The sequence below is a fragment of the Bacillus sp. LBA3-1-1.1 genome (genome assembly GCF_040676495.1).
Classification (GTDB): domain Bacteria; phylum Bacillota; class Bacilli; order Bacillales; family Bacillaceae_G; genus Bacillus_A; species Bacillus_A nitratireducens.
Window position 1 is genome coordinate 1 of the sequence record NZ_JBEGIB010000001.1, and the last position, 230,686, is coordinate 230,686.

Genomic DNA, 230,686 nt, shown 5'->3' on the forward strand with positions numbered 1-230,686 from the left:
TGGATAACAACCAAATGCCAAATATGATGCCGATAATGGATAACAACCAAATGCCAAATATGATGCCGATAATGGATAACAATCAACCGCCGAATATGATGCCATATCAAATGCCGTATCAACAGCCAATGATGCCACCATATCCGCAGTATCAGCAACAAAATCCATACAATCAAATGCCGTATCAACAAATGGCGCCGCAATATACTTCTATGCCAAATCCGAATATGATGCCAATGGATAATAATATGCCGCCACTCGTGCAAGGTGAAGAAGATTGTGGATGCGGAGGAGAAAATAGGTTATATAGTCCACAACCAGGTGGACCGCAATATGCTAATCCATTATATTATCAACCAACTCAGCCAGCATATGCACCACAGCCAGGAACGATGTATTATCAACCAGATCCACCAAATGTATTTGGAGAGCCAGTTTCGGAAGAAGAGGACGAAGAGGAAGTTTAAAAAAAGGTGGGGTTATTCCCGCCTTTTTTTGCATTCATGTTAATTAAAAAAATAAAGTTTTGTCATCAAGTGTTAGAAAATTCCTAGTGAAATATTAACAGTGTAAAAAACTACTCTGTTACTCATCATAAGAGGGAGCTTTTCAGAAGAGAAGTTCATTCTAACAGAGGGGGTTTTTGTATTGAATACGAAAGTAAAAGTGATTGCTGCTTCTTTGTTAGTTACCAGTGCATTAGCTGCATGTGGTACACCAAAAGATAATAATGCCATGGATGGACGTAACTACAATTACGAGCGTACATCTTATAATGATACACACCAGTATCGTGATAATGTAGCGCGTAACGATCGTTATACAGATTATGTAACATATAGAAACGGCCGTAACGATACGGGATATAATAATTATTACCGTGATGTAAATTACAATGGGCAAATTGCTAATCCGCATCCAACTCGTAATATTACAATGAACAATTCATACATTAACAATGATGGTAAAACTGCAGAGAAAATTACGAATCGTGTAAAACGTATGAATAACGTAGATCGAGTTTCTACAGTTGTATATGGAAACGATGTAGCGATTGCGGTAAAACCACGTAATCCGGCGACAAATGAAACAGCGATGGCGAACGAAATTCGTCAAGCTGTTGTGAATGAAGTTGGAAATAGAAACGTATATGTTTCTGTAAGAAATGACATGTTTACTCGTGTCGATGCAATGAGTACACGTCTACGTAACGGTACAGTTACAAACGATTTTAATCGTGACATAACAAATATGTTCCGAGATATTCGTTACGGTCTGACTGGTACAGTACGATAACAAATCAAAGAGGAAGGGGATAGCCCTTCCTCTTTATTCATCTTCGTCTTGTAAACGACGTTTTTTAATGAGGTAACTAACAGAATAAGAAGTTAAAAAGCATATGAAGAGAATACTACCTGTTAGAATAGCTTCAAACAGGGGCCTTTCTGGACTGAAAATAATATAAATAATAGCCATAATCATTCCTACAATAAGAGAGCGTAAGACAAGTTTGTAATAAGGAGTTAACTTTATTTCCTTTTCGCTTTCTTCTACATCGATTGAAACACTCAACTGTAAATAACTAAGTACAATACTTGTAAGAATAAATAATAACCATAATGGAGATTTCGTAATTTGATCCATTCCTTCTGTGAATCCGATATAGCCTAAAATTCCGATTATACCAATTGATTGAAAAAGAAAGGCAATACGTATGTTTTTTAACGTTTGAAGTATGAGGCGTTCATCTTTAATTTTTTTCAAGGCATTCATCCCCTGTTTATATTTACAGTATTAATTGTAACATATATATTGCATTAATCAATTTATAATTTACATAAATTTCAATTGGGTGAAAGAGGAAGAAAAATATATTTAGAAATATGTTGCGCTTCTACCTTGTTAATGTTATATTAGCAAAGCGATGAGCTAATTTACGTAAGACGAGAGATATGCTTAAGTGCTAAACACGCGAATGTGGTCGCCTGGTTTCTCGCCGTAAACGCATCAAGACGCCTGCTTTGCAGGCGTCTTTCATTTTATATAAAAGTAAATGATACATGCAGATGAGGGATAAACCCTTGTCTGCATTTTTTATTTTCCCTAGAAATTTAATACTAGTGTTTATATGGATAAAACCCCCATTTCCGGAAAAGCTACAAATGAAAGTATGATTTTGCCTAGAAGAGGTGAACGGAAATGAAATGGATACTAATTGCATTGCAAGCTTTCGTTATGATGTTTTGCTTAGCTTATGGATCCGATGTGAGGGCAGAAGTAGTAGAAAAAGAACCTCAAGTTACAATTTTATTAGAGCGCATGTATGTTGATGGAGAAGTAAGTGAGGAAATACTGACAGAAAAAGTAGCGGATTTAGAAAAGTTTTTGCAGCAATATAAGGAATGGCAACTTGTTGATCGTGATGATGTACAAATTGTATTACAAAAGAAAGTTGATGATATTTCTCCTTTACTGAAAACGAGCGGTTATTTTGGTGTTTCAGAGGAAGGGATATTGCAAATTTTCAAAGGGGTGCCAAAAAGTGATAACGCGATCCATTCCTTCTTTCAAATTGATATGAAAAAGCTTGAAAGTTATGAGCGTGCGGAATTAAAACGTGGTATTCGCATAAAATCAAAAGAAGGTTTTGTGAAGACGATCGAAAAAATGAAGCAGTACGCAGTGCAAAATAAGAAAAAAAGCAGCTCAGGGTGAGCTGCTTTTTTTCTTATTTATTCTTAGCTAAAATCTCTTTTGCGATTTCATCAATTAGCATATCTTTTCCGATTGGATTGAATGCTTTCGTATTGAAGACTTCATTTGATACTTCATATACGTGATTGTTTTTTACTGCTTTATTATCTTTCCAAACCGCACTGTTTTTATAGTCTTCGTATACTTTATCAGCTTCTCCACCGAAGTTTACGATAAACATTTGATCAGGCTGGAATGCAACAAGACCTTCTAGTGATACTTGTGCCATCGTTTGTTTTAAATCTGTACCTTTTGTTGCTGGAAGCTTTAAGTCGTTAAAGATGATGTCACCGTATCCGAAGCTACCGTATACACGGAAGTTTTGTGGTGTAACTGCAACGAACATAAAGTTCTCATCTTTTGTTTTTTCTTTAATTTTTTTAGATAAAGAGTCTGCTTTTTTATCGTAATCTGCAATCCATTTGTCTGCTTTCTTCTCTTCGTCAAATAGTTTACCTACTTCTTTAAACTTACCACGCCAGTCTTCTAGATTTGTTTCTAGAACAACTGTCGGTGCCACTTTTTCTAGTTGATCATAAATTTTCAATTGACGATTGTTTAAAATAATTAAGTCTGGTTTTAAAGCTGTAACAGCCTCTAGGTCAACTTTAGGCGCCCAGTACCAGCCGACTGCTTTTACTCCGTCTAGCTTTTCTGTTAAGTGATTTTGGATTTTATCTTTATATGTGTTTGCTGTACCAACAGGCTTATGTCCAAGGATTAATAATTCCTCTGTTGATCCAGATAAGTCAACAATTCTCTTTGGATTAACTGGAATTGTTGCTTCCCCTTTAGCATGTTTTACAACTTTTGTTTTCGGTTGTTCTTTTGCTTTTGACTCTTCTTTTTGAGAAGAACAGCCAACGATAGAAAGAACAACTAGCATAATAGTAAATAAAATAAATAGCTTACGTTTCATCCCGATGTAACCCCTTTAATTAGTATTGATAATCATTATCGACTTCTGTATATTAAGGTGCTTTATTCTTTCTGTCAATGGAAAATAACAGAAGTTTCAAATAGAGAACATTTGTTGGGGCAGTCTCGCTTTTCTATTGTTAAATATGTTAAAATGGAATACATGATTTGAGAGGGAGAGATCGTATTTTGTTTGAATATGTTACAGGTTACGTGGAGTATGTAGGACCGGAATATGTCGTAATTGACCATAATGGAATTGGTTATCAAATTTTCACACCAAATCCGTATGTATTTCAAAGAAGTAAGCAAGAAATTCGTGTCTATACATATCATTATGTGAGAGAAGATATTATGGCACTTTACGGGTTTAAAACACGTGAAGAGCGTTTATTATTTACAAAGTTGTTAGGTGTGTCTGGCATTGGGCCAAAAGGCGCTCTTGCAATTTTAGCTTCTGGTCAAACCGGACAGGTCGTTCAAGCGATTGAACATGAAGATGAGAAGTTCTTAGTGAAGTTCCCGGGCGTTGGAAAGAAAACAGCACGCCAAATGATTTTAGACTTAAAAGGAAAACTAGCAGATGTCGTGCCAGATGCATTTGTTGATCTGTTCTCGGATGTCGAAAGTTTTGATCAGAAGAAGGGTTCATCAGTGGAACTTGATGAAGCACTGGAAGCATTGCGTGCACTTGGTTATGCAGAACGAGAAGTTTCTCGCGTTGTACCAGAACTATTAAAAGAATCACTTACAACGGATCAGTATATCAAAAAGGCACTTAGTCTTTTACTAAATGGTAAGAGGTGAGTATAATGGACGAACGTCTCCTTTCAGGGGAATCTGGATATGAAGATGCGGATTTAGAGTATTCATTACGGCCACAGACGCTCCGTCAGTATATTGGCCAAGATAAAGCGAAACATAATTTAGAAGTGTTTATTGAAGCGGCGAAAATGCGTGAAGAAACGTTAGATCACGTACTTTTATATGGCCCACCTGGACTTGGTAAAACGACGCTTGCGAATATTATTGCCAATGAAATGGGTGTTAACATTCGAACGACGTCAGGTCCCGCAATTGAAAGACCAGGAGATTTAGCAGCTGTATTAACAGCGCTTCAGCCTGGAGATGTATTATTTATTGATGAAATTCATCGTTTGCATAGATCTATTGAAGAAGTGCTATACCCGGCGATGGAAGATTTTTGCCTTGATATCGTGATTGGAAAAGGACCATCAGCGCGATCTGTACGTTTAGACTTACCTCCATTTACGCTAGTTGGGGCAACGACGCGTGCAGGTGCATTATCAGCACCACTTCGTGACCGTTTCGGTGTACTTTCACGATTAGAGTATTATACAGTAGATCAGCTTTCTGCGATTGTCGAACGTACAGCAGAAGTGTTTGAAGTTGAAATAGATTCGTTAGCTGCACTAGAAATTGCAAGACGTGCTCGTGGTACACCTCGTATAGCGAATCGTTTATTACGACGTGTACGTGATTTCGCACAAGTTCGCAGCGACGGAACAATTGCAATGGAAATTACACAAATGGCGTTAGAACTATTGCAAGTAGATAAATTAGGTCTTGATCATATTGACCATAAATTATTACTTGGTATTATTGAAAAGTTCCGTGGTGGTCCAGTTGGACTAGAAACAGTTTCGGCGACGATTGGGGAAGAATCTCATACGATTGAAGATGTGTATGAGCCGTATTTATTACAAATTGGCTTTTTACAACGAACTCCAAGAGGCCGGATTGTAACTCCGCTTGCATATGAACATTTCGGAATGGAGATGCCAAAAGCATGACGGAGATGCCAAAGCTGCTTATTACAGCCGGTATTTTACTCATTGTTGTTGGTCTAGCTTGGAAGTTCATTGGAAGGCTTCCAGGCGATATTTTTTTGAAAAAAGGTAACGTTACCTTTTATTTTCCTATCATTACATGTATTGTGTTAAGTATTGTATTATCTTTTATTATGTATATAATAAATCGATTTAAATAAGAAATAGGTGGATATAGTTATGGATATTAATCTGTTTGATTTTCATTTACCAGAAGAACTTATTGCACAAGTCCCGCTTGAAGAGCGTGAAACATCAAGATTGATGGTGTTAGACCGTGAAACCGGTGATATTGAGCATAAACATTTTACAGACATTCTTTCTTACTTACATGAGGGGGATTGCTTAGTTTTAAATGAAACGAAAGTTATGCCTGCTCGTTTACACGGTGTGAAAGAAGATACAGGTGCGCATATCGAAGTGCTTCTTTTAAAACAAGAGGATGGAGATAAGTGGGAAACGCTTGTAAAGCCAGCGAAACGTGTAAAAGAAGGAACTGTAATTTCTTTTGGTGAAGGGAAATTAAAAGCAACTTGCACAGGAACTGCAGATCAAGGTGGACGTCAGCTTGAATTTTCATATGACGGCATCTTCTATGAAATTTTAGATGAACTTGGGGAAATGCCACTTCCTCCATATATTAAAGAGACGCTGGAAGATCGCGATCGTTATCAAACGGTATATGCGAAGGAAATCGGTTCAGCAGCAGCGCCGACGGCTGGACTTCACTTTACAGAAGAGTTACTTGAGAAATTGAAGCAAAAAGGCGTCGGGTTAGCTTTTATTACACTTCACGTAGGGCTTGGAACATTTAGACCAGTTTCTGCAGATACGATTGAAGAGCACCATATGCACGCAGAATATTACCATATGTCTGAAGAGACGGCTGCGTTATTAAATCGTGTGAAAGAGAATGGTGGACGTATTATTACAGTAGGTACGACATCCACTCGTACGTTAGAAACAATTGCGACAGATCATGATGGTAAGCTTTGCGCTGCTTCTGGATGGACAGATATTTTTATGTACCCAGGTTATGAATTTAAAGCAATTGATGGTTTAATTACAAACTTCCATTTGCCAAAATCAACATTAATTATGCTTGTAAGTGCATTTTCAAATAGAGATAATGTACTTCATGCGTATAATGAAGCAGTAAAAGAAAAATATCGTTTCTTTAGCTTCGGTGATGCGATGTTCGTTGCATCTCACGCTAAAATGAGAAACAAATAAAAGGAGTAAATTATGACAGCAATTCGTTATGAATTTATTAAAACTTGTAAACAAACGGGTGCGCGTTTAGGTCGTGTACATACGCCACACGGTTCATTTGATACACCAACATTTATGCCAGTTGGTACACTTGCAACAGTTAAAACGATGTCGCCAGAAGAATTGAAAGCAATGGATTCTGGCATTATTTTAAGTAACACGTATCATTTATGGCTACGTCCAGGTCACGAAATTATTCGTGAAGCAGGCGGTTTGCATAAGTTTATGAACTGGGATCGTGCAATCTTAACGGATTCAGGCGGATTCCAAGTGTTCAGTTTAAGTGACTTCCGCCGTATCGAAGAGGAAGGTGTTCACTTCCGTAACCACTTAAACGGAGATAAATTATTCTTATCACCAGAAAAAGCGATGGAAATCCAAAATGCATTAGGTTCAGATATCATGATGGCATTTGATGAGTGTCCACCATTCCCAGCTACTTTTGAATATATGAAGAAATCTGTAGAGCGTACAAGCCGCTGGGCAGAGCGTTGCTTAAAAGCACATGAACGTCCACAAGATCAAGGTTTATTCGGTATTATACAGGGTGGAGAGTTTGAAGAGCTTCGTCGTCAAAGTGCGAAAGATCTTGTTTCAATGGACTTCCCTGGATATGCTATAGGCGGTCTATCTGTTGGTGAACCGAAAGATATTATGAACCGTGTTCTTGAGTTTACAACACCACTTCTTCCGGATAATAAACCACGTTACTTAATGGGAGTAGGTTCTCCTGACTCGTTAATTGATGGTGCAATTCGCGGTGTTGATATGTTTGACTGTGTACTTCCAACTCGTATCGCTCGAAATGGTACATGTATGACAAGTGAAGGTCGTTTAGTTGTAAAAAATGCGAAATTCGCTAGAGACTTCGGTCCGCTTGATCCGAACTGTGATTGCTACACATGTAAAAATTACTCTCGTGCGTACATTCGTCACTTAATGAAATGTGATGAAACGTTCGGAATTCGTTTAACGTCTTATCACAACCTGCATTTTCTGTTAAACTTAATGGAGCAGGTGAGACAAGCTATTCGTGAAGACCGTCTTGGCGATTTCCGCGAAGAGTTCTTTGAACAGTATGGCTTTAATAAACCGAATGCTAAAAACTTCTAATACATAATTTAAAAGGAGGAACAAAAGATGAATCCAGGTATGATGAATATCATTATGATCGTTGCGATGTTCGCGATTTTCTATTTCTTATTAATTCGCCCGCAACAAAAGCGTCAAAAAGCAGTTGCTCAAATGCAAAATGAGTTGTCAAAAGGTGATGCTATCATAACGATTGGTGGCTTACACGGTACAATTGAATCAGTAGATGAAACGAAAATCGTTGTTAAATCTGGTGGTTCACACTTAACTTTCGATCGCAATGCGATTCGTGAAGTTGTGAAAAACTAATGATGAAGGCCCTGCATGAAATATGCAGGGCCTTTTTTAGTTATTTTGTTTTGACATATTTACACCGAAAATACCACCGAGTGTACTCGCACCCATTAGTGCTAATTGGTAAAGTAACTGTGAGTTCGATAAAGTTTGAGAGAAGCCTAAATAGTTAACTAGAAAAACAAGTATGGCGAATGTAAGTCCTGTTGTGAAACCTACTAGCCAACCTTTCCCTTGCGCCTTTTTGCCAGCAATAAACCCAGACATAAGCATAGATAGAAGAGCTAGTATCAAAATAGTAACGGTTAATGTCCCTTCATTCATATTCGTAAACTTTAATAATAGAGCTATAACCATGCTAGTAATAGATGCGAGGATAAGTAGGGTAATAATACCGAAGCCGATTGCAGTTGATAATTTTTTCGTTCCATCCATTTATGAATTCCCCCTTTTTAATACAAGCATATTTTCATTTTGATCAAGTTAGACTAGTTTCTTTTTTGTAGGGAAGTCTATAAATAAAAAAGGAGATGTAGAAATGGAATGGGTATCAATAATTGGCCGGACGATGCTTTTGTATATCATTATCTTAATTATTTTCCGTCTTATGGGTAAACGTGAAATTGGAGAACTAAGTGTATTAGATTTAGTTGTATTCATTATGCTCGGTGAAATGGCCGTAGTAGCAATTGAAAATACCGATAAATCACTTTGGCATCAATTAGTTCCGATGATTTTTCTTATGTGTATACAAATCATTTTGTCAGTTATATCTTTAAAGTTTCAACGTTTTCGACATTTAATAGAAGGGGAACCGGCTATTCTTATAAATGCGGGAAAGATTGATGAAAAAAAGATGCGGAAACAGCGCTATAACATAGACGATTTAATGATGCAACTAAGGGAGCAAGGGGTCGGGGATGTGCGGGATGTGGAATATGCTATTTTAGAACCGTCAGGGAAGTTGTCTGTTTTTCAAAAGCAAAAAAGTAAAAAGAGTAAAAATGATACGCCGATTTTTACACTCCCATTAATTATTGATGGAGAAATTCAATTCAATCATTTGCAAATGATTGAACACACAGATGAATGGCTCATTGGAAAATTAAAAAACTTAGGTTATAACGATATAGCGCAAATTTTATACTGCAGCTTTCAAAATGGTCAATTTTTTGTTGATTTGAAAGAAAACTAGAGGCTTACCAGATTAAATAGTAAGCCTATTTACTTCAAAAATGAAAGTTTCCGAATGATAGGGAGGCGACTCAACTCTTCTTTTCGAATGAGTTTGAAAGCAAAGAGGAGGAAAATATAAACGATTGTTGTTAAAGTGATTTCCCATAATGTTTGTACGCCAAGTGAATGAGAGAAAATAATATACTTATGAAGGTAAAAACCGAAGGCGCCTGCAATACCGATGGCAAGTCCTCCGAAAATATAGTCTTTTGCATAAATGGTAAATTTAATTTTCTTTAAAACAGTAGCATAGTGAAGGAATGTTACCGTCACTATATTTGCTGCGATTGCGAGAGCAACCCCCATCATTTGGAACTCTGGGCGTGAAGCGAGTGAAAAAATAACGATTAATTTTACGATAGCGCCAATAAATGTGTTCATCATAGCAGCTCTTGCTAAGTTTAAAGCTTGCAACACAGATGTAAGTGGGCTTTGAAAATAATGAAATAAAAAGCAGGGTGCAAGAAGTTGGATGAACGCTGTTGCACTGTCCGATCCATACATAAGCGTTAAGACGGGTGAAGCAAATACATATAAAATAACGACTGACCATCCACCAGTAATTAAGGAAATTCGAAGTGCTTGTTGTAAACGGTGTTCCACTAATTTGTGCTGTCTCTTTGCCATTGCTTCACTAATGGAAGGGACGAGTGCTGTAGAAAGAGCGTATGTAATAAAGGCAGGTAGTGATAGAAGCGGGAAGGCGTAACCGTTCAATATACCGTATTGCTGTGTTGCGACAGAAGCAGCAACCCCGGCAATCGCTAAGCTTTGCATAACAACGATAGGTTCAAAGAAATAGGAAACGGAACCGATTAAACGGCTTCCTGTAGTTGGAAGTGCGATATCCATAAGAGAATAAAATGTATTTTTGCTCTCCTTTACCGTAGTGAAAAAACTAGAGCGTATAGATAAATGTTTTTCGCGCTGGAATAAAGTAAGTAAAAATAATAAAGATGCAACTTCGCCAAGAACGGCTGATAGCATGGCACCAGCTGCAGCATATTCTACGCCGTAAGGTAAAAATAACCGAATGCATACAGCGATAATTGTAATGCGGACAACTTGTTCTATGACTTGAGCGTAAGCGCTAGGCTTCATATTTTGTTTTCCTTGGAAATAACCACGTAAAACGGAAGAAACGGCAATAACAGGGACGACAGGTAAAATAGCCATTAATGGATAGTACGTTCTTTCATCTGTTAATAGTGTTTTTGCTAAAATAGGTGTGAGGAGCATAATCCCAATTGTTAAAATGATACTAATAATGGATGTAATGGCTAGTGAGACTGTTAAGATTTTTTTAACTCTTTGTTTATCGTTTACTGCTTCCGCTTCTGCTACAAATTTTGCGATTGCAACAGGAAGACCTATTTGTGTCAATGTAATTGCTAAAATGAAGGTGGGGACAGCCATCATATAAAGGCCAACGCCTTCTTCTCCTAAAATACGTGCCATTACAATGCGGTTAATGAATCCAAGGATTTTTGTAATAAAGCCAGCTATCATTAAAATAAATGCACCTTTTAAAAAGCTTTGTCTCGTCATACTCTTCTCCTACCTTCTCAAAATCAATGGAATGATTTACAATAATTTATATGCACGTATGAGACAAGAATGACAAGCATTTAAGAGAGTAAAGTGTGAATGGTACTCTTAGAAGTAGTTATTGCTGTCCATTAGAGCGGGAGTAAAAGCGACTTTTCGTGCTGAAATAAGAAGGAGATGTTATATATGTTGGATAAAGAGGCTTTGGTAGAATCATACCGCGGACAGTTACAAGTCGTTTTAGAAAGTAAAGTAGAAGAGTTTCACTTGTTTGGTTATGACCGAGTGACAGATAATGATATTTGGAAGTTTCTCAAGGCGAAAAAGTGGAAAAAGATAGACAGTGATGTTAGGTTATATGAATTAGTAAATGATGTATTAAGAGTAAGTACTAATGAATATATGAATTATTTAACTGTTGAAGCATATCAAGCGCCACTTTGGTCGTTTGATGAATATGAAAATAAATAACCGACTGTAATTGGTTTGTTCTTCCTTTTGCAGTATAATGATAGGTATTGATAATGAGGAAATAATTATGTCTAAGATCATATATAAAGGGGGTAGTGAAGAGAGAAAATAAATAATGAAAGTGTAGGTATGGTGACAAGCTTACCGACACAGCTAGTGATGAACTAGCGAAAATACATGTATTTTATAGAAAGGAAGTCTACTAACTAGGCGTATGCACACGTGTAAAAATGAATCGTAAGAGATTTATTGAAAGTGTTAGTAGCAGAAAGAGGGTACATATGGCAAAGCGTGGTACGAGAATTGCCGCCTTTTTCCTCATCGTTTTATTAATCGGTGGAGTAATTGGTGCGGCAGGAAAAGACATAGCAAAAGGAATTAGTCTAGGACTAGACCTTCGCGGTGGTTTTGAAATTCTGTATGAAGTAAAACCAGCCAAAAAAGGTGATAAAATCGATCGAGACGTACTTGTAAGTACAGTAGGGGCTCTTGAAAATCGTGTCAATGTTCTCGGTGTAAGTGAGCCGAACATTCAAATTGAAGGACAAGATCGAATTCGCGTACAGCTTGCTGGTGTACAAGATCAGCAAAAAGCACGTGAAATGTTATCAACACAAGCGAAATTAACATTCCGTGATGTAGATGACAACCTTCTTATGGACGGAACGGATTTAAAAGGCGGCGGAGCGAAGCAAACATTTGATGAGCAAGGCCGTGCGAGCGTAGGTCTTACACTAAAGAGCGCTGAAAAATTCCGTGAAGTAACTGAAAAAATTTCAAAAATGCCACCACCAACGAATTTAATGGTAATTTGGCTTGATTTTGAAGAAGGAAAAGATTCATATAAAGCAGAATCTGCAAAACCGAATCCGAAGTTTTTATCAGCAGCAACAGTAAACCAAGTATTTAACCAAGCTGAAGTATCTATCGTAGGTGGAAACTTTACAGTGGAAAGTGCGAAAGAACTTTCATCTTTATTAAATGCAGGTGCACTTCCTGTTGATTTAAAAGAAATGTATTCAACATCTGTTGGAGCGAAATTTGGTCAACAAGCATTAGACCAAACGATTTTCGCTAGTGCGATTGGTATCGCTCTTATTTTCTTATTTATGCTTGTATACTACCGTTTACCAGGGCTTGTAGCCGTTATTATGTTAGGTCTATACATTTTTGTTACGCTACTTGTATTTAACTGGATGCATGCGGTTCTTACATTGCCAGGTATTGCGGCTTTAGTGCTCGGGGTAGGTATCGCAGTTGATGCGAATATCATTACGTACGAGAGATTGAAGGAAGAATTGAAAATTGGTAAGTCGATGATGTCAGCATTCCGTGCTGGTAACCATCGTTCACTAGCGACAATTTTAGATGCAAACGTTACGACTCTTGCAGCTGCAGGTGTATTATTCGTATATGGTACAAGCTCAGTGCAAGGCTTTGCAACAAGTTTAATTGTAAGTATTTTAGTTGGTTTCATTACAAACGTATTCGGTACTCGTTTCTTACTAGGATTACTTGTAAAGAGTCGTTATTTTGATAAAAAACCAGCATATTTTGGTGTGAAACAAAAGGATATTATTCCGTTAACGAAAGGTGCAGTACATCCACCAACGAAATTTGATCGTATTAACTTCGTAAATATCGGTCATAAATTCCTTATTTTCTCGATTGCAGTTGTAATTGCAGGTGCAATTATACTACCAATTTTCAAACTGAATCTTGGAATTGACTTTGCAAGTGGTACACGTATTGACTTACAATCAAAACAAGCACTTACTGTGTCAGATGTTCATAAAGATTTGAAAGAACTGAAAATTGATGTGAAGGAAGAGGATATTGTACCGACTGGTGATGACAATAAAGGATTCGCAGTTCGTACGTTAGGTGTTTTATCGAAAGATGAAATTGCGAAAACAAAAACATTCTTCCACGATAAATATGGTACAGAGCCAAACGTAAGTACAGTTTCACCGACAATCGGTAAAGAGATTGCACGGAATGCATTTATCGCAGTATTAATTGCTTCTGCAGTTATCATTTTATACGTAAGTATTCGATTCCGATTTACGTATGCATTATCTGCAGTACTTGCGTTACTACATGATGCATTCGTTATGATTGTTATGTTTAGTATTTTGGGGCTAGAGGTAGACTTAACGTTTATTGCTGCGGTATTAACGATCATTGGTTATTCTATTAATGACTCAATTGTTACATTTGATAGAAACCGTGAGCTATACAAACAGAAAAAACGAGTTCGCGACATAAAAGACCTAGAAGAAATCGTAAACGCAAGTATTCGCCAAACACTTGGACGTTCGATTAACACCGTATTAACAGTGCTGTTCCCAGTAATTGCGTTACTTATCTTCGGTAGTGAGTCACTACGTAACTTCTCGTTTGCGTTACTTGTTGGATTAGTTGTAGGTACGTACTCTTCTGTTTTCGTTGCTTCTCAAATTTGGTTAATGCTTGAAAACCGTCGTTTGAAAAAGGGCAAAAACAAGAAAAAGGTTGAGAAAGTAGAATCTGAACCGCAAGTATAAAAAAGATGATGTCTCTTTATGAGGCATCTCTTTTTTCGTTTGTGGATACAATAAGATAGCAACTTTTGAAAGAATAAAATGGAAGAAAGTGGTGAATTTATCGCTGTTTTTGTTAAAATAAAAAGATAGGTTAAGAAAAGAAGGGATTTTAATTATGGAAAAAGATGAACGTTTTAAACAGGCCGAGTTTGGTGCTATTGTCGGAATCGTTGGTAATATTATATTAGCGATTATAAAAGCGGTAATTGGTTATATTGGAAACAGTAAAGCACTATTAGCGGATGCAGTGCATTCTGGATCAGATGTAATTGGTTCGCTAGCTGTACTTTTTGGATTACGAGCAGCGAAGCAGCCGCCTGATGAAGATCATCCGTACGGTCATGGCAAAGCGGAATCGATTTCAGCGATTATTGTTGCGGTATTATTATTTATTGTTGGACTAGAGATAGCGATTTCGTCTATAAAAGCTTTTTCACAAGAACTAGAACCGCCGAAGGGAATTACGATTTTTGCTGTTATTTTTTCTATTGTCGTGAAAGAAGGAATGTTTCAATATAAATTCCGATTAGGGAAAAGGATAAATAGTGATGCAATTATTGCAAATGCATATGAGCACCGTTCGGATGTATTTTCTTCAATTGCAGCTTTAATCGGTATTTGTGCAGCGATTATTGGTGGTAAGTTCGGTTTAGATTGGCTTGTATATGCCGATCCAATTGCAGGATTATTTGTTTCACTTCTTGTTGCAAAAATGGCGTGGAGTATTGGGGCAGAAGCGATTCATGCAACGCTTGATCATGTTCTTCATGAGGAAGATGTTATTCCGCTTAGAGAAGCAGTACTTCAAATAGATGGTGTGAAAAAAATCGGTTCTTTATATGCGAGGGAGCATGGTCATTACGTTATTGTTGATATTAAAGTTTCTGTAGATCCATACATTACTGTAGAAGAAGGGCACCGCATTGGAAAGCATGTGAAAGAAACGCTTATGAAACAAGATAACGTACAAAATGTTTTTGTACATATAAATCCGTATTCCCCAAATTAAATAGCATTAATATTTTAGTATATGGATATTGCATCGTAGCTTGCATCATATTGTCACCCCTTAATCTGTCTTGTATAATGGATAGGTTAAGGGGTGATTTCGTGTTACAACCGAAGACGCGTTGGAAAGAAAAAGAATATAATGACGAGCGAGTGAGTGAATTAGCAAGTAAATTGCAATTATCACCTCTTGTTGTTTCGTTATTCCTCGGTAGAGGATTAGATACAGAAGATAAGATTTTAGATTTTTTAAATACAGAAAATCAAGAATTTCACGATCCATTTTTATTAGAAGGAATGGATAGAACGGTAGAACGTGTAAATAAGGCGATTCAAAATGGAGAGCAAATATTAATATTTGGTGATTACGATGCGGACGGAGTAAGTAGTACGACTGTCTTATATCTTGCGCTTCAAGAATTAGGTGCAGATGTAGAATTTTATATTCCAAACCGTTTTACAGAAGGGTATGGACCAAACGAAGAAGCGTTTCGTTGGGCGCATAGCGCTGGGTTCTCGCTAATTATTACCGTAGATACTGGTATTGCAGCGGTACATGAAGCGAAGGTAGCGAAGGACCTTGGAATAGATCTTATTATTACAGATCACCATGAGCCACCGCCAGAATTACCAGAAGCACTTGCAATTATTCATCCGAAATTAGAAGGCGGTGTTTATCCGTTTCACTATTTAGCGGGTGTTGGTGTTGCGTTTAAAGTTGCACATGCACTACTAGGCCGTGTACCAGAACATTTATTAGAAATTGCAGTAATTGGTACAGTAGCCGATTTAGTGTCACTTCATGGTGAGAATAGATTGCTAGTGAAGCGCGGTTTAAAGCATATGCGCATGACGAAAAATATCGGACTAAAGGCGCTATTTAAAGTTGCTAACGTTTCGCAAAGTGAAATTACAGAAGAGAGTATTGGCTTCTCACTCGCACCGCGTATTAATGCAGTTGGACGTTTAGAAGATGCTACGCCGGCTGTACATCTTTTATTATCAGATGATCCAGAAGAAGCGAAAGAGCTTGCTGAAGAAATTGATGAGCTGAACAAACTTCGAAAAGATATTGTAAAACAAATTACAGAAGAAGCTATCGCCGAAGTTGAAAATAATTTTCCGCCTGAAGAAAATAAGGTGTTAGTACTAGCGAAAGAAGGCTGGAATCCAGGTGTAATTGGGATTGTTGCTTCTAAATTAGTTGAACGATTTTATCGTCCAACGATTGTATTGAGCATTGATCCTATAAAAGAAACGGCAAAGGGTTCAGCGCGTAGTATTGCAGGGTTTGATTTATTTGCCAACTTGTCTGATTGTAGAGAGTTATTGCCACACTTCGGAGGACATCCGATGGCAGCCGGAATGACGCTACATATGAATGATGTAGATGAATTAAGACGCCGCTTAAATGAACAAGCAGAGGTAATTTTAACAGAAGAAGATTTTATTCCAATTACAGCAGTTGATGCTTTTTGTAAGGTGGAGGATGTAACTCTTGCTGCAATTGAGGATATGCAAAAGTTAGCGCCGTTTGGTGTTGGAAATCCCAAACCACGTATTGCGGTAAAAGATGCTGATTTAGAAAGCATTCGTGCAATCGGATCGGATGGATCTCATTTAAAAATGGCGCTTCGTGATGGACAAGCAACACTGGATACAATTGGATTTGGATTTGGAGCTTATGCGAAAGAAATCTCTCCAGTTGCGAAAGTTTCTGTAATAGGAGAAGCATCCATTAATGAATGGAATAATTTTAAGAAGCCGCAATTAATGGTACAAGATATTGCTGTAGAGGCGTGGCAGCTATTTGATTGGCGTAGTATGCGTAATGTAGAAGCGAATGTAGCAGAACTTCCAACAGAAAAAATAACAATGGTGTATTTTTCTGAAGAGGTATTGAATAAATTTTCTTTAGAAGACTATAAAGAGCATATCGTGCATGCATCAGATGTAACGCATTTGGATGATCAATACATTGTGTTACTCGATTTACCGAAAGGAACAGATGAATTGCGCGATTTATTTAAAGTCGGGTTCCCATCTCGAATTTATACGCTATTTTATCAAGAGAATAACCATTTATTTAGTACAGTCCCAACGCGGGAACACTTTAAATGGTACTACTCTTTCTTGAACCAAAAAGCACCATTTTCTTTAAAACAATATGGGGAACAACTATGTCGTCATAAAGGTTGGTCAAAAGACACAGTAAATTTCATGACACAGGTGTTTTTTGAGTTAGAATTTGTTACAATAAAAGACGGTGTCATTTTTATGGCTGAACAAAAACAAAAGCGTGATTTAATTGAATCGAACACATATCGTGAGAAAATGAACCACTTACAATTAGAAAAAGAATTGGTTTATAGCACATATCAGCAACTATATACGTGGTTTGAAACGATTCGTAATCATAAAGAAGTAGAACAGTTAGGGTAAAGGATTTGTATTTACAAACCTTTAAATCTGAGGAGGATTCAGAAATATGGATTTCAAGCAACATATCGCAATTGTACCGGATTATCCAAAAGAAGGTATTGTGTTTAAAGATATTACACCTTTAATGAACGACGGCAAAGCATACAAAGCAGCAACGGACGCAATCGTTGAGTATGCGAAAAAAAGAGATATTGACGTTGTAGTAGGACCAGAAGCACGTGGCTTTATTATCGGTTGCCCAGTTTCTTATGCATTAGAAGTAGGTTTTGCACCAGTTCGTAAATTAGGGAAATTACCACGTGAAGTAATTACAGTTGACTACGGCAAAGAATATGGTACAGATGTTTTAACAATCCATAAAGATGCAATTAAACCAGGTCAACGCGTATTAATTACAGATGATCTATTAGCTACAGGCGGAACAATTGAAGCGACAATTAAGCTAGTTGAAGAACTTGGCGGAGTTGTAGCAGGAATTGCATTCTTAGTAGAGCTTACTTACTTAGATGGTCGTAAAATGTTAGATGGTTACGATGTATTAGTATTAGAAAAATACTAATCACTATATAGGTAAAACTACGGTGATAAAAAGTACCCGTGAATCTCTTGGAGAGGAGCGGGTACTTTTGTATAATTGAACAAAAAAATAAGGTGAAATATCAGTAAAATCTTTTCCTTTTCACAATTCACAATCATTGGGTTATAATGATAGAATATAATTTATTCTATTTAATAAATACAAAGTCAATTTTCAATAAAAGGTGATTCGATGGCAAATGAGCAAGTACTAACAGCTGAACAGGTACTCGAGAAAGCAAGTCAATATTTAGCGGATGAAGATATTGAGCTAGTGGCACGTGCTTATGAATATGCACGCGATGCACATAGCGAACAATATAGAAAATCGGGTGAACCATATATTATTCACCCAATTCAAGTTGCAGGTATTTTAGTTGATTTACACATGGATCCAGCTACAGTATCGGCAGGTTTCTTGCATGATGTAGTGGAAGATACAGAGATTACATTAGAAGATATTGAACGAGAATTTAATAAAGAAATCGCTATGCTTGTCGATGGTGTTACGAAGCTCGGAAAGATTAAATATAAATCTCATGAGCAGCAACAAGCAGAAAACCATCGCAAAATGTTTATCGCAATGGCTCAAGATATTCGAGTTATTTTAATTAAACTAGCTGATCGTCTTCATAACATGCGTACATTGAAACATTTGCCTCAAGAGAAGCAGCGTCGCATTGCGAATGAAACGTTAGAAATCTTTGCACCTTTAGCACATAGACTCGGAATTAGTACTATTAAATGGGAGTTAGAGGATACGTCACTTCGCTATTTAAATCCGCAACAATATTATCGTATTGTAAATTTAATGAAGCGTAAACGTGCAGAGCGTGAAGAATATTTAGATGAAGTAATGACTGGTATTCGTGAGAAATTAAAAGAAGTTTCAATTCAACCTGAGATTTCTGGAAGACCAAAACATATTTACAGTATTTATCGTAAAATGGCATTGCAAAATAAACAGTTCAATGAAATTTATGATTTACTAGCTGTACGTGTCGTTGTAAATAGTATTAAAGATTGTTACGCGGTGCTTGGAATTATTCATACGTGCTGGAAGCCAATGCCAGGTCGTTTCAAAGATTATATTGCAATGCCGAAAGCGAATTTATATCAATCTCTTCATACGACTGTAATTGGACCAAAAGGTGACCCGCTAGAAGTGCAAATTCGTACGAAAGAAATGCATGAGATTGCAGAATTCGGAATCGCGGCACACTGGGCGTATAAAGAAGGAAAAACAGCAGAAACAACAGGTACATTAGAGAAGAAACTAACTTGGTTCCGTCAAATATTAGAATGGCAAAATGAAGCTTCTAATGCAGAAGAATTTATGGAGTCATTAAAAATTGATTTATTCTCTGACATGGTATTCGTCTTTACACCAAAAGGCGATGTAATGGAATTACCACTTGGCTCTGTTCCAATTGATTTTTCGTATCGTGTCCATTCGGAAATTGGAAACAAAACAATTGGTGCAAAAGTAAATGGGAAAATGGTGACGCTTGATTATAAGTTGAAAACTGGTGACATCATTGAAATTTTAACATCGAAACATTCGTATGGTCCAAGTCAAGATTGGGTAAAGCTTGCTCAAACATCTCATGCGAAAAATAAAATACGTCAATTCTTTAAGAAACAACGTAGAGATGAAAATATTGAAAAAGGCCGTGAACTTGTTGAAAAAGAAGTGCGTGGCTTAGAGTATGAGATGAAAGAAGTATTAGCGCTTGATAATTTAAAACGTGTTGCTGAGAAGTTTAACTTTGCAAATGAAGAAGATATGTTTGCAGCAGTTGGTTATAACGGAATTACAGCAGCGCAAATTGTTACGCGACTAACGGACAAGTTCCGTAAACAACGTGAAGAAGAAGACATCGTTGAAGTTAAAGAAGTTCGTAAACCGATGAAAATTCGAAAATGGGATTCTGGTGTAAAGGTAAGCGGTGCTGATAATTTACTAATTCGTTTATCAAAATGCTGTAACCCAGTTCCGGGTGATGATATCGTTGGGTATATTACGAAAGGCCGAGGTGTATCGATTCATCGTCGTGATTGTGTCAATGTGCATACGGAAGAAGCTGTAGAGCGTTTACTAGAAGTAGAGTGGGAAGGTAGCCCTGAAAAAGAAATTGAATACAATGTTGATATTGAAATTTCAGGTTACGATCGCCGTGGTTTATTAAATGAAGTATTGCAAGCTGTTACAGAAACGAAAACGTATATCTCAGCTGTTTCTGGTAGAAGTGATCGTAATAAGATGGCGACGATTAACATGTCGATTTCTATTCGAAACTTACAGCACTTGAAAAAAGTAGTAGAGCGCATTAAACGTGTTCCAGAAATTTATGCAGTACGACGCATGATGCATTAATAGGGAGTGTAGAAAAGATGAGAGTTGTTTTACAACGATCAAAAGAAGCGTCTGTCACAGTAGACGGTGAGATCGTAGGACAAATTCCGTTCGGTTTAACATTACTAGTTGGCATTACGCATGAAGATACAGAAAAAGATGCAACTTACATTGCAGAAAAAATTGCAAACTTACGTATTTTTGAAGATGAGAGCGGAAAGATGAACCATTCTGTACTTGATGTAGAAGGAAAAGTTCTATCAATTTCGCAATTCACATTATACGGAGATTGCCGTAAGGGAAGACGTCCAAACTTTATGGGTGCTGCGAAACCTGACTATGCAGAGCGTTTATATGATTTCTTTAATGAGGAAGTTCGTAAGCAAGGATTGCATGTAGAAACAGGGAAGTTCGGAGCAATGATGGATGTTTCTTTAATCAATGATGGTCCGGTGACCTTAATTGTGGATAGTAAATAGTGTTGTTAAAAAAGAGAGGGTTATATGACCCTCTCTTTTTTATACATTATTGTATGTTTTGTTCATTTATCATAGGATTAATTTGAGGGGGAATAAAAGATAAAGAAGGCGTAGCATGCTACAAGCGTTTAATATAGCATTACGTTTTATGCTTGAGTTATGTGTTCTTGGAATTGTTGGATACTGGGGATTTCGGATAGGAACAATAACGGTTATAAAAGTGACACTTGCGATTATTCTTCCGGTTATTGTTGCTGTCATATGGGCTTTATTTGGAGCGCAACACGCAGAATGGGAAGTACAAGGCATATTACATGTATTGTTAGAAATTATCGTGTTTGGAGTAGGTGTTGCAGCATTGTATCATTTGAAACATTATATGCTGGCGAGTGGACTGGCTATTATTATTGTTGTGAATCGAATGTTAATGTTTATTTGGAATCAATAGCTGTTTTCAGTTATGTATAACTCTTTCATCAATATGGAACAATAACAAGTAAAACATCCATATTGAATGTGAGGGATATACGTATGCGTATGAATGAAAAAGGGCATTCTGTTACAAATGGTGCTAATCAACTGTTTAACGTGAATTTTCATGATTTTATTTCAAAAGAGCAAAACAATACTTCAATGGAGCTTGCTTCAGAGTTCGGAATTTCACTGCAAGATGTAAAGCGCCTAAAGAAGCAAATTGAGCGCTCTTAGAGCACTTGACAATCCTACTCAACAAACGTATAGTAATTTTATATTTACATATGAATATAGCCGTTGATAGAGAAGAGTAAATGAGATACACATGGAAAGAGAAGAAATGTCCTAGGCTGAAAACATTTCTACATGATGACTGATTGAATGACACTCTGTAGGTTTCAACTTGAAAGGCTTATACGCTTAGTAGAGATGAACGCATATTTAAGCGTTATTAAAAAAGTGGAAGCATACGTGCTTCAATTAGGGTGGCACCACGGGTATAATACTCTCGTCCCTACTGTTCAAACAGTAGAGGCGGGAGTTTTTTTATTTTTATTAAGATTAAAACAATTTGAGGAGGAACTGAATATGTCTATTCAAATCCCACGCGGAACGCAAGATATTCTTCCAGGTAGTGTAGAGTTATGGCAGTATATCGAAGGGCAAGCGCGCGAAATTTGCCGTCGTTACAATTATAAAGAAATTCGTACACCAATTTTTGAACACACAGAGCTATTTTTACGTGGTGTTGGTGATACGACAGATATCGTACAAAAAGAAATGTACTCATTCCAAGACCGTGGAGAGCGTAGTTTAACATTACGTCCAGAAGGTACGGCACCTGTTGTACGTTCTTACGTTGAAAACAAAATGTTCGGTGATGCAACACAACCAACGAAATTGTACTATATCGGTCAAATGTTCCGTTATGAAAGACCACAAGCAGGTCGCTATCGTCAATTCGTACAATTTGGTATTGAAGCAATCGGTAGTAACGATCCTGCAATTGATGCAGAAGTAATTGCACTTGCTGTAGAGTTTTACCGCGGCATGGGCTTAAAAAATATTAAAGTTGTATTAAACAGCTTAGGTGATGCAGCGAGCCGTCAAGCGCACCGCGACGCATTAATTGCACACTTTGAGCCGCGCATCGGAGAATTCTGCTCTGATTGCCAATCTCGCTTAGAAAAAAATCCTCTTCGTATTTTAGACTGTAAGAAGGACCGTAATCATGAACTAATGAGTACAGCACCATCTATTACAGAATACTTAAACGAAGATTCAGCAGTATACTACGACAAAGTTCAAGAGCTATTAACGATGATGGATGTTCCATTTGAAAAAGATCCAAACTTAGTGCGTGGTTTAGACTACTACCAACACACTGTTTTTGAAATTATGAGTGAGGCAGAAGGTTTCGGTGCTATCACTACATTAAGCGGTGGTGGCCGTTATAATGGACTTGTACAAGAAATCGGTGGACCAGAAATGCCAGGTATCGGTTTTGCGATGAGTATTGAACGTTTAATTATGGCGCTAAAAGCTGAAAATATTGAATTACCAATTGAACATAGTATCGATTGTTACGTTGTAGCTCTTGGTGAAAAAGCGAAAGACCATGCTGCAAAAATTGCGTTTGATCTTCGTAAAGCTGGATTATCAGTTGAAAAAGATTATTTAGATCGCAAAATGAAAGCACAATTTAAATCAGCGGATCGTTTAAATGCGAAATACGTAGCTGTATTAGGGGAAGATGAGCTAGATAAAGGCATCATTAACTTGAAAGATATGGCAACAGGCGGACAAGAAGAAGTAGCGTTAGATGTATTCGCTTCATACGTAGCAGAGAAATTAATATAGGGGGAACTTACAGTGGCTGAAAGAACACATGCATGTGGAAAAGTAACGGTAGAAGCTGTTGGACAAACAGTTCAATTAAAAGGTTGGGTACAAAAACGTCGTGACTTAGGTGGATTAATCTTTATCGACTTACGTGACCGTACAGGTATCGTACAAGTTGTATTTAACCCAGAAACATCAAAAGAAGCGCTAGAAGTAGCAGAAACAATTCGTAGCGAATACGTATTACACGTAGAAGGTACAGTTGTTGAACGTGGTGAAGGTGCAATTAATGACAATATGGAAACTGGTCGTATTGAAGTACAAGCAACGAAAGTAAACGTATTAAATGCAGCGAAAACAACGCCAATTATTATTTCTGATGACACAGATGCATCAGAAGATGTGCGTTTAAAATATCGTTACTTAGACTTACGTCGTCCTGTAATGTTCAACACATTTAAAATGCGTCACGACGTAACAAAAACAATTCGTAACTTCTTAGATACAGAAGAATTCTTAGAAGTTGAAACACCAATTTTAACGAAGAGCACACCAGAAGGAGCTCGTGACTATTTAGTACCAAGTCGTGTGCATGATGGTGAATTCTATGCATTACCGCAGTCTCCACAGTTATTTAAACAGCTTCTTATGGTCGGCGGATTTGAGCGTTACTATCAAGTAGCACGTTGTTTCCGTGACGAAGATTTACGTGCGGATCGTCAACCAGAATTTACACAAATCGATATCGAGGCATCATTCTTAACACAAGATGAAATTTTAGAAATGATGGAGCGTATGATGACGAAAGTCATGAAAGATGCGAAAGGTGTAGAAGTTAGTGCACCATTCCCTCGTATGAAATATGCTGATGCAATGGCTCGCTACGGTTCTGATAAGCCAGATACACGCTTTGAAATGGAACTAACAGACCTATCTGAATTTGCAGCAGGTTGTGGTTTCAAAGTATTTACAAGCGCTGTAGAAAACGGCGGACAAGTAAAAGCAATTAATGCAAAAGGTGCTGCGAGCAAATACTCTCGTAAAGACATCGATGCATTAACTGAATTTGTAAAAGTATATGGTGCAAAAGGTTTAGCTTGGCTAAAAGTTGAAGAAGACGGCCTAAAAGGACCGATTGCGAAGTTCTTCGGTGAAGAAGATGCAAAAGCGTTAATGAATACATTAGAAGCTACTGCTGGCGATTTATTACTATTCGTAGCAGATAAGAAGAGCGTTGTTGCAGATAGCTTAGGTGCACTTCGTTTACGTCTAGGTAAAGAGCTTGAGTTAATTGACGAAAGTAAATTTAACTTCCTATGGGTAACAGATTGGCCACTTCTTGAGTACGATGAAGATGCAGATCGTTACTTCGCAGCTCACCATCCATTCACAATGCCATTCCGTGAAGATGTTGAGCTATTAGAAACAGCACCAGAAAAAGCACGCGCACAAGCATATGACCTTGTATTAAACGGTTATGAGCTTGGTGGTGGATCACTTCGTATTTACGAGCGTGACGTACAAGAAAAAATGTTCAAAGCACTTGGATTCTCACAAGAAGAAGCACAAGAGCAATTCGGATTCTTATTAGAAGCATTCGAATACGGTACACCACCACACGGCGGAATTGCATTAGGTTTAGACCGTCTTGTTATGTTACTTGCAGGTCGTACGAACCTTCGTGATACAATTGCATTCCCGAAAACAGCAAGCGCAAGTTGCTTATTAACAGAAGCGCCAAGCCCAGTTGCAGAAGCTCAGCTTGAAGAGCTAAGCTTAAAATTGAGCTTGAAAGAAGAGAAGTAAGAATAGAGTCTAGATGGTTATACTATAGCCGTCTAGGCTTTTTTTTGAGGGGAAGTTTAAAAAGTCCGGTTCAGATAACTGTCGCATCTCATCGTTACGTACGCTAGTCCAGTGCTCGAGTAGTACTCCTACACTGCGCTCCTCCTAGCATACGTGCCTCGATCTGCTCGGTTCTCTGAATCCCCCTTTTTAAACGTGTATTGAAGGGAAGTTTAAAAAGTCCGGTTCAGATGGCAGTCGCATCTCGTCGTTGCTTCGCCAGTCCGGTGCTCGAGTAGTAACTCTACACTGTGCTCCTCTTGGCTTCAGCGCCTCGATCTGCTCGGCCCTCTGAATCCTCCTTTTTAAACAAATATGTAAGAAAAAAGTCGGGTTCAGCTAGTGGTCTTATGTTTTATTTTTTCTCTTTGAATATGTATTTTTAGGAATTCTATAACTTTTTCTATACAAATAGTCGGAAAAACGCTAGAATACATGGTAGACCATTTTTGTAATAGGAGTGTAGAGCTGAATGTTACATCAATTTTCACGTAATGAATTAGCCTTTGGAAAAGAAGGCCTTGAAATATTAAAAAATAGTACAGTCGGTATTTTAGGAATTGGCGGCGTAGGATCATTTTCGGCAGAAGCGTTAGCACGTTCTGGCGTAGGACGTCTTGTATTAGTTGACAAAGATGTTGTAGATATTACAAACGTAAACCGTCAAATTCACGCGTTAGTATCTACTGTAGGACGTTCAAAAGTAGAATTAATGAAAGAGCGTATTGCAGACATTAATCCAGAGTGTGAAGTAATTGGACTAGAAATGTTTTATACTGATGAAACATATGAAGAGTTTTTCAAACATGGATTGGATTTCGTAGTAGATGCATCTGATACGATTACGTTCAAAATTCATTTAATTAAACAATGTTTACGTCGCAAAATTAAAATTATCTCATGTATGGGTGCAGCAAATAAAATGGACCCAACTCGTTTCCGTATTGCGGACATCTCTAAAACACATACAGATCCAATTGCGAAAGTAATTCGTACGAAGCTTCGTAAAGATGGTATTAAAAAAGGTGTAAAAGTTGTCTTCTCTGACGAAAACCCAATCGTAATTCGTGAAGAAGTACGTAAAGAAATCGTACCAGACGAAAATGCAAAAATTCGTAAAGCGAAATTACCACCTTCATCAAATGCATTCGTACCATCTGTGGCAGGCCTAATTATGGCAAGTCACGTTGTACGTGAACGCATTAAAAACGTAGAAGTGAAGCGTGTAGGGCAAGAATAAAAAGAAAGCATATATCTGTCTTGGGTATATGCTTTTTCTATTTTATTTTAAAGGATTGCTGCTATTTGCAATACTAATAATTCAAATGTAAGTAATCCTAATAAAGAATAATCGTATTTGTCCGACTTATAGGCGGAAGTCTTTTTTAAACTGTGAAATGTAAAAATCCCTAACGTTAGGACGAGAACACCGAGTGTTATTTTGAATACTATTAATGAAATAGCAACCATCTCCCTTCAAGCGTATATATTATAGTAACATTTAAGTGAAAAATATCAAATTTTTTCCAGTAACTTTAGCGTTGTCAATCTTTGTCGTTAAATTGATATTCCTTCTCGAATCGTTGATATATTGTAATTTATGATAGATATATTCGAAAAAAACAGGGATGTCACTTAGTCAAAAAAAGTGATACCCCTGTTTTTTTAATTCTCTGCAGAATATATAATATCTAAATTTCCATTTTGATCGGTTTTGAAAATCGGAGCAATTTGCTCCTCCTGCTCTTCAACTGAAACGAGTTTTCGAGCGCGATCCATAATTCTAACAAGCATTGCGTAATCTTCTTCGATTGCTTGTTGCTTTTTTGTGAGTACAGCTAATTTTGTTTCAAGTTCATCGTTTGTTTTTTGCAGGGAAGTGAGCTGAGCTTGTAATACGTCATTTTCGGTTTGTAACTTTGCGAGTGAAGGATTATTGTGCTCTAAGTTTTGCAAAAATGAGATGATTTTTTGTACTGTAAGACCTTGTTTACTTGGCGTAATATCTTCTGAAAACTCGGCATCGATTACGAGTTGTTTCGTTTTCGTGAAATGATCTTTTTCTATTTTAGCTTCAGAACGTTTTAATTCTTTACGTTGTTTTTTCGCAAGTTGCACCGCATCTTCGTAATTTGGCCTTACTTCAGCGTTCCATCTAAATCCACAAGCTGCGGAAGTACGGTTTAATGTATCGCCAACTTCATCGAACGCTTTTATTTGTGTACTTCCGCCGCGAATATGTCGTAAAACAGTTTCTGCTAAAAGGAGATCGTCTTCTTTTGTCCATGCATCTTGACGTGTTTTCATAAGCGAAGCCTCCATAATGGTGACATTTTCGTTTATGTTACCCTTTATTTTTCGTTTTATTCGAACTTTGTAATCTTTCATACACAGTAGAAAGTGCTTGCTCAAATTTCCCTGTCGTTTTCGGTTTATAATATTGCTTGTTTTTTATTTTATCAGGTAAGTATTGTTGTTGTACCCAGCCATTTGGATGGTCATGTGGATATAAGTATCCAATGCCTCTTCCAAGTGATTCTGCGCCTTTGTAATGACTATCTTTTAAATGACTTGGAATATCGCCTGTTTGTCCGTTACGTAAATCGTGTAATGCGGCATCAAGTGCTTTATAAGCTGAATTTGATTTCGGTGATAGGCAAAGTTCAATAACAGCATTTGCAAGTGGGATGCGTGCTTCTGGGAATCCAACTCGTTCAGCTGATTCAATGGCTGCTAGTGTACGTGGTCCAGCTTGCGGGCTAGCAAGTCCGATATCTTCATATGCCATAATAAGAAGGCGTCTACCAATACTTTGTAAATCACCTGCTTCAATAAGGCGGGCTAAATAATGAAGTGCTGCGTTTACATCACTTCCGCGCACTGATTTTTGAAATGCTGATAATACGTCATAATGAGCATCTCCATCTTTGTCATGAACGAAACTCTTTTTTTGTAAGCATTCTTCTGCGACTTCTAGCGTGATTTCCGCAGCTTTGTCGTCAGTTGTAAAGCTAGATAAAACAGCTAATTCAAGTGCATTATAAGCTGAACGCATATCTCCGCCTGATGCATTTGCGAAGTGATGTAATGCTTCATCCGTAACAGTTACATCATATTCCCCAAGCCCTTTTTCTTTATCTTCAAGAGCTCGTTTTAAACCAATTAAAATATCATCTTCTGTTAGTGCGTGTAACTCGAAGATTTGACATCTGCTTCGGATAGCAGAATTAATAGCATGGAACGGATTGCTTGTCGTTGCACCAATTAAAGTAAGAAGACCGCTTTCTAAATGGGGTAATAGAAAGTCTTGCTTCGCTTTATCTAGTCTATGGACTTCATCTAAAATTAAAACGAGGTGTCGATGCATCTTCGCTTCTTGTACGACAACTTCCATATCTTTTTTATTATGCGTAACAGCGTTTAAGAGGCGAAACGGGGTTCCAGTACTTCCTGCAATTGCGCTAGCGATTGATGTTTTACCTGTGCCTGGAGGACCGTATAAAATCATAGATTGAAAATGATTTGCTTGGACCATTCGCCATAAAATTTTCCCTTCACCAACTAAATGTTGTTGTCCGATAATTTCTTGAATATTTGTAGGGCGCATTCGATGTGCGAGTGGTTGTTTCATTTAGACCGTCTCCCTTAATATATAATCTCATTCTATCGTATCATTTTTTTTAATGGAATTTGAAATAGGATGCTGTTTTGTGGGAAAAATGAATATGAATATTTTCATTTTTCTTTCAATTGTAATAATTTCCGAGTTTTTCAATGTGATTTTATGTTATCATTTTGATACACAAGTTGAAATTTCTTATAATACTATATTATGCTATAATTTCATAGGATTTTAAATTGTGTTCTTTTATGAATAAAGATATAACCAATAGAAGTGAAAATTTGAAATGAGGTGCAAATAGATGAAGATTTCAACGAAAGGCCGCTACGGCTTAACAATTATGATCGACCTTGCAAAAAAGTTTGGTGAAGGCCCAATTTCATTAAAGTCAATCGCGCAGGCACATGACTTATCTGAACATTACTTAGAGCAATTAATTTCACCACTTCGTAACGCTCGTCTTGTAAAGAGTACGCGCGGGGCATATGGCGGATATGTATTATCTGATCAGCCAGTCAACATTACAGCTGGAGATGTAATCCGTGTACTAGAGGGTCCAATTAGTGTTGTAGAAATGATAGAAGAAGAAGAACCAGCACAACGCCAATTATGGATGCGTGTTCGTGATGCGGTGCAAGAAGTATTAGATAGTACAACTTTAGAAGATTTAGTACGTTATGAGGAAGAAAATCACGGGGGCTATATGTTTTACATTTAATTCCTTGTGAAACGATTTGGAAAGAAGGAGATTTAATGGAACGCATTTACTTAGATCATGCTGCGACATCTCCGACTCACCCAGAAGTGGTCGAAAAGATGATTCCATATATGACAGAAACATTCGGAAACCCGTCTAGTATTCACTTTTATGGGCGTCAAACGCGCCATGCAGTAGATGAGGCGAGACGTGTGTGTGCACGTAGCATTCATGCGAATCCGAATGAAATTATATTTACGAGCGGTGGTACAGAAGCTGATAATTTAGCGCTTATAGGTGTAGCACGTGCAAACCGTCATAAAGGTAACCACATTATAACGACGAAAATTGAACACCATGCGATTTTGCATACGTGTGAATTGTTAGAGCGTGAAGGGTTTGAAGTGACATATTTACCTGTAGATGAAACAGGACGTGTTCACGTTTCTGACATACAAAAGGCATTAACAGATGAGACAATTCTCGTATCTGTTATGTTTGGGAATAATGAAGTAGGGACAATGCAACCAATTGCGGAAATAGGTAAGCTGTTAAAAGAACATCAAGCTTATTTTCATACAGATGCAGTACAAGCTTACGGTTTAGTAGAAATTGATGTGAAAGAGTTTGGCATTGATTTACTATCAATTTCAGCTCATAAAATTAACGGACCAAAAGGTGTCGGGTTCCTATATGCTGGTGCAAATGTGAAATTTGAACCGTTATTAATAGGCGGAGAGCAAGAAAGAAAACGCCGTGCTGGTACTGAAAATGTACCTAGTATCGTTGGACTGCAGCAAGCAATTTTGCTAGCTGCAAAAAATCGTGAGCAAAAAAATGCCCAATATGAAGAGTTTAAAGATATAATGGTATCTGTCTTCAAAAATGAAGGCATTACTTTCGAGGTAAACGGAAACTTGGAATATCGCTTACCACATGTGTTGAATATAAGTTTTACAGGAATGAATATTGAACCGTTTCTTGTGAACTTAGACTTAGCTGGCATTGCAGTATCAAGTGGTTCTGCTTGTACAGCTGGTTCGATTGATCCATCACATGTATTAGTAGCGATGTTCGGAAAAGACTCCGATCAAATACGTTCATCCGTACGCTTTAGTTTCGGACTTGGAAATACGAAAGAGCAAATTGAAAAAGCGGCGTACGAAACAGTGAAAATCGTGAAGCGATTAACACAAAATTAGCATGGGAGGTGACATGATGAACAAACTACCTCACGAAACACGCGTTGTCATCGGGATGTCCGGTGGCGTCGATTCATCTGTAGCAGCTCTTTTATTAAAAGAGCAAGGTTATGATGTGATCGGAATTTTTATGAAAAACTGGGATGATACAGATGAGAATGGTGTCTGCACAGCAACAGAAGATTACAATGATGTAATTGAAGTGTGTAACCAAATCGGTATTCCGTATTATGCAGTAAACTTTGAAAAACAATACTGGGACAAAGTATTTACGTACTTCTTAGATGAGTACCGAGCTGGTCGTACACCAAACCCAGATGTAATGTGTAACAAAGAAATTAAATTTAAAGCATTTTTAGAGCATGCAATTGCGCTTGGTGCTGATTATGTAGCGACAGGCCATTATGCACGCGTTGCTTATATGGACGGCGAATATAAAATGCTTCGCGGCGTTGATGACAATAAAGACCAAACGTATTTCTTAAATCAATTAAGCCAAGAGCAATTATCAAAAACAATGTTCCCATTAGGTGAATTAAAGAAACCACAAATTCGCGAAATGGCGACAGCAGCTGGTTTAGCGACAGCGGCGAAGAAAGATAGTACTGGTATTTGCTTCATCGGCGAGCGTAACTTTAAAGATTTCTTAAGTAACTATTTACCAGCGCAACCAGGTGTGATGCAAACATTATCTGGTGAAGTGAAAGGAAAACATGACGGTTTAATGTACTATACAATTGGACAACGTCATGGCCTTGGTATTGGTGGTAACGGTGATCCATGGTTCGCTGTTGGGAAAAACTTAAAAGAAAACATTTTATATGTTGATCAAGGATTCCATAATGAACTTCTATATGGTGATGAAGTTATCGCTACGAATGTAGGATGGGTAAGTAACAAAGCAAAAGAAACAGAATTTAAATGCACAGCGAAATTCCGTTATCGTCAAGCAGACAATAAAGTAACGGTTCAAATTGTTGATGAAAATACAGTTCGTATTCTTTGTGACGAGCCAATTCGTGCGATTACGCCAGGCCAAGCAGTTGTTTTCTATGATGGAGATGAGTGCTTAGGCGGCGCTACAATTGATGAAGTATATCATAGTGGTAAGAAATTAGATTATTTAGGATAAAACGAGAAGCCTCTGCCGATTAGCGGTTAGAGGTTTCTTTTACATAAAGCGAATTTTCGTTCGCTTGAAAAATACATTCTTTGTTATAATTTGTTGTAGAGGTGAAGGACATGTCAAACAAACTTGAAACAGGTATTCAATATATGCAAGAAGGAAACTGGGAAGAAGCAGCTAAAAATTTCACAGAAGCAATCGAAGAAAATCCGAAAGATGCGCTTGGATACATTAACTTTGCGAATTTATTAGATGTATTAGGTGATAGTGAGCGAGCAATTTTATTTTATAAACGTGCATTAGAATTAGATGATAAATCTGCGGCTGCTTATTATGGCTTAGGAAATGTATATTACGGTCAAGAGCAATTTGCAGAGGCAAAGGCTGTATTTGAACAAGCGATGCAAGCTGGATTACAATCAGCTGATGTAACGTTTATGTTAGGTATTACACATGTGCAGCTTGGAAATGATCGTCTTGCACTGCCATTTTTACAAAGAGCAACTGAATTAGATGAAAGTGATGTAGAAGCTGTTTTCCAATGTGGACTTTGCTTCGCACGACTAGAACATATTCAAGAGGCAAAACCTTATTTTGAAAAGGTATTAGAAATGGATGAAGAGCATGCAGATGCGTATTATAATTTAGGTGTTGCGTACGTATTTGAAGAAAATAACGAGAAGGCTCTTACTTTATTTAAGAAAGCAACTGAAATTCAGCCAGATCACTTTTTAGCTGGTAATGGTGTTCGTTTATTAGAGCAAGAAGCTGAATAAAGTGAAATTATAGTTTAATGTGCAGTTACCCCTCATCTAAAGAATGTGAAAGAGGTGGGGGATGTACTGCTCATTAAAGTGAAAAGAACTCGGGAAGGAGAGGAAAGATGGGAAATCAACATGCAATGGATTTGTTTGAGGAAGAGAAAAAATTTATAAAAGCGCAAGTTCTTCATACCATTTTCCACAACGAAGAAAACCTCTATTCCGTTGTCAGTATGAAAATCATTGAAACGAATGAAACATACGACGAAAAGAAAGTAATGATAAACGGTCATTTTCCCCGTATGCATGAAGATGAAGTGTTTACATTAACAGGTCACTTTAAAGACCACCCGAAGTATGGGAAACAATATTTAGTTGAAACGTTTAAGAAAGAATTGCCGCAAACAAAAGCAGGTATGGTGCAATATTTAGCGAGCGATTTATTTAAAGGGATTGGAAAGCGTACGGCCGAAAAAATCGTAGATCACCTTGGTGAGCATGCTATTTCTAAAATTATGGATGATCCTGATGCGTTAAATGGTGTTGTTAACAAACAAAAAGCGCAGGAAATATATGAGACAATTGTTGAACATCAAGGGTTAGAGAAAGTAATGAGCTTTTTAAATGGTTACGGTTTTGGAACGAAGCTTTCTATTAAAATCTATCAGCAATATAAAGAAATGACATTAGAAGTGATTCGTAATAATCCATATAAGCTTATTGAAGAAGTGGATGGGATTGGCTTTGGAAGAGCGGATGATATAGGGCGTGCATTAGGTATATCGGGTAATCACGACGACCGTGTACGTGCGGGCTGTTTTTATACATTAGAGAATGTTTCACTGCAACTCGGTCACGTTTATATGGGGAAAGATCAACTTGTAAGAGAAACGATGTCACTTTTAAACAATCAAGAAGGAAGAGTGACTGAGGAAGATATTGTAGGCTGCGTTGAAATGATGCAAAGTGAAGGGAAAGTCATTATAGAAGAAGAGCGAGTGTATTTAGCTTCGTTATTCTACTCTGAAAAAGGCGTTGTAAAGTCAATTCGTCGTCTTATGAATCAAGAAGAAACCCCTGAATTCCCTGAAGCAGAAGTGTTAAAAACATTAGGGGAAATTGAAGAACAGCTAAAGGTACAGTATGCACCGCTTCAGCAAGAAGCAGTTCAAACTGCACTTCATAAGCCGATGATGCTATTAACAGGTGGACCAGGAACGGGGAAAACAACAGTTATTAAAGGAATTGTTGAAATGTATGCGTCACTTCACGGATTATCATTAAATCCGAATGAATATAGTGATGATAATCCATTTCCAATATTGTTAACGGCCCCAACAGGAAGAGCGGCGAAGCGCATGAGTGAATCGACAGGGCTTCCAGCTTGTACGATTCATCGTTTGCTTGGTTGGACGCCAGAAGGGTCTTTCCAGCGCAATGAAACCGATCCGGTACAAGGAAAGTTACTCATTATTGATGAGTTTTCGATGGTAGATATTTGGCTTGCAAATCAGCTATTCAAGTCACTTCCGACAAATATTCAAGTTATCGTTGTAGGTGATGAAGATCAGTTGCCATCTGTAGGACCTGGACAAGTGTTAAAAGATTTATTAAATGCAGGAGCCATCCCAACGGTAAAACTTACAGAAATTTATCGTCAGGCAGAAGGTTCGTCTGTTATTCAGCTTGCCCATGCGATAAAAGACGGAACACTTCCACCAGATTTAGCGCAAAATAAAAAAGATCGTTCATTTATCAGCTGTGCAGGGGCTCAAATTGTTGAAGTTGTAAAAAAAGTATGTGAAAACGCGAAGACGAAAGGGTTTAGCGCAAGAGATGTACAAGTGTTGGCACCTATGTACCGCGGACCAGCAGGTATTAATGTGTTAAATGAAGCTCTTCAAGAAGTGTTTAATCCGAAAAAAGAAAAAAGTAAAGAAATTGCCTACGGTGACGTTGTGTATCGAAGAGGTGATAAAGTACTTCAATTAGTCAATCAGCCGGAAAGCCAAGTATTTAATGGTGATATTGGAGAAATTGTTTCGATTTTTTATGCAAAAGAAAATGTCGAGCAACAAGATATGATTATCGTTTCATTTGATGGGATTGAAGTAACGTATACAAAGCCTGATTTGAACCAAATTACCCATGCATATTGCTGCTCGATTCATAAATCACAGGGTAGTGAATTCCCAATAGTTATTATGCCGATTGTAAAGAGCTACTACCGTATGTTACGTCGTAATTTAATTTACACGGGCATTACAAGGAGTAAGAAATTCCTTATTATTTGCGGGGAGGAAGCAGCTTTCCAGTCTGGTGTAAATCGCCTTGATGACGCAATGCGTCAAACGACTTTAGCTGGTCGATTGCAAGAATCACAAGGAGAAGTACAGATGGTAACAGTTAATGGCGAGGAAATGGACGTGGAAAACATTTCACCGTATGATTTCATGTAACGAGGTGAAATTATATAGTGAAACTTTCAAACGTATAACGTTGAAAGGCTCCAGCAATGTATAAATGAATGCGGTTTGGACATAATGGCGAATAGAATCTGGGAGACTGTAAGGAGATGAAAGCCATATGTTTATTTGTCCAAATTGCAAAGGGAAAGACATCGGAAAAATAGGTGTCAACCAATTTTATTGCTGGAATTGTTATATCGAATTATCGGTTTCAAAGGGGAAAATCCATACACATCAAGTAGAGGAAGATGGTTCATTAAGCTCTCTTGATGATTTATTTGATGAGAATGAAAGAACGATCGGATAACGAAAAGGGGGATTTACTTTGAATATACGCAATTCATTAATCGCATTAGGTGTTGGGGCTGCAGCATATCAATATGCTCGTAAGCAAGATGTATTTTCTAAACGCAATATGAAAAAAGCACGTAAGATGATTAAGTCTTATTTATAATTTTGGTAAAGTGAAAAACTCCCTTCAGGATAAGGGAGTTTTTTTATGCACTTGTATGCAAATATAAAAGTCCGATTTCTGAGAAGAGATAAGATAGACCGTAACATCCAACGCCAAGCATTCCATAATGCCATAATTGCTTCGCCCGTTCTTTTCGCGAGGAACGAATAAAGAAACCTTTCCAAATACCAAACCCAATACAAATCCATTCAAGAATCATAAAAAGTGCTGATAATATGAGCATAAATAAAACCATAATTAGCCCTCCTGATTATATTTTGACATTTTGTATTTTCAGGGGTGGTTGTCCTTATTATGTTAAATATATATACGTCTTTAAAAAACAGTATGGTCTGTATAAAAAGATTTTAAAACTTTTGCACATAACCTAACCTATTTATTTTCAAAATAAAGGTGGAGGAGGTTTTTCGTGTGAAGAATCTTAAAATCATTTGGATATATCGTTTAGGGTTATTGTTACTCATTTTTCTTTGTTTGCTTGTCTTTTTAAAAATTAAGCCATTGTGGGCACCAATTATTTTTGTATTTAAAGTGGCAATTACACCGTTTCTTATCGCGTGTTTCATTGCGTACTTATTGCATCCTTTAATTGAAAAAATCCATAAAGAAGGAATGCCTCGTACACTTGCCATTTTGCTCATTTACGTACTTTTCTTCGGCGGGATTGGCTATGGAATTTATAAAGGAACGCCAATTGTTATTAAGCAGTTGCAAGAGATTAATGAACAATTTCCGCAGTTTACAAAAATGTACGATTCTTGGATGGATGGGGTAACGGAACAAACAGCGAATTTTCCATCATTTATTCATGAAAAGGTGAAACAAATTTTTGGTGGTGTAGAAACGAAGATTCAAGCGCTTTTAAATAAAGTCATGAGCACAGCTCGTGGTGTACTGGATTCGTTACTCATTATTTTCTTAATTCCATTCATTGTATTTTACATATTAAAAGATTACGGTGAGTTTTATCATATCTTTTGGAAATTAGTCCCGAGTAAATGGCGTAGTACGGGTCAAATGCTTGCGAAAGAAATTGATAAATCACTCGGAAGTTATATTCGAGGACAGTTATTTGTTTGCTTAGTATTAGGGGGAGTATCTGTTCTTTCTTTTTGGTTTATCGGTATGAAATATCCGTTATTACTCGGCATTATTATTGGGGTAACGGATATAATCCCGTACTTTGGTCCTATTTTAGGGGCGATTCCCACGTTGATGATTGCGGCAACGGTATCAACGAGTTTACTCATTAAGGCGGGGATTACAATTGCCATTTTGCAATTTTTGGAAAGTAACATTTTATCTCCTTACATCGTTGGTAAGTCGCTTCGTATGCACCCTGTTATTATTATGCTTGCATTACTAGTTGGAGGAGAAGTAGCAGGTATTGTAGGATTGCTAATATCAGTTCCTGTTTTAGCAATCATTCGTACAGTGATTGTTCATGTGAGACCTCTTTGGAAAAGAGAAGATGTTTAAAATGAAGCCCTCTATTTAAAAAATAGAGGGGTAATAATACGATTATTTAAGGAGTTGATCTTGTATTTTTTGAACCAGAGAGCTCACGTCAGTTGTTTGAATATGTTTTATTCTTTTCCATTCCGTATCATACATAAATACAATTTGATTGCTGAAAAGCCGCTTTTGCTCTTTTAGATTAGAAATTTTTGCGAAAGAGTACTCTTCAAATATTGGGTTCTTGCTTACATCTGGTCCATAAAAGAAGAGCCTTTTGTTCGTTAAGATTAACAGTCCTGGCCTTGCGACGGAACGATATATAAATATATCTAATGAACATGCTGCATAAAAAAGGATTTTTTCATCAGTTGTTAACATTTCTTTAGCTTGATTCAATAAAGTTGTCATTGTAATCGCTCCTTTATTGTTAATAATTTAATTATAACAAATGATGTAATATTTAGAAATTTGTATAAAGTATTTTTGTGAGGAGATTCCTATTTAGTAATAAATGCATAATATATTTAAAGGCTGTTAAGAATGAATAGTAGAATAACTATGAATAATGAGCAATTGATATAATATAAATGATTATCTACATTGACAAACTTAAGAGAATTCTATTATATTTAGTCATATAATACATTAAATCAATGACGGAACAAGTACGTTACAGTCCATTTGTAGAGAGAAGCTTCCACTGGCTGAAAGGAGCTTTAAATGAAGGGTAACAGAAAGCTAATCCTGAGAGCAGCTAATCACTGCCGTCTTGCCACGTTACGGCACCATGAGGTGATGAATTGATTGTTATAATAATCAATTCATAATTAGGGTGGTATCGCGAGTTAACTCTCGTCCCTTTTATAGGGGCGGGAGTTTTTTATATTTAAGGAGGAAAATACAATGAAACAACTAACAGGCGCACAAATTCGTCAAATGTTTTTAGACTTTTTCCAAGAAAAAGGACATGCAGTAGAACCTAGTGCATCACTAGTTCCACATGAAGATCCATCTCTTCTATGGATTAACAGTGGTGTAGCAACATTAAAAAAATATTTTGATGGACGCGTAATCCCGCAAAATCCACGTATTACAAATGCTCAAAAATCAATTCGTACAAACGATATTGAAAACGTAGGGAAAACAGCTCGTCACCATACATTCTTTGAAATGTTAGGGAACTTCTCAATCGGTGATTACTTCAAAGAAGAAGCAATTACTTGGGCTTGGGAATTCTTAACGAGCGACAAATGGATTGGATTCGATAAAGAATTACTATCAGTTACAATCCATCCGGAAGATGAAGAAGCATTTACAATTTGGAATGAGAAAATGGGTGTTCCAAAAGAGCGCATCATCCGTTTAGAAGAAAACTTCTGGGATATCGGTGAAGGGCCAAGTGGACCGAATACAGAGATTTTCTATGATCGTGGTGAAGCTTACGGTAATGACTTTAGTGACCCAGAATTATATCCAGGCGGAGAAAACGAGCGTTACTTAGAAGTATGGAACCTTGTATTCTCTCAATTTAACCATAATCCAGACGGTTCATATACACCGCTTCCTAAGAAGAACATCGATACAGGGATGGGTCTAGAGCGTATGACATCTATCGTTCAAGATGTGCCCACGAACTTTGATACAGACCTATTCATGCCGATGATTGGTGCAACAGAATCAATTTCTGGTGAGAAGTATCGTAATGGTGACTTAGAAAAAGATATGGCATTTAAAGTAATTGCTGACCATATCCGTACAGTAACATTCGCTGTTGGTGATGGAGCACTTCCTTCTAATGAAGGCCGTGGTTATGTATTACGTCGTTTATTACGCCGCGCTGTTCGTTACTCGAAAAAATTAAACATTAACCGTCCATTCATGTTTGAATTAGTACCGGTTGTTGGAGAAGTAATGAAAGACTTCTATCCAGAAGTACTTGAAAAGAAAGATTTCATTGCGAAAGTTGTGAAAAACGAAGAAGAGCGTTTCCATGAAACACTTCATGACGGTGAAGCAATTTTAGCTGAAGTTATCACAAAAGCAAAAGAAGAAAAAACAACTGTTATTTCTGGAGTAGACGCGTTCCGTCTATATGACACATACGGTTTCCCAATTGAATTAACAGAAGAATATGCAGAAGAAGCTGGTATGACAGTTGATCAAGCAGGCTTTGAAAATGAAATGGAAAAACAACGTGAGCGTGCACGTGCTGCTCGTCAAGACGTTGATTCTATGCAAGTTCAAGGCGGTGTACTTGGTGAAGTTAAAGTAGCGAGCGAGTTTGTTGGTTACGGTACAGTTGCAACAGAAAGTAACGTTGTTGCACTTGTGAAAAATGGTGAGTATACAGATAGCTTACAAGCTGGTGAAGACGGACAGTTAATGCTTGATGTAACGCCATTCTACGCTGAGAGCGGTGGACAAATTGCTGACCGTGGTTATCTTCTTGCTGACGGTGTGAAAGTTCTTGTAAAAGACGTACAAAAAGCGCCAAATGGTCAAAACTTACACAAAGTTGTTGTTGAAGAGGGTACATTAACGAAAGATGCGGCTGTAAAAGCTGTTATTGATACGAAGAACCGTAGTAGCGTTGTGAAAAACCATACAGCAACTCACTTACTGCACCAAGCATTAAAAGACGTACTTGGAATGCATGTTAACCAAGCTGGTTCTCTTGTAACTTCTGAACGTTTACGCTTTGACTTCTCTCACTTCGGCCAAGTACAAGCTGACGAATTAGAAAAAATTGAGCGTATCGTAAACGAAAAAATTTGGGAAAGTATTGATGTTGAGATTTCTCAAAAAGCAATTGAAGAAGCGAAAGAAATGGGTGCAATGGCATTATTCGGTGAAAAATACGGAGATGTTGTACGCGTTGTACAAGTAGGCGATTACAGCTTAGAGCTTTGCGGTGGTTGTCACGTTGATAACACAGCTTCTATCGGTATTTTCAAAATTGTTGCTGAGTCTGGTATCGGTGCAGGAACTCGTCGTATTGAAGCAGTAACAGGTAAGTCTGCATACGAATTAATGAACGATCAAGTAGGTTTATTAAAAGAAGCAGCAGGTAAAATGAAAACAAATCCAAAAGATATTTTAACAAGAGTTGATGGTTTATTTGCTGAAGTAAAACAACTTCAAAAAGAAAACGAATCTCTTGCTGCGAAATTAAGCAATATCGAAGCTGGAAACTTAACTGATTCAGTAATGACAGTTGATGGCGTGAACGTATTAGCGGCAAAAGTAAATGTTGCAGATATGAACAACTTACGTACAATGATGGATGATCTGAAAAATAAATTAGAGTCTGCAGTTGTTGTATTAGCGTCTGTAAGTGATGATAAAGTAAACATTTTAGCTGGCGTAACGAAAGATTTAATTAGCCAAGGTTACCATGCAGGTAAGCTTGTGAAAGAAGTGGCTTCTCGTTGTGGTGGCGGTGGTGGTGGCCGTCCTGATATGGCTCAAGCAGGCGGTAAAAACCCAGCTCAAGTTGAGGAAGCTTTAGCGTTTGTACAAGAGTACGTTAAATCTGTTTCAAAATAAAGAGATAGTAGTGTACAATGGTAGGGAGAGGAGAAGTTCTTCTCCCTATACTTACTACTTACAAGTGAGGTGCTTGAAATGGACGGTTTTGATAAGACAATGAAGTTTAGCATTCAAGATGAAAAACAGAGTGTCCATGTAAATGATGTACTTTTAACTGTGTATGATGCACTTCAAGAAAAAGGCTATAATCCGATTAACCAAATCGTCGGTTATTTATTAAGTGGAGATCCAGCATACATACCTCGCCATAAAGATGCACGAAGCATCGTTCGCAAGCTTGAACGTGATGAGATAATTGAAGAGCTTGTGAAGTCTTACTTGAAACATCATCGTGAGGAGTAGTTTATGCGGATATTAGGTTTAGATGTTGGTACTAAAACAGTCGGAGTTGCAATGAGCGATGAAATGGGCTGGACAGCACAAGGGCTGGAAACAATCAGGATTAACGAAGAACGAGGCCACTTTGGTTTTGATCGTATTTCTGAGTTGGTAAAACAGTACAATGTGGACAAAATAGTAGTAGGTTTACCTAAAAATATGAATGGTACAATCGGCCCTCGTGGTGAAGCGTGCCAGCAATTTGCAGAAAACCTACGAGAGCTGTTACAATTAGACGTTGTAATGTGGGACGAGCGTTTGTCGACGATGGCAGCGGAACGTCTGCTCATTTCAGCTGATGTAAGCCGTAAGAAGCGAAAGCAAGTAATCGATAAGATGGCTGCAGTCGTAATCTTACAAGGATTTTTAGATAGTAAATAAGAGGTGACCAAAATGGAAGAAAATCAAATTACAATTGTAGACGAAAAAGGTAACGAACATTTATGTGAGATTGTTTTCACTTTTGATGCTGAAAAATTTGGCAAAAAATCATACGTAGTCTTCTCTCCAATCGGTGAAGTAGACGAAGATGGAGACCAAATTTATGATGCAATGGCTTATGAGCAAAATGAAGAAGAGGGCGGAACTTTACTTCCAATCGAATCTGAAGAAGAGTGGGAAATGGTACAAGAAATGTTCAACACTCTTGCTGATGAGCAAGAAGCAGAATAATAGTACTGAAAAGATGGACGACATACAGTCCATCTTTTTTTATATGTAAAATGAAAGATTTTTTGTCGAAACTGTGTAAGTCTTTGTAGTATAATGAGACGGATTGTAGAAAAATAAAATGTCTATCTAAAAAAGATAAATAAATTTATTGTGTTTTTATATCGTATTGTATAGAAATATGTACATACGGTCTACAATTGAATAAGGAGGAAGAGTTTTGGTAGAGAATCAAGTGAAAAAGAAGCGTAGACGCATTTTTTTATTTTCGATTATTGCATTGCTCTTAGTTTGTGGTTCAGTCTATGCATATATTTCATCGGCATTAGGACCAGTTGATAGCGAGAATAAAAAAGAGATTGAAGTAGAGATCCCAAAAGGATCATCTACAAGTAAAATTGGTGAAATTTTAGAAGAAAAAGGTGCTGTGAAAAACGGTACAGTTTTTAGTTTTTATACAAAGGCTAAATCGAAAAGTTTACAAGCAGGTACATATTTATTAAATCCTTCGATGAATGCTAAAGATGTTATCGAACAAATGTCATCTGGTAACGTGCATCGTCCAGCTCTTTATAAAGTAACGATTAAAGAAGGGGCGCAAGTAACTGAAATTGCAGAAGTGATTGCGGCAGAATTAAAGTGGAATAAAGATGATGTTGTGCGTCAATTAAACGATAAAGCATTTATTCAAAAAATGCAGCAAAAGTATCCGAAGTTATTGACTGATAAAATTTTTGATAGCAATATTAAATATCCATTAGAAGGCTATCTATATCCAGCGACGTATTCTTTCTATAAAAAAGATACGACGTTAGAAGAAATCGTAATTCCAATGCTTGAGAAAACGAATGCAATTATTGTTCAAAATGAGGCAAAAATGAAAGCGAAAAACTGGGATGTTCATCAGCTTTTAACATTGTCTTCACTTATTGAAGAAGAGGCAACGGGCTTTACAGATCGTCAAAAGATCTCTAGTGTTTTCTATAATCGTTTAGCAAAAGGTATGCCACTTCAAACAGATCCGACAGTGTTATACGCGCTTGGAAAGCATAAACAACGCGTATTATATGAGGATTTAAAAGTAAACTCACCGTACAATACGTATGTTGTGAAAGGATTGCCAGTTGGGCCGATTGCAAACTCAGGGAAACATTCAGTGGAAGCGGCGTTAGAGCCTGCGCAAACAGAGTATTATTATTTCTTAGCTGCACCAAGTGGTGAAGTGTATTATGCGAAAACATTAGAAGAACATAATGCATTAAAGCAAAAATATATTACGAAAAAACAGTGAAATGGGGAGGGATGGCGAAAAAGGTCGCACATCCCTCTTTTTTGTGGTAAAATATATCGGGTTAAAAACTGGCAGAAGAATCGTTTTTAATATCAAAACGGGACGTACAAGCTAAGGGTGAAGCTGGCTTGTATTTTTATTGCATTCTATGTGTGAAAAGACAAAGATTGACGCGTCATAGAGGCACTTCTCCATGTAAATAAGGAGGACCAATTATGGAGGATGCAGTTAACGAGTACCTATTATCATTTATTGATCCAAAAGATAAATTAATTCTTGAAATGGAAGAGTATGCAACAGAAAACCATGTGCCGATTATGGATCGACTTGGAATGGAATTTATGCTGCAATTTTTACGTTTAATTGGGCCGAAAAGCATTTTAGAACTTGGAACAGCAATCGGTTATTCTAGTATTCGTATGATGGAAGCTATTCCAAATTCACGTATTGTGACAGTAGAGCGCAATCGTGAACGATATGAAAAGGCACTTGAATATATAGAACGTTCTCCAGTAACAGATCGCATTTCTGTTATTTACGGTGATGCTTTAGAAACAGGCGAACAAGTGAAAGAACATGGAACATTTGATGTTATTTTTATTGATGCAGCGAAAGGGCAATATCGTCGCTTTTTTGACTTATATGAACCGTTATTAAATCCTGGTGGCGTAATTATTTCAGATAATGTTATGTACCATGGTCTTGTAACGACAAAAGAGAAAATTGAAAATAGACGTACACGTGGTTTGATTCGCCGTATTAAGACGTACAATGAATGGCTTATGAACCATGAAGGATATGATACAACGATTTTCCCGATTGGTGATGGAGTGGCTGTAAGTAAAAAGAAAGGGTGACAAAGGTATGAAGAAACCTGAATTGTTAATAACGCCTAGAGCAGTGGCGGATATCGAACCTCTTGCAAAAGCAGGAGCAGATGCAGTAATGATCGGTGAACAAAAGTTTGGTTTACGTTTAGCAGGGGAATTTTCACGTGAAGATGTAAAACAAGCTGTTAAAATTGCACATGAAAATGGTGTGAAAGTATACGTTGCAATGAATGCGATGTTCCACAATGATAAAGTAGAAGAATTAACAGACTACGTTGCATTTTTAAATGAGATAAATGTAGATGCGATTGTTTTCGGAGATCCAGCGGTATTAATGGCTGTTCGTGAAGTTGCACCAAACATGAAGTTGCATTGGAATACAGAAACGACAGCAACAAACTGGTTTACTTGTAACTATTGGGGGCAAAGAGGGGCGAAACGCGCTGTATTAGCTCGTGAACTTAGCTTAGATGAAATTGTTGAATTAAAAGAAAATGCGGAAGTGGAACTTGAAGTGCAAATTCACGGTATGACTTGCATGTTCCAATCAAAGCGTTCATTAGTAGGAAACTACTTTGAGTATCAAGGTCGTAATCTCGACATTGAAAAGAAAAAGTATGAAGAGAATATGTTCTTGTATGATCCAGAGCGTAATAATAAATATCCAATTTATGAAGATGAAAATGGTACTCACATTATGAGTCCGAACGATATTTGTTTCATTGATGAGTTAGAGGAACTAATCGATGCTGAAGTGGATAGCTTAAAAATTGATGGTGTCCTAAAAAGTTCTGAATACATTATTGAGGTAACAAAGAAATATCGTAAAGCAATTGATTTATGTGTAGAAAATCGTGATGCGTATTATGACGTGAAAGACGATTTATATAAAGAGATAGAAGAAATGCAACCAGTAAATCGTCCATTAGATACAGGATTCTTCTTTAAAGAGACGGTTTACTAAACGAGGAGGGTGTAGGAAATGACTGTACAAGAAATTTCACGAGTGATCGATGGCAAACGCGTTATTGTGAAGAAACCTGAACTGTTAATCCCTGCGGGTAACTTAGAAAAATTAAAAGTAGCTATCCATTACGGGGCAGATGCTGTATATTTAGGTGGACAAGAATTTGGTCTTCGTTCGAATGCAGGTAACTTTACGCTGGAAGACATGGCAGAAGGCGTTGAATTTGCAAAGAAATATGGAGCGAAAATATATGTAACAACAAATATTTTTGCACATAATGAAAATATGGACGGGCTAGAGGAATATTTAAAAGGGATTGAAAAAGCTGGCGTAACGGGAATTATCGTTGCTGATCCGCTTATTATTGAGACATGTAAACGTGTAGCACCTTCTGTTGAGGTGCATTTAAGTACACAACAATCGCTATCCAACTGGAAAGCAGCACAGTATTGGAAAGAAGAAGGTTTACATCGTCTTGTATTAGCTCGTGAAGCAAGCTATGAAGAGATGAAAGAAATTAAAGACAAAGTGGATATTGAAATTGAAGCATTCGTCCATGGTGCAATGTGTATCGCATATTCAGGAAGATGTACATTAAGTAACCATATGACAGCGCGTGACTCTAACCGTGGTGGTTGTTGTCAATCTTGTCGCTGGGACTATGATTTAGTTCAAACGGTATCACAACATAAAGATGCAAAAGAGCTTCCTTTATTCCAAGAAGAAGATGCTCACTTTGCGATGAGTCCAAAAGATTTAAATTTAATTTTATCAATTCCGAAAATGATTGAAATTGGAATTGATAGCTTAAAAGTTGAAGGACGTATGAAATCTATCCATTACGTAGCGACTGTGGCAACTGTATATCGTAAAGTAATTGATGCGTATTGTGCGGATCCGGATAACTTTGAGTTTAAACAAGAGTGGTTAGATGAGCTAGATAAATGTGCAAATCGTGACACAGCTCCTGCATTCTTTGAAGGGGTTCCAGGACATCAAGAGCAAATGTTTGGAAATCATAGTAAGAAAACAACGTATGATTTTGCTGGTTTAGTGTTAGATTATAATGAAGAAACGGGCATCGTAACGCTTGAGCAACGTAATCACTTCAAACCAGGACATGAAGTGGAGTTCTTTGGACCAGAAATAGAAAACTTTACGCAGACGGTGGAGAAAATTTGGGATGAGGATGGAAACGAATTAGATGCAGCGAGACATCCGTTGCAAATCGTGAAATTCAAAGTGGATCAACCAGTGTATGTGAATAATATGATGCGCAAAAACATACTTCAATAAGAAAGAGTGGTAGTCGAATGGGGACGAATAAGCCTGTTGTAATTGGAATCGCTGGTGGTTCAGGATCAGGAAAAACAAGTGTAACGAAAGCGATTTTTGACCATTTTAAAGGTCATTCCATTTTAATCTTGGAGCAAGATTATTATTACAAAGATCAAAGCCATTTACCAATGGAAGAGCGTTTAAAAACAAATTATGATCATCCGCTTGCGTTTGATAATGATCTGTTAATTGAACATTTGCAGCAGTTGCTTGCATATGAGCAAATTGATAAGCCTGTATATGACTATACATTGCATACGCGTTCAGAAGAAATTATTCCAGTTGAGCCGAAAGATGTAATCATTTTAGAAGGAATTCTTATTTTAGAAGACCCACGTCTTTGTGAGTTAATGGACATTAAGCTATTCGTTGATACAGACGCGGATCTTCGTATTTTACGCCGCATGCAGCGTGATATTGAAGAGCGTGGTCGTACGATGGATTCAGTTATTGATCAATACGTAACTGTTGTACGTCCAATGCACAATCAATTTATTGAGCCTTCTAAGAAATTTGCGGATATTATTATCCCTGAAGGTGGACAAAACCATGTTGCAATTGATATTATGGTGACAAAAATTGCAACAATTCTTGAACAAAAAGTAAATTTGTAATAGCATAGTAAAAGATATACGATAGGAAGGGATTTTTTCCCTTCCTATCGAATACAATGAAACATGCAACCTCATCTATATATAGGTGAGGGCATATTTATATCAACTTTCCATACATATCTTCTTTATATAAAGAAGAATTGGGAATACGGGGTTGTATGTGACAACTCCGCTAGTGCAAGCGTACTAGAAACCTCCGCTACACATATAAGTGGGGGAGTTTTCATATGGAACTCCTCTTTTTTTTCAGGGGATTGGTATATAAAAGGAGTGGAAAATATGGCAACAGAAAAAACATACCCAATGACGCAAGAGGGTAAGCAAAAGCTAGAGAACGAACTTGAGGATTTAAAAACGGTAAAACGTAAAGAGGTTGTAGAGCGCATTAAGATTGCACGTAGCTTCGGAGATCTTTCTGAGAACTCTGAGTACGATGCAGCAAAAGATGAGCAAGCGTTCGTAGAAGGACGTATTACACAATTAGAAAACATGATTCGTAACGCAGTTATCATCACAGATAACGGCGAAGAATCTACAGTTGTTACATTAGGTAAAACAGTAACATTTAAAGAGTTACCAGGTGGAGATGAAGAATCTTACACAATCGTAGGTAGCGCAGAAGCAGATCCATTTGAAGGAAGAATTTCTAACGATTCTCCAATCGCAAAAAGTTTATTAGGTAAGCAAATTGGTGAGAAGGTAGCAATTCAAACACCAGGTGGAGAAATGCAAGTAGAGATTATCTCTGTAAAATAACGTAAAAATCACTCGTGTAAAAGCGGGTGATTTTTTTATTTGTATAAAAGATGAAACACCTCGTCTAAACTACATGAGACGAGGTGTTTTTTATGAAAATAAAACGGAGAATTACAGTTGTTTTAATTTGTTTTATGAGTGTGATGTTTTTACTACTTTGTCGCTTAATCCAAATACAGATTTTAGATACGGAATCATTTACTGACCAAAATATCAATTTAATTGAAAAAAGTGTTACGCAGCGAACGCAATCACTTACAGTAGATAATGGAAGAGGGCACTTTACAGATCGAAATGGTAAGGAAATCGGTGAAGAGAAATATCCAGTTCTAATTATTTTTCCATTTTTACAAATAAAAAATGACATGTTAGAGAAAATTTCGCATATCATTGGTTTGTCGAGACAAGAGATAAGACTGCAAATGAAGAGTAAGAATAAAGCATTTATATTACAAAGGGGGAATATCCCATTTCAATTAACGGTTGAGCAGATGGAGAAGGTAAATCAGTTAGATACTTTAGGCATTGTAGCAGCAGAAGTTCGATTGAAGCAAACGGGAGAGGCAAATCATTTAATTGGTGATGTGGGAGAGAATGAACAGGAATTTCAAAAGCGTTATGGAGAAATGAAAAAACTTTCGGAACAAACACCAATTGGTATTTCCGGATTGCAACAATCATTTGATGAATTTTTACTTACTGATGGAGAGGCAAAAGTACTATATCAAGTGGATCGGCAGGGAGAGCCGATTTTCGGGAAACAGGCAAAATACACTTCACCAGGAAATCCATTTTATCCAGTTACTATTCAAACAACGCTACATAAAACGTTGCAACGGCAAGCTGAAAAGATTATAAATGAAAACGGAATAAAAAAAGGTGGGTTAGTATTACTAGACATAAAAAATAGTGAAGTTTTAGCAATGGTAAGTAAGCCATCTTTACAGATGAATGATAGGAGCGCATACAAAGCAACACTTGAAAATCAAATGTTAACTCCTCATTTTCCTGGATCTGTTTTTAAAACAGTAGTTGCAGCGGCGGCAATTGATCAAAATTTGGTGCGATTTAACCGTGTATTTAACTGTAATACGGATTTATACGGTGAAAATCTTCCACAAGTTATGATGGGGTCATTAAACTTTAAGGAAAGCTTTGCTAGAAGCTGTAATCGAACGTTTGCTGTATTAGGTGATGAACTAATGCAAAAGGATAGGGATGTGTTAGAAACGTATTTAGGGGCCTTAGGAGCAAGTAAGAAGGTAGGGTGGAAAGGTTCGGTATTTCATACATCGGAATTTGAGCAATTACCAGAAGAAAAGAATGCTGTTATTTGGAGAAGTGAAGAAAATAAAGTTAGTAGAAAAGCCATTGCTCAAACGATGATTGGACAAAAAGATGTACGCGTGTCGCCTCTAGCTATAGCGAATATGATGGCGACAATTGCTAGAGATGGAGAGAAGTTGGAAGTGAAAGCTGTAAAAAAAATAGTGTATAAAAATGGAACCGACTTTTTTACATTTGAAAATCATGAATTAACTGGGAAACAGCTTTCTTATGAAACGGTGAAAAAGCTACAAGAATTATTAAGAGGTGTTGTAACGACGGAGAAAGGAACGGGAACAGTGTTCCGTTCGTTACCACTAAATGTTGCCGGAAAATCTGGAACGGCACAAACAGGAAAAGGAGAAAAGGTGAATCGCTGGTTTGCAGGTTATTTTCCATATGAAAATCCAAGGTATGCTTTAGTTGTAGTTGATATAGAAACAGATAGTAACAAAAATGTAGTTACACCCGTTTTTACAGAACTGGTAGAAGCAATTCATAGATTAGAAAATGAAAAGTAATCTTGCAATTATTTATGAAATGTTTTCATTTCGTGAAAATATTATTGTAAATGTTCAACCTTTCTAGATTTAATGTTACAATAGCAAGTATGAAAAACTGCATGGAGGTTTGAAGAATGGCAGGAGGATCTAGATTCCAACAGAAACAACAAAAACGTCGTCAAAACGGTGTTTTAAATATTGCAATCGCTATTGTATTAGTAGCAGTAGCTATTGTGGCATATCAATTGTTTGTTCCTGAAACAAAAGAGCAAGCGTCTTCTAGTGATAAAAAAGTAGCTCAGCAAACAACAAAAGAGAATAAAGCTGAGAAAGTTAAAGGTAAAGAAGAGACGAAGAAGAACGAGCAAGAGAAGGCAGAAGCTAAGAAGAAGGAAGAAGAGAAGCAAAAGGCTGAAGAAGAACAGAAAAAAGCTGAAGAAGAAGCGAAAGCTAACGAGAAAGTACCAGCTGAAAAAACACAGCCAAAGGCAACCGATGCTTATACGAAATCTTCTTGGAAGCCAGTAGGTACAGAGCAAGGCGCAACACCTGCGATGACGTTTAAAAAAGGTACAGCAGATTGGAATGAGATGAATCAAGCAATTTCCGCTGCAATTGACGTTCCAGTAGAGCAATTAGTTATTCATAGAATCGGAAATAACGGTAAGAATAAAGCTTACGGTAACGTACAAGATAAACAATCAGGTAAAAAATATTATGTAAATATTGATTGGGTAGACAATGAAGGCTGGAAACCAGTACTCGTTCAAACTCTAAACTAAAAAAAGAGAGGCTCTTAAGAGCCTCTCTTTTTTTAGTTAGCGTAATTTTTTTAATTTAAAATGAACAACCGCGCTATAATATGGTCTTTTGCTTTCCGGATCCATAACCATTTGATGCGAGATGTGATGAACCTCAAGCATAAGTGCTTTATTATTATCGATTTGTTCACTAATTTTTCGTTCTAAAGAAGCTAAGTCTCCCGCTTCAAAAAACTCTACTTTATCTTCTAACATTTCAAAGGTAAATGACACGAAGACGACCCCTCTCCTATGTAATCACCTATAGTGTAACAAAGAAAAGAAGGAAATACCATGTACATTTCAATTGACATTTTTAGAAAGAGGGCATATTATACTGATAAAACCGATAAGAAAAAGGGGAATTTTTATGGGGACAGAATTTAATGGTTTATTTGATGAGTGGGCTCATACGTACGACTCATTCGTACAAGGTGAAGATATACAATATAAAGAAGTTTTCGCCCGTTATGAGGACATTTTAGAGGATGTAGTTAACAAGTCATTTGGTAACGTATTAGAATTTGGTGTTGGTACTGGCAATTTAACAAATAAATTATTACTTGCTGGTCGTACAGTTTACGGTATAGAACCGTCACGCGAAATGCGCATGATTGCTAAAGAAAAATTGCCGCAAGAGTTTTCAATTACAGAAGGTGATTTTCTTTCATTCGAAGTTCCAAATTCAATTGATACCATTGTGAGCACCTATGCATTTCATCATTTAACAGATGAAGAAAAGGACGTAGCGATTGCGAAGTATAGTCAATTGCTAAACAAAGGTGGTAAAATAGTGTTTGCTGATACAATATTTGCAGATCAAGATGCATATGATAAAACTGTCGAGGTAGCAAAACAAAGAGGTTTTCATCAGTTAGCAAACGATTTGCAAACAGAATACTATACACGTATTCCTATCATGCAATCTATTTTTGAAAACAATGGCTTCCATGTAGCGTTCACGAGATTAAATCATTTCGTTTGGGTAATGGAGGCAACTAAGCAATAGAAAGAGGGATTAGATTGAGAATTGCTGTAATTGGAGCAATGGAAGAAGAAGTACGTATTTTACGTGACAAACTAGAACAAGCAGAAACAGAAACTGTTGCAGGTTGTGAATTTACGAAAGGGCTATTAGCAGGACATGAAGTAATCTTGTTAAAGTCTGGTATTGGTAAAGTAAACGCAGCGATGTCAACGACGATTTTATTAGAAAGATATAAGCCTGAAAAAGTAATTAATACTGGTTCAGCTGGTGGATTCCATCACTCTTTAAATGTTGGAGATGTGGTTATTTCAACAGAAGTTCGTCACCATGACGTAGATGTAACAGCATTTAACTATGAATATGGTCAAGTGCCAGGAATGCCGCCTGGATTTAAAGCTGATGACGCATTAGTTGCATTAGCTGAGAAATGTATGCAGGCAGAAGAAAATATTCAAGTTGTAAAAGGTATGATTGCAACAGGCGATTCATTTATGAGTGATCCGAACCGCGTTGCGGCAATTCGTGATAAATTTGAAGATCTTTATGCAGTAGAAATGGAAGCAGCAGCTGTTGCACAAGTATGCCACCAATATGAAGTTCCGTTTGTTATTATTCGTGCACTTTCTGATATTGCTGGTAAAGAATCAAATGTTTCATTTGATCAATTTTTAGATCAAGCAGCTCTTCATTCTACAAACTTTATCGTAAAAGTACTAGAAGAGTTAAAGTAATGTAACAAAAAGGCAACTGTCTCATATAAAGAAAATACATACAGTTGCCTTTTCTTTATTGGCAAATAAGGGGGAGAACACGATGAATGTATATCGTGGCGTTCATGAATTGATTGGTCATACACCAATTGTAGAAATTACTCGTTTTTCACTTCCAGAAGGAGTCCGTTTATTTGCAAAGCTTGAATTTTACAACCCAGGCGGAAGCGTTAAGGATCGTTTAGGAAGAGAATTAATCGAAGATGCGTTAGAAAAAGGGCTTGTTACCCAGGGCGGAACAATTATTGAACCGACGGCTGGAAATACTGGCATTGGACTGGCACTTGCAGCGTTAGAACATGATTTACGCGTCATCGTTTGTGTACCAGAGAAATTTAGTATTGAAAAGCAAGAATTAATGAAAGCGCTAGGTGCAACGGTTGTGCATACACCGACTGAGCAAGGAATGACCGGCGCAATTGCAAAGGCAAAAGAATTAGTAAAGGAAATACCAAATTCATACTCTCCAAGTCAGTTTGCGAATGAAGCAAACCCTCGTGCTTATTTTAAAACGCTAGGACCTGAACTTTGGTCGGCACTGAATGGAGAGATTAACATATTTGTTGCAGGGGCAGGAACAGGCGGTACGTTTATGGGAACTGCATCTTATTTGAAAGAGAAAAACATTGATATTAAAACGGTTATTGTAGAACCAGAAGGCTCTATTTTAAATGGCGGTAAAGCTGGTTCACATGAAACAGAAGGAATTGGTCTTGAATTCATTCCACCATTTTTAAAAACATCTTATTTTGATGAAATTCATACGATTTCTGATCGACATGCATTTTTACGAGTGAAAGAATTAGCGCAAAAGGAAGGCCTTCTCGTTGGAAGCTCTTCAGGAGCAGCATTTCATGCGAGCTTACTTGAGGCAGAGAAAGCAACACCAGGTACAAATATTGTAACGATTTTTCCTGATAGTAGTGAGCGCTATTTAAGCAAAGACATATACAAAGGATGGGAATAAAAAATGAGAGCAAAGACAAAGTTAATTCATGGTATTCGCATAGGAGAACCTTCAACTGGATCTGTAAACGTACCGATCTATCAAACAAGTACGTACAAACAAGAAGCAGTTGGTAAGCATCAAGGATATGAATATTCACGTACAGGCAACCCAACACGTGCAGCTTTAGAAGAAATGATTGCTGTATTAGAAAACGGTCATGCTGGATTTGCATTTGGCTCAGGAATGGCTGCTATTACAGCAACTATTATGCTATTCTCAAAAGGTGACCACGTTATTTTAACAGATGATGTTTATGGCGGAACATACCGCGTGATTACAAAAGTACTAAATCGTTTCGGCATTGAGCATACATTTGTAGATACAACAAACCTAGAGGAAGTTGTAGAAGCAATTCGCCCAAATACGAAAGCAATTTATGTAGAAACACCAACGAATCCATTACTAAAAATTACTGATATTAAGAAAATATCTACTCTTGCTAAAGAAAACGATTTATTAACAATTATTGATAACACATTCATGACGCCATATTGGCAGTCGCCAATTTCTTTAGGAGCAGACATTGTACTTCATAGTGCAACGAAATATTTAGGAGGTCATAGTGACGTAGTTGCAGGCCTAGTCGTTGTAAATAGCCCACAACTAGCAGAAGATCTTCATTTCGTGCAAAACTCAACAGGAGGTATTCTTGGACCACAAGATAGCTTCCTACTACTTCGCGGTTTAAAAACGTTAGGAATTCGTATGGAAGAGCATGAAATAAATTCACGCGCAATTGCTGAGTTTTTAAATAACCATCCAAAAGTAAATAAAGTATATTATCCAGGTCTTGAATCACATCAAAATCACGAATTAGCAACAGAACAGGCGAATGGATTTGGTGCAATCATCTCATTTGATGTAGACAGTGAGGAAACGTTAAATAGAGTACTTGAGAAGTTACAGTACTTCACACTTGCTGAAAGTTTAGGAGCGGTAGAAAGTTTAATTTCTATCCCGTCTCAAATGACACATGCATCAATCCCAGCAGATCGCCGTAAAGAATTAGGAATTACAGATACATTAATTCGAATCTCTGTTGGTATTGAAGATGGAGAAGATTTAATTGAAGATTTGGCACAAGCACTAGCATAATAAAAATGCACTGCTAATATAGAGCAGTGCATTTTTATTATGTTAATTTGTGAAATATTTCACAAATTAGACATACACAAATGAAATGATTTCATGTATATTGAATTCATGAAATGTTATTCACGAACAAACTTGTGAAATATTTCACAAACAATGGGATTCATGTAGGACGGTAACTCTATTTTTTTTCGCTAATCGGGACTTATTATGACCTATAGGGACTTATAAAGACCGTGATAACAGAATAGGAGGAAATTTATATGGTAGTCAAAGAGAAAGTTGTAAATGAAATGCAAGAGGTAAAAGAGATGATTGATACGTTAGTAAATAACGGTCAAGAAGCTTTACAAGCATTAGAAAGTTTTACACAAGAGCAGATTGACAACATTGTTCATGAAATGGCACTAGCAGGTGTTGATCAACATATGCCGCTTGCGAAATTGGCTGTTGAAGAAACGGGCCGTGGTGTCTATGAAGACAAATGTATAAAAAATATTTTTGCCACTGAATATATTTGGCATAGTATAAAGAAAGATAAAACGGTAGGAATTATTCATGAAGATCCTCATGAAGAAGTAATAGAAATTGCAGAACCTGTCGGTGTAGTAGCTGGGGTAACGCCTGTAACGAACCCAACGTCGACAACAATGTTTAAAGCGTTAATCGCGATAAAAACGAGAAATCCAATTATTTTCGCATTTCATCCTTCTGCACAAAATTGTTCCATTGCAGCGGCGAAAACAGTATATGATGCAGCAGTGAAGGCCGGTGCACCAAAGCATTGTATTCAATGGATTGAAAGACCTTCTGTGGAAGCAACGAAACAATTAATGAACCATGATGGTGTCGCGCTCGTTCTAGCAACTGGAGGGGCTGGTATGGTGAAATCGGCTTATTCTACTGGTAAACCAGCACTTGGTGTAGGTCCTGGTAATGTACCGTGTTATATAGAGAAATCAGCACATGTAAAACGAGCTGTTAATGATTTAATTTTATCGAAAACATTTGATAACGGTATGATTTGTGCATCGGAACAGGCAATCATTATCGATAAAGAAATTTATGATGATGTTAAAACAGAAATGATTGCAAATAATTGTTACTTTGTAACAGAGGAAGAGAGAAAGAAATTAGAAAAGCTTGTTATTAATGAAAATACATGTGCAGTAAATAGTGATATTGTTGGGAAATCAGCACAGTATATTGCTGAATTAGTAGGAATTACTGTACCTGAACATACAAAAATGCTTGTAGCTGAAATTAAAGGTATCGGGGCAGCATATCCACTATCTCGTGAGAAACTGAGCCCAGTGTTAGCTTGTGTAAAAGCAAATTCATTAGAAGAAGGATTTACATATTGCGAAGAAATGTTAGAGCTTGGTGGCCTAGGGCATTCAGCGGTTATCCATTCTACAAATAAAGAAGTACAAAAACAATTTGGGTTACGTATGAAAGCCTGTCGTCTCATTGTAAATGCACCTTCATCACAAGGTGGAATTGGTGATATATATAATGGATTTATTCCATCACTTACGCTTGGTTGTGGCTCCTACGGGAAAAACTCAGTTTCCCAAAACGTAACGGCGACTCATTTATTAAATATAAAAAGGTTGGCAAATAGAAAAAAGAATATGCAGTGGTTCAAATTACCACCCAAAATTTATTTTGAAAAACATGCGACAGCATATTTAGCAAACATGCCTAACATTTCCCGCGCATTTATTGTAACGGATCCAGGGATGGTTGAGCACGGTTATGTAGATACAGTTACGCACTATTTACGTAAGCATGCAAATGATGTGAAAGTTGAAGTTTTCTTTGAAGTTGAGCCAGATCCATCAGATGAAACTGTGTTTAAAGGTGCGGAAATGATGAGAAGTTTTAAGCCAGATGTAATTATCGCACTTGGTGGTGGTTCAGCTATGGATGCAGCGAAAGGGATGTGGCTTTTCTATGAGCATCCAGAAACAACATTCTATGGCATTAAACAAAAGTTTTTAGATATAAGAAAACGTACATGTAAATATCCGGAATTAGGAAATAAAGCGCAGTTTGTTGCTATTCCAACAACATCAGGAACAGGGTCAGAAGTGACACCATTTGCGGTTATTACAGATAAGAAAAATAATATAAAGTATCCGCTCGCAGATTATGAATTAACACCAGATGTAGCGATTGTTGATCCGCAATTTGTAATGACAGTACCACCTCATGTAACAGCAGACACTGGTATGGACGTATTAACGCATGCAATCGAGGCGTATGTGTCTGTTCTGGCAAATGACTATACAGATGGATTAGCATTAAAAGCAATTGATCTCGTCTTTAAATATTTACCAAGAGCGTATAAAGACGGAAATGACGCAGAAGCACGAGAAAAAATGCATAACGCTTCCGCAATCGCAGGAATGGCATTTGCAAATGCATTCCTAGGTATTAATCACAGTTTAGCACATAAAATTGGGCCAGAATTCCATATTCCGCATGGGCGTGCGAATGCAATTCTTATGCCGCATGTAGTTCGCTATAATGCTATTAAGCCAAGAAAACATGCATTGTTCCCAAAATATGAGCACTTTGTGGCTGATGAACGCTATGCACATATTGCGAGAATGCTCGGGCTTCCGGCAAGCTCAACAGCGGAAGGTGTGGAATCACTCGTCCAAGCAATTATTGAGCTTGGAAAAAGCTTAAATATAAATATGAGTATTGCAGGACAAGGAGTTGCTAAAGACCAATTTGAAGAGGTTGTTGGATTATTAGCAGAAAGAGCTTTTGAAGATCAATGTACAACAGCTAATCCAAAATTACCGCTCATTTCAGAGCTGAAAGAAATCTATATGGAAGCATATAAAGGCGTATAATAGATAAAAAAGAGCCGCGAGTAAGCGGCTCTTTTTTACTTTGGAAAACATCTCCCAGATTGGTTCTATTTACTTGTCTTTAAGCTTGATAGAATGTGATAAAGTGAGGATGGGAGTGATAAGCAGATGAAAGAATTACAAGAAAAAATAGCAGATTATACCCGGTTTGCACAAGTACTTTTAGCTATAAGTACATTTTTAATGATCGGTTTATTAATTCCAAGTGGAATAAAAAGTATGGTACAGTCTTTTGTTATGATGGGAAGTATTATTGTATTTTTAGTTCTTGCTTTTTTCTTCTTTAAGCGTGTTAAAGCGATGCGTGACCAATTAGAGGAGAGCGAATATGAAGAAAATTGTTAAATAGGGCGCTACGAAAAGAAGAAATCTTTTTGTAGCGTTTTTTTGTTTTTTGTAGAAAATGTATGCGTTTCATGTTGACGATGATAATCCTTATCAATTAAAGTAGAATAGTAGTCAATGATTATCATTATCAATTAGAGGTGGAAGAATGAAAAAATCTATTACGCTGTTCACAGCGATCTTATCTATTTTTTTCTTGTTAATAGGTTGCAGTGCAAAGGAAAACGAAAAAGCATCTGCAACAAAAACAGAAAAAGGAACAGACAAAATCGAAATTACCGATCTCTCAAAAAGAAAGGTAACGTTCAATAAAGTTCCTGAAAGTTTTGCAACGTTGAGTATGGGAGACATGGATATTATTCATGCTTTAGGTGGGAAAATAGTAGGTCGTCCTGATACAAAATTAACTCTCCCAGAGGAATTAAAGAAAGCACAAGTAATCGGAAATGCACATCAACCGAATTTTGAGCAAATTGCTAGTTTAAAACCGGATGTACTTGTTGCTAACAATGGATTCCAAAAGAACATTCCAACGGTCGAAGGACAAGGAACAAAAGTAATCATTTCTTCAGCCAATTCTGTAAAAGATATTCAAAAGAGTATTGAAATGTATGGAACAGTAATGAAGAAAGAAGATAAAGCAAAAGAACTTAATCAAAAAATTAATGATCAAATGAAGCAATATGAGAAAAAGAGTGACGTTAAAGCATTGCTGGTATATGGAGCACCAGGCACTTATTTAGCAGCGTTACCAACATCTCTGTCAGGTGATATTTTAGAAAAAACGGGTGGTAAAAATATTGCAGCTGGTTTTCCAGAAATGAAAGAATATCCGCAATATGCACAGCTAAGTGTAGAACGCATTATTGAGGCGAACCCAGATGTAATTTATTTAATTACACATGGAGATCCAAATAGTGTGAAAAAAGCATTTGAAGGCGAAATGATGAAAAATGAAGCGTGGAAAAATTTAGATGCAGTCAAACAAAATCGTGTTGTTATTTTGCCGCCAGATTTATTTGGATCAAATCCTGGAACAAAAGTAACAGAAGCAATGGACTTTATGTATAAAAGTATACAAGATGTAAGGAAATGATGAGTATGGAGAGTAGTGAAGCAGTAAGAGAAAAGGAACATCCTTTTGCGAAAAAAAGATGGGTAACAGCAGTTACTTTAGTTGTATTAACGATTCTAGGTCTTTTTTATGGTCTTTTCGCAGGAAGTTTATCCTTTTCTTTAGGAGACATTCTAACAGGGATACAAGATGAAGGTTCGACAGTTCATCGAATTGTATGGGATCTTCGTATACCCAGAGTGCTCGTTGGGCTTATTGTAGGAACATGTTTAGCAGCCTCGGGAGCATTACTGCAAGGGGTTATGAGAAACCCTCTTGCAGACCCTGGCATTATCGGGGTTTCATCCGGAGCAGGTCTTGTAGCAATTGTAATTATGATTCTATTTCCTCAGCATATGGCTTTTTTACCGCTAGGAGCATTTTTAGGTGCGTTCATAACAGCGATGGTTATTTATGCTTTATCATGGCAAAAAGGGGCACCACCTTCAAGAATCGTCTTAGTAGGTGTATCAATCAATGCATTAATTGGTGCAGCAACGTCAGCATTAATGTTATTACATAGTGATAAAGTACAATCTGTGTTACCGTGGTTAGCTGGTGGCATTGGTGGTGTAAGTTGGGCGCATTTAAACATGATTATTTATTATGCAATATTCGCTATTATATTGGCTCTCTTTGGCATTAAGCATATTCGAGTATTAATGCTAGGAGATGAAATGGCAAAATTATTAGGGCATAACGTGGAGAGAAGTCGGTTTTATTTAATAGTAGTAAGTACATTGTTAGCTGGAATTGCGGTTAGTGTTTCCGGACTTATTGGATTTGTCGGTCTTGTTGTACCACATATGTTACGTTTATTAGTTGGAAATGACTATAAATATTTACTGCCATTATCATGCCTTGGCGGAGGGATATTGCTTGTTTTCGCGGATGCGATAGCTCGAAGTTGGTTCGATCCAATCGAATTGCCTGTTGGTATTTTATTGTCCTTCTTGGGTGGTCCGTTCTTCTTATATTTAATTCATAGAGGAGGAAAACAACGTGATTTCCGTTAACAAAGTGTTTTACGCACATTCTGAAAGATTTCAAATGCAAAATATGAATGTACATATTAAAGCTGGAGAAATCGTTAGTTTAATCGGTCCGAATGGATCGGGGAAATCTACTTTGCTTCGTTTAATAGCAAGGCTACTTAAACAAAGCGAAGGAGATATCATTTTAGATGGGGAAAATATTCATACGATGAAGAGTGTGGATGTAGCGAAGCAATTAGCGATGTTACCACAAATGCATGATCATCAATTAGATTTAACAGTGAAAGAGTTAATACAGTTCGGAAGAGGCCCCCATAAATCATGGAGTGGTCGCTTAAATGAAGAAGATGAAGAAATTGTTGATTGGGCATTGTCTGTTACAAATCTTGCAGGGTATGAATATCGCCTTTTGCAATCTTTATCAGGAGGAGAAAGACAACGTGCTTGGATTGCGATGACGCTAGCACAACGTACAAATGTCTTATTATTAGATGAACCAACAACCTTTTTGGATATCGTTCACCAGTTGGAAGTAATGGAACTTGTGAAACGATTAAACGAGGAGTTTGGTATGACAATTATAATGGTTTTACATGACATTAACCAAGCGGCTCAATATAGTGATCGTTTACTCGTATTAAAGCGAGGGAAGCTTCAGTATGACGGTATACCAGAAGAAGTGTTATGTCATGAAATGTTCCAACATGTATTTGGCATAGAAGTAGATATTTTTCAAGGAAGCGACAAACCATTTTTTACACCGAAACGAATTTCTAAAAAAGGAGCAGAGCGATGCAAACAGAAGAACGTATTACCACTGAATTAGTAAGAGAATTTGTTATGGCAGCTCATGGAGATCTAGAAAGGGTACAGGAGCTTTTGTTCGAATCACCTAGCTTACTTCATGCTTCTTATAATTGGGGCGGTTCAGATTGGGAAAGTGCGTTAGGAGCAGCAGCACATGTAGGTCGTAAAGACATTGCTCTTTATTTACTAGAAAAGGGTGCTCGGATGGATATTTTCGCAGCAGCTATGCTTGGAGAGTTAGAAGTTGTACAAGCTATTTTAGTGGTACAACCAGAAGCATTACGTGCATCTGGCCCACATGGTATTTCCCTTCTTCAACATGCTCGAATGGGTGGAGAAAAAGCACAGCGTGTATTTGAGTACTTAACGGTGCTCTCTTAATAGCCGTAAAAGTTCTTATGTGCGGTAAACTTTTCACTTTCATATAACTTGGAAAGTTTACCGCCCGTTAGAACGGGATAAGTATCTAGTATATTTGAAAATCCTACACCCCCCTCAGTTGTAGTTTTCTTTTTGCTAGTTATGATATGGATGCAGTAGACACTCTTTTGTCTACTGCTTTTTTTTGATATAATACACCTTTACAAGACTGAATTTTCTTTCTTTTACGAATTAGTTAACATTTATATAGTTTGAAATATATTGATATGTAATAAGGTTCAAAATGATGGGAGTGAGTTAAAAGTGTTCCATACAGATCGCTTACAATTTCGTAAATATACAAGGGATGATTTATCGTTTTATGCGTCTTTATGGGGGAATGAGAAGGTAATGCGCTATATTGGAAATGGGACGTTAAAAACATATATGCAATGTAAAAAAAGTTTGGAGGATTCGGTGCTTCCGAATTATAAAAATGGTCTCGGTTTATTTGTAATGATTGAAAAGGAAACAGGGATACGAATTGGTCATGCAGGGCTTGTCAAGCAGAAGGTAGATGGAAAAGAGGAAATTGAGATTGGCTATTGGCTACTTCCTAAGTACTGGGGGAAAGGGTATGCGAAAGAGGCAGCGGCGGCATTTCGAGACTATGGTTTTCAAGCATTAAAAATGAATAAATTAATTTCACTTATTAATCCGAACCACCCAGCTTCAATATTTGTAGCTAGAAAAACAGGACTTAGCTATGAAAAAACAACTGCATTTCATGGGATTGATGTCTTAGTTTATTCTATTAAGAGAGTTGGATGAAAAAGTTCACTTTTTTAAAGGTAAAATATACTTTTTGAAGAATGGTATATAAAAATAAAAGGAGGGATTACGTGTATATTTATCATAATGGACTAATTATTCGTGAAGGAACGAATGGAGTGCCAGCCTATGCAATTAAAACATTATTTGAAGATGCTGGTTGGAGTAATGATAATATCCCTTCTTGGCAAATTGAAAAATTTTCGATAGCATTTGAAAATTCAACATGGGCTTTCACAATTTGGGATGAAGAAGAGATGGTCGCGATGGTTAGAGTGATTTCTGATCAAATCATGGTTGCTAACATAGTAAATTTAGTTGTGAAGTATGAGTATAGAGGGAAAGGATTAGGTAAGAAACTGGTGGCTCTTTGTTTGCAAAAGCTTCCTCATGGTGATTGGTTTGCACATACAGCCGCTACCAATTTTGATTTTTATAGAAGTTGTGGTTTTGAAGTAAGAGAGTTATCAAGAAATGGGACATGTGCGTACTACGGGTATCAAGTAGCAAAAAAGGATGGACACCGATAAACTTATAAGGTAGTGAAGAAAAAGGATTGCTATTTTAATAATATAAACTGAATTGAGACTCATTTTATGATAAAATAAAAGAAAATTCAGTTTATTAAATGGGGGATAAAAATGAGTATAAAAGTTGGGGATGTATTTAAATATGAAAGAAGATTTACTGAGGAAGAAGTTTTCGAATTTGCCAATATTACAGGTGATAAAGGGAGACATCATATGGAATATGATGAGAATGGACGATTAATGGTTCATGGTTTATTGACTGCTAGCATTGGAACGAAAGTAGGCGAAGAGTTACATTACATAGCAAGGGAATTAGTAAGTGAATTTATTAGGCCAGTTTTTACAGGGGATACGATTACTTGTGAATTAACTTTAACAAATATTGAACAAATGGAAGGGTATAAAAAAGTTTCAATCGAGTCAGTTTATCGCAACCAACATGAAAAGACTGTGCTAGTTGGGACGAGTTATGGAATTATAAGGGAATGAAAAAAGAAGCCTGTTATGAGACAGGCTTCTTTTTATTTTTTAGTAAACACGTTTTCGATTTTCTGCATGGCTAGAGATAAGTAATAATGCAGTTTCTTCTCCTATATTACGAACAATATGTGGAACGCACGCATTCCAAGAGAAAGAATCACCTTCTTCTACAATTGCAATATCTTCACCATGTTGAACTTCTAGCTTTCCGCGTAATACAAGATGACACTCTTCACCTTCATGGGCATTTGGTGAGTTTTCTTTCGGAAACCCGGCAGGAATTTCCACGAGATTTAGGCGAAGGCCACCTTGCTCCGCGACATGTTCAATTCTTTGCTCATCTTTGCCGTATACACTGTATTTCCGTTCGTCTTTTTTGACAATTTTCAATCGATCTTTTTGTTCTAACAATAAATAAGGAAGGGGAACGTTTAAAAAATTGGAGATTGTATCTAAAGTTGAGATAGACGGTGATGTTTTATTATTTTCAACCTGACTCATAAAGCCTTTAGAAAGCCCTGTTCCTTCACAAATTTGTGCAATTGTTATGCCTCTACGTTGACGAATTTCACGTATTGCAGAACCAATATTCATAAAATCAAGCTCCTTTTTGTAAACAACTATTTGTATCATAGCAAAAAAAATATATTTTTTCTCATGAAAAATGAATTGACGAATAAAAATAATTAGTGTATGTTTTGTAATGTGAATAAAAGTTTTGTATAAGAAAACTATAAAGGAGAGAAAGAAATGAATCAACATATTGGTAACTTAATTATTCGTATCGTGTTAGGGGTAACGTTCTTTATGCACGGTTTAACAAAATTCCAATCAGGAATTGACAATATTGCAGGGTGGTTTACAAGCATTGGTTTACCAGGAGGACTTGCGTACGGTGTAGCAACAGTTGAATTAGTTGGAGGTCTATTGTTAATTCTAGGTTTAGGTGTAAGATATATTGGATTATTATTTGCACTTGTTATGGTTGGAGCAATTGTAAAAGTGAAATGGTCAGCTGGTTTATTAGGAGATGGAAAAAATCCTGGCTTCGAATTAGAACTTGCATTGTTAGCAATGGGTGCGTACTTATTTGTTGCGAAAGCTGATGGTTTTGTAGATAATTTCTTAAAAGAGAAAATGTCAAAGAAGAACTAATTTAAATGGGGGTATAACAAGATGGGCTTTCAACTTCATCCCGAAACAACACTTGGGGTTGTTCATTTATATGTATCAAATTTAAAGAAATCGCTAGAGTTTTATACAGAAGTATTGCGTATGAAGGTATTGGAAGAAAAAAGTACAATCGTTACGTTTGGTAATGAGGAAAATGAGCCACTTCTCATAATAGAAGAAAAGGAAGACGCTCTTCCGAAGCAAAGAGGTCGAACTGGTTTATATCACTATGCAATTTTATTACCAAACAGACAAGACTTAGCCAATATTCTTCGCCATTTTGTTGAGAGAGTACACCCATTACATGGTGGGGCTGACCATTACTTTAGTGAAGCTCTTTATTTAGCTGATCCAGATGGAAACGGGATTGAAATTTATCATGATCGCCAAAAAGAAGTTTGGCGTGATGAGAATGGAGAGCTACCATTTGTTAGTAACCCGTTAGACGGCGAAGGATTATTGCAGCAAGGAAGTGCATGGAATGGGTTCCCGGCTGGTACTGTGATGGGGCATATTCATTTACATGTAGCTGACTTAGAAGAAGCGAAACGTTTCTACGTTGATGGTCTTGGCTTTGAAGTAACAATCCCAGCTCGCAATGGAGCGTTGTTCGTATCCGCAGGTGGTTATCATCATCATATCGGTTTAAATACGTGGCAAGGTGAAGGAATACCACCACAAATGCCAAATTCCGTTGGCTTGAAATATTTCACAATTGTACTAGCGGATGAAAAACAAAAAGAGCAAGTATGTGAAAGCTTAAAAAATATTGGCAAAATTGCTACGTACAAAGATGGAATATTACAGGCCAAGGATCCATTTGGACATTGTATATATTTCAAAATAAAAGGAGAAGCCTAAAAAAGGCTTCTCTTTTTTACTTTCTTATAATTGCTTTTTCGTTTTGTAAAAATAGTTGGTCAAATTGCTTTGCAAGGTCAAAATCTAGTTTCGTTAAACCTTTTGCATTCCAAGATGACAAAGTAATAATGACTGCTTTATACTGGATAAGGATAAATGGATGGTGATTATGTTCTTCTGATAGTTTGGCGGCTTCAGAGACAAATTCGACTCCTTTTAAGTAGTCGGAAAACATATATTTTCGTTCAATCCATTTTTCATCTTTTACCATCCATTTATCTACCTTTAATAATTCCCCTTGAACTTCTTCTTCAGTTAATCGTAGCATCATTTTTCACATCCTTTATCTGCAGTAGCGCAAGACCATTGTTAATAAGGCGTGTTACAGCTTCGTCAGTTGTGAAAGTAGAAAGTTGTTGTAATAATGCTGCTGATGTTTCGTGCCCTTTGTTATGCTCTAAAAGTAATTCTAATATTTCAAGGCGAAGCAGCCATTCTTTCGGATAAAATTTATTTAATACCTCTTGAATTGCTACTAATTGATCAGTGTGAGCATCGTGTAAAATATTTTCATTACGAATATCCCGAACTGTTTGATACATACGTTCAAGCTCAGTCAGTACAAGCGGATCAGGAGTTTCTTGAACTTCTTCATCCATCGGGAAGAATGCGGCTGCATCTGCTGCTCCTGGGAATACCGAAGTGATCTGTGAGCCAACAGCCATGTCAAATGCTCCCCACGAAGCATCAAATAATATGCGATCTTTATGAGTAACTGTGCAATCCATAAAGGAGATAAGAGCAATTTTATTAGCATTCTTTACAATGTCAGTTACTGTTCCTTTTACATGAATGTCACTTGCAAAAGTAAAATCTGCACCGTTTCCAATTGTAATGCCTAATGACTGTAACTTTTCTTCTGTACAATCTTCTAGTGCGATATTACCAGTTAGTAATCCGACCGGTGTCCCGAATCCATCACTGTGTACCGAGTTAGAATGATTTGCCAACTGCTTATTATGAATTGCTAATGCAGTTGGAGAGTTTGTCCGCATGTAAATGACTTCACCGGCATCATTTTTAATTGTTTCTGTAAATGTACCTGTAATTTGTAATCCGCTACTTAACTCAGTTGTGGCATGATTTTCGGAGTGAATTGCTTTTTCTAATCCTTCTGTGCCACCTGTTTTGAATGCCATCGTTTCAGAGAACGTCTCAAGCGCCTCAGTTAATTCTTCAAATGATTGACAAACAAATAGCTGTGGTTGCATTTTTGTCACATCATAAGTTGTCCCTGTGCAAGCTTCAATTGAGAAAGGAACTTTTTCTACAGCATCTGTTAAGCAATGTTTGCTTTCGCCGACAGAGGAAAGAAGGCCAGCACCGTAGATTTTTGGATCGTCAATATTTCCAATTAATCCGTACTCCACTGTCCACCAGAAAAGACGTGAAATTTGTTCAGCTTCTGATAAACCAGAAACTAAGTTTTGTTTTTCAATTACAGCATTTTCAGCAGCTTTAACTTCATCAGGAGTAGAAGTAGGGCTTTCTTTGACAATCGTTAATGTACGAACAGCTTCAAATGCATCATGTTCTTCTTTTGTTGAGAAAGCTTTCGCACCAATTTGTCCAAAACGTTTCACATATTTTGCATATGTAGAATCAAGTAAAATCGGTGCGTGTCCTGCCGCTTCGTGTACAATATCTGGAGCTGGTGTGTACTCGATATTTTCTACTTTACGAATATCTGTTGCGATTGGTAGTAATCCGTGCCCCTGAAAATCGAAGAATGCGACGCCAGGAATAAGTCCGTCAATCGTTACGGCTCCCCATCCGCTTGGTGCTAAACAGTCGTTCATTTCTTCTACCTTTGGAATTGCATCTATATTAATACCAGATGATTGTAGTCCATTCACATAGGCTGGATGGGCAACGTCTTTTAAGAAGCTATGATTTTGTCTCATAATGTAACGCCACACAGCGTGATTCACCGGTGTGTATTGATCATAATGTTGTGTGGATACGAATGGTTTTAAATGCGATGGGATTTCTGTTTTCTTTGTCATTTAGACATCCTCCTTGTTTTCTATAAAATTGAATATGAGTTTTGTATTGCTTATATCACCTCCTTTAAAATTGTAAGCGCTTATAAAATTTTATCATAAGATTCGGAATTATTTAACATTTGTTTCTTTGAGAAATAGAAAAAGCCCCTATCGGAACATCCGATAGGGGCGAAAAAATCGCGGTACCACCCTATTTGTAAGTGAAAATACACTTACATCTCAATTCATGATAACGGAAAAACTCCGTCTTTTCCTTCATGCATAAAAGCACTACGAAAAAGAAGCTCCAGAATTGTAATTCATACTTATATATGTGCTAATTTCCACCGACCACTAGCTCTCTGTAACAGGGATATAATATACTACTGCGATTCTTTCAATGCGTATATATGAAGTTGTATAAAAGGGAAGGACGCAAAAAAGTCCCTATCGGAAAATCCGATAGGGACGATAAAAATCGCGGTACCACCCTAATTGTAAACATAAAAATTGTTTACCACTCACTTTAAGATAACGGAAAGATCCGTCTTCCTCTTCATGCATTATGTGCACTACGGGAAAGAAGCTCCAGAATTGTAATTCACGCTTGTATATGTACTGATTTGCACCAACCATCAGTTCTCTGAGACAGGGATATAAGTCGCTACTAGTATTCCTTCAAAGCCGATATATAATTTGTTCAACTAAACTATGTTTTGTATTATAAAACTATATTTAAAAGCTTGTCAACAAAAAAATTATTACTTTACTTCTAAATCAACATTTAAATTAGATGTATTTCCAGCTGCATCGGTTGCTACAATATGAATGGTATTCTTTCCTTGTTGTAATTGGTTACGATCGAAATAAATGTCGTAACTTTTCTCCCAAGGGTTCAGGAACGCACTTTCCCACACACCATTTCCGTTAATTTCATATTGTATCGTTACTGGATGTCCTGGAGCAACCCATCCTGATTCTGTCATCCAATCTAAAAGTATATCATCTACTTTCCCTCTAATTACGAGGTTTTCTTGATCTACTTCAGACGATAACTTCGGTGCAGTGCGATCGACAAATACAGCTCCTGTTTGCTTTGTTTCTCCACCAGAGTTAGAAGCAACAGCTTCGATTTGGTATAAGCCATCAGGTAGAGGAGATCCGTCAGTTTTCGTACCATTCCATTTGAAAGATTTATAACCAGGTGTTTCATTTTTCCCTTGATGTATCATGCCTTGATATGCTACACGGTCTTTCGTAATTAAATTAGCGTGAAATGTTACATCCTCAACTGGTGTAACTAAATAGTAATTGATCAGGTTGTCATCTAGTATTTTGTCATTATTTGGACTGAAAGTAGAATTAACGATTTCAAGGCCATCAATACGCTTGTATTCTTTCGGATCGATGCTAAATGTAAATGGAATACGCATTTCTTCAGTTTTCCCTTGCTCTTTTACATATAGATTTCCTGTATATATACCTTGTGGTAAGGAGCTATCAACAGTAATTGTAAAAGGCTTTTCGATGTTACTATTAGGTTTCATACTAATCGAAGAAGGGAAAGAAGTCTGGACTTTTGTTTTTGTATCTAGTAATTCAATACGAGTTGAAAAGTTTTTCTTTTTGTTAGAAAGATTTTGTAACGTAATATTTTGTGTTAACTTCACTTTACCGCTATTTGGTTTAATAAGACCGAAACTTACGTTGTTCGGTTTCACTAATGCATCTGTTTGGGCTGCTTTTGGAATGTTAATTAAACCAGATCCTTGTGCCATGACAGGATATGTATTTTCATTGACATCCTTTAATGTTTTTGCAGTGACTCAGCATGGGCGCTTAAAGCTCCAAAACTCGAAAAGACGAGCGCCATACTTAATAGTGTAGATGTAGTTTTTTTCATTGAAACTCCCCCTAATAAAAAGTGTCAATATTCCGAAAAGTTATCTTACATTTTTATCATTAAATACAAAAACGAATGTTGGCTAAACTATATTTTCGACATAATTCATACCAATCCTCTTTGGATTGAAAATTTCTTGGGAAATTTTTTGGGATTATGTCGAATGGGTAAAATTTGTATATAGTAAGCGGAATATGAGGAATGCTAAAGATGGAAAATGGGGGTGCTATATGAAAAGGTTTATAGTAAGTGTAATCATGATCTTGTGCCTTTTTTTCTGTTCCAGTTCGATTAAAGGCGCAGAAAATAATGAAGTGAAAGTTGCCTTTATTCGTAATCATAATCTATGGATTAAAGTCGGTGAGAAAGAAAAACAAATTACAAAAGGAGAGTACATAACAGGGCCGAAATGGTCACATAATGGAGAATGGCTTGCATATGCAAAAGGAAAGAAGCGAAATCATTTTGAACTGTATCGGCTGAAAGATGGAAAGAAAGTTACACCATCTCAATCAGAAGCATCGAATTATCAATGGTCACCAACAGAGAATATAATTGCATTTATATTTACAGGTACATTAAATACATTTGATGCAGAAAAAAAGATTGCCGATTTTGAAAATGTAGCCAATGGTGTAGGGGATTATGCTTGGTACCCAGACGGACAGAGGTTTTTTGTTTCCTCTGAAGCGTACTTGCTTCCAACAGGGTGGACAGGTGCTCAGTTATATGAAATACAAAAGGATGCAAATATGAATCCGCACAAAATGAAACATATATATGCATTACCAAATGAGCACGATGATTTTTTAGCGTTAGTCGCAAGTGGATTTAAGTGGTCAACAGATCAAAAATGGATCTCATTTTTAGCGGTGCCAACAGCTTCGTGGTCAGCTGATAGTAATACACTGTGTTTAATACGAGCAGATGGCAGTCGTTTTGAAAATATAGATCAAATGTTGTTAAACACACAATGGTTCAAATGGGCGCCATCAAAAAATATATTAGCCTATATTGAAGGAAGCGGGAGAGTTGCATTAGAGAATAAACATTTAAAAGTAAAAGAACTGCCGGCATTACAGCAGAACACATTTACTCCAAAAGGATATGTTGATTGGGATTTCACATGGAAGAACGATAATGTAATTATCATTTCAAGGGTAAAGGAAGCAGATTTATCTTTACCTCTAGAAAAAAGACCGCTGCCATCTTTATATGAGATAAATAGTATAAATGATGAACAACATCAAATTACAAAGCCACCTAATAGCCAAGGTGATTATAATCCTATTTTTATTAAGAAGAGTAACCAATTAATGTGGATCCGTTCGAATCGTAAGAAAGCTGATGCATGGCTTGCTCATAGCGATGGAAAATATGAAAAGAAGTGGATTGAAAATATAGATGTGCCAGAGTGGTATTATGAGAAATGGAATTGGGAAGATGTCCTTTCGGTTAAAGATGAGTAAAAAACCTGCCTAAAATATAATTTTTAGGCAGGTTTTTTAATGTTATTTATGTGTTTTATTTGGCTTTTTTTTCGCAGGGTTTCCGTTCCCTTGGCGCTTTCTATTTTGTTCATCTTTTGCTTGTTTTTCATGTAATGTATCTAAAAAGTCATTTGAGTTACTCATTTTTATATCTCTCCTTTTTTCATTGCGTCCTAATTACTATAACCATTTAGGAGGATAATCATGAGATAAAAGTTAAGCGCTTAGTTTTCTTCGGTAGTATAAGTAAAATAGTCCATACGTAATGAATAACATAAGTAAAATTTGTAACTCTACATTTTCTTTAAAAATAGTTGCGACAGGACCTGGTAAATAAGGTGATGTATCGCTCGTTCCTAAACCTAACCATTTGTTTAAGAGGTTCATGATACAAAATATGAAAACACCGGACCAGCTTGCGATAATTGCTTTTTGCTTAATTTTCGTTTTACGTTCATCATCTGTAATCCAAGGATTAGCAGTTTTATCACTAATAAAAAAGCCATTTATGTATCCCCATATGATTATTCCGATAAAGATGATAATCCATTTCATATTTGTATTCCTCCCCTTATTGTAAAAAGTATTTTACATATATAATTGTAATGTTTTCCAAATATTGATGTCAAATACTTTTTACATTCTGCTTTTTAAAATAGCAGGAGTAAAGAAAAAAATAGGGAAGAAATATGTGAGACCATTTTCTACTGAGAGGAAGAGGAGAATGAAACTTGTCTTTGTGCGGCATGGTGAAGGTGAGCATACGAAAGATTTACCATTAAGTTTACAAGCAGTGAATCCGTCATTGACGGGTGTGGGAAAGAAGCAGGCAAAATTGCTTCAGTGCGATGTACCATTGCAAGAAAAGGATATATTAATCGTTAGTCCTACACTTCGAACTTTACAAACTGCGACAATATGGAGTGCGGAAGTCGCTTGTCAAAAAATTGTTCATCCATATATATCCCCGCGTATTTTTCCTTATCGGGAATCCGCCAAAACATTGCCATGCGATCAATTGTTAGATCGAAAGATAATGAAAAATTTATTTTCACATTTTTCATTAGAAGAAAGTACAAATGAATTGTTATGGAATGAGGGAATCAATATCATCTCAGAGAAGGAATTTCAGCAAATAGTAGATGAATTTCTGCATTGGTGCCATCAGTTAAAAGCAGAAAAAATTTGTATCGTTTCACATGATGGAACAATTACAGCGTATAGGCAATATTTACAGAAAGTTGCTTTAACTAGAGCAGATTTTTTGAAAGAAACGGGTATGTATGAAATTGACTTATAGGATAGGGAATTTGTAATGGAAGAGTTAGGGGAAAATGTATACGACTTAAACGAGCAGAGGGTATACTTTGGCGTAGCGAAAATTAAGTAATATGCAAAATTGCATATTATACATATTGTAAACGATTGGTGTAAGTTTGGGGAGCTGAAGCTAGTAGAATCGATTTTACATAATGATGCAAAATCGTATGTTAGATCGATAGATTATGTAGGTGGAAATTTAGCACTTATGTTTACAATACGCTTATTTTACAGGCTTATTGACCATAACAAAACGTTAGGAGAAGCTGTTCGAGAAGCGAGATTAATCGATGAGGAGACATGTACATTTCGAGTATATAAGCAACATGAAACGCATTTGTTCTATATTCGAATGAATGCGTTTCACATTTAACTCACATTTTTTTTACATTTTCTTCAATGAAAATGATTATCACTTGTGGTATGATATGTTCAAGTTTTTGCGGGTAATAAAAGTTACTATATAAACGTTAGTATTTAATGTTTTTTATGTATGTCACAAATTATTCATAATTAACATTTCAAAAGTAAGTAACTAGTGTTATTATATTATCTGTAACTGACTTAATTACAACTTTAGGAGGAAGATATGATTATTCAATTTTTAAGAGAAAACAAAGCAGTTTCTTTTGTATTAGCGATAGTTCGAGTGTATCTTGGTTACACATGGGTAATGGCTGGAATCGGTAAACTACAAGGAAAAGGATTCGATGCAACTGGTTATTTACAAGGTGCAATTGAAAAATCTAAAGGAGCACAACCAGCTGTTCAATCTTGGTGGGCATCATTTTTACAAGATTTTGCAATTCCAAACGTTGATTTATTTAATACACTTGTGACGTGGGGAGAAATTTTAGTCGGAATTGGTTTAATTGTAGGCTGTTTAACAAAAACAGCGGTCTTTTTCGGCCTTGTAATGAACTTTTCCTATATGTTTAGTGGGTCAATTGGTGTGAACCCTGAGATGGTTATTTTATCGATGTTCGTTCTTGTTTCTGGTATGAATGGTGGGAAAATTGGAGTTGATGGCTTCATTATTCCAAAAGTACTAGGATCAAAAACTCAAAAACGCCAAAAGCAAGCTGCTTAATATATGAAAACGGGTATCTCAACATGAGATACCCGTTTATTTTTCAGCACTTATAGGATTTTTCTCGAAGAAATCTTTTACATACCTTACAAATTCTTGTGGCTCTTGACGAAATGGTGCGTGATAACCTTTTTCGATAATATGGAAAGTACTATTTTTTAAGAATTGATGATAAGTTTCTCCTTCTTTCCAAGAAACGCTACTATCATTTCTTCCCCATATAATTAAAGTTGGTTGTTTAATTTCATTTGCATTGATTTGAAGACGTCTAGGCCATAATTTCATTTTATTATAGTGCTCTTCATCATTACGCTTGAATTTAACTTTGCTCTCATCATAATCTGCAATAGAAGAAACGGTACTTAAATCAGTCGACAACTTTGGTTTAGGTGAACCTTGTTTATTAACGAGCGTATGAGGGCCGCCTGTAGCATCAGTTAAAATAAGGTGGGTAACCGCTTCAGGGTATAAATATGTTAAATTAAGAGAAATTTCTCCCCCCATCGAATGTCCCAGTATTGCGAATGATTCATATCCTAGTTTTTTCATTAGCTTATAATACAAATTTGCATGAGTTGGGAAAGAATAATAAAAATCCATCGGCTTAGAGGAACGTCCGAATCCTAAAGCATCAACAGAAATAATCGTATGATCTTTTGCTAAATCGGAGTAAATTTTTTGAAAACCATCGGATGATCCTCCAAATCCATGAATCATAAGTAAAGGTGGTTTTTCATCACCAACCTTTTTAAAGTAAATCGTTTGACCATCTATCTCTACCATTTTTTCCTCGGTAGCTAGTTTCGCTGTAAGTGTATTTTTAACTTGTTTTACTTGTTCTACTGGCTTTTCTGCTGCACTACATCCTACTAATAGTGTAAGAGTAAGACAACCTACCATAAAATAGCTAAATCGCTTCAATTAGGTGTCCCCTTTCTAACATAACGCTGCATCTATCATAGCAAATAGTATATTACGATTTCCAGGAAGTTGATTACCATTCTTTATCATAAGCGGTGATAGGAGCGTTTCCTGGAAATTTGCTGTTTGAAGAAATTGGCGGAAAATAAATTGTGAATGGGGAACATCAATGCGTATCGTTCCATTCCAGGATTTACAAATTTTTTCTAATAACTGAATAGCGTCTTTTTCTTTTTTTGAAATAAGTGGAGTGATACATAGTACATCTCCTTTTTGTATGCATAAAGCAAAAGCATCTATTTGATTATCCCGCTCTATTTTAAAGGAGTAAGTTGCTCTCGATAGTAGTGATAAATAAAGCTTAGAACGATCTGCACCAGTCGCAGTTTGATCAAGAGAAATTAGAGATTGAGCATCCGTCTGCTGAATTTGTTTTATGGGAACAAAATTTGTATTTTTGTAAGCCGCTTGTTTTTCGAAACGATGAATGGTTGTTATTGATTGAAATCCATAAGATTCATATAAGGGTTCGCCAGCTTTTGTTGCAATGAGCGTAATAGGGAGCGATGGATGAGTTACTTTTAAGCTATTGTTTAACAAAATACGGCCAATTCCTTTTCTTTGAAAATCAGGATGCACGATTAACATACCGATAGAAGAAAATCCAGGGGCAAATGAAAAGACCCCGCCCGCTGCAATAAGTTTATTCTCATATACATAGCCAAAAACTGTGCCAATGGAAAGGTACAAATGGAATTGCTCTTTCATAAAACTCGCATGCTGTAACCACCCAACTGATTCGCAAAGAGAGAGTAAGGATGGAATGAAAGATTCGTCTAGTTTTACTGTTTTCATAAAGTTCACCATATTTCTATTTAAATTAGAAAAAATAAGAATAATATTACGAAATGTAAAATAATAGGTTCGTATTAAAAGAAATCCAACATGTTTATATTTATCTTTGTAAAGGGGAGTATGCTTGATATGAAAAGACAAACTTATACAAATTATAACTGAAATTTACATAAGTTAACAAAAAATTTACATATAACTCATTTTCTCTTAACAGTCTTCTATTAAATTTGATAGTGGGAAATGAATAACCTAATTAGGGGGACAAGACAGTGAAAAAGTTTGTAAAAAAAGCATGGCCATTTGCAGTTGTGGCGTCGTTAGCAGTTACTTCGGTAGCAACATGGAATTTTACGCGTTCTAGTGAGGTTAATGCAGATGAGAACGGAAACAATGCAAAAATTAAAAATGTCATTGTATTAATTGGGGACGGTATGGGGCCTTCATATATGACAGCTCATCGTTATATGAAAGATAATCCAAAAACATTTGAGATGGAATCTACAGAATTCGATAAGCATCTTGTAGGAACACAAAAAACATATCCAGAAGATGAACATGAAAATATTACAGACTCTGCATCGGCAGCTACTGCGATGTCAGCAGGTATAAAAACATATAATGCAGCTATTGCAGTAGATAATGATAAAGCTGAAGTGAAAACAGTGCTTGAGCAAGCGAAAGAAAAAGGGAAGTCAACGGGACTCGTTGCAACTTCTGAAATTACGCATGCAACACCAGCTGCATTCGGTGCACATGATATTAGTCGTAAAAATATGGACGCAATTGCAAATGATTACTTTGATGAGAAAATTAAAGGTAAGCATAAAATAGATGTTATGCTTGGCGGTGGTGTAAATAACTTTGTTAGAAAAGACCGCAATCTTACAGAAGAATTTAAGAAGTCTGGTTATAGTTATGTAACAGATCGTAATCAATTATTAAATGATAAAAGTGATCAAGTTCTTGGTTTATTTGCACCAGGTGGTTTAGACAAAATGATTGACCGTACTGATAAAACACCTTCATTAGAAGAGATGACAAATACAGCAATTGAACGCTTGAACAAAAATAAAAATGGTTTCTTCTTAATGGTCGAAGGTAGTCAAATTGATTGGGCTGGACATGATAATGATATTGTCGGTGCAATGAGTGAAATGGAAGACTTCGAAAAAGCGTTTAAAGCAGCAATTGAGTTTGCAAAAAAAGATAAGAACACATTAGTTGTTGCAACTGCAGACCATGCTACTGGCGGATTATCTTTAGGTGCGAATGGTGAGTATAACTTTAAAGTAGATCCGATTAAAGCTGCGAAACGTACGCCAGACTTTATGGCAAATGAGATTGTAAAAGGTGCAAATGTAGAAGAAACATTGAAAAAGTATATTGATCTACAATTAACACCAGAAGAAATTAAAGCTGTAAATGATATCGCTCCATCAAAAGATGTAACAAAGATTGATAATGCAATTGAAGATATCTTCAATAAGCGTTCAGTTACAGGTTGGACAACAGGTGGACATACAGGTGAAGATGTGAACGTATATGCATTCGGACCAGGTAAATACTTATTCTCTGGCGTTCAAGAGAATACAAATATAGCGAAACGTGTCTTTGACATTGTTGGCGGCGGCGATCCAAATAAAGGAAGACGCTAATTATAAACTAAAGTGAGGCGAAATGCCTCACTTTTCTTTTTAGGAGATGGAAAGATGAGAATTTTTTTAGGGAAATTAAGATTCCTTCTAGTATTCGTATTATTGCTAGTTGGATGTCAATCTCAGGGGAATAATATAGAACAAAAATCTGCTAAAAAAACTGAGGAAAAGGTACATATAACGAAAGAAGAAGAGAAATCCATTCAAGATGTTATTGAGGCATTTGTACGGACGACGAATGAAAAAAATCTTGCTGAACATATGGAGTTGTTTTCAAAGAAGATGCCTAGTGCTGAAGACTTAAGAACACAAAAAGAAGCAGCTTTTCAAAAAGGGAGTAAGAAAATTGAATTGGAACATATGAATATGAAAGTTCTTAAGGAGGGGCTTGTTATTGTTGAAACGGAAGAAAAAGAAGTAGATGGAGGAGTTACTCTTCAGAAAAGAGTACAGTACGCACTTGGAAAAGAAGAAGAAGGGTGGAAGATTGAAGAGGTTCGTACGATAGAGAAGAAATAAAGTGAAACTTTAATCAGTGGGGGAGTTGTCCATACCCCACTGATTATTAGCTTTCACCAACCCGGATAAAAAAGGTTCTCATAAGAGAGAACCTTTTTATAGTGGTAATAAAATTTGATTTGAACATGCTTCAATGTCATCAATATCTTGACGGATTGTTGCCATCTTATTATCAAGATCTTCAGCTTTCATAGCAGCATCGTGTAGTTCATCCCTCAAATAATCAGGTATGTTTCCTTCATATTTGTAGTAAAGTTTATGTTCTAAACTTGCCCAAAAGTCCATGGCAAGTGTACGTAATTGAATTTCTGCAAAGACATCTTTCGTACCAGAATTTAGTGACAATGGATATTTTATTATCATGTGTAAACTTTTATAGCCATTTCCTTTTGGATTAGCAATATAATCTTTTACTTCTACAATTTCCATGTCTCCACGATTTTCAATAACTTCTTTTAAATGGTAAATATCTTCTACAAAGCAACATGTAATACGGATGCCAATAATATCTTGTAATTGTGTTTGAGCATTTTCAACTGTTGGTGATAAGTTTTTACGCTCAAGCTTCCTAATGATACTTTCGGGTTGTTTAAGTCTTGTTTTTATATGTTCAAACGGGTTGTAGTCTTCTAAAAATTGAGCTTCCCGGTTCATAATTTCAAATTTAGTTTTTAACTCTTCTAAAGCGAATGTATAAGGTAATACAAAAGCTTTCCAGTAGTTAACTGTTGATTGGTTATATTCCATTTCTATACACACCTTTTCTTATTTACAAGTGAAGTTGTTATTATACTAAACACCAAATCATGTAGGCGCAAGCAGCAAATGATGAAATCATAAAGCGATATTTAGTTTTCATATTTTCAACTCCTTTCAAATGAAATTTTATATATTAATAAACGCAGTTGTTAGTAAGTTCACTATGTACAATTCCTATAGTAATAGATTCATGTGAAATTCGTATGAACTAATTGTTTCAGTTTTTTGTCTTTTTTTTGTAAATAAAAATTATTGCTACAATTTGTAATACATTGGAAAAATTATTCAAGGTATGAAAGATTTATTTAGTTCGACAAAAAGCTAAGGATTCCATATTTATATCGTACAGACACAAACAACCTCACGCCCACATACAAATAATAAAGACCACTATTTTGGCGGAGGTGAAAGGTTTGAGTCTATTCGCCGCAATTGGATATATGGTTCGAGAAGTGTTTGTCTTTGTTTCTTATGTGAAGAATAATGCGTTTCCGCAGCCGTTATCATCAGACGATGAGAGAAAGTACTTAGAGTTAATGGAGCAAGGTGATGCTCAAGCGAGAAATCTTTTAATTGAACATAATTTACGGCTTGTAGCTCATATCGTTAAGAAATTTGAAAACACCGGTGAAGATGCAGAAGATTTAATTTCAATTGGTACAATTGGGCTCATTAAAGCGATCGAGAGTTATTCTGCAGGGAAAGGAACTAAGCTTGCGACATATGCAGCACGCTGTATTGAAAATGAAATTTTGATGCATTTACGTGTGCTGAAGAAGACGAAAAAAGATGTTTCACTTCATGATCCAATCGGGCAAGATAAAGAGGGCAATGAAATATCGCTTATTGATATATTAAAGTCAGAATCTGAAGATGTAATTGATATGATTCAGCTTAGTATGGAGTTAGAAAAGATTAAAGAGTATATCGATATTTTAGACGAACGAGAGAAAGAAGTAATTGTGAAGCGTTTTGGACTAGGGCTTGATAAAGAGAAAACACAGAGGGAGATTGCGAAGGCACTCGGTATTTCAAGAAGCTACGTATCGCGAATTGAAAAGCGTGCTTTAATGAAAATGTTCCATGAATTTGTGCGGGCTGAGAAAGAGAAGAAAGCGAAAGAATAGAGTATAGGAAAGGCAACCGTATTTCAAAAGCGGCTGTCTTTTCTTCTGTAAAAAGGAAAGAAAACGAGCTGCTCTAAGAAGAAATACATGTTCACTGTTGAAAATGGCGGGTTCTATCTGTAATATTAGAAGGTGCTAAACAATTTAAGAATAAAAATTATACTTAGTTTTTCTTTATGTATAACGAGACGGCTCCATGCTATATGTGGGAATAAGAACCAATTCTACATATGATATAGAGAGAAAAGAAGGAGAAACTTAAGTTATAGACTGGTTAGGAGGTTTCGTAATTTGCGACGTACATTATATCGACTTATGATCGAACTTACAAATGGTCGTTTCACTTCTTATATATTACGTAAATTTGCACAATCTCGTTTGAGCTCTATCATTATTCCATCGTATGCGAAAGTTTTTCAAATTAATCAAGATGAGATGGAAAAGGGTTTAAAGGAATATCAAACATTGCATGATTTATTTACGCGTAGGTTAAAAGAAGGAAAGCGTAGTATTGATGCAGATGCATCGAGTATCGTTAGTCCTGTTGATGGTGTTTTTGCTGATCAAGGTCCTATTGAGGATACAAAAACATTCGATATAAAAGGAAAGCGTTATTCAATTGTGGATATGCTAGGTAATGAAGAGCGTGCAAAGCGATATGCAGGCGGTACATACATGGTAATTTATTTGAGTCCAAGTCATTATCATCGTATTCATAGTCCGCTCTCTGGCTCTGTCACTGAAAGATTTGTACTTGGCAGAAAATCATATCCGGTAAATGCAGCGGGTATGGAGTATGGGAAAGAACCATTGTCAAAAAATTATCGCTCTGTTACAGAAGTAAATAGTGAAGGTGAACATATGGCGCTTGTAAAAGTAGGTGCCATGTTTGTTAATAGTATTGAGCTCCTTCATGAAAGAAGTACTGTTCAAAAAGGTGAAGAGATGGCATACTTTACATTTGGTTCAACAGTTGTTTTATTATTTGAAAAAGATATGATTGAAGTAGTGCAGGAATTGACAAGTGGACAAGAGTTGCGTCTGGGAGAAAAAATTGCAACACGATTATCTCATAAGTAAAGAAAAGGTTTTATAATATACTTATGAAGCTCTAATTAAGAAATATGGACAAAGATGCTTAATGAAGAAATCCCCTAGATGGGAGTACTTGTTTATTCGAGAGCCATCGCAGGATGGCTCTTTTTACAGGTCAATCAGCAATCTATATGTACTCAAGAAGATCTGACGAGCTTGTCCTCTAACGAGCGCCGAATAATTTCTTGTTTTATAAGTAAAATGAAGTCGGGATTTAATTTTAGTTCTTTTGCTTTATAATAAGACTCAGTGAGTAACTCAGTAGATAACTGTTCCATATGTTTTGTTTTCAAGGTGAGTCACCTCCTAATAATATAAGGATTGATTCGTTGTTGCATTTAATGTACCAAAAAAATATGACAGTCACAAACAAGAGGTTATCCACATACCTCAGTGGATAAAATGTGTATAGATTGTTAGTAAATTCCAAATTAACTGAAAAATTAATGTGGAAAGTGTGTACAAGTTTATCCACAGGTTATCTATCGAAAAATGTTGTCGAAAAATTTTATGAAAAATCCTCAAAGAGGTGAAAGAAATTGAAGTTATTTTTACCAAATGAATATGTGAAAAATGTATATCATGTTCAACCAGAAGATTTGAAAAAGCGTGGAATTAAAGGAGTTATCACTGATTTAGATAACACTTTAATTGAATGGGATCGTCCAAACGCAACACCACAGCTTGAAGAGTGGTTTTTGAAAATGAAAGAAAATGATATTCAAGTAACGGTCGTTTCAAATAATAACGAGCAACGCGTTAAAGACTTCGCTGACCCATTAGGTATTCCGTTTATTCATAGTGCACGTAAACCGTTTGTTCGTGCCTTTAAGCGCGCAATAAACGAGATGCACTTACAACCAGATGAAGTTGTAGTAATTGGAGATCAGTTACTAACGGATGTGCTCGGTGGGAATCGTGTGGGACTTCATACAATTTTAGTTGTACCAGTAGCGCAAACAGACGGATTGGTAACACGCTTTAATCGAAAAATTGAACGAAGAATTATGAGAAACATGAAGAAAAAAGGCTTAATTAATTGGGAGGAATAAAGTTTGACTGAAACAATTAAATGTATTGGTTGCGGTGTAGAAATTCAAACAGAAAATAAAAATGAAGTAGGATACGCTCCTGCATCATCTTTAGAAAAAGAACAAGTAATTTGCCAACGCTGTTTTCGTTTGAAACATTATAACGAAATTCAAGATGTATCTTTAACAGATGATGATTTCCTTCGTATTTTGAACGGAATTGGACAATCGGACGCACTAGTGGTCAAGATCGTAGATATTTTCGATTTCAATGGTAGCTGGTTACCGGGCTTACATCGTTTTGTAGGGAATAATAAAGTATTACTTGTTGGGAATAAGGCTGACTTAATTCCAAAGTCAGTTAAACATGATAAAGTAAAACATTGGATGCGCTATAGTGCAAAGCAACTTGGTTTAAAACCAGAAGATGTCTTTTTGATCAGTGCAGCTAAAGGGCAAGGAATCACTGAACTTGCGGATGCAATTGAGTATTACCGCGAAGGTAAAGATGTTTATGTTGTTGGATGTACGAATGTTGGTAAATCAACATTTATTAATCGTATGATTAAAGAGTTTAGTGATGAGACTGAGAATGTAATTACAACATCACATTTCCCAGGAACAACACTTGATTTAATTGATATTCCATTAGACGAAGAATCTTCTTTATTTGATACGCCAGGTATTATTAATCATCATCAAATGGCACATTATGTTGGGAAACAAAGCTTAAAGCTTATTACACCGACTACAGAAATTAAGCCAATGGTATTCCAATTAAATGAAGAGCAAACATTATTCTTTGGTGGATTAGCACGATTTGATTATGTAAGTGGGGGCCGTCGTGCATTCACTTGTCATTTCTCAAACCGTTTAACAATCCATCGTACAAAGCTTGAAAAGGCTGATGAATTGTACGAAAGACACGCTGGAGAATTATTGAATCCACCGACACCAGAAGAATTAGAAAATATGCCTGAGTTTGTGAAATATGAATTTAATATTCGTGAGCCGAAAACGGACGTTGTATTCTCTGGGTTGGGCTGGGTTACTGTAAATGAATCAGGAGCGAAAATTGTTGCTCATGTACCAAAAGGAGTAAGTGTTTCATTACGTAAATCTTTAATTTAATATGGAGAGGGATTTATGAAACAATTATATGGTGTAATCGGAAATCCAATTGGACATTCATTATCACCTGTTATGCATAACGATGCATTTGAACACTTGAATATGGATGCCCACTATCACGCGTTTCTTGTAGAAGAAGCAGCGTTAGGGGAAGCAGTAAAAGGTTTAAAGGCATTAGGAATTTCAGGGTTTAATGTAACAACTCCGCACAAAGTTGCAATTATGGAGTATCTAGATGAAGTTGCCCCGCTAGCAGAGCAAATCGGTGCAGTAAATACTGTCGTTCATCGAGATGGAAAATTGATTGGGTATAATACGGATGGAATTGGTTTTGTTCGTGCCTTACAGTCAATTAGTAAAGAGCCGCTTCAAGAGAAACGTATTTTATTGCTCGGTGCAGGCGGTGCTAGTCGAGCTATTTATTTCTCACTTGCAGATGTAGGTGTGAAAGCAATTGATATTGCTAATCGTACGAGAGATAAGGCGGAGAATCTTGTCGCTGGATGTTTGGCAAATGTTAATTCACATGCTCTATCGCTAGAACACGCAGCAAAAGCTCAAGGGGAATATGATATTATCATTCAAACAACAACGATAGGTATGCATCCACATGTTGAGCATACGCCGCTCGAAATTCGTTCATTGAAAAAAGGAGCGATTGTTTCTGATATTATTTATAATCCATTTGAGACGAAAATTTTAGGCGATGCGAAAGAGCAAGGGGCAATAATTCAAAATGGAATCGATATGTTCGTTTATCAAGGAGCACTTGCGTTTGAAATGTGGACAGGGTGTGTGCCGAATATTGATAGAATGAAACAATTAGTAATGAGAGAGCTTGGAGGCTAATTATATGTTAACAGGAAAACAAAAAAGATTTTTACGTGCAAAGGCACATCATTTAACACCGATTTTTCAAGTTGGAAAAGGCGGCGTAAATGAAAATATGGTGAAACAAATTGGAGAAGCATTAGAAGTTCGTGAACTATTTAAAGTGAGCGTATTACAAAACTGTGAATTTGATCGTCGTGAAGTTGCAGAAGAGCTTGCACAAGGTGCGCGAGCTGAAATCGTTCAAGTAATCGGAAGCACAATTGTTTTATATAAAGAATCTAGAGAAAATAAGCAAATTAAGCTTCCACGATAAAAGGTATACGTGAGTTATTTCGTAGTGGACGCTTGATATGTAGAAAGTGAAACCAATTGAACTTTTATTAACAGTAGACTCTCTTCGAAAATTTATGGGGAGAGTTGCTGTATGTAAAAGGAAGGAGCGTTTCTTTTGAGAAAAATTGGCATTATTGGTGGCACGTTTGATCCACCTCATAATGGGCATTTGTTAATTGCAAATGAAGTGTATCATGCTTTAGGGTTGGAAGAGGTATGGTTTTTACCGAATCAAATTCCACCGCACAAGCAAGGACGTAACATTACGAGTGTGAAAAGTCGATTAAACATGCTGCAAATAGCGACTGAGGAAGAAGCATACTTTTCAATTTGTTTAGAAGAGCTAGACAGAGAAGGCCCATCTTATACGTACGACACTATGGTACAATTAACGGAGAAGTATCCGGATGTGCAGTTTCACTTTATTATTGGCGGAGACATGGTTGAGTATTTGCCGAAGTGGTATAACATTGAAAAGTTACTTAAGCTTGTGACTTTCGTTGGAGTTGCAAGACCAGGTTATACATTACATACGCCTTATGATATCGTGAAAGTGGAAATTCCGGAGTTTGCAGTTTCTTCTTCTTTGTTACGTGAGAGATATATGACGAAGAAAACGTGCAAATATTTACTCCCCGAAAAAGTACAGGTATATATCGAGAGGAATGGGTTGTATGAATCGTGAGGAAGCACTTAGCATTGTCAAACAACAAATGCATGAAAAACGTTATATACACACGGTTGGTGTAATGGAAACAGCGATTGAACTTGCTAGGTTATATGATGTAGATGAAAAAAAGGCAGAGATGGCTGCTATATTTCACGATTATGCAAAATGTAGAGCGATTCCAGAAATGGAAGAGATTATTAAGAGAGAAGATTTGCCGAAGAATCTACTGCACTATAACAAAGAGTTATGGCATGCACCTGTTGGGGCATACTTAGTAGAAAAAGAAGTAGGCATTACTGATCCTGAAATTCTACAAGCTATTACATATCATACAAGTGGTCATGAAAAAATGACAATGTTAGATAAAGTTATTTATGTAGCAGATTACATTGAACCAGGACGTAAGTTTCCTGGTGTGGAAGAAGCGAGGAAACTCGCATATAAAGATATAAATCAAGCTTTACTGTTTGCTTTAAAGCGGACAATTCAATTTTTAATGGAAAAAGATCAAACGATTTATCCATTAACATTCCAAACATACAATGCAGTTATCAAGGAGGAAATTAATAAATGAAAGATAAAGAGTTATTAGTATTAGCGGCAAAAGCAGCTGATGATAAGAGAGCAGAAGATATGGTTGTACTAAATATGCAAGGTATTTCACCGATTGCAGACTATTTTATTATTTGTCACGGGAATTCAGACAAGCAAGTGCAAGCAATTGCACGTGAAATTAAAGCGAAGGCACATGAGTTCGAAATTAACGTACAACGTATGGAAGGCTTTGATGAAGCGCGTTGGGTTTTAGTAGACCTTGGTGATGTGGTTGCTCATGTATTCCATAAAGACGAGCGTAATCACTATAATTTAGAGCGTCTATGGGGCGATGTGCCGCGTGAAGATATTGCAGATGAGCTAGATCAATGAAATACGAACAATTTGCTTTGCTGTATGACGAACTGATGAATGATGTCCCTTATGATAAATGGGTGGAATTCACAGAGGAAAGTTTGCAACAGGCATCTATGAAAGAGGCAAAAATTCTTGACGTAGCATGTGGAACTGGTAACGTAACACTTCCGCTTGTGAGAAAAGGTTATGATTTGATTGGTGTAGATCTTTCGGAAGAAATGTTAACTGTCGCACAGCAAAAATTGGGGGGAGAAGGTTACTTTATTCCTTTTTACCAACAAGACATGAGAGAACTTGATGTTCCTGGTGAATTCGATTGTGTGACAATCTTTTGTGACTCATTAAATTATGTATTGCAAGAAGATGGAGTACAAGAAACATTTAGAAGAGTTTTCCACCATTTACGTCAAGATGGCTTGTTTTTATTCGATGTACATTCTTTATATAAAATACATCATGTATTTCAAAATGAAACGTACACAGTGAATGGCGAAGAAATATCACTTATTTGGAACTGCTTCCCTGGAGAAGAATCAGATAGTGTGGAACATGATTTAACATTCTTTGTTCAAGATCCAGAAGAAGAAGTGTATCATCGTTTTGACGAATGTCACGTGCAACGTGCATATCAGGTTGAAGAGCTAACGAAATGGCTTGAAGAAGCTGGTTTTACAGTGCTTCGCGTGACTGGTGACTTTGAGCGACTTGAAGTTACAGAACAAACAGAGCGCATCTTTTTTATGGCGAAGAAGAATGGATAAAACAAAAATAGATAAAACAAAAGCAACCGAGAAGGTTGCTTTTGTTTTGTAAAAAAGATGCAATTTTAGTTCTAGAATAATGAGAAGGTGATATGTGTAAAGTGTAAAAATGCTAGTTTTAGTGAAAATGTAGCATGAAAAAGATAAGTATTAATTAAAGGATTTGGAATGACGATGGCGTATTTATTATGTGTGTTTATTGAATTGCTGCTCAACGCACTTTAAATCTTCATCAAATTTCTCATGTGTCCGTTCGATTAATTTATGAAACATATCCCCAACGTGCTCTTCTAAAATGCGAATACCTTCTCCTGTAACACCGCCTTTAACGCATACCTTTTCTTGTAAAGTAGGTAATGTAAAAATTTCTTTTTCAAGTAATTTCCCCATTCCAATGACCATTTCACTTACTAAAGTAGTGGCTTCTTCATGTGTAATATTCGTTTTATCTACAGCAGCGTTAATAAAACATTGTAATAAATAACTAAAAAAAGCAGGGCCACAGCTTGCTATATCAGATGAAACGCGCGTTATATCTTCTTCTATAACAAGGGGAGTAGAAATTTTTTTGAATAGATGACGTAGTTTTTGTTTCCATTCTTCAGAGCAGTTATTTCCAAATGTAAATAGTGATGCGCCGGATAAAGCACGGTTTGTAATACTTGGAATGATTCGTGCGATATGGCAAGGTATAAGCGTTTCTAATTGTGATGGAGATATTGGGCTTGTAATAGAAACTAAGCACTTTTCATCTGAAAAATGTTCAGCGTATTTTTGTAGGATAGGGTATATATCTATCGGTTTTACGCAAATGAAAATAAGCTGGGAGTGTTCGATTACTTCTTGGATTGTTTTGGCTATATGAACAGAAGGGTATTTTTCCTTTATATGATATGCTTTGGCAGGCGTCCGATTAATAATAGTAAGGCACGAAGGTTTGACAGCACGGGTTTCTAAAAATGCATCGATTAGTATATTCCCCATGTTCCCTGTCCCTATAATTCCTATGTTCAATGTTTCATCCCTCCTTCGTAACGGCTTTCTCCTAAACAATATGAATGATGTTATGAATTTATGATTAGAGGTGTAAAATGATGTGGGATTTTCCGAAAAAATGGTTGGGATTAGTGGTTATTATTGGAACTGTAATTTTTCTTTTTTTCTGGAAAACGAACCAACATACAGAGCAAACAATTATGACAACAGATGTTCAAATGAAAGATGTGGAGAAGAAAAAGAAACCGAAAGAATTGGGCACAAAGGAGCAGAAAAAAACAATTGTAATTGATGTAAAAGGAGCTGTTTTTAAAGAGGGTGTGTATGAAATGAAGGAAGGGGAGCGGGTGAAGGATGCGGTTGAAAAAGCAGGTGGTTTTTTACCGGATGCAGAGATAAAGAAAGTGAATTTGGCACAAGTTGTACAAGATCAAATGCTTCTTTATATTCCTAACAAAAATGAACCAGTGCAAGAGGGGGCTGCTTCTTCACAAAAAGAGGGGAAAGTACAAATAAATACAGCTTCTAAAGAACAACTTGAAAAAATAACAGGTATTGGTTCCCGGAAAGCGGAAAGTATTTTGAAATATCGAGAAGAACACGGACCGTTTCAGAAAATAGAAGATTTATTGGAGATTGACGGGATTGGAACGAAGTCACTTGAGAAAATAAAAGATCAAATAATTATTCCGTAAAAGATTGACGAAGTTTTTCTTTTTTCGCTACACTACAAGTAGACAAAAAAGTAGGTGAAGATATGGAACGAATTTCATGGGATCAATATTTTATGACGCAAAGCCATTTATTATCTTTGCGTAGTACATGCACAAGGCTTGCGGTAGGAGCGACAATCGTTCGTGATAAACGAATTATTGCTGGCGGATATAACGGTTCAATTAAAGGTGGTGTGCATTGTATAGACGATGGTTGCTATGTCATTGACAATCATTGTGTTCGTACAATTCATGCTGAAATGAATGCTTTATTGCAATGTGCGAAGTTTGGTGTGAAAACAGAGGAATCGGAAATATACGTTACGCATTTCCCTTGTTTGCAATGTTGCAAGGCGATTATTCAAAGTGGTATTACAGCAGTGTATTATGCACAGGATTATAAAAACCATCCGTATGCCATAGAGTTGTTTGAACAAGCAAATGTGACAGTGAAACACGTTCCGCTAGAATACGATATTGCCTCGCTAGAGGAGCAAGAGCGTCATTTGCAGTTAAAAGAACTATTCTCATCTTTCGAAAAAGATAGTTTGTCAATGGAAGAATTACAGCATGTATTCACGAAAGCAAAAATGATGCTATAAGGAGTGGATATGAGTTGCAGGGACAATGGGGCTATGTTGCAATCTCGTTTATAATGGGGATTGCAATTACCTTTTCCTCGTCGTATTTGTTGACTGCTTGTTGTTTCGTTAGTTATGTTTTATTTTATTTGTATCGTACCTCTCATATAACCTTCATCATTTGTATGTTAGCGTGTTTTAGTGGCGCTATGTATACCACGTATGTTCAAAGTCAAAATAAGCCTCTAGGAGAGTCCTACGAAGTTACACGAGGTGTTATACAAAATACACCTTTTATTAATGGGGATCGCCTTTCTTTTCAAATTAAAGATCAAAATGAGAATATAGTGCAATTGAACTATAAAATTCAATCTGCATCAGGAAAGGAGCAATTGCGCCAATTATTTGCAGGAATAGCATGTACATTTAAAGGGGAGAAGCAAGAACCGCAAACTGCCAGGAATTTTCATGCTTTTGATTATCGTGATTATTTATACCAGCAAAAAATACATTTTATATTCAATGTGAGCGATATTTCTGAATGCCATAAAATATCGTTGTCTCTCGTGCAGTGGATTTTCTTTTTTAGGCAACAAGCAATCTCGAAAGTTACAGAAATATTTCCGGGACAGTCAGGTGCTTTTATGAACGCATTATTATTTGGAGATCGACAACAAATGTCGTTTGAAGTAGAAGAACAATATCAACAATTTGGTCTTATACATTTGTTGGCAATTTCAGGTTCGCATATCGTATTGCTGATAGTTATAATGTATTTTGTTTTACTAAGAAGTGGTGTAACGAAGGAGAGAGCAACAGTATGTCTTATAGTTTGTATTCCTCTGTATATGATCATAGCAGGTGCATCACCGTCTGTCGTAAGGGCTTCTATAACAGGAGTATTGTTGCTAGTAGCTTTCATATGTTCTGTTCGCTTATCTAGCTTAGATGCATTAAGTATAACGGCTATATGTATGCTTATATACGATCCGTATCTTATTTTCAATATTGGATTCCAGTTTTCATTTGTAGGTAGCTTTGCCTTACTGTTATCTGCTCCGATATTACTAGCGCGTAGTAACGGAGCAATCCGAAATACGATTTATATTTCTGTTGTTTCACAGCTCGTTAGCACCCCGATTTTGCTATATCATTTTGGTTATTTTTCTCCTTATAGTATTTTCCTCAATCTTTTGTATGTTCCGTTTCTATCTATTCTTGTATTACCCTGTAGCATTGTTATCCTTCTATGTATGCCGATCATTCCATTTCTTGCGAAAGGAATTGCATATGTATTATCGATATGTTTAACAGTTTCTAATAATTTTTTAAACTACTGTGAAAATTTCCCGTTTATCCGCCTTACTTTCGGTCAAACACCCTTAATTCTTGTGATTATATATTGTTTTAGCATTATTAGCATATTGGTGTTTTGGGAAAAGAGAATATCCCAAAGGATTTTTTTCATGGTTGTAGGCGTATTTCTTTTTATTTGTACGTGTCATTATGTATCACCATATTTTCGCGAAAGTGGGAGTATTACATTTCTTGATGTTGGACAAGGAGATGCGATATTAATTCGTCTCCCGTACGATAAAGGGGTTTATCTTATTGATACAGGTGGAGCGCTTCATATCAAGAAGGAGGCATGGCAAGAAAAAAAGCATGAATTTTCTGTTGGGCATGATATTCTTATTCCTTTTTTACAAAAGGAAGGTATTAAAACAATTGATAAATTAATTGTAACGCATGGAGATGCGGATCATATAGGTGCTGCACAGGATTTATTATCATCTATTACTATAAAAGAAGTTGTATTTGGGAGAAAGGACCAAGATGCTGTATTAGAAAAAGCGTTAAAGAAACAAGCGTTAGCAAAGGGAGTGAAGGTAAGTGTAGTAGGAGAGGGTGAGAGCTGGAGAGTAAATGAAGCAGAGTTTTTTGTATTAGCTCCAAAAGGAAAAGAAAAAGGAGAAAATGATTCTTCGGTTGTAATATGGGCGAAATTAGGAGGGTTAACATGGTTATTCACGGGTGACTTAGAAGAAGAAGGTGAACGGCTTGTAGTATCAACATATCCGGAGTTGCGGGCTGACATTTTGAAGGTTGCGCATCATGGGAGTAAAACGTCATCTACCGAACCTTTTTTGAGCCTTGTACAGCCGGGTGTAGCGATTATTTCAGTTGGAGAGCGCAATAGGTATGGGCACCCGCATAAGGAAGTTATAGAAGGTTTTAAGAAGGATGGTATTGAAATATGGCGCACGGATAAGCAAGGTGCTATTTCTTATGTTTTTAAAGGGGAAAAAGGAACCTTTCGCAGTAAAATCACATATGATGAAACACATAATAGATAAAAAAGAAGACTGCCATTAAGCGGCAGCCTTTAAGAACCGATAAATTTAATAACAGTTGCAATGATGAAAAGTGTTGCGAAAAAACCAAATGAGACGATAAATCCTACCCCTGAATCAATAGCGTCATTGCGTTTACTTTGAACGTTTTGTTCAAAATTATTCATTTAGAATCCCTCCCCAACATTCCACTTTAGTATAAAATATTGTCAGAAAAAAATCTACAATTTATATATGAAGAGAAATCGAGTATTTTTACTACTTTTAGCTCGTTAAGTAACGTGATTTTTTCGTTTCCAATCATGTTAACAGTTGGCACTTATACTTGGATTTTTATTGTGAATAATAAAGGGAAGGTGATTACCGCACACCAATAAGAAACCCGGGACTTATTGCGTGGCGTTTTATATAAATAAAGGGACGGGTTATAAAGCCTGTTCCTTTGTACTTGTAAAACAAAAGCTAGGGCATTAGTATAAATATATATTGCCAAGTTAGGGAGTAGGAAAAAGTATGAGTGATATACATAAGAAAATTAAAAAGAAACAGTTTGCTCCGTTGTATTTACTGTATGGAACGGAAGCGTATTTTATAAATGAAACGATAAAACTGATTACAACGGAAGCACTTGAAGAGGAAGATCGAGAGTTTAATGTTGTGACATATGATTTAGAAGAAGCGTATTTAGAAGACGTGGTTGAGGATGCACGTACCCTTCCATTCTTTGGAGATCGTAAAGTTATATTAATAAAATCACCATTATTTTTAACGGCACAAAAAGAAAAATTAGAACAAAATATAAAAATTTTAGAAGAATATATCGGAGAACCTTCTCCTTTTTCTATTCTTGTTTTCGTTGCGCCTTATGAAAAATTAGATGAACGAAAAAAAATTACGAAACTATTAAAGAAAACAGCGGATGTAGTAGAAGCGAATGCGATGCAAATGCAGGATGTCCAGAAGTGGGTTGTTTCTCGTGCGGAAGAGGCGCAAGTATATATTGATAACACGGCTGTTAGTTTGTTATTAGAGCTTGTGGGAAGTAATGTCACAATGTTAGCGAAGGAAATGGACAAGCTAACGTTATACGTCGGTATGGGCGGGGAAATTACATCGAAACTTGTGACGGAACTTGTACCAAAATCCGTTGAGAAAAATGTGTTTGCTTTGACAGAAAAAGTGGTAAAAAAAGATATCGCAGGTGCGATGCAAATTTTGGATGGATTATTCACACAGCAGGAAGAACCAATTAAGTTACTCGCATTATTAGTAAGTCAATTCCGTTTGCTGAATCAAGTAAAGGAGTTACAACAACGCGGTTATGGACAAAATCAAATTGCTTCCCATATTGGTGTACATCCGTATCGTGTAAAGTTGGCGATGAATCAAACGAAATTTTTCTCTTTTGAAGAATTAAAAAGAGTTATTTTAGAATTAGCGGAAGCTGATTACAGTATGAAGACTGGAAAAATGGATAAGAAACTTGTGCTCGAGTTTTTCTTAATGCGGTTAAATCATCTGTAATGATACAAAAAAGTTCATGTACTTGTTACGTGAGCTTTTTTTGTATATAAAAAAACGATCCGAATGGATCGTTTTTTAAACGCCTTACGCGTTTACTTGTTTCGCTAAGCGAGATTTTTGACGAGCTGCAGCGTTTTGGTGGATAAGACCTTTACGAGCTGCTTTGTCAAGTTTTTTAGAAGCAGTTTTGAAAGCTTCTTTAGCATTTTCAAGATCGTTATTAGTAACTAAAGCTTCTACAGTTTTAACAGCAGAACGCATGTCAGACTTGATAGAAGCGTTATGTGCACGACGCTCTTCGCTAAGTTTAGCGCGTTTGATAGCAGATTTGATGTTTGCCATACTTTTCACCTCCCTGGTGCAATCGAATGACTCGATTCTTACATAGAACAAGTGATATTCTATCAAACGGTGAAGAGAATTGCAATAGTATATCAATGAAATTTCACGTAAAGGAAAGAATGACCTAATATAACTTGGGGAAATCTAACGATATTTACTATGAATTACGGAGGAGATACGATGAAAGAACCATTAGATTTAAGTAAATATAGTGTTAGAACTGACCTGGCTGTGGAGGCGCACCAAATGCTGCAAGAGCGCCAAGAAGAACAAAAAGGGATACAAGGAGTTATTGTAAAAGAGAGGGAAGAAGAGGGAGTTACAATTACAAAAGTAACTATTGATGAAATTGCATCTGAATCGATGGGGAAAAAACCTGGAAATTATTTAACTCTTGAAGTGCAAGGTATACGTCAACAAGATACGGAACTTCAACAAAAAGTAGAGCGTATTTTTGCGAAGGAATTTTCTTATTTCCTCGAGGATGTTGGAGTTTCAAAAGAAGCAAGTTGTTTAATTGTTGGTCTTGGGAATTGGAATGTAACGCCAGATGCGCTCGGACCGATCGTTGTAGAAAACGTACTGGTAACGAGACATTTATTTCAATTGCAGCCTGAAAGTGTAGAAGAAGGATTTAGACCTGTTAGTGCAATCCGGCCAGGAGTAATGGGAATTACAGGAATTGAAACGAGCGATGTGATTTATGGAATCATTGAGAAAACAAAGCCAGACTTTGTAATTGCAATTGATGCATTAGCTGCCCGTTCTATTGAACGAGTAAATAGCACGATACAAATTTCTGATACAGGAATTCATCCTGGATCAGGTGTTGGGAATAAACGTAAGGAACTAAGTAAAGAAACATTAGGGATTCCTGTTATTGCGATTGGTGTTCCAACTGTAGTAGACGCAGTTTCTATTACGAGTGATACAATCGATTTTATTTTGAAGCACTTTGGAAGAGAGATGAAAGAGGGACATAAGCCGTCACGGTCTTTATTACCAGCGGGATTTTCATTTGGAGAAAAGAAAAAGTTAACAGAAGAAGATATGCCGGATGAAAAGAGCCGAAATATGTTTTTAGGTGCTGTCGGTACGTTGGAGGATGAAGAGAAGAGGAAATTAATTTATGAAGTGTTATCTCCTCTCGGTCATAATTTAATGGTGACCCCAAAAGAAGTAGATGCTTTTATAGAGGATATGGCAAATGTAATAGCAAGTGGTTTAAATGCAGCGTTGCATCATCAAATTGATCAGGATAATACAGGGGCATATACACATTGATGGATAGAGATGACAATAGTTGGAGTCGATTTGCGCTCTTGTGTATGTGCGGTACAGTCGTATGTTTACTTATGATGATAGCAGGAGTAGGACTGGCTAATCATGGTTTGAAAAGTATGAAGGGATACCGTCAGTTGTCATATGAACAAATTGCTCATATGACAGGAACAGAAGGTGCAGGAGTTGAATCGGAAATTTTGGGCGAGGCATTTTCAGCTGTTGAAAAACAAAAACAGTTAGAAAACTTAAGGAGTTTCAATGTCGTAGAGGGTATTGGTATGGCGATAGCAAGTGTTACTTACGATATAACTAAGTTCGGAACGGATATAGTTGTTGGGAAGCTAAAAGGGATTTTTAGTTAAGGAGAGTGGGAAGGACGGTTGTCTGTTAGATTTGAAAGACAACCGTTTTTAAATTTGAAAAAAGTTTGTCTCTTATGGTTTGTTCGCATAAGATATAGATAGAATGATTTGTCTTGTAAGCAGCACGAGTTTTCATTGAATCTTTGCTGCTCTATTGATATAATCAGTGCTAGTGTATATTGGCGAGACTATTAGGAGTTGAGAACATAGATGAATAAAGAAGAAAGAGCAAAAAGACAGTCCAAAATTCGTAACTTCTCCATCATTGCTCACATTGACCACGGGAAATCAACGTTGGCAGACCGTATTTTGGAGAAAACAAACGCGTTAACACAGCGTGAAATGAAGGCGCAATTACTTGACTCTATGGAGTTAGAGCGTGAGCGCGGTATTACAATTAAATTAAATGCAGTACAATTAACGTATAAAGCGAAAGACGGTGAAGAGTATATTCTTCACTTGATCGATACACCAGGACACGTCGACTTTACGTACGAAGTATCTCGTAGTTTAGCGGCTTGTGAAGGTGCAATTCTTGTTGTGGATGCAGCGCAAGGTATTGAAGCGCAAACGTTAGCAAACGTATATTTAGCGCTTGATAACAATTTAGAAATTTTACCAGTTATTAATAAAATCGACTTACCAAGTGCGGACCCAGAACGTGTACGTCAAGAGGTAGAAGATGTAATTGGTTTAGATGCATCAGAAGCAGTACTTGCTTCAGCAAAAGCTGGAATTGGTATTGAAGAAATTTTAGAACAAATCGTTGAAAAAGTACCAGCTCCAACAGGTGATTCAGAAGAGCCGTTACAATGTATGATTTTCGACTCTTTATATGATCCGTATCGTGGTGTAATTGCTTATATCCGTGTTGTAAATGGAACGGTAAAAGTTGGCGATAAAGTACGTATGATGGCAACTGGAAAAGAATTTGAAGTAACAGAAGTAGGTGTGTTTACACCGAAAACAACGCAACGTGACGAGTTAACAGTAGGTGATGTAGGTTTCTTGGCAGCATCTATTAAAAATGTAGGCGATACACGTGTTGGTGATACGATTACACATGCGAAACGTCCGGCTGTAGAGCCGTTAAAAGGATATCGAAAATTAAACCCAATGGTATTCTGTGGTTTATATCCAATCGATTCTGCACGTTATAACGACTTACGTGATGCATTAGAAAAACTAGAATTGAATGATTCTGCTCTTGAATTTGAGCCTGAAACATCTCAAGCTTTAGGTTTTGGTTTCCGTTGTGGTTTCTTAGGACTGCTTCACATGGAGATTATTCAAGAACGTATTGAACGTGAATTCAAGATTGACTTAATTACAACAGCACCAAGCGTTATTTATAAAGTTTATTTAACAAACGGTGAAGATGTTATTGTTGATAATCCATCTAATATGCCAGATCCACAGTCTATCGATCGTGTAGAAGAGCCGTTTGTGAAGGCTGCAATTATGGTTCCGAATGACTATGTTGGAGCTGTAATGGAAATTTGCCAAGGTAAACGTGGAACGTTTATTGATATGCAATATTTAGATGAAACACGTGTTACATTGACATATGATATCCCGTTATCAGAAATCGTATATGATTTCTTCGATCAATTGAAATCAAATACGAAAGGATATGCATCATTTGACTACGAGTTAATTGGTTATAAACCATCTAAACTTGTGAAAATGGATATTCTTTTAAATAATGAACAAGTGGATGCTTTATCATTCATCGTGCACCGTGATTCAGCGTATGACCGTGGTAAAGTAATTGTAGAGAAATTAAAAGAATTAATTCCAAGACAACAGTTTGAAGTGCCAATTCAGGCGACTATCGGAAACAAAGTTGTAGCGCGTTCTACAATTAAGGCGATGCGTAAAAACGTACTTGCAAAATGTTACGGTGGTGACATTTCTCGTAAGCGTAAACTTCTTGATAAGCAAAAAGAAGGTAAAAAACGTATGAAGTCTGTTGGTTCTGTAGAAGTACCACAAGAGGCATTCATGGCTGTACTGAAAATGGATGACAACTAATAATTAAAATAAAAAAGGAGTCGTTTATGCGGCTTCTTTTTTTCTGTATAATTACTTTTTAGACATCTTAGCTTCTCTCATTTACAATGATGAGAGAGCTTTTTAGTGATTGATCTAGAGTTAGGAGACTATTAATGTCCGAAAATATTCGAAAAGATATTCAAGATAAAATAGAAAAAGGGAATTTTAATTGTGAAAAGGAATTGACGCTTTCTATTATTAGTGGGAAGTGGAAAGTTGTGATATTGTGGCACTTAGGTGTGGAAGGTCCGCATCGTTTTAGTGAATTGCAACGACTGTTCCCGAGTATTTCTCATAAAGTGTTGTCGAATCAACTAAAAGAATTAATGGAGGATGGGATTGTTGACCGAACAGTATATCCAGAAATTCCTCCGCGTGTGGAGTACTATATGACGGAACTAGGTATGTCACTTTTACCAATCGTTGAAATGATGTATGATTGGGGAAAAATGCGAATGGAGCAAATTCGTAATACGTTAGAGAAGTAGAAAATCCTCCGGAGTGCGGAGGTTTTCTTTTTAGAAAGGTAGGAGTTATATTTGGTACAAGCTGCATATATTCATATTCCATTTTGTCAGCATATTTGTCACTATTGTGATTTTAATAAAGTGTTTATTGAACGCCAGCCGGTCGATCAATACTTAGAGTATCTAGAGAAAGAAATAATAAACACGGTTCAAAAAGTACCGTTTGATAGTATGAAAACGATTTTTGTTGGTGGAGGAACGCCGACAGCATTAAATATGGAACAGACAAAAAAACTACTCGATATCATTAACCGTCGTTTGCGTCCATTTGCGCCGAATTGCGAATTAACGTTTGAAGCGAATCCAGGCGACTTACCGAAAGAGAAGTTAAACTTATTGTTAGAAGGTGGAGTAAACCGAATTAGTTTTGGTGTGCAAACGTTTCGTGATGAGCTACTTGAGAAGATTGGGCGTAAGCATACGAGGGAAGATGCATTTTTAGCAATTAGAGAAGCGCAGGAAGTGGGCTTTAAAAATATAAATGTAGATATTATTTATGCTTTGCCAGGACAGACGATAGAAGATGTAAAAGAAACATTAGACATTGCCTTTACGCTTGGTGTACAACATTTTTCAGCATATTCATTAATTGTGGAACCGAAGACTGTATTTTATAACTTAATGAATAAAGGGAAGTTGAGACTTCCAGGTGAAGACCATGAAGCGAAAATGTATGAAATGGTAATGGATGAAATGGAGAAACATGGCTATAAACAGTATGAAATTAGTAATTTCTCAAAAGGTGATAATGAAAGTAGACATAATCTCACATACTGGAATAATGAAGAGTATTATGGATTTGGAGCTGGCGCGCATAGTTATGTAAATGGAGAACGTATCCAAAATGTAGGGCCGCTCAAGCAATATTTCAATAAAATTGATGAAACCGGATTTCCATATTTAGACGTTCACGTAGTGACGGAGAAAGAAAAAATGGAAGAAGAGTTGTTCTTAGGGCTTCGAAAAACAAAAGGTGTTTCCAAGATAGAGTTCCAAAAGAAATTCAATATGGAGATGGATCAAGTTTTCGCGAAGCAGTTACAAAGCAATCAAGAACAAGGATTGCTTGAAGAGAGAGATGGATATGTGCGTTTAACACGAAAAGGAAAATTATTGGGGAATGAAGTGTTCCAGTCATTTTTGATTGACTAATTAAATGTTCCATAAACGTGAAAAAGTTTCATTATTTCGTGACGTTTCCGTTGACAATTGAATGTCAATTTTGGTAAGTTATTAATAGATTTAGCACTCAAAGACAAAGAGTGCTAACAGAGGTGATGATGAGATGCTTACGGAACGTCAGCTCTTAATTTTACAAACAATTATTGATGACTTTATTGGATCAGCGCAGCCCGTTGGGTCTAGAACGTTGGCTAAAAAAGAGGAAATTACATTTAGTTCAGCTACTATTCGAAATGAAATGGCTGATTTAGAAGAATTAGGTTTTATTGAAAAAACGCATAGCTCTTCTGGACGTGTTCCTTCTGAGAAAGGATACCGATTTTATGTAGACCATCTTTTAGCACCACAAAACTTACCGAACGATGAGATTGTACAAATTAAAGATTTGTTTGCTGAAAGAATTTTTGAAGCAGAAAAAGTTGCACAGCAATCTGCTCAAATTTTATCAGAGCTTACGAATTATACGGCCATTGTTCTTGGGCCTAAGTTAAGCACAAATAAACTTAAGAACGTACAAATTGTACCGCTTGATCGTCAAACAGCAGTCGCTATTATTGTAACGGATACAGGGCATGTACAAAGTAAAACGATTACCGTTCCGGAATCTGTTGATTTATCAGATTTAGAAAAAATGGTTAATATTTTAAATGAAAAGCTATCGGGTGTACCTATGTTGGAACTTCATAATAAGATCTTTAAAGAGATTGTTACAGTATTGCGTGGGTATGTTCATAATTACGATAGTGCAATAAAAATGTTAGATGGTACATTTCAAGTTCCTTTATCGGAAAAGATATACTTTGGAGGAAAAGCAAATATGCTTTCGCAACCAGAGTTCCATGACATTCAAAAAGTAAGGTCCTTGCTGACGATGATTGATAACGAAGCTGAGTTTTATGATATTTTGCGTCATAAACAAGTTGGTATTCAAGTGAAAATTGGTAGGGAAAATTCTTCAATAGCTATGGAAGATTGTAGTTTAATTTCTGCAACGTATTCGATTGGAGAAGAGCAACTAGGAACAATTGCGATTTTAGGTCCGACGAGAATGCAATACTCTCGTGTAATTAGTTTGTTGCAGTTATTTACAAGACAATTTACAGACGGACTTAAAAAGTAAATGAGAGTAATACATTCGCTCAAGTGATGAAATTTTCATTGCTGTGTGTAATATATAATGCTTAGGTAATCATGTTATACATGATACCTAATACCTTTTAAGGAGGTGAAAATTGTGGAAGAGCGTAACGAACAAGTGGTAGAAGAAGTAAAAGAAGCGCAAGTTGAAGAAGCTGTCACGCCAGAAAACAGTGAAGAAACTGTAGAAGAAAAAAGTGAGGCTGCTCTTTTACAAGAAAAAGTAGACGAGTTACAAGCGAAACTAACGGAAACGGAAGGTCGCACATTACGTCTACAAGCTGATTTTGAAAATCATAAGCGCCGTGTCCAAATGGATAAACAGGCTGCTGAAAAATATAGAGCTCAAAGTTTAGTTTCAGATATTTTGCCAGCTCTTGATAATTTTGAAAGAGCGATGCAAGTGGAAACAACTGATGAGCAAACGAAATCCTTGTTACAAGGTATGGAAATGGTGCATCGTCAATTACTAGAAGCGTTGACTAAAGAAGGTGTTGAAGTGATTGAATCTGTTGGTAAACAGTTTGATCCTAATGAGCACCAAGCTATTATGCAAGTGGAAGACAGTGAATTTGAATCAAACGCGGTTGTGGAGGAATTCCAAAAAGGTTATAAACTAAAAGACCGTGTGATTCGCCCATCAATGGTAAAAGTAAATCAATAATTTACATAAAAGTAGGAGGAATCGCCATGAGTAAAATTATCGGTATTGACTTAGGTACAACAAACTCTTGTGTAGCTGTTATGGAAGGTGGAGAACCAAAGGTTATCCCAAATCCAGAAGGAAACCGTACAACACCTTCTGTTGTAGCTTTCAAAAATGAAGAGCGTCAAGTTGGGGAAGTTGCGAAACGTCAAGCAATTACAAACCCAAATACGATCATGTCTGTTAAACGTCATATGGGTACAGACTACAAAGTAGAAGTTGAAGGTAAAGATTATACACCTCAAGAAATTTCTGCAATCATTTTACAAAACTTAAAAGCTTCTGCTGAAGCGTACTTAGGTGAAACAGTAACGAAAGCTGTTATTACAGTACCTGCATACTTCAACGATGCAGAACGCCAAGCAACAAAAGATGCTGGTCGTATCGCTGGTTTAGAAGTTGAGCGTATCATTAACGAACCAACAGCAGCAGCACTTGCTTACGGTTTAGAAAAACAAGATGAAGAACAAAAAATTCTAGTATATGACTTAGGTGGCGGTACATTTGATGTATCTATCCTTGAGTTAGCAGACGGAACATTCGAAGTTATTTCAACTGCTGGTGACAACCGTCTTGGTGGAGACGACTTTGACCAAGTTGTTATCGATCATTTAGTAGCTGAATTCAAAAAAGAAAATAACATTGATTTAAGCCAAGATAAAATGGCACTTCAACGTCTGAAAGATGCAGCTGAAAAAGCTAAGAAAGACCTTTCAGGTGTAACACAAACACAAATTTCATTACCATTCATTAGTGCTGGAGCTGCTGGTCCATTACATTTAGAATTAACATTAACAAGAGCGAAATTCGAAGAGCTTTCAGCGGGTCTTGTTGAAAGAACGTTAGAGCCAACTCGTCGTGCATTAAAAGACGCTGGTTTTGCTCCAAGCGAATTAGATAAAGTTATCCTTGTTGGTGGTTCTACACGTATCCCAGCTGTACAAGAAGCAATTAAACGTGAAACTGGTAAAGAGCCATATAAAGGTGTAAACCCAGATGAAGTTGTAGCATTAGGTGCTGCAGTTCAAGGTGGCGTACTAACTGGTGATGTAGAAGGCGTTCTATTATTAGACGTAACTCCACTTTCTTTAGGTATCGAAACTATGGGTGGTGTGTTCACGAAACTAATCGAGCGTAACACTACAATTCCAACAAGTAAGTCACAAGTATTCTCAACAGCTGCTGATAACCAACCAGCGGTAGACATTCACGTACTACAAGGTGAGCGTCCAATGTCAGCTGACAACAAAACATTAGGTCGTTTCCAATTAACAGACCTTCCGCCAGCACCACGTGGTATTCCACAAATCGAAGTAACATTCGATATTGATGCGAACGGTATCGTTAACGTACGTGCAAAAGACTTAGGAACAAGCAAAGAGCAAACTATTACAATCCAATCTTCTTCAGGTCTTTCTGATGACGAAGTAGATCGTATGGTACAAGAAGCAGAAGCAAATGCTGACGCTGACCAAAAACGTAAGGAAGAAGTTGAACTTCGCAACGAAGCTGACCAACTTGTATTCCAAACAGATAAAGTTGTAAAAGATTTAGAAGGTAAAGTAGATGCAGCTGAAGTAGCGAAAGCAACAGAAGCGAAAGAAGCATTACAAGCGGCAATCGAGAAAAACGAACTTGAAGAAATCCGTGCGAAAAAAGATGCTTTACAAGAAATCGTACAACAATTAACTGTTAAATTATACGAGCAAGCTCAAGCGGCTGCAGGGCAAGCAGAAGGTGCACAAGGAGCACAAGACGCTGGCGCAAAAAAAGATAATGTAGTAGACGCTGAGTTTGAAGAAGTAAAAGAAGATAAGTAATATAAATAAGTAAGATGACAAAAAGTCAAAGTCAAGCGTGCCTTGGCTTTGGCTTTTTTCATGAATGAGAAGAAAAGTGTGAGGTTCTTAAGTTTTTTACTTTGCATACTGTAAGTGAGGAAACTTTGTTGCAAAGCACTTTCTTTCGGTGTTAAAATTACGTTTATGTGAAAGATTCGGGGGTTGCAAATTTATGAGTAAACGAGATTATTACGAGGTCCTTGGACTTAGCAAGGGCGCTTCTAAAGATGAAATAAAAAAAGCCTATCGTCGTTTGGCTAAAAAGTACCATCCAGACGTAAGTAAAGAAGAAAATGCAATTGAAAAGTTTAAAGAAGTACAAGAAGCATACGAAGTATTAAGTGACGATCAAAAACGCGCACAGTATGATCAATTTGGTCACGCTGGTCCGAATCAAGGTTTCGGTGGAGGAGACTTCGGCGGTGGCTTCGGTTTCGAAGATATCTTTAGTTCATTCTTTGGCGGTGGTGGCGGCAGACGTCGTGATCCAAATGCTCCGCGTCAAGGTGCTGATTTACAATATCAAGTTACTTTAGAGTTTGAAGAAGCTATTTTTGGTAAAGAATTAAACGTTGAGATTCCAGTGGAAGACCCATGTGATACTTGTAAAGGTAGCGGGGCAAAGCCAGGAACTTCAAAAGAAACATGCAAACACTGTTCAGGATCAGGTCAAGTAAGTGTAGAACAAAATACACCGTTTGGTCGTATTGTTAACCGTCAAGCTTGTGGTCATTGTTCAGGAACTGGTCAAATGATTAAAGAGAAATGTACGACGTGTCACGGTTCTGGTAAAGTTCGTAAACGTAAAAAAATTAATGTTAAAATTCCAGCGGGTATCGATAATGGTCAACAAATTCGTGTATCTGGAAAAGGTGAAGCAGGCGTAAATGGTGGACCGGCAGGAGATTTATATGTTGTTGTTCATGTAAGAAACCATGAATTCTTTGAGCGCGAAGGAGATCACATTATTTGCGAAATGCCATTAACATTTGCGCAAATGGCACTTGGTGCGGAAGTAGAAGTTCCTACTGTTCATGGAAAAGTGAAGCTGAAAATTCCAGCAGGAACACAAACAGGAACAGAATTCCGCTTAAAAGGAAAGGGTGCTCCGAACGTACGTGGATATGGTCAAGGAGATCAATATGTAGTCGTTCGTGTTGTTGTGCCGACGAAATTAACTTCACACCAAAAAGATTTATTGCGTGAATTTGCAGGGCAAGAAGAGCAGGATGATAGTTTGTTTGGAAAGCTTAAACGTGCTTTCAAAGGGGAATAATGGAAATAAAAAATGGAGTTGGTAAATTGTGAAATGGTCAGAAATTAGTGTTCATACAACAGAAGAAGCAGTAGAAGCTGTCTCTCATATTTTACATGAAGCTGGTGCTAGTGGAGTTGCGATTGAGGACCCAGCGGAATTGACGAAAGAGCGCGAGCAACAATATGGTGAAATTTATGCATTGAATCCAGATGAATACCCGGCAGAGGGTGTATTAATTAAAGCATATTTCCCGCAAACGGATTCTTTACAGGAAACAATTGCAGGTGTAAAATCATCTATTGATGTGCTTCCATCTTACGACATCGAAATTGGTACTGGAGATATTACCATTAACGAAGTCAATGAAGAAGATTGGGCTACTGCTTGGAAAAAATATTACCATCCAGTACAAATTTCTGATACATTCACAATCGTACCGACGTGGGAAGAATATACACCATCTTCTCCAGAAGAAAAAATTATTGAATTAGATCCAGGTATGGCGTTTGGAACAGGAACTCATCCAACAACAACGATGTGTATTCGTGCTTTAGAAAAAACAGTTCAACCAGGTGATACTGTCATTGATGTTGGAACAGGTTCTGGTGTACTTAGTATTGCAGCGGCAAAATTAGGTGCATCTTCTGTTCAAGCATATGATTTAGATCCAGTTGCAGTGGAAAGCGCAGAAATGAATGTGCGTTTAAATAAAACAGATGACGTTGTGTCTGTTGGACAAAATAGTCTTTTAGAAGGTATTGAAGGTCCTGTTGATTTAATCGTAGCGAATTTATTAGCAGAAATTATTCTTCTATTCCCTGAAGATGCAGCAAGAGTTGTGAAGTCAGGCGGATTATTTATTACATCTGGTATTATTGCAGCGAAGGAAAAAGTGATTTCTGAGGCGCTAGAAAAAGCTGGATTTACAATTGAAGAAGTGTTACGAATGGAAGATTGGGTAGCAATTATTGCACGAAATGCGTAATATAGATTTTAGTTTATAATGAAAAGGGGAGTCTCTCACTATAAGGTGAGGGACTTGCCGTTTGTTATATGAAAAATGATAACGTTTCGTTCTTTTCGTAAGTGTTGACTTACGAAAGGAACGAAACTCTACTAAGGTGATTATATGCAACGTTATTTTGTAGAAGAAAAACATGTAAGTGAAACAAAGATTCGTATCGTAGGTGATGATGTACATCATATCGGAAGAGTGATGCGTATGTCAGCTGGTGACCACATTTATTGTTGTGTAAATGGTAAAACAGCAGAATGTTCGATTGCTGAAATTACCAGTGAATTTGTAGATACCGCTATTGTAGAATGGGTAGAGGCGTCGAGTGAACTTCCTGTGTTCGTGACGATTGCGAGTGGACTGCCGAAAGGAGACAAGCTTGAGTTAATTTTTCAAAAGGGAACTGAGCTTGGGGCAGCTGCATTTTTACCATTTCAAGCATCTCGATCTATTGTAAAATGGGATGCGAAAAAAGCTGATAAAAAAGTTGAGCGTTTGAAAAAAATTGTGAAAGAAGCTGCGGAACAATCGCATAGAAGCGAAATTCCAGAAGTACATGCTCCCGCATCGTTTAAGCAATTGCTTGCAATGAGTAACGAGTATGATGTATGTCTTGTTGCGTATGAAGAGGAAGCAAAGCAAGGTGAGAAATCTAATTTTGCAAAAGCTTTGGCGACGATTAAACCAGGTCAGAAGCTACTGATTGTATTTGGGCCAGAAGGCGGTTTAGCGGAGGAAGAGATTACTGCGCTTCGTGAACATAAATTTGTACCATGTAGTTTAGGACCGAGAATTTTAAGAACAGAAACGGCTCCGCTTTATGCGTTAAGTGCCGCTTCTTATCATTTTGAATTGATGGGGTGATAATCAATGGCAACTGTTGCGTTCCACACGTTAGGTTGTAAAGTGAACCACTATGAAACAGAAGCGATTTGGCAATTGTTTAAACAAGGTGGTTATGAAAGAACTGAATATGAAAAGAAATCTGATGTATATGTTATTAACACATGTACAGTAACAAATACTGGAGATAAGAAAAGCCGTCAAGTCATTAGACGTGCTGTACGTCAAAATCCAGATGCAGTAATATGTGTAACTGGATGTTATGCACAAACATCTCCAGCAGAAATCATGGCAATTCCAGGTGTAGATATTGTTGTTGGTACGCAAGATCGTGAGAAGATGTTAGGTTACATCGAAGAGTTCCGTAAAGAGCGTCAACCAATTAATGCTGTCCGCAATATTATGAAAACACGTGTATATGAGGAGCTCGATGTACCATATTTCACGGACCGTACACGTGCATCTTTAAAGATACAAGAAGGTTGTAATAACTTCTGTACATTCTGTATTATTCCTTGGGCACGTGGTTTAATGCGTTCTCGTGATGGGAAAGAAGTTATTAAACAAGCACAGCAATTAGTAGACGCGGGCTATAAAGAAATCGTATTAACAGGTATTCATACAGGTGGATACGGTGAAGATATTAAAGATTATAACTTAGCTGGATTACTTCGTGATATGGAAGCGGAAGTAGGCGGATTAAAACGTCTTCGTATTTCTTCTATTGAAGCGAGTCAAATTTCAGATGAAGTAATTGAAGTGTTAGATAAATCAGAAGTAGTTGTACGTCACTTGCATATTCCATTGCAGTCAGGATCTAATACTGTGTTAAAACGTATGCGCCGTAAGTATACGATGGAATTCTTCCAAGAGCGTTTAGATCGTTTGAAAGAGGCGTTACCAGGCCTTGCGATTACATCAGACGTAATTGTTGGATTCCCAGGTGAAACAGAAGGAGAATTCATGGAAACATACAATTTCATTAAAGAGAATCGCTTCTCTGAGCTACACGTGTTCCCTTACTCAAAACGTACAGGAACACCTGCAGCGCGTATGGAAGATCAAGTTCCTGAAGATGTGAAGAACGATCGTGTTCACCGTCTAATTGAACTATCTAACCAATTAGCGAAAGAGTATGCGTCTCAGTTTGAAGGCGAAGTACTTGAAATCATTCCAGAAGAGCAATTTAAAGAGGGCGACCGTGAAGGGTTATATGTAGGTTATACAGATAACTACTTAAAAATTGTATTTGAAGGATCAGAAGACTTAATTGGTAAGCTGGTGAAAGTGAAAATTACGAAAGCTGGTTATCCATATAACGAAGCGCAGTTTGTTCGTGTTCTTGAAGATGATGTAAAAAAAGAATCGGCAAGCGCATAATAAAAAGCATGCAACCGAAAATGGTTTGCATGCTTTTTTCTTTCGTGGAGAAGTTAAGTATTGAAATGGAGTACCTGTTAAATAAGTGGTTATTCAGCAAATTTTGTATGGGAAAGTTTTCGTGATAAAAATATATTTTTTTTTAGGTGGGAGCGATAACGGCTGTTTACATAGATTTTTGGAAAAGGAAGAGCATCTATTCTTCTTTTATTCTGCCAAATAGTTGACCTGAAGTGATAAAATGTATTATAATCGTAAAAGACATGCTGAAGAAGTGTTTCTTTTTGCATGCTGAAGTTAGTATGTAAGTGTGATGTTTCGGAGGGAGGGAAAGAGAATGTCAAAAACAGTCGTTCGTAAAAACGAGTCTTTGGAGGATGCACTTCGCCGTTTTAAAAGATCGGTTTCTAAAACTGGTACACTTGCTGAAGCAAGAAAGCGCGAGTTTTATGAAAAGCCAAGTGTAAAACGTAAGAAGAAATCTGAAGCGGCAAGAAAGCGTAAGTTCTAAGAGAGGGTGTAAGTGATGAGTCTTCTCGGTCGTTTAAACGATGATATGAAACAAGCGATGAAGAATAAACAAAAAGAAAAATTAACCGTTATTCGTATGGTTAAGGCTGCTTTACAAAATGAAGGTATTAAACTGCAACATACTCTTACTGAAGAAGAGGAATTAACAGTTTTAGCTCGTGAAGTAAAACAGTATAAGGACTCCCTCCTTGAATTTAAAAAAGCTGGTCGTGAAGACCTTGTTGATAAACTGCAAAGTGAAATTCAGATTTTAAGCGCATATTTGCCGGAGCAATTAACAGAAGAAGAACTAGCGGATATAATTAAGCAAGTTATTTCTGAAGTTGGTGCTACATCTAAAGCAGATATGGGTAAGGTGATGACTGCTGTTATGCCGAAAGTAAAAGGTAAAACAGACGGATCACTTGTGAATAAGCTGGTTATCCAGCTATTAGCATAAAAAAGCGTCTCATTTCGTATGAGACGTTTTTTTATGCTTTTTTCAGTTTGGACGTGATATTACAAGCTCTTTTTTCATACATATGGGATGAGAGGGGGTCTTTTGAGATGAAAAAATTAGAACAAATGAAGAATTGGTTGACGAAGCAAATAGACCTGCCAGTGGATGTGCTAATGGATCTACCTCGGATTACGCTTGTTGGGCAAGTGCATATCTATATAGAAAATCATCGAGGCTTATTAGTATTTTCAGATAAAGAAGTAAGGTTGTTATTAAAACAAGGTCAACTATTAATTAAGGGGCAATCCTTTGTTATTAAAACAATCCTCCCGGAAGAACTTTTGCTTGAAGGGATTATCGAACAAGTGATGTTTTTAGAAAATGAAAAGAAAGAGGAGTGAGGGAAACTTCCGTTTGTGAAGTTTTTCTTCTTTATTTTAGTGATCTGACCTTAATATTCACTTTATCCCGCATTCACTGCCCGTAAAAGCTCGATGGGTGTGCGTTAATAATCAGTGGGTATGGACAAAACCTCCACCTATTAAACTTTCATCTTATGCATATGCCTGATTAGTGAGGAGAAAAACCTCACCGATTAAAGCTTCGATTAGTACGAGCTATTTTTTGATGCTTAAAGTGAAAAGTGTTGTATCTACTTTTAGAAAGGTAGTGAAGGTAATCGATGAAAAATAAATGGTTTATAAAATGGCTTGGGTATGTAAAAGTGCGAATTGAAGGTAGAGGAGCAGAACGCTTCGTTAACGAATGTGTACGTAGGAAATTATTAGTTTGGGATGTAAAGAAGATAGCGGATGAAACGTTAGTTTTTTGCATGTTATTACGAGATGTGAAAAAGATAAAACCAATTTATAGAAAAAATGAATGTAAATTATATTTTATTGGACGTTACGGTTTTCCATTTTGGAATAAGCGTTTAATTAAGAATAGTGGATTTTTAATTGGGTTTTTAATATTTTTTTTCGGAATGATTGCATTATCAAATATGGTTTGGAAAATTGAAATTACAGGAGCAAAACCTGAAACGGAATATATATTGATGAAAGAATTGGACAAAATGGGTATTAAAAAAGGGAAATTACAGTTTCAAATGCCTAGTGTAGAAGATGTTCAGCGGCATTTAACGGACAATATTAATGCAATTACTTGGGCGGGGTTAGAAATAAGAGGGACAACATATCATTTTAAGATTGTTGAAAAAAATGAACCGAAAAAAGAAAGTGAACAACAGCCACAAAACTTAGTAGCAAAAAAAGAAGGGATTATTACAAAAACATTTGTGGAAGTTGGGAAGCCTGTTGTTATGAAAAATGACCATGTAGAAAAGGGGCAACTTCTCGTCTCGGGGATGTATGGTAATGAGGAGGATCCGACAATTGTTTCGGCTAAAGGGATTGTATATGGAGAAACGTGGTACAAATCTGAGGTGGATGTTCCGTTAAAGACGCAATTTCAAGTGTATACTGGTAATTCATACAATGAATATTTTCTTAAATTTGGGAGTGCTAAAATAAAAATATGGGGATTTCAACAGGATGAGTATAAACGCTCTCGTACTGAAAGTGTAAAACATGATGTGAAATTATTTGGATTCACATTACCAGTTGCATATGAAAAAGATATTGTACGAGAAGAGGAAGAAGCGAACCGAGAATATACCGAAAAACAAGCAATGAAAGTAGCGAAAGAGATGGCAGAAAAAGAACTGAAGAAAAAATTGGATGAACATGCTATGATTGTAAGTGATAAGATTTTGAGTAAAGAGATTGAGGCGGATCACTTAAAGGTCACGTTACATTACACAGTGATTGAAAATATTGCAGAGCCGCAACCAATATCTGAATCCGATATTCAAGGAGACTGAGTGATGGCAGAACAATTAGTAGAAATGAACCAACAATTGGAAAATCCCAATGAGGCAATCGCTCTATTTGGGGTAAATGATGCTCATTTAAAAGTAATTGAACGAGAACTTAGTGTATCGATTATAACTAGAGGAGAGTCTGTTCGTGTATCTGGGGCAGATGAAGCTGTAGTGCTCGTAGAAAAAATCTTACAACAGCTACTTGTTGTTATCCGTAAAGGTGTATCAATTTCGGAAAGAGATGTTGCGTATGCAATTCAGCTTGGGAAACAAGGGAAAATTGCTCAATTCGAAGAGTTATATGAAGAGGAAATTTTTAAAACAGCAAAAGGTAAATCCATTCGTGTGAAAACGATGGGACAAAGAAGATATATTCATGCAATGAAAAAGAATGATGTTGTATTTGGGATAGGACCTGCTGGGACGGGGAAGACATACTTAGCTGTAGTAATGGCTGTGAGAGCTTTAAAGCAAGGGTATGTAAAGAAAATTATTTTAACAAGACCTGCGGTAGAGGCTGGAGAGAGTTTAGGCTTTTTACCAGGTGATTTGAAAGAAAAAGTAGATCCGTATTTACGCCCGTTGTATGATGCGTTGCACGATATTCTTGGGCAAGAATACACACAGCGTATGATGGAACGTGGTGTAATTGAAATTGCACCTCTTGCTTATATGAGAGGACGTACTCTTGATGATTCATTTGTTATATTAGATGAAGCACAGAATACAACTGGTGCTCAAATAAAAATGTTTTTAACACGATTAGGTTTTAGTTCTAAAATGGTTATTACGGGAGATCCCTCACAGGTAGATTTGCCAAAAGGGGTAAAATCAGGTCTTTCTATTGCTGCTAATATTTTATCTGGTGTATCAGGTCTTTCGTTCATAACACTGGAACAAACAGACGTTGTGAGACACCCATTAGTGCAACGTATTATTGAGGCATATGATAAAATGGAATGATCCTATTTGTCAGGATCATTTCTTTTTGTATGATAAGGTTGGCGAATGGCATATTTTTTACTATCATTAAAGACGAGGGAAATGAACTATAGGTGATAGTGGATAAAAATGTTGTCCGAAAGTAACGTTGCCTAGAAGAAATGAAAGCTATAAATAGTTTCACTTTATTTCTGGAGAGGAGAAGGTATTGAAATCATGTCAAGATCTCAAGAAATTTCTAAGTGGTTTCGTAATTTACAACATTCGAAAAAACTAAGTTGGATTTCTTACGTTTTATTAGGAGCAGTACTGTTTTTTGCACTTATGAATAATGTAAAGCCAGAGCAATTAGATGTTAAAGAGCTCGAAATTGCTAAAAAAACAATTCACTCTCCTATTAAAATTGAAGATAAAGCCGCAACGGCGAAAAAGAAAAACGAAGCCGCTCAAAAGGTTGAGGATAAATATACATATAAAAGCGAATATAAGCAAAATAAAGTGGATATTGTAACTTCCGTCTTTGATGCGGTAAGTGAAGTAGAGGCAGAGGCTAAATCGACTGGCCCAGACGAGTATAGAAAAATTTCTGATGTGGACAAATTGGACAAGTTAAAGAAGAAATTGCCAACAGATTTAGCAAAAAGCTTAACAGATTCGATTTTGTTGAAATTTATTAATGCTGATTCAAGTCAATTGTCATTGGCAAAGGATGCGGCTGTAACAGCAGTTAATAAAATTATGAGGGAACACATCAAGATGGATCAAGAAGAAGCTGCAAGAGAACAATTCGTTACTGAAATGAGTAGCGTAAGTATAAGCAGTGATTTAAAAGATGCGGTGAATACACTAGGGAAGTATGCGGTTACAGCGAACTATTTTTATGATTCAGCTGCGACGAAAGATAGTAAAAAAATAGCGGAAGATTCAGTTGCATCAGTTTTTATCCTTCAAGGGCAAGTTCTTGTGAAAGAAGGCGATACGATTTCACGAGAAGCATATGAGCAGTTGAAATTAGCAGGATTGTTAGAGAAGGGCAATACCTTCCAACCTTATGTTGGTCTAGCGGTACTCATTTGTGTGCTATTGTACTTTATGCATAAGCAGTTTGAAGTGTTTTTACAGCGGAAAAGAGAAGATAGGCCGTATGTCTTAGCGTATATTACAATTTTGTCTATCACGATTGTTTTAATGAAAATCATTAGTTTGTTTCAAAAGCTTGAATATGCAGGAATCGCGTATGTTGTTCCAGTTGCGATGGGAACAATACTTGTAAAATTAATGATTGGTGATCGATTTGTATTTTTAACGAGTATGATCTTTTCTGTATGCGGAAGTATTATGTTTAATGAAGGTGTAACGAGTACACTGAATTATAGTGTGGGGATTTATGTTTTATTAAGTTCATTATCAGTTAGTATTTTCTTGAGAGAAAAAAATCGTCGTACGATGATTTTACAAGCTGGTATACTCGTTTCTGTATTAAATGTAGTCGTATTAGCGGCTTTGCTATTATTACGTAACGGGAATTTTTCACCTCTTGAAATTGGGGTGCAATTATTAATGGCTGCTGTTTCGGGTATTATCTCTTCTGTTCTAGCTATGGGGATTTTACCGTATTTAGAAAGTGGTCTTGGGATTGTATCAAGTATGAAATTGATGGAACTTTCAAGTCCGAATCACCCACTTTTGCGCAAAATTTTATTAGAAGCACCAGGTACATATCACCATAGTGTAATGGTAGCTAATCTCTCAGAAGCTGCTTGTGAAGCAGTTGGAGCAAATGGAGTATTAGCGCGTGTAGGGGCGTATTATCATGATGTAGGGAAAACGGTACAACCACAGTTTTTTATTGAAAACCAAATGGGTATTGAAAACCCGCATGATAGATTAGACCCTGTAACGAGCAAAGATATTATAATTGCTCATGTAACCGATGGGGTGAGAATGTTAGAAGAACACCATATACCTCAAGAAATTATCGATATTGCTGGACAGCATCATGGTACAACGTTACTTAAATATTTTTATTATAATGCGATTAAAGAAGATAAAGAGAAATATACGGAAGAAATGTTCCGCTATCCAGGATCAAAAGCAACTTCTAAAGAGTCGGCGATCGTTGGTATTGCTGATAGTGTGGAAGCGGCGGTACGTTCGATGAACCATCCAACACCAGATCAGATTAATAATTTAGTGCAAAGTATTATTAAAGATCGCCTGCAAGATGGTCAATTTAGTGAATGTGATTTGACATTTAAGGAACTACAAATCGTTGGAAAAACGTTATGTGAAACGTTAAATGGTATTTTCCATTCCCGTATTACATATCCGGAACCGCCGGAAGAAAAGGAGAAAGAATGAGTTTATTAATTGATTTTATTGATGAAACAGAAGAAGTGAAAGAAGAATATATAAGTTTGATTCGAGGTTTAGTAGAGAAAGCAGCTCAAATGGAGAACATAGAAGAAGGCGCAGAATTATCGGTTACATTTGTAGATAATGAGCGTATTCGTGAAATAAACCGTGATTACCGAGATAAGGATCAGCCTACGGACGTTATTTCTTTTGCTATGGAAGAAATGGGAGAAGGAGAAATGGAAATTATCGGTGCGGAGATGCCACGTATGTTAGGGGATCTTATTATTTCTATTCCAAGAGCGAAAGAGCAAGCTGAGGAATATGGACACTCTTTTGATCGTGAACTTGGGTTTTTAGTGTTACATGGCTTTTTACATTTGCTTGGTTATGATCACATGACAGAAGAAGATGAAAAAGAAATGTTTGGAAGACAAAAAGAAATTTTAGAGGCATTTGGATTAGGGCGATGAAAAAAGGAAAACTTATAAATAGTTTTGGATATGCTATAGCTGGTATATACTTTTGTCTTCGTCATGAACGAAATATGAAAATTCATTATTTAGCCGCAGTCATTGTCATATGCTGCGGCTTTTATTTCCATATTACAAAAATAGAATGGATTGTATTACTTATTGTGATTGGAATTGTAATGAGTTTGGAGATGGTGAATACGGCTATTGAAAAAACAGTAGATTTAGCAACCACCGATATTCATCCGTTTGCGAAAAACGCAAAGGATGTTGCAGCGGGATCAGTTTTATTATTTACGATTATAGCTGTTGTAATTGGTGCTATTATCTTCTTACCGTATATGGTATAGTTGCATTCCAAAGCTTTTATTAGGCTTTGGGAGCGCCGTGAGGGCCTTTAATAGAAGAATGTATCTATTCACAGCTGTGAACGGAAAGGATGCGGGAATATGAATAGCAAACAATTAATTCAAGAAGCAATCGAAGCGCGTAAACAAGCGTACGTACCATATTCTAAATTTCAAGTAGGTGCAGCTTTACTAACTCAGGATGGAAAAATATATCGTGGATGTAATGTTGAAAATGCATCATATGGTTTATGTAACTGTGCAGAAAGAACAGCTTTATTTAAGGCGATTTCTGAAGGAGATAAAGGGTTTGTAGCTATTGCAGTTGTAGCGGATACAAAGCGTCCGGTACCTCCTTGTGGAGCATGCCGACAAGTTATGATAGAATTATGTAAACAGGATACGAAAGTATACCTATCAAATTTACATGGTGACGTTCAAGAGACTACAGTTGGAGAATTGTTACCAGGAGCATTTTTAGCGGAGGATTTACATGAATAGAAAAGGTTATAAATCAGGTTTTGTCTCTATTATTGGCAGACCGAATGTTGGAAAATCTACATTTTTAAATCGTATTATCGGCCAAAAAATTGCCATTATGAGTGACAAGCCACAAACAACTCGTAATAAAATTCAAGGTGTATATACAGAAAATGATTCACAAGTAATTTTCATTGATACACCAGGAATACATAAACCTAAACATAAACTAGGCGACTTCATGGTGAAGATGGCTCAAACGACATTAAAAGAAGTTGATATTGTTCTGTTTATGGTCAATGCAGTTGAAGGATTTGGTCGTGGTGAGGAATTCATTATTGAGAAATTAAAAGAAACGAAACAACCAGTATTTTTGGTAATTAATAAAATTGACCAACTTCATCCAGAGCAATTATTAGAGTTAATTGATCAATACCGTAAACTATATGAGTTTGCAGAGATTGTACCAATTTCTGCATTAGACGGTAATAATGTGGACGCTTTAATTGGAACAATTAAAAAGTATTTACCAGAAGGACCGCAATACTACCCAGATAATCAAGTAACGGATCATCCAGAGCGATTTATTATTTCAGAACTTATTCGTGAAAAAGTATTACATTTAACACGTGAAGAAGTGCCGCACTCTGTAGCGGTTGTTATTGATGCAATTCAAAAACGTGAGGGTGGAGCGGTTTATATAAACGCAACGATTGTTGTTGAACGTGCATCACAAAAAGGAATTATTATAGGTAAGCAAGGGAAGATGTTAAAAGAAGTCGGTAAGCGAGCTCGTTTTGACATTGAAGCACTACTTGGTTCTAAAGTATTTTTAGAAGTATGGGTAAAAGTGCAAAAAGATTGGCGTAATAAGATGTCGCAGCTCCGTGACCTTGGTTTCCGTGAAGACGAGTATTAATATGGAGTAAAGTTGTAATCAGTGGATGGTTCATCCACTGATTATTGGTTTTTATGAACCTTGATAAATTAGGAAAAATTTTTCTCACATGAAAATGAACAAAATGGGTCAATTTAATAACAACAAAGGAAATTGGTTTATAGGCTACGCTTATTGAGAAAGGTGGATTCTTATGCTAGATTTTACCTGGAAGTTTTTCTCCAAAACAGGAAGCATTGAAACGTATTTGCTTTTGAAAGAAATGGAAAAAGACGTAAACGATGAGATGGATCAACATGAAGAGGAGTTAGCGCATCTAGACTCTCCAATTTCTTGACCCGTTTTGTTCAAACCTTGGATGGTGACGAACATGTTTCAAAAAGTTGAGGGCATTGTTATCCGTACGACAGATTACGGAGAAACGAACAAGATTGTTACAATATTCTCACGGGAATTTGGTAAGGTAAGTGCAATGGCAAGAGGAGCGAAAAAACCGAAGAGTCGGTTAGCAGCTGTTTCGCAACTTATGACACATGGTCATTTTCTTATTCAAATAGGATCTGGACTTGGAACTTTGCAACAAGGCGAGATTATTTCATCTATGAAAGAAATTCGTGAGGATATATTTTTAACTGCTTATGCATCATTTATTATTGAATTAACTGATAAAGCAACAGAAGATAAGAAGAATAATCCGTATTTATTTGAAATGTTATATCAAACGTTGCATTATATGTGTGAGGGTGTTGACCCTGAAGTATTATCATTAATTTATCAAACGAAAATGCTTCCGGTATTAGGGATGCGCCCGTACTTTGATACATGTGCTATTTGTCATCAAGAAACAGATTTTGTCGCCTTCTCTGTTCGGGAAGGCGGTTTTCTGTGCTCGCGTCATGCAGAGCAAGATCAGTATCGTATTCCGGTGGGAGAGGCTGTTCATAAATTATTACGTCTCTTTTTTCACTTCGATCTACACCGGCTCGGTAATGTATCGGTGAAGGACAGTACAAAAAAACAAATGCGCACAGTATTGAATACATATTATGATGAATATTGTGGGATTTATTTGAAATCAAGGCGTTTCTTAGAACAACTTGATAAATTTCAAATATAATTAGGGCCGTATACGGTCCTTTTTACATACTTTCTTTTTCGAATAGCATATTTAGTATATAATATTTAAGAGATAGTATAACTTTTTTCGTTGTGCATTAAAGGTGGTGATTATCATAGAGCTGAATAAACGGCAAGAACATATCATTCAGATTGTAAAAGATCACGGTCCTATTACAGGGGAGTCAATTGCTGCGCAATTGGGTTTAACACGTGCAACGCTAAGACCAGACTTAGCAATTTTAACGATGGCTGGTTATTTAGAAGCGCGTCCACGCGTAGGTTATTTTTATACGGGTAAAACTGGGGGACAGCTATTATCTGAAGCTGTTAAAAAAATTAAAGTGCAAGATTATCAATCTAGACCTGCTGTAATTGATAAAAATGTATCAGTATACGATGCAATCTGTACTATGTTTCTAGAGGATGTTGGTACATTGTTTGTTGTAGATCAAGCAATTTTATTGGTTGGCGTTGTATCTCGTAAAGATTTATTACGAGCTAGCTTAGGGAAGCAGGATTTAACCTCTCTTCCGGTTAATATTATCATGACAAGGATGCCAAACATTGCGATGTGTCGCAGGGAGGATTCTTTATATGATATTGCGATGGAATTAATAGAAAGACAGATTGATGCAATGCCAGTTGTAAAGGACACGAAACAAGGTCTAGAAGTGATTGGGCGAATTACAAAAACAAATATTACACGTGCGTTTGTAAATTTAGTAAATAACGAATAAGTGTAATTTGTTTAAAGTGAGGTAATGTAATGGATAATAAAATCGTATATGTCGTATCTGACTCTGTAGGAGAAACGGCTGATTTGGTTGTTAGAGCGGCAATGGGACAGTTCCCATTCGCTCCTGATATTAGACGTGTACCTTATGTAGAAGATACAGGGACATTAAAAGAAGTGATTTCAATTGCCAAGAGCAATAAGGCGCTTATTTGTTTTACGTTAGTAAAGCCTGATATGCGTCAATATTTATTGACGGAGGCGGCAAAAGAAGGGGTAGAGGCATACGATATTATCGGACCTCTTATCGATCAAATTGAAGAAATTACAGGGCAAGTACCAAGGTATGAGCCAGGTGTCGTTCGAAGATTAGATGAAGAGTACTTTAAAAAGATTGAAGCGATTGAATTTGCGGTTAAGTATGATGATGGTAGAGATGCACGTGGTATTTTAAAAGCCGATATCGTGTTGATTGGAATTTCACGTACATCAAAAACACCACTTTCACAATATTTAGCGCATAACAAACGCTTGAAAGTTGCCAATGTACCACTTGTACCAGAAGTGGATCCGCCTGAGGAATTATATAAAGTGGCAAAAGAGAAATGTTTCGGTTTGAAAATTACACCGGATAAGTTAAATCATATTCGAAAAGAACGATTAAAATCACTTGGATTAAGTGATGGAGCAACATATGCGAATATTAATCGTATTAAAGAAGAAATCGTTCATTTTGAGAATGTAGTGAGTAAAATAAATTGTCAAGTGATCGATGTATCAAATAAGGCGATTGAAGAAACAGCTAATATTATTGTGAATGCAGTGCAAAACCAAAAAATGTTTTAGCACATTTACCACAGGTGAATGTGCTTTTTTCGCTCGTGAGAAGTAGGACAATAACTGTCGATTTAGTAATAGAATACAGTGTAATGGTTATACTTATATTCTTCTGTTTTTTTATTATGTTGAAGGAACGATTTAGTTATCTTTAAATGTAAAATGAAAATTAAAGGGATATGTAGCGTAGTTGAAGAAAATATATTATAATAAAAAATTGTGATAAAAACCTATATTTTACGTTTAGACTTTAATTTTTCAGAATAAACTAGGGATAGGATTTGCGAAAAAGACATGTATTTACGTTAAATCGACAAAATCTAAACAAGAAAACGCACATTATGGAAGGATTCACAGAAGGGATGTAGAATACAGAAATATGCAAAACATCAGTGAGATATTAGTTGATGCAGATGCATGTCCCGTGAAGGATGAAATTGTGCGGGTTAGAACAAAAAATTATGTCGAAATTTTGTTTGTCGTATCGTAGGCTCATCGTTTAAGGAAACAGCAAGATAATTGGGTCTATGTAGATTTTAAGTAAGATGAAGTCGGTTTTTATATTTATCAACATGCAAAAGCTACAGATTTCGTGATCACATAGGATATGTGGCTTGCTAGTCTTCTTTTGAAAAAGGAGTACATTATTGTCTCCACGCAGTATATTTGTAAAAGATGAGCAAATGGATACAATTTTATATAGTAGGTATGTATTTGTGAAGTTATGCAGGAAAGGGGCTTATACAAAAGGCCCAAAATAGTTTACACAACGTGATCGACAGCACTTTCTAATAAATTCAGAAAAATATTGTCGAATTATAAAGGAATCTTGTAATTAATATCGAATACAAACTACGACACGGAGATGGAGTTATGGGGAACAGAATTCCCGAAGAAGTTGTTGAACAGATTCGGACGTCATCCGATATTGTAGAAGTGATAGGTGAGTATGTTCAACTTAGAAAGCAGGGGCGTAACTATTTCGGCCTTTGTCCATTTCATGGTGAGAATTCCCCTTCATTCTCTGTTTCATCTGATAAGCAAATTTTTCATTGCTTCGGATGTGGAGAAGGTGGAAATGTCTTTTCTTTTCTTATGAAAATGGAAGGACTTGCTTTCACGGAGGCTGTTCAAAAGCTGGGTGAAAGAAATGGAATTGCAGTTGCAGAATATACATCAGGGCAAGGACAACAAGAAAACATATCTGATGACACTGTCATCATGCAACAGGCTCATGAACTTTTGAAGAAGTATTATCACCATTTATTAGTAAATACAGAAGAAGGAAATGAAGCACTTTCGTATTTATTAAAACGTGGTATTACAAAAGAAATGATTGAGAAGTTTGAAATTGGTTATGCATCACCAGCTTGGGATGCAGCGACAAAAATTTTGCAAAAAAGAGGTTTTTCGCTATCTAGTATGGAACAAGCCGGCCTTCTTATAAGAAGCGAGAAGGATGGTAGTCATTATGACCGATTCCGTGGAAGGGTTATGTTTCCAATTTACACTTTACAAGGTAAGGTGATAGCGTTTAGTGGAAGGGCGCTAGGAGATGATACTCCGAAATATTTAAATAGCCCCGAAACACCAATTTTTCATAAAAGTAAGTTGTTGTATAACTTCCACCAAGCAAGGCCGTTTATTAGAAAACGTGGGCAGGTTGTCCTTTTTGAAGGATATGCCGATGTACTAGCCGCGGTAAAAAGTGGTGTGGAAGAAGCTGTTGCGACAATGGGAACAGCTTTAACTGAAGAACAAGCGAAACTTCTGCGACGTAACGTTGAAACTGTTGTTCTTTGCTATGATGGTGATAAAGCAGGGCGAGAAGCGACGATGAAAGCAGGGCAGTTGTTATTGCAAGTTGGTTGCCAAGTGAAAGTCACACCCTTGCCAGATAAGCTTGATCCTGATGAATATGTGCAACAATATGGGACAACTGCTTTTGAAAATCTTGTGAAATCAAGTATAAGTTTTGTTGGTTTCAAAATAAATTATTTGCGTTTAGGGAAAAATTTGCAAGATGAGTCTGGCAAAGAAGAATATGTAAAAAGTGTTTTAAAAGAGTTATCATTGCTACAGGATGCGATGCAGGCTGAATCATATTTAAAGTCATTATCGCAAGAATTTTCGTATTCAATGGAAACACTTTTGAATCAATTGCACCAATATCGCAAAGAACAAAAGGTACAGCAAAAACAAATAAAGCAGGTTTCTAAGCCATCTCAAATTGTTCAAACGAAACCGAAGTTAACAGGTTTTGAAAGGGCAGAAAGAGAAATTATTTACCATATGTTGCAAAGTGCAGAAGTGGCTGTTCGTATGGAACCCCATATAGAAGATTTTCATACAGAAGAACATAAAGGGATTTTATATGAACTATACGCATATTATGAAAAGGGAAATGAACCTTCAGTCGGAACATTTTTAAGTTGGCTCTCTGATGAAAAGTTGAAAAATATTATCACTGATATTTCGACGGATGAATTTATTAATCCAGAATACACAGAAGAAGTGTTGCAAGGTCATTTGGAGACGCTCAAACGTCATCAGGAAAAACTTGAAAAGATGGAAATCATCTTTAAAGTAAAACAAATGGAAAAAACAGATCCTGTAGAGGCTGCTAAATATTATGTGGCATATTTACAAAATCAAAAAGCAAGGAAATAGCTTTTTTGATAAAATTTTAGTATAATGAATGTTTGTATCTCGCGTAAGGAGGGGAACAGATGGCTGACAAACCAGCTCGTTCTAAACAAATTGAAACTGAAATGACCCTTGAGCAAGTGAAAGAACAACTCACTGAGCTCGGAAAAAAACGTGGCGTTCTTACATATGAAGAGATTGCAGAACGCATGAATGGATTTGAAATTGAATCCGATCAAATGGATGAATACTATGAATATTTAGGTGAACAAGGGATTGACTTAGTTGGTGACAATGACAACGACGAAGGTCCTAATAATCGCCAAATTACAAAAACGGAAGAAGAATTTGACCTTAATGATTTAAGTGTGCCGCCAGGTGTGAAAATCAATGACCCTGTTCGTATGTACTTAAAAGAAATTGGTCGTGTAGACTTACTATCTGCTGAAGAAGAAATTCGACTTGCGACACGTATTGAAGAAGGCGATGAAGAAGCAAAACGCCGTCTTGCGGAAGCAAACTTACGTCTTGTAGTAAGTATTGCAAAGCGCTACGTGGGCCGTGGTATGCTTTTCTTAGACTTAATCCAAGAAGGAAATATGGGTCTAATTAAGGCAGTTGAAAAGTTCGACTACCGTAAAGGTTTTAAATTTAGTACGTATGCAACTTGGTGGATTCGCCAAGCTATTACACGTGCGATTGCAGACCAAGCGCGAACAATTCGTATTCCAGTTCATATGGTTGAAACAATTAATAAGTTAATCCGTGTACAACGTCAATTATTACAAGATTTAGGACGCGAACCATCACCTGAAGAGATTGGTGAAGAAATGGATCTTGCTCCAGAAAAAGTACGCGAAATTTTAAAAATTGCACAGGAGCCAGTTTCTCTTGAAACACCAATTGGTGAAGAAGATGACTCCCATTTAGGTGACTTTATTGAAGACCAAGAAGCAACATCGCCTGCGGACCATGCAGCGTATGAGTTGCTAAAAGAACAATTAGAAGATGTGTTAGATACACTAACAGATCGTGAAGAAAATGTTCTGCGTCTTCGTTTTGGTTTAGATGATGGACGAACTCGTACGCTTGAAGAAGTTGGGAAAGTATTCGGCGTAACGAGAGAGCGTATTCGTCAAATTGAAGCGAAAGCACTTCGCAAATTAAGACATCCAAGCCGTAGTAAGCGTCTTAAGGATTTCTTAGAATAGGCTACCTTTAAGTTTACTTCACTTTTGTGAAGTAAACTTTTTTATTTTGTTAATTTTTGTTAAAATTTAGCTATCGGCAACGATTACAATTTCTTGTAATTTATTTTACAGAATTGTCTTTTGATTTGCAAATGCTCATTTTTCGATTTTTCGATTTATTTTGTTTATTATATACAAAATAATATGTAGAAAAGTAAAAAATATGATGAGAAACGTTAGTAATTATCGAAATAATATGCGATATAATAGTGAAAATCAATAAACTGAATTTATGGAATATTTTTAACAAATATTAGTTTACTCTTTTCTGATAGAACGTTTTCAAGTACAATAAAAATGACTGAATCATCTAACTATTTAGGGGTATAGAGGGGGGAGAAGAGATATGAAACGTAATCCGTTGATTCCGTTCGCTCTTATTGCAGCATTAGGTATTATCGTTATGTTTGTATTTTCATTTCAGGGGCTAAATAAATCTAAAGAGTTAGCTGATGCAAAAAATGGTGGGAAACCAGCGCAAACAGCATCAAAGCCAGAGGATATTGTAAAGCAAAGCTGTACGAGCTGTCACGGTGATCAGTTACAAGGAGCAGTGGGACCTAATTTACAAAAAATTGGTGGGAAACTTTCAAAAGATGAAATTAAAGAAATTCTTTCAAAAGGAAAAGGGAATATGCCGCCAAATATAGTTCCAGCTGATCAAGCGGCAAAAGTAGCTGATTGGTTATCGAAGAAAAAATAAAGTGAAACTTTAATCAGTGGGGGTTCATCCCCCATTGATTATTAGTTGAACCAATCGGGCGTTTACGGGCAGTTGGTCTCCCACCTAGCTTCTTTGTTCTAGCCGAATTTTGAGGTGGGAGTCTTACTGCCCGTTAATGCGGGGTAAAGTATAGAAAAACAAGCCTTTTGCTTTTGTGCAAAAGGCTTGTTTTTCTATACTTTCTAAAATACGATTAGTAATAGAGAATGGAAGTGTTGTTATGGACTTGCAACAACCACTATAAATTCATTATCATGGAGACAGACTGACAAGAGAAGGAGTAATGGAAATACATGAATGAAGTAAAGCTTTCAAAACGATTAGAAGAAGTTGTGCGGGAGATTCCAGTAGGATCCACAGTAGCTGATATTGGATCGGATCATGCGTATTTACCGTGTTATACAATTATAAATAATATTGCTACAAAAGCAGTTGCAGGAGAAGTTGTAGACGGACCATTTCGATCTGCGCAAGCAACTGTAGCTGAAAGTGGCTTGCAAGATAAGGTAGACGTTCGTAAAGGGAATGGATTAGAAGTAATTACACCAGGGGAAGTAGATGTGATTACAGTTGCTGGTATGGGTGGAGCACTAATTCGTGACATTTTAGAAAGTGGTAAAGAAAAATTAGAAGGTGTAACACGTTTAATTTTACAGCCGAACATTGCAGCGCATCACATTCGTGAATGGTTTATTGAAAATGGCTGGGAGCTTATCCATGAAAAAATCGTAAAAGAAGACGGGAAAATTTACGAGATTTTAGTTGGGGAACGAGGAAATATTGCAGCACCTTACTCGGATAATAAACAAGCTGAATTGTTTATGGGTCCATTTTTAATAAAAGAAAAAAGTGAAGCTTTTGTTGAAAAGTGGGAAGGAGAATTGAAAAACTTCCAAAATATTTTAAAACAGTTAGAGCGTGCGGCAGAATCTGAAGAAACACAGGCGAAGCGTGCAGAAGTAGACGCGAAAATGAAAATGATAGGGGAGGTTTTATCATGAGTAAAATTCCGAATGGTCATGAAATTATTTCTTTATTTGAAAGTATGTATCCGAAGCATTTAGCGATGGAGGGGGATAAGATCGGCCTGCAGATTGGGGCACTTAATAAACCTGTGCAAAACGTGCTAATCGCGTTAGATGTAACGGAGGAAGTTGTGGGCGAGGCGATCCAATTAGGGGCGAATATCATTATAGCGCACCATCCTTTAATCTTTAGTCCATTAAAAGCGATTCATACAGAGAAGGCGTACGGAAGAATTATTGAAGCGTGTATTAAAAATGATATTGCGATTTATGCAGCACATACAAATGTAGATATTGCTAAGGGCGGGGTAAATGATTTACTTGCTGATGCGTTAGGGTTACAAAATACAGAAGTATTAGTTCCTACATATGCAGAAGAAATGAAAAAAATTGTTGTATTTGTTCCGGTAACTCATGCAGAAGAGGTGCGCAAAGCTCTTGGAGATGCGGATGCAGGTCATATCGGTAATTACAGCCACTGTACGTTCGGTAGTGAAGGGGTGGGTACGTTTATCCCTCAAGAAGGTACAAACCCTTATATCGGTGAAACTGGACAGTTAGAACGTGTGGACGAGGTGCGTATCGAAACGATTATTCCAGCTTCATTACAAAGAAAAGTTATTAAATCGATGTTGGCAGCCCATCCATACGAAGAAGTGGCGTATGATGTATATCCTCTTGATAATAAAGGTGAAACATTAGGACTTGGTAAAATAGGATATTTACAAGAAGAAATGACGCTTGAACAGTTCGCTTTACACGTGAAACAATCATTACATGTAAAGGGTGCGCGAGTTGTTGGGAAGTTAGATGATACAGTGCGTAAAGTAGCTGTACTTGGTGGTGACGGTAATAAATATATAAACCAAGCGAAATTTAAAGGGGCAGATGTATATGTAACAGGTGACATGTATTACCATGTTGCTCATGATGCGATGATGCTTGGTTTAAATATAATTGACCCAGGACATAACGTTGAAAAAGTAATGAAGCAAGGTGTGCAAAAGCAATTGCAAGAAAAAGTGGATGCAAAGAAATTCAATGTACACATTCATGCTTCGCAGTTACATACAGATCCGTTTACATTTGTATAAGAAAAATAAAAACCGTTGCTCATATAGGCAACGGTTTTTATTATTGTTCTTTTTTCACTTTTACACGAGGTAAGATTTTTTGAAGTGGTACTTTTCGAATTCTTTCCCACGTAGCCGGATTCATTGGGTCATATTGATCTAAGAAAGCGATAACCTCTTTTGTAATTGGTGTTGGAGTAGAAGCACCTGCTGTAACAGCTACGTTTTCTACACCTTGTAGCCACTCTAATTGGATTTCACTTACATCCGCAACACGATAAGCTTTCGTACCAGCAATTTCTTGTGATACTTGCGCTAAGCGATTCGAATTGTTACTTTTTGGGTCACCAACAACGATTGTTAAATCTGCAACATCCGCTTGTTTAGCTACAGCTTCTTGGCGAACTTGAGTTGCTAAACAAATTTCCTTATGGAATTCTGCTGTTGGGAATTTTTTCTGAATGTCCTCCATTAAATGTTGAACGTCCCATTGACTCATTGTTGTTTGATTCGTAACTAAAATTTTATCCGTTGGGATTTCTAATGTTTCTAAATCATCAGCTCTTTCGATAAGATGAACGATATCAGGTGCAATACCAACCGCGCCTTCTGGTTCTGGATGGTTTTTTTTGCCGATATAAATGACATGGTATCCTTCAGCTTTTTTTGCTTCAATAAGGTCATGTGTTTTTGTAACATCTGGACAAGTTGCATCGATTGTCGTTAAACCTTTTTCTTTTGCACGTTGTTTAACTTCAGGAGAAACACCGTGAGCAGTAAAAATAACAGTACCAGAATCAATTTGATCTAAAATATCTAAGCGACTTGGTCCATCTAACGTAATGATTCCATCTTCTTCAAAAGCGTCTGTAACATGTTTATTGTGAACAATCATACCTAAAATATAAATAGGTCTCGGTAATGATTTATCTAATGCAGCGTTACGTGCAATTACCATTGCATCGACAACACCGTAGCAATAACCACGAGGGGAAATTTTAACAATTTTCATATGAGTAATCCTCTCCTTCTAAACAAGAGATACTTTTGTGCATAGTCTTTTACATTATAAAGGAGGAGGGGATAGAAAACAAAGGATTGTTACACATATAGTTTTGGTTTTGTTGCTGATTGTTGAACGGGTTCTTTCGGAACCTCTTTTTCTATTACCGGTTCAAGCACTATTTTTTTTCGTTTTCGTTTCCTTTTTGGAGGTGAAGGAGGTGGAGTTGCTACCTCAACCTGTTCTGTTGCATCTTCAGTTTGATTTTCTTCCGTACTTTTTCCAGAGGTGAGGATTTTAACAATGCTTGGTAGACTACGCATAATGGGACCGTACTGTTCGACAACAGGACCGACAGATTGCACGACTTGAGATACTTTTTCGATATTATTTATCATATTAGTTGGGTTCGAAATTAAATTTGAAAAAAAACTACCGATGCCACTGCTAGATGCCGCTGCAGTTGTAGCTGACGCAGCACCACGTGTATCATTTGATTCATACATTTGAGGTGGTATCATCTGCTCTGGATATTGCTGCATGTATGGTTGATATTGTTGTGTATATTGTTGTTGGTATGGTTGTTGCTGTTGATATTGGGGCGGCGGTTGTTGGTACATCATCGGTGGCCCTTCCATTTGTCGATAAGGAGGGACCATTTGCATGAAAGGTTCGGTTGGATCGTGTTTTTTAAAGAGTTTAGCAAGGAAACCTTTCTTTTTTTGAGCCATCGGTGGTAGTTGTGGAATCGGATATGGTGTGTAAGATTGTTGTCCTCGATTCGGATACATTTGTCTTATAGGGGATTTCGGAAACATGTGGGAAATCCTCCTTTCTTCAGTTAGGTATATACACATACAATATGCAATGAAAGGGAAGAAGGTTAGTTTTTGAAGTAAAAACCTAAACTAAAGATGGATTTTACTTGTAGATTTCGATATAATGTAGACTTGACTGATTTGTGCGCGCAGTAGAAATTTTAGAAAGAAGGTGTAACTTATGACACTACAAACTTTTACACAGTATGATTTTAAACCATTTTTAATAGATGCAGTTCGTGAACTACGCTTTTCAGAGCCGACAGGAATTCAACAGAAAATTTTCCCGGTTGTGAAAAAAGGTGTGAGTGTAATTGGACAATCCCAAACAGGTTCTGGGAAAACACATGCATACTTACTTCCTACATTAAACAGAATTGATGCAAGTCGTGAAGAAGTACAACTTGTTATTACAGCGCCTACTCGTGAGTTAGCACAACAAATTTACGAAGAAATCGTGAAATTAACAAAGTTCTGTGCAGAAGATCAAATGATTACAGCACGTTGTTTAATTGGTGGAACTGATAAACAACGATCAATTGAAAAGTTGAAAAAACAACCTCATATTGTAGTTGGAACACCAGGACGTATTAAAGACTTAGTAGAAGAAAAAGCGTTATTTGTTTATAAAGCAAATACTATTATTGTCGATGAAGCAGACTTAATGCTTGATATGGGATTCATTCAAGATGTAGATAAAATTGCAGGACGTATGCCTAAAAACTTACAAATGCTAGTTTTCTCTGCAACAATTCCTCAAAAATTAAAACCGTTTTTGAAGAAATATATGGAGAATCCAGAGCATATTCATATTAATCCGAAACAAGTTGCAGCAGGAAATATTGAGCATTATCTTGTGCCTTCAAGACACCGTAATAAAATTGAATTAGTGAAAAATATGCTACTTCAATTTAAACCGTACCTAGCAATTGTGTTTACAAACACAAAGAAGAAGGCTGATGAAGTAGCTGATGGATTAGCAGAACGTGGGTTAAAAGTAGGGCGTATACACGGTGATTTATCACCACGTGATCGTAAAAAAATGATGAAACAAGTTCGTGATTTAGAGTTCCAATATATTGTTGCAACAGATTTAGCAGCACGCGGTATTGATATTGAAGGAATTAGTCATGTTATTAACTATGAACTTCCATCAGATTTAGATTTCTTCGTTCACCGTGTTGGAAGAACTGCACGTGCGGGTCATTCAGGTATTGCAGTGACAATTTATGATCCAGCAAATGAAGAAGCGTTAGATAGTTTGGAAAAACAACGTCATATCGAGTTTAAGCATGTAGATTTACGCGGAGATGAGTGGGCGGATTTAGGTGACCGTCGTCGTCGTAAGAGCCGTAAAAAACCAAATGATGGACTAGATGTTATGGCAACAAAAGTTGTTAAAAAGCCGAAGAAGGTAAAACCAAACTATAAACGAAAACTTGCAACAGAACGTGATAAAGTGAAGAGAAAATATAGCAATAAAAAAAGATAAGGGATTTTCCCTTATCTTTTTTTATCCCGCTATTTGTGAGAGCATATAATCAGTAAGGATAGAAAAATATTGATTAAAGTTTTGCCTAATCCAGTTAAGTTAAATATAGAGTATAGCTTGTTTAAATAGTCATATAAATTTGTGTAGTGCCTTTTTTGCGAACAAACAATTCACTACATGTTTCTACAAATTATGCTATCATTATATCTATTGTATATTGAAGAGGTGATTGTATGTTAAAGATTGGATCTCATGTTTCAATGAGTGGTAAGAAGATGTTATTAGCAGCAAGTGAAGAGGCTGTTTCGTACGGTGCAACAACGTTCATGATTTATACAGGTGCACCGCAAAATACACGAAGAAAACCAATTGAAGAATTGAATATAGAAGCAGGAAGAAAACATATGGAACTGAACGGTATTGAAGAAATTATCGTCCATGCTCCCTATATTATTAATGTTGGGAATACGACGAAACCTGAGACGTTTCAATTAGGTGTTGACTTCCTTCGTATGGAAATTGAAAGAACGGCAGCATTAGGTGTGGCGAGACAAATTGTTCTTCACCCAGGAGCTCACGTTGGTGCAGGAGCAGATGCTGGTATTCAACAAATTATTAAAGGGCTTAATGAAGTAATAACGCCAGAACAAACGGTTAACATTGCGCTAGAAACAATGGCAGGAAAGGGAACGGAATGCGGTCGTAGCTTCGAAGAAATTGCGAAAATTATTGATGGCGTAAAATATAATGAAAAGTTATCTGTATGTTTTGATACGTGTCATACGCACGATGCAGGTTATGACATTGTAAATGATTTTGACGGTGTATTAAACGAATTTGATAAGATTGTTGGTATTGATCGTTTGCAAGTACTTCATATTAATGATAGTAAAAATGTACGCGGCGCAGGAAAGGACCGTCATGAAAATATCGGTTTCGGTCATATCGGTTATAAAGCGTTGCATCATATTGTGCATCATCCGCAGTTAATGCACGTACCAAAAATTCTTGAAACGCCGTATGTAGGTGAAGATAAAAAAGACAAGAAGCCACCATATAAATTAGAAATCGAAATGCTGAAGAATGGTACTTTTGATGAAGGGATTCTTGAAAAAATTAAAGCACAATAAGGAGGGGATTTTCCCCTCCTTATTTTAATAGTTGCTGAAATAAAGTATTTACTTGTTGTGCGGTGGCAGGAGAAGTTACCTTTGCGATTTGTTTTAAGAGATCTAGTCGCTCGTTATTATCGTAAATGTTAATATTTTTTCCTTTCATAAGTAAAACAATTTGATCAGCTTGTGCGGTTGTAATTGGAACTTCATATTCTTTGCTATATTTTAATAGCTCTTTTGTAGAAATATGGTTTAATTTTTTATTAACAATTTGTTTGATGAGGTTCATCGTGTTGTCCTCCTTCACACGTTCTACTATCGAAATATATGTGCACATAGCTTGTATATATTCTTATAGAGTTTCGTTTTTTCCATGAGAAAAAGAAGCTTATGCTATAATATAAGAACAAAACTATAGATAAAGAGTATAAGGAGGACTTATGGAAAAAAAGCAACATCGAAAAGAAAGTGTTATTCATCTTATATATCGCTTAGTTATGATTATCTTTGGAGCAGCGTGTGCGGCGGTAGCGATTGAACTATTTTTAATGCCAAATAAAATTATTGATGGTGGAATTATTGGTATTTCTCTTATATTAGATTATCTTACTCCTAATATTTGGTGGTTAAGTTTTTCTACTTTAGTTGTTATCCTTAACATTCCGTTTATGTACTCGGGTTATAAACAAATTGGAAAAACATTCATGTTATCTTCTGCGTTCGGAATCGTTGCTTTAGCATTTATTGAATCGACGTTGCACGCTGTCCCGCCATTTACAACTGAGCCGATTTTAGCGACAGTGTTTGGCGGTCTTATTTTAGGTCTTGGTGTAGGGCTCGTTATTCGTCACGGTGGATCAATGGACGGAACAGAAATTATGGGTATTTTATTAACGAAGAAATTACCTTTCTCTGTTGGCGAGTTTGTAATGTTTGTGAACTTATTTATTTTTGCGTGGGCAGCATTTGTGTTTGGCGTTGAACAGGCGATGTATTCTGTTATGACGTACTATATCGCATTTAAAACTATTGATACAGTAATTCAAGGATTAGACGAAACGAAAGCAGTTTTAATAGTGTCAGATCAATATGAAGAAGTATCAAATGCAATTTTACACCGCCTTGGCCGTGGAACAACAAAACTTGTTGCTAAAGGTGGCTATACAGATAAAGAAAAAGAAGTTATTTATGCAGTTGTAACGCGTCTTGAAGTGACGAAGTTAAAGTCGATTGTGCATGAAATTGATGAAAATGCCTTTGTTACGATTATGAGTACGCAAGAGACGAATGGCGGTAAGTTTAAATCAGCGATTCACTAAAAAATTAATTACAATATCTTTCGAAAGCAGAGAAATTTTCTCTGCTTTTTGTTATAATAGTAAGGTTTCTGGAAATAAGGAATATATTTTGGGCAGATTGGTTTACAACTATAATAAGCTGTACTATAATTCAAATAGAGATAAATCGGAATCATTCTGAATTAAAATAGGTGATGTGTAATGAATAATATATTAGAAATAGAAGGACTTACGTTTCGGTATGAAGATCGAAATGTGTTAGAAGATATTAATTTGCAAGTTCCGAAGGGAGCTTTTTTAGGTTTAGTTGGACCAAATGGTTCAGGGAAATCGACTTTACTTAAATGTTTATTGGGTGTTTTAAAGCCGAAGCAAGGAAGTATTAGATTGTTTGGCATTGATAGTAAAAAGTTTAAAGAGTGGAATAAAGTTGGTTATGTATCTCAAAAGGCAAATAGCTTTAACTCAGGTTTCCCGGCGACTGTTTTTGAAGTTGTTTCAATGGGACTTGTTTCCAAAAAAGGTCTTTTTCGCTTCTTTACGAAAGACGATAAGGCGAAAGTAGAAAAAGCGATTGCTGATGTAGGGATGAGTGAGTTCCAAGGTCGCAACATTGGAGAGCTTTCTGGTGGACAACAACAACGTGTATTTATTGCTCGTGCACTTGTAAGTGATCCGGAATTACTTATTTTGGACGAACCTACTGTTGGGATTGATGTGAAAAATGTGGAAAGCTTCTATGAGATACTAGAGGATTTAAACAAAAGGCTAGGGATCACGTTAATTCTTGTTACGCACGATATGGGTGCTGTAACAGAAAAGGTGACGCATGTTGCATGTTTAAATCAGCATCTACATTTCCATGGGAATGTAGAGAAATTCCGAGAGTTAGAAGATGCCGAAATGTCGATTTTATATGGACATCATGTTCATCGCTTAGAACATGAACATGGGCATCACGGGAGGATATAATGATACAGGATTTTTTACAATATGATTTTTTACGTAATTCTTTATACGCTGGTGTTTTAATAGGGCTTGTCGCACCACTTATCGGCGTGTTCGTTGTAATTCGTCGTATGTCGCTTATTGCGGATGCATTAAGTCATGTGACGTTGTCGGGAATTGCAGCAAGTTTATTACTTGAAAAGACAATCTTTACTGGTGGGTTTTTAAACCCTTTATATATGGGAATGTTTTTTTCAATCGGTGGAGCATTGCTAATTGAAAAATTACGTACTGTATATAAGCATTATCAAGAGTTAGCAATTCCGATTATACTTTCAGCAGGGATGGGGATTGGAGTTATCTTCATTTCACTTGCTAATGGATTCAATACGGATTTATTTAGTTATTTATTTGGTAGTGTAAGTGCTGTAACAAGTGCGGATTTAATTATTATTGGGATAGTAGCAATTGTAGTTATTATAACGATTGTTTTATTATACAAAGAGTTGTTTTTACTATCATTTGATGAGGAATACGCTGTATCAACCGGTTTGAGTGCAAAGTGGATTCACTTTATTTTCATTATATTAGTTGCTCTTGTAATTGCGGTATCAATGCGGGTTGTAGGTGTTCTTCTCGTATCATCTTTAATGACGTTACCAGTTGCAGCAAGTATTCGTATTGCAAAAGGATTTAAACAAACAATTTTCTTTTCCATTTTATTTGGTGAAATTGCAGTAATTGGTGGAATGTTTGCTTCGTATCAACTTGATCTAGCACCAGGTGGTACAATTGTTATGATAGCGGTTCTTATTTTAATCGGTGCGATTTTATGGAAGAAGAAAAAAACTGCATAAAGTAGGGATAGGTATGAATCTAACAGAAGCTTTACGCCTAATGAAGGAAAAAGGATATAAACATACGGGGAAAAGGGAAGAGATGCTAAGGTTATTCGCGGCACATAATCGTTATTTAACTGCGAAAGACGTTTTAGAACATATGAAGGATGATTATCCAGGACTTAGTTTCGATACGATTTATCGTAACTTAACGGTATTCGCTGAAATTGGAGTTTTAGAGCAAACGGAATTAAATGGTGAAAAACATTTTCGTTTTACGTGCTCTATTATGGCACATCATCATCATTTTATTTGTTTAGATTGTGGTGGTACGAAAGAAATCACTTCTTGCCCAATGGATTTTATGAATAAAGATTTTAACGGTTATGAAGTAACCGGTCATAAGTTTGAAATATATGGCCGTTGTCCAAAATGTGCAAAATAAGAACTCGTCGGTTACATAACTGACGAGCTTTTTTACGTAAAAAAGAAGGTTGCCCACAAATATTGTGGCAACCTTCTTTTTATTGTTCTTGTGTTTCTTTTTCTTTTTCTTTTTCTCGTTCAGCAGCCATTTCAGCAGCAATTACATCGATTTCTTTTTTCAGTTCTTCCACCATTATTTCTTCTGGTACTTTACGAACAACTTGCCCTTTACGGAATAATAATCCTTCTCCACGTGCACCGGCAATACCGATATCAGCTTCACGAGCTTCACCAGGACCGTTTACAGCGCAACCAAGTACTGCAACTTTAATTGGTACTTTTAGTGTAGAGATGTATTCTTCCACCTCGTTAGCGATGCTAATTAAATCAATTTCAATACGACCACAAGTTGGACAAGAAATAAGTGTTGCTGCATTAGATGCAAGACCGAATGACTTTAATAGTTCACGTGCAACCTTTACTTCTTCCACTGGATCAGCACTTAAAGAAATACGTAGTGTATTTCCGATACCTTTATTTAAAATTGCTCCAAGACCAGCAGCACTTTTTACAGTTCCAGCAAACAAAGTTCCTGATTCTGTAATACCTAAATGTAATGGATAATCAAAAGCACGAGCGGCTTTTTCATATGCTTCAATTGCTAAGTTAACATCAGAGGCTTTCATTGATACGATAATATCGTGGAAATCTAAGTCCTCTAAAATTTTAATATGGTGCAGTGCGCTCTCGACCATACCATCAGCAGTTGGGTATCCATATTTTTCTAAAATATGACGTTCTAATGAACCTGCATTTACGCCGATACGGATTGGAATGCCGCGCTCTTTCGCTGCGTTTACAACAGCTTCTACTTTATGGCGACGTCCAATATTACCTGGATTGATACGTACTTTATCAATGCCGCCTTCGATTGCTTTTAAAGCAAGGCGATAATCAAAATGAATATCAGCAACAAGTGGAATGTTGATTTGTTTTTTAATATCAGCAATAGCATTTGCTGCGCGCTCGTCTGGAACAGCAACACGAACGACTTGACAGCCTGCTTCTTCTAAACGTTTAATTTCAGCAACTGTAGCCTCAACATCATGTGTTTTTGTTGTTGTCATACTTTGTATAATTAATTCATTGTTACCGCCAATTGTTAAATTACCGACTTTAACTGGACGTGTTTTTGTACGATGAGTCATTTCATTCACGAATAGATCGCTCTCCTTATAAAAGAAGTTTCTTATTTTAGTCCCTTACATCAATGATAGTATGTGTGAGAAAGGGCTATAGAAACCAAAGTACTCGGTTTCACTTTTACTATTGTATCAGCGCCTTTATGTAATTGACAAGGATTAAGTGATGGCTTATTGATATAACGGGAATTTATAAGACTTTCCAACTTGGATTTTTGTAGCAGATGCATTTTTATTTAATTGTTTAAAATCATCAATTACTTTTTCAATAGAAGGAATTTTTTTCTTATTGATCGCTTCTGTAATAGAAAGGACTGTATCACCAGTTTTTACTTCAATTGCTTTATAAGCTGTATCCGTTTCTTTTTCTGTTTCTTTCTCTTTATTCTGCTTTGTATCTGTATTTTCTTTTTTTATCGTTTCGGCAGCTGTTGTTTTTTTGTATGAACTTAACATCGGTAAAGTACCGATTTTAATGTCGTAATAAAATATATAACCGAGGACAAGCACGAATAAGAGTACACCTAATCTCTTCATATCCTTCACTCCTTTGCTAGGAATATATGCTTGTCCAAAAAAAAAATGCCTATTTAGGCATTTTTTTTATAGTTCTTGTTTATCTTTTGGTTTTGGAACTTCTTTAATTGTTAAGTATAGAACGATTAAAACAACTGCAATGTAAATGAATGTTGCACCAGGTACGTTTATTTTGAATAAATCCATAATCATAAAGAAGATTGTTGGAATTGTGTAGCTGTAAGCAGTTAATGTCCAAACTTGTTTATAAGATAATTTGCGTTGACCGCTCATCGCAGAACCGATGAAGGCAAGCAAGGTAACTCCTACAAAGGTAATAAATAATTGGAACAAGTACAGTAAGAACCCAATAACGAATAGTAAGATTGGATAAATACTGTCAAATAACGAAATGAAATCTTGTAAATCTTTCTTCTCAAGAGATGCGCCTAGTAAGTCATTATAGGAGTATGTTTGTGTTTGACCATTCCCCATAGAGACTACTTTATCTTTTAAAACAAATAAACCGGTTTTATTTTGATATTTTTCTAAGTCTGTTGAATTTGGATCAAATACGAAAAGGGCATTTCCGTCTTCTTTTTCGATAGGTTGATCAATATCAGCTTGTAGCTCGCCGTTTTCGATTTTAAAATCAGGTAAATCTTTTTCGATTACTTTATTTACCATGTTAACACCATCTTGGATGACGCTACCGTACAAGAAAGTTCTTGGAATAGTAGTGATTAGGCAAAGAAGCATAATATACAAAATGGTTTTACCGATTTTTTGAAAACGGAAAAGCGCCATATCTTTAGGCGAATATACGCTTTTTGCTAGCTGTTTAAAAATGGACATAGATTCACTTCCTTTATGTATGTATAAAATCATTGTAACGTACGAATCTAGAGAAGCTCAAGATATATTATATTTACATATAGTAGAAGGGACTAAATTTCTTCTTATTAATTTACTTCTTTTAGTAGAGAAAAATACAATTGACACTTTTCTTTTGTATATGGTAAATTTATCTTACATTTTTCAAACGATATATTCGATGGGAATTTAGTTTTTTTAATGTTACATACATAATTGTGGACCCTTAGCTCAGCTGGTTAGAGCAGACGGCTCATAACCGTCCGGTCGTAGGTTCGAGTCCTACAGGGTCCATATCCATTTCATATGTTTATTATGTCAGCAGGAAGCTTCCTTGTAGAAGGAAGCTTTTTTTACGGAATATATGAGCATTTTAATTGAAAAGAAGTGGGAATTTTGCTACTTTAATGATAGCAAGACAAAGCGATTTATTTGTTTGCACCCTATGGCAATTAGGGTAGAATGAAGTTGTAGGTCACATATGTAGTGACAATACATAAACCGGGAGGAATATAACAATGGCAAAACACGAATTACCAAATTTACCTTATGCGTATGATGCTTTAGAACCTCACTTTGATAAAGAAACAATGAACATCCATCATACGAAACATCACAACACGTATATTACAAACTTAAACGCTGCTTTAGAAGGTCATGCAGAATTAGCTGACAAAAGCGTTGAAGAATTAGTTGCAAACTTAAACGAAGTACCTGAAGCAATCCGTACAGCAGTACGTAACAATGGTGGCGGACATGCTAACCATACATTCTTCTGGACAATCCTATCTCCAAACGGCGGAGGACAACCAGTAGGCGAACTTGCAACTGCGATTGAAGCGAAATTCGGTAGCTTCGATGCATTCAAAGAAGAATTCGCAAAAGCTGGCGCAACTCGCTTCGGTTCTGGTTGGGCTTGGTTAGTAGTAAACAATGGTGAGTTAGAAGTAACAAGCACTCCAAACCAAGATTCTCCTCTAACTGAAGGTAAAACTCCAGTTATCGGTTTAGATGTTTGGGAGCATGCTTACTACTTAAATTACCAAAACCGTCGTCCTGACTACATCGGTGCATTCTGGAACGTTGTAGATTGGAACGTTGCTGAAAAACTTTACCAAGAAGCAAAATAATTAAAGTTAATACAGCTAGAAAAAAGCTAGGAGTTTTCTCCTAGCTTTTTTCTATGCTCTCCTTTTACATAATTGAGCTTGTCTTTGGAAGACTAGAACATGAAGTAAAGGAGAGTTGTGTATGAAGTGGAAACATGTAATTGGTGATGTTGAAGTGAATCGGGACTTAGTATTATTGCTCGTTATAGGAGGTTTATACACGCTCGCAATTTCTTTATCGAATACGTTTGTAAACATTTATTTATGGAAGCAAACACAAAATTATGTAAATTTGGGCTTGTATAATTTGGCCAGCGTTGTATTGCAACCTCTAACATTTCTTGTGGGCGGGAAATTAGCGAAACGTATTGATCGCTCGATTTTATTGCGAATAGGTGTAGGCACGTTAGCTGTTTTTTTTATCGTCGTTTTAGTAGCGGGAAAAAGTGCATCTCACTATATTTTACTAATGGGAGCCCTTTTAGGAGTTGGTTATGGTTTTTATTGGCTCGCTTTTAACTTGTTGACATTTGAGATTACAGAACCAGAAACAAGAGATTTTTTTAACGGTTTTCTCGGACTTCTTACATCGTTCTCTGGAATGATTGGACCGATAGCTGCAGGATATACAATTTCACGTATGGAAAAATGGAGCGGTTATACTGTCGTTTTCTTCCTCTCGTTAATGCTATTTGCGGTTGCTGTCGTTCTAAGCTTTTTTCTATCGAAGAGAGAATGTGAAGGGCGCTATGAAATTGTGCAAGTATTGAAAGAGCGGCAAGTTGATAAAAACTGGGGAAGAATTACGCGCGCTCATTTCTTCCAAGGTTTGAGAGAGGGAACGTTTATTTTCGTTATTTCGGTATACGTCTATTTAGCATCTGGTAGCGAGTTAGCACTAGGGAAATATAGTTTAGTGAATTCTGCAGTATCATTTGTATGCTATTATTTAGTTGCTCGTATGTTAAAGAAAGAATGGCGAAAAAAAGCAATTTTACTTGGTGGTATTATTTTATACGCGGTTGTATTTTTAGTTATTTTTAATGTTACATATACGAAATTACTTATTTATGCAGCATGTATTGCGGTCGCATATCCTATTTTACTCGTTCCGTATGGCTCCATGACATACGATGTAATTGGTAGAGCAAAACAGGCGAGAGAATGGCGTGTAGAATATATAGTGGTCAGGGAATTATGGTTAAATGCTGGAAGAATTTGTTCCATTTTAAGTTTTTTATGTGCTGTCATATTTTTTCCGCCTGAAAAAAGTTTACCTTTCTTACTATGTATTTTAGGAGCTGGACATTTTCTTATTTATTTTGCAGTTAAAAATGTCAAATATGATGAGGGGAATGTGAACAAAACCAGTGTTGTAGCGCAAGGAAGCACGCAGAATCAAACTGAACCAGAAGGTTAACTTATCGTATGTTTTATGCTAGAATAGAAAAAGATGTAAGACAGCAGTGAGGGCACCTGTATGAAGGTGTCCCTTTCACATTACATAGCTGTTGGTAGAGGGGGTTTGTATGAGCAAGAAGCAGAAACAACAAAAGAAAAAGACCCACGTTCCCTTTCGGTTAAACGTGTTGTTTTTTTGCGTGTTTTTAATGTTCTCCGCGGTTATTGTAAGGCTTGGATACGTACAAATTGTTCGTGGTGAGGAATATAAAAATGAAGTTGAGAAGAAAGAAAATTCAACGATAAGTAATCCTGTACCGCGTGGGAAAATATTTGATCGTAATGGAGAAGCGGTCGTAGATAATGAGCCTGTTCGTACAATTACATTTACAAAAATGAAGGGATCAACTGCAGCAGATCGCTTAGAAACGGCGAAAAAGCTAGCAGATTTAATTGAAGTCCCAACAGATAAGTTAACGGATCGCGATAAAAAAGATTATTGGCTTGCTTTACATAAAGAAGAAGCAGAAGCGAAAATCACAAAAAAAGATCGTGAAGAGTTTAAAGTGAATAAAATTGACGATAAAGAACTAGATGAACGTCAACGAAATCGTGTAACAGAAGAAGAGATTAATCAACTTTCAGCAAAAGATTTAGAAATATTGGCGATTAAAAGTAAGATGGAAAGCGGATATGCAATGACGCCGCAAATCGTTAAAAAAGGTGCAACAGAAGAAGAATACGCGATTATTAGTGAAAATTTAGCGAAATTACCAGGCGTAGATACAAATGTTGACTGGGAGCGAAAATATAAATATGACGATATGTTCCGAAGTGTACTTGGTGGTGTAACTTCTTCTGATGAAGGGTTGCCGAGAGAACGACTAGATTACTACCTTGTTCGTGATTATAATCGTAACGATCGCGTAGGGAAAAGTTACCTTGAGCAACAATATGAAGATAGCCTACACGGCACAAAAGCTGAAGTTAGAAATGTTACAGATAAAGAGGGTAATATTTTAGAAACTATTAATGTGTCACAAGGACAACGAGGTAACGACCTGAATTTAACAATCGATATGGAATTACAAAAGCGCGTAGAAGAAATTCTTACAAAAAACTTAATGAGATTTAAAGGGAGCGAACCTCTTTTAGACCGTGCATTCGTTGTAATGATGAACCCGAAAAATGGTGAAGTTTTATCTATGGCAGGGAAACAATTAGTGAATAAAGACGGCGAAACGAAAGTAGAGGATTTTGCATTAGGAACGATGACAAGTTCTTATCCGATGGGTTCAACTGTAAAAGGTGCGACAGTACTTACGGGGTATCAAACTGGCGCGATTCAACCTGGAGCTGTACAGTTAGATGAACCGATTAAATTAAAAGGGACACCTACGAAGTCATCTTGGAAACAGATGGGGTATATTAATGACCTTACAGCGTTAAAACAGTCTTCAAACGTTTATATGTTTAAAACAGCGATGAATATCGCTGGGGTTCCATATGTACGAGGCGGTACGTTAGATATTCCGAAAAGTGCGTTCGATACTATGCGTTACTATTTTGGTCAGTTTGGACTTGGTGTAAAAACAGGAATTGATTTGCCAAATGAAACTGCTGGTCAAATAGGTAAAGGAAATCAACCAGGTTTCTTATTAGATTTATCAATCGGGCAGTATGATACGTATACACCGCTTCAATTAGCGCAATATATTTCGACGATTGCAAATGGTGGATATCGTATGCAACCTCAAGTTGTAAAGGAAATTCGTCAGCCATCGGCGAAGCCAGAGGAAGTTGGAAAAGTTGTTCAATCGATTGAACCGAAAGTATTAAACCGTGTTGATATGCCTGAATCACAAATTAAACGTGTTCAAGAAGGATTTAGACAAGTGTTTAACGATACAGGTGGTACAGCTACAAAATACTTTGCAGGTGCACCATATAAAGCAGCTGGGAAGACAGGTACAGCTCAAACTGTATATGGCGGAGATAAAGAGATTGGTAGAAATGCAAAAGGTGAGCGTGTTGAAACATATAACTTAACATTAGTAGGTTATGCGCCACTTGAAGATCCAGAAGTAGCATTTTCTGTTGTTGTCCCATGGGTACATGATGATAAAACAGGAATTAATGGATATATCAGTCGTGAAATTATGGACGCTTACTATGATTTGAAAAAACAAGCATTAACTGGTGAAGCTCCAAAAGATGAAAAAGAGAAAAAAAGTAATACACAAGATGATGAATAAAAAAGTTGTAAAAAAAGCACACTATCTGAAAAGATAGTGTGCTTTTTTTTATGCTTTATGCATATGGTTTAGTAAATGTGGACAAGCGTAAACTGTTGAAAAAACATGTAGTTTCAAAAAAGATGAATACAACAAGATTGGTGCATACGCTTTAAATTTGTGTTATGTGCTAGGAGATAGCAGTTTATGGATGATTAGAAAATTTACTGCATCTAAAGTGCAAAAATGAAAAACAAATTGCTGTATACATTTGTTTTTGTGGAACTTTACAAAACTTTTACAAACAATTAAAACCGAATTAATAGTTTAGCAGTATTCTTATATCTGTAATCCTGTTATTTCCGGTTACTTCTAGGAGGAAGAACACGTGAAATGGATGAGTGTATCGATTAAGGTTTTGACATTATCGGCATGTATTCTTTGTTATAACATGTCTACTGCATTCGCTACAAATGAAATGGGAGAAGTGAGAGTTGATGGATCCTCAACGGTTTTTCCTATTATAGAGGCAGTAGCAGAAGAATATACAAAGGCTCATCCAAACGTGAAAATTTCTATTAGTATTTCTGGAACAGGAGGAGGATTTAATCGTTTCAGTAAAGGAGAAGTAGATATAAACAATGCTTCGAGAGTGATGAAGCGTGTAGAAGAAAATGCAATGAAGAAAAACTCCATTCAATTTACGCCATTTGAGGTTGCTTATGATGGTCTTACGATTGTTGTGAATCGTCAAAATACGTGGGTAAACAATATAACGATAGACGAGTTACGTCTACTATGGGGTGAAGATGGAAGTTCAAAACGATGGTCGCAAATTCATTCATCATGGCCACGTGAACAAATTAAATTTTATGCGCCAGGCGTAGACTCTGGTACTTATGATTATTTTCAAAATGTTGTCTTACAAAATAGTCGCCTTGTAAAAACGGTCTCTTTGTCTGAAGACGATCAAGTGATTATGCAAGGGGTAATGAATGATAAAAATGCCATTGCTTTTGTAGGATATGCTTATTATATGGCTAACCGAGATAAGGTGAAAGCAATCAAGGTGAATGGTGTATTTCCAACGAAAGAGACCATTCAGTCAGGTGCGTATAAGCCTTTAGCTAGATCGCTATTTACTTATGTAAATGATGCATCTATCCGAAATAAAATGAATGTAGCAAATTATGTTGAGTTTATGATTAAACATGTTGGCAACCTCGCTGAAGAGGTCGGATATGTAAAATTGCCAAAAGAAAAATACAATGAACAGCTGCGAATGTTAACAGAAATAAAAAGGTAATGTCAGGGTGGAAAGGGGTTTTCATCTTTGGCTCATAATGACAAAAGTCAAATTACATTTTCTGTACAACATTTGATTGAGAGAAATACAAATAGAAGAAAAAAAGCGCAGCGAATCAATCGAATAGTTCCGTTATTACTAAAAATAATTGCTAGCGTGTCTATAGTGACGACACTTGGAATTATTTTTACGTTGGCTAATGAAACAATCATGTTTTTTCAAAAAATATCATTATACTCCTTTTTGACGGAGCAAGAATGGTTACCTTTTTTTGAAGATCCTAAATTCGGTATATTACCACTTATATGTGGAACAATTCTTGTAACAGCAATTGCTATGGTTGTAGCAATTCCAATCGGTTTAGGGTGTGCCATATTTTTGAGCGAATATGCTTCAAATGGTGCCCGGAAAATATTAAAACCGTTGTTAGAGCTACTAGCAGGTATCCCAACAATTGTATATGGTTTTTTCGCATTAACAATTGTTACGCCACTTTTACAACGGATCATACCAGATTTGCAGTTTTTTAATGCTATTAGCCCAGGCATTGTGATTGGATTTATGATGGTACCTACGGTTGCCTCCCTTTCTGAAGATGCAATGAGAGCTGTAGCGAAAGGAATTAAAGAAGCTTCACTAGGGCTAGGGGCAACTCGTTTTGAGATGGTAAAACAAATAGTATTTCCATCGGCTTTTACAGGCATTATGGCAGCGATTATATTGGCAGCTTCTCGGGCGATTGGTGAAACAATGATTGTTGTTATTGCAGCCGGATCAACACCTAATGTATCGATAGATCCGACTCATTCCATTCAAACATTAACAGCTTATATTGTACAAGTGAGTTTAGGGGATGCTCCGCATGGAACACTTACTTATTACAGCATGTATGCTGTAGGTGCGACTTTATTCATGTTTACTTTTATTATGAACATCATTTCGCAGTATATTATGCGCCGTTTTAGGAGGGTGACATAATATGCGAATGTTAAACCATAAAAAAGTACAAGAAAATATGGCATCACGTTTTTTAAAAGATAGAATTTACAAATCATTATTTTATATAGCAATTTTGTTTTCAATCTTAATTCTGTTTATTTTGTTGTTTCAAATTTTTGAAAAAGGTATGAGTTATCTTTCAATAGATTTTTTTACAAACTTCGCTTCACGTAATCCGAAAGAAGCTGGGATTGTTGCTGCTTTGTCAGGAACAATATTATTTATGAGTATTGTTATACCGGTCTCCTTTATATTTGGAGTCGGAACAGCTCTTTATTTAGAGCATTATGCGAAAGAGTCCGTTTTTAAAAAGTTAATAGAATTGAATAATCAAACATTAGCAGGGGTACCTTCCGTTGTGTTTGGTTTACTCGGGTTAACTATTTTCGTATACGCTCTCCATTTGGGAGAGAGCATAATCGCAGCGGCACTGACGATGAGTTTACTCGTCTTACCAACAGTTGTTGTGGCTAGCCAAGAAGCGATTCGATCTGTACCAAGTTCTTTATTAGAAGCTTCTTACGGATTAGGTGCTACGAAATGGCAAACGATGTATCAAATTGTACTGCCAGTAGCTTTGCCAGGGATTTTAACGGGATGTACGTTAGCGGTATCGAGAGCGATTGGAGAAGCAGCGCCGTTGTTAGTTATTGGGGCACTTGCATTTGCAAATTATGTTCCGTTTAGTATGTTCGATAGATTTACGGTTTTACCAATTCAAATTTTTAATTGGATGAGTAGACCACAAGAAGAATTTCAGTATGTAGCAGCAGCTGGGATGATTGTTTTGCTAGGATTGTTGCTCTTTATAAATATATTTGTCTTATGGTTACGAAATCGAAAATAAGTTGGAAGTGGATGAAAGGGGAATTCAAATGGTAGCAACAGTAGTAAATGTACAGGTGAAAAATGAGAAGAAGATTGAGACAGCACCCAAAAAAATAGTGTTTGATACGAAAAATTTAAATTTATGGTACGGAGAAGACCATGCTTTAAAAGATATCAACTTAAGTATTCATGAGAATGAAGTAACAGCGATTATCGGTCCAAGTGGTTGCGGGAAATCAACATACTTAAAAACGCTAAATCGTATGGTAGAGTTAGTACCTATCGTTCGAACTACTGGAGTTATCGAATATAGAGAACGAAATATATTCGATAAATCATATCCGGTTGAAGAATTACGTACGCATGTGGGTATGGTGTTCCAAAAGCCAAATCCATTCCCGAAATCTATTTATGAAAATGTAGCATATGGACCGAAAATTCATGGTGTTCGTGACAAAAAAACACTTGATGAAATCGTTGAAAAAAGCTTGCGCGGAGCAGCCATTTGGGATGAGTTAAAAGATCGTTTGCACGATAATGCATATGGTTTATCTGGTGGGCAGCAACAACGTCTATGTATTGCACGCTGCTTAGCGATTGAGCCAGACGTAATTTTAATGGATGAACCAACATCAGCGTTAGATCCAATTTCAACATTAAAAGTAGAAGAACTAATTCAGGAGTTAAAGAAAGATTTTAGTATTGTTATTGTAACGCACAATATGCAACAAGCAGCACGTATTTCAGATAAAACTGCCTTCTTCTTAAGTGGAGAAGTTGTGGAATATACAGATACAAATAAATTATTTACAACACCTGCAGATAAGCGAACAGAAGACTACATTACAGGACGATTTGGTTGATATCGTTGTAAGGCTAAGAGTAAATGCCCTCTTAATAGAGGGCATTTCTCACTTTCACCTCATTTTAAATAGGGGGAGTAATATTTCTCTTTTCTCAAGGCTTAATAAACGTACAAGAGGCTGGGGAGGGGATTTATCCCGCATTAACGGGCAGTAAAACTCCCACCTCAAAATTCGGATGGAGCAAAGAAGTTAGGTGGGAGATCAACTGCCCGTAAACGCCCGATTGGTTCAACTAATAATCAGTGGGGATGAACAAAACCCCCACTGATTAAAGTTTCACTTTATATATAATGCACATAATATTGAGGGGGAAGAAGCGATGGTAAGAGAACAGTTTCAATGTGATTTAAAAACGTTACAGCAAAAGGTAGTTGAACTTGGTGAATTAGCAAGGGAAGCTCTATTGATTGCTATGGAAGGGCTTCACAAAAGAGATGTAGAGAAAGCGTTAGAGGTCATTGATGGTGATTATCGTATGGATAATTTAGAAGAAGAAATAAATGATCTTGCGCTTATGCTTATTACAAAGCAGCAGCCTGTAGCAAGTGATTTACGAAGAATTTTCATTTCAATTAAAACAGCGACAGATTTAGAGCGTATTGCAGACCACGCTGTTAATATTGCGAAATCAACAATTCGCCTTGGAGAAAAAGAAGTGGTTGTTAGCTTGCAGAATCTTGATGAAATGTTTGAGATTGCTCATAAAATGTTAAATTTAGCATTAGAAGCATACGAGCAAGAAAATTTAACTTTTGCTAGACAAATTGCCGAAATGGATGATTCAGTTGATGAAATTTATGGGAAGGCGATTCGTGAATTTATTTCCTCTATCCCTGGACAACCAGAAGCGATTACACAAATTACACAACTATCCTTTGTTGCTAGATATATTGAGCGTGTAGCAGACCATGTTACGAATATTGCTGAGAATGTATTTTATTTAGTAAAAGGAAAGCATTATTTATTGAATGAGTAGGAAAAGAGTAGGTGATGAGAAATCACCTGCTTTTTTTAGTCAAAACATGACAAAAAAAGCTCGTTGTTTCCTTTAGTTTATGATGATAAGATGTATCATAATTAATGGAAAAATAAGTACATATGTGTTAATTACATCTTATTAAATATTTTGCTAAGTTAATAGTAAGCGCTTTCTTTTTTTGCTAGGATTAAAAGGTACATTTATTTATCCCGCTATTTGTGGGCAGTTAATGCGGGATAAATGATATACATGTGGTATACGGAGTTCTTGAACATTATATAAGTGGAGGCTGAAGTATATGAAGGGGGTTATTTTAGCTGGAGGAAAGGGAAGACGCCTTAGACCATTAACATGTAATACTCCAAAACCGATGTTACCATTGTTAGAAAAGCCGGTTCTTGAATATAATATTGAATTATTACGTCAGCATGGCATTCGTGAAATTGCAATTACTGTTCAATATATGAGTACAGCTATTAAGCAGCACTTCGGTGATGGTAGTAAATGGGGAGTTAACTTGTATTATTTTGAAGACTCTCCCCCACTTGGAACCGCAGGGAGCATTAAGCAAGCGGAAAGTTTTTTAGATGAAACATTTGTTGTTATTAGTGGGGATGCATTAACTGATTTTCAATTATCAGAAGGAATTGCATTTCATGAACAGAAGAAGAGAATGGTAACGATGTTTGTGAAAGAAGTAGAAAATCCACTCTCATTTGGGTTAGTTGTAACGAATAAAGAACAAGAAATTATACGATATATAGAAAAACCGAGTTGGAATGAGGTAGTTTCTAATGTTGTGAATACAGGTATTTATATAATGGAGCCGGAAATATTTTCTTACATACCATCCATGGAATTTTTTGATTTCAGTCATGATGTATTTCCATTATTGGCAAATAAAAATGCGTTATTTGCATATTTATCAGAAGACTATTGGCTAGATATTGGTATATTTGATCAATATCGGCAAGCTCAATTCGATTTGTTGACGAAAAAATTGAAGGTGCCTATTCCATATACAGAAGTATTACCAATGGTGTGGATGGGAGAAGGCGTAACGATAGGAAAAGGGACGAAAATTCATGGTCCTTCTTTTATTGGAGAAGGCGCAATAATTGGTGCGGGGGCTGTAATTGAACCGTACTCTATTATAGGGAAAAATAGTATGGTTTCAAGTTATTCTCATCTTCAAAAAAGCATCGTTTTTGCAAACGCCCGTATCGGAAAATATTGTGAGTTGCTAGAAACAACAATTGGAGAGCATACAATGGTTGAAGATGATGTTACACTTTTTCAAAAAAGTATCGTAGCGGACCATTGCCATATAGGGAAAAGTACAGTAATTAAGCAAAAAGGAAAACTATGGCCATATAAGGTGATAGATAGTCATTCAATAGTAGGCTCTGCTGGTGTTCAAGAGAGTGAAAAGGGGGCAGGATGGTTACAAAAAAGCCGGATTGTAGGAAGAGGCAATGTTGAGATTACCCCTCAATTTATTGTGAAAGCCGCAATGGCTTATGGTTCTCTTTTTGTAAAAGGAGAGAGTATATTAATCGGAAGTCAAGAAAATATAGAAACAACGTCCTATAAAAACTTATTCCTCCATGCTATTCATGGTATTGGGATTCATACGATGGAATGTAAAGAAATGAACGAGTCACTTTTTCAGTATGCCATTCATAATTTGAACTGTGCAGGTGGGGTTTTTATTCAAGTGGAAAGTGATAGAGGGATTGTTATAAAGATGTATGGCAGGGATGGAATGTTATCGTATAAGCAGCAAAAAACGATCGAACAACTATATATGTCTGAGTCGTTTCGTTACGTATGTGAGAAAGAAATGGGACGAAGTAAGCAGGTTCATGTTTCTTTAAATAATTATATAGAAGCAGTATTAGAACACATTGATATAGAGAAAATAGAAAAACAGAAGTTTCATCTTCTTATTAATAAGAGAAATGATATGTTACAACAGTTACTTATTCTCTTTCTGCAAAGGCTTGGGTGCACAGTTACATGGATTTATGCGGGGGGACAAAAAGATCATGTGAAAGCTTTGATGAAATCGAGTAAAGCGAATATGGCGCTTATGTTTTCTGAACAAGGAAATCAATTCGATTTATATGATAATCATAGTAATATTTACCAAGGAACTGATTTTGAAGAAGTAGATATTCCTGATTTATTATTCGAATCAGCAGGTAAAATTTACCCAATGTCTTTGAAATTGGGTGGTTGTTACCTTCTATTTTATATGCATGATGAAAAAAAGTCTTTTCAAATAAGATGGAAGCGAGATATTTTATATCGAATAGGAAAATTATTTGAGTTAATAGCACTGCAGGAAAAAACATTTCTCAGCATATTAGAGCAATCACCTCCGCTCTATTTACTTTGCGATGAAGTTGTGTGTTCGTGGAAGGAAAAAGGGAAAGTAATGCGGAAATTATTGGCTGACATGGAAAGAAAAGAAGACGGGATATTAGAAGGAGTACAGTTCAAATATACAGAAAAAGAGTGGTCTTATATCGTTTCTGACGCAAAACAACCAAAATTTTTAGTGTATTCACATGCTAGAAACCCAGTAATAGCAAGGGAAAACATGAAAAATCTTATAGAAAAAATTAGACAATATCAAAAGGTGTAGAATTTTTATTTTAAAAGTGGTATTATGGTATAGTCTGATTTAAGTTATTAGTACTGGAGGGAAATAAGAATGCGTGTGAATATTACTCTAGCATGTACAGAATGCGGAGATCGTAACTATATCTCAAAGAAAAATAAACGTAACAACGCTGAGCGTATCGAGCTTAAAAAGTATTGCAAGCGTGACAAGAAGTCTACGTTACACCGTGAAACAAAGTAAGCAGTAGGAATATTTTCCTACTGTTTCTTTTTTTTATGCGATTCCTACGTAAAAGTGATACACTATCCTCGTAGAGTAAAGTGTCACTGTAAGGGGGAAAAGTGTGTGAAAGAAGAGAAAATACGTTTACGTAAACAAATAATAGAACGCATGAATTCTTTATCTGAAGAACAGTATACAACTTTATCGGAACAAATTGCAGTTTCGTTGTATGGACAAAAAGAGTGGATTGAAGCTAAAACAATTGGAATCACTCTCTCGATGGAACATGAAGTGAATACATATCCTATTATCGAAAAAGCTTGGGAAGAAGGAAAGGAAATTGTTGTTCCAAAGTGTAATAAAGGGACAAGAACGATGTCTTTCCGGAAAATTAGTAATTTTGATCAATTAGAAACAGTATATATGAATTTACGTGAACCGATTCCAGCGTTTACGGAAGAAGTGAATGCGTGTGAAATTGATCTTCTTATCGTGCCAGGAGTAGCCTATACGCGGCGAGGGGAACGGATTGGATATGGCGGTGGCTACTATGATCGTTATCTCGTGCATTATAAAGGGAAAACGCTATCATTAGCTTATGATTTTCAAATGGTAAAACATATTCCTGTTGAACCATTTGATAAAAATGTAGAAAAAATTATTACAGAAAAAGGAACAATGGTTATAAATGGGCTTGTATAGACAAATAAAAATTGACGAGACTTTTTCTTCTTGATTATAATAAAATATGTGAACGTTTTCTTATTATAGTTTTTTATAGTAAGTAAGCATTGAGGGTGATGAAATGATATCCATTTATGATATTCAACAATTGCTAAAGAAATTTGGTACGATTATTTATACGGGTGATCGAATTGCAGATTTACAATTAATGCAAGATGAATTGCGTGAATTAAATCAATCACAGTTAATCGATCCACAAGACTATCAAACAGCTTTATTTTTATTGAAGCAAGAAATTCAAAAAGAGCTAAATAAGAATTAGATAAAGGTAGGTAAGCAACATGGAAGAGAAATGGTTAGTTGGGGTTGACCTTGGTGGTACAACGATTAAATTAGCATTTATTAATGTGTACGGTGAAATTTTACATAAGTGGGAAATCCCTACGAATACAAATGAGCAAGGAAAACATATTACACTTGATGTAGCGAAAGCTATTGATAAAAAGTTAGAAGAGTTAGGTGAATTAAAAAGTAAGTTAATTGGTGTTGGTATGGGAGCTCCTGGTCCTGTACATGTGGCATCTGGAATGATTTATGAAGCGGTTAATTTAGGATGGAAAAACTATCCGTTAAAAGATTTATTAGAAGTAGAAACAGGATTACCTGTTGTGATTGATAATGATGCAAACTTAGCGGCGCTTGGTGAAATGTGGAAAGGTGCTGGCGAAGGAGCAAAAGATTTAATCTGTATGACACTTGGCACTGGTGTTGGTGGCGGTGTAATCGCCAATGGTGAGATTGTACACGGTATAAGTGGAGCTGCTGGTGAGATTGGACATATTACAGTAGTTACAGAGAATGCTTTCCCGTGTAATTGCGGGAAGTCTGGTTGCTTAGAAACAGTAACATCTGCAACGGGTATTGTGCGTGTTGCTATGCAAAAAATTCAAGAGACTGATAAAGAGAGCATGTTGCGTTCTATGTTAGCAGAAGAAGGGCTTATTACATCAAAAGATGTGTTTGAAGCGCATGGACAAGGTGATGAACTAGCAGGCGAAGTAGTAGAAAAAGTAGCTTCTTATTTAGGATTAGCTGTAGCGAACCTGTCTAGCACGTTGAATCCAGAGAAAATTGTTATTGGTGGAGGCGTGTCTAAAGCTGGAGATGCACTTTTAGAGCCAGTTCAACGCTATTTCGAACAATATGCTTTCTCACGCGCTGTAAAGAGCACGAAGTTAGCCATTGCGACACTTGGTAATGACGCAGGTGTTATCGGAGGAGCTTGGCTTGTAAAAAAGCACAAATACGAAGCGAAGATGATATAAGTTGTGAAATATGAGAAGAGGAAGGGGGCACCCCTTCCTCTTTTTATGCAAAATCTTGATGAAGAATTCCATGTAAATGAATTAAGCTGCTGGAGGGTACCCATTATATAGAACAGTCATGATTGTAAACCATCCGAAAACGAGTACGGTTGCAATTGCAAAACCGCCTGCGAAAAAGTTCTTTTCGCGAAGTGTTCTAAGCGTAGCAAATACAGCTAACAGAGTGACTAGCGCAAAAATAATAACAAGGCCCATACAATATCCTCCTCTGTCTTCTCATTTCTTACGATGAGTTTTTGGAATATTTACTCTTTTATATTGTACATGTTTTAAAAATGAATGTCGAGATAGCATCCTTTCTTTTCCTAAGAGAAAGAAATGTTGTATCATTGAAAGTAAGTTCAATAACTGGAGGAGATTTTTATATGAAATGGACACAAATGCCTTTAGGCCCATTACAAACAAATGCTTATATTTTAACGAATGATCAAAATGAGTGTATTATTTTTGATCCTGGTCATGAAGGAGAGAAACTTGTTACATATTTACAAGAAGCGCAGTTAAAGCCCCTTGCGGTTTTATTAACACATGCTCACTTTGATCATATTGGTGCTGTTGATGCCGTGAGAGATGCTTTTCGTATTCCGGTATATGTACATAAAGAAGAAGCGGATTGGTTAGGAGATGCAACTGTGAATGGATCACAAATTTTTATGATGAACCGCAGTATTACAGCGAAACCAGCAGATCAAATTATTGATGCAGAAGGTACATTAACAATCGGTTCTTTTAACTTTGAAATTTTTGAGACACCAGGACATTCTCCAGGAAGTATTTCTTATTATTGTAAAGAGGCGAATGCCGTATTTTCTGGTGATGTATTATTCCAAATGAGTATTGGAAGAACAGATTTGCCTGGCGGAAGCTTTGCTGAATTAATTGGAAGTATTGAAGAGAAATTATTTGTATTACCAGATGAAACAGCGGTGCTATGTGGGCATGGTCCAGAGACAAGCATTGGATTTGAAAAAGAAAATAATCCATTTTTACAATAAGGAGTCATTATGGGGATGGAGCTCATTTTAAGAGAATGGATGGGGAAAGAAAAGGATTATTCAATTTCATACAGTACGTATATGAACCTCGTATTATATGCAGAGGGACATGGATATTATATGAGAGAACGTGAAAAAATTGGGAGGCAAGGAGATTTTTTTACGAGTAGTAATGTATCTTCTGTCTTTGCGAAGACTTTTGCTAAGTTTTTCATTCGGCTTGTTGAAAATGGAGAAGTTTCTTCAAATATTTGTGAGGTTGGTGGGGGAACAGGAAAGTTTGCCTATGATGTTTTACAAGAATGGAAACAATTATCTCCGGAAACCTTTAGTAGTTTAAACTATTCAATTGTTGAAGTGAGCCCTTTTCATAGAAGATTACAGCAGGAGAGTCTTTGCTCATTTGATAATGTATCGTATTATACATCGTATATTGAAATGGGAGAGTCTTTCGAAGGAATTATTTTTTCGAATGAGCTATTTGATGCGTTTCCTGTTGAAGTAGTTGAGAAAAGAAATGGAATTTTGTATGAAGTACGTATCACGTATACAGAGGAAGGGGACCTTGCAGAAGTATTTAGGCCAGTAGAGAAAAGAATTGGTCGATACTTATTGAAATATAATATTCATATTGCAGAGGGGCAGCGATTTGAGGTACCTATTGCAATGGAAGAGTATATAGAAGAGATTGCAGAATGGTTTCAGCGAGGTATATGTATTACAGTTGATTATGGTTATACAAAAGAAGAATGGATGCATCCTGCACATCATGAAGGAAGTTTAAGAGGATATTATAAGCATAAGCTAATTCGTAACCCTCTTGCATATCCAGGAGAAATGGATTTAACTACCCATGTTCATTGGGATGAGTTGAAGATGATTTTCGAGTTACAAGGGATTCATACGATATGGCACAGGAAGCAATCAGAGTTTTTGTTAGCGGCAGGAATATTAGAACATCTTACGAGTCATCAAGATACGAATCCTTTTTCTGAAACTCAAAAACGAAATCGAGCAGTTCGTTCTATGATTTTGAACGGAGGCTTAGGAAGTGCCTTTGATATCGTTATGCACACGAAAGATATGAAGAATTTACATTTGAATCGATATTTAACAATATGAAAAAACAAGACACAGTATATTTCTGTGTCTTGTTTTTTCATACGACTTATGTAGTATTATATATTTCCTCTCATGATATATATTTATATTAAAGATATGAGATGGAAAATATAGAATACGTTCTTTTTCTCTGTCTATTAGTCCCTAACCTAATAATACACGAACGAGTTGAATAATTGTTTCGTTTTCTACTTTGTAGTAAATTTCTAATCCTTTTCTTTCACTAGAAACGATTTTAGCACTTTTTAACTTTGCTAAATGCTGTGAAATTGTAGATTGTGGCATGTTTAAGCCAGTGTACATTGTAGAAACATTGCTTGGGCCACGTTCAATTAATCCTTTTACAATACATAAGCGAACAGGATGAGCAAGCACTTTCAATAATTCTGCATTGCTTTCATATAGTTCTATTTCTTTTTGAAAGGTTTCTAACATGTTCTTTTCCACCTCCGTGTGAGCTGTTATACCATACCATACTATACATACCAAAAAATTAAAGAAAAGAAAACAGTTGTTGCAGAAAAAAAGTCCTAAAGTAAAGAAATTGTAAGAAAAGAGACCCTGATGTAAATAAAATAGATAAATTTGTACGGTTTTGTAAAATGACACTTTTGGGTGAAAATTTTGATGCGTTTTAAAAATTGAAAGATATAGATATATTTGTAACACAATTTTATCATGATTTTCTTATTCTTTCAAATGAATATACGAAATTTTTAAAATAATATGACAAAGGAATTGTAATGATATATATAGAATATAGAACAGGTTAAAAGAAGCTGACTATAATCAGCTTCCTTATGGTGATGATTAAATATTTGAGTCATTTATTCTAGAGCTCATCTTTTATCAACTTTAAAAATCTATGGTTCCATATATTCTCATAAAAATCAATTGTCTCTTTTGCCGACATAAATGGATTATGTAACGTAGAGGTTGTTTTCTGTACCATGAAGTTTTCGTATCCTAGTCCGTGGGCAAATTTAATCGTAGCATCCATGCAGTATTCTGTTTGGGCACCACAGAATTCAATACGATGTACGGATAATTGATCTAAAATCTCTTTTAAGTTTGTTTTATAAAATGAATTTGCATGTGTTTTTCTTATAAAAAAATCTTGTTCTTGAACATCTAGATCAGCATGAATAGCCCAAAGTTCTTTTTCAGGTACTAAATCATCATCACAATGTTGAACAAAAATGATTGGTTTATTTGATTTTCTGTATGAAGAAATTCTTTTATTTACTTTTGAAAGTAAGCTTTGTAAGTCAAATAAGTGTTCTTCGCTATAACATACTCCATTTTGTAAATCGATAACGATTAAAACATCTGCACAAGTATCCATTATTTTTTGCCCCTTTTTTTTACTTCTTAATATATCAATTAATTTATTACTTGGAAATAGATGGTGCTCTATCGTTTTTTTATGAACTATACGAAAAGTAAGAAATATACTCAAAAACATAAAAAGAAGATATGAAAACTTAATTTCATATCTTCTTTTCTCTCTATGCATTTACAGGTTCTTCTACATAAGAAAGGGCATTTTCAAAATCGGATATTAGATCGTTAACATTTTCAAGACCGACAGATAAACGAAGCAATGAATTAGAAATGCCTCTTTCGTCACGTGCCTCCTGTGATAAAGCGGCATGTGACATTTTTGCTGGATAGGAAAGAATAGATTCAACAGCCCCTAGACTAACCGCAAAAACGGGTAGTTTAACTTTCGATAAAAATTGGCGGAGTGCGTCTTCTGATTGTAAAGTGAAAGATAGGACAGCTCCGGCTGATGTAGCTTGAGATTGTTGAATATCATAGCCAAGATGTGATTGTAAGCCAGGATAATAGACATTTTGGACTTTAGCGTGCTCTTGTAAATAATGTGCAATTTTATTGGCGTTAGCAGCGGAGTGCTCGAGACGTACATGCAATGTTTTTAAACCGCGAAGTACGAGAGAACAATCTTGAGGTCCTAAAATAGCGCCAAATGCATTTTGTAAAAATCCAAGTTTTTGAGCGAGTTCGGCATCTTTTACAACCGCTAATCCGGCAGTAACATCACTATGACCAGCAATAAACTTTGTGGCACTATGAAGAACGACATCGGCGCCAAGATCAAGTGGCTTCTGGAATAGTGGTGTCAAAAATGTATTATCAACAAAAGTAAGAGCACCAATAGATTTTGCAAGATTAGAAACAGCACGAATATCTGTCACTTTTAAAAGTGGGTTAGAAGGTGTTTCTACATAAAAGAGCTTCGTATTTGGTTTAATGTTTTCTTTTACTTTTTCTACATTTGTCATATCTACAAATGTATGTGAAACACCGTAACGAGAGAGTACTTCAGTTATAATTCGATAAGTGCCTCCGTATACGTCTTCTGAAATGAGTACGTGATCACCTTGTGAAAGAAGGAGAAATGCAGTGGAAATCGCTGCAATTCCTGATGCAAATGCGAATCCTTTTGTTCCGCCCTCTAATAAAGCAATGATATCTTCAAGAGCTTCACGAGTTGGATTACCCGATCGGCTATAGTCGTATTTCCCAAAAGTATCTACGTCAAACTGGTGAAATGTTGATGTGTTATAAATGGGAACGTTAACAGCTCCTGTTTGCGAGTCATGTTTATATTGGTTGTGTAGTAGGAGTGTATCGATAGAATAACTCATATTCTTACACCTTCTTTTACAAGTTTAATGGCTTGCTTTAAGTCTTGAATTAAATCGTTACTATTTTCAATGCCGACGGAGAATCGAAGAAGACGATTACATACACCGTTTGCCGTTCTGATTTCTTCTGGAATATCAGCATGCGTTTGCGTTGCTGGATAAGTCATTAAACTCTCTACACCACCAAGACTTTCAGCAAATGTGATTAAGGATAAAGATTGTAAGAATGGATTAATCCATGTTTCATCTTGAAGGCGAAACGAAATCATGCCGCCTCTTCCTGGATAAAATACATCTGTCACACCATCTTCATCATTTAAATAAGCAACAATTGCTTTCGCATTTTCTTCATGTTGTTTCATGCGAAGCGCTAAAGTTTTCATGCCACGAATTAATAGCCATGAGTCAAATGGGCTTAAGACAGCACCGGAGGCATTATGATAATGAGCGATTTCCTCACAAAGTTCCTTTCCTTTTGCAACGACAAGTCCGCTTAATACATCATTATGCCCACCTAAATATTTCGTTGCACTATGAAGTACGATGTCAGCACCTTCTGTTAATGGCTGCTGTATATAAGGCGTGTAGAATGTGTTATCTACGATAAGAAGTAGTCCGTGTCTTTTCGCTACAGTTGCGACAGCGGCAATATCAGTAACTTGCATTAATGGATTAGTCGGAGTTTCTATGAAAATAGCCTTCGTTTCATTTGTGATAGCTTGCTCAATTTGTTTAATAGATTGTGTATTTACGTATCTACATCGAACATTCCACTTTTTTTCGTGTTCGGAAAATAAGCGATACGTTCCCCCGTATAAATCTTCGGATACAATAAGTTCATCTCCAGAACGGAATAATGAAAGGACGAGGAGAACAGCTGCCATACCTGAACTACAGGCATAACCTTGTTCGCCATATTCTAAGTCTGCGATTGCCTGTTCTAAAAGACCACGAGTTGGATTTCCAGTTCGTGAATAGTCAAAGCCGGTAGATTTACCAAGTCCTTCGTGACGATAAGCGGTTGAGAAATAAACGGGTGGATTAACAGTTCCTGTTGTAGTTTCGCTACGATTTCCGATTTGTGCTAGTTTTGTTTCGATAGTTGACATGTAAAAATTCCTCCTTTTTAAATTGAACCAGTAGTTGAATATAAAATAAAAAAAGCCTTCTAAGAAGAAGGCTTTCGGATTGAATAGAGTCTTCTTCTCATCTGTCAAATCTTTCACAATTTGCTGGAATTAGCACCTTATTAACAAATGTTAATGGTTGCTGAGGCGTCATAGGGCCAGTCCCTCTACCTCTCTAGATAAGAATGTTCGTATGAAATTTTTATTATGTTTTTAACTTTACAACAAAAGTTAATTGAATTGCAACTTTATTTTAAATAATTTTTATTTTTCCGCAAGTGTCATTGACTTTTATATTTGTGCATGCTAAATTTATAAAAAATTAACAAACATTGTTAAAAGGGGAACGTATTTCCTTTTAGCTACATAAATAAAATAATAAAGACAACTCTTATTGAGAGCGGTGGAGGGAAAGGCCCTGTGAAACCCGGCAACCTTCAAACGAAATGTTTGAAACGGTGCTAATACCTGCAAAACGAATGTTTTGCATAATAAGAGGCGGAACAATTATGTCCCCCTCTTCAAAGTGAAGAGGGGGTTTTTATATTGATAGAAATGAGGGAGATTCGTGAAATTACTAGATTTATTATCAAAAGGAATTGTAATAGGTGATGGTGCGGTTGGAACGTTATTACATTCACATGGTTTGCAAAGTAGTTTTGAAGAATTGAATTTGTCTGATCCAGACTTAATTATATCGATTCATAAACAATATGTAGCTGCTGGTGCAGATGTGATTCAAACAAATACGTATGGAGCAAATGAGGCGAAATTACGTATGTATGGTTTAGAAAATCAAGTTGTTCAAATTAATAAAGCGGCAGTGAAGATTGCGAAAGCATCTGTTACAGAAAGAAATGCAATTTTAGGAACAATCGGTGGTATGAAACATATCGGAGCTGTTACAACAACTGATATGGAAAGGGAGTTTATGCTACTTGAACAGGCAGGTGCTTTACTAGAAGAACAGGTTGATGGATTACTATTAGAAACTTTTTACGATGAATTTGAATTACTTCATGCCGTTAAAGTATTGCGTAAGCAAACAAATATTCCGATTGTTGCTCAATTAGCGTTACATGAAGCAGGTACAACTCAAAATGGAAATGATGTCAATGAAATATTAAAGCAGCTTATAGATTACGGTGCAAATGTTGTTGGATTGAACTGTCAACTAGGACCACTTCATATGACGGAAGCTTTTAAAATGATATCGATTCCGCAGAATGGCTACTTGTCAGCATATCCAAATGCAGGTCTCCCGAATTATGTGGAGGGACGTTACGTATATGAGGGAAGTCCGGCTTATTTCGAAGCGATGACACTGAAATTTATTGAGCAAGGTATTCGGTTATTGGGTGGTTGTTGTGGTACTACTCCAGAACATATTGAAAGTATGAAGCGTGCTACTCTAAATGTTACGCCTGTAATAGAAAAGGACACGATTCAAAGACCGAAAGTAGTTCATACACACGAGAAACGTTCGAAATCTCACGTCACTCTAGCAGAGAAAGCAAAGAAACAAACGACAGTTGTAGTGGAACTAGACCCACCGAAAACATTAGACACGCAGCGTTTTTTTGAAGGGGCAAGAGCACTGAAAAGAGCTGGGGCAGACGCTATTACTCTAGCAGATAATTCATTAGCATCGCCTCGCGTTTCTAATATGGCAATGGGTGCATTATTAACGAAGCATGATATTCCGGTATTGACTCATTTAACGTGTAGAGACCATAACGTCATTGGGCTACAATCTCATTTATTAGGTTTATCGGCGTTAGGGATGGAGGAAGTGCTAGCCTTAACTGGTGATCCAGCGCGCGTTGGTGATTTTCCGGGAGCAACTTCTGTATATGATCTGTCCTCTATAGAGTTAATTAAAATGATTAAAGAAATGAACGATGGACGTTCCATTTTAGGGAAATCCATTGGACCGGCAACAAGATTTTCTGTAGGCGGCGCATTTAATCCCCACGTAAGGCATTTAAAAGCAGCGGTAAAGCGAATGGAACGAAAAATAGATGCTGGGGCTGAATATTTCTTAACACAGCCGATATATGATGTTGCTTTAATAGAAGAAGTATATGAAGCAACAAAACATTTGGAACAACCTATTTTTATTGGAATTATGCCATTAGTAAGTAAGCGGAATGCAGACTTTCTCCATTTTGAGGTGCCGGGTATTACCCTTCCTGAAGAAATAAGAGAGAGAATGGATGGACACGAAACGAAAGAGGCAGCTATTGAGGAAGGGATTCGTATTTCACAAGAGTTGATCGATGCGGCGATGAAATATTTTAACGGTATCTATCTAATTACACCATTTCTAAAATATGAAATTACAGAACATCTTGTTAAATATGTGAGAGAAAAGCAAGAAGTGAAAGAAGGTATTAATTGATGAAGTGTATAGAAGAAAAATTAAAAAATAACATTTTAATATTAGATGGTGCAATGGGGACAATGATACAACAAGAGGACTTAACTGCGGAAGATTTCGGAGGAGAAGATTACGAGGGGTGTAATGAATATTTAGTAGAAACAAGGCCGGATGTTATTTTAAAGATTCATAAAGCTTATATTGAAGCTGGAGCTGACATCATTGAAACAAATACATTTGGGGCGACAAATATCGTATTAAGTGATTATGAGCTGTCTCATTTAGATGAAGAACTAAATGAAAAGGCAGCACTATTGGCGAAGCAAGCTGTTAAAGAAAGCGGGAAGGAAGTATATGTTGCAGGTGCGATGGGGCCGACAACGAAAGCAATTAGTGTTACAGGAGGAGTTACATTTGAGGAACTGATTGAGGCCTATACAAGGCAGGCGAGAGGGTTATTGAAAGGTGGAATTGATGTATTACTTGTGGAGACGAGTCAAGATATGCGTAATGTGAAAGCTGCTTATATTGGAATTCAAGCAGCTTTTGATGAACTAAATAAAACGGTTCCTATTATGATTTCTGGAACGATTGAACCGATGGGAACGACTTTAGCGGGGCAAACGATAGAAGCCTTTTATTTATCGATAGAGCATATGAAGCCGTTATCGGTTGGATTAAACTGTGCGACTGGTCCAGAGTTTATGAGAGACCATATTCGTTCCTTATCTGATTTATCGGAGTGTTATATTTCTTGTTATCCAAATGCAGGTCTTCCTGATGAAGATGGACATTATCATGAATCTCCATCTTCTCTCGCTGAAAAAGTGAAGCGATTTGCTGAAGAAGGATGGATTAATATTATCGGTGGTTGTTGCGGGACAACACCAGAACATATAAGTGCAATGAAAACCGCGTTAGCATCTCTTAAGCCGCGTGAGCAACATGAACGAGAGGGGCATGGAGTTAGTGGATTAGAGGCGTTGCAATATGATGACTCTATGAGACCGTTATTTGTTGGAGAAAGGACGAACGTAATTGGATCACGCAAGTTTAAAAGATTAGTAGCAGAAGGAAAATTTGAAGAGGCAGCTGAAGTGGCAAGAGCGCAAGTGAAGAAGAATGCTCATATTATTGACATTTGTATGGCAGACCCCGACCGTGATGAAATAGAAGATATGGAAAGATTCTTGGCAGAAGTTACGAAAGTATTAAAAGTACCGATTATGATTGATTCAACAGATGAAAATGTTATGGCAAGAGCTCTAACTTATATTCAAGGAAAAGGTGTTATCAATTCTATTAATTTAGAAGATGGAGAAGAACGTTTTGAAAAAGTGACACCTCTTCTTCGGAAATACGGTGCCGCTATAGTTGTAGGAACAATTGATGAAGACGGTATGGCAGTTAGTGCAGAACGAAAGATAGAAATTGCGAAAAGAAGCTATGAGTTACTAACGAAGAAGTATGGTATACGTCCATCTGATATTATTTTTGATGCGCTTGTGTTTCCTGTAGGGACAGGTGATGAAGAATATATAGGTTCAGCGGCAGCGACTATAGAAGGAATTCGTCTTATTAAAGAAGCGTTACCAGAATGTTTAACGATTTTAGGTGTAAGTAATATATCATTTGGTTTACCGCCCGCGGGCCGTGAAGTATTAAATTCCGTCTTTTTATATCATGCAACGAAAGCAGGATTAGATTATGCGATTGTTAATACGGAAAAATTAGAACGCTATGCGTCAATTCCAGAGGAAGAAAAACGTCTTGCAGATGCATTGTTATTTGAAACGACGAAAGAGACGTTAGAAGAATTTACAAACTTTTACCGTGTTGCCAAAAAGAAAGATGTCGTTGTACAAGAAACACTAACGCTTGATGAACGACTAGCAAATTATATTGTAGAAGGTACGAAACAAGGGTTACACGAGGATTTAAGTCTTGCGCTTACAGAAGGAAGAAAACCTCTTGATATTATTAATGGCCCACTTATGACAGGAATGGACGAGGTGGGACGATTATTTAATAATAATGAGCTTATCGTTGCTGAAGTATTGCAAAGTGCCGAAAGTATGAAAGCTTCCGTAAGCTATTTAGAGCCACATATGGAGTCTAGTGATAGCGCGAAAAAAGGGAAAGTATTATTAGCGACTGTAAAAGGTGACGTACATGATATTGGGAAAAATCTCGTTGAAATTATTTTATCAAATAACGGATATGAAATTATTAATTTAGGGATTAATGTTCGTTCGGATCGAATTGTTCAAGAAGTACAAGAGAAGAAGCCTGATATTATTGGTCTTTCAGGCTTGCTAGTAAAATCAGCCCAACAAATGGTAACAACTGCTGAAGATTTAAAAGCGGCAAATATTGATATTCCAATCGTTGTCGGTGGTGCAGCGCTAACGAGAAAGTTTACAGATAATCGTATTTCTCCATCATATAAAGGGCTTGTATGCTATGCGAGTGATGCGATGACGGGGCTTGATATTATTAATAAGCTTCAAAAAGAAGAAGAGCGTGAGAAGATGAAACAGGATAAAAAAGAACGTCATCTTCATATCGTTAAAAAAGAGGAAAAACAAGTGGAAATTCCAGCAGTAATTGAGCCATTACCGAAGGCGGAGGTTATGATACCTGATTCAACAAAACGAATTGTATTGCGCGATATTCCAGTTGCACATCTCGCACCGTTTTTAAATAGACAAATGCTACTTGGGCATCATCTTGGATTAAAAGGAAATGTAAAAAAACTCCTGCAAGAAGGAGATAGAAGAGCGCACGAATTAAATGATTTAATCGATGAATTATTACAAGAGGGACAATCTTGGTTACGCCCGAAAGCAGTGTATCAGTTTTTCCCAGCACAAAGCGACGGACAAAACATTGTAATATATGATCCAGAAGATCATACGCGTATTATAGAGCGTTTCACATTCCCTAGACAAGGAAAGGCTCCATACCGTACTTTAGGTGATTATTTACGTCCGATTGGGGATGAAATGGATTATGTTGCTTTCTTATCTGTTACTGTTGGGGAAGGAGTTCGGGACATTGCTGAAGAGTGGAAGGCGAAGGGTGATTATTTACGCAGTCATGCCATTCAATCGTTAGCGCTTGAATTAGCAGAAGGACTTGCTGAAAAAACACATATGCTCATTCGTGATCGTTGGGGCATTCCAGACTCACCTGAACTGACGATGGAAGAACGTTTCCGCACGAAATATAGAGGAATACGTGTTTCCTTTGGTTATCCAGCTTGTCCAGAACTTGCTGACCAAGAAAAATTGTTCCGTTTAATTCAGCCGGAAGAAATAGGTATTTCATTAACAGAAGGATTTATGATGGAGCCAGAAGCGTCTGTAACGGCTATGGTATTTTCTCACCCTGAGGCAAGGTATTTTAGTGTACTATAGTGTAGAAGGGGGAGACGTATGAAAAAAATAGTCTTTACAGGTGGCGGTTCGGCAGGACATGTAACACCTAATTTAGCAATTATTCCACATTTACAGGAAAAAAACTGGGACATTTCTTATATCGGTTCTCATCAAGGGATTGAAAAAACGATTATAGAAAAGGAAGGGATTCCGTACTATAGTATTGCAAGTGGGAAGCTACGTCGTTATTTTGATTTAAAAAATATAAAAGACCCTTTTCTCGTAATGAAAGGGGTTATGGATGCGTACTTAACAATTCGTAAACTAAAGCCGGATGTTATTTTTTCAAAAGGTGGTTTCGTATCTGTACCAGTCGTAATTGGAGGATGGCTAAATAGGGTGCCAGTTTTGCTACATGAATCTGATATGACACCTGGACTAGCAAATAAAATTGCGCTCCGTTTTGCCTCGGAAATATTTGTTACATTTGAAGAAGCTGCGAAGCACTTACCGAAAGAGAAAGTAGTATATACAGGATCACCAGTACGTGAAGAAGTACTAAGAGGAAATCTTGAAAAAGGTTTAAAGTTTCTAAGATTTTCCCGTAAGAAGTCAGTTATTACTGTTATGGGAGGAAGTTTAGGAGCAAAGAAAATTAATGAAACTGTTCGATCGGCACTTCCAGATCTTCTGAAAAATTATCAAATTGTGCATCTTTGCGGAAAAGGAAATCTTGATGAATCCTTACAAAATAAAGAAGGATATAGACAATTTGAATATGTACATGGGGAGTTGCCAGACATATTAGCGGCAACAGATTTTGTTATTTCGCGTGCGGGCTCCAATGCAATTTTTGAGTTTTTAACATTGCAAAAGCCAATGGTTTTAATTCCGTTATCGAAATTTGCAAGCCGTGGAGACCAAATTTTAAATGCGGAATCCTTTGAAAGACAAGGGTATGCATCGGTATTGTATGAAGAGGATGTGACGGTGAACTCGCTTATAAAGCATATAGAGGAGCTATCTCATAATAATGAGACGTATAAAACAGCATTAAAAAAATATAATGGAAAAGAAGCAATTAAAACTATCATTCAACATATTTCAGAGGCATGATTATATAATCATGCCTTTTTTACTAGGATGAAAGATTCCAAGAATTGATATTTTTATGTTACAATAAAGTGAAACTTTAATCAGTGGGGGAGGGGTTCATCCCTCACTGATTATTAGTTGAACCAATCGGGCTTTTACGGGCAGTTAATCCCCACCTAACTTCTTTGTTTTCGCTGAATTTTGAGGTGGGGGTCTTACTGCCCGTTAATGCGGGGTAACAAATGGTTAGTAGGGAAATTCCAATTGATTAAGCGTGAAAATACGAATGGATTAGGAGTGACTGTGTTGGAGCTAAGTCTCTATGAAAATACTGCACTTATTATATGCTTTGTGTTGTACGTTGGTAGTGTTATTGTTTATATTTCACGGAAATTTTCACAAGAACGAGAGCTTGAAAAATCAGAGATAACAGCTGAACTAGAAATGTTAGCTGATGAAAGTTATAAAAAACAAAAAATAAAAGAAGACCATGAAGCACCCCATCATTTAAACGCAAATAAGTTCTAAAGATGGGGATTTTTTTTGCAGTCTTCCTTAATTATTTCTACAACCATTAACGCTAAAAAGGAGTTTCCCCATACGTATTTAAAGGGTGGACATAAATGAAATTTTATATTGCCTCGGGATTTCAAAATAAACATATTGTTCGTTTTGTATCAAGCCAGTTAAAAGAAGCAGGATGGTACCATACATATGATTGGACCCAAAATGAAAGAGCAGTTAATCAAGAACAATTAAGAGGAATTGGTCAAGCAGAAAAGAACGCTATTAAAGAAGCGGATGTATTTTTACTTATATTAGATGGCGGAAATGGAAGCCATACAGAGCTCGGAATGGCGATTGCGCTAGAGAAAAAGGTATATATGTATCATGAAGGAAACCCGCTCCAAACAACGTTTTACCATTTGCCAGAGGTTAATATTTTTGAAGGAGATGCAGATGAGTTTGCATCTTATGTTATAAATCATATGGAATAATAGTAATTACCTAAAGGTTATAAAAGTGATCTTTTGGGTACAGTGATGATAAGAAAAGGTCATAAAGGAGTTATGTTATATGAAATTAGAAAATGGATGGGAAACAAGTTTTTTAGAAGTTGTACAAAACAGTGAATTTAAGAAAGATGCACTTCTTAGCCAATTGCTTTTTGCAGATGGTGAAGAAGTAGAAGAGCTTGTTGATGATTACGGTTACGAAGAGATTATTGAACGCGAACATGATGATGAGTTAGCAGGAATTTTAGGAGAAGAACTATTTAGTGAGATGGAGCGAAACGTATTCTTATCTCCACAGTCAGAAGAAAAACTTATTTCATTCGTAAATGGATTAGGTTTTCATGTGTTAGATTGGATTGTGCTTCTTGAAACAGAATTTGGCATTGATAGCGCAAATTTCACATCGGATGCAGTGAAAATGTTAGAAAAACGTTTTAGACAATTCCCGTACATAGAAGATAAAACGATTTTTGATATGACTTTTGGAGAGGTAATGGATGTATTACAATCTGTTACAGGATTACAACTGAAAGAAAAAATGAACATATAAAGAAAAAGAACGTGAGGATATCACGTTCTTTTTCTTTACATAATAATAATTTTATCATCTAGCTTTGTTTGTCCAGTAAGAAGTGCATTTAAATACTCTACTTTTCGTATGCAAGCTTGTATATGTCTTTCAACCTCTTGTAACTCTGCTTGGTGATGTGTTTCAATTGGATGAATTTGTACGTTAAATTTTTCGAATTGACTACTATATGTTATTTTTGCATAGCCGCTCATAATATCGGTTTCGTTATGAAATAAGAATTGCTTCGTTTCTTCACAGAATGATACATCCTGAAAGCCATATACTTTTAATGCTTCAATTACTTTTTTAATCATGTTTGTATTCATTTTTTAACCCTCTTTACGAAGTTCTACTTTTATATTATAACATAAAAAATTACACGGAAAGCGCTTCCAAGTGTATTTTATTATAAACTTTACGTTTCAATCATAAAAATGAAACAAAGAAAAAATAATTGTAAAGAAGGAAGGACTCTTTTATTGTTTCGTCATATATATAGAGAAATAGTGCAATGAAAGGAAATTTTTCGAGGTGGAGATTGTATTTCCAATTTGAGCGCAGTAAAAGAGGTGAGAATCTTGAACTTTGATATTGTAGGACAAAAAGCATATATAAAAGACGGACCGTATCGGAACCGAATTGGAACTGTAAAGAAAAACGAAAAACAATTAGAATCCCACTTTGCTATTGTAATTGGAGAACAAATTATTGCTGTAGAGCTAAAGGATATCGTGTTAGTTGGAGTAGACGTAGGACAATTTCATACATGGTGCGAGCAAAATGGTTATTTGTGAAAGGGACGGGCTGTGACATAATGAAATATATTTGAGAAAAGAGAATATGTTATTGTATTCTCTTTTTCTATGTTTAAGGAGACGGAAATGAAGTATAAAGAACGAGATTTCACATTGGAATTGAAAGAGAAAATTCAATGTATGGAAAAGGAAATAGAGCGAATATCACTTAAACTTTTTGAAGAGTATTCATATTTATACATAGAGAAAAACATGGAACTATCTATGGAACTTGTTAAAGATAAAGAGCATCCTTTTGAGGTGGGTTATTATTCATCAGCTGCCATAGCTATATTAGATGAAGAAAAAGAGATGATTGGATTTCACAATATACCAATTTGGAAATGCGAAAGAATCTTTTTAGGAATGCCAATTCAATCAAACATTTTGGGGAGTAAGAAAGTAGGGGAACTTGTTGATGAATCTTGTTATGAGATTGAGGAGGAGTTAAAAGAGCAACTAGAAGAGTTTTAGTAGAAGAATAAAATTCGGAGTGTTTTTGTAAAACATTATAAAAAATGTAATTTTTATAAAAAACTGAAAAGATAGATAATTTGTTTATAATTATCTATTCTAATATACAGGTGGTGTTTTACCATGGCTGAAGTAATCGGTAGAGCTTTATACATAGTGTTTGAAACAATATGTTATGCCTTATGTTTAAAAGACAAAGAGGAAGATGAAAAGAACTAAAAAAGGACGCTAACATTTTTGTTAGCGTCCTTTTTTATTATGAAGCAATCTCACCAGTTTTTACATCATCTTGATTGTACGTATCGTGATCTAATTCTCCAAGCCATTTACTAGAAATAAGACCTGCTGTCATAGAACCACTTACGTTAAGAGCTGTACGACCCATATCGATTAATGGCTCAACTGAGATAACTAGAGCAACAATGCCGATTGGTAAGTTCATTGTAGATAATACGATTAATGCTGCGAATGTTGCACCGCCACCAACGCCGGCAACACCGAATGAGCTAATAGCAACGACAGCGATTAAAGTTAAAATAAATTGTGGTTGTAATGGATCAATTCCTACAGTTGGAGCGACCATCATAGCAAGCATTGCTGGGTAAATACCTGCGCAACCGTTTTGACCGATAGATACCCCAAAGGATGCAGCGAAGTTAGCGATTCCTTCAGAAATACCAAGTTTTTCTTTTTGTGCTTCAATATTTAATGGCATTGCACCAGCACTAGAGCGAGATGTGAATGCAAATGTTAATACCGGGAACACTTTTTTCAAATATTGAATTGGATTTAAACCAGATAGTGCGATTAATAATAAGTGAATGATAAACATTACGATAAGTGCTACGTAAGACGCTAACACGAAGTTACCAAGTTTTAAAATAGCATTTATATCGCTACCAGCGACTGTTTTTGCCATAAGAGCTAACACGCCGTATGGAGTAAGACGTAAAATTAATGTTACCATACGCATTACAATTGCATATACAGCATCAAGCATTTTCTTAAATAGCTCTGCTTGTTCTGGATATTTTCGTTTTACACCTATAAAGGCGATACCGATAAATGCTGCAAATATTACAACAGAAATTGTTGATGTTGGACGAGCACCTGTTAAATCAAGAAACGGATTTGTAGGTAACAGTTCTAATAATTTGTCTGGAATTGTTGTCTTTTCAATAGAAGTAAATCTTTCTTCTACTAATTTCAGACGAGCAGATTCTGCATCACCTTGTTGTAATCCTGTTGCTGATACATCAAATCCTGCGCTTGCAGCGATACCGACAGCTGCAGCAATTCCTGTAGTAAGAATTAAAATGCCAATAATAAGACCACTGATTTTACCAAGGTTTTTCGTTAATTGTAATTTTGTAAATGCTGAAATAATAGATACTAAAATAAGTGGCATAACAATCATTTGAAGCAATTTCACATAACCGTTACCGATTAAGCCAAACCAAGTATTTGATTCAATAATTACTTTAGAAGTTGGCTCATAAATAAATTGTAATATAAGACCGAATATAATTCCGACTCCTAAAGCAGTAAATACACGTTTATTAAAAGATACATGCTTACGTTGCATATAATATAATACGCCAACTAAGATGAGCATGACTGCAACGTTAATTCCGACAAGCAGTGTATTCATGATAATTCCCCCTAATTCCAATCTGTTATATAGAATATAAGGTAATAAAACCTATAAGTCAACTAGGGAATTGCGGAATTAAAAAAAAGATGGCAAAATGCCACCTTTTAATGTCCAGCCCCAGGGACAAGTAAGAATGTCGTGTAGTATGTAAATCCTATGAAGAAAACAGTTAAATATGCCCCGAATACGTATATATACATACGCTCTGTTAATTTTAAATAGCTTAAAAGTACGAAGAAACCTGTTTGTCCTAAAAATAGTAGTGCAGCCTGTTGCATATCACCTACGTAAAACATAACCGAGAAAATTCCAGTCCAAAAGCCGAGAACGCGAAACATGCGCTCCATGCCATCTCCCTCCTTTTCTAAAAAAGTAAAACCTCTCTTCATTATAGTTTATTTTTCTAACTATTGTAAATATTCATTCATATAAAAGAAAGAAGCCAATTATAATATTGACTTCTTCTTAGTTGAAAAACTAAATTTGAACCTTATAGTTACAAGATTTGCATCCATCTAGTAGACTATCGTTCCGTGTTAATTCTACGTTCGGGAATAGGATTTCAAAAATCCCCTTCATCATATCTCCGTGCATATTACAAATTTCAGTCGGATGATGCGCAGCAACTTCTTTAAATGGGCAATTGTGTACATCATAGAAAATTTTTGTACCATCCGTACTTATTTCAAAAGCAGGAGATAAACCAGCTGTTGAGAATGCTTCTTTTGCGATTTGCATTTTTTGTTCTATCGTTAATGCTTCTGCACTTACATTTAAGCGATGCATATGTTGTTGCATTAATTCTTTGCCGAATTGTTTCCCTGTTTCATATAGCGCTTTTTCACCAGCGCTACCTAAGCTTAGCAGTGAATTAAATGCTATCTGTGCTAATAATTGATAATCGCGAAATGGGAATTGTAACTGGATGACATCTTGAGAAAGGACGTATAGTCTGCTTGGTCTGCCGCCTTTCCCAGTTTTTTTTGTTTCTGATTTTAGCATATTAACATCTTCTAATTTAGATAAATGTAAACGCGCTACGTTTGGATGAATATCAAACTCATCTGCAATTTCTTGTACAGTTACGTAACTATGCTTTTGAGAAATATATTTATAAATGTAATAACGAGTAGGGTCAGATAACACACCTGTAATTTTTAAAGCTTGTTCCATTAGGATCTCCACCTTTATCACTTTATCCAAGATATTAACATTATAATACAGATAAACTTCTATATAGGTAATTTCAGACAATAATTCGGAAATTGTTCATAATTTCACAAACATATTTTCCCTTTTTCTCTTAGTGAAAATAAAAAATTGCTAATTTTTGTTTTGCAGTTTTTCATGATATATACATGGTGAGGAGGGAAATTTGATGAATAGTGTCGAGCTTTTTGCAAATATGATTATGAAAGAAGCTTGTGGGGTGCAAGCATCGGACTTACATATTGTGCCCAGGCAGAAGGATATGGCGATTCAATTACGTATAGGAAAAGATTTAATTATGAAACGGTGTATTGAAAAGGAATTTGGAGAAAAGCTTGTTTCGCACTTTAAATTTTTAGCATCAATGGATATAGGAGAGAGGAGAAAACCTCAAAATGGTTCGTTGTACTTGCAAATTGATGGACAAGAAGTGTATTTACGCCTTTCAACACTTCCAACAGTATATCAAGAAAGTCTCGTTATTCGCCTCCATTTACAAGCATCTTCTCAGCCGTTGTCTCACCTTTCGTTATTTCCAAGTTCAGCGGAAAAATTACTCTCTTTTTTAAAGCATTCACATGGGTTACTCGTATTTACTGGGCCGACTGGTTCTGGAAAAACAACAACAATGTATGCGTTATTAGAAGTAGCTAGAAAATGGCAAACACGTCGCATCATTACACTGGAAGATCCAGTTGAGCAAAGAAAAGACGATTTATTACAAATTCAAATAAATGAAAAAGCTGGTATCACATATAAAACGGGATTAAAGGCTATTTTGCGTCATGATCCAGATATTATTTTAGTTGGCGAAATTCGTGATGAAGAAACAGCAAAAGTAGCTGTAAGGGCCAGTTTGACGGGACATTTAGTAATGACAACCTTGCATACAAATGATGCGAAAGGAGCGATACTACGATTTATGGATTATGGTATTACAAGGCAAGAAATTGAACAATCATTATTAGCAGTAGCTGCTCAGCGGCTCGTCGAATTAAAATGTCCATTTTGCAGAGGGAAGTGTTCAACTTTATGTAAATCAATGAGGCAAGTGAGACAGGCAAGTATTTATGAACTGTTATATGGATATGAATTAAAACAAGCGATTAAAGAAGCAAGTGGAGAAAATGTTACGTATCACTATGAAACGTTGGAATCGTCGGTTCGAAAAGGGTATGCTTTAGGCTTTTTAGAAGACGATGTATATGTTTAAGAGGAAATGGGGTTTAAGTGATCAAGCGTTATTATGGAAAAGATTAAGTGATTTATTAGAGAAAGGTTACTCACTTTTGCAGGCGTTAGAATTTTTGCAGTTGCAACTACCATTAGGGAAGAAATTACAGCTACAGCGTATGATCGAGGGATTGAAGAATGGACAAAGTTTGCACGCCTCTTTTCACCAATTAATGTTTCACCCTGAGGTGTTAAGTTATTTGTTTTATGCAGAGCGACATGGTGACATTTCTTTTGCTTTGCAACAAGGGAGTGTACTTCTTTACAAGAAGGATAAATATAGGAAAGATATGATGAAAGTAATGCGATATCCTATGTTTTTATCGTTCTTTTTAATGATTATGCTTTCTGTTTTTAACCTCATTTTATTGCCTCAGTTTGAAATGATGTATAGTTCTTTACATTCTACAGCACCACCACTTACGGAGCAAATTTTAGTTGTAATTAAATTATTACCCTACTTCATTTATAGCATTTTTCTTATCGTTATAACGGGCTTTAGTTTATATATATTTTATTTCCGAAAACTTCCGCCTACTCAAAAGGTAAAGATTATGATCCGTATACCCCTTATGAAAACATTTCTTATTTTAAATCATTCGCATTATTTTTCAGCTCAATTAAGTGGTTTATTACACGGTGGATTGTCAGTACACGAAGCATTAACAATAATGATGAAGCAAAAGTATCATCCGTTCTTTCAGTATGAAGCAGCCCGAATTGAACGGCAATTAATTGCAGGAGAACCGTTACAATCTATTATTGATAAAAGCGGTTGTTACGAGAAAGAACTTTCTTATATCATTACGCATGGACAAGCAAACGGTAATTTAGCAAATGAGCTTGGTGATTACAGTGAGCTCATTATTGAAAAGGTAGAACAAAAAATTAAACGCATGTTATTTGTGATTCAACCTATTTTATTTACATGTCTTGGGGTTATAGTCATTCTGATGTATTTAGCGATGATTATGCCGATGTTTCAAATGATGAATTCTATTTAGGGGGCATTTACATGCAGAATGAAGAAGGTTTTACTCTTTTAGAAATGTTGTTAGTTATGGTTGTCATCACTGTATTATTACTATTAATTATTCCAAATGTAGTTAAGCAGCGATCCTCGGTGCAGGAAAAAGGGTGTGAAGCCTACATAAAATCTGTAGAAGCACAAATACAGGCATATCAACTCGAAAATAATAAAATACCTACAATCGAGGAATTAAAAACTAAAAAATATATTGCTGTTGATGAATGTCCGAAAGGTAAACCAATCCATATTTCTGATGATGGCACGGTATCAGCAGGGAAATCGTGAAGCAAAAAGGTTTTACTCTTTTAGAGATGCTACTTGTCTTATTTGCTATTTCTGTACTGAGTGTTGTTACGCATTTTAACGTTACTTCATTACATGAAAAACAAAGAGTTGAGCAGTTTTTAAAACAGTTTTCAAATGATATTTTGTATATGCAGCAGTTGGCAATTAAGCGTCAAAAACATTATACGTTACGCTGGTTTAAAGGGAAACAGATGTATTATATTTCGGAATCAGAGACGGATTTTTTAATTGTTAAGAGGGAATACAATAAAGATATCCAATTTGATTTGCATACCTTTCCAAATCCAATGACATATAATCCGAGCGGAAATATTAATAGAGGTGGTACGATTTTACTTTCCTATCAAGGGTATAAATATGAAATTGTATTTCAGCTTGGAAGAGGGAGATTTACGTATCGTGAAGTGTCAAAAAGGATCAGTAATGGTTGAAATGGTTGTAGCGTTAAGTTTAATAATGATGGCAGTATCGTTATTACTCCCGCAAACATTATTAATTATGCAGGAAAGAAAAAATATAAAAATGAGCTATAAAGCATTAATATTATTAAAAAAAGAAGCGGCCTTGTTTAAGTATGAGGATGAGGAAAAGCGAGAAAAAGAGCAAGTCATAAAAGGGATTGTATATTACACATATTGGAGAGGAGATGAAGTTTGTGCGGTGTGGAAAGATATGAGAGGAAAAGCGATGGAGCAATGCCTTTATGCAGAGAAAAGATAAAAAGGAAGCGGGATTTACCTTAATAGAAATGATTGCATGTTTTTTACTTTTATCAATGTTCTTTTTACTTTTACCGCGTCTTCATATTATGGGGATAGAAAATACACATTCAAAAGGATTAAATGACTGGGAGTGGGATGTGTTTTTAGGACAAATGCAATTAGAATTTCGTGAAGTAATAAGTGGGAGGAAGATAGAACGAGAAAATGATTGGAATATTTTGCGTTTCCAACTTCGTAATGATGATGAGGTGACGTATGAAAAAGTGAATAGTAATTTAATAAGAAAAGTAAACATGCGCGGAAGGGAAGTTATATTACAAAGGATTGAAGCGATTTCGTATAAATTAACACCTCAGTTGCTATATATACGTGTGAAAGATATAGGTGGTGAAATATATGAAGGCGTGGTTGTACGCTATAGTGAAATTGAGATAGAAACATGAGAAAACAAGACGGATTTGCAATGCCAGGAACAATTATTTTTCTTATTTTATTAATTTCTTTTTTGATGTGCGAAACGAATATGTTACTTTTGGATAAAAAATTTTATGCTGAAATAGAACGGAATTTTTTCATGGAGGAACTTATTGATCGAGCTATTTCAGATATAAAAAGAGACTTACAGCAAAAAGAAAAAGAGGATATTTTTTTGTTCCAGTATGAAAGAGGAGAAGTTAGTGGAAAGTACGTCTTTGAAAATGATGTTATTATCATTTCGTTGCAATGTGTTACAAAGCAGAGAGTTTTCTATACAGTGAGCTTTCGCTATAGGAAAAGGGATAATAAAATATTTGATTGGGTAGAAGGATAGTGTGTAAAATACGCGGGAGAGAACCACTAATTCCTATTGTGGAGTGATTTAATTTCTTTGAGGAAAGGGATAAAATGATAGTTAAAAGTTTAAATTTTCTCAAAAAAGAGAAAGGTAGAAAGAATATGATATATTCATGCTATCCAATCATTTTTTTCTAGGGAGATAAGGAAATGACAAATAACAATCAAATAGGTGAAAATAAGGAACAAACTATTTTTGATCATAAAGGAAATACGATTATGACAGAGGATAGGGAAATACAAATTATTTCAAAATTCGAAGAACCTCTTATTGTCGTATTAGCAAATGTATTAAGTGATGAAGAGTGTGACGAATTAATTGAATTGTCTAAAAATAATATGAAACGTTCTAAAGTTGGTTCATCACGTGATGTAAATGATATTCGAACAAGTAGTGGTGCATTTTTGGAAGAGAATGAACTAACTTCGAAGATTGAAAAACGAATTTCATCTATCACGAATGTTCCTGTAGCGCATGGAGAAGGATTGCACATTTTAAACTATGAAGTAGATCAAGAATATAAAGCGCACTATGATTATTTTGCGGAACATAGTAGATCAGCTGCTAATAATCGTATAAGTACTCTTGTGATGTACTTAAATGATGTAGAAGAAGGCGGAGAAACATTCTTTCCGAAATTAAATCTTTCTGTACACCCTAGAAAGGGAATGGCAGTATACTTTGAGTACTTTTATCAAGATCAATCACTAAATGAGCTTACGTTACATGGAGGGGCACCTGTTACGAAGGGCGAGAAATGGATTGCAACGCAGTGGGTGAGAAGAGGTACTTATAAGTAAAAGTGATCAGCTTGTTTGATTGCAAGAAAATAGCGAGTATGTTACGTTTTGTTCTTCATAGCATAAGAAGAACAAAACGTTTTTTTTATTAAATAAAGCAACAACTTTCGTTATAATAACAAATAATAACGGATGATTGAGAGGAACGAAAATGAAATCTATATACATAACTGGCTATATGGGAGCCGGGAAAACAACAATTGGAAAAGTGTTAAGTAAAGAACTTCATATGGATGTTGTAGATACAGACCAAAAAATTGAAGAGAAGCAAGAGAAGGCAATTCGTGATATTTTTGCCGAAGAAGGCGAAATGGCTTTTCGGGAATATGAAAGTGAAATGTTACGTTCACTACCGGTTCAGAATGTAATTATTACAACTGGTGGAGGGATTATTGAACGAGCGGAAAATCGAAAGTGGATGAAGGAAAATGGAACTGTCGTGTATTTATATTGTGATCCACATGTAATTGCAGAAAGGCTTCGTGAAGATACGACACGGCCACTATTTCAGAAGAAAGATATAGATGCATTTGTAACGAAATTCGAATCGCGTCGAGCTTATTATGAAGAGGCACATATTCATATCGATACGACAAGTAAGTCGGTAAAGCAAATCATGAATGAATTAAAGGAAAAGATTAATGAATAAAAAAGTGGACATACTAATCAAGTAGAGGTGATGATAATATGTCTACTAATGATTATGTACGCTTTGTGACACAGCAATTTGTGTCGTATATGGATGCTCCCAAAGAGGATCGAAAACAAAAGAAAGAACAACGTCGTGCTGAAAAAGAGCCATTTATGAATAAGTGGTTTGGTGTTATGCCACTTAGTGCTGCTTTGTTTTATCGAAATGTAAAAAATAAAAGAAAAAAATCAAGTTAATCATTCTTCGTTCACTTGTGAGGCGTATAGCCAATAAAAATCCCCTAGTATAACAAGATGCTAGGGGATTTTTTGTTTATCCCGCATTAACGGGCAGTAAGGGAAGGACAAAACCCCCACTGATTAAAGTTTAACTTTATTGCACAGATTCTTTTTCTTCAGTAACGGCATGTATTTTATTGTTTACCCATACAAATCCAATTCCAATACAAATAGAAATGCCCCACCCAACAGCGGTCATAATAGCTCTCATTTCACCATATCCATCTACACCGAAAACAGAGATGAAATAGATTTTTAAGAAACTTTTTAATATAAATTGAAGACCGAAAAATAGTGTTAAATATTGCAGTGCTGGATATATACGGCTATCTCGGTAAAGCTCACGACTTTTATCACGGTCATGACCTTGCAATGCAGCAATGTCTGCTGCGAAATATAACATAAGTGGTTTTTTTATAAAAATTGTACATATGACGATAATACCGAGTACGATGTGATAATACGCATCGTTCCACAACATTCGTTCTGCTGATCCAGATAATAAATCTACCGTTGTATTAGAAATGAGTGTAATTAAAATAAAGAACCCTGTCACGTTAAACTGTTTTTCTTTCTTAAAGGTATACAGTGTATAAATAATCCCCGGAACAGAGGAAAGTAACATCGCGTAATAAGGATCGATATAAGGTTTTGCAAATTTCCAAATGAGGAATGGGATTACGAGATAAAAGACAAGATCTAATATAGCTTTTTTATTTTGATTCATATAAATCCTCCTTAAGTCATACATATATTTTATAATATAATTTCTGAAAATTGTATAAGGTTTAATGAAAAAAAGAAAAGTAGATGATTAGTAGATTAAAAAAATTGTCCCTAGCGTAGTAAGTTTTTTTAGTATATAATAAAGGAAACGCTTTCATTTTTTTGTTTTGTTCACAAAATGGACGGAAAATCACATATTTACTATCGATATGTTGCTTTATAATGAAACTAATTAAATATACATGCATACAATATTGTGAAATAAATAACATAAATAATCTATATAAATGTAAACGTTACCAAAGGGAGAGGTGGAGACAATGAGTAAATTTTTCTTCAATCATAATCCAGCAACAGTAGAGGATGGTAGGCTTGTTAAGTATGCTGAAATTATTTATGGAGAAGGTGGCCGTTCTGTATTAGAAAATTTAATGGTGAAGGCATCTATCAGATTGCGTGATCGTTATCCGAATAAATCTGATGAGCAGATCTCGAACCTCGTAAATAAAGGCATCCATGATATGTTTCAAAAATATGTGAGTGAGTAAGAGTAGCCAATGGCTGCTCTTATTTTTTGTATAAGGATTGCGCCTCTAGCTGAAAATAAGGGTGTATTTTGAAAGACTTAAAAAGGAGTGGAAAAGATGAGCAATGGAATTGGACGTTCAAAAGAAAATCTGCCGACTGATGCAAATCATGTAAGTGCGAAGGATCGCGCATATCAAAAACGTATGACAGAGAAAAAACAACGAGAGCGTAATGACGATAGAGAATAGGATGGTAAAACATCTTAAAAAAAGCTCCTTCTACAGTTGAAGGAGCTTTTTTTAAGATAGAAAATGATTTGCGGTAATATAAAAGAGGCCGCCGTTTATAATTTGCATTGTAATGCGTGGTTCGTATTGTTCTTGTAATGCTTGCTTTTCAATTTCATAGCTTTCTGGAAGCTCATCGCTATCTTCGTAAAATCGATTTAAAAGGTCTAAATCGTGATTCCAACGCACTCTTGCTTCTTTTGCCCACGTATGGTCATCTTCTGCGATTATATGTTTTAAAGCGTCCTCTATACGTTGTAAACCACTTTGTGGCTTAATGATAGGGGAAAGCGTAAAACAAAAATCAGGTATTTTTGGGGTGACTTTTATCTCTGTTAAAGTGTCATGGAAGTTTGCGATCATTGTTCCAGAAATAAGGTGAATACCGATGGAATGAAGGATGTCTTTTTTTCGATCGCATTGATAAGATACTTTTATATTTACACCAAGCCAAGGGTGGAGCGGAGTATGTGTTGCCCCGTTATGTTTCACGTCCTCGTATAACCGTATGTATGAGCCTAGTTCTTTTGTCGTTTCAAAGATTTGATGCAAACGTGGTGAACCGTAATGAATAAGTTCACCATCGTTTTCTTCGTTTTCCGGATTTGTAATAAGAGTAAGGCGCATCGGATTCGGAACGCCTCCTGTTTTTTCAAGATAGTGCCAATAGAAAGGGCGATTCATTAATAGCTTATCCATTTCAATTGTCAACTGCACGTCTAATAGGTGAGGGGAATGTTCTAAAATTTCGCAGTTATTCGCCTCAAAAAAGTTATATAAGTAATTATGAATTTCATTTTGCTGCATAGCCCTGCACCTCTGCTTCATTGCGCTTCGCAAAATCGATAATAGATGTTAAATTTTCCATTTTGATTCGAATTTCTCCTTCGCTTTTTGACTGTGCAAAAATTTCTTGAATATGCGCATCGATATTTTTCATGTTGATTCTCGTTAAAATTTCATCAAGTTCGCCGATTACCCGTTCAAATAAATTAATTTTTTCATACAGCAGTTTTAAAATATGCTCTTCAACAGTATGCTTGGTTGCTAAGTTATAAATATGAACATCATTTTTTTGTCCAAGACGATGAATACGCCCAATTCTTTGTTCGAGTCTCATTGGATTCCACGGTAAGTCATAATTAATCATATGGCTACAAAACTGTAAGTTAATTCCTTCACCGCCAGCTTCGGTCGCGATTAACACTTGAGCACGATTTTGGAAAAGTTCCTTCATCCAATCTTTCTTTCCTCGTTTAAATCCACCACGAAATGGAACAGAGGAAATTCCATGTTGTTGTAAGAACCATTGTAAATACATTTGCGACGCTCTATATTCAGTGAAAATGATGACTTTATCGTCAATTTCTTTTATAAGCTCTAGAGCTTTATTTGCTTTTGAATTGAAAGGAATATGATTAATTTTGTCCATTAACACATCGATATGTGGTTCCTTTATGTAGTGCTCATTTTCTTTCTGTCTTTTTTCTACATGTTTTTTTAATGAATAGTAAACAGCTTCGCGACTACTACATGCTTCCCGTTTTAAAGTTAAAGATGAGAAAGCAGACGTGAAGGCATCTTGTCCTCGCCAATTTTCAATCGCGTTATATAACGCTTGTTCTTCTTCATTAAACTCAACAAAAATTGTACGTACATGCCTTTTGGGCCAATCAATTCCAGTATTATGACGTCGATTTCGGACCATTACTTTGTTGATGAGAGCTTTTAAATCTTCATCAGATTCAGCCGAACGATTTTTTGAAGCATAATATTCTTCAAAATTAGATTGGTTGCCTAAATGACCTGGTTTTAATAAAGAAACGAGGTTGAAGATTTCATCGATTTTATTTTGAACAGGAGTAGCGGTTAGTAATAAACAAAACTTCTTTTTTAATCGTTGTGCAAATTCATAGTTTTTTGTTTTATTATTTTTTAGTTTATGTGCTTCATCAATAATAATAAGGTCATATTCTAAGTTTAAAACGATATCGCGATGCGGCGATCGTTTCGCAGTATCGATTGATGAAACGATGACATCAGCTTGTTCCCAAGAATAACTTTTCTTTTGAGCGACCGCAGGAATAAAAAATTTTGTGTTTAGTTCATATGCCCACTGAGACACGAGAGAAGCTGGAACTAGAATGAGTACCTTTTTTACAAGTCCTCGCACCATATATTCTTTTAAAATAAGACCAGCTTCGATTGTTTTTCCAAGTCCAACTTCATCTGCCAAAATTGCTTTACCATTCATTTGTTCAATAACATTTTGAGCGACTTCTAGTTGATGCGGAAGTGGCGTGAAATGTGATAAGTGTTTTGGTGCTTGTAATCCATCAAAAGTAGGGACGAGTAATGATTTTTCAGTTTTATAAGCTAATTGATATAAATCCCAATTTGTCCAAGGGCCATCTTCATCAATTCTTTTTAAAAAATTATTTTGCCACGTTCGATCTACGGAAATATCGACATTCATTCAGACGCTCCCACCTTTTATAAACTAAAGTGATTATTAAAAAAATCTTTATTATAAGCCTTGTTATAAGGCATTATCACAATTACTAAAAATTAAAGAATAAGCAATGATAAAGTGAAACTTTAATCAGTGGGGAGGGTTCATCCCCACTGATTATTAGTTGAACGAATCGGGCATTTACGGGCAGTTATCTCCCACCTAACTTCCTCGCATTCGCTGAATTTTGAGGAGGGAGTCTTACTGCCAGTTAATGCGGGATAAAGGGATAAATCTCAAAAGTTGTATTTAATAAGAATAAGAATAAAAAATTCTAAATTATTTTTTATGCTAGAATATTGATGAAATATAGCGAATGATGTTAGGATAATGGTGTGAAATGTGTGGAATCTTTCGTATTTTATCCAAGAAAGTACTTTTTTATTTACGCTTTCATAAAAAAATATAGTGAGATTCCGTATATCCTATCTTTTCAGAATGAAAATGTTTAGATATGGGAAGCAACTTTTATTGATTTGTCAGAGCATAAGGGGGAAAGAGCATGATTACATTACAACGTACACCGTTATTTGATGTATACGCGAAGTATGGTGGGAAAACAATCGACTTTGGTGGTTGGGAATTACCAGTTCAATTTTCAAGCATTAAAGAAGAACACGAAGCTGTACGTACAGCGGCAGGTTTGTTCGATGTGTCTCATATGGGAGAAGTTGAGGTAAAAGGTGTAGATAGTTTAGCATTTTTACAACGTGTTGTTACAAATGACGTATCTACCTTAAAGGTAGGAGGCGCACAATATACAGCTATGTGCTACGAAAATGGTGGTACAGTAGATGATTTATTAATCTACAAACGTGGTGAAGAAGACTATTTATTAGTAATCAATGCATCCAATATCGAGAAAGATTACGAATGGTTAGCAAGTCATGTAATTGGCGATGCGAAAGTAGTCAATGTTTCTAGTGAAGTTGCGCAGCTTGCAATTCAAGGACCAAAAGCAGAAGGCATTTTACAAAAAGTTGTGTCAGAAGATTTGAAAGAAATTAAGTTCTTTAAATTTAAAAACGATATTCTTGTAGATGGAATTCCTGCACTTGTATCTCGTACAGGTTACACAGGTGAAGACGGATTTGAAATTTACTGTAAGAGTGAAGATGCTGCAAAACTTTGGGAGAAACTTCTTGAAGTTGGAGCAGAAGAGGGCTTAAAAGCATGTGGTTTAGGTGCTCGTGATACACTTCGCTTTGAAGCAACACTTCCGTTATACGGACAAGAATTATCAAAAGATATTACACCGATTGAAGCAGGAATTGGCTTTGCGGTAAAACCAAACAAAGAAGCAGACTTCTTTGGAAAAGAAACGTTAAAAGAGCAAAAAGAAAACGGTGCATCTCGTAAATTAGTCGGCATCGAAGTAATCGAACGCGGTATTCCTCGTACGCATTACCCTGTATTTGTAGGAGAAGAAAAAATCGGGGAAGTAACGAGTGGTACACAATCTCCAACGTTAAAGAAAAGCATTGGTTTAGCACTAATTGATGTAAAATACGCAGCAGTTGATACAGAAGTAGAAATTGAAATTCGTAATAAACGCGTCAAAGCAGTAGTTGTTCCAACACCATTTTATAAACGTTCTAAGTAACGGGGAGAGGGGTAGATTTCATGTTGCATCGTTATCTTCCAATGACAGAAGAAGACAAAAAAGAAATGTTACAAACGATCGGCGTTCAAACGATCGACGAATTATTCTCTGATATTCCAGAGAGTGTTCGTTTTAAAGGGGATTTAAAAATTAAAGAAGCAAAATCAGAGCCAGAGCTTTTAAAAGAGCTATCTCAAATGGCTAGTAAAAATGCTAATTTAAAAGAATACGCTTCTTTCTTAGGAGCAGGCGTATACGATCATTACGCTCCAGTAATTGTTGATCATGTTATTTCTCGTTCAGAGTTTTACACAGCTTACACACCATACCAACCTGAAATTTCACAAGGGGAATTACAAGCTATTTTTGAATTTCAAACAATGATTTGTGAATTAACAGGAATGGATGTAGCAAACTCTTCTATGTACGATGGAGGTACAGCTTTAGCTGAAGCGGCAATGCTAGCAGCTGGCCATACTCGTAAAAAGAAAATTCTTGTATCTAGTGCAGTTCATCCAGAATCAAGAGCAGTACTTGAAACGTATGCAAAAGGTCAACATCTTGAAGTTGTTGAAATTAATCATAAAGATGGTGTAACAGATTTAGACGTATTACAAAGTGAAGTAGATGATACAGTTGCTTGTGTAATCGTTCAATATCCAAACTTCTTCGGACAAGTTGAGAAATTAGCTGATATTGAAAAAATCGTTCATCAACAAAAATCATTATTTATCGTTTCTTCAAATCCATTATCATTAGGCGCATTAACACCACCAGGAAAATTTGGTGCTGATGTTGTAATCGGTGATGCACAACCATTTGGTATTCCAACGCAGTTTGGTGGACCACACTGTGGTTACTTTGCAACAACGAAAGCATTTATGCGTAAAATTCCAGGACGTCTTGTTGGACAAACTGTAGATTCAGATGGTAAACGTGGGTTTGTATTAACGTTACAAGCGCGTGAACAGCATATTCGCCGTGACAAAGCGACGTCTAACATTTGTTCAAACCAAGCGTTAAATGCATTAGCAGCATCAGTTGCAATGACGGCACTTGGTAAACAAGGTGTGAAAGAAATGGCACGTCAAAACATTTCTAAAGCACAATATGCAAAACGTCAATTTGAAGCGAAAGGCTTCACTGTAACATTTGCTGGACCATTCTTCAATGAGTTTGTTGTAGATTGCAAGCGTCCAGTGAAAGAAGTAAACGATGCATTATTACAAAAGAATATTATCGGTGGTTACGACCTAGGCCGTGATTATAAAGAGCATGAAAATCATATGCTTTTAGCAGTAACTGAGCTTCGTACAAAAGAGGAAATTGACACACTTGTAAACGAAATGGGGGCTATCCAATGAAGAACCAAGACCAAGCACTTATTTTTGAAGTGACTAAAGAAGGACGCGTAGGATATAGCTTACCCAAATTAGATGTAGAAGAAGTGAAACTAGAAGATGTATTTGAGAGCGATTATATTCGAGTAGAAGATGCAGAGCTACCAGAAGTATCTGAACTTGACATTATGCGCCACTATACAGCACTTTCAAACCGTAACCACGGCGTTGATTCTGGATTCTATCCACTTGGATCTTGTACGATGAAGTATAATCCGAAAATTAATGAAAACGTAGCTCGTTTCGCAGGATTTGCAAATATTCATCCACTTCAAGATGAAAAGACAGTGCAAGGTGCAATGGAATTAATGTACGACTTACAAGAGCATTTAATCGAAATTACAGGTATGGATACTGTTACATTACAACCAGCAGCTGGTGCACACGGAGAATGGACAGGTTTAATGTTAATTCGTGCATACCATGAAGCAAATGGTGACTTTAACCGTACGAAAGTAATTGTTCCTGACTCTGCTCACGGAACAAACCCAGCATCTGCAACTGTAGCTGGGTTTGAAACAATTACAGTAAAATCAAATGAACATGGTCTTGTTGACTTAGAAGACTTAAAACGTGTTGTAAATGAAGAAACAGCGGCACTTATGTTAACAAATCCAAATACATTAGGCCTATTCGAAGAAAATATTTTAGAAATGGCAGAAATCGTCCATAACGCAGGCGGTAAATTATACTATGATGGTGCAAATTTAAATGCGGTATTAAGCCAAGCACGCCCAGGAGATATGGGATTTGACGTTGTGCATTTAAACCTTCATAAAACATTTACAGGTCCTCACGGCGGCGGTGGTCCAGGTTCTGGTCCAGTAGGTGTGAAAGCTGATTTAATTCCGTACTTACCAAAACCGATTTTGGAGAAAACGGAAAATGGCTATCACTTCAACTATGATCGTCCAGAAGCAATTGGGCGTGTGAAACCATTCTATGGTAACTTCGGAATTAACGTTCGTGCATACACATATATTCGTTCTATGGGTCCAGATGGCTTGCGTGCAGTAACTGAGTATGCTGTATTAAATGCGAACTACATGATGAGAAGATTAGCACCATTCTATGATCTTCCGTTCGATAGACATTGTAAACATGAATTTGTATTATCAGGTCGTCGTCAAAAGAAACTTGGTGTACGTACGTTAGATATTGCAAAACGTCTGCTTGATTTCGGTTACCATCCACCAACAATTTACTTCCCATTAAATGTGGAAGAATGTATTATGATTGAGCCAACAGAAACAGAATCAAAAGAAACGTTAGATGGTTTCATTGATAAGATGATTCAAATCGCTAAAGAAGTAGAAGAAAATCCAGAAGTTGTACAAGAAGCACCGCATACTACAGTCATTAAACGTTTAGACGAAACGATGGCTGCACGTAAACCTATTTTACGTTATGAAAAGCTAGCTCCTGTACAAGTTTGATTAGAATAAAAAAGAACTCGCTATATGCGGGTTCTTTTTTTTGTGCAGGTAGGATGAAAAAAGTGTTAAAAATTATTATTTTTTGTTTCATATTGCTGTAAAGAAGCAGTTTTATAGGTGATTTTGTTGAAAAAGTAGGTTTGATAAAAGTATTTATTTTTGTTAGAATTTTATTGAAATTAAGAAGATGTGATGAGGCAAAAATTACTCATTTTTATGTATATGTGAAAAAACGAGCAATATGGGGGTGAAAGTGTGGGATATCGATGTTATAGAATGGTATACCATTTAGAAAATGGAGAAACAATTAAAGATATAAAAGAATTTTGTTACCGAGACCAAGGGAAAGTGCTAGAAAGAGTAGCTCATCGTGTAATGGACAATAGAGAAGTGACAGTGATTGATAAACAGGGAACGATCATTTCAATAGCGTGTGAGGACATTGTAAAGGTAGAACTTGATTACATAACAGAAAGTTAACCTTGAGTCATATCGAATTATTCGATAAAATATACTGTTGAATGGTGAAGAGAGCAGAGAGGAGTTTATCATGGGTAGTACAAGACACTTTTATATGTTTATTTTAGCTTTTGTTCTTGTTGTGGCGTTAACAATTTATTTAATTGTTGATAGTAGCTGGTACAATACGGTTCATCCGGCATTCCTTCTATTTATGTATGTAGGAATTGCGGTTGTTAGTTTCGGAATGAGAGACGAAATGTTAGATCGCTTTGAAAAGTGATACATATACGAAAGACCAACAGGAAAATGTTGGTCTTTTTTTCTTGCCAAAAATAGGATGTTCTGTATATACTGTGTATATAAGGTATATACAGTATATACACACTGGAGGAAAACATGAATATTATTATTTCGAATTCTTCCCAAGACCCTATTTATGTGCAAATAAGGAAACAATTAAGCCAGCTTATTTTAAATGGTGGTTTAAAGGGTGGAGATCAATTACCGTCTATTCGTAGCTTAGCGAAGGAATTACAAATTAGTGTAATTACAACGAAGCGTGCGTACGAGGAGCTTGAAAAAGAAGGATATATAGAAACTGTTGCTGGCAAGGGGACTTATGTTTCACGTAAAAATAATGAACTATTAAAAGAACAGCGGCTACGTCTATTGGAAAGTAAAGCGGAAGAGATTGTGAATGAAAGTAAAGTGTTGCAGCTTTCACTTGAAGATTTACAACAGATGATTGCGTGTTTATACAAGGGGGAATAAGAGATGTTAGAGCTGAAAGATGTTTGTAAAACTTATCAAGATTTCTCAGTGAAAAATATAAGTTTTACATTGCCACGTGGATATATTATGGGATTTGTTGGACCGAATGGAGCGGGGAAAAGTACGACGATCAAAATGATTATGAATTTAATTAGAAAAGATAGTGGTGATATAAAAATTTTTGGCAAAGACAATAAGAAAGCCGAAAAGGAAATAAAACAAAATATCGGTTTTGTATATGATGAAAATCATTACTACGAAGATTTAACGTGTGAGCAAATGAAGCGTATTATTGCACCGTTATATAAAAAGTGGGACGAAAATCAATATCAATCGTATATGCAAAGATTACAAGTTCCAAAGTCTAAAAAAATTAAAGAGTTATCAAAAGGGATGAAAATGAAATTTGCGATTGCAATCGCACTTTCACACCATGCGGAATTCATTATTATGGATGAACCAACAGCAGGATTAGACCCAGTTGTTCGAAGTGAATTACTTGATATGCTGCAAGAAATTGTAATGGAAGATGAAGTATCTGTATTATTCTCAACACACATTACAACAGACTTAGAGCGCATCGCGGATTATATTACGTTCATAAATGATGGAGAAATTATATTTACTGGTGAGAAAGATGAATTAATGGAGAACTACGTAATTGTAAAAGGAAGTAATGATTTATTAGATAGAGAAGGAAAAGAATTATTTGTTGGATTACGAAAAAATAAATTTGGTTTCGAAGGTTTAGCAAAGGATAAACAAGCAATTATCGATTGGTTTGGAAATGAGGTTGTACTAGAAAAACCAACATTAGACGATATTATCGTTTACACCGCAAAAGGGAGAGGTGCCTATGCGTCAGCTCATATATAAAGATTTGTTCTTTTTTCGAGTGATGTGGTTAGTTTATCTAATTGTGCCACTAATGTTTTCTTTTATAGAGCCAGTTGGTGAAACGGTATTTTCTACAAGTTGCTTACTTATAACAATTTCCACATCAATGATATTGATAGGGATGGATGAAAAAAATAAAAGTGATGTCATTATGAATAGTTTACCACTAAGTCGAAAGGATATCGTTATGGCGAGATATATTTCCTGTGCGATATTTATCGCTGGAAGTATATTTGTAACGATGTTCGTTATTTTTCTAATAAGAGGTGTTGTTGTCATTAGTGATATTCGTGCATATCATCCGAATTTATATATTGAAATCCCTTGGTATGCAGTAGTCAGAGCGGCGATATGCTCTTTAGTTTATATAGCAGTGCTGTTTCCTAGTTATTACGGAACACGATCTAAAATGGCACTTGGGCTATTTACAGGTGGAGCGGCTATGGTAGCTGTTTTTGCAGGGATATTTATAGGTGATGGCGAAACTGCGGCATTATCGTTTGTTGAATGGGTTATAGTTCCTTCACATTTTATGTGGTTGTTAGTTGGAGGAACGATATTAGCTAGTTTATATATCGCTTCTATGTTTCTTACAATTAGAATTTATGAAGCACGTGATTTATAGAGAGGAGAATTTATATGCAACAGTTGATTTTGAAGGAGTTTTTCTTGCAAAGAAAAGTATTTCCCATCTATTTAATCCTGCCTATTTATGGGGTGCTACAACAGTCTATAGAACCATTTCAGTTGGCGTTTGTTTGTTTTGCTATCTGTCTTTTGATGATTTCAATCTCTTTATCAAATGAAGAGAAAAATAGTACGGAAAAAATATTAGTAAGTCTACCTTTTACTAGGAAAGATATTGTCATTGCGAAATACATATCGACAGTATTTTTTATTGGAGTTAGTCTAATCGTTACATTTGTTTTCTTTGTGCTACCTGTATCTGTATTAAGAGAAAATACAAACATTCCGTGGTATGCACTATTTATAGCTATTTTCTTTTCTATTCTTTATGCTGTTATGATTCTTCCCATAAAATATAGTGTGGATAAACAAACGATTACTATTCTTGGAGCGATTATGCTTTTTCCTATAATAGGTTTGTTAGGATTTATGTGCAATATATTTGCTGAGGAAAGGCTTATGCTAATGTTTTTCAGATCTTCAGATGTGCTATTAGTTATTAGTATTTTAAGTCTAGGAGCGTGTTTAAGTTATTTCGCCTCAATGTTTTTATCGATTGTAAGTTTTAAAAAGAAGGAGCTTTAATACTTATAATTTGTCTAATATAAAAACTAATAAGTGATGTTATGGGATGGGATGAGCTCAAGGAGGTGCAATAAATGATCAAACAATTAGTCTTAAAAGATATGATGTTGCAAAGAAAGTTAGGGTTTGTTGGTTTTATATGCTTGTTTTTCCTTGTAATTGTTGATTTGGGTAGCGACAATTTTCTTATGACGCTTAGCATATCTATACCTATCCTTGGAACAATATGGTCGACGAGTTATGAGGCTAGAAATAAGAGTGAAAAGATATTAAATAGTTTACCACTTCAACGTAAAGAAATTGTCATAGCGAAATACATATTTGTAAGTATTTTAGTTGTTTTAGGTGTGGTTTTCTCACTTTTAGTTGGTCTAATTCAGTTGCAAAATGAACATATAACTGCATTTATGCTGTGGGGAACGATTCTTGGTGGAATAACGGGAGGATTTGTTTATAGCATGATCGTACTTCCAATTGAATTTTCAGTAGAATATAGCAGTACGAAACAGGCCGCTTATTTTATGGGAATCATAATTGGGGGATTAAGTGGAGTGATTGTAAGTAGCGTATGGTTAGATGTAGAGAATGTTTGGAGCACGAGTCTAGTCGTAAATGTTTGCTTTATAGTAGGACTTCTTCTTTTATATATTATATCAATGTTACTCTCAATTAACTTGTATAATGAGCGTGATTTGTGAGGAGAGGGGGAATCACTTTGAAACAACTCATTGTAAAAGATTTCATTATCCAATGGAAATTTTTTATTTGGTACATACTGTATCCTATTTTCTTTTATATGGCCTTAACAGATACGAAAAATTTATTCATAATTATGTCAGTAATTATTACCGTTGGGGCAACAGTAAAAACATTTGAAGCCGATAGAAAAAATGAGAGTGAAGTCATATTAAATAGTTTGCCAATATCGAAAAAACAAATTGTATTTGCAAAGTATATAGTAGCAATTATTATTCTTTTTATAAGTGTAACGGTCGGTTGTTTCGCGATGGGAATGAAGAATGGAGTTAATGTATTTGAATTTATTGAAACGACAGTGGTTACTAGTATTAGTTTTATTTTAGTATATTTAAGCTTTGCATTGCCGTTATCGTTTTGGCTAGCATATAAAAAAATGGTTTTTATTACGATATTAATACTCATAGCACCGATTGTTATTTTCGAGATGATCTTTCAAATCAACCTGGAACAAATTCATCTATACAATAGTTTATTGTTTATTAGTTCAATTTGCATGTTCATAGTATCTATCTTCGTTTCAGTAAAATTGTATGAGAAGAGAGAATTTTAAAAGGTGCCTCATAAAAGGCACCTTCTTCAATAACGGCAATATGAGAGCAAAAGTTTATAAAAAGAAACACTATTAGGCACATCTTTCGGAGTATGTAAGATAAAGCTGAAAACGATGATGAGAATGAGAAAGAGGAAAAATAAAAATAGGATCTGCTTATGTATAGAATTTTGCATATTATTCACTCCTTTTTTAGGTAGTATGTCCAAAAGAAAGGAGTGTATGAAAAATTTTAGGAGGGAGAATGATGAGCAAAAGAAAATGGTTATATAGAATAGGAGTACTTTTATTTTCAATCGGTCTCATATTAGCAAATTTTTACTCAGATATCCCATCACCATTTCCTAATTTGCATAAAGTGATTGGTATAAGTATTGTCATAGCTGGTCTTCTTTGTCTTATCACATCAAATTTCTATAGAAAAGCTGAATAGACATAAAAAAGGACAGTTACTCTTTTTCAGAAGTACTGTCCTTTTTAAATAATTTATTCCATAGTTTGGCGATACTCCATATAATGACGATTGCAATGGAAGCAATAATTGACCAAGCGATAGATGCAAATTCAAGTGCCATGTTAGGAAGGAATGTAAGAATGGATAATACTTTATGAAACAACCATTCTATTATATGAAAACTTATTTGCAATAGAATGATAATCCCGAGTGTGATCCATGCTAACATCTGCTTTCCTTTCTCTTTCCACATGACAGTCACCTCACGTTAGCTTAATAGTTTTAAGCCAACAGCACCGCATAGAATGCAGCTTAAGAAGGCAAGACGACGCCAATCCGCTGATTCGCGGAAAATAAGAATACCTAGAAGTGCACTTCCGGCAGTTCCGATTCCAGTCCAAATTGCGTAAGCAGTTCCCATCGGTAATGTGTCCATTGCAAGGGATAAGAAGAAGAAGCTTACGCCGAAGTTAGCGATTAAAATAACTTTTGGTGCCCAGCCTTTCTTTTCAGTGGCTACTTTCATAAAGAGTACACCAATAATTTCACAAATACCAGCTAGAATTAAAAATACCCAAGCCATTTTATGCGGCCTCCTTCGCTTCTTTTTCTTCTGTTACTCGTTTTAAACCAATTACTCCGAAGAAGATTAAACCGATTAATAATACTTTTACAATAGAGAAAGGTTCTCCGAAGATGAAAATCTCTGTAAGAACGATTCCACCAGCTCCAATTCCTGTAAAGACTGCGTATACAGTGCCGACAGGTAAATCTTTATAAGCTCTAAATAATAAGACGAAACTAATTGTAATTAATAACGCAACACCAGCCCATTCAAGTGGTGCCTCCGCTTTTTTAAGTCCAATCACCCAAAAGATTTCAATAATACCAGCTATGATTACATAAATCCATGCCATATGTCATTTCTCCTTCCTACCAGTCGTTAGGTAAAGGGCTTAAAAACGACGCATTGCAAAGGAGCAATCCGTCAGTTTGAAAGTCCGCGCCAAAATACTTTCCAAGAAGCGTCTAAACGTGTCTCAAAACGATTTAAACCTGCGTATAGTAGTTCAACCATAAGACCGTCAAGTAAGCATAGAAAAGCCTCTAAGGCATCTTTTACTTCAATGTTATGCAGCTCATCTTGCTCGCTTGCCCTTTTAAATACAGGGAATAAAAGTTTTCCAACGTTCTCAATGTGTACATTTGCTTTATCAATAATTTGTTCGCGAAATGCATCAGGCGGAAAATAAGAAGTTCGTAACCAAAACATTGATTCTTCACTTTCACCAAATCGTTTTGCGTAACCTTTTAATAAATGTAAGAGCAATTCTTCAGTGAAAGAATTTGAAAATTTTTCAATATCGTCTGTGAAGCTCTGTACATCTTTTTGAAGAGCAGCCTCTAAACATGTAAAGTACAACTCTTCTTTTCCTTTAAAGTGTGCGTAAATCGATGGTTTTTTAATCCCAACTTCTTGAGCAATATTTGCTAATGAAGTTCCTTCATAGCCGTAGCGTGCGAAATGAGAAAGTGCTACAGCTTTAATGCGGTTTGCTGTCATTTTCATCCCCTACCTACCGTTCGTTAGGTTAATTATATGAGATGGAAAATATAAAGTCAATAGGTGAAGAGTTGAAAAAAAGAGCGCTATAGTTAACGCTCCTTTTTAGACTGTTTCTCGCTCAATTAAATGGAATGAAAGTTCTTCTGCGCTGCCGATAATTTGCTCACTTTGAATTTGTTTATGGAATAAAGAAAAAGCATGTGAGCCCATTGTGAGCCCAGGATGTTCAATAGTTGTAATTTCTAATGCTTTTGAAATTTCATGGTTATCAAATCCGAGGATAGCGAGGTCTTCAGGTATGCGAATGCCATGTTTTCGCGCCTCTGTTAATAAACCAGCTGCAACTTGATCGTTCGCTGTAAAAATAGCGGTTGGACGATTTTTCATGTTTAAAATACGATGAAGTATTTTTGCCCCGTCCTGCATCGTATAACATTGATGAAAAATCCAATCAGGGTGTACTGTTTTTCCTTCGTGACGAAGAGTATCGGCGAAAGCTTTTTTACGCTCGATTGAATTAACGCTTGTTTCTCTTGCTAAACAAATGCCGATTTTTTCATGGCCCTTACGAAGTAAATAGGAAGTACCAAGGCGGAATCCTTCATAATGATCTACAAAGACAGATGAAATGAGCGGATGTTTCGTTTTTTCACATGAAATAATGGGGGCAAATTTTGCGAACGGTTCAATTTGTTCCCATGAACTCGTTCGAGAGCAAATAATCATCCCGTCGAATTGTTTCATTTTCATCATTTCAAGAACACGAATTTCTTCAATGCTATCGTAATTCGTTTGGCATAAATTAATATGATATCCAGATGCTAATGCTTCGTTTCCGATCCCTTCAATAATGGTACTGAAGTATGGAACATTAATGAAAGGGAGCATAACCCCGATTGTATATGTTTTTCCCTTTATTAAGTGAATAGCATTAATATTTTTTGCATAGTTCAATTCTTCAACTGCATCTAGAACACGCTTACGTTTTTCTTCTTTTACGTAAGGGTGATTATTAAGGACGCGGGAAACAGTTGCTATGGATACACCAGCAGTTTTTGCAATCTGTTTTATATTGGCCATATGTATCACCTCTTTACTTAATTATAAAGGGAAAATAATAAGAATGAAAAAATCTTGACCTGAAAAGCTTTTCACAATCTATGTTATAAGCATGACTTCTGTTATTCGCGTAACCTTTTTATTTGGGCGTAAGAATAGCGAGGTCTTTTTTGTATGTCTGCAAAAAAGTTTTGTCAAAATGTGTGAGAATAACGTGGAAAGTTTTCGGAGGAGGCGTTTCATAACGAAGCGAATAGAAGAGAGTATAAACGCTTCGCTCGTTAAGAGAGCGGTATGAAAGGGCGGAAACAAATTGAAAAAAGGAATCATTTGTTTCGTGTTTTCTAGTGTAATACTTAGCTCATGTTCATTTCAGCAAACGATGCAAGAAGAAAAAACATTTGTAGGAACAACAGGAGGGGCTAAGGACCGTGTTACTGATCCGATTCCCCTAAAGGAACTTCCAAAATATTTTCCAGAGAAGTTTAAAGTTCCAACGTTTTTACCTTATGACATTACGAGTGATGTGAAGGGAGAGGTAAGAACGATGGGAAAGAAGAATGCTGTCTTAACGATTAAATATAAGCAACAAGAGAAAGGAAGGCACGATTATATAGAATTAACAGTGGCCAACTTTTCTTACAGTTTTCCATACCTCGTAGAAGAGAATCGATTTCAAGAACAAATGAAATTGAATAATGGAGCACCTGCTTATTTTAAAAATAAGGATGATTACGAGCGAGGGGACGAATTTGCTACGCTTATATGGAAAGAGAAGGGGATTGAATATCAGCTATTATATCGTAATGTAGACGAGAAAGATGGAGATGTGATTAAACAAAATCTACTGTACATTGCGAACAATATGGAATGAAAAAACTAGCTGAATTATACAGCTAGTTTTTGTATGTTATTTCTTTTTAATTTTGCCTGACCAAGATTTAAATCCACCTTTTAATTGGTAGAAATCTTTGTAGCCTTGTTTTTTTAAGTATTGAGCTGCACGGCCTGTACGGAATCCGCTTTGGCAGTATAAATAAACAGGTTGATCTTGGCGAAGTTCTTTGTGGCGAAGGCGGATTTGTGATAACGGAATGTTACGTGCACCTAAAATGTGCCCTGCGCTATATTCGTCTGCTTCGCGAATATCGATAAGCTGTGCTTTACGGTAGCCAGCGCGAAATTCTTCTTCTGTAAGAGTTTTAATTAATTTTTTCTGATAGAAATACATCCATACAGTGTAACCGATGAACGCTACGATTACGGCTAATAAAATAATCCAACTTGTTGACACGGTTCTATCGCTCCCTTTTTTCTAATCCTACTTTCAATATTATAATGCCCATATGTATTTATGCAACAGATTCATTCGCATATATGAAGAAATTTCGTATTCTTTCACAAATTTTGTCGAATTTGGTAGACTAGAGAATGTGAAAAATAATTGGTTATATGAGGTGCAGGATGGGAAAAGAAAAATGGTGTTATATTAACTCTGGTCAATGTTCACCAGCATTTAATATGGCGTTAGATGAATGCTTATTAAATTGGCAAAGTGAAAAGAAAATGCCGCCAACAATTCGTTTTTATGAATGGGAAGTGCCGACATTAACAGTTGGGTATTTTCAGCGTGTTGAAAAAGACATTAATATGGATGTAGTTAACGAAAAGGAATATGGTTTCGTTCGTCGTCAAACAGGCGGCAGGGGTGTATTACATGATAAAGAATTAACGTACAGTGTTATTGTGTCTGAAGATCATCCAAATATGCCAAAAACAGTTACAGAAGCGTATCGCGTTATTTCGCAAGGGTTATTAGACGGTTTTAAGGCATTAGGATTAGAAGCATATTATGCGGTTCCCAAAACAGAAGCGGATCGTGAAAATTTGAAAAACCCACGTTCAGGTGTATGCTTTGATGCACCATCTTGGTATGAGATTGTAGTGGAAGGAAGAAAAATCGCAGGCAGTGCTCAAACACGTCAAAAAGGTGTTATTTTACAGCACGGTTCTATTCCGTTAGAAATAGATTTAGATGAGTTATACGATCTATTTTTATTCCCGAATGAACGTGTAAAAGAGCGTATGAAAAATATGTTTTCTTCTAAAGCGGTAGCGATTAATGAATTAACAGATCGTACATTTACGATTGAACAGTTAATTAAAGCGTTTGAAACTGGATTTGAAAAAGGATTAGATATAGAGCTTGTGCCGTATGAACTAACAGAAGAACAGCTTCATGAAGTTCAAACATTAGCAAAAGAGAAGTATGAAAGTAACGAATGGAATTATAAAAAATAAGGAGATGGCGACCGCCATCTCCTTATTTTTATAGTAAATTAAGTACTTTTTCTACTTTGATTCCTTTATCTTGTAAAGAACGAAGGCGATTTACAACGTCCATAATTTCTTTATCGAATGTAACGCTAATACCTTGGCTTTGTAGCTCTTCTTTTAATCCTTCAATAGAATCATCTATGTCGATGCCAAGCTCGTAATCTTGACAAACTTCAATTGTCTTTTTCACAAGTTTAACATAATTTTCTTGTAATTTTGTATTTGTTTCAGTCAAAGCAGGTTGCTTTGGTTTTGCAGGAGTAACCGGAGCTGTCTCTTGCTTTTTAACTGGAGTAGGTACTGTTTTTTTCACAGGTGCTGGAGTAGATAGTTCTACAGCTGCTTCAACACTTACTGGCTTCGGCGTTGGTACCGGAGTAGGTTTAGGTGCAGTAGCAGGTGTTTCTACTCGCGTAACAGGCTTTGGAGCAGGTGTAACTGCTTTTGGAGCTTCTACAACTACTTCTTTTTTCGGAGTAGCTTCTACAACTGTTTCTTCTTGCTCAGCAGCTTCTTTATTTTCTTTGCTCCACATAACGCGTTCAACTTCTAGAGAAACATTGTTTTTGTTCATCGCTGTTAATGTAACTTTACCAACTTCAGCGTTCCCAGTGAAATCAACAATTTTATAAATAACACTCTTGTTCCAATCCACGTTTCCGCTCAAAAATAATTCTTCGTTACATTTCGGCGTTAAGCCCTCGATTTTAATTTCTGCGTTTACACCGTTTTCACTATATACCATAATTAGCGAAGCATTTACATCTTCGTCTGCTAACATTAGTTCACGTACCATTTTGCCGGTGCGTACTTGCGTTTTCTTCTTAACTGACATCTAATTTCTCCTCTCAAAAATTCAGTAATAATAAAAAAATCGTATAACGAAAAATAATTGCTCACGAAGATTTATGATACCGATAATAAAAGCATCACGTCAACAATTAACTTTAATTATTTTGCATTTTTCTTATTTTCTTTATGAAATTTTTCAATTTGTAAAATTAGACAGAAGAAAAACAGCCTTTTGAAAGGCTGTTAAAATTTAGATGTTTTATATAAAAATTTGTAAAGAGTATAAAAAGAAAGTGTGACAAGAGTGCCTTGCCAAATAGACAAATTATAAAATAAGTATGGTTGTGTTTTAAAAAATACGTTTGAAAAAACTGATAAGACAAAAGGTATGAATACTGATAATAAGAGAAGTGCTTTTTGTTTCCAGGAAACTAGTATTGTAAAAGAAAACCGTCTAAATAACGAAAAAGTTATGAAAGCACCAATTGTTAAAACGATAGCAGATAATATTGTTCCAGGAATACTAAATGGAATTCCTGAAGTGTTTGTATCTGAAAATAGTTTTTGCATAAGAGTAGTGAATGTATCGTATCCAATTTGAATAGCTAATAATAAACTAACTGCAAATCCAATAACGGCAGCTTGTTGGAGAGAATTTTGATGTTCTGAAGAATTAATCAATTCATCGCAGTAAGCTTTTAAATCTTCTCCGAAAATATCATGTGCATTTTTACCATCTTCTTGCGCTTCTAAAAGATGATCCAATATTTCTAAAAGCAATTCTTCCATTTGCTTTTGCGGAACGCTAGTAAAACGTAAATAAATAAGCATATCTCCATAGGCAGCTTCGTTTTCAGCTGTTAATAACTTTCTTTTTTCATTGTTTAACTTAACCATTTCTTTTTCGGTCATAACCTCATTACTCCTTTTTAAATTCTAAGTATTCTTTTTTGAAGAAAAGTTTATATAGTACATAGCAAGAGATGGCTAGTAAAGTGCCGATCCAAGGTGAGATTTGTAATGTAGCATAGGGCTGTTTAATAAATAAAAAGGAAATACCGATTAAGAGTATCCATAGGCTATGGCGTATTAAAAAACTTCCTATATGCCTCCAAATAGTTGTTTTATTTTTAAATAAATCAGTGTTAATAAAATCGAAAACAAAACGTATCATAAGATGTACGGACAAGATAAATGCGAGCAGATAAATGAAATCAATGTGTACAAATTTAAAACGTGCCTCATTTGAAAATAAGGGGAATACAAATGCAATTACGGACGAAATAGTAAAGTATATTGCTAGCAGGTAACAAGTTATAAATAAAGGGATTGATAATTGTTCCCATAAACTTTGCTTCGGTAGGGCAGTAATTAGCTCGTCACAGTACGCCTGTAAGTCGTCGCCAAAAATATCGTAAGCACTTTTTTCTTCTTGCTGGGCTTCAATAAGGTGATCTAGAATTTCAATTAGCAGTTCTTCTGTGTGGTATTCTGGTACTTTAGCTAAGCGGATGTATATTAACATGTCACTATAGGCGGTTTCATTTTCTGTAGTTAATAATTTGCGCTTTTGGTTATTTAATTCGATTAAATCTTTCGCCTTCATCCTCATCACTCCCCTTGTAATAAGTTGTTTACGGTCGTTGAAACCATTCCCCAGCTTTTTTTAAATTCTTCAAGCTGTTCTAATCCTTTATCGGTTACGTGATAATATTTACGCTTTGGACCGAGTGAGGAGGATTTTAATGTCCCTTCAATCAATTTTTCTTTTTGCATACGTAACAATAACGGATATATGCTTCCTTCGCTTACGAATGTAAAGCCGTGTTTATTTAATTTTGTACTCAGTTCATATCCGTACACTTCTTCTTGTGAAATGATGTATAGGATGCAACCTTCTAGTACACCTTTTAACATTTGGCTGTGCATGATTTCACCACCTTTTACTCAGGTAACTTGCGTTGCAAGGTAGCTGTTATCCAAATTATAACATTCAGTAACTTGCAACGCAAGTTACTGAAGTGGAAAACTTTAATCTGTGTTAATTTTACTTTGTTTCCCATACTAACGAGAGGAGGGAAGCATATGAAACCATTTATGCCAAAAATCGTTTACTTTGAACCGAGGGCACTCGAATATCCGCTCGGAAAAGAGCTTTATGAGAGGTTTACGAAGATGGGATTAGAAATTCGTGAAACGACATCACACAATCAAATTAGAAATTTGCCAGGCGAAAATGAATTGCAAAAGTATCGTAATGCAAAAGCGACACTAGTCGTTGGGGTGAGGAAGACATTAAAGTTTGATACATCAAAGCCATCAGCTGAATATGCAATCCCGCTTGCAACAGGGTGTATGGGACATTGTCATTATTGTTATTTGCAAACGACACTTGGTAGTAAACCTTACGTAAGGGTGTATGTGAATCTAGATGAAATATTTGAGAAGGCAAAGCAATATATGGATGAAAGGGCCCCTGAAGTAACAAGATTTGAAGCGGCGTGTACATCAGACATCGTCGGAATTGATCATTTAACACATGCATTAAAGCGGGCGATAGAGTTTATCGGAGAAAGTGAACATGGACGTTTACGTTTCGTTACAAAATATTCGCACGTTGATCATTTATTAGATGCAAAGCATAATGGGAAAACGCGTTTTCGATTTAGTATTAATTCACGTTATGTGATTAAAAATTTTGAACCAGGGACATCGCCATTTGAAGAGCGAATTGAGGCTGCTCGTAAAGTAGCGGGGGCTGGTTATCCTCTTGGCTTTATTGTTGCGCCAATTTATATGCATGAAGGGTGGGAAGAAGGATACCGTGAATTGTTTGAGCGATTGTACAATGCGTTGAAAGATATGGTGATACCAAACTTAACATTTGAATTAATTCAACACCGCTTTACGAAACCGGCAAAAAGGGTCATTCAAGAGCGTTATCCAAATACGAAACTTGAAATGGATGAAGAGAAGCGTAAATATAAATGGGGACGATACGGGATTGGGAAATATGTATATCAAAAGGATGATGCAGAAGTGCTGGAGGTAACAATAAGAAGTTATATACATGAGTATTTTCCTGATGCAGAAATTCAATATTTTACATAAGGGGAATCTGTATGCGAATATGGATTCTTTTTTTGTTTTATATATTTAGGCTCGTTTCTACCTTGTCACGTTATTCTTTCTGGTGTATCATTTTATTGATTGCTTCGTACGGAATAAGCAAAATGAAATTGGATGGAGGAAACCGATGCCTACCCCTAGTATGGAAGATTATATTGAACAAATTTATTTGTTGATTGATGAAAAGGGTTATGCCCGTGTATCTGATATTGCTGAAGCGCTTAGTGTACATCCATCCTCTGTAACAAAAATGGTACAAAAATTAGACAAAGACGAATATCTAATTTATGAAAAATATAGAGGGCTTGTATTAACATCAAAAGGTAAAAAAATCGGAGAACGTCTCGTATATCGTCACGAATTGTTAGAACAGTTCATGCGCATTATCGGTGTGGATGAAAGCAAAATTTATAATGATGTAGAAGGAATTGAACATCATTTAAGTTGGGAATCAATTGACCGTATCGGTGATTTAGTACAATATTTTGAACAAGATGAAGTTCGAGTAGAAACACTTCGTGGTGTTCAAAAAGCAAATGAAGAGAAAAGTAATTAAGGGGAACGTGTGGCGTTTCCTTTTTTATTTCAATCGAAAAGGACGGGAGAATAATGAAAGCGATTATTTTTGATTTTGATGGATTAATTGTGGACACAGAAACAATATGGTTTCACTCTTTCAGAGATGCTGTTCGTGAGTACGGAAGCGAGTTACCTTTAGAGGAATTTGCAAAATGTATTGGAACGACAGATGAAGTGCTTTATGCATATTTAAAAGAGCAATTAAAAGAAAAGTTTAATGAACATACATTAAAGGAAAAAGTAACAACTTTACATAAAGAAAAAATGAAAATACCGAAAGCACGTGACGGTGTAAAAGAATATTTAGAAGAAGCGAAAGAACTTGGATTAAAAATCGCATTAGCCTCTAGCTCATCTAGAGAGTGGGTCGTTCGTTTTTTAGAAGAGCTACAGATTAGAGAGTATTTTGAAGTGATTAAAACGAGAGAAGATGTAGAGAAGGTAAAACCAGATCCAGCTCTTTATAAAGTTGCGATAGAAGAATTAGGAGTTGAACCATCGGAAGCTGTTGTATTTGAAGATTCATTAAATGGATTGAAAGCAGCAATTGCAGCAGGATTAAAATGTGTCGTCGTACCTAATGATGTGACAAGAAATTTACAATTTAAAAACCATCACCTTCGTATCGAAAGTATGAAAGAAAAAAGTTTGAAAGAAGTACTTCAACATATAAAGTGAGACTTTAATCAGTCGGGGCTTTTTTCATCCCCACTGATTATTTGCCTATACTAATTGAGATAAAAAAAAGACCGTATTTCCTAAAAGGAAGCACGGTCTTTCTTTTTGTTTTTTTTACCTTCAATGACAGTTAAATGAGATTGTTTTCTTTTTCTTTTCAACGATGGAGAATTACCCTTTTTCCCCTTGTCATCAGAAGCATTTCGTTTCAAGAAAGAATTGCTTAGGGGTGCTACATTTTGTTTCCCGTGTTTGCGGTTCGAGTGTTTCGCTGCACGCTTATATGAGCTTTGCGAATTTGCAGAACCACTAGAGTTTGTAAACATTTTGTAGAGTAAGTAAAAGATACCGACGACAGCTAACATGATACCAATGTTTTTCAATACTCCCATTGGATCTGTAATAACAGATGAAACAAGGCCGAATATTGCTAATCCGATAATAAGCACAAATATAGCGAATGTAAACGAACGACCGTTCATAAGGGACACCTCCTAAAAACATATATTAAAATTAGTATATTAACGATGAGGAAAGGAGTTGAACACCATTTTTAAATAATTATTGTTTGTTTTCTAAACGTAATAATTCTTCAAACGATGCGATTGCAACTTCAGCTTGATCATCTGTTGGTTCTTTCGTTGTTAATAGTTGCAGCCATAATCCTGGATATCCAAGTACTCGCAAAACAGGGACATCTCGTAATCGATTGGTAAATTGTAATACTTCAAAAGAAATGCCGAGAACAACTGGAATTAATAAAATTCGGTTTACTACCCTTGCCCAAAGTGGATCTGTAGGAACTAGGAAATAAACAAACATTCCAATAATGACTGTAAATATTATAAAGCTACTGCCACAGCGATAATGGAGGCGAGTTTGCTTTTGAACGTTGTCTACAGTTAGTGGAAGATTATTCTCATAAGCATTAATTACTTTATGCTCTGCACCGTGGTACTGAAACACCCTCTTAATAAGTGGGGTTAAAGAAATAAAGTATATATAGCTCAATAATAACATGAGCTTAATGACACTTTCGACAATGATTTGCCCTGTATGAGATGGGAAAATCGGTCTTGTTAGTTCAGCTAATAGTGCAGGAACTGCTGTGAAAATTACTTTACCGAATATGAACGATAAAACGCCAACTGCTGCAACCCCTAATACCATCGTTAATTTTGATTGTTCTTCTTTTTTATTTGCAATTTGTTCATCTTCTTCTGGGTGGACATCAAATCGTTCTGAAGCAAAGTTTAAATGCTTCGCTCCATTCGCACTTGCGTCCACGATAGCGGCAATACCTCGTATAAATGGAATCTTCTTTAGGATAGATAATGCTTTATTACGAACGCGTGGTAATCGATAAAATTCAATCGATTTATCTTTACGACGAACCGCTGTAACAGTATATTCTCTACCGCCAAACATAACTCCTTCTATGACTGCTTGCCCGCCATATATTTGTTTTGACTCTTCTGCCATGTTAACACCAACCTGTATTTGTTTCTCTCTTATGTAGAAAAAGAGGTAATTGTCATACTTGGTCCTGCCATTTTGAAATGAGACAATCACCGAGTTTCCTTTATTTTATCGACAAATACAAGCAGATGACAAGGGGAAATGTTACGAGAGTAGGACATTTCTTATTCTTTTTATAGACAAATTTCGCAGAATTTAAACATGCTTCAAAATAGTTTCGGGCATACTATTGAGCGGAGGTGTCAATGTGAATCAAGAACAATCAACGATAAGGAACTTTGTACAAATTGGTTTATTTGGTGGCTTATTTTGGGGAAGTATATGGTATTTCCTTCATATATTCTCGTTTACAGAAGCTGGACCTAATTATTTCCTTTTACCGTTTGCATTTGGAGATTGGAAAGAAGGGGTTTGGGGAAATGTGCTAGGCATCGTTTGTATGGGATTTCTTTCAATTTTAGTGGCCTTGCTCTATAAAGCTCTTTTTAAAAAGTTTGAAGGTGTATTACCTGGTATACTATACGGTTTATTTTGGTGGGCATTATTATTTTTGGGAATGGGGATAATGGCACCAGTTATTAAAAGTGCACTTCATTTACCGAAAGAAACAATCATAACAACAACATGTATCTTTATATTATATGGTGTCTTTATTTCATACTCTGTTGCATTCGAAGCGAACAATACAAATAGAGGAGAAGGGCTCGAGAAGACAAACTATTCAAACAAGTGATTCGTATGTTAAAATGTCGTATAGACATTCTTTAATATTAAGGAGTTTTAAGAAAATGAAAAAGTTACTCCTCGTAAATGGTCCTAACCTAAATCGCCTTGGTGTCAGAGAGGTAAATGTATATGGAGAAGGAACGTTAGCGACGCTTGAAACAGATATGAAACAAGAAGCAGAGAAAATGGGAGTGGAGTTAGAATGTTTTCAATCGAATCATGAAGGAGCTATTATTGATATTATTCATGAGGCTGATGACATATATGAAGGAATCATTCTAAATCCAGGTGCATTTACGCATTATAGTTATGCGATTCGGGATGCTATCGCAAGTGTTTCGATTCCAGTTATTGAAGTACATATTTCTAACATTCACCAGCGTGAATCGTTCCGTCACGAATCTGTGACGGCGGCTGTTTGTGCAGGACAAATTGTTGGATTTGGTTTTTATGGCTATAAGTTAGCGTTATTTGCATTAATGGAGAAATTGAGGGAGGCATAAAGTAATGGGAAAGATCGAGAGATTAAGAAGCGCATTTGCTGAGGCTGGTATTGACGGTATCGTATTAACGAATGAACATAGTCGTAGATATATGGCGAATTTCACAGGAACAGCTGGTGTTGTACTAATTTCAAAAGAACGTGCTCTATTTATTACAGATTTCCGTTATGTAGAGCAAGCTAGTAAGCAAGCGGTTGGATATGAAATTGTACAGCATGCAGGATTAATTCTTGATGAAGTTGCGAAACAAGTTAAAGAACTTGGAATTCAAAAACTAGGATTTGAACAAGATACTCTTACATATAGCTCTTACGTAACGCATAATGAAGCGATCGATGCTGAATTTATCCCAACTTCTGGGCTTGTAGAAAAGTTACGCTTGATAAAGACTGATTCAGAGATTAAGATATTAAAGGAAGCTGCACAGATTGCAGATGCTGCCTTTGAGCATATTCTATCATTCATTCGCCCGGGAGTATCTGAAATTGAAGTGTCAAATGAACTTGAATTTTTCATGAGAAAACAAGGAGCAACATCTTCTTCTTTTGATATTATCGTTGCTTCAGGTCTTCGTTCGGCATTACCGCACGGCGTGGCATCTGAAAAAGTGATAGAAACAGGAGATTTCGTTACATTAGACTTCGGTGCTTATTACAAAGGATATTGCTCTGATATTACTCGTACAATTGCAGTCGGTGAACCATCCGATAAATTAAAAGAAATTTATAATGTCGTTTTAGAAGCACAACTACGTGGTGTAAACGGTATTAAAGCTGGTTTAACAGGCCGTGAAGCGGATGCGTTAACGCGTGATTACATAACGGAAAAAGGATATGGTGAATACTTCGGACACTCTACTGGTCATGGAATCGGTCTTGAAATCCATGAAGCACCAGGTTTAGCGTTCCGTTCTGATACAGTACTTGAACCAGGTATGGCTGTAACAGTAGAACCAGGTATTTATATTCCAGGTATTGGCGGCGTACGTATTGAAGATGATATCATTGTAACAAGTGAAGGTAATGAAGTAATTACGAAATCACCAAAAGAACTTATTATTTTGTAATACACAGGAGGATTTTTTTACATGATTTCAGTAAACGATTTTCGTACAGGTTTAACAATCTCAGTGGACAATGCCCTTTGGCAAGTAATGGATTTCCAACATGTAAAGCCAGGTAAAGGTGCTGCATTCGTTCGCTCTAAACTACGTAACCTTCGCACAGGATCTGTTCAAGAGAAAACATTCCGTGCAGGCGAAAAAGTAGAAAAAGCACACATCGAAAACCGTCGTATGCAATACTTATACGCGAGTGGTGAGTCTCACGTATTTATGGATAACGGAAATTATGAGCAAATCGAACTTGGTGAAAACCAAATTGAGCGCGAATTAAAATTCCTAAAAGAAAACATGGAAGTATCTATTATGACATACCAAGATGAAGTACTTGGTGTTGAACTTCCGAATACTGTTGAATTAAAAGTGTCAGAGACAGAACCTGGTATTAAAGGTGACACAGCTTCTAACGTAACAAAACCAGCTACATTAGAAACTGGTCTTGTTGTACAAGTACCAATCTTCATTAACGAAGGCGAAATGCTTATCATCAACACTGGTGAAGGTAAATACGTTTCTCGTGCATAGTAGAAAAGCACTCGTGATTATCACGAGTGCTTTTTTTATAGAAAGTAGGGTAGATAGTAAATGGCAGTTATAACAAAACTAACTGTGACGAGTGAAAGGGTACCCATAATATATGGAGTCAAAACAATTTGAAACGGGCGTATTTCTCCAGTTTCAACACCGGTAAAAGTTTTATTCATTGCATGATCCATATTGTTATTTCTAAAGTTACTCATAATAATTAACCATGTAATCGCAAATATTGCTAAGCTACCAAGGAAAAAGCTCTCCATAAATGACCAACCAACGAATTTTGAAAAAAGATAAATAATAGCTAATTCTACTACAATTGTTAAACTAATTTTTAATGCTTTCATATTTTCCCCCCTCATTTTGTACGTCCAGCCAATTTAAAAAATTCTTGCGTGATACGACATGTAGTGAGCAAGGTGACTTTACTTCTTTCTCAAGTGCAGCATGTTCGCCTGGAAACTTGTTTTCCACATGTAATGAAATATAAGGTAGTTTCTCCTGCGCCTTTAAAGAGCGAATGTTAGTCGTTTTAGCACCAGCGAATACGTATGTGAGTTGTAAGTCTAAGAAAGCAACTTTAAAGATTTCTTTTTTAGCGGCCTCATTATATCCTTTTCCCCAGTATGGATAGCCGATCCAACTGCCAATGTGAGATTGCTTTTTCTCATAATTAATATGTTTAAGCGTGGTGAGGCCAATTATTTCATTTTCTTCATTTACAATCACTCTTGATAAGGAGTGCTTTTTTCGTTCCTCTTCAATTGCAAAAAGAATGAATGCTTTTGTATCTTCCACTGATTCTACTTTTAGCCCTAATGCATTTTTTACATGTGGATTGCTTGATAGCTCGAAAATCACATTTGCATAGCGAAAATCGAGTGGTAATAAAGTAACGTGCTGCATCGTCCATACTCCTTTTCTATTAAATATATCATAAAAAATAAGAATATTCAGATTTAAAAAAGGTCGGAATAGGAAAATTATGTTTTTACTTCTGAAATAGACAACCTCTGCATATGGTTGTACAAATATATTCTTTTTTAGAATAAGGAACTAGTAACCGTTATGGGAGAAGGTGAGAGAATGAAACAGTGGCTAGCGGCAATGGAAACATCCGTACTTGTGATGGGGTTACTTCGGTTGTTTTCAGGTAGCGCGGAAATATTCGCCGCTTTGCTTATGCTTTATGTGAATGATGCGAAGAAAGCATTGTTTATAAATGGTATGTTGGCGTTTGTTGGACCGACCGTATTAATTTTAACAATGACAATTGGCATAGCGAGTGTAGCAAGTGAAATTTCTTTCTTGAAACTCTTTTTTCTAGCGCTTGGAATTGGCTGCATTTTTATCGCGTTGTTGAAATAGTAAGTCGAGTATAGTGGGGAGAAGCTTATGAAAGAAGTATTAGAGGTATTACCGAAAACGATGAAACAGTTAGTTGAAGGTTGTAAGCAATACGATGCTCTAGAAGAAATTCGCGTTCGAATTGGAAGGCCGCTAGAGTGCATCGCGCATGGAGAAGTGTTCTTTTATGACTATATCGCTACAGCGGAAGATGCACTCTACTTATTGAATAAATTAAGTCAATTTTCGATTTATACGATGGAAGAGGAATTGAAACGTGGATATGTGACACTACGAGGAGGACATAGAATTGGTCTAGCCGGAAAAGTCATTACAGAAAAAAGTGCGGTGAAAATGATTAGGGATGTCTCTTCTTTTAATATTCGTATTGCCCGTCAAAAAATAGGGATTGCTGAGCCGCTTCTGCCATATCTTTATGAATCACGATGGTTAAACACGATGGTAATTGGCCCACCGCAAACGGGGAAAACAACACTTTTAAGAGATGTAGCACGCTGTATGAGTCAAGGTGTGAGTGCTTCGAAAATTCCTTCATGTAAAGTAGGAATTGTTGATGAACGATCAGAAATTGCGGGCTGTGTGAAAGGGATCCCGCAATATGATTTTGGCACGCGAGTAGATGTATTAGATGCTTGTCCAAAAGCTGAAGGAATGATGATGATGATTCGTTCTATGAGTCCAGACATATTAATCGTAGATGAAATTGGACGTAAAGAAGATAGTGAAGCGATTATGGAGGCGGTGCATGCTGGCGTTCAGCTTTTTATAAGTGCACACGGATTTTCTTATGATGATGTTGTGAAACGTCCATCGTTACAGGCGGTGCTGGAACTTGGTGTATTTGATAGGTTTGTGGAATTGTCAAAAGCGAGAGGACCAGGAACGGTTATGCAAGTGAAAGATAGAGATGGAAAACCAGTATTAGCGCATAGAAAGGCTCAAGGCGTATGGTGAAAATATTTGGTGCGGTATTAATAGTTGCTGTTAGCACTTTTTTTGGATTTTCATACGCTAAGCGGTATAGTGAGAGACCGCGGCAACTTAGGTTATTGAAGGCGGCATTACAATCATTAGAAGCTGAAATTATGTATGGGCACACACCTTTATCTGAAGCTGCAGAGCGATTAGTTAAGCAAATGCCCAAGCCATTAAATTGGATATTTCAAAGCTTTTCGAAACGTCTAGAAAGCGGGGAACAAACAGTTAGAGAAGCTTGGATTGATAGCTTGAAGGAGAACTGGTCATTAACAGCGTTTAAACAAACTGAGTATGAGATTTTGCAACAATTTGGTGAAACACTCGGACAACATGATCGTGAATCACAACAAAAACATATTCGCTTATGTATTACTCATTTGGAAAGAGAAGAAGGGGAAGCAAAAGCCTTACAACTACAATACGAAAAAATGATAAAGAGTTTAGGGGTACTAGCAGGGCTACTTATCGTAATTTTACTGCTATAAGGGGGAGAAAGGCGATGTCTATTGATGTTGGATTAATATTTCAAATCGCCGGAATCGGCATTGTTTTAGCTTTCATTCATACCGTACTAAAAGAATTAAAGCGTGAGGATATTGCAAATTGGGTTATCCTTGTCGGTTTCGTCGTCATTTTATTTCATGTTGCATTTTTAATTAATACTCTGTTCGACAAGATTAAAAGTGTCTTTCTCTTCCAATAAAGGAGGCGGTTCGAATCGAAATTATACAAATTGTCGGATTAGGCCTCGTTGCTACATTTTTAGCTGCTGTTTTGAACCAGCATAAATCTAGTATTACATCGTTATTTATTGTGTTCATTGGTAGCATGATGTTTCTTCTGTTAATTGATCAAATCCACTCTATTTTACAAATGATTGAGAGAGTGGCGAGTGAAGCGAAAGTTAGTAACGTATATGTAGAAACGTTATTGAAAATTATTGGGATTGCTTATATCGCTGAGTTTGGAGCGCAAATAACAAAAGATGCTGGTCAAAGCGCGATCGCTTCAAAAATTGAATTAGCTGGAAAAATCTTAATTCTCGTTATGGCGATTCCTATTTTGACGGTTGTAATTGAAACCATTCTCGGATTTTTACCTACGGGATAAGGGGGAGTGAATGTTGAGGAAGTTCGGAGCTAAGCTGCTATTTGCTTGCTTCCTTTTCTTTTCTTTACCGATTGTTGTACAAGCTTCTCCTATAGAAACAAACGTCATGGATCAACAATTGGATAAGCTCGGAATTGAAGATGTGAAGCAATTTTGGGACGGGCTTGTTACAAAGTATGGAGGCTATTTACCGGAGAGTCAAAAAGGAAGTTTTATGGAGTTTGTAAAGGGAGAGAAAGAATTCTCCATAAAAGAGTGGATGTTAGGGTTATTAAAATATTTATTTCACGAGCTCGTTGCAAATGGAAAATTACTTGGAACGCTCATTATGCTCACAATTTTTAGTGCATTGTTACAATCACTGCAATCTGCTTTTTCGAAGAGTAGCGTAAGTAAAATTGCTGATGCCGTCGTATACATGGTACTTATTATTTTCGCCTTAAATAGTTTTTATGTTGTTATGACATATGCAAGAGAGACGATACAAACAATGGTAGATTTCATACTAGCATTATTACCAATTTTACTCGCACTCATAGCGACTGGTGGTGGTGTCGTGTCTGTAGCATTTTTCCATCCAATCATCATTTTCTTAATGAATACGAGTGGGCTTCTTATGAATTATATCGTTCTACCACTTTTATTACTTGCAACTATATTAAGTATTGTAAGTACGATGAGTGATCAATATAAAGTTACGAAATTGTCCAAGCTTTTGCAAAACGTTAGCGTTGGGATTATGGGTATCTTTTTGACGGTTTTTTTAGGGGTATTATCTGTACAGGGAACCGCTTCAGCCGTTGCTGATGGCATAGCTGTGAAAACTGCTAAATTTGTAACAGGAAACTTCATTCCTGTAGTAGGAAGGATGTTTACTGAGGCAGCGGACACCGTTATTAGTGCATCTGGATTATTAAAAAACACAGTCGGGATTATCGGGCTCGTCATTCTGTGCCTAATTGTCGCTTTTCCAGCGATTCAAATATTTTGTATCGCATTTATTTATAAATTCGCAGCGGCAGTATTGCAACCAGTTGGCGGAGGAGCAATTATTCAATGTTTAGATATTATCGGACGAAGTATCATTTACGTATTTGCTTGTTTAGCTATCGTGTCGTTTATGTTCTTTTTAAGTATCACGATTATTATTGCTGCGGGGAACATTACGCTCATGATGCGATAGGAGGTGAAGAGTATGCAATTTGTTACAGAGTGGATTAGAAATATTATCGTTTTTTTACTCTTAGCGACAATGCTTCATCTTATTCTTCCGAATTCAAATTTACAAAAGTACGTTAAATTCGTTGTAAGTCTATTGTTAGTTGTATTAATTTTAACGCCTCTATTTAAGTTGTTACAAACAGATGTAAATGAAGTTATCGCAAATTTCAATGAAGAAAAGTACGTAGCAGATGGATCAGTAAAAAATTCGATAGATTCGAAGAAAAAAGAAATACAAGCTCTAACACGTGCATATAGTTTAGAAGAGATGGCTACCAAAATGAAAAAAGACGTAGGAAAAGATTTTGAGAAAAAGTATGGTATGACAGTCTCTGAAATACAAATAGTCGCAGTGAAACATGCAGAAGAAGTAAAGTCAGCGAAAGATATTCAATCTGTTGTTGTGACGTTGAAAGAAAAAGAGCGTAGTAAAAATGATGCAATCGAAACAGTAAAGTCAATTGAAATTAATACGAAAGAACCACCAAAAAAATTAGAAGAAACGAATGTAGAAATGGAAAATTTCTTTTCAAGCAGGTGGCAACTAGAGGATAAACAAATCCAAGTTCAGATGGAAGGGAGGACAGGTAGCGTAAATGGACAATAAAGATAAAAATTCGAGGTTCTCATTTTTTCGAAACTTATTGAATGGGGATGAAAAAGAAAGTAATGAGAAGGGGAAAAAAGTAACACCTAAGTTTTTGCTTGTCCTACTCATACTTGGGATTGCGCTTATGTTTTCTAGTAATTTCTTTGCACCTAAAAAAGAAGAAGTGCCTGTGTTTAAAGAAAAGACAAGTCAAAACCAAGATAAAGATGTACCAACTTTCGGACAAAAAAACAATGATAATATGTCAAATGTAGAAAAATATGAAAAAGCGTATGAACAAGAATTGAAAGCTTCTTTAGAAGAGATAGCTGGAGTAAAAGACGTAACTATTAAAGTGAACTTAGATTCATCTGAAGAGAAAATACTCGAGAAAAATACAGTGAAACGCTCGCAAACAACAGGTGAAACTGATAAAGCAGGCGGTAAAAGGGAAGTAGAGGACGAGTCTCTTGATGAAAAGACCGTCATTATACGTGAAGGTGATAAAGAAACTCCAATTGTTTTGCGAACAGAGAAACCGAAAGTACGAGGTGTTCTTGTCGTAGCAAAGGGAGTGGATAATATACAAATAAAAGCAATGGTAAAAGAAGCTGTGACGCGATTGTTAGATGTACCATCTCATCGCGTTTCAGTATCACCGAAAAATTGATAGGGAGGAAATAAAGTGTTAAAAAAACAAACGGTTTGGCTATTAACGATGTTAAGTTTAGTGGTTGTACTATCTGTTTATTACGTAACAACTCCTGAAAAAATGAATACAGCAGCACCGGCAACGGGTGAAAAGATGGGGCAAGAAAAGCAAGGTGCTGATAAAGCAGTTACAAAAGAAACAACGAAAGAAACTACAAATAAAGAGACAACAAAAGAGAGTACAAGCAAGGAAACTACAAATAAAGAAACAGACAAAAAAGAGAATGACAAAAAGGAAACAAGTAAAAAAGAGGCTAGCGTAACAGTTCAATCAAGCGATGAGAATTTCACAGCGCTACGTATGCAAATGGAAGATCAGCGTAGTGTAGAGAAAGAAAAGCTACAAAATGTAATGAAATCATCAAAATCTTCAGCAGAAGAAAAGAGTAAAGCGAAAGATAATCTTGATGCAATCACTACAATGGAAACGAAGCAACAATTACTTGAGACAGTGATTAAATCTCAAGGCGGATATAAAGATGCTCTTGTAAGAGCTGATGGAACAGACATTAAAGTAACGGTTAAATCAGCAAAGCATTCACAAAAAGAAGCGAATAAAATTATTCAGCTTGTAAGAAGTGAAGGTGGTCCAAAAGATGTAGGTGTGAAATTTGATCCATCAGTAAAATAAATTATAATAGGTGTTGCTGCTTCAAATGGGATAAAAGATGCAATAGAAAAAAGCTATCGATTTCGATAGCTTTTTTCTATTGCATCTTTGTTGTTGTATTTAGTCTTTTCAATTGGAAACGGGGAAATACGCTGTGAGTAAAAGATTAATGGTTCATGATAATGGTGATTACTTTTTCCAGATTTGACGTGGATGAAGAGGACCAATGCCCAAATCACTACGGCAGGCAAGAATAGAATGAGCCATATCATATGTCCACACCTCACTACAATAAATTTTATACACTTTGAACATACTATTCTTATATGAAGGAAGAATGAACGGCACGTAAACAAAAAAAAAATATTTGGTAAAAATATGTTTTTTATCTTAGAAAAAAGAAGAGTGGTTAGGGAATTACGTGTTTACAATGTGAAGTTTTGAAAAAGTGAAAAATGTTTTTTTTGGGAAGTGGTCTTGCCAATTTTGTGTGAAACTTGGTATTATTACTAGGTAATAATTTTTTAGTGGAATAATATTTTTACAGGAGTTTCGATTTATTATAAAGAAATATAAATTGGAATGTTTAAAAAATTTATCGTAAGATGGGAATAGTAAATATTTCTATTAGTAAATGAAATAAATTTTCTAATAGAATACATCGTATTTTTACAGTCAATCTAGTTTTAGTGATGAGAATCTGTAAAAACGGGACAAACAAGAGTATGGGAGTGGATTTTACATGTTTAAAATTCAAGAAGTTCGTGAATTAATTAAATTAATTGATAGCTCTAATATTGATGAATTTGAATACAAAAAAGACGGTACAACAATTAAAATGAAAAAACGTGGTAATGAAGTAGTTACTGTGCAAGCACCTGTAACGAAACAAGTCATGCAACCAGCAGCACCTGTTGAATTAGAAACAACAGTAGCGGCGGCACAAGTAGAAGTGCCAAAACAAGAAGAGAAGACAGCTGTTCAAAATGAAAACCTGCATAAAATCACATCACCGATGGTAGGAACATTTTATTCCTCTTCTTCGCCTGATACACCTCAATATGTAAGTGTTGGGGACAAAGTATCGAAAGATTCTATCGTATGTATTGTTGAAGCTATGAAATTATTTAACGAAATTGACGCAGATGTAGAGGGCGAAATTGTTGAAATTCTTGTTAATAACGGACAGCTTGTTGAGTATGGACAACCGCTATTTCTTGTAAAAGCGTAATAAGGGAGTCTTTGTGATGATAAAAAAAGTATTAATAGCCAATCGTGGGGAAATTGCTGTACGAATTATTCGTGCTTGTAAAGAAATGGATATTGAAACAGTTGCAATTTATTCAGAAGCAGACAAAGAGTCACTTCATGTGCAAATTGCAGATGAAGCGTATTGTGTTGGACCAACGATTTCGAAAGAAAGCTATTTAAATTTGACGAACATTATTAGTGTTGCGAAATTAACAGGTTGTGATGCAATTCATCCAGGATATGGATTTTTAGCAGAGAATGCGGATTTTGCAGAATTATGCCGTGAGTGTAACTTGATTTTTATCGGTCCAAGCCCAGAAGCTATTTCAAAGATGGGCACAAAAGACGTTGCACGTGATACAATGAAAGAAGCAGGGGTTCCGATTGTACCAGGTTCACAAGGGATTATTAAAAATACCGAAGAAGCGATCGAGCTTGCTAATCAAATTGGATATCCAGTTATTATTAAAGCGACTGCAGGTGGCGGCGGAAAAGGTATTCGTGTTGCACGCCATGAAGAAGAGCTTGTAAAAGGAATTCGAATTACACAGCAAGAAGCTAGTACCGCTTTTGGGAACCCTGGTGTATACTTAGAAAAGTACGTTGAAGATTTCCGCCATGTTGAGATTCAAATAATGGCAGATACACATGGAAATGCCATTCATTTAGGAGAGCGTGATTGTACAATTCAGCGCCGTTTGCAAAAACTATTAGAAGAAAGTCCATCACCTGCACTTGATGAAAATGTTCGCAAGCAGATGGGTGACGCAGCAGTTAAAGCAGCGGTAGCGGTTGATTATACAGGTGCTGGTACGGTTGAGTTTATTTATGAATATAAAACGAAAAGCTTTTATTTCATGGAGATGAATACGAGAATTCAAGTTGAGCATCCAGTTACAGAAATGGTAACAGGGATGGATTTAATTAAAGAACAAATTCGTGTTGCTTCTGGAGAAAAGTTATCGTTACAGCAAGAAGAAGTACAATTTAATGGCTGGGCAATTGAATGTCGAATTAATGCGGAAAACCCTGCCAAAAAATTTATGCCATCTCCAGGTAAAGTAGAAATGTACTTGCCACCAGGCGGATTTGGTATTCGCGTCGATTCAGCTGTATATCCGGGATATTCAATTCCACCTTTCTATGATTCGATGGTTGCTAAATTAATTGTTCACGGAAAAACACGTGAAGAGGCAATTGCAAAAATGAAGCGAGCACTCAGTGAGTTTGTCATTGAAGGCGTACATACAACAATTCCGTTCCATTTGCAATTGCTAGATCATCCTGATTTTGTAAAAGGTGAGTTTAACACGAAATTTTTGGAAGAGCATGAACTTGTGACGCAGTGATACATTAAAGGAGGTTTTTTTCATGGCTGAACATATGTTAGATATGGGTCAAGATACAACTCTTGGAAAAGTAGAAATTGCACCAGAAGTAATCGAAGTAATTGCAGGTATTGCAGCTGCTGAAGTAGAAGGTGTAGCGGCAATGCGTGGTAATTTTGCTACAGATGTTGTTGAGAAGTTAGGTAAGAAAAATCACGGTAAAGGTGTAAAGGTTGAGCTAGCAAACGAAGATATTATTGTTGACCTTTATGTTGTTATGTATTTTGGTGTAGCAATTCCAGTTGTTGCACAAAAAATTCAAGACAATATACGCCAGGCACTCTTTACAATGACAGGACTTGAGCCAAAAGAAGTGAATGTTCACATCGTTGGCGTAACATTCGAAACACAAAAAACAGAAATCGAACCAGTGTAAGAGTGAAAAAGGTGCCTAGTAACATAGGCACCTTTTTTATCGTTTCATTTCTTCACAAATTAAAAACCTCTAAATTATTATACTATTTCAAAAAATAAGAAATATAAAAGGGAATGTTTCATTTTTCCAAAAAACGTACATTGTGATAAGATATGGAACTTGAAGTTAATCTTTTTATTATTTTTCAGCCTTGTACCCCGTGTGTGAAACGATAAATTGTGTTATTATCATTGTATTATAAGGTTGGAAAATCAATGAAAACTACAAGAGTAAGTGAATTGACGGCTTATAAATTATAATAATATAACAAAGCATAAGGAAAGACTTGAAGTATAAAGGAGAGTTACAATGAAACGTAGGACGGCTAGAGAAAGAGCTATGCAAGCATTATACCAAATGGATATTACAGGTGAATTAGAACCAAAAGTAGCGGTGGAAAATACGCTAGATGAAGGTGAAGAAACAAATGAGTTTCTAGAATCACTTGTTGTAGGATTTGTAGACAACAAAGAAGAGATTGACGCAGCAATTCGTCAAAATTTAAAGAAGTGGAAGCTTGAGCGTATTAGTATTGTTGATCGCAGTATTTTACGTGTAGCTGTGTATGAAATGAAATACATGGAAGAAATTCCACACAATGTAACAATTAACGAAGCGATTGAAATTGCAAAAACATTTGGGGATGAGGAATCTCGTCGTTTTATTAACGGCGTTTTATCTAATATAAAAGATACACTGTAATTTCTTTAAGGGGGAATCTTAAAATGGTAGCAGTAATCATCAAAGGAAATGAAGTTGCGGAGAAAAAACGAGCACAATTAAAAGAAGAAGTTGTGAAGTTAAAAGAGCAAGGGATTGTACCAGGATTAGCAGTTATTTTAGTTGGAGAAGACCCAGCATCGCGTTCTTATGTAAAAGGAAAAGAAAAAGGCTGTGAGCAAGTAGGAATTTATTCAGAGCTAATTGAACTTCCTGAAACGATTACTGAGGAGCGTTTGCTTGCTGAAATCGATCGCTTAAATGGAGACGACCGTATTAATGGCATATTAGTACAATTACCTTTACCAAAACATATTGAAGAAAAAGCTATCATTGAAAGAATTTCACCTGAAAAGGATGTAGATGGATTTCACCCAATCAGCGTAGGACGTATGATGACGGGACAAGATACATTCCTTCCATGTACACCGCACGGTATTGTGGAATTAGTAAAAGAAACAAATCTTGATGTTTCTGGAAAACATGTTGTTGTAATCGGAAGAAGTAATATTGTTGGTAAACCGGTGGGACAACTGTTTTTAAATGAAAATGCAACTGTCACATATTGTCATTCAAAGACGCAAAATATTAAAGAATTATCGAAGTTAGCTGATATTTTAATCGTAGCTGTTGGAAGAGCGAAAATGGTAACAGCTGATTATATTAAAGAAGGTGCAGTTGTAATTGATGTTGGTGTTAACCGTTTAGAGACAGGAAAACTTTGTGGTGATGTTGATTTTGACAACGTATTAGATGTTGCGGGATACATTACGCCTGTACCAAAAGGAGTCGGCCCAATGACTATTACAATGCTTCTTCACAACACTGTTGAGTCTGCAAAGCGTGCAGGTGTTGTTTGTCAATAAGTTGAATCGGCTATGAGGAGAGAGCAATGGAGAAACAATATTTAACCGTTACAGCATTAACACGCTATATTAAAACAAAAATAGAGTATGATCCGCATTTGCAGTCTGTTTGGTTAAAAGGAGAAATTTCCAACTTTAAATATCATAGCCGTGGTCATATGTATTTTACATTGAAAGATGAAAATGCAAGAATTGCAGCGGTTATGTTTGCGGGTCATAATCGTAATATTAAATTCAAACCGGAAAATGGAATGAAAGTACTTGTAAAAGGAAAGATTTCTGTTTACGAGGCGAGTGGGTCTTATCAAATTTATATTCAAGACATGCAGCCTGACGGGATTGGAAACTTGCATTTAGCTTATGAGCAGTTAAAAGTTCGTTTAGAGGAAGAGGGCTTGTTTTCTCAAGTTTATAAAAAAACAATTCCTCCGTACGCTAAAACAATTGGTGTAATCACGTCACCAACAGGAGCAGCAATTCGTGATATTATTACAACAATTAAACGTCGTTACCCAATTGGGAATGTTATTGTGTTTCCGGTACTTGTACAAGGGGAGTCAGCAGCTCCCTCGATTGTACAAGCGATTCGTACAGCGAATGAAATGGAAGAGATAGATGTACTAATTGTTGGTCGCGGAGGAGGCTCTATTGAAGAATTATGGGCCTTTAATGAGGAAGTAGTTGCAAGAGCAATTTTTACAAGTGAGATTCCAATTATTTCGGCTGTAGGTCATGAAACAGATTTTACAATCGCAGATTTTGTTGCGGATTTACGTGCACCAACACCGACTGCAGCAGCTGAGCTGGCGGTACCTAATGTTATAGAGTTACAAGAAAAGGTATTACAAAGAACTCTGAGATTGCAAAGAGCAATGAGAGAGAGAGTACATAAAAAAGAAGAAAAACTGCAAGTGTTACAAAAATCTTATGCGTTCCGTTATCCAAGGCAAGTGTATGAACAAAAAGAAGAGCAGCTAGACAGGGCTCTTGAACAACTTGTTTTAGCGAAAGAGCGTTATATAGATAAAAAAGTAAATCAATTAAAGCAACTTTCATTTTATTTAGAAAAGCACCACCCATCTCAAAAAATCATGCAAACAAAGGTAGCGATTGAAACGTTGCAAAAGCAATTGCAACGTGAAATGCAAACCTTACTTCAGATGAAGGAGTTTGCATTTGTGAGAGCTGCTCAAAAGCTTGAAGCACTAAGTCCACTCAAAGTAATGATGAGAGGGTATGGGCTTGTATATGATGAAGAGAAGCAAGTATTAAAAAGTGTGAAAGATGTTAGCCTTGGAGATGCTGTTTCAGTTCAATTACAAGATGGAATACTAGATTGTAGCGTATCAAGCATAGAGGAGCGTGAATTGAATAGTGGAAAATAAGTTAAGTTTTGAAGAAGCAATTTCGCAACTTGAGCATCTCGTTTCTAAGCTTGAACAAGGTGATGTACCTTTAGAAGAAGCGATTTCTTACTTTAAAGAAGGTATGGAATTATCTAAGCTTTGTGATGAGAAATTGAAAGATGTACAAGAACAAATGGCAGTTATCCTTGGGGAAGATGGAGAGCTTAAACCGTTTACTGCTTTAGGAGATGAAGCATAGTGACACATTTAGCTTTTGATGCTTTTTTGAAAGAGAGTAAAACTTTCGTAGAAGAAAAGCTTGTAAGCTATGCAAATGAATTACAATGTCCAAATGTGCTTCGTGAAGCGATGGCATATTCTTTGGAAGCGGGTGGGAAACGTCTCCGCCCGTTACTTTTATTTGCAACGTTACAAGCGTTTGGGAAAGAAAAAAATCTTGGAGTGGGTGCAGCTTGTGCCCTTGAAATGATTCATACATATTCGTTAATTCATGATGATTTACCTTGTATGGATGATGATGATCTAAGACGAGGAAAGCCTACAAATCATAAAGTATTTGGTGAAGCAATGGCAGTTTTAGCAGGTGATGGTTTATTGACATATGCTTTTCAAGTTATTATGGCATATGAGCAAAAAGAAATCTCTGCTGAAAAGAAAGTAAGACTTGTACTTGAGCTTGCGAAAGCAGCAGGACCTGAAGGAATGGTTGCTGGACAAGTGGCAGATATGGAAGCTGAAGGAAAACGACTTACAATTAATGAATTAGAGTACATCCATAAGCATAAAACAGGTAAACTGCTTGAGTTTGCTGTACTTGCAGGAGCGATACTTTCTGATGCTACAGAAGAGCAAGAAGAGAAGTTACTTGCATTTGCGAAATATATCGGTCTAGCTTTCCAAATTAGAGATGATATTTTGGATGTAGAAGGAACAGAAGAAGAGATTGGAAAACCGATTGGTAGTGATGCTTCCAACGAAAAGAGCACATATACGACGTTATTTACTGTAGATAGAGCAAAATCTATTTTAGAGGAGACAATTGCAAAAGCAAAAGATTCTATTAGCTCCTTGCGATTACAAGATGAATATTTACTATCTATTTGTGATTTAATCGCAAAACGTAATAACTAATATAACAGCGTTTTCATTTGTTGAGTCATTCATCATTTTATGATATAAATGTAGGAAAAGGTTTTTCTTTTCTTGTTATTGGCAAAAATATATGTAGATTACATTGCCGTTATCACTTCGTGTTAGCGGCTATTTTTTTCATCGCGTAAAGAAATATGATGTATAATATGATAAGTGAAAAAAATGGAAGTGTTTTCTGAAAGCAGGACAAGATAAAAAGAATAGAAAGAGAATTTCTTGTGTTGTGTAAATGTTTCTTATAATATTTGACATGTTGACAGATTATGAAATGAAAGTGAGTGATCCATGTGGATCTAACGCAAATTCAAAACCCTAGTTTTTTGAAAGATATGTCTATTAGTGAACTAGAGGGATTGAGTGAGGATATTCGTAAGTTTTTAGTTGAAGAGCTCTCTCAAACAGGTGGACATATTGCACCTAATTTAGGTGTAGTAGAACTCACAATTGCTCTGCATAAATTATTTGATAGTCCGAAAGATAAGTTTTTATGGGATGTAGGACATCAATCCTATGTACATAAAATTTTAACAGGGCGTGCGAAAGAATTCGGCACATTAAGGCAATACCAGGGTCTATGTGGTTTCCCAAAACGCTGTGAGAGTGAGCATGATGTATGGGAAACTGGTCATAGCTCGACGTCATTATCTGCTGCAATGGGAATGGCTCTAGCGCGGGATTTAAAGAAAACGGAAGAATACGTTATACCAATTATTGGCGATGGTGCATTAACAGGCGGAATGGCTTTAGAGGCATTAAACCATATTGGTCATGAAAAAACGGACATGATTGTTATTTTGAATGACAATGAAATGTCAATTGCACCAAACGTCGGTGCGCTTCATAATGTACTTGGTCGTTTACGTACCGCAGGGAAGTACCATTGGGTAAAAGATGAATTAGAGTATATATTGAAGAAAATCCCAGCAGTTGGCGGGAAAGTTGCTGCGACAGCAGAAAAAATAAAGGATAGTCTAAAATATTTACTAGTATCAGGCGTCTTTTTTGAAGAATTAGGCTTTACATATTTAGGTCCGGTCGATGGGCATGATTATGAAAAGTTATTCGAAACGTTGCAATATGCAAAGAAAACAAAAGGCCCAGTACTTGTTCATGTAATTACGAAAAAAGGAAAAGGTTATAAACCAGCTGAGAGTGATGTTATTGGAACTTGGCATGGAACAGGACCGTATAAGATCGAGTCAGGTGACTTCGTTAAACCGAAGGAAGTTGCACCAGCATGGAGTGCTGTTGTTAGTGATACTGTACTTAAGCTAGCAAGAACGGATGAACGTATCGTTGCGATTACGCCTGCAATGCCTGTTGGATCGAAACTTGAGAAATTCCAAAAAGAATTTCCAGATCGCATGATTGATGTAGGTATTGCGGAACAGCATGCTACCACAATGGCGGCTGGTATGGCAACACAAGGGATGAAGCCATTCTTAGCAATTTATTCAACATTTTTACAAAGAGCATATGACCAAGTTGTTCATGATATTTGTCGTCAAAATTTAAATGTTTTCATTGGAATAGATCGCTCTGGATTAGTAGGAGCAGACGGTGAAACGCATCAAGGGGTATTTGACATCGCGTTTTTACGTCACTTGCCGAATATGGTGCTTATGATGCCGAAAGATGAAAATGAAGGTCAACATTTAGTCTATACGGCGATGCAATATGAAGATGGACCGATTGCTTTGCGTTATGCGCGCGGTAATGGACTTGGTGTTCATATGGATGAAGAATTAAAGGCGATTCCAATTGGTTCATGGGAAACGTTAAAAGAAGGTAAACAAGCGGCTATTTTAACGTTTGGTACGACAATACCAATGGCAATGGAAGCAGCTGAGCGTCTTGAAAAGGCTGGAGTTTCAGTCAAAGTAGTGAATGCTCGCTTTATTAAACCAATGGATGAAGCATATTTACATGAGCTTTTAGGAAAAAACATACCGATTTTAACGATTGAAGAAGCTTGTTTAATCGGAGGTTTTGGAACAGGAGTAGTTGAATTTGCATCTGAAAATGGATACCATAGTGCATTAATTGAAAGAATGGGTATTCCAGACCGTTTCATAGAGCACGGTAGTGTAACAAAATTATTAGAAGAAATTGGTTTAACGACAGATGCTGTTGTAGACCGTATTCATACAATGATTCCATCAAAACAAAAAAGGGCGTAACAAATGAGCGTAAAAAAAGAAAGAGTAGATGTACTATTAGTAGAGCGAGGACTTATAGAAACGCGCGAGAAGGCTAAACGTGCTGTTATGGCAGGGCTCGTATATGCGAATGAAATGAGGCTCGATAAGCCAGGAGAGAAAATCTCACAAGATACAGAGATTACGGTGAAAGGGCAAGTTATGCCATATGTAAGCCGTGGTGGTTATAAACTTGAAAAGGCATTAGAGACATTTCAACTTGATTTACAAGATAAAGTTATGATAGATATTGGTTCATCAACTGGTGGCTTTACAGATTGTGCGCTTCAAAATGGAGCGAAGTTATCTTATGCATTAGATGTAGGATATAATCAACTTGCGTGGAAATTGCGTCAAGATGAGCGTGTTGTTGTGATGGAACGAACGAACTTCCGTTACGTGACACCGGCAGACTTAGAGCGTGGTTTACCTCAGTTTGCAAGTATCGATGTTTCATTTATATCATTAAGGCTAATATTGCCGGTTTTAAAAACAATGCTTATGTCAAATGGTGACGTAGCTGCATTAATTAAACCACAGTTTGAGGCTGGACGAGAACAAGTTGGGAAAAAAGGCATTGTTCGTGATAGAAAAGTACATGAAGCTGTCGTGGAAATGATTGTCGATTTTGCTCTGAAGGAAGGCTATGATGTCGAAGGTTTAACATTCTCACCAATTACGGGCGGGGATGGTAATATTGAATTTTTAATCCATCTAAAATGGCATGGAGAGCGTGAGAATGGCGAAAATCATTCGCCGGTTTCAATTGAGCAAGTTGTTACAGAAGCGCATGAAGTTCTAAAACAAAAAGGGAAAGGGGAATAACATATGTTGTTCCTCTTTTTGTTGTAATTGTATAATGATTGTAAAAACAATTGTGTACAAGAAACGAATTATACGTTAACATAAATAAGTGAAGTATACCAATGTTTAAACTATGGTAAGAGATAGTGTGAGGTGCAAATGTATGAATAAAGGTCAGCGCCATATTAAAATCAGGGAAATTATTGCAAACAAAGAAATTGAAACACAAGATGAACTAGTTGATATTTTACGTAATGTGGGGTTTAATGTAACGCAAGCAACAGTATCGCGCGATATTAAAGAACTGCACTTAGTTAAGGTGCCATTACATGATGGACGCTATAAATATAGCTTACCAGCAGATCAACGATTTAACCCGTTGCAAAAATTAAAACGAAATCTAGTGGATTCATTTGTAAAATTAGACACTGCAGGACATATGCTTGTGCTAAAAACATTGCCTGGTAACGCTCATTCACTTGGGGCACTTATTGATCATTTAGAGTGGGATGAGATTATCGGAACCATTTGTGGTGATGATACTTGCTTAATTATTTGCCGTACACCTGAAGATACAGGTGTTGTCTCTGATCGTTTCTTAAATATGCTGTAACAAAAAAATCTTGTTTACTTTCCTCTGTAAAGTGGAAAGTAAACAAGATATTTTTATTGGTTAAAAATATAAATTATTAAATGCAATATAATATTTTCTTTAAATAAAGTTAGAAAATAGGTGGATTGACCCGTAAAACGAATGTTTGGTACAATGGAGCGGGTTAGATGAGTAATTTATACATATTATAGTATAACTATTTGAATGAAGAGTACCTAAAAAAAGCCCTTAGTAGGGGATTAGTTTATAACGAGGTGAATGGGGCATTGTTATCGGAATTATCGATCAGAAACTTTGCTATTATTGAGGCATTAAATATTTCTTTTCAAAAAGGTTTAACCGTTTTAAGTGGTGAAACAGGAGCCGGAAAATCGATTATTATTGATGCGATTAGTTTGCTTGTTGGCGGCCGTGGTTCAGCGGAGTTTGTTCGATATGGAACAGAAAAGGCTGAAATAGAGGGTTTATTTTATGTAGAAGATGATAAGCATCCATGTATCGCAAAGGCAGAAGAATTAGATATAGAAATAGAAGATGGCATGATTATTTTGAAACGTGATATCGCTGCGAACGGAAAAAGTGTATGCCGTGTAAATGGGAAGCTTGTTACACTTAGTATATTAAAAGAAATTGGAAAAACGCTTGTTGATATACATGGACAGCATGAAACGCAAGATTTAATGAATGAAGAGCGTCATATGTTTATGCTAGATCATTTTGATGGAGATCGTATTGTTAAACAATTAGACATATATCAGAACGTATACGGAGACTATGAAAGATTAAAAAAACAGCTGAAATCTTTAAGTGAAAATGAACAACAAATGGCTCATCGTCTAGATTTAATTCAATTCCAACATGAAGAAATTCGTAAGGCAGATTTAAAAATGGATGAAGAATATGAATTGACTGAGGAACGCTTGAAAATATCCAATTTTGAAAAGATTTATAAAGCGTTAGGGGATGCGTATCGTTCGTTGAGTGGGGACAGCCAAGGGCTAGATCATGTAAGGAATGCAATGAGCCAAATGGAGAGTATTACGCATTTAGATGAGGCGTATCAAGAAAACCATGATTCAATTGCAAATAGCTATTACTTATTAGAAGAAGTTGCATATCAGCTTAGAGAAAAGTTAGATATGATGGAATATGATCCGAAACGTTTAGATGAAATTGAAACACGGTTGAATGAAATCCGTATGTTAAAGAGAAAGTATGGAAATACTGTAGAAGAGATTTTAGCGTATGCTGATAAAATTGAACAAGAAATTTTTACAATTGAAAATAAAGACGTACATATTGAAACGACGAGAAAGCAGCTAAAGGAATTAGAAGGTGTTATCTTAAAAGAAGCAACGTTGTTAAGTGATATGCGTCATGAACTGGCAGACCATCTTACAAACGCTATTCATCAAGAATTAAAAGAATTATATATGGAAAAAACGAAATTTGAAGTGAGAATAATGAAGAGGGAAGGAAATGCAGAAGAACCTCTTGTAGAAGGAACACCGGTGAAACTTACGGCGGATGGCTACGATCACGTGGAGTTTTATATTTCAACGAACCCTGGTGAACCGTTAAAACCGCTTTCAAAGGTTGCTTCTGGCGGAGAGTTATCTCGTATTATTTTGGCTTTAAAAAGTATTTTTTCTAAGCATCAAGGTGTTGCTTCAGTTATTTTTGATGAAGTGGATACAGGTGTGAGTGGTCGAGTTGCACAGGCTATTGCGGAAAAAATCTATCGTGTATCGGTAAACTCGCAAGTACTTTGTATTACGCACTTACCTCAGGTAGCTTCAATGGCGGACTCGCATTTATTTATTAGAAAACAAGTGGCGAATGATCGGACGATTACATCTGTTACGGTGCTAAGTACGGATGAAAAAGTAACAGAAATTGCTCGGATGATTTCTGGTGTAGAAATTACAGATTTAACGACAGAACATGCGAAAGAGTTACTTACGCAAGCACATCATTTCAAACAGACAGCAGAGGCTATCCAGTAATGGATAGCTTTTTTTCTCAAATGATGATTTCTTAATTCTTCCGGTTATAAATAAAGCACTGCAAGGAGAGATTAAAAAGTGAAGCCAAGAGGCTGAATGTGGGGTAGGAGCGAGGAGAGTGAACAAATTGAAATTAGAAAGATTTCGAAAAATAATAGGCCTTTGTCTCCTTGTTTCTTTAGTTTTTATTGGATGTTTTAAACCGCTTCGAACGTTTATTTCATCCCCGAAGCAACTTGTTGTTTTTGAAGGACAACAATCAGAAATAGCATCATTACCGGTTTTTAAGGCTTCATCTACAAATCGTAATGTATTTACAGTAAGTTCAAATGAACAAGAGCTTATGGTGAATTCTCATCAAAATGGTGAAGCTGATATGGTGTTTCAACTCGCTGGTTTTCCAGTGAAAAAAGTAAATGTAAAAGTATTAAAAGATTTTAAAGTTATCCCTGGTGGACAATCGATTGGTGTGAAATTGAACACAAAAGGTGTACTTGTTGTAGGCCATCATTTAATTCAAACTGAAAAGGGTAAAGTATCTCCTGGTGAAACAGCTGGTGTACAGATTGGAGATATGATTACTGCAATTAATGGGAAAACAATTGAAAGAATGAGTGATGTAGCACCATTTATTCATAATAGTGGAGAAACAGGTGAACCGCTTAATCTTGTTTTGCTAAGAGATGGAAAATACATTCGCACTAAGTTAACACCACAAAAAGACAGCGGGGAATCGTCTTATCGTATTGGTTTATATATTCGTGACTCGGCAGCTGGAATTGGAACGATGACATTTGTTCATCCGGATTCCATGAAATACGGGGCACTTGGTCATGTCATTTCTGATAATGATACAAAAAAGCCAATTCAAGTAGAAGATGGACAAATTATGCGCTCGACCGTAACCTCTATTGAAAGAGGAAGTCACGGGAATCCAGGAGAAAAATTAGCAAGATTTTCACCGGATCGTGAAGTGATTGGTAATATTACAATAAATAGCCCGTATGGCATTTTTGGAAAATTAAATACAAATATGACAAACGGCATAATGGATAAAGCAATGCCTATCGCATTATCCCATCAAGTAAAAGAAGGGCCAGCGAAAATATTAACAGTTATTGATCAAGATAAAGTTGAAGCGTTTGATATTGAAGTTGTTAGTACGGTACCACAAAAGTTCCCAGCTACAAAAGGTATGGTTATAAAAGTGACAGACAAACGTTTACTAGCAAAAACGGGTGGCATTGTACAAGGGATGAGTGGAAGTCCGATTGTACAAAATGGAAAAGTAATTGGTGCAGTTACACATGTATTTGTAAATGATCCAACGTCAGGATACGGTGTTCATATTGAATGGATGTTACATGAGGCTGGAATTAATATTTATGATCAAGAGAAAAAAGCGAGCTAATGCATATTAGCTCGCTTTTCTATTGAAAAATTCGTTGAAATTTTGTAAAAGCTCCGCAAGAGCTGTTTTTTGTTGTAAAATATAAGAAAAGGGTTGAACGTTTCGTTGTAATTCTATGATGGAATGTGTTGCGAAAGAAAGTAAATGGGCGATAAATATATTTTTTTGTGTTTTTATCGGAAAGTAAGAAACTTTAAAAGGGAATTTTCACACAATTGTCGAACAATTCATGTAGCCTAGAAGCTTACACATGTCGGAAGAATCGATTCGGTAAGGGAGGAAAAACTGTGGAGAAAATTAAAGTATGTCTTGTGGATGATAATAAAGAATTGGTATCAATGCTAGAGAGCTATGTTGCTGCTCAGGATGATATGGAAGTGATCGGAACTGCTTACAATGGTCAAGAATGTTTAAACTTATTGACAGACAAGCAGCCTGATGTACTCGTTTTAGACATTATTATGCCACATTTAGATGGTCTAGCTGTGCTAGAGAAAATGCGACATATTGAAAGGTTAAGACAACCTAGCGTTATTATGTTGACAGCATTTGGACAAGAAGATGTGACGAAAAAAGCGGTTGATTTAGGTGCATCATATTTCATATTAAAACCATTTGATATGGAGAATTTAACAAGTCATATTCGTCAAGTGAGTGGTAAGGCAAATGCTACCATTAAACGTCCATTACCATCTTTCCGATCAGCGACAACGATCGATGGAAAACCGAAAAACTTAGATGCGAGTATTACAAGTATCATTCATGAAATTGGTGTACCCGCTCATATTAAAGGGTACATGTACTTACGAGAAGCAATCTCTATGGTGTACAATGATATCGAATTACTAGGATCTATTACGAAAGTATTATATCCAGATATCGCAAAGAAATATAATACAACAGCAAGTCGTGTCGAACGCGCAATCCGTCACGCAATTGAAGTGGCTTGGAGCCGTGGGAATATTGATTCTATTTCGTCCTTATTTGGTTATACAGTATCCATGTCAAAAGCAAAACCTACGAATTCTGAGTTCATCGCAATGGTTGCGGATAAGCTAAGACTTGAACATAAGGCTTCGTAAACGCTGATATAATAGTATCTGACGCGAATTTAACGTTAAAGATCGTTGAGCAATAAATATCTTTTCTGACCAATAAACAACTTGGTCATTTGGTGATAAACACCGTCTTTCAGTAGTTATTAAAACTATTGAGAGGCGGTGTTTTTTTGTTGTCTGATTTTGAGTTTCAAATCGAAAATTTTATGTTGTATTGTTCATCGAAGAATCTGTCGATAAAGACGTTAAAAAGTTATGAGCAGACTTTAAAGTTATTTTCAGCGTATATGAGGAATGAGTTTACTGTTAGGGAAGTCGATAAAGTTAAATCAGCCCATATACGGCATTACATCAAGTATTTACGAGAACGAGGCAAATATACAGTTGCAGTAAATGATAAGTCTTTAAAGGTGAATTTCCCTCATAAGAGAGATGATTACAGCAAGCCCCTAAGTTCTACCACGATAGCGAACTACATTCGGAATATAAAAGTGTTCTTTAACTATTTGTACGATGTAGAGAGAGAGATACGTAAGAACCCTGTGGAGTCTATAGAGAATATTAAGCCTAACCGTAAAAAGAAGCCTTTACTGTCAAAAGAGGAACTACTGGGAGTGCTAGGGGTGTTTGATAATACGACTTTTCACGGGTATAGAGACCTTTTAATTACTCGTCTGATTTTAGATACAGGCATGAGGATAGGAGAGTGTCTATCTTTAACCCCTGAAGTGGTGGATTTTAAAACAAAATCAATCCTTATCGAAAACTCGAAGAATAACCAGCAACGCTACGTATATTTCTCTTTCAGGATGTCTAGAGAGTTGAAAAACTGGTTGCTATATAGAGATCGCTATTCAAATAGTATTTATCTGTTTCCGACAATAAGAGGCACTAATTTAGAAATTCGTAACTTTGAGAGGTCACTTAGAATGGCAGGTAAAAAGGTAGGAGTAGACATACACCCTCATCAATTAAGAAATAACTTTGCGAAGTATTACTTGCTGAATGGAGGGGATTTTGTAACGCTATCACGCATTCTAGGACATTCAAGTGTGGAGGTAACTCAAAAGGCTTACTTAGACTTTACAGATGGTGAGATAGGAAAGAAGTATCAAAGACACTCACCTTTAAATCATTTAGACATTTAATTTAAAAGAAAAGTCCCCAGCGCCAACTGGAGACTCAAAACAATTCGACTCAAAACTAAATAACGGACAAACCGTACATTCAGCACCTTAATTTTATCGAAAAAATTCGAGGAATGCAAGGTCTCTTAAGTGGTGCCTTTTTTAGATGCTGAGCTACAGGATTTCCGAACGTGGGAATGACCTAACACCACGCAAAACACTTGAACAGGTTAGCTAAGCCGATGTCAGAAAGTTAAGCGTATGCCCGCCAAAGTGTTTCCTTGTTTACACTGGGTGTAGTCTAGGTGCGAACGACCATTAAAGGTTCGGTGGCTGCTTGGTGTCCTATGGGACAGGTGGCAACGGATAGATATAAGCTCACAGGACAAGCTTTGTGAGTAGAAAGTCCGTTGAGGGAGAAATCTCTGTGTTTAAACAAGGTGATACAATACGGATACTTCAGCAACTCATCCTAGCTCAGTATTAAGACATCTACTTTATGTTGCTTTAACTTTTGTTTTTGCGATGTAAGGTAGATATTTCCTGTCCAAGCCGTTTCTTAATCAATCTAAGCCATGCTCAGTGAAAGGAAGACCTAAAGTCAACATCTTAAATGCAAAATTGTGGTAAAATTGAATGGCAAAGTTAGGGAATTTTAATACGGAGGTTTTGGGAGTATGGAGGAAAAAGAGAGCCGTGAAGTGACTGATGGGGATGGAGAACAGCTAGAAGAAATTGAATTGAAGGAAACTAAAAAACAAGAAGTGTTAGATGATATAAAAGAGGACGCTGAGAATGATGAGCAAGAAAAGGCGGATACTTTAATAGAAGTTATGATTAGGGCTAATGAAATACAACCTGACTTTATGAGAGAAATTTTAGCTGAAAGAGAACGGGTTGTACAGGTAATGTCTCCTATAGTGCAACAAATAACAAATCAGATGCAGCAGATGATCTCGCCAATAGCAAACCAAATAGCAACTCAGGTGCATGCACTAAGTGATGTCTTTGATTCAATTGGAGCGATTAGTCAAAGCATACAAGACACCTTAAATACTTTTGATTATTATGATAAATTGTCTAATTTGAGAGAGTTAGCTCAAAGACATGAAGAGGCAACATTAAAATTCAAAACAATTATGGTAGAATTAGGTTTTCCTCCTCATGATTTTATGCCAATTAATATTACAGGGCGTATTATTCAATTATATGAGGAAAAAGGCATCGAATACACAAGGATATTTCTTGAGCGCTATATGTGTATGTTTGTTTATAATAAAGACACATTAACTGAGATGCATAACTCTTGGCAACAGACAGAATGGCTAGAAAAGCGATTGCCCATTATAAGCACCGTCATTGAAGGGCATTTGAATGGTTATTATATGTTGACTGTACCCGCTATGCTTGCTCAAATTGAAGGGGTTTTAGTAGAAGGAATACTCAAACTTGAGGCAGTATCCCCTGACGAGCGAATTAACTTTAACCATCAAAAGAGTTTTCTAGGACAATTCTTATTGGGGAATAAGAGTTCATTTTCTTTTGATGAGCAGATTGAGGAGTTTTACTTAAACACTGTATTGGTGAATTTTGATAGAGGGAAAGAAGTTGAATCTGATCTAAGTCGTCATGCTATCTTACATGGTGAAGATGTGAACTATGGGACAAAGGTTAATTCTTTAAAAGGTATTCTAATTTTTGATTATCTTTTTGATAAATTGAATGAGGCTTATAAGGATATTGAAGAAAGTAAGTTAGAGGTTAAACGGCAAAAAGAAATAGCTCAAAGTAAAAAGAGAGCCCGTAATGCTTCGGGGAAAAAACCAAAAGGGCATCGTAAAACAGGTAACAACTAAGTAAATTCTACTTAGTTGTTTTTTTGTTCAAATAACTATTTAAATGTGTCATTAGAGTTGTGTATTCTCCCTAAATAAGCGTTTCATGTGGAATAAACGAGGTTTTGTTATATAGGTGGACATTCCAGTGCTGTTCCTTGATGTGAGTTAAAAAGATAGAATGGAATTATAAGATGTATAAAATTCTCTTGGGAAGGGGAACGTCACAATGCAGAAAAATAGCGAGTTATACAAGCAGTTGCGATTATCGGGGTATTCGAGAAATATTAAACAGCATACTTTGGAATCATATTTTGATTTTGTTTCGGGCGAAGAAGATATAAAGTGTTTGGGGTTGCATCTTGAAATTGTCCGTAGGATTCAAAAGAAATATAAACATAACGATGAAATGATGGTAACGATAATAGATTATGTATTAATTGTATCGAAAGGAGTATTGTATTGTAGATACATAGAGTATATTGCCTGTATGGTGATAGGAGAGGGGATTGATACAATAGTTGATCTTTTGAAGTATTTATATAATGAGAAACCACTATGGCAAGAGATCGAAAGAGGATTGGCGACTAAGTAATTATGAATGCTTAGTCGTCTTTCGTTTTCTGTTCATCATCCTTCGATTGTACAAAAAGAACGGTTGTGTGTACCTCTGAAGGGTGAGAACAACTATGCAAGAATTTGCGCACTTTTGCAAGGTATTTAACTGTCAAAACTATTGAAAAGTGAGCTGATATGCGATATCATGTGCAGACCTCAGAAGTGAGGAAAATATTACTAGAAAGGAAGACTAATATGGAATTAAATATTATAAGTTCCTATGAAAGTGGACAAGAAAGAGTTGTATATCATAAAGTAGATGAAGCAAAGTATCAGGCGTTTAAAAGACTAGCTTCAGAGCTTGGGATGACATTCTCAAATAAGGGAGCGGAGAAGAAACAACACGATAGCCGAGATAAGACGAAGGGCATCAGTCTTCATGAACAAGGATATGACTTAAGACATTGGAGTATTCAACTAGCTACAGGACACCTACAATTGGAAAACGTACCTTTAGAGGTTAAAGGACTTGTGCTTGCTCTTAGTAGTCTGATGAAACCTAAAGCGAAGGGGAAGCTATCAGGTAGTAACCGAGAAGGGTTATCTATAAAGGGGATTTCCGACAAACTTAATTGCAATATCAAAACATTGCGACCTCTATTACAGGATGCCGAATTATACGGAATGATTCAGCTTGAAAAGGTGGGCAAAGAAAGTCATTGTTTTCTAGAAAGTGAGTTTTATCAATGTGGAAGATCTAAAGAAGCTGATGACTTCATAAAAGTATTTCAAGCTAAAATGCTAGAAATTGTCCAGAGCAAGAAACTTAACTTTACAGAATTGGGCATCTTATCCGTTCTACTCAATCACATGCACTATGAGAGTCATATCATTTGTGAAGACCCTACAAGCCCTCTCTACAGTGAAATGAAAGTGTGGCGACCTCAGAACATTGCTGATAAGTTATTGGTGGACATACAAGCGGTACGGCGTACACTTCGAAAGTTTAATCAACAAGGAATCACTGTAGAAATGAAAGCTTACGGGATCAAAACAATTATTCTAAATCCTGAGATGTTTTCTAGACAGAAACTCAAGATTGATATGGACAAACTAAAAGAGGTCGCCAATCGAGAGAAAGGCAACCTCACACGTAAGAATTATTTCAAATAAGCGTTCTAAAAGTCACCGTCTCCTCCTACAGTTTCGGTGGCTTTTTCTTTATAGATTAATTCTAACACGTTCATATTTTGGTGTCCATTCCAAAAAACGTTCATATTTTGGTATCTATTAAACATATACGTTCATATTTTGGTATCTATTGAAAGTAGCTCAATCCTTTGGGAGAGTAAGGTGTAAGTCGATTTTTAACGTAAAATTCCTTATTAGTTATTCTGTTAAGGTTTTTCTTGAAAGATTAGCCGTTAAATTTAATGATTAATCTCAAAGTAAATGCCTAGCTTTAAAGTAATGAGATTGCTACGCTCCCTCAGATACATTCTGCTACGCTACATGGTATCCGTCAATCAATATTCATTCATCAATGAACGGATATACTCATAGTAATAATAGATACGGTAGTGTGAACGTTAGTGAACACAGGGCTTTGCCCTAAGCTACAAGATAGACATGACTGACAACAGTCAAGATAATCGCCTAAGCTATACTTACATGTCTACAACTATATAGATAAATCTAACAATTAGAATATACTGTAATGGTATCTCTAAATAGTACGAGTCATGGAAGTGGATTATCTCCAAAGGAAATCTCCAAGGGGAGTGTCGCTGTCCGAAAGGAATATAACTCCCTATTAAGAGTATCTCGGCTATGCCTAAGAGAATCTGACGTTGTCAAAGAATGAATCTGATTTCGTCAAAGATAAATCCCTCTCAAGTGGGGAAATACATACGGGAAATACCTTGTGAAGCAATTCCTTTATACAGGATTCTATACAAGATTTTCTCTAAAGTGACCATACCTCTCCAAAGTAAACCCCTATGAAATCAATGATGTATAAAATCATGCATAATCACCTCAAAAGTAACCTCTAAAATAATCACTCGGAAGTAAATAAGGGAGCGCTCAAAGGCGTGGTTGTCACGCTTAGTAAAAAGTACTACTGATAATAAGTATTATGTAGAATACAAGTGATATACATCACAATCTTTTGCACATACTAAAGTAGGTCAATCTTTCTCAGATGATAAGCCTGCCTCTACATCATCCCAGATTACCGTAGACGGAAGTATATGCTACATCTACCTCTAAAGTATAGCCCATCATAGCCACCCTTAAATGCTACCCTAAAGTACCACCCTTTACAGCTAGATCATATAGCTATGCTTACACGCTACCTCTACAGCTACCCTACATAGTCTACCTACATATCTACACCACTACTAAGGATACTACTGAGGACACTGTGAGAGAGCACAGAGAGTACAGTACACTGTAGATACCACGCAATACTGTGAATGAGTACCATCACCGAGATACATACACCAGAGGATACACACAGAGGACTGTGAGAGAGTAGCTTATGAGGGAGTGCATCACACAATGAGTGAGACACACATGAGAGAGAGTGGCACAACACACGATGCAACAACACAACAAAGAGTCGATGAGTGAATAAGAAAAGAAAAAGAAAAAGAAAAAGAAAGAACCGAATGAGAAAGAGAGAAGACGGAAGAGAAGATGAACAGATGATACAACCTCCTGAGCTATCTACTCACCGATACAACTTACAAAGAGAAACGACACGAGGGCATGGCACCCTGGGGGCATCAAAGAAAAGGTGAATTGCTCTCAGGGAAGCAACCTACAGAGTATGCCTAATGAGTTCAGGCTCACAAGGGAAAATATCCGCCTACGTGTTTCAGACTTCAGAGTGTTCATACTTTGGAGTATTTCAATTCCTACCAAGCCAATCAACAATGAGGATATAACAAATTCGAATGACTAGTGAACGCACAATGGGGTCACTTAAGAGCTATACATATACTATTAAGATTTAAACCCCTGTGTCTACACTTCGTTACGACACTTTCATCCGTTAATCATACATACGTCATATAGAGAAAGGACAGTATGTATGATAGTGAATACAGAGTCTTTCAGACTCCCTTTAGAGAATACAATCTAAATAGAAATTCAATACAACGGAGCTGATCTTGAAAGAGAATAAATCTCTTATGAGCCAATCTAGATTTTGTAACATAAATGTAACACAAAACAGTATTAAATAAGTGTATAATAGAGAGTTATACTATTGACTTTTGGGTGTCATTTGTGATAGACTAAGAGTATAGGGAAATTCCCTAAATAAATCGTCAAGGTCATTCTAGACGAGGCATTTCTCACTATCTTCCTTGTATGATTTCTTCCGCATAGTAAATGTACATGAGAGATTATCCTTTCTTTTAATTTGGTTTTACATTTCAGATTTAGAATCTCGGATTTAAACGTTTACCTCTGACATGATTAATTTTCCCCACGAATGTGGAGTCCTACTTAACTTGAGAGGTTGTTCATTTCGGTGGACAAACTCTTGAGGTGAGTTGACTTGTAAGCATTCAACCTCCTGAGTGCTTACATCCAGTTCATCTCTCCTTTCACATAGATTACAACACGCATTCTTTTCTACATGTGATTTCTTTTACGTTATTTCTACATTGATTTCATTTACAGTTCAATGCTATTCATTTAGCAACCCCCTGTCCTTAGTTGATGAGCGACGGAAACTCATCTCCTAAGATAAGCCGTCAATGATTCTCTCGTGTTCCATCATTACATGGGAGCTTGGCGGTTTATCTTATGAATTAAATGACTCTTTTAAGACTACACTCCATATTTCCCCCGAAAGGAAGGGTTTCCCCTTATGAAACTAAATGTAAAACTCCCCAACGTAGACAAGCGGTGCCAACGAGAATTGAAATACTTATTGTTCGCGCATATCTTCGGTGATATCTCCATGAAAGGTTTATGTCACTCAGCAGGGATTCAGCCGAGACAACTTTATAGAGCTTGGAATGGTGAATGCTCATATAGGAGCCAGCAATCAGTGGCTCTTACTTTGATAGCAAACTTACCATATGAGGTGTCAGACGAGCTTATCTCCAAAGCGAATGATTTGCTTGATGGAATCGCTGATAGTTTATTAGAAATCTTTAAAGAGGATACAGAGAATTATAAAGAGGACGGTGAAATCTATGAGTAAGCGCATAGATGACTACGTTCAGCCGTATGAAAATAAAGACATTCAGATTATTACTCGTTCAGCTAGCGAACACGACAACCAACGAGAAGGCATGATTACTATTCCAATTGAGTTAACCACTAGAGTTCCCATTAAAGCACAAAACTTCCTAGCTAACCTCCTTAAGACAAATCTCAATGTATCTCAAGCAGCGGAAATGATTGGCATGTCCGAAGGTTGGGGCAGAAAGCAAATGAATAAGCCCGAATGCAGGGCATACTTTACAGCATTGCAAAATAGAGAAAGCTTCTATGACGTAATGAGTTATAACGAGGTGCTCGCCACTCTAAGCGCTATCGGTAGAGCCACTCCTGAGCAGAATGATGAGATGCTAAATGTAAAGACGGGTGAGGTTCATGAGCTTAAAGTTCCATCTAATACGAGAGTGAAAGCTTTAGAGACTTTAGCGAAACACCACAAGATTCTCTTCAATGGTCCAAATGAGATTACTCACAATGCAAATCAAGTCATTGTTGTTGATATCTCGGAAACTGATGCGGAATTGATTGCTTCAAGGGAAAGAAGCTCAGATGTGATTGATGTAGAAATCACGGAATAGAGCGGATGCTCAATCTAAATTAGCAGAATCAAGTACACAAAAAAACCAAAAGAAAAGGATGATTATATTATGACAAATCAATTAGAAAACTTCTTAAGCTCAAATGTTGGGAAACGTATGATGAAACTAGCACAAGCCGAAGAGAAAGCCTTTCAAGATGGAATCGCAGGTATTCAGTTTCAGATTGATACAGTTAAGGAAGATATGAATTTCAACCGTCGAGGAGTTTCGCCCAACTCACAACGTTTAGTATCACTTGACGGTAATCTAGCTTTAGTGACAAGTGGCACAAACTCTGAAGTAACTGATGTAACGGTAATCAACAACGACAACTTTAAAGATTTAGATGCCTCAATTGTAGGAGCTATCAAGAACAATCACGGAGTTGTATTCCAGAAGTTGAAACATGGAGCCTA

The 230,686-nt window shown here is 36.3% G+C and carries 252 protein-coding genes, 1 tRNA gene, 4 pseudogenes, 2 riboswitches and 4 other annotated features (1 of these 263 cut by a window edge); of the genes and pseudogenes, 201 read left to right on the top strand and 56 right to left on the bottom strand.

The window, feature by feature from the left end; translation table 11 throughout:
* Both MRBLBA3_RS00005 and MRBLBA3_RS00010 read left to right on the top strand, forming a co-directional pair.
* Nucleotides 1-467: pseudogene (locus MRBLBA3_RS00005) on the top strand (spore coat protein); the annotation flags it as partial.
* Nucleotides 468-648: 181 nt separating this feature from the next.
* Nucleotides 649-1,296, top strand: a complete 648-nt coding sequence (locus MRBLBA3_RS00010) for a YhcN/YlaJ family sporulation lipoprotein (protein WP_001093522.1) — start codon at nt 649-651, stop codon at nt 1,294-1,296.
* A 33-nt stretch (nt 1,297-1,329) separates the two neighbouring features.
* Here the strand turns inward: MRBLBA3_RS00010 and MRBLBA3_RS00015 are convergent, their stop codons facing one another.
* Nucleotides 1,330-1,764 carry a hypothetical protein gene (locus MRBLBA3_RS00015; protein ID WP_000721227.1) on the bottom strand — a complete coding sequence of 145 codons (435 nt, stop codon included), beginning with the start codon at nt 1,762-1,764 and terminating at the stop codon, nt 1,330-1,332.
* Between the two features lie 435 nt (nt 1,765-2,199).
* On the opposite strand from MRBLBA3_RS00015, the gene MRBLBA3_RS00020 reads away from it, so the two are divergent.
* The gene (locus tag MRBLBA3_RS00020; RefSeq protein WP_000871167.1) at nt 2,200-2,715 is read left to right on the top strand and encodes a BofC C-terminal domain-containing protein; all 516 of its coding nucleotides are present in this window, start codon (nt 2,200-2,202) and stop codon (nt 2,713-2,715) included.
* 13 nt (nt 2,716-2,728) lie between these two features.
* Here MRBLBA3_RS00020 and MRBLBA3_RS00025 read toward each other — a convergent pair whose 3' ends face one another.
* Entirely contained in the window at nt 2,729-3,673 is a 945-nt protein-coding gene (locus MRBLBA3_RS00025; RefSeq protein WP_044737695.1) for an iron-hydroxamate ABC transporter substrate-binding protein, read from the bottom strand.
* A 188-nt stretch (nt 3,674-3,861) separates the two neighbouring features.
* Between MRBLBA3_RS00025 and ruvA the strand changes: the two genes are divergently transcribed.
* Genes ruvA through yajC form a run of 6 tightly spaced genes read left to right on the top strand, consistent with a single transcriptional unit; the run spans nt 3,862 to nt 8,195 of the window.
* A complete protein-coding gene (ruvA, locus tag MRBLBA3_RS00030; protein WP_000464515.1) occupies nt 3,862-4,479 on the top strand; it encodes a Holliday junction DNA helicase RuvA in 618 nt (205 codons plus the stop codon).
* 5 nt (nt 4,480-4,484) lie between these two features.
* Nucleotides 4,485-5,486 carry a Holliday junction branch migration DNA helicase RuvB gene (ruvB, locus tag MRBLBA3_RS00035; RefSeq protein WP_000344469.1) on the top strand — a complete coding sequence of 334 codons (1,002 nt, stop codon included), beginning with the start codon at nt 4,485-4,487 and terminating at the stop codon, nt 5,484-5,486.
* Nucleotides 5,483-5,683: a DUF2905 domain-containing protein gene (locus MRBLBA3_RS00040; RefSeq protein ID WP_000138159.1), complete on the top strand. Its 201-nt coding sequence runs from the start codon at nt 5,483-5,485 to the stop codon at nt 5,681-5,683. Before ruvB ends, MRBLBA3_RS00040 begins: the two co-directional genes overlap by 4 nt.
* Nucleotides 5,684-5,702: 19 nt before the next feature.
* Nucleotides 5,703-6,755, top strand: a complete 1,053-nt coding sequence (gene queA / locus MRBLBA3_RS00045) for a tRNA preQ1(34) S-adenosylmethionine ribosyltransferase-isomerase QueA (RefSeq protein WP_000354026.1) — start codon at nt 5,703-5,705, stop codon at nt 6,753-6,755.
* A 12-nt stretch (nt 6,756-6,767) separates the two neighbouring features.
* The gene (gene tgt / locus MRBLBA3_RS00050) at nt 6,768-7,907 is read left to right on the top strand and encodes a tRNA guanosine(34) transglycosylase Tgt (RefSeq protein ID WP_044737696.1); all 1,140 of its coding nucleotides are present in this window, start codon (nt 6,768-6,770) and stop codon (nt 7,905-7,907) included.
* A gap of 27 nt (nt 7,908-7,934) precedes the next feature.
* Nucleotides 7,935-8,195 carry a preprotein translocase subunit YajC gene (gene yajC / locus MRBLBA3_RS00055; RefSeq protein WP_001068062.1) on the top strand — a complete coding sequence of 87 codons (261 nt, stop codon included), beginning with the start codon at nt 7,935-7,937 and terminating at the stop codon, nt 8,193-8,195.
* Nucleotides 8,196-8,231: 36 nt separating this feature from the next.
* Here yajC and MRBLBA3_RS00060 read toward each other — a convergent pair whose 3' ends face one another.
* On the bottom strand, nt 8,232-8,615 hold the full coding sequence (locus MRBLBA3_RS00060; protein WP_000349132.1) for a TIGR04086 family membrane protein: 384 nt from the start codon (nt 8,613-8,615) through the stop codon (nt 8,232-8,234).
* Nucleotides 8,616-8,718: 103 nt separating this feature from the next.
* Here MRBLBA3_RS00060 and MRBLBA3_RS00065 point away from each other — a divergent pair, with 103 nt between their 5' ends.
* A complete protein-coding gene (locus MRBLBA3_RS00065; RefSeq protein ID WP_044737697.1) occupies nt 8,719-9,375 on the top strand; it encodes a DUF421 domain-containing protein in 657 nt (218 codons plus the stop codon).
* A 29-nt stretch (nt 9,376-9,404) separates the two neighbouring features.
* Here MRBLBA3_RS00065 and spoVB read toward each other — a convergent pair whose 3' ends face one another.
* The gene (gene spoVB, locus MRBLBA3_RS00070; protein WP_044737698.1) at nt 9,405-10,964 is read right to left on the bottom strand and encodes a stage V sporulation protein B; all 1,560 of its coding nucleotides are present in this window, start codon (nt 10,962-10,964) and stop codon (nt 9,405-9,407) included.
* A 186-nt stretch (nt 10,965-11,150) separates the two neighbouring features.
* On the opposite strand from spoVB, the gene MRBLBA3_RS00075 reads away from it, so the two are divergent.
* From MRBLBA3_RS00075 to MRBLBA3_RS00130, 12 genes are all read left to right on the top strand, one after another.
* Nucleotides 11,151-11,435, top strand: a complete 285-nt coding sequence (locus tag MRBLBA3_RS00075) for a post-transcriptional regulator (RefSeq protein ID WP_000884547.1) — start codon at nt 11,151-11,153, stop codon at nt 11,433-11,435.
* Between the two features lie 281 nt (nt 11,436-11,716).
* Complete coding sequence (gene secDF, locus MRBLBA3_RS00080) at nt 11,717-13,981, top strand: protein translocase subunit SecDF (RefSeq protein ID WP_001119058.1); 2,265 nt, start codon at nt 11,717-11,719, stop codon at nt 13,979-13,981.
* A gap of 154 nt (nt 13,982-14,135) precedes the next feature.
* Nucleotides 14,136-15,029, top strand: a complete 894-nt coding sequence (locus tag MRBLBA3_RS00085; RefSeq protein WP_000409727.1) for a cation diffusion facilitator family transporter — start codon at nt 14,136-14,138, stop codon at nt 15,027-15,029.
* A gap of 101 nt (nt 15,030-15,130) precedes the next feature.
* Nucleotides 15,131-17,470, top strand: a complete 2,340-nt coding sequence (gene recJ, locus MRBLBA3_RS00090) for a single-stranded-DNA-specific exonuclease RecJ (RefSeq protein ID WP_000941224.1) — start codon at nt 15,131-15,133, stop codon at nt 17,468-17,470.
* 46 nt (nt 17,471-17,516) lie between these two features.
* A complete protein-coding gene (locus tag MRBLBA3_RS00095) occupies nt 17,517-18,029 on the top strand; it encodes an adenine phosphoribosyltransferase (RefSeq protein ID WP_000346222.1) in 513 nt (170 codons plus the stop codon).
* Between the two features lie 210 nt (nt 18,030-18,239).
* Complete coding sequence (gene relA / locus MRBLBA3_RS00100) at nt 18,240-20,423, top strand: GTP diphosphokinase (RefSeq protein ID WP_001262798.1); 2,184 nt, start codon at nt 18,240-18,242, stop codon at nt 20,421-20,423.
* Between the two features lie 17 nt (nt 20,424-20,440).
* Entirely contained in the window at nt 20,441-20,881 is a 441-nt protein-coding gene (locus MRBLBA3_RS00105; RefSeq protein ID WP_044737699.1) for a D-tyrosyl-tRNA(Tyr) deacylase, read from the top strand.
* 115 nt (nt 20,882-20,996) lie between these two features.
* A complete protein-coding gene (locus tag MRBLBA3_RS00110; protein ID WP_212088068.1) occupies nt 20,997-21,329 on the top strand; it encodes a YrdB family protein in 333 nt (110 codons plus the stop codon).
* An 83-nt stretch (nt 21,330-21,412) separates the two neighbouring features.
* Nucleotides 21,413-21,589 (top strand): hypothetical protein, encoded by a 177-nt coding sequence (locus MRBLBA3_RS00115; RefSeq protein WP_001242605.1) that lies wholly within the window; start codon nt 21,413-21,415, stop codon nt 21,587-21,589.
* 54 nt (nt 21,590-21,643) lie between these two features.
* Nucleotides 21,644-21,874: a binding site (T-box leader), on the top strand.
* Between the two features lie 69 nt (nt 21,875-21,943).
* The gene (gene hisS / locus MRBLBA3_RS00120; RefSeq protein WP_000027074.1) at nt 21,944-23,215 is read left to right on the top strand and encodes a histidine--tRNA ligase; all 1,272 of its coding nucleotides are present in this window, start codon (nt 21,944-21,946) and stop codon (nt 23,213-23,215) included.
* Nucleotides 23,216-23,227: 12 nt separating this feature from the next.
* The gene (gene aspS, locus MRBLBA3_RS00125; protein WP_044737700.1) at nt 23,228-25,003 is read left to right on the top strand and encodes an aspartate--tRNA ligase; all 1,776 of its coding nucleotides are present in this window, start codon (nt 23,228-23,230) and stop codon (nt 25,001-25,003) included.
* Between the two features lie 511 nt (nt 25,004-25,514).
* Nucleotides 25,515-26,282 carry a tRNA threonylcarbamoyladenosine dehydratase gene (locus tag MRBLBA3_RS00130; RefSeq protein WP_000903181.1) on the top strand — a complete coding sequence of 256 codons (768 nt, stop codon included), beginning with the start codon at nt 25,515-25,517 and terminating at the stop codon, nt 26,280-26,282.
* A 425-nt stretch (nt 26,283-26,707) separates the two neighbouring features.
* On the opposite strand, the gene MRBLBA3_RS00135 is transcribed toward MRBLBA3_RS00130, so the two are convergent.
* Together MRBLBA3_RS00135 and MRBLBA3_RS00140 are read right to left on the bottom strand one after the other, a co-directional pair.
* Nucleotides 26,708-27,349 carry an RsfA family transcriptional regulator gene (locus MRBLBA3_RS00135; protein ID WP_044737701.1) on the bottom strand — a complete coding sequence of 214 codons (642 nt, stop codon included), beginning with the start codon at nt 27,347-27,349 and terminating at the stop codon, nt 26,708-26,710.
* A 37-nt stretch (nt 27,350-27,386) separates the two neighbouring features.
* Nucleotides 27,387-28,673, bottom strand: coding sequence for a replication-associated recombination protein A (locus MRBLBA3_RS00140; protein WP_044737702.1), 1,287 nt, complete (start codon nt 28,671-28,673; stop codon nt 27,387-27,389).
* 292 nt (nt 28,674-28,965) lie between these two features.
* Between MRBLBA3_RS00140 and cymR the strand changes: the two genes are divergently transcribed.
* The 7 genes from cymR (at nt 28,966) to MRBLBA3_RS00175 (ending at nt 35,372) form a co-directional block, all read left to right on the top strand.
* Complete coding sequence (gene cymR, locus MRBLBA3_RS00145; RefSeq protein WP_000704117.1) at nt 28,966-29,382, top strand: cysteine metabolism transcriptional regulator CymR; 417 nt, start codon at nt 28,966-28,968, stop codon at nt 29,380-29,382.
* Between the two features lie 35 nt (nt 29,383-29,417).
* Nucleotides 29,418-30,563, top strand: coding sequence for a cysteine desulfurase family protein (locus tag MRBLBA3_RS00150; protein WP_044737703.1), 1,146 nt, complete (start codon nt 29,418-29,420; stop codon nt 30,561-30,563).
* A gap of 16 nt (nt 30,564-30,579) precedes the next feature.
* On the top strand, nt 30,580-31,695 hold the full coding sequence (gene mnmA / locus MRBLBA3_RS00155; RefSeq protein WP_001038013.1) for a tRNA 2-thiouridine(34) synthase MnmA: 1,116 nt from the start codon (nt 30,580-30,582) through the stop codon (nt 31,693-31,695).
* 110 nt (nt 31,696-31,805) lie between these two features.
* Entirely contained in the window at nt 31,806-32,465 is a 660-nt protein-coding gene (locus MRBLBA3_RS00160) for a tetratricopeptide repeat protein (RefSeq protein ID WP_044737704.1), read from the top strand.
* A 107-nt stretch (nt 32,466-32,572) separates the two neighbouring features.
* Nucleotides 32,573-34,909: an ATP-dependent RecD-like DNA helicase gene (locus tag MRBLBA3_RS00165; protein WP_000528053.1), complete on the top strand. Its 2,337-nt coding sequence runs from the start codon at nt 32,573-32,575 to the stop codon at nt 34,907-34,909.
* A 127-nt stretch (nt 34,910-35,036) separates the two neighbouring features.
* The gene (locus MRBLBA3_RS00170; protein WP_000469281.1) at nt 35,037-35,225 is read left to right on the top strand and encodes a hypothetical protein; all 189 of its coding nucleotides are present in this window, start codon (nt 35,037-35,039) and stop codon (nt 35,223-35,225) included.
* An 18-nt stretch (nt 35,226-35,243) separates the two neighbouring features.
* Nucleotides 35,244-35,372 (top strand): YrzQ family protein, encoded by a 129-nt coding sequence (locus tag MRBLBA3_RS00175; RefSeq protein ID WP_001026264.1) that lies wholly within the window; start codon nt 35,244-35,246, stop codon nt 35,370-35,372.
* Nucleotides 35,373-35,415: 43 nt separating this feature from the next.
* Here MRBLBA3_RS00175 and MRBLBA3_RS00180 read toward each other — a convergent pair whose 3' ends face one another.
* A complete protein-coding gene (locus MRBLBA3_RS00180) occupies nt 35,416-35,628 on the bottom strand; it encodes a hypothetical protein (protein WP_000242544.1) in 213 nt (70 codons plus the stop codon).
* A 176-nt stretch (nt 35,629-35,804) separates the two neighbouring features.
* On the opposite strand from MRBLBA3_RS00180, the gene MRBLBA3_RS00185 reads away from it, so the two are divergent.
* Nucleotides 35,805-36,872, top strand: coding sequence for an AI-2E family transporter (locus MRBLBA3_RS00185; RefSeq protein ID WP_000793104.1), 1,068 nt, complete (start codon nt 35,805-35,807; stop codon nt 36,870-36,872).
* 42 nt (nt 36,873-36,914) lie between these two features.
* Here the strand turns inward: MRBLBA3_RS00185 and MRBLBA3_RS00190 are convergent, their stop codons facing one another.
* Nucleotides 36,915-37,259, bottom strand: a complete 345-nt coding sequence (locus tag MRBLBA3_RS00190) for a PH domain-containing protein (protein ID WP_000209536.1) — start codon at nt 37,257-37,259, stop codon at nt 36,915-36,917.
* Between the two features lie 236 nt (nt 37,260-37,495).
* Nucleotides 37,496-37,714: a binding site (T-box leader), on the top strand.
* A gap of 40 nt (nt 37,715-37,754) precedes the next feature.
* Between MRBLBA3_RS00190 and alaS the strand changes: the two genes are divergently transcribed.
* The 12 genes from alaS (at nt 37,755) to MRBLBA3_RS00250 (ending at nt 49,854) form a co-directional block, all read left to right on the top strand.
* The gene (gene alaS, locus MRBLBA3_RS00195; protein ID WP_044737705.1) at nt 37,755-40,397 is read left to right on the top strand and encodes an alanine--tRNA ligase; all 2,643 of its coding nucleotides are present in this window, start codon (nt 37,755-37,757) and stop codon (nt 40,395-40,397) included.
* A gap of 78 nt (nt 40,398-40,475) precedes the next feature.
* Nucleotides 40,476-40,742 carry an IreB family regulatory phosphoprotein gene (locus MRBLBA3_RS00200; protein WP_000348591.1) on the top strand — a complete coding sequence of 89 codons (267 nt, stop codon included), beginning with the start codon at nt 40,476-40,478 and terminating at the stop codon, nt 40,740-40,742.
* Between the two features lie 3 nt (nt 40,743-40,745).
* Complete coding sequence (ruvX, locus tag MRBLBA3_RS00205) at nt 40,746-41,159, top strand: Holliday junction resolvase RuvX (protein ID WP_001221203.1); 414 nt, start codon at nt 40,746-40,748, stop codon at nt 41,157-41,159.
* 12 nt (nt 41,160-41,171) lie between these two features.
* A complete protein-coding gene (locus tag MRBLBA3_RS00210) occupies nt 41,172-41,450 on the top strand; it encodes a DUF1292 domain-containing protein (RefSeq protein WP_000392249.1) in 279 nt (92 codons plus the stop codon).
* A 217-nt stretch (nt 41,451-41,667) separates the two neighbouring features.
* Nucleotides 41,668-42,738, top strand: coding sequence for an endolytic transglycosylase MltG (mltG, locus tag MRBLBA3_RS00215; RefSeq protein ID WP_000230077.1), 1,071 nt, complete (start codon nt 41,668-41,670; stop codon nt 42,736-42,738).
* Between the two features lie 215 nt (nt 42,739-42,953).
* Nucleotides 42,954-43,595 carry an O-methyltransferase gene (locus tag MRBLBA3_RS00220; RefSeq protein ID WP_000389099.1) on the top strand — a complete coding sequence of 214 codons (642 nt, stop codon included), beginning with the start codon at nt 42,954-42,956 and terminating at the stop codon, nt 43,593-43,595.
* A 7-nt stretch (nt 43,596-43,602) separates the two neighbouring features.
* On the top strand, nt 43,603-44,532 hold the full coding sequence (locus MRBLBA3_RS00225; protein ID WP_044737706.1) for a peptidase U32 family protein: 930 nt from the start codon (nt 43,603-43,605) through the stop codon (nt 44,530-44,532).
* Between the two features lie 18 nt (nt 44,533-44,550).
* A complete protein-coding gene (locus tag MRBLBA3_RS00230; RefSeq protein WP_000217960.1) occupies nt 44,551-45,831 on the top strand; it encodes a peptidase U32 family protein in 1,281 nt (426 codons plus the stop codon).
* Between the two features lie 17 nt (nt 45,832-45,848).
* Complete coding sequence (udk, locus tag MRBLBA3_RS00235) at nt 45,849-46,487, top strand: uridine kinase (RefSeq protein WP_000537077.1); 639 nt, start codon at nt 45,849-45,851, stop codon at nt 46,485-46,487.
* Between the two features lie 279 nt (nt 46,488-46,766).
* Nucleotides 46,767-47,243, top strand: a complete 477-nt coding sequence (gene greA / locus MRBLBA3_RS00240) for a transcription elongation factor GreA (RefSeq protein WP_000179964.1) — start codon at nt 46,767-46,769, stop codon at nt 47,241-47,243.
* A 92-nt stretch (nt 47,244-47,335) separates the two neighbouring features.
* Entirely contained in the window at nt 47,336-49,090 is a 1,755-nt protein-coding gene (locus MRBLBA3_RS00245; protein ID WP_044737707.1) for a peptidoglycan D,D-transpeptidase FtsI family protein, read from the top strand.
* Nucleotides 49,091-49,206: 116 nt separating this feature from the next.
* Nucleotides 49,207-49,854 (top strand): YrrS family protein, encoded by a 648-nt coding sequence (locus MRBLBA3_RS00250; RefSeq protein WP_044737708.1) that lies wholly within the window; start codon nt 49,207-49,209, stop codon nt 49,852-49,854.
* 36 nt (nt 49,855-49,890) lie between these two features.
* Here MRBLBA3_RS00250 and MRBLBA3_RS00255 read toward each other — a convergent pair whose 3' ends face one another.
* Nucleotides 49,891-50,106: a YrzA family protein gene (locus MRBLBA3_RS00255; RefSeq protein ID WP_000010984.1), complete on the bottom strand. Its 216-nt coding sequence runs from the start codon at nt 50,104-50,106 to the stop codon at nt 49,891-49,893.
* Nucleotides 50,107-50,242: 136 nt separating this feature from the next.
* Between MRBLBA3_RS00255 and MRBLBA3_RS00260 the strand changes: the two genes are divergently transcribed.
* From MRBLBA3_RS00260 to MRBLBA3_RS00320, 13 genes are all read left to right on the top strand, one after another.
* Nucleotides 50,243-50,881, top strand: a complete 639-nt coding sequence (locus MRBLBA3_RS00260; RefSeq protein ID WP_000536335.1) for a class I SAM-dependent DNA methyltransferase — start codon at nt 50,243-50,245, stop codon at nt 50,879-50,881.
* A gap of 14 nt (nt 50,882-50,895) precedes the next feature.
* Entirely contained in the window at nt 50,896-51,591 is a 696-nt protein-coding gene (gene mtnN, locus MRBLBA3_RS00265) for a 5'-methylthioadenosine/S-adenosylhomocysteine nucleosidase (protein WP_001217032.1), read from the top strand.
* Between the two features lie 82 nt (nt 51,592-51,673).
* Complete coding sequence (locus tag MRBLBA3_RS00270) at nt 51,674-52,597, top strand: O-acetylserine dependent cystathionine beta-synthase (protein WP_001103865.1); 924 nt, start codon at nt 51,674-51,676, stop codon at nt 52,595-52,597.
* Between the two features lie 3 nt (nt 52,598-52,600).
* Nucleotides 52,601-53,734 carry a bifunctional cystathionine gamma-lyase/homocysteine desulfhydrase gene (locus MRBLBA3_RS00275; RefSeq protein ID WP_001201926.1) on the top strand — a complete coding sequence of 378 codons (1,134 nt, stop codon included), beginning with the start codon at nt 52,601-52,603 and terminating at the stop codon, nt 53,732-53,734.
* 260 nt (nt 53,735-53,994) lie between these two features.
* Nucleotides 53,995-56,598 carry a bifunctional acetaldehyde-CoA/alcohol dehydrogenase gene (gene adhE, locus MRBLBA3_RS00280; protein ID WP_044737709.1) on the top strand — a complete coding sequence of 868 codons (2,604 nt, stop codon included), beginning with the start codon at nt 53,995-53,997 and terminating at the stop codon, nt 56,596-56,598.
* 126 nt (nt 56,599-56,724) lie between these two features.
* Nucleotides 56,725-56,961, top strand: a complete 237-nt coding sequence (locus MRBLBA3_RS00285; RefSeq protein ID WP_000661438.1) for a YrhC family protein — start codon at nt 56,725-56,727, stop codon at nt 56,959-56,961.
* A gap of 148 nt (nt 56,962-57,109) precedes the next feature.
* Nucleotides 57,110-58,057 (top strand): ABC transporter substrate-binding protein, encoded by a 948-nt coding sequence (locus MRBLBA3_RS00290; RefSeq protein WP_000748448.1) that lies wholly within the window; start codon nt 57,110-57,112, stop codon nt 58,055-58,057.
* Nucleotides 58,058-58,062: 5 nt separating this feature from the next.
* Nucleotides 58,063-59,091 (top strand): FecCD family ABC transporter permease, encoded by a 1,029-nt coding sequence (locus MRBLBA3_RS00295; protein ID WP_044737710.1) that lies wholly within the window; start codon nt 58,063-58,065, stop codon nt 59,089-59,091.
* Nucleotides 59,078-59,896 carry an ABC transporter ATP-binding protein gene (locus MRBLBA3_RS00300; RefSeq protein WP_000626523.1) on the top strand — a complete coding sequence of 273 codons (819 nt, stop codon included), beginning with the start codon at nt 59,078-59,080 and terminating at the stop codon, nt 59,894-59,896. The genes MRBLBA3_RS00295 and MRBLBA3_RS00300 overlap by 14 nt, the downstream gene beginning before the upstream one ends.
* Complete coding sequence (locus MRBLBA3_RS00305) at nt 59,863-60,258, top strand: ankyrin repeat domain-containing protein (protein ID WP_001192769.1); 396 nt, start codon at nt 59,863-59,865, stop codon at nt 60,256-60,258. Before MRBLBA3_RS00300 ends, MRBLBA3_RS00305 begins: the two co-directional genes overlap by 34 nt.
* Before the next feature lie 261 nt (nt 60,259-60,519).
* Nucleotides 60,520-61,068 carry a GNAT family N-acetyltransferase gene (locus MRBLBA3_RS00310; protein ID WP_363379492.1) on the top strand — a complete coding sequence of 183 codons (549 nt, stop codon included), beginning with the start codon at nt 60,520-60,522 and terminating at the stop codon, nt 61,066-61,068.
* Nucleotides 61,069-61,139: 71 nt separating this feature from the next.
* The gene (locus MRBLBA3_RS00315; RefSeq protein WP_000276110.1) at nt 61,140-61,598 is read left to right on the top strand and encodes a GNAT family N-acetyltransferase; all 459 of its coding nucleotides are present in this window, start codon (nt 61,140-61,142) and stop codon (nt 61,596-61,598) included.
* 111 nt (nt 61,599-61,709) lie between these two features.
* Nucleotides 61,710-62,087 carry a MaoC/PaaZ C-terminal domain-containing protein gene (locus tag MRBLBA3_RS00320; RefSeq protein ID WP_000025007.1) on the top strand — a complete coding sequence of 126 codons (378 nt, stop codon included), beginning with the start codon at nt 61,710-61,712 and terminating at the stop codon, nt 62,085-62,087.
* Between the two features lie 39 nt (nt 62,088-62,126).
* On the opposite strand, the gene MRBLBA3_RS00325 is transcribed toward MRBLBA3_RS00320, so the two are convergent.
* Entirely contained in the window at nt 62,127-62,672 is a 546-nt protein-coding gene (locus MRBLBA3_RS00325; protein ID WP_001020690.1) for a helix-turn-helix domain-containing protein, read from the bottom strand.
* A gap of 156 nt (nt 62,673-62,828) precedes the next feature.
* On the opposite strand from MRBLBA3_RS00325, the gene MRBLBA3_RS00330 reads away from it, so the two are divergent.
* The gene (locus MRBLBA3_RS00330; protein ID WP_001071557.1) at nt 62,829-63,233 is read left to right on the top strand and encodes a DoxX family protein; all 405 of its coding nucleotides are present in this window, start codon (nt 62,829-62,831) and stop codon (nt 63,231-63,233) included.
* A gap of 21 nt (nt 63,234-63,254) precedes the next feature.
* The gene (locus MRBLBA3_RS00335; protein ID WP_044737712.1) at nt 63,255-64,112 is read left to right on the top strand and encodes a VOC family protein; all 858 of its coding nucleotides are present in this window, start codon (nt 63,255-63,257) and stop codon (nt 64,110-64,112) included.
* A gap of 16 nt (nt 64,113-64,128) precedes the next feature.
* Here the strand turns inward: MRBLBA3_RS00335 and MRBLBA3_RS00340 are convergent, their stop codons facing one another.
* From MRBLBA3_RS00340 to MRBLBA3_RS00350, 3 genes and pseudogenes are all read right to left on the bottom strand, one after another.
* Entirely contained in the window at nt 64,129-64,443 is a 315-nt protein-coding gene (locus MRBLBA3_RS00340) for a 4a-hydroxytetrahydrobiopterin dehydratase (protein WP_000979550.1), read from the bottom strand.
* On the bottom strand, nt 64,424-66,178 hold the full coding sequence (locus tag MRBLBA3_RS00345) for an aromatic amino acid hydroxylase (RefSeq protein WP_044737713.1): 1,755 nt from the start codon (nt 66,176-66,178) through the stop codon (nt 64,424-64,426). Before MRBLBA3_RS00345 ends, MRBLBA3_RS00340 begins: the two co-directional genes overlap by 20 nt.
* Before the next feature lie 161 nt (nt 66,179-66,339).
* Nucleotides 66,340-66,567: a binding site (T-box leader), on the bottom strand.
* Nucleotides 66,568-66,618: 51 nt separating this feature from the next.
* Nucleotides 66,619-66,848: a binding site (T-box leader), on the bottom strand.
* Nucleotides 66,849-66,918: 70 nt separating this feature from the next.
* A pseudogene (locus MRBLBA3_RS00350) lies at nt 66,919-67,980 on the bottom strand (FlgD immunoglobulin-like domain containing protein); the annotation flags it as partial.
* Between the two features lie 310 nt (nt 67,981-68,290).
* Here MRBLBA3_RS00350 and MRBLBA3_RS00355 point away from each other — a divergent pair.
* On the top strand, nt 68,291-69,529 hold the full coding sequence (locus MRBLBA3_RS00355; protein WP_044737714.1) for a TolB family protein: 1,239 nt from the start codon (nt 68,291-68,293) through the stop codon (nt 69,527-69,529).
* Nucleotides 69,530-69,571: 42 nt separating this feature from the next.
* On the opposite strand, the gene MRBLBA3_RS00360 is transcribed toward MRBLBA3_RS00355, so the two are convergent.
* Both MRBLBA3_RS00360 and MRBLBA3_RS00365 read right to left on the bottom strand, forming a co-directional pair.
* Entirely contained in the window at nt 69,572-69,694 is a 123-nt protein-coding gene (locus MRBLBA3_RS00360; RefSeq protein ID WP_000071861.1) for a DUF4023 domain-containing protein, read from the bottom strand.
* A 72-nt stretch (nt 69,695-69,766) separates the two neighbouring features.
* Complete coding sequence (locus tag MRBLBA3_RS00365) at nt 69,767-70,105, bottom strand: hypothetical protein (RefSeq protein ID WP_044737715.1); 339 nt, start codon at nt 70,103-70,105, stop codon at nt 69,767-69,769.
* Nucleotides 70,106-70,274: 169 nt separating this feature from the next.
* On the opposite strand from MRBLBA3_RS00365, the gene MRBLBA3_RS00370 reads away from it, so the two are divergent.
* The 3 genes and pseudogenes from MRBLBA3_RS00370 to MRBLBA3_RS00380 all read left to right on the top strand — a co-directional run bounded on the left by MRBLBA3_RS00370 (nt 70,275) and on the right by MRBLBA3_RS00380 (nt 71,960).
* Nucleotides 70,275-70,850 carry a histidine phosphatase family protein gene (locus MRBLBA3_RS00370; protein ID WP_044737716.1) on the top strand — a complete coding sequence of 192 codons (576 nt, stop codon included), beginning with the start codon at nt 70,275-70,277 and terminating at the stop codon, nt 70,848-70,850.
* A 6-nt stretch (nt 70,851-70,856) separates the two neighbouring features.
* Nucleotides 70,857-71,243 (top strand): annotated as a pseudogene (locus MRBLBA3_RS00375) (hypothetical protein); the annotation flags it as partial.
* A gap of 216 nt (nt 71,244-71,459) precedes the next feature.
* A complete protein-coding gene (locus tag MRBLBA3_RS00380; protein WP_044737717.1) occupies nt 71,460-71,960 on the top strand; it encodes a DoxX family protein in 501 nt (166 codons plus the stop codon).
* Between the two features lie 36 nt (nt 71,961-71,996).
* On the opposite strand, the gene MRBLBA3_RS00385 is transcribed toward MRBLBA3_RS00380, so the two are convergent.
* Nucleotides 71,997-72,881 (bottom strand): alpha/beta fold hydrolase, encoded by an 885-nt coding sequence (locus tag MRBLBA3_RS00385; RefSeq protein WP_044737718.1) that lies wholly within the window; start codon nt 72,879-72,881, stop codon nt 71,997-71,999.
* A 15-nt stretch (nt 72,882-72,896) separates the two neighbouring features.
* Complete coding sequence (locus MRBLBA3_RS00390) at nt 72,897-73,736, bottom strand: GNAT family N-acetyltransferase (RefSeq protein ID WP_044737719.1); 840 nt, start codon at nt 73,734-73,736, stop codon at nt 72,897-72,899.
* Between the two features lie 269 nt (nt 73,737-74,005).
* On the opposite strand from MRBLBA3_RS00390, the gene MRBLBA3_RS00395 reads away from it, so the two are divergent.
* Complete coding sequence (locus MRBLBA3_RS00395) at nt 74,006-75,391, top strand: alkaline phosphatase (RefSeq protein WP_000714902.1); 1,386 nt, start codon at nt 74,006-74,008, stop codon at nt 75,389-75,391.
* 54 nt (nt 75,392-75,445) lie between these two features.
* Nucleotides 75,446-75,910 carry a hypothetical protein gene (locus MRBLBA3_RS00400; protein ID WP_001217966.1) on the top strand — a complete coding sequence of 155 codons (465 nt, stop codon included), beginning with the start codon at nt 75,446-75,448 and terminating at the stop codon, nt 75,908-75,910.
* 96 nt (nt 75,911-76,006) lie between these two features.
* Here the strand turns inward: MRBLBA3_RS00400 and MRBLBA3_RS00405 are convergent, their stop codons facing one another.
* Nucleotides 76,007-76,657, bottom strand: coding sequence for a GTP pyrophosphokinase (locus tag MRBLBA3_RS00405; protein WP_000456231.1), 651 nt, complete (start codon nt 76,655-76,657; stop codon nt 76,007-76,009).
* 425 nt (nt 76,658-77,082) lie between these two features.
* On the opposite strand from MRBLBA3_RS00405, the gene sigK reads away from it, so the two are divergent.
* Both sigK and MRBLBA3_RS00415 read left to right on the top strand, forming a co-directional pair.
* Entirely contained in the window at nt 77,083-77,796 is a 714-nt protein-coding gene (gene sigK, locus MRBLBA3_RS00410) for an RNA polymerase sporulation sigma factor SigK (RefSeq protein ID WP_000051382.1), read from the top strand.
* Between the two features lie 291 nt (nt 77,797-78,087).
* Nucleotides 78,088-78,876 carry a phosphatidylserine decarboxylase gene (locus MRBLBA3_RS00415; RefSeq protein ID WP_001254985.1) on the top strand — a complete coding sequence of 263 codons (789 nt, stop codon included), beginning with the start codon at nt 78,088-78,090 and terminating at the stop codon, nt 78,874-78,876.
* A gap of 152 nt (nt 78,877-79,028) precedes the next feature.
* On the opposite strand, the gene MRBLBA3_RS00420 is transcribed toward MRBLBA3_RS00415, so the two are convergent.
* Nucleotides 79,029-79,184 carry a sporulation histidine kinase inhibitor Sda gene (locus MRBLBA3_RS00420; protein ID WP_000850095.1) on the bottom strand — a complete coding sequence of 52 codons (156 nt, stop codon included), beginning with the start codon at nt 79,182-79,184 and terminating at the stop codon, nt 79,029-79,031.
* Between the two features lie 246 nt (nt 79,185-79,430).
* Between MRBLBA3_RS00420 and MRBLBA3_RS00425 the strand changes: the two genes are divergently transcribed.
* From MRBLBA3_RS00425 to MRBLBA3_RS00460, 8 genes are all read left to right on the top strand, one after another.
* Complete coding sequence (locus tag MRBLBA3_RS00425; RefSeq protein ID WP_000765303.1) at nt 79,431-79,943, top strand: YqeG family HAD IIIA-type phosphatase; 513 nt, start codon at nt 79,431-79,433, stop codon at nt 79,941-79,943.
* 3 nt (nt 79,944-79,946) lie between these two features.
* On the top strand, nt 79,947-81,053 hold the full coding sequence (gene yqeH / locus MRBLBA3_RS00430) for a ribosome biogenesis GTPase YqeH (protein WP_000140802.1): 1,107 nt from the start codon (nt 79,947-79,949) through the stop codon (nt 81,051-81,053).
* A 15-nt stretch (nt 81,054-81,068) separates the two neighbouring features.
* A complete protein-coding gene (gene aroE, locus MRBLBA3_RS00435) occupies nt 81,069-81,902 on the top strand; it encodes a shikimate dehydrogenase (RefSeq protein ID WP_000812067.1) in 834 nt (277 codons plus the stop codon).
* Between the two features lie 4 nt (nt 81,903-81,906).
* Nucleotides 81,907-82,200 (top strand): ribosome assembly RNA-binding protein YhbY, encoded by a 294-nt coding sequence (gene yhbY, locus MRBLBA3_RS00440; protein ID WP_000955223.1) that lies wholly within the window; start codon nt 81,907-81,909, stop codon nt 82,198-82,200.
* Between the two features lie 135 nt (nt 82,201-82,335).
* Nucleotides 82,336-82,905 (top strand): nicotinate-nucleotide adenylyltransferase, encoded by a 570-nt coding sequence (locus tag MRBLBA3_RS00445; protein ID WP_001226028.1) that lies wholly within the window; start codon nt 82,336-82,338, stop codon nt 82,903-82,905.
* Nucleotides 82,895-83,464, top strand: a complete 570-nt coding sequence (yqeK, locus tag MRBLBA3_RS00450) for a bis(5'-nucleosyl)-tetraphosphatase (symmetrical) YqeK (protein WP_001078256.1) — start codon at nt 82,895-82,897, stop codon at nt 83,462-83,464. The genes MRBLBA3_RS00445 and yqeK overlap by 11 nt, the downstream gene beginning before the upstream one ends.
* Nucleotides 83,461-83,817 carry a ribosome silencing factor gene (gene rsfS / locus MRBLBA3_RS00455; RefSeq protein ID WP_000653209.1) on the top strand — a complete coding sequence of 119 codons (357 nt, stop codon included), beginning with the start codon at nt 83,461-83,463 and terminating at the stop codon, nt 83,815-83,817. Before yqeK ends, rsfS begins: the two co-directional genes overlap by 4 nt.
* Nucleotides 83,814-84,563 (top strand): class I SAM-dependent methyltransferase, encoded by a 750-nt coding sequence (locus MRBLBA3_RS00460; protein ID WP_016130264.1) that lies wholly within the window; start codon nt 83,814-83,816, stop codon nt 84,561-84,563. The genes rsfS and MRBLBA3_RS00460 overlap by 4 nt, the downstream gene beginning before the upstream one ends.
* Before the next feature lie 186 nt (nt 84,564-84,749).
* On the opposite strand, the gene comER is transcribed toward MRBLBA3_RS00460, so the two are convergent.
* Complete coding sequence (gene comER / locus MRBLBA3_RS00465; protein ID WP_044737721.1) at nt 84,750-85,577, bottom strand: late competence protein ComER; 828 nt, start codon at nt 85,575-85,577, stop codon at nt 84,750-84,752.
* Nucleotides 85,578-85,654: 77 nt separating this feature from the next.
* Between comER and MRBLBA3_RS00470 the strand changes: the two genes are divergently transcribed.
* From MRBLBA3_RS00470 to MRBLBA3_RS00480, 3 genes are all read left to right on the top strand, one after another.
* Nucleotides 85,655-86,254, top strand: a complete 600-nt coding sequence (locus MRBLBA3_RS00470; RefSeq protein WP_044737722.1) for a helix-hairpin-helix domain-containing protein — start codon at nt 85,655-85,657, stop codon at nt 86,252-86,254.
* Between the two features lie 62 nt (nt 86,255-86,316).
* A complete protein-coding gene (locus tag MRBLBA3_RS00475) occupies nt 86,317-86,874 on the top strand; it encodes a ComE operon protein 2 (RefSeq protein WP_000439790.1) in 558 nt (185 codons plus the stop codon).
* 14 nt (nt 86,875-86,888) lie between these two features.
* A complete protein-coding gene (locus tag MRBLBA3_RS00480; RefSeq protein WP_212088052.1) occupies nt 86,889-89,210 on the top strand; it encodes a DNA internalization-related competence protein ComEC/Rec2 in 2,322 nt (773 codons plus the stop codon).
* Nucleotides 89,211-89,239: 29 nt separating this feature from the next.
* Here MRBLBA3_RS00480 and MRBLBA3_RS00485 read toward each other — a convergent pair whose 3' ends face one another.
* Nucleotides 89,240-89,374 carry a YqzM family protein gene (locus MRBLBA3_RS00485; RefSeq protein ID WP_001058627.1) on the bottom strand — a complete coding sequence of 45 codons (135 nt, stop codon included), beginning with the start codon at nt 89,372-89,374 and terminating at the stop codon, nt 89,240-89,242.
* A 346-nt stretch (nt 89,375-89,720) separates the two neighbouring features.
* Here MRBLBA3_RS00485 and holA point away from each other — a divergent pair, with 346 nt between their 5' ends.
* On the top strand, nt 89,721-90,731 hold the full coding sequence (gene holA / locus MRBLBA3_RS00490; protein ID WP_363379502.1) for a DNA polymerase III subunit delta: 1,011 nt from the start codon (nt 89,721-89,723) through the stop codon (nt 90,729-90,731).
* 84 nt (nt 90,732-90,815) lie between these two features.
* Here holA and rpsT read toward each other — a convergent pair whose 3' ends face one another.
* The gene (rpsT, locus tag MRBLBA3_RS00495) at nt 90,816-91,073 is read right to left on the bottom strand and encodes a 30S ribosomal protein S20 (protein WP_001274011.1); all 258 of its coding nucleotides are present in this window, start codon (nt 91,071-91,073) and stop codon (nt 90,816-90,818) included.
* Nucleotides 91,074-91,253: 180 nt separating this feature from the next.
* Between rpsT and gpr the strand changes: the two genes are divergently transcribed.
* The 31 genes from gpr to MRBLBA3_RS00650 all read left to right on the top strand — a co-directional run bounded on the left by gpr (nt 91,254) and on the right by MRBLBA3_RS00650 (nt 122,438).
* Complete coding sequence (gene gpr / locus MRBLBA3_RS00500) at nt 91,254-92,357, top strand: GPR endopeptidase (RefSeq protein ID WP_000662633.1); 1,104 nt, start codon at nt 91,254-91,256, stop codon at nt 92,355-92,357.
* A complete protein-coding gene (locus MRBLBA3_RS00505; protein ID WP_000373336.1) occupies nt 92,357-92,719 on the top strand; it encodes a YqxA family protein in 363 nt (120 codons plus the stop codon). Before gpr ends, MRBLBA3_RS00505 begins: the two co-directional genes overlap by 1 nt.
* A 210-nt stretch (nt 92,720-92,929) precedes the next feature.
* Nucleotides 92,930-94,753, top strand: coding sequence for an elongation factor 4 (gene lepA / locus MRBLBA3_RS00510; RefSeq protein ID WP_001030964.1), 1,824 nt, complete (start codon nt 92,930-92,932; stop codon nt 94,751-94,753).
* Nucleotides 94,754-94,887: 134 nt separating this feature from the next.
* Nucleotides 94,888-95,262 (top strand): winged helix-turn-helix transcriptional regulator, encoded by a 375-nt coding sequence (locus tag MRBLBA3_RS00515; protein WP_001293537.1) that lies wholly within the window; start codon nt 94,888-94,890, stop codon nt 95,260-95,262.
* A gap of 51 nt (nt 95,263-95,313) precedes the next feature.
* Complete coding sequence (gene hemW / locus MRBLBA3_RS00520; protein WP_000249443.1) at nt 95,314-96,453, top strand: radical SAM family heme chaperone HemW; 1,140 nt, start codon at nt 95,314-95,316, stop codon at nt 96,451-96,453.
* 133 nt (nt 96,454-96,586) lie between these two features.
* Entirely contained in the window at nt 96,587-97,603 is a 1,017-nt protein-coding gene (hrcA, locus tag MRBLBA3_RS00525) for a heat-inducible transcriptional repressor HrcA (protein ID WP_000954960.1), read from the top strand.
* Between the two features lie 114 nt (nt 97,604-97,717).
* Complete coding sequence (grpE, locus tag MRBLBA3_RS00530; RefSeq protein ID WP_000392708.1) at nt 97,718-98,284, top strand: nucleotide exchange factor GrpE; 567 nt, start codon at nt 97,718-97,720, stop codon at nt 98,282-98,284.
* A 26-nt stretch (nt 98,285-98,310) separates the two neighbouring features.
* Nucleotides 98,311-100,146: a chaperone protein DnaK gene (gene dnaK, locus MRBLBA3_RS00535; RefSeq protein WP_000034705.1), complete on the top strand. Its 1,836-nt coding sequence runs from the start codon at nt 98,311-98,313 to the stop codon at nt 100,144-100,146.
* A 193-nt stretch (nt 100,147-100,339) separates the two neighbouring features.
* Entirely contained in the window at nt 100,340-101,443 is a 1,104-nt protein-coding gene (gene dnaJ, locus MRBLBA3_RS00540; RefSeq protein WP_000043943.1) for a chaperone protein DnaJ, read from the top strand.
* 28 nt (nt 101,444-101,471) lie between these two features.
* On the top strand, nt 101,472-102,410 hold the full coding sequence (gene prmA / locus MRBLBA3_RS00545) for a 50S ribosomal protein L11 methyltransferase (RefSeq protein ID WP_000872118.1): 939 nt from the start codon (nt 101,472-101,474) through the stop codon (nt 102,408-102,410).
* A 144-nt stretch (nt 102,411-102,554) separates the two neighbouring features.
* On the top strand, nt 102,555-103,304 hold the full coding sequence (locus MRBLBA3_RS00550; RefSeq protein WP_001190146.1) for a 16S rRNA (uracil(1498)-N(3))-methyltransferase: 750 nt from the start codon (nt 102,555-102,557) through the stop codon (nt 103,302-103,304).
* Between the two features lie 6 nt (nt 103,305-103,310).
* Nucleotides 103,311-104,663: a tRNA (N(6)-L-threonylcarbamoyladenosine(37)-C(2))-methylthiotransferase MtaB gene (gene mtaB / locus MRBLBA3_RS00555; RefSeq protein WP_363379507.1), complete on the top strand. Its 1,353-nt coding sequence runs from the start codon at nt 103,311-103,313 to the stop codon at nt 104,661-104,663.
* Between the two features lie 337 nt (nt 104,664-105,000).
* Nucleotides 105,001-105,174, top strand: coding sequence for a 30S ribosomal protein S21 (gene rpsU / locus MRBLBA3_RS00560; protein WP_000048061.1), 174 nt, complete (start codon nt 105,001-105,003; stop codon nt 105,172-105,174).
* Between the two features lie 15 nt (nt 105,175-105,189).
* On the top strand, nt 105,190-105,633 hold the full coding sequence (locus MRBLBA3_RS00565) for a GatB/YqeY domain-containing protein (protein WP_000054578.1): 444 nt from the start codon (nt 105,190-105,192) through the stop codon (nt 105,631-105,633).
* Between the two features lie 107 nt (nt 105,634-105,740).
* Entirely contained in the window at nt 105,741-106,034 is a 294-nt protein-coding gene (gene yqfC, locus MRBLBA3_RS00570; RefSeq protein WP_000732268.1) for a sporulation protein YqfC, read from the top strand.
* Nucleotides 106,035-106,315: 281 nt separating this feature from the next.
* Nucleotides 106,316-107,515: a sporulation protein YqfD gene (gene yqfD, locus MRBLBA3_RS00575; protein WP_000792482.1), complete on the top strand. Its 1,200-nt coding sequence runs from the start codon at nt 106,316-106,318 to the stop codon at nt 107,513-107,515.
* Between the two features lie 3 nt (nt 107,516-107,518).
* On the top strand, nt 107,519-108,478 hold the full coding sequence (locus tag MRBLBA3_RS00580; RefSeq protein ID WP_000840505.1) for a PhoH family protein: 960 nt from the start codon (nt 107,519-107,521) through the stop codon (nt 108,476-108,478).
* A 195-nt stretch (nt 108,479-108,673) separates the two neighbouring features.
* Entirely contained in the window at nt 108,674-110,818 is a 2,145-nt protein-coding gene (locus MRBLBA3_RS00585) for an HD family phosphohydrolase (RefSeq protein ID WP_098883596.1), read from the top strand.
* Nucleotides 110,815-111,285: an rRNA maturation RNase YbeY gene (gene ybeY, locus MRBLBA3_RS00590; protein WP_363379510.1), complete on the top strand. Its 471-nt coding sequence runs from the start codon at nt 110,815-110,817 to the stop codon at nt 111,283-111,285. The genes MRBLBA3_RS00585 and ybeY overlap by 4 nt, the downstream gene beginning before the upstream one ends.
* Nucleotides 111,282-111,635, top strand: a complete 354-nt coding sequence (locus MRBLBA3_RS00595) for a diacylglycerol kinase family protein (RefSeq protein WP_000715486.1) — start codon at nt 111,282-111,284, stop codon at nt 111,633-111,635. Before ybeY ends, MRBLBA3_RS00595 begins: the two co-directional genes overlap by 4 nt.
* 99 nt (nt 111,636-111,734) lie before the next feature.
* On the top strand, nt 111,735-112,133 hold the full coding sequence (locus MRBLBA3_RS00600; RefSeq protein ID WP_001086292.1) for a cytidine deaminase: 399 nt from the start codon (nt 111,735-111,737) through the stop codon (nt 112,131-112,133).
* Nucleotides 112,126-113,031 (top strand): GTPase Era, encoded by a 906-nt coding sequence (gene era / locus MRBLBA3_RS00605; protein ID WP_001080239.1) that lies wholly within the window; start codon nt 112,126-112,128, stop codon nt 113,029-113,031. The genes MRBLBA3_RS00600 and era overlap by 8 nt, the downstream gene beginning before the upstream one ends.
* Nucleotides 113,032-113,203: 172 nt before the next feature.
* Nucleotides 113,204-113,347, top strand: a complete 144-nt coding sequence (locus MRBLBA3_RS00610; RefSeq protein WP_000883924.1) for a YqzL family protein — start codon at nt 113,204-113,206, stop codon at nt 113,345-113,347.
* A gap of 33 nt (nt 113,348-113,380) precedes the next feature.
* The gene (gene recO, locus MRBLBA3_RS00615; protein WP_000487006.1) at nt 113,381-114,127 is read left to right on the top strand and encodes a DNA repair protein RecO; all 747 of its coding nucleotides are present in this window, start codon (nt 113,381-113,383) and stop codon (nt 114,125-114,127) included.
* 106 nt (nt 114,128-114,233) lie between these two features.
* The gene (locus MRBLBA3_RS00620; RefSeq protein WP_002077328.1) at nt 114,234-114,866 is read left to right on the top strand and encodes a helix-turn-helix transcriptional regulator; all 633 of its coding nucleotides are present in this window, start codon (nt 114,234-114,236) and stop codon (nt 114,864-114,866) included.
* Nucleotides 114,867-114,895: 29 nt separating this feature from the next.
* Entirely contained in the window at nt 114,896-115,708 is an 813-nt protein-coding gene (locus MRBLBA3_RS00625) for a pyruvate, water dikinase regulatory protein (RefSeq protein WP_000368933.1), read from the top strand.
* A gap of 864 nt (nt 115,709-116,572) precedes the next feature.
* A complete protein-coding gene (gene dnaG / locus MRBLBA3_RS00630) occupies nt 116,573-118,369 on the top strand; it encodes a DNA primase (protein WP_000528227.1) in 1,797 nt (598 codons plus the stop codon).
* A gap of 59 nt (nt 118,370-118,428) precedes the next feature.
* Nucleotides 118,429-119,556, top strand: coding sequence for an RNA polymerase sigma factor RpoD (gene rpoD / locus MRBLBA3_RS00635; protein ID WP_000764062.1), 1,128 nt, complete (start codon nt 118,429-118,431; stop codon nt 119,554-119,556).
* A gap of 385 nt (nt 119,557-119,941) precedes the next feature.
* Nucleotides 119,942-120,298 carry a cytochrome c550 gene (cccA, locus tag MRBLBA3_RS00640; RefSeq protein ID WP_000828145.1) on the top strand — a complete coding sequence of 119 codons (357 nt, stop codon included), beginning with the start codon at nt 119,942-119,944 and terminating at the stop codon, nt 120,296-120,298.
* A gap of 314 nt (nt 120,299-120,612) precedes the next feature.
* Entirely contained in the window at nt 120,613-121,320 is a 708-nt protein-coding gene (locus MRBLBA3_RS00645) for a tRNA (adenine(22)-N(1))-methyltransferase (protein WP_044737727.1), read from the top strand.
* Nucleotides 121,317-122,438: a Nif3-like dinuclear metal center hexameric protein gene (locus MRBLBA3_RS00650; RefSeq protein WP_363379515.1), complete on the top strand. Its 1,122-nt coding sequence runs from the start codon at nt 121,317-121,319 to the stop codon at nt 122,436-122,438. The genes MRBLBA3_RS00645 and MRBLBA3_RS00650 overlap by 4 nt, the downstream gene beginning before the upstream one ends.
* Before the next feature lie 40 nt (nt 122,439-122,478).
* Here MRBLBA3_RS00650 and MRBLBA3_RS00655 read toward each other — a convergent pair whose 3' ends face one another.
* Together MRBLBA3_RS00655 and vrrA are read right to left on the bottom strand one after the other, a co-directional pair.
* Entirely contained in the window at nt 122,479-123,429 is a 951-nt protein-coding gene (locus MRBLBA3_RS00655) for a 4-hydroxy-3-methylbut-2-enyl diphosphate reductase (protein WP_000706652.1), read from the bottom strand.
* An 89-nt stretch (nt 123,430-123,518) separates the two neighbouring features.
* Entirely contained in the window at nt 123,519-124,238 is a 720-nt protein-coding gene (vrrA, locus tag MRBLBA3_RS00660; protein ID WP_044737729.1) for a VrrA/YqfQ family protein, read from the bottom strand.
* 181 nt (nt 124,239-124,419) lie between these two features.
* Here vrrA and MRBLBA3_RS00665 point away from each other — a divergent pair, with 181 nt between their 5' ends.
* On the top strand, nt 124,420-125,730 hold the full coding sequence (locus tag MRBLBA3_RS00665) for a DEAD/DEAH box helicase (RefSeq protein ID WP_000175089.1): 1,311 nt from the start codon (nt 124,420-124,422) through the stop codon (nt 125,728-125,730).
* 233 nt (nt 125,731-125,963) lie between these two features.
* Nucleotides 125,964-126,860: a deoxyribonuclease IV gene (locus MRBLBA3_RS00670; RefSeq protein WP_000912449.1), complete on the top strand. Its 897-nt coding sequence runs from the start codon at nt 125,964-125,966 to the stop codon at nt 126,858-126,860.
* 19 nt (nt 126,861-126,879) lie between these two features.
* Here MRBLBA3_RS00670 and MRBLBA3_RS00675 read toward each other — a convergent pair whose 3' ends face one another.
* A complete protein-coding gene (locus tag MRBLBA3_RS00675) occupies nt 126,880-127,134 on the bottom strand; it encodes a DUF2624 domain-containing protein (RefSeq protein WP_001048956.1) in 255 nt (84 codons plus the stop codon).
* Nucleotides 127,135-127,285: 151 nt separating this feature from the next.
* Between MRBLBA3_RS00675 and MRBLBA3_RS00680 the strand changes: the two genes are divergently transcribed.
* The 4 genes from MRBLBA3_RS00680 to MRBLBA3_RS00695 all read left to right on the top strand — a co-directional run bounded on the left by MRBLBA3_RS00680 (nt 127,286) and on the right by MRBLBA3_RS00695 (nt 130,375).
* Nucleotides 127,286-128,164, top strand: a complete 879-nt coding sequence (locus MRBLBA3_RS00680; RefSeq protein ID WP_000412583.1) for a YitT family protein — start codon at nt 127,286-127,288, stop codon at nt 128,162-128,164.
* A 180-nt stretch (nt 128,165-128,344) separates the two neighbouring features.
* A complete protein-coding gene (locus MRBLBA3_RS00685; RefSeq protein ID WP_001059657.1) occupies nt 128,345-129,115 on the top strand; it encodes a metal ABC transporter ATP-binding protein in 771 nt (256 codons plus the stop codon).
* A complete protein-coding gene (locus MRBLBA3_RS00690; protein ID WP_000613830.1) occupies nt 129,115-129,948 on the top strand; it encodes a metal ABC transporter permease in 834 nt (277 codons plus the stop codon). Before MRBLBA3_RS00685 ends, MRBLBA3_RS00690 begins: the two co-directional genes overlap by 1 nt.
* A gap of 13 nt (nt 129,949-129,961) precedes the next feature.
* Nucleotides 129,962-130,375, top strand: coding sequence for a Fur family transcriptional regulator (locus MRBLBA3_RS00695; RefSeq protein ID WP_001054514.1), 414 nt, complete (start codon nt 129,962-129,964; stop codon nt 130,373-130,375).
* Between the two features lie 79 nt (nt 130,376-130,454).
* Here MRBLBA3_RS00695 and ispG read toward each other — a convergent pair whose 3' ends face one another.
* From ispG to MRBLBA3_RS00710, 3 genes are all read right to left on the bottom strand, one after another.
* The gene (gene ispG, locus MRBLBA3_RS00700; RefSeq protein ID WP_122950842.1) at nt 130,455-131,564 is read right to left on the bottom strand and encodes a flavodoxin-dependent (E)-4-hydroxy-3-methylbut-2-enyl-diphosphate synthase; all 1,110 of its coding nucleotides are present in this window, start codon (nt 131,562-131,564) and stop codon (nt 130,455-130,457) included.
* Nucleotides 131,565-131,729: 165 nt separating this feature from the next.
* Entirely contained in the window at nt 131,730-132,095 is a 366-nt protein-coding gene (locus tag MRBLBA3_RS00705; RefSeq protein ID WP_000825424.1) for a hypothetical protein, read from the bottom strand.
* A 66-nt stretch (nt 132,096-132,161) separates the two neighbouring features.
* Entirely contained in the window at nt 132,162-132,929 is a 768-nt protein-coding gene (locus MRBLBA3_RS00710; protein WP_000021680.1) for a DUF1189 domain-containing protein, read from the bottom strand.
* Nucleotides 132,930-133,167: 238 nt separating this feature from the next.
* Between MRBLBA3_RS00710 and MRBLBA3_RS00715 the strand changes: the two genes are divergently transcribed.
* The 14 genes from MRBLBA3_RS00715 to glcK all read left to right on the top strand — a co-directional run bounded on the left by MRBLBA3_RS00715 (nt 133,168) and on the right by glcK (nt 147,529).
* A tRNA-Ile gene (locus MRBLBA3_RS00715) sits at nt 133,168-133,241 on the top strand.
* Between the two features lie 224 nt (nt 133,242-133,465).
* On the top strand, nt 133,466-134,077 hold the full coding sequence (sodA, locus tag MRBLBA3_RS00720) for a superoxide dismutase [Mn] (RefSeq protein WP_001052033.1): 612 nt from the start codon (nt 133,466-133,468) through the stop codon (nt 134,075-134,077).
* A gap of 121 nt (nt 134,078-134,198) precedes the next feature.
* Complete coding sequence (locus MRBLBA3_RS00725; protein WP_000871394.1) at nt 134,199-135,476, top strand: MFS transporter; 1,278 nt, start codon at nt 134,199-134,201, stop codon at nt 135,474-135,476.
* 109 nt (nt 135,477-135,585) lie between these two features.
* The gene (locus MRBLBA3_RS00730; RefSeq protein ID WP_000038996.1) at nt 135,586-137,712 is read left to right on the top strand and encodes a peptidoglycan D,D-transpeptidase FtsI family protein; all 2,127 of its coding nucleotides are present in this window, start codon (nt 135,586-135,588) and stop codon (nt 137,710-137,712) included.
* A 367-nt stretch (nt 137,713-138,079) separates the two neighbouring features.
* Nucleotides 138,080-138,997, top strand: coding sequence for a PstS family phosphate ABC transporter substrate-binding protein (locus tag MRBLBA3_RS00735; protein ID WP_212088044.1), 918 nt, complete (start codon nt 138,080-138,082; stop codon nt 138,995-138,997).
* Between the two features lie 27 nt (nt 138,998-139,024).
* Nucleotides 139,025-139,975 (top strand): phosphate ABC transporter permease subunit PstC, encoded by a 951-nt coding sequence (pstC, locus tag MRBLBA3_RS00740; protein WP_044737734.1) that lies wholly within the window; start codon nt 139,025-139,027, stop codon nt 139,973-139,975.
* A gap of 1 nt (nt 139,976) precedes the next feature.
* Nucleotides 139,977-140,843, top strand: a complete 867-nt coding sequence (pstA, locus tag MRBLBA3_RS00745; RefSeq protein ID WP_001242566.1) for a phosphate ABC transporter permease PstA — start codon at nt 139,977-139,979, stop codon at nt 140,841-140,843.
* A gap of 28 nt (nt 140,844-140,871) precedes the next feature.
* Nucleotides 140,872-141,687, top strand: a complete 816-nt coding sequence (pstB, locus tag MRBLBA3_RS00750; protein ID WP_044737735.1) for a phosphate ABC transporter ATP-binding protein — start codon at nt 140,872-140,874, stop codon at nt 141,685-141,687.
* Nucleotides 141,688-142,009: 322 nt separating this feature from the next.
* Complete coding sequence (gene phoU / locus MRBLBA3_RS00755; protein ID WP_000251238.1) at nt 142,010-142,666, top strand: phosphate signaling complex protein PhoU; 657 nt, start codon at nt 142,010-142,012, stop codon at nt 142,664-142,666.
* A gap of 301 nt (nt 142,667-142,967) precedes the next feature.
* Nucleotides 142,968-145,319, top strand: coding sequence for a sugar phosphate nucleotidyltransferase (locus MRBLBA3_RS00760; RefSeq protein WP_363379520.1), 2,352 nt, complete (start codon nt 142,968-142,970; stop codon nt 145,317-145,319).
* 69 nt (nt 145,320-145,388) lie between these two features.
* Entirely contained in the window at nt 145,389-145,538 is a 150-nt protein-coding gene (rpmG, locus tag MRBLBA3_RS00765; RefSeq protein WP_001265616.1) for a 50S ribosomal protein L33, read from the top strand.
* 105 nt (nt 145,539-145,643) lie between these two features.
* A complete protein-coding gene (locus MRBLBA3_RS00770) occupies nt 145,644-146,222 on the top strand; it encodes a 5-formyltetrahydrofolate cyclo-ligase (RefSeq protein WP_044737736.1) in 579 nt (192 codons plus the stop codon).
* A 103-nt stretch (nt 146,223-146,325) separates the two neighbouring features.
* On the top strand, nt 146,326-146,526 hold the full coding sequence (locus tag MRBLBA3_RS00775; protein ID WP_000623706.1) for a YqgQ family protein: 201 nt from the start codon (nt 146,326-146,328) through the stop codon (nt 146,524-146,526).
* Nucleotides 146,527-146,545: 19 nt separating this feature from the next.
* Nucleotides 146,546-147,529, top strand: coding sequence for a glucokinase (gene glcK, locus MRBLBA3_RS00780; RefSeq protein WP_000391717.1), 984 nt, complete (start codon nt 146,546-146,548; stop codon nt 147,527-147,529).
* Between the two features lie 81 nt (nt 147,530-147,610).
* Here the strand turns inward: glcK and MRBLBA3_RS00785 are convergent, their stop codons facing one another.
* Nucleotides 147,611-147,784, bottom strand: coding sequence for a DUF2759 domain-containing protein (locus tag MRBLBA3_RS00785; protein ID WP_000524846.1), 174 nt, complete (start codon nt 147,782-147,784; stop codon nt 147,611-147,613).
* 170 nt (nt 147,785-147,954) lie between these two features.
* Here MRBLBA3_RS00785 and MRBLBA3_RS00790 point away from each other — a divergent pair, with 170 nt between their 5' ends.
* Complete coding sequence (locus tag MRBLBA3_RS00790) at nt 147,955-148,584, top strand: MBL fold metallo-hydrolase (RefSeq protein WP_044737737.1); 630 nt, start codon at nt 147,955-147,957, stop codon at nt 148,582-148,584.
* A 9-nt stretch (nt 148,585-148,593) separates the two neighbouring features.
* Nucleotides 148,594-149,706: a class I SAM-dependent methyltransferase gene (locus tag MRBLBA3_RS00795; RefSeq protein ID WP_044737738.1), complete on the top strand. Its 1,113-nt coding sequence runs from the start codon at nt 148,594-148,596 to the stop codon at nt 149,704-149,706.
* Between the two features lie 144 nt (nt 149,707-149,850).
* Here MRBLBA3_RS00795 and MRBLBA3_RS00800 read toward each other — a convergent pair whose 3' ends face one another.
* From MRBLBA3_RS00800 to metI, 4 genes are all read right to left on the bottom strand, one after another.
* Complete coding sequence (locus MRBLBA3_RS00800; RefSeq protein WP_000894375.1) at nt 149,851-150,141, bottom strand: ArsR/SmtB family transcription factor; 291 nt, start codon at nt 150,139-150,141, stop codon at nt 149,851-149,853.
* 397 nt (nt 150,142-150,538) lie between these two features.
* Nucleotides 150,539-151,051 (bottom strand): cysteine hydrolase family protein, encoded by a 513-nt coding sequence (locus MRBLBA3_RS00805; protein ID WP_044737739.1) that lies wholly within the window; start codon nt 151,049-151,051, stop codon nt 150,539-150,541.
* Between the two features lie 163 nt (nt 151,052-151,214).
* Nucleotides 151,215-152,378 (bottom strand): cystathionine beta-lyase, encoded by a 1,164-nt coding sequence (gene metC, locus MRBLBA3_RS00810; protein WP_000122287.1) that lies wholly within the window; start codon nt 152,376-152,378, stop codon nt 151,215-151,217.
* Entirely contained in the window at nt 152,375-153,487 is a 1,113-nt protein-coding gene (gene metI, locus MRBLBA3_RS00815) for a cystathionine gamma-synthase/O-acetylhomoserine thiolyase (RefSeq protein ID WP_000103904.1), read from the bottom strand. The genes metC and metI overlap by 4 nt, the downstream gene beginning before the upstream one ends.
* A gap of 94 nt (nt 153,488-153,581) precedes the next feature.
* A riboswitch (SAM riboswitch) is annotated at nt 153,582-153,691 on the bottom strand.
* A 202-nt stretch (nt 153,692-153,893) separates the two neighbouring features.
* Nucleotides 153,894-154,003, top strand: a riboswitch (SAM riboswitch).
* A gap of 70 nt (nt 154,004-154,073) precedes the next feature.
* Here metI and MRBLBA3_RS00820 point away from each other — a divergent pair.
* From MRBLBA3_RS00820 to MRBLBA3_RS00845, 6 genes are all read left to right on the top strand, one after another.
* Complete coding sequence (locus MRBLBA3_RS00820) at nt 154,074-155,906, top strand: bifunctional homocysteine S-methyltransferase/methylenetetrahydrofolate reductase (RefSeq protein WP_000770347.1); 1,833 nt, start codon at nt 154,074-154,076, stop codon at nt 155,904-155,906.
* Nucleotides 155,906-159,304 carry a methionine synthase gene (gene metH, locus MRBLBA3_RS00825; RefSeq protein WP_242399404.1) on the top strand — a complete coding sequence of 1,133 codons (3,399 nt, stop codon included), beginning with the start codon at nt 155,906-155,908 and terminating at the stop codon, nt 159,302-159,304. The genes MRBLBA3_RS00820 and metH overlap by 1 nt, the downstream gene beginning before the upstream one ends.
* Before the next feature lie 18 nt (nt 159,305-159,322).
* Nucleotides 159,323-160,381, top strand: a complete 1,059-nt coding sequence (locus tag MRBLBA3_RS00830) for an undecaprenyldiphospho-muramoylpentapeptide beta-N-acetylglucosaminyltransferase (protein WP_363379522.1) — start codon at nt 159,323-159,325, stop codon at nt 160,379-160,381.
* Between the two features lie 246 nt (nt 160,382-160,627).
* Nucleotides 160,628-160,888: a DUF3966 domain-containing protein gene (locus MRBLBA3_RS00835; protein WP_083596079.1), complete on the top strand. Its 261-nt coding sequence runs from the start codon at nt 160,628-160,630 to the stop codon at nt 160,886-160,888.
* 95 nt (nt 160,889-160,983) lie between these two features.
* Nucleotides 160,984-161,358, top strand: a complete 375-nt coding sequence (locus tag MRBLBA3_RS00840) for a nucleoside 2-deoxyribosyltransferase (RefSeq protein ID WP_044737742.1) — start codon at nt 160,984-160,986, stop codon at nt 161,356-161,358.
* A 79-nt stretch (nt 161,359-161,437) separates the two neighbouring features.
* Nucleotides 161,438-161,926 carry a hypothetical protein gene (locus tag MRBLBA3_RS00845; RefSeq protein WP_000764257.1) on the top strand — a complete coding sequence of 163 codons (489 nt, stop codon included), beginning with the start codon at nt 161,438-161,440 and terminating at the stop codon, nt 161,924-161,926.
* Between the two features lie 35 nt (nt 161,927-161,961).
* On the opposite strand, the gene MRBLBA3_RS00850 is transcribed toward MRBLBA3_RS00845, so the two are convergent.
* Complete coding sequence (locus tag MRBLBA3_RS00850; RefSeq protein WP_001095549.1) at nt 161,962-162,273, bottom strand: hypothetical protein; 312 nt, start codon at nt 162,271-162,273, stop codon at nt 161,962-161,964.
* Nucleotides 162,274-162,525: 252 nt separating this feature from the next.
* Here MRBLBA3_RS00850 and MRBLBA3_RS00855 point away from each other — a divergent pair, with 252 nt between their 5' ends.
* Both MRBLBA3_RS00855 and MRBLBA3_RS00860 read left to right on the top strand, forming a co-directional pair.
* Nucleotides 162,526-162,741, top strand: coding sequence for a DUF3912 family protein (locus MRBLBA3_RS00855; protein ID WP_044737804.1), 216 nt, complete (start codon nt 162,526-162,528; stop codon nt 162,739-162,741).
* An 87-nt stretch (nt 162,742-162,828) separates the two neighbouring features.
* Complete coding sequence (locus MRBLBA3_RS00860) at nt 162,829-163,215, top strand: hypothetical protein (protein ID WP_000875404.1); 387 nt, start codon at nt 162,829-162,831, stop codon at nt 163,213-163,215.
* Nucleotides 163,216-163,471: 256 nt separating this feature from the next.
* Here MRBLBA3_RS00860 and MRBLBA3_RS00865 read toward each other — a convergent pair whose 3' ends face one another.
* From MRBLBA3_RS00865 to MRBLBA3_RS00875, 3 genes are all read right to left on the bottom strand, one after another.
* Complete coding sequence (locus tag MRBLBA3_RS00865; RefSeq protein ID WP_001094337.1) at nt 163,472-164,866, bottom strand: L-cystine transporter; 1,395 nt, start codon at nt 164,864-164,866, stop codon at nt 163,472-163,474.
* 107 nt (nt 164,867-164,973) lie between these two features.
* On the bottom strand, nt 164,974-165,216 hold the full coding sequence (locus MRBLBA3_RS00870; RefSeq protein WP_000440717.1) for a DUF2626 domain-containing protein: 243 nt from the start codon (nt 165,214-165,216) through the stop codon (nt 164,974-164,976).
* A gap of 130 nt (nt 165,217-165,346) precedes the next feature.
* Entirely contained in the window at nt 165,347-166,042 is a 696-nt protein-coding gene (locus tag MRBLBA3_RS00875; RefSeq protein WP_000434128.1) for a helix-turn-helix transcriptional regulator, read from the bottom strand.
* A 205-nt stretch (nt 166,043-166,247) separates the two neighbouring features.
* Here MRBLBA3_RS00875 and comGA point away from each other — a divergent pair, with 205 nt between their 5' ends.
* The 10 genes from comGA to MRBLBA3_RS00925 all read left to right on the top strand — a co-directional run bounded on the left by comGA (nt 166,248) and on the right by MRBLBA3_RS00925 (nt 171,892).
* The gene (gene comGA / locus MRBLBA3_RS00880; RefSeq protein WP_044737743.1) at nt 166,248-167,291 is read left to right on the top strand and encodes a competence type IV pilus ATPase ComGA; all 1,044 of its coding nucleotides are present in this window, start codon (nt 166,248-166,250) and stop codon (nt 167,289-167,291) included.
* Nucleotides 167,278-168,315, top strand: coding sequence for a competence type IV pilus assembly protein ComGB (comGB, locus tag MRBLBA3_RS00885; RefSeq protein ID WP_044737744.1), 1,038 nt, complete (start codon nt 167,278-167,280; stop codon nt 168,313-168,315). Before comGA ends, comGB begins: the two co-directional genes overlap by 14 nt.
* Nucleotides 168,316-168,326: 11 nt before the next feature.
* The gene (comGC, locus tag MRBLBA3_RS00890; protein ID WP_363379526.1) at nt 168,327-168,626 is read left to right on the top strand and encodes a competence type IV pilus major pilin ComGC; all 300 of its coding nucleotides are present in this window, start codon (nt 168,327-168,329) and stop codon (nt 168,624-168,626) included.
* Nucleotides 168,623-169,078 (top strand): competence type IV pilus minor pilin ComGD, encoded by a 456-nt coding sequence (gene comGD / locus MRBLBA3_RS00895; protein WP_000810397.1) that lies wholly within the window; start codon nt 168,623-168,625, stop codon nt 169,076-169,078. Before comGC ends, comGD begins: the two co-directional genes overlap by 4 nt.
* Complete coding sequence (locus MRBLBA3_RS00900) at nt 169,071-169,367, top strand: hypothetical protein (protein WP_000230010.1); 297 nt, start codon at nt 169,071-169,073, stop codon at nt 169,365-169,367. Before comGD ends, MRBLBA3_RS00900 begins: the two co-directional genes overlap by 8 nt.
* Nucleotides 169,351-169,812 (top strand): competence type IV pilus minor pilin ComGF, encoded by a 462-nt coding sequence (comGF, locus tag MRBLBA3_RS00905; RefSeq protein ID WP_001189035.1) that lies wholly within the window; start codon nt 169,351-169,353, stop codon nt 169,810-169,812. The genes MRBLBA3_RS00900 and comGF overlap by 17 nt, the downstream gene beginning before the upstream one ends.
* Nucleotides 169,809-170,180, top strand: coding sequence for a competence type IV pilus minor pilin ComGG (comGG, locus tag MRBLBA3_RS00910; protein ID WP_001231179.1), 372 nt, complete (start codon nt 169,809-169,811; stop codon nt 170,178-170,180). Before comGF ends, comGG begins: the two co-directional genes overlap by 4 nt.
* A gap of 173 nt (nt 170,181-170,353) precedes the next feature.
* Complete coding sequence (locus tag MRBLBA3_RS00915) at nt 170,354-171,004, top strand: 2OG-Fe(II) oxygenase (protein WP_363379529.1); 651 nt, start codon at nt 170,354-170,356, stop codon at nt 171,002-171,004.
* A 151-nt stretch (nt 171,005-171,155) separates the two neighbouring features.
* Nucleotides 171,156-171,653, top strand: a complete 498-nt coding sequence (aroK, locus tag MRBLBA3_RS00920) for a shikimate kinase AroK (RefSeq protein WP_000836667.1) — start codon at nt 171,156-171,158, stop codon at nt 171,651-171,653.
* Between the two features lie 38 nt (nt 171,654-171,691).
* On the top strand, nt 171,692-171,892 hold the full coding sequence (locus tag MRBLBA3_RS00925) for a YqzE family protein (RefSeq protein WP_000106081.1): 201 nt from the start codon (nt 171,692-171,694) through the stop codon (nt 171,890-171,892).
* A 136-nt stretch (nt 171,893-172,028) separates the two neighbouring features.
* Here the strand turns inward: MRBLBA3_RS00925 and MRBLBA3_RS00930 are convergent, their stop codons facing one another.
* Nucleotides 172,029-172,661, bottom strand: coding sequence for a VC0807 family protein (locus MRBLBA3_RS00930; RefSeq protein ID WP_001073110.1), 633 nt, complete (start codon nt 172,659-172,661; stop codon nt 172,029-172,031).
* A 128-nt stretch (nt 172,662-172,789) separates the two neighbouring features.
* A pseudogene (locus tag MRBLBA3_RS00935) lies at nt 172,790-172,908 on the bottom strand (GTP pyrophosphokinase).
* A 72-nt stretch (nt 172,909-172,980) separates the two neighbouring features.
* Here MRBLBA3_RS00935 and MRBLBA3_RS00940 point away from each other — a divergent pair.
* Together MRBLBA3_RS00940 and MRBLBA3_RS00945 are read left to right on the top strand one after the other, a co-directional pair.
* On the top strand, nt 172,981-173,208 hold the full coding sequence (locus tag MRBLBA3_RS00940) for a hypothetical protein (RefSeq protein WP_000032702.1): 228 nt from the start codon (nt 172,981-172,983) through the stop codon (nt 173,206-173,208).
* Between the two features lie 96 nt (nt 173,209-173,304).
* A complete protein-coding gene (locus tag MRBLBA3_RS00945) occupies nt 173,305-173,436 on the top strand; it encodes a hypothetical protein (RefSeq protein ID WP_000064673.1) in 132 nt (43 codons plus the stop codon).
* Between the two features lie 51 nt (nt 173,437-173,487).
* Here MRBLBA3_RS00945 and MRBLBA3_RS00950 read toward each other — a convergent pair whose 3' ends face one another.
* Both MRBLBA3_RS00950 and MRBLBA3_RS00955 read right to left on the bottom strand, forming a co-directional pair.
* The gene (locus tag MRBLBA3_RS00950; protein WP_071734828.1) at nt 173,488-174,282 is read right to left on the bottom strand and encodes a YqhG family protein; all 795 of its coding nucleotides are present in this window, start codon (nt 174,280-174,282) and stop codon (nt 173,488-173,490) included.
* Entirely contained in the window at nt 174,269-175,951 is a 1,683-nt protein-coding gene (locus MRBLBA3_RS00955; protein ID WP_212088006.1) for a DEAD/DEAH box helicase, read from the bottom strand. Before MRBLBA3_RS00955 ends, MRBLBA3_RS00950 begins: the two co-directional genes overlap by 14 nt.
* Before the next feature lie 538 nt (nt 175,952-176,489).
* Between MRBLBA3_RS00955 and gcvT the strand changes: the two genes are divergently transcribed.
* The 12 genes from gcvT to MRBLBA3_RS01015 all read left to right on the top strand — a co-directional run bounded on the left by gcvT (nt 176,490) and on the right by MRBLBA3_RS01015 (nt 185,570).
* On the top strand, nt 176,490-177,590 hold the full coding sequence (gcvT, locus tag MRBLBA3_RS00960) for a glycine cleavage system aminomethyltransferase GcvT (protein WP_000631761.1): 1,101 nt from the start codon (nt 176,490-176,492) through the stop codon (nt 177,588-177,590).
* Between the two features lie 20 nt (nt 177,591-177,610).
* Nucleotides 177,611-178,954, top strand: coding sequence for an aminomethyl-transferring glycine dehydrogenase subunit 1 (gene gcvPA, locus MRBLBA3_RS00965; protein WP_000903235.1), 1,344 nt, complete (start codon nt 177,611-177,613; stop codon nt 178,952-178,954).
* Nucleotides 178,951-180,426 carry an aminomethyl-transferring glycine dehydrogenase subunit 2 gene (gene gcvPB, locus MRBLBA3_RS00970; protein ID WP_000795709.1) on the top strand — a complete coding sequence of 492 codons (1,476 nt, stop codon included), beginning with the start codon at nt 178,951-178,953 and terminating at the stop codon, nt 180,424-180,426. The genes gcvPA and gcvPB overlap by 4 nt, the downstream gene beginning before the upstream one ends.
* 276 nt (nt 180,427-180,702) lie before the next feature.
* Nucleotides 180,703-180,906: a DUF3929 family protein gene (locus MRBLBA3_RS00975; RefSeq protein WP_363379713.1), complete on the top strand. Its 204-nt coding sequence runs from the start codon at nt 180,703-180,705 to the stop codon at nt 180,904-180,906.
* A gap of 70 nt (nt 180,907-180,976) precedes the next feature.
* Complete coding sequence (locus MRBLBA3_RS00980; protein ID WP_000535934.1) at nt 180,977-181,168, top strand: hypothetical protein; 192 nt, start codon at nt 180,977-180,979, stop codon at nt 181,166-181,168.
* Between the two features lie 116 nt (nt 181,169-181,284).
* Complete coding sequence (locus tag MRBLBA3_RS00985; protein WP_001021354.1) at nt 181,285-181,659, top strand: GntR family transcriptional regulator; 375 nt, start codon at nt 181,285-181,287, stop codon at nt 181,657-181,659.
* Nucleotides 181,660-181,662: 3 nt separating this feature from the next.
* Nucleotides 181,663-182,535: an ABC transporter ATP-binding protein gene (locus MRBLBA3_RS00990; protein WP_363379536.1), complete on the top strand. Its 873-nt coding sequence runs from the start codon at nt 181,663-181,665 to the stop codon at nt 182,533-182,535.
* Entirely contained in the window at nt 182,516-183,181 is a 666-nt protein-coding gene (locus MRBLBA3_RS00995; protein WP_363379538.1) for an ABC-2 transporter permease, read from the top strand. The genes MRBLBA3_RS00990 and MRBLBA3_RS00995 overlap by 20 nt, the downstream gene beginning before the upstream one ends.
* A 14-nt stretch (nt 183,182-183,195) precedes the next feature.
* Nucleotides 183,196-183,828, top strand: coding sequence for an ABC-2 transporter permease (locus MRBLBA3_RS01000; RefSeq protein WP_363379540.1), 633 nt, complete (start codon nt 183,196-183,198; stop codon nt 183,826-183,828).
* Nucleotides 183,829-183,902: 74 nt separating this feature from the next.
* Complete coding sequence (locus tag MRBLBA3_RS01005; RefSeq protein ID WP_044737751.1) at nt 183,903-184,526, top strand: ABC-2 transporter permease; 624 nt, start codon at nt 183,903-183,905, stop codon at nt 184,524-184,526.
* 17 nt (nt 184,527-184,543) lie between these two features.
* Entirely contained in the window at nt 184,544-185,137 is a 594-nt protein-coding gene (locus MRBLBA3_RS01010; RefSeq protein WP_064474815.1) for an ABC-2 transporter permease, read from the top strand.
* A 247-nt stretch (nt 185,138-185,384) separates the two neighbouring features.
* Entirely contained in the window at nt 185,385-185,570 is a 186-nt protein-coding gene (locus MRBLBA3_RS01015) for a hypothetical protein (protein ID WP_363379715.1), read from the top strand.
* 16 nt (nt 185,571-185,586) lie between these two features.
* Here the strand turns inward: MRBLBA3_RS01015 and MRBLBA3_RS01020 are convergent, their stop codons facing one another.
* The 5 genes from MRBLBA3_RS01020 to MRBLBA3_RS01040 form a co-directional block, all read right to left on the bottom strand.
* Nucleotides 185,587-185,844, bottom strand: coding sequence for a DUF3975 family protein (locus tag MRBLBA3_RS01020; protein ID WP_044737753.1), 258 nt, complete (start codon nt 185,842-185,844; stop codon nt 185,587-185,589).
* A 15-nt stretch (nt 185,845-185,859) separates the two neighbouring features.
* Nucleotides 185,860-186,174, bottom strand: a complete 315-nt coding sequence (locus MRBLBA3_RS01025) for a DMT family transporter (protein ID WP_000312621.1) — start codon at nt 186,172-186,174, stop codon at nt 185,860-185,862.
* Nucleotide 186,175: 1 nt separating this feature from the next.
* Nucleotides 186,176-186,508, bottom strand: a complete 333-nt coding sequence (locus MRBLBA3_RS01030) for a DMT family transporter (protein WP_000312339.1) — start codon at nt 186,506-186,508, stop codon at nt 186,176-186,178.
* A 71-nt stretch (nt 186,509-186,579) separates the two neighbouring features.
* A complete protein-coding gene (locus MRBLBA3_RS01035; RefSeq protein WP_363379544.1) occupies nt 186,580-187,161 on the bottom strand; it encodes a TetR/AcrR family transcriptional regulator in 582 nt (193 codons plus the stop codon).
* Nucleotides 187,162-187,260: 99 nt separating this feature from the next.
* The gene (locus MRBLBA3_RS01040) at nt 187,261-188,238 is read right to left on the bottom strand and encodes a LacI family DNA-binding transcriptional regulator (protein ID WP_001273950.1); all 978 of its coding nucleotides are present in this window, start codon (nt 188,236-188,238) and stop codon (nt 187,261-187,263) included.
* Nucleotides 188,239-188,554: 316 nt separating this feature from the next.
* On the opposite strand from MRBLBA3_RS01040, the gene MRBLBA3_RS01045 reads away from it, so the two are divergent.
* On the top strand, nt 188,555-189,091 hold the full coding sequence (locus MRBLBA3_RS01045; RefSeq protein WP_002094413.1) for a hypothetical protein: 537 nt from the start codon (nt 188,555-188,557) through the stop codon (nt 189,089-189,091).
* 36 nt (nt 189,092-189,127) lie between these two features.
* Here MRBLBA3_RS01045 and MRBLBA3_RS01050 read toward each other — a convergent pair whose 3' ends face one another.
* A complete protein-coding gene (locus MRBLBA3_RS01050) occupies nt 189,128-189,511 on the bottom strand; it encodes a rhodanese-like domain-containing protein (RefSeq protein WP_000108092.1) in 384 nt (127 codons plus the stop codon).
* A gap of 170 nt (nt 189,512-189,681) precedes the next feature.
* Here MRBLBA3_RS01050 and MRBLBA3_RS01055 point away from each other — a divergent pair, with 170 nt between their 5' ends.
* Complete coding sequence (locus MRBLBA3_RS01055; RefSeq protein ID WP_000514069.1) at nt 189,682-190,518, top strand: lipoate--protein ligase family protein; 837 nt, start codon at nt 189,682-189,684, stop codon at nt 190,516-190,518.
* 28 nt (nt 190,519-190,546) lie between these two features.
* Here MRBLBA3_RS01055 and MRBLBA3_RS01060 read toward each other — a convergent pair whose 3' ends face one another.
* From MRBLBA3_RS01060 to MRBLBA3_RS01075, 4 genes are all read right to left on the bottom strand, one after another.
* On the bottom strand, nt 190,547-191,389 hold the full coding sequence (locus tag MRBLBA3_RS01060) for a hypothetical protein (RefSeq protein ID WP_016130248.1): 843 nt from the start codon (nt 191,387-191,389) through the stop codon (nt 190,547-190,549).
* 200 nt (nt 191,390-191,589) lie between these two features.
* The gene (locus MRBLBA3_RS01065) at nt 191,590-192,258 is read right to left on the bottom strand and encodes a DUF1048 domain-containing protein (RefSeq protein ID WP_097810844.1); all 669 of its coding nucleotides are present in this window, start codon (nt 192,256-192,258) and stop codon (nt 191,590-191,592) included.
* Between the two features lie 7 nt (nt 192,259-192,265).
* Entirely contained in the window at nt 192,266-192,952 is a 687-nt protein-coding gene (locus MRBLBA3_RS01070; RefSeq protein WP_044737806.1) for a DUF1129 family protein, read from the bottom strand.
* A 5-nt stretch (nt 192,953-192,957) separates the two neighbouring features.
* On the bottom strand, nt 192,958-193,275 hold the full coding sequence (locus MRBLBA3_RS01075; RefSeq protein ID WP_212087985.1) for a PadR family transcriptional regulator: 318 nt from the start codon (nt 193,273-193,275) through the stop codon (nt 192,958-192,960).
* Nucleotides 193,276-193,431: 156 nt separating this feature from the next.
* On the opposite strand from MRBLBA3_RS01075, the gene splB reads away from it, so the two are divergent.
* From splB to MRBLBA3_RS01090, 3 genes are all read left to right on the top strand, one after another.
* Nucleotides 193,432-194,457, top strand: a complete 1,026-nt coding sequence (gene splB, locus MRBLBA3_RS01080) for a spore photoproduct lyase (RefSeq protein WP_044737755.1) — start codon at nt 193,432-193,434, stop codon at nt 194,455-194,457.
* 145 nt (nt 194,458-194,602) lie between these two features.
* Nucleotides 194,603-195,031: a transcriptional regulator MntR gene (mntR, locus tag MRBLBA3_RS01085; protein WP_001143080.1), complete on the top strand. Its 429-nt coding sequence runs from the start codon at nt 194,603-194,605 to the stop codon at nt 195,029-195,031.
* Nucleotides 195,032-195,084: 53 nt separating this feature from the next.
* A complete protein-coding gene (locus tag MRBLBA3_RS01090; protein ID WP_363379548.1) occupies nt 195,085-195,732 on the top strand; it encodes an HAD family hydrolase in 648 nt (215 codons plus the stop codon).
* 80 nt (nt 195,733-195,812) lie between these two features.
* Here the strand turns inward: MRBLBA3_RS01090 and MRBLBA3_RS01095 are convergent, their stop codons facing one another.
* Together MRBLBA3_RS01095 and MRBLBA3_RS01100 are read right to left on the bottom strand one after the other, a co-directional pair.
* Nucleotides 195,813-196,214, bottom strand: a complete 402-nt coding sequence (locus tag MRBLBA3_RS01095) for an SA1362 family protein (protein WP_001014444.1) — start codon at nt 196,212-196,214, stop codon at nt 195,813-195,815.
* A 79-nt stretch (nt 196,215-196,293) separates the two neighbouring features.
* Nucleotides 196,294-197,214, bottom strand: coding sequence for a DUF1385 domain-containing protein (locus tag MRBLBA3_RS01100; RefSeq protein WP_000797098.1), 921 nt, complete (start codon nt 197,212-197,214; stop codon nt 196,294-196,296).
* Nucleotides 197,215-197,458: 244 nt separating this feature from the next.
* Here MRBLBA3_RS01100 and MRBLBA3_RS01105 point away from each other — a divergent pair, with 244 nt between their 5' ends.
* Genes MRBLBA3_RS01105 through efp form a run of 4 tightly spaced genes read left to right on the top strand, consistent with a single transcriptional unit; the run spans nt 197,459 to nt 200,085 of the window.
* Complete coding sequence (locus MRBLBA3_RS01105) at nt 197,459-197,944, top strand: YqhR family membrane protein (RefSeq protein WP_363379550.1); 486 nt, start codon at nt 197,459-197,461, stop codon at nt 197,942-197,944.
* A 55-nt stretch (nt 197,945-197,999) separates the two neighbouring features.
* The gene (gene aroQ, locus MRBLBA3_RS01110; protein WP_000735138.1) at nt 198,000-198,440 is read left to right on the top strand and encodes a type II 3-dehydroquinate dehydratase; all 441 of its coding nucleotides are present in this window, start codon (nt 198,000-198,002) and stop codon (nt 198,438-198,440) included.
* A gap of 4 nt (nt 198,441-198,444) precedes the next feature.
* Nucleotides 198,445-199,506 (top strand): Xaa-Pro dipeptidase, encoded by a 1,062-nt coding sequence (gene pepQ, locus MRBLBA3_RS01115; protein ID WP_000515968.1) that lies wholly within the window; start codon nt 198,445-198,447, stop codon nt 199,504-199,506.
* Nucleotides 199,507-199,527: 21 nt separating this feature from the next.
* Entirely contained in the window at nt 199,528-200,085 is a 558-nt protein-coding gene (gene efp, locus MRBLBA3_RS01120) for an elongation factor P (RefSeq protein WP_363379552.1), read from the top strand.
* 35 nt (nt 200,086-200,120) lie between these two features.
* On the opposite strand, the gene MRBLBA3_RS01125 is transcribed toward efp, so the two are convergent.
* A complete protein-coding gene (locus tag MRBLBA3_RS01125) occupies nt 200,121-200,441 on the bottom strand; it encodes a hypothetical protein (protein ID WP_000645559.1) in 321 nt (106 codons plus the stop codon).
* Complete coding sequence (locus tag MRBLBA3_RS01130) at nt 200,422-201,000, bottom strand: GNAT family N-acetyltransferase (RefSeq protein ID WP_212087983.1); 579 nt, start codon at nt 200,998-201,000, stop codon at nt 200,422-200,424. Before MRBLBA3_RS01130 ends, MRBLBA3_RS01125 begins: the two co-directional genes overlap by 20 nt.
* A gap of 180 nt (nt 201,001-201,180) precedes the next feature.
* On the opposite strand from MRBLBA3_RS01130, the gene MRBLBA3_RS01135 reads away from it, so the two are divergent.
* Genes MRBLBA3_RS01135 through MRBLBA3_RS01175 form a run of 9 tightly spaced genes read left to right on the top strand, consistent with a single transcriptional unit; the run spans nt 201,181 to nt 206,702 of the window.
* Nucleotides 201,181-201,462, top strand: a complete 282-nt coding sequence (locus MRBLBA3_RS01135; protein WP_000816054.1) for a YqhV family protein — start codon at nt 201,181-201,183, stop codon at nt 201,460-201,462.
* Between the two features lie 27 nt (nt 201,463-201,489).
* Nucleotides 201,490-202,416, top strand: a complete 927-nt coding sequence (gene spoIIIAA / locus MRBLBA3_RS01140) for a stage III sporulation protein AA (RefSeq protein ID WP_000665881.1) — start codon at nt 201,490-201,492, stop codon at nt 202,414-202,416.
* A complete protein-coding gene (gene spoIIIAB, locus MRBLBA3_RS01145) occupies nt 202,410-202,925 on the top strand; it encodes a stage III sporulation protein SpoIIIAB (RefSeq protein ID WP_000238699.1) in 516 nt (171 codons plus the stop codon). Before spoIIIAA ends, spoIIIAB begins: the two co-directional genes overlap by 7 nt.
* Nucleotides 202,926-202,939: 14 nt before the next feature.
* Entirely contained in the window at nt 202,940-203,143 is a 204-nt protein-coding gene (gene spoIIIAC, locus MRBLBA3_RS01150) for a stage III sporulation protein AC (RefSeq protein WP_000020914.1), read from the top strand.
* A 23-nt stretch (nt 203,144-203,166) separates the two neighbouring features.
* Nucleotides 203,167-203,550 (top strand): stage III sporulation protein AD, encoded by a 384-nt coding sequence (gene spoIIIAD, locus MRBLBA3_RS01155; protein WP_079999168.1) that lies wholly within the window; start codon nt 203,167-203,169, stop codon nt 203,548-203,550.
* A gap of 10 nt (nt 203,551-203,560) precedes the next feature.
* The gene (spoIIIAE, locus tag MRBLBA3_RS01160; protein WP_000944631.1) at nt 203,561-204,733 is read left to right on the top strand and encodes a stage III sporulation protein AE; all 1,173 of its coding nucleotides are present in this window, start codon (nt 203,561-203,563) and stop codon (nt 204,731-204,733) included.
* 12 nt (nt 204,734-204,745) lie between these two features.
* Nucleotides 204,746-205,378 (top strand): stage III sporulation protein AF, encoded by a 633-nt coding sequence (gene spoIIIAF / locus MRBLBA3_RS01165; protein WP_001161029.1) that lies wholly within the window; start codon nt 204,746-204,748, stop codon nt 205,376-205,378.
* A complete protein-coding gene (gene spoIIIAG / locus MRBLBA3_RS01170) occupies nt 205,368-206,030 on the top strand; it encodes a stage III sporulation protein AG (protein ID WP_000368892.1) in 663 nt (220 codons plus the stop codon). The genes spoIIIAF and spoIIIAG overlap by 11 nt, the downstream gene beginning before the upstream one ends.
* Nucleotides 206,031-206,045: 15 nt before the next feature.
* A complete protein-coding gene (locus tag MRBLBA3_RS01175) occupies nt 206,046-206,702 on the top strand; it encodes a SpoIIIAH-like family protein (protein ID WP_000914727.1) in 657 nt (218 codons plus the stop codon).
* Nucleotides 206,703-206,755: 53 nt separating this feature from the next.
* Here the strand turns inward: MRBLBA3_RS01175 and MRBLBA3_RS01180 are convergent, their stop codons facing one another.
* Nucleotides 206,756-206,953 (bottom strand): hypothetical protein, encoded by a 198-nt coding sequence (locus MRBLBA3_RS01180; RefSeq protein ID WP_044737760.1) that lies wholly within the window; start codon nt 206,951-206,953, stop codon nt 206,756-206,758.
* Between the two features lie 470 nt (nt 206,954-207,423).
* Between MRBLBA3_RS01180 and accB the strand changes: the two genes are divergently transcribed.
* From accB to MRBLBA3_RS01285, 21 genes are all read left to right on the top strand, one after another.
* Nucleotides 207,424-207,912 (top strand): acetyl-CoA carboxylase biotin carboxyl carrier protein, encoded by a 489-nt coding sequence (accB, locus tag MRBLBA3_RS01185; protein WP_044737761.1) that lies wholly within the window; start codon nt 207,424-207,426, stop codon nt 207,910-207,912.
* Nucleotides 207,913-207,928: 16 nt separating this feature from the next.
* On the top strand, nt 207,929-209,281 hold the full coding sequence (gene accC / locus MRBLBA3_RS01190; RefSeq protein WP_000592878.1) for an acetyl-CoA carboxylase biotin carboxylase subunit: 1,353 nt from the start codon (nt 207,929-207,931) through the stop codon (nt 209,279-209,281).
* 22 nt (nt 209,282-209,303) lie between these two features.
* Nucleotides 209,304-209,696, top strand: coding sequence for an Asp23/Gls24 family envelope stress response protein (locus MRBLBA3_RS01195; RefSeq protein ID WP_000807630.1), 393 nt, complete (start codon nt 209,304-209,306; stop codon nt 209,694-209,696).
* A 348-nt stretch (nt 209,697-210,044) separates the two neighbouring features.
* Nucleotides 210,045-210,437 (top strand): N utilization substance protein NusB, encoded by a 393-nt coding sequence (nusB, locus tag MRBLBA3_RS01200; RefSeq protein ID WP_000830246.1) that lies wholly within the window; start codon nt 210,045-210,047, stop codon nt 210,435-210,437.
* 23 nt (nt 210,438-210,460) lie between these two features.
* Nucleotides 210,461-211,321 carry a bifunctional methylenetetrahydrofolate dehydrogenase/methenyltetrahydrofolate cyclohydrolase FolD gene (gene folD, locus MRBLBA3_RS01205; protein WP_000226724.1) on the top strand — a complete coding sequence of 287 codons (861 nt, stop codon included), beginning with the start codon at nt 210,461-210,463 and terminating at the stop codon, nt 211,319-211,321.
* Nucleotides 211,322-211,347: 26 nt separating this feature from the next.
* Nucleotides 211,348-212,706: an exodeoxyribonuclease VII large subunit gene (gene xseA / locus MRBLBA3_RS01210; protein WP_000415272.1), complete on the top strand. Its 1,359-nt coding sequence runs from the start codon at nt 211,348-211,350 to the stop codon at nt 212,704-212,706.
* Nucleotides 212,696-212,926 (top strand): exodeoxyribonuclease VII small subunit, encoded by a 231-nt coding sequence (gene xseB / locus MRBLBA3_RS01215; RefSeq protein ID WP_000428422.1) that lies wholly within the window; start codon nt 212,696-212,698, stop codon nt 212,924-212,926. The genes xseA and xseB overlap by 11 nt, the downstream gene beginning before the upstream one ends.
* Nucleotides 212,926-213,819: a (2E,6E)-farnesyl diphosphate synthase gene (gene ispA / locus MRBLBA3_RS01220; protein WP_098271190.1), complete on the top strand. Its 894-nt coding sequence runs from the start codon at nt 212,926-212,928 to the stop codon at nt 213,817-213,819. Before xseB ends, ispA begins: the two co-directional genes overlap by 1 nt.
* A 308-nt stretch (nt 213,820-214,127) precedes the next feature.
* Nucleotides 214,128-216,020 (top strand): 1-deoxy-D-xylulose-5-phosphate synthase, encoded by a 1,893-nt coding sequence (dxs, locus tag MRBLBA3_RS01225; protein ID WP_212087980.1) that lies wholly within the window; start codon nt 214,128-214,130, stop codon nt 216,018-216,020.
* 3 nt (nt 216,021-216,023) lie between these two features.
* Nucleotides 216,024-216,863, top strand: coding sequence for a TlyA family RNA methyltransferase (locus MRBLBA3_RS01230; RefSeq protein ID WP_000111880.1), 840 nt, complete (start codon nt 216,024-216,026; stop codon nt 216,861-216,863).
* A 142-nt stretch (nt 216,864-217,005) separates the two neighbouring features.
* Nucleotides 217,006-217,455 carry an arginine repressor ArgR gene (argR, locus tag MRBLBA3_RS01235; RefSeq protein ID WP_001032584.1) on the top strand — a complete coding sequence of 150 codons (450 nt, stop codon included), beginning with the start codon at nt 217,006-217,008 and terminating at the stop codon, nt 217,453-217,455.
* Nucleotides 217,456-217,721: 266 nt separating this feature from the next.
* On the top strand, nt 217,722-219,461 hold the full coding sequence (gene recN, locus MRBLBA3_RS01240) for a DNA repair protein RecN (protein ID WP_000947733.1): 1,740 nt from the start codon (nt 217,722-217,724) through the stop codon (nt 219,459-219,461).
* A gap of 118 nt (nt 219,462-219,579) precedes the next feature.
* A complete protein-coding gene (spoIVB, locus tag MRBLBA3_RS01245; RefSeq protein ID WP_071747073.1) occupies nt 219,580-220,872 on the top strand; it encodes a SpoIVB peptidase in 1,293 nt (430 codons plus the stop codon).
* Between the two features lie 287 nt (nt 220,873-221,159).
* Nucleotides 221,160-221,954: a sporulation transcription factor Spo0A gene (spo0A, locus tag MRBLBA3_RS01250; protein WP_000411416.1), complete on the top strand. Its 795-nt coding sequence runs from the start codon at nt 221,160-221,162 to the stop codon at nt 221,952-221,954.
* A 149-nt stretch (nt 221,955-222,103) separates the two neighbouring features.
* Nucleotides 222,104-223,078, top strand: a complete 975-nt coding sequence (locus MRBLBA3_RS01255; protein ID WP_363379559.1) for a tyrosine-type recombinase/integrase — start codon at nt 222,104-222,106, stop codon at nt 223,076-223,078.
* 656 nt (nt 223,079-223,734) lie between these two features.
* Nucleotides 223,735-224,913 (top strand): hypothetical protein, encoded by a 1,179-nt coding sequence (locus MRBLBA3_RS01260; RefSeq protein WP_363379561.1) that lies wholly within the window; start codon nt 223,735-223,737, stop codon nt 224,911-224,913.
* Nucleotides 224,914-225,121: 208 nt separating this feature from the next.
* Nucleotides 225,122-225,487, top strand: a complete 366-nt coding sequence (locus tag MRBLBA3_RS01265) for a hypothetical protein (protein ID WP_363379563.1) — start codon at nt 225,122-225,124, stop codon at nt 225,485-225,487.
* A gap of 218 nt (nt 225,488-225,705) precedes the next feature.
* Entirely contained in the window at nt 225,706-226,623 is a 918-nt protein-coding gene (locus tag MRBLBA3_RS01270; protein ID WP_363379565.1) for a hypothetical protein, read from the top strand.
* A 2,803-nt stretch (nt 226,624-229,426) separates the two neighbouring features.
* Nucleotides 229,427-229,672 carry a hypothetical protein gene (locus MRBLBA3_RS01275; protein WP_363379567.1) on the top strand — a complete coding sequence of 82 codons (246 nt, stop codon included), beginning with the start codon at nt 229,427-229,429 and terminating at the stop codon, nt 229,670-229,672.
* Complete coding sequence (locus MRBLBA3_RS01280) at nt 229,665-230,270, top strand: terminase (RefSeq protein WP_363379569.1); 606 nt, start codon at nt 229,665-229,667, stop codon at nt 230,268-230,270. The genes MRBLBA3_RS01275 and MRBLBA3_RS01280 overlap by 8 nt, the downstream gene beginning before the upstream one ends.
* Nucleotides 230,271-230,339: 69 nt before the next feature.
* Nucleotides 230,340-230,686, top strand: partial view of a hypothetical protein gene (locus MRBLBA3_RS01285; protein WP_363379571.1) — the 5' end (the start) only. It continues 376 nt past the right edge of the window; 347 of the gene's 723 nt are visible here — the first part of the coding sequence; the start codon lies at nt 230,340-230,342; its stop codon lies beyond the right edge, outside the window.

Bases quoted from the DNA above. Each gene is read 5' to 3' on its own strand.
- MRBLBA3_RS00020 (WP_000871167.1), top strand. From the start codon at position 2,200: ATGAAATGGATACTAATTGCATTGCAAGCTTTCGTTATGATGTTTTGC.
- MRBLBA3_RS00025 (WP_044737695.1), bottom strand. From the start codon at position 3,673: ATGAAACGTAAGCTATTTATTTTATTTACTATTATGCTAGTTGTTCTT.
- ruvB (WP_000344469.1), top strand. From the start codon at position 4,485: ATGGACGAACGTCTCCTTTCAGGGGAATCTGGATATGAAGATGCGGAT.
- MRBLBA3_RS00040 (WP_000138159.1), top strand. From the start codon at position 5,483: ATGACGGAGATGCCAAAGCTGCTTATTACAGCCGGTATTTTACTCATT.
- queA (WP_000354026.1), top strand. From the start codon at position 5,703: ATGGATATTAATCTGTTTGATTTTCATTTACCAGAAGAACTTATTGCA.
- tgt (WP_044737696.1), top strand. From the start codon at position 6,768: ATGACAGCAATTCGTTATGAATTTATTAAAACTTGTAAACAAACGGGT.
- yajC (WP_001068062.1), top strand. From the start codon at position 7,935: ATGAATCCAGGTATGATGAATATCATTATGATCGTTGCGATGTTCGCG.
- MRBLBA3_RS00060 (WP_000349132.1), bottom strand. From the start codon at position 8,615: ATGGATGGAACGAAAAAATTATCAACTGCAATCGGCTTCGGTATTATT.
- MRBLBA3_RS00065 (WP_044737697.1), top strand. From the start codon at position 8,719: ATGGAATGGGTATCAATAATTGGCCGGACGATGCTTTTGTATATCATT.
- spoVB (WP_044737698.1), bottom strand. From the start codon at position 10,964: ATGACGAGACAAAGCTTTTTAAAAGGTGCATTTATTTTAATGATAGCT.
- MRBLBA3_RS00075 (WP_000884547.1), top strand. From the start codon at position 11,151: ATGTTGGATAAAGAGGCTTTGGTAGAATCATACCGCGGACAGTTACAA.
- secDF (WP_001119058.1), top strand. From the start codon at position 11,717: ATGGCAAAGCGTGGTACGAGAATTGCCGCCTTTTTCCTCATCGTTTTA.
- MRBLBA3_RS00085 (WP_000409727.1), top strand. From the start codon at position 14,136: ATGGAAAAAGATGAACGTTTTAAACAGGCCGAGTTTGGTGCTATTGTC.
- MRBLBA3_RS00095 (WP_000346222.1), top strand. From the start codon at position 17,517: ATGGATTTCAAGCAACATATCGCAATTGTACCGGATTATCCAAAAGAA.
- relA (WP_001262798.1), top strand. From the start codon at position 18,240: ATGGCAAATGAGCAAGTACTAACAGCTGAACAGGTACTCGAGAAAGCA.
- MRBLBA3_RS00105 (WP_044737699.1), top strand. From the start codon at position 20,441: ATGAGAGTTGTTTTACAACGATCAAAAGAAGCGTCTGTCACAGTAGAC.
- MRBLBA3_RS00110 (WP_212088068.1), top strand. From the start codon at position 20,997: ATGCTACAAGCGTTTAATATAGCATTACGTTTTATGCTTGAGTTATGT.
- MRBLBA3_RS00115 (WP_001242605.1), top strand. From the start codon at position 21,413: ATGCGTATGAATGAAAAAGGGCATTCTGTTACAAATGGTGCTAATCAA.
- hisS (WP_000027074.1), top strand. From the start codon at position 21,944: ATGTCTATTCAAATCCCACGCGGAACGCAAGATATTCTTCCAGGTAGT.
- MRBLBA3_RS00130 (WP_000903181.1), top strand. From the start codon at position 25,515: ATGTTACATCAATTTTCACGTAATGAATTAGCCTTTGGAAAAGAAGGC.
- MRBLBA3_RS00135 (WP_044737701.1), bottom strand. From the start codon at position 27,349: ATGAAAACACGTCAAGATGCATGGACAAAAGAAGACGATCTCCTTTTA.
- MRBLBA3_RS00140 (WP_044737702.1), bottom strand. From the start codon at position 28,673: ATGAAACAACCACTCGCACATCGAATGCGCCCTACAAATATTCAAGAA.
- cymR (WP_000704117.1), top strand. From the start codon at position 28,966: ATGAAGATTTCAACGAAAGGCCGCTACGGCTTAACAATTATGATCGAC.
- MRBLBA3_RS00150 (WP_044737703.1), top strand. From the start codon at position 29,418: ATGGAACGCATTTACTTAGATCATGCTGCGACATCTCCGACTCACCCA.
- mnmA (WP_001038013.1), top strand. From the start codon at position 30,580: ATGAACAAACTACCTCACGAAACACGCGTTGTCATCGGGATGTCCGGT.
- MRBLBA3_RS00160 (WP_044737704.1), top strand. From the start codon at position 31,806: ATGTCAAACAAACTTGAAACAGGTATTCAATATATGCAAGAAGGAAAC.
- MRBLBA3_RS00165 (WP_000528053.1), top strand. From the start codon at position 32,573: ATGGGAAATCAACATGCAATGGATTTGTTTGAGGAAGAGAAAAAATTT.
- MRBLBA3_RS00170 (WP_000469281.1), top strand. From the start codon at position 35,037: ATGTTTATTTGTCCAAATTGCAAAGGGAAAGACATCGGAAAAATAGGT.
- MRBLBA3_RS00180 (WP_000242544.1), bottom strand. From the start codon at position 35,628: ATGGTTTTATTTATGCTCATATTATCAGCACTTTTTATGATTCTTGAA.
- MRBLBA3_RS00190 (WP_000209536.1), bottom strand. From the start codon at position 37,259: ATGACAACTTTATTGAATCAAGCTAAAGAAATGTTAACAACTGATGAA.
- alaS (WP_044737705.1), top strand. From the start codon at position 37,755: ATGAAACAACTAACAGGCGCACAAATTCGTCAAATGTTTTTAGACTTT.
- MRBLBA3_RS00200 (WP_000348591.1), top strand. From the start codon at position 40,476: ATGGACGGTTTTGATAAGACAATGAAGTTTAGCATTCAAGATGAAAAA.
- ruvX (WP_001221203.1), top strand. From the start codon at position 40,746: ATGCGGATATTAGGTTTAGATGTTGGTACTAAAACAGTCGGAGTTGCA.
- MRBLBA3_RS00210 (WP_000392249.1), top strand. From the start codon at position 41,172: ATGGAAGAAAATCAAATTACAATTGTAGACGAAAAAGGTAACGAACAT.
- MRBLBA3_RS00220 (WP_000389099.1), top strand. From the start codon at position 42,954: ATGGAGGATGCAGTTAACGAGTACCTATTATCATTTATTGATCCAAAA.
- MRBLBA3_RS00225 (WP_044737706.1), top strand. From the start codon at position 43,603: ATGAAGAAACCTGAATTGTTAATAACGCCTAGAGCAGTGGCGGATATC.
- MRBLBA3_RS00230 (WP_000217960.1), top strand. From the start codon at position 44,551: ATGACTGTACAAGAAATTTCACGAGTGATCGATGGCAAACGCGTTATT.
- udk (WP_000537077.1), top strand. From the start codon at position 45,849: ATGGGGACGAATAAGCCTGTTGTAATTGGAATCGCTGGTGGTTCAGGA.
- greA (WP_000179964.1), top strand. From the start codon at position 46,767: ATGGCAACAGAAAAAACATACCCAATGACGCAAGAGGGTAAGCAAAAG.
- MRBLBA3_RS00245 (WP_044737707.1), top strand. From the start codon at position 47,336: ATGAAAATAAAACGGAGAATTACAGTTGTTTTAATTTGTTTTATGAGT.
- MRBLBA3_RS00250 (WP_044737708.1), top strand. From the start codon at position 49,207: ATGGCAGGAGGATCTAGATTCCAACAGAAACAACAAAAACGTCGTCAA.
- MRBLBA3_RS00260 (WP_000536335.1), top strand. From the start codon at position 50,243: ATGGGGACAGAATTTAATGGTTTATTTGATGAGTGGGCTCATACGTAC.
- MRBLBA3_RS00270 (WP_001103865.1), top strand. From the start codon at position 51,674: ATGAATGTATATCGTGGCGTTCATGAATTGATTGGTCATACACCAATT.
- MRBLBA3_RS00275 (WP_001201926.1), top strand. From the start codon at position 52,601: ATGAGAGCAAAGACAAAGTTAATTCATGGTATTCGCATAGGAGAACCT.
- adhE (WP_044737709.1), top strand. From the start codon at position 53,995: ATGGTAGTCAAAGAGAAAGTTGTAAATGAAATGCAAGAGGTAAAAGAG.
- MRBLBA3_RS00285 (WP_000661438.1), top strand. From the start codon at position 56,725: ATGAAAGAATTACAAGAAAAAATAGCAGATTATACCCGGTTTGCACAA.
- MRBLBA3_RS00290 (WP_000748448.1), top strand. From the start codon at position 57,110: ATGAAAAAATCTATTACGCTGTTCACAGCGATCTTATCTATTTTTTTC.
- MRBLBA3_RS00295 (WP_044737710.1), top strand. From the start codon at position 58,063: ATGGAGAGTAGTGAAGCAGTAAGAGAAAAGGAACATCCTTTTGCGAAA.
- MRBLBA3_RS00305 (WP_001192769.1), top strand. From the start codon at position 59,863: ATGCAAACAGAAGAACGTATTACCACTGAATTAGTAAGAGAATTTGTT.
- MRBLBA3_RS00320 (WP_000025007.1), top strand. From the start codon at position 61,710: ATGAGTATAAAAGTTGGGGATGTATTTAAATATGAAAGAAGATTTACT.
- MRBLBA3_RS00325 (WP_001020690.1), bottom strand. From the start codon at position 62,672: ATGAATATTGGTTCTGCAATACGTGAAATTCGTCAACGTAGAGGCATA.
- MRBLBA3_RS00330 (WP_001071557.1), top strand. From the start codon at position 62,829: ATGAATCAACATATTGGTAACTTAATTATTCGTATCGTGTTAGGGGTA.
- MRBLBA3_RS00335 (WP_044737712.1), top strand. From the start codon at position 63,255: ATGGGCTTTCAACTTCATCCCGAAACAACACTTGGGGTTGTTCATTTA.
- MRBLBA3_RS00340 (WP_000979550.1), bottom strand. From the start codon at position 64,443: ATGATGCTACGATTAACTGAAGAAGAAGTTCAAGGGGAATTATTAAAG.
- MRBLBA3_RS00345 (WP_044737713.1), bottom strand. From the start codon at position 66,178: ATGACAAAGAAAACAGAAATCCCATCGCATTTAAAACCATTCGTATCC.
- MRBLBA3_RS00355 (WP_044737714.1), top strand. From the start codon at position 68,291: ATGAAAAGGTTTATAGTAAGTGTAATCATGATCTTGTGCCTTTTTTTC.
- MRBLBA3_RS00360 (WP_000071861.1), bottom strand. From the start codon at position 69,694: ATGAGTAACTCAAATGACTTTTTAGATACATTACATGAAAAACAAGCA.
- MRBLBA3_RS00365 (WP_044737715.1), bottom strand. From the start codon at position 70,105: ATGAAATGGATTATCATCTTTATCGGAATAATCATATGGGGATACATA.
- MRBLBA3_RS00370 (WP_044737716.1), top strand. From the start codon at position 70,275: ATGAAACTTGTCTTTGTGCGGCATGGTGAAGGTGAGCATACGAAAGAT.
- MRBLBA3_RS00380 (WP_044737717.1), top strand. From the start codon at position 71,460: ATGATTATTCAATTTTTAAGAGAAAACAAAGCAGTTTCTTTTGTATTA.
- MRBLBA3_RS00390 (WP_044737719.1), bottom strand. From the start codon at position 73,736: ATGAAAACAGTAAAACTAGACGAATCTTTCATTCCATCCTTACTCTCT.
- MRBLBA3_RS00400 (WP_001217966.1), top strand. From the start codon at position 75,446: ATGAGAATTTTTTTAGGGAAATTAAGATTCCTTCTAGTATTCGTATTA.
- MRBLBA3_RS00405 (WP_000456231.1), bottom strand. From the start codon at position 76,657: ATGGAATATAACCAATCAACAGTTAACTACTGGAAAGCTTTTGTATTA.
- aroE (WP_000812067.1), top strand. From the start codon at position 81,069: ATGAAACAATTATATGGTGTAATCGGAAATCCAATTGGACATTCATTA.
- yhbY (WP_000955223.1), top strand. From the start codon at position 81,907: ATGTTAACAGGAAAACAAAAAAGATTTTTACGTGCAAAGGCACATCAT.
- yqeK (WP_001078256.1), top strand. From the start codon at position 82,895: ATGAATCGTGAGGAAGCACTTAGCATTGTCAAACAACAAATGCATGAA.
- rsfS (WP_000653209.1), top strand. From the start codon at position 83,461: ATGAAAGATAAAGAGTTATTAGTATTAGCGGCAAAAGCAGCTGATGAT.
- MRBLBA3_RS00460 (WP_016130264.1), top strand. From the start codon at position 83,814: ATGAAATACGAACAATTTGCTTTGCTGTATGACGAACTGATGAATGAT.
- MRBLBA3_RS00470 (WP_044737722.1), top strand. From the start codon at position 85,655: ATGATGTGGGATTTTCCGAAAAAATGGTTGGGATTAGTGGTTATTATT.
- MRBLBA3_RS00475 (WP_000439790.1), top strand. From the start codon at position 86,317: ATGGAACGAATTTCATGGGATCAATATTTTATGACGCAAAGCCATTTA.
- MRBLBA3_RS00485 (WP_001058627.1), bottom strand. From the start codon at position 89,374: ATGAATAATTTTGAACAAAACGTTCAAAGTAAACGCAATGACGCTATT.
- holA (WP_363379502.1), top strand. From the start codon at position 89,721: ATGAGTGATATACATAAGAAAATTAAAAAGAAACAGTTTGCTCCGTTG.
- rpsT (WP_001274011.1), bottom strand. From the start codon at position 91,073: ATGGCAAACATCAAATCTGCTATCAAACGCGCTAAACTTAGCGAAGAG.
- gpr (WP_000662633.1), top strand. From the start codon at position 91,254: ATGAAAGAACCATTAGATTTAAGTAAATATAGTGTTAGAACTGACCTG.
- MRBLBA3_RS00505 (WP_000373336.1), top strand. From the start codon at position 92,357: ATGGATAGAGATGACAATAGTTGGAGTCGATTTGCGCTCTTGTGTATG.
- lepA (WP_001030964.1), top strand. From the start codon at position 92,930: ATGAATAAAGAAGAAAGAGCAAAAAGACAGTCCAAAATTCGTAACTTC.
- MRBLBA3_RS00515 (WP_001293537.1), top strand. From the start codon at position 94,888: ATGTCCGAAAATATTCGAAAAGATATTCAAGATAAAATAGAAAAAGGG.
- hrcA (WP_000954960.1), top strand. From the start codon at position 96,587: ATGCTTACGGAACGTCAGCTCTTAATTTTACAAACAATTATTGATGAC.
- dnaK (WP_000034705.1), top strand. From the start codon at position 98,311: ATGAGTAAAATTATCGGTATTGACTTAGGTACAACAAACTCTTGTGTA.
- dnaJ (WP_000043943.1), top strand. From the start codon at position 100,340: ATGAGTAAACGAGATTATTACGAGGTCCTTGGACTTAGCAAGGGCGCT.
- MRBLBA3_RS00550 (WP_001190146.1), top strand. From the start codon at position 102,555: ATGCAACGTTATTTTGTAGAAGAAAAACATGTAAGTGAAACAAAGATT.
- mtaB (WP_363379507.1), top strand. From the start codon at position 103,311: ATGGCAACTGTTGCGTTCCACACGTTAGGTTGTAAAGTGAACCACTAT.
- rpsU (WP_000048061.1), top strand. From the start codon at position 105,001: ATGTCAAAAACAGTCGTTCGTAAAAACGAGTCTTTGGAGGATGCACTT.
- MRBLBA3_RS00565 (WP_000054578.1), top strand. From the start codon at position 105,190: ATGAGTCTTCTCGGTCGTTTAAACGATGATATGAAACAAGCGATGAAG.
- yqfC (WP_000732268.1), top strand. From the start codon at position 105,741: ATGAAAAAATTAGAACAAATGAAGAATTGGTTGACGAAGCAAATAGAC.
- yqfD (WP_000792482.1), top strand. From the start codon at position 106,316: ATGAAAAATAAATGGTTTATAAAATGGCTTGGGTATGTAAAAGTGCGA.
- MRBLBA3_RS00580 (WP_000840505.1), top strand. From the start codon at position 107,519: ATGGCAGAACAATTAGTAGAAATGAACCAACAATTGGAAAATCCCAAT.
- MRBLBA3_RS00585 (WP_098883596.1), top strand. From the start codon at position 108,674: ATGTCAAGATCTCAAGAAATTTCTAAGTGGTTTCGTAATTTACAACAT.
- ybeY (WP_363379510.1), top strand. From the start codon at position 110,815: ATGAGTTTATTAATTGATTTTATTGATGAAACAGAAGAAGTGAAAGAA.
- MRBLBA3_RS00595 (WP_000715486.1), top strand. From the start codon at position 111,282: ATGAAAAAAGGAAAACTTATAAATAGTTTTGGATATGCTATAGCTGGT.
- MRBLBA3_RS00600 (WP_001086292.1), top strand. From the start codon at position 111,735: ATGAATAGCAAACAATTAATTCAAGAAGCAATCGAAGCGCGTAAACAA.
- era (WP_001080239.1), top strand. From the start codon at position 112,126: ATGAATAGAAAAGGTTATAAATCAGGTTTTGTCTCTATTATTGGCAGA.
- MRBLBA3_RS00610 (WP_000883924.1), top strand. From the start codon at position 113,204: ATGCTAGATTTTACCTGGAAGTTTTTCTCCAAAACAGGAAGCATTGAA.
- recO (WP_000487006.1), top strand. From the start codon at position 113,381: ATGTTTCAAAAAGTTGAGGGCATTGTTATCCGTACGACAGATTACGGA.
- MRBLBA3_RS00625 (WP_000368933.1), top strand. From the start codon at position 114,896: ATGGATAATAAAATCGTATATGTCGTATCTGACTCTGTAGGAGAAACG.
- dnaG (WP_000528227.1), top strand. From the start codon at position 116,573: ATGGGGAACAGAATTCCCGAAGAAGTTGTTGAACAGATTCGGACGTCA.
- rpoD (WP_000764062.1), top strand. From the start codon at position 118,429: ATGGCTGACAAACCAGCTCGTTCTAAACAAATTGAAACTGAAATGACC.
- cccA (WP_000828145.1), top strand. From the start codon at position 119,942: ATGAAACGTAATCCGTTGATTCCGTTCGCTCTTATTGCAGCATTAGGT.
- MRBLBA3_RS00645 (WP_044737727.1), top strand. From the start codon at position 120,613: ATGAATGAAGTAAAGCTTTCAAAACGATTAGAAGAAGTTGTGCGGGAG.
- MRBLBA3_RS00650 (WP_363379515.1), top strand. From the start codon at position 121,317: ATGAGTAAAATTCCGAATGGTCATGAAATTATTTCTTTATTTGAAAGT.
- MRBLBA3_RS00655 (WP_000706652.1), bottom strand. From the start codon at position 123,429: ATGAAAATTGTTAAAATTTCCCCTCGTGGTTATTGCTACGGTGTTGTC.
- vrrA (WP_044737729.1), bottom strand. From the start codon at position 124,238: ATGTTTCCGAAATCCCCTATAAGACAAATGTATCCGAATCGAGGACAA.
- MRBLBA3_RS00665 (WP_000175089.1), top strand. From the start codon at position 124,420: ATGACACTACAAACTTTTACACAGTATGATTTTAAACCATTTTTAATA.
- MRBLBA3_RS00670 (WP_000912449.1), top strand. From the start codon at position 125,964: ATGTTAAAGATTGGATCTCATGTTTCAATGAGTGGTAAGAAGATGTTA.
- MRBLBA3_RS00675 (WP_001048956.1), bottom strand. From the start codon at position 127,134: ATGAACCTCATCAAACAAATTGTTAATAAAAAATTAAACCATATTTCT.
- MRBLBA3_RS00680 (WP_000412583.1), top strand. From the start codon at position 127,286: ATGGAAAAAAAGCAACATCGAAAAGAAAGTGTTATTCATCTTATATAT.
- MRBLBA3_RS00685 (WP_001059657.1), top strand. From the start codon at position 128,345: ATGAATAATATATTAGAAATAGAAGGACTTACGTTTCGGTATGAAGAT.
- MRBLBA3_RS00690 (WP_000613830.1), top strand. From the start codon at position 129,115: ATGATACAGGATTTTTTACAATATGATTTTTTACGTAATTCTTTATAC.
- MRBLBA3_RS00695 (WP_001054514.1), top strand. From the start codon at position 129,962: ATGAATCTAACAGAAGCTTTACGCCTAATGAAGGAAAAAGGATATAAA.
- ispG (WP_122950842.1), bottom strand. From the start codon at position 131,564: ATGACTCATCGTACAAAAACACGTCCAGTTAAAGTCGGTAATTTAACA.
- MRBLBA3_RS00705 (WP_000825424.1), bottom strand. From the start codon at position 132,095: ATGAAGAGATTAGGTGTACTCTTATTCGTGCTTGTCCTCGGTTATATA.
- MRBLBA3_RS00710 (WP_000021680.1), bottom strand. From the start codon at position 132,929: ATGTCCATTTTTAAACAGCTAGCAAAAAGCGTATATTCGCCTAAAGAT.
- sodA (WP_001052033.1), top strand. From the start codon at position 133,466: ATGGCAAAACACGAATTACCAAATTTACCTTATGCGTATGATGCTTTA.
- MRBLBA3_RS00725 (WP_000871394.1), top strand. From the start codon at position 134,199: ATGAAGTGGAAACATGTAATTGGTGATGTTGAAGTGAATCGGGACTTA.
- MRBLBA3_RS00730 (WP_000038996.1), top strand. From the start codon at position 135,586: ATGAGCAAGAAGCAGAAACAACAAAAGAAAAAGACCCACGTTCCCTTT.
- pstA (WP_001242566.1), top strand. From the start codon at position 139,977: ATGCGAATGTTAAACCATAAAAAAGTACAAGAAAATATGGCATCACGT.
- pstB (WP_044737735.1), top strand. From the start codon at position 140,872: ATGGTAGCAACAGTAGTAAATGTACAGGTGAAAAATGAGAAGAAGATT.
- phoU (WP_000251238.1), top strand. From the start codon at position 142,010: ATGGTAAGAGAACAGTTTCAATGTGATTTAAAAACGTTACAGCAAAAG.
- MRBLBA3_RS00760 (WP_363379520.1), top strand. From the start codon at position 142,968: ATGAAGGGGGTTATTTTAGCTGGAGGAAAGGGAAGACGCCTTAGACCA.
- rpmG (WP_001265616.1), top strand. From the start codon at position 145,389: ATGCGTGTGAATATTACTCTAGCATGTACAGAATGCGGAGATCGTAAC.
- MRBLBA3_RS00775 (WP_000623706.1), top strand. From the start codon at position 146,326: ATGATATCCATTTATGATATTCAACAATTGCTAAAGAAATTTGGTACG.
- glcK (WP_000391717.1), top strand. From the start codon at position 146,546: ATGGAAGAGAAATGGTTAGTTGGGGTTGACCTTGGTGGTACAACGATT.
- MRBLBA3_RS00785 (WP_000524846.1), bottom strand. From the start codon at position 147,784: ATGGGCCTTGTTATTATTTTTGCGCTAGTCACTCTGTTAGCTGTATTT.
- MRBLBA3_RS00790 (WP_044737737.1), top strand. From the start codon at position 147,955: ATGAAATGGACACAAATGCCTTTAGGCCCATTACAAACAAATGCTTAT.
- MRBLBA3_RS00795 (WP_044737738.1), top strand. From the start codon at position 148,594: ATGGGGATGGAGCTCATTTTAAGAGAATGGATGGGGAAAGAAAAGGAT.
- MRBLBA3_RS00800 (WP_000894375.1), bottom strand. From the start codon at position 150,141: ATGTTAGAAACCTTTCAAAAAGAAATAGAACTATATGAAAGCAATGCA.
- MRBLBA3_RS00805 (WP_044737739.1), bottom strand. From the start codon at position 151,051: ATGGATACTTGTGCAGATGTTTTAATCGTTATCGATTTACAAAATGGA.
- metC (WP_000122287.1), bottom strand. From the start codon at position 152,378: ATGAGTTATTCTATCGATACACTCCTACTACACAACCAATATAAACAT.
- metI (WP_000103904.1), bottom strand. From the start codon at position 153,487: ATGTCAACTATCGAAACAAAACTAGCACAAATCGGAAATCGTAGCGAA.
- metH (WP_242399404.1), top strand. From the start codon at position 155,906: ATGAAGTGTATAGAAGAAAAATTAAAAAATAACATTTTAATATTAGAT.
- MRBLBA3_RS00830 (WP_363379522.1), top strand. From the start codon at position 159,323: ATGAAAAAAATAGTCTTTACAGGTGGCGGTTCGGCAGGACATGTAACA.
- MRBLBA3_RS00840 (WP_044737742.1), top strand. From the start codon at position 160,984: ATGAAATTTTATATTGCCTCGGGATTTCAAAATAAACATATTGTTCGT.
- MRBLBA3_RS00845 (WP_000764257.1), top strand. From the start codon at position 161,438: ATGAAATTAGAAAATGGATGGGAAACAAGTTTTTTAGAAGTTGTACAA.
- MRBLBA3_RS00850 (WP_001095549.1), bottom strand. From the start codon at position 162,273: ATGAATACAAACATGATTAAAAAAGTAATTGAAGCATTAAAAGTATAT.
- MRBLBA3_RS00860 (WP_000875404.1), top strand. From the start codon at position 162,829: ATGAAGTATAAAGAACGAGATTTCACATTGGAATTGAAAGAGAAAATT.
- MRBLBA3_RS00865 (WP_001094337.1), bottom strand. From the start codon at position 164,866: ATGAATACACTGCTTGTCGGAATTAACGTTGCAGTCATGCTCATCTTA.
- MRBLBA3_RS00870 (WP_000440717.1), bottom strand. From the start codon at position 165,216: ATGGAGCGCATGTTTCGCGTTCTCGGCTTTTGGACTGGAATTTTCTCG.
- MRBLBA3_RS00875 (WP_000434128.1), bottom strand. From the start codon at position 166,042: ATGGAACAAGCTTTAAAAATTACAGGTGTGTTATCTGACCCTACTCGT.
- comGA (WP_044737743.1), top strand. From the start codon at position 166,248: ATGAATAGTGTCGAGCTTTTTGCAAATATGATTATGAAAGAAGCTTGT.
- comGB (WP_044737744.1), top strand. From the start codon at position 167,278: ATGTATATGTTTAAGAGGAAATGGGGTTTAAGTGATCAAGCGTTATTA.
- comGC (WP_363379526.1), top strand. From the start codon at position 168,327: ATGCAGAATGAAGAAGGTTTTACTCTTTTAGAAATGTTGTTAGTTATG.
- MRBLBA3_RS00900 (WP_000230010.1), top strand. From the start codon at position 169,071: ATGGTTGAAATGGTTGTAGCGTTAAGTTTAATAATGATGGCAGTATCG.
- comGF (WP_001189035.1), top strand. From the start codon at position 169,351: ATGCAGAGAAAAGATAAAAAGGAAGCGGGATTTACCTTAATAGAAATG.
- comGG (WP_001231179.1), top strand. From the start codon at position 169,809: ATGAGAAAACAAGACGGATTTGCAATGCCAGGAACAATTATTTTTCTT.
- MRBLBA3_RS00915 (WP_363379529.1), top strand. From the start codon at position 170,354: ATGACAAATAACAATCAAATAGGTGAAAATAAGGAACAAACTATTTTT.
- aroK (WP_000836667.1), top strand. From the start codon at position 171,156: ATGAAATCTATATACATAACTGGCTATATGGGAGCCGGGAAAACAACA.
- MRBLBA3_RS00925 (WP_000106081.1), top strand. From the start codon at position 171,692: ATGTCTACTAATGATTATGTACGCTTTGTGACACAGCAATTTGTGTCG.
- MRBLBA3_RS00930 (WP_001073110.1), bottom strand. From the start codon at position 172,661: ATGAATCAAAATAAAAAAGCTATATTAGATCTTGTCTTTTATCTCGTA.
- MRBLBA3_RS00940 (WP_000032702.1), top strand. From the start codon at position 172,981: ATGAGTAAATTTTTCTTCAATCATAATCCAGCAACAGTAGAGGATGGT.
- MRBLBA3_RS00945 (WP_000064673.1), top strand. From the start codon at position 173,305: ATGAGCAATGGAATTGGACGTTCAAAAGAAAATCTGCCGACTGATGCA.
- MRBLBA3_RS00950 (WP_071734828.1), bottom strand. From the start codon at position 174,282: ATGCAGCAAAATGAAATTCATAATTACTTATATAACTTTTTTGAGGCG.
- MRBLBA3_RS00955 (WP_212088006.1), bottom strand. From the start codon at position 175,951: ATGAATGTCGATATTTCCGTAGATCGAACGTGGCAAAATAATTTTTTA.
- gcvT (WP_000631761.1), top strand. From the start codon at position 176,490: ATGATTACATTACAACGTACACCGTTATTTGATGTATACGCGAAGTAT.
- gcvPA (WP_000903235.1), top strand. From the start codon at position 177,611: ATGTTGCATCGTTATCTTCCAATGACAGAAGAAGACAAAAAAGAAATG.
- gcvPB (WP_000795709.1), top strand. From the start codon at position 178,951: ATGAAGAACCAAGACCAAGCACTTATTTTTGAAGTGACTAAAGAAGGA.
- MRBLBA3_RS00975 (WP_363379713.1), top strand. From the start codon at position 180,703: ATGGTATACCATTTAGAAAATGGAGAAACAATTAAAGATATAAAAGAA.
- MRBLBA3_RS00980 (WP_000535934.1), top strand. From the start codon at position 180,977: ATGGGTAGTACAAGACACTTTTATATGTTTATTTTAGCTTTTGTTCTT.
- MRBLBA3_RS00985 (WP_001021354.1), top strand. From the start codon at position 181,285: ATGAATATTATTATTTCGAATTCTTCCCAAGACCCTATTTATGTGCAA.
- MRBLBA3_RS00990 (WP_363379536.1), top strand. From the start codon at position 181,663: ATGTTAGAGCTGAAAGATGTTTGTAAAACTTATCAAGATTTCTCAGTG.
- MRBLBA3_RS00995 (WP_363379538.1), top strand. From the start codon at position 182,516: ATGCGTCAGCTCATATATAAAGATTTGTTCTTTTTTCGAGTGATGTGG.
- MRBLBA3_RS01000 (WP_363379540.1), top strand. From the start codon at position 183,196: ATGCAACAGTTGATTTTGAAGGAGTTTTTCTTGCAAAGAAAAGTATTT.
- MRBLBA3_RS01005 (WP_044737751.1), top strand. From the start codon at position 183,903: ATGATCAAACAATTAGTCTTAAAAGATATGATGTTGCAAAGAAAGTTA.
- MRBLBA3_RS01015 (WP_363379715.1), top strand. From the start codon at position 185,385: ATGAGCAAAAGAAAATGGTTATATAGAATAGGAGTACTTTTATTTTCA.
- MRBLBA3_RS01020 (WP_044737753.1), bottom strand. From the start codon at position 185,844: ATGTGGAAAGAGAAAGGAAAGCAGATGTTAGCATGGATCACACTCGGG.
- MRBLBA3_RS01025 (WP_000312621.1), bottom strand. From the start codon at position 186,174: ATGGCTTGGGTATTTTTAATTCTAGCTGGTATTTGTGAAATTATTGGT.
- MRBLBA3_RS01030 (WP_000312339.1), bottom strand. From the start codon at position 186,508: ATGGCATGGATTTATGTAATCATAGCTGGTATTATTGAAATCTTTTGG.
- MRBLBA3_RS01035 (WP_363379544.1), bottom strand. From the start codon at position 187,161: ATGAAAATGACAGCAAACCGCATTAAAGCTGTAGCACTTTCTCATTTC.
- MRBLBA3_RS01040 (WP_001273950.1), bottom strand. From the start codon at position 188,238: ATGGCCAATATAAAACAGATTGCAAAAACTGCTGGTGTATCCATAGCA.
- MRBLBA3_RS01055 (WP_000514069.1), top strand. From the start codon at position 189,682: ATGGGAAAAGAAAAATGGTGTTATATTAACTCTGGTCAATGTTCACCA.
- MRBLBA3_RS01060 (WP_016130248.1), bottom strand. From the start codon at position 191,389: ATGTCAGTTAAGAAGAAAACGCAAGTACGCACCGGCAAAATGGTACGT.
- MRBLBA3_RS01065 (WP_097810844.1), bottom strand. From the start codon at position 192,258: ATGACCGAAAAAGAAATGGTTAAGTTAAACAATGAAAAAAGAAAGTTA.
- MRBLBA3_RS01070 (WP_044737806.1), bottom strand. From the start codon at position 192,952: ATGAAGGCGAAAGATTTAATCGAATTAAATAACCAAAAGCGCAAATTA.
- MRBLBA3_RS01075 (WP_212087985.1), bottom strand. From the start codon at position 193,275: ATGCACAGCCAAATGTTAAAAGGTGTACTAGAAGGTTGCATCCTATAC.
- splB (WP_044737755.1), top strand. From the start codon at position 193,432: ATGAAACCATTTATGCCAAAAATCGTTTACTTTGAACCGAGGGCACTC.
- mntR (WP_001143080.1), top strand. From the start codon at position 194,603: ATGCCTACCCCTAGTATGGAAGATTATATTGAACAAATTTATTTGTTG.
- MRBLBA3_RS01090 (WP_363379548.1), top strand. From the start codon at position 195,085: ATGAAAGCGATTATTTTTGATTTTGATGGATTAATTGTGGACACAGAA.
- MRBLBA3_RS01095 (WP_001014444.1), bottom strand. From the start codon at position 196,214: ATGAACGGTCGTTCGTTTACATTCGCTATATTTGTGCTTATTATCGGA.
- MRBLBA3_RS01100 (WP_000797098.1), bottom strand. From the start codon at position 197,214: ATGGCAGAAGAGTCAAAACAAATATATGGCGGGCAAGCAGTCATAGAA.
- aroQ (WP_000735138.1), top strand. From the start codon at position 198,000: ATGAAAAAGTTACTCCTCGTAAATGGTCCTAACCTAAATCGCCTTGGT.
- pepQ (WP_000515968.1), top strand. From the start codon at position 198,445: ATGGGAAAGATCGAGAGATTAAGAAGCGCATTTGCTGAGGCTGGTATT.
- efp (WP_363379552.1), top strand. From the start codon at position 199,528: ATGATTTCAGTAAACGATTTTCGTACAGGTTTAACAATCTCAGTGGAC.
- MRBLBA3_RS01125 (WP_000645559.1), bottom strand. From the start codon at position 200,441: ATGAAAGCATTAAAAATTAGTTTAACAATTGTAGTAGAATTAGCTATT.
- MRBLBA3_RS01130 (WP_212087983.1), bottom strand. From the start codon at position 201,000: ATGCAGCACGTTACTTTATTACCACTCGATTTTCGCTATGCAAATGTG.
- MRBLBA3_RS01135 (WP_000816054.1), top strand. From the start codon at position 201,181: ATGAAACAGTGGCTAGCGGCAATGGAAACATCCGTACTTGTGATGGGG.
- spoIIIAA (WP_000665881.1), top strand. From the start codon at position 201,490: ATGAAAGAAGTATTAGAGGTATTACCGAAAACGATGAAACAGTTAGTT.
- spoIIIAB (WP_000238699.1), top strand. From the start codon at position 202,410: ATGGTGAAAATATTTGGTGCGGTATTAATAGTTGCTGTTAGCACTTTT.
- spoIIIAC (WP_000020914.1), top strand. From the start codon at position 202,940: ATGTCTATTGATGTTGGATTAATATTTCAAATCGCCGGAATCGGCATT.
- spoIIIAE (WP_000944631.1), top strand. From the start codon at position 203,561: ATGTTGAGGAAGTTCGGAGCTAAGCTGCTATTTGCTTGCTTCCTTTTC.
- spoIIIAF (WP_001161029.1), top strand. From the start codon at position 204,746: ATGCAATTTGTTACAGAGTGGATTAGAAATATTATCGTTTTTTTACTC.
- spoIIIAG (WP_000368892.1), top strand. From the start codon at position 205,368: ATGGACAATAAAGATAAAAATTCGAGGTTCTCATTTTTTCGAAACTTA.
- MRBLBA3_RS01180 (WP_044737760.1), bottom strand. From the start codon at position 206,953: ATGATATGGCTCATTCTATTCTTGCCTGCCGTAGTGATTTGGGCATTG.
- accB (WP_044737761.1), top strand. From the start codon at position 207,424: ATGTTTAAAATTCAAGAAGTTCGTGAATTAATTAAATTAATTGATAGC.
- accC (WP_000592878.1), top strand. From the start codon at position 207,929: ATGATAAAAAAAGTATTAATAGCCAATCGTGGGGAAATTGCTGTACGA.
- MRBLBA3_RS01195 (WP_000807630.1), top strand. From the start codon at position 209,304: ATGGCTGAACATATGTTAGATATGGGTCAAGATACAACTCTTGGAAAA.
- nusB (WP_000830246.1), top strand. From the start codon at position 210,045: ATGAAACGTAGGACGGCTAGAGAAAGAGCTATGCAAGCATTATACCAA.
- folD (WP_000226724.1), top strand. From the start codon at position 210,461: ATGGTAGCAGTAATCATCAAAGGAAATGAAGTTGCGGAGAAAAAACGA.
- xseA (WP_000415272.1), top strand. From the start codon at position 211,348: ATGGAGAAACAATATTTAACCGTTACAGCATTAACACGCTATATTAAA.
- MRBLBA3_RS01230 (WP_000111880.1), top strand. From the start codon at position 216,024: ATGAGCGTAAAAAAAGAAAGAGTAGATGTACTATTAGTAGAGCGAGGA.
- argR (WP_001032584.1), top strand. From the start codon at position 217,006: ATGAATAAAGGTCAGCGCCATATTAAAATCAGGGAAATTATTGCAAAC.
- MRBLBA3_RS01260 (WP_363379561.1), top strand. From the start codon at position 223,735: ATGGAGGAAAAAGAGAGCCGTGAAGTGACTGATGGGGATGGAGAACAG.
- MRBLBA3_RS01265 (WP_363379563.1), top strand. From the start codon at position 225,122: ATGCAGAAAAATAGCGAGTTATACAAGCAGTTGCGATTATCGGGGTAT.
- MRBLBA3_RS01270 (WP_363379565.1), top strand. From the start codon at position 225,706: ATGGAATTAAATATTATAAGTTCCTATGAAAGTGGACAAGAAAGAGTT.
- MRBLBA3_RS01275 (WP_363379567.1), top strand. From the start codon at position 229,427: ATGAAAGGTTTATGTCACTCAGCAGGGATTCAGCCGAGACAACTTTAT.
- MRBLBA3_RS01280 (WP_363379569.1), top strand. From the start codon at position 229,665: ATGAGTAAGCGCATAGATGACTACGTTCAGCCGTATGAAAATAAAGAC.